The organism is Hydrogenophaga sp. (assembly GCF_030651625.1).
Classification (GTDB): domain Bacteria; phylum Pseudomonadota; class Gammaproteobacteria; order Burkholderiales; family Burkholderiaceae_C; genus Hydrogenophaga.
This window is the reverse complement of record NZ_JAUSCF010000022.1, coordinates 228,515-454,316: the sequence shown is the minus strand read 5'-3', so window position 1 is coordinate 454,316 and position 225,802 is coordinate 228,515. Positions and strand designations below refer to the sequence as shown.

The following is a 225,802-nucleotide window of genomic DNA, read 5'->3' as shown; positions in this document are numbered from 1 at the left end:
TTGCTGGTGCTCGACCGCTGCCTTGATGAAAGCATTGAAGAGCGGGTGCCCGCTCCACGGCGTGGACTTGAATTCCGGGTGGAACTGCACGCCAATGAACCAGGGATGCACCGACTGGGGCAGCTCGACGATTTCGGTGAGCTGCTCACGCTGAGTCAGGGCAGAGATCACCAGTCCGGCTTCGCGCAACTGGTCGAGGTAGTTGACATTGGCTTCGTACCGGTGTCGGTGCCTCTCGGTCACGACGTTGCCGTAGATGGTATGTGCAAGGGTGCCGGGCTGGACGTCGGAGCTTTGTGCGCCCAGGCGCATGGTGCCGCCCAGGTCGGAGCTGGCGCTGCGCTTCTGGATGCTGCCGTCGGCGTCTTTCCATTCGGTGATGAGCGCGATCACCGGGTGTGGCGTGTTCGGGTCGAATTCGGTGCTGTTGGCGTTGGTCAGACCGGCCACATGGCGGGCGTATTCGATCGTGGCCACCTGCATGCCCAGGCAGATGCCCAGGTAGGGCACTTTGCGCTCACGAGCGAAACGGGCGGTGGCGATCTTTCCCTCCACCCCGCGCAGGCCGAAGCCGCCAGGCACCAGAATGGCGTCGTAGCGGGCCAGGCGGTCCGCTGCGTCACCTTCGATGGTTTCGGAATCGACGTGGTCGATCCTCACGCGAACGTGGTTGCGCATGCCGGCATGACGCAACGCCTCATTGACCGATTTGTAGCTGTCGGACAGGTCGACGTATTTGCCCACCATGGCGATGGTGATCTCGCCCTTCGGGTGCTCGGTCTCGTACACCAGTTCGTCCCAGCGCTTGAGGCTGGTGGGCGGGGTGTTCAGGCGCAGTTTGTCGCAGATCAGGCCGTCCAAGCCCTGTTCGTGCAGCATGCGCGGTACCTTGTAAATGGTGTCCACGTCCCACATTGAGATCACACCCCATTCGGGTACGTTGGTGAACAGCGAAATCTTGGCGCGCTCTTCTTCGGGAATTCGGCGGTCGGCGCGGCAGAGCAGGGCATCGGCCTGGATCCCGATTTCGCGCAGCTTCTGCACCGTGTGCTGCGTGGGCTTGGTTTTCAGTTCGCCGGCAGCGGCAATCCATGGCAGGTACGTCAGATGCACGAAAGCCGTGTTGTTCGGCCCCATGCGCAGGCTCATCTGGCGCACGGCTTCAAGAAAGGGCAGCGACTCGATGTCGCCCACCGTGCCGCCAATTTCGACAATGGCCACGTCCACCGCATCGGGCGTGCCGATGCCGGCCCCGCGCTTGATGAACTCCTGGATCTCGTTGGTGACGTGCGGAATGACCTGCACCGTCTTGCCCAGATAGTCGCCGCGGCGTTCCTTCTCCAGCACCGACTGGTATATCTTGCCGGTGGTGAAATTGTTGGTTTTCTTCATGCGCGTTTCAATGAAACGCTCGTAGTGGCCCAGGTCGAGGTCGGTCTCAGCGCCGTCGTCGGTGACAAAGACCTCTCCGTGCTGGAAGGGCGACATGGTGCCCGGATCCACGTTGATGTACGGATCGAGCTTGATGAGGGTGACTTTGAGGCCGCGCGATTCAAGGATCGCGGCCAGAGATGCCGACGCTATGCCCTTGCCTAAAGAGGACACCACGCCGCCGGTGACGAACACAAATTTGGTCATGTCTCGGGCGAGCCTGTCGCTCGCTGGAGGTGGAAATGGTGATTATAGAGGGGTGATGCAAGTGCCCTCGGGTTGTTTACCCCTGCTTTCGCCCCTTGGGCAACGGCCAGCAGCCGACCGTTCCCTCTGCTACATTGCCGCCATGAACGACCTGGCTGGCAAACACATCGTCCTGGGGCTCTCGGGTGGCATCGCCTGCTACAAAGCGGCCGAATTGTGCCGGGCGCTGGTCAAGGAAGGTGCCACGGTGCAGGTGGTCATGACCGAGGCTGCCGAGCACTTCATCACGCCGGTGACCATGCAGGCGCTTTCCGGACGGCCCGTGTTCACCTCGCAGTGGGATGCGCGCACATCGGCCGGGGTGGACAACAACATGCCGCACATCAACCTCAGTCGTGAGGCCGATGCGATCTTTGTGGCACCGGCCAGTGCGGACTTCATGGCCAAGCTGCTGCACGGCCGAGCCGACGACCTCCTCAGCCTGATGTGCCTGGCCCGTCCCATCGACCAGGTGCCGCTGATTCTGGCGCCTGCCATGAACCGCGAAATGTGGGCCCACCCGGCTACCCAGCGCAACGTGGCCCAGCTGCGCCAGGACGGCGCCACCGTGCTTGATGTAGGGGCCGGTGACCAGGCTTGCGGCGAGACCGGCGACGGCCGCATGCTGGAGCCTGACGAATTGCTGTACGAACTGGTGCGCTTTTTCACGCCGAAGGTGCTGGCGGGCCAGCAGGTGCTGGTCAGTGCCGGGCCCACTTTTGAAGCCATCGATCCGGTGCGCGGATTGACCAACCTCTCCAGTGGGAAGATGGGCTTTGCCATCGCCCGGGCGGCGCACGAGGCGGGCGCGAATGTGACCCTGGTGGCTGGCCCCGTGAGCCTGCCCACGCCGCGCGGTGTGGGCCGCATCAATGTGAAGTCGGCACTGAACATGCAGAAGTCGCTTGACGTGCTGATCCAGAACGCGACGGTATTTATTTCTGCGGCCGCCGTGGCTGACTGGCGTCCTGCCGAGGCGACCGACCAGAAGATCAAGAAGGACGGTTCTGGCGCTGTACCCACGCTCACGTTTGTCGAAAACCCGGACATCCTGGCCGGCATTGCCAGCAGCACCCGCGCGCGCGAGCACAAGCTGTATTGCGTGGGCTTCGCCGCCGAAAGCCACGACCTGCTGGCGCATGCGCAGGCCAAGCGCGCGCGCAAAGGCGTGCCGCTGTTGGTGGGCAACATTGGCCCAGATACCTTTGGTCAGGACGACAACGCGCTGCTGCTGGTGGACGAGCAGGGTGCGACCGAGGTGGCACGTGCACCGAAGCTCGCCTTGGCCCGCCAGTTGGTGGCAGAAATCGCCCGGCGCTTGCCGGCTTGAGTTCCTGCTATCGCCACCACGGCAGCAGGCGTTTCATGGAAGCCACTTCACCGCAGTGGTCGGGTGCGTAACCTGGGAGCTGAGTCAGGCGCTGTTGCCAGGGCTGACTGCGCAGCAGGCCCAGCAGCTGTTTCACTGCCGGTTGGTCGAGTGCAGACTTGAGACACACCAGCAGGTAGCGCTCTTCGGTGAGCGGCACGAAGTCCAGCCCCGCTTCACGCGCAGCGTATTCGGTGCCCAGCCCGGCATCGGCCGTGCCGCTGGCCACCGCCTGGGCCACGGCGGCGTGTGAGGCCTCCACATGATCAAAGCCCTCGATGTCCTGGGGTAGCAACTGTGACTGCTCCAGCAGTTCACCCAGCAGCAGCCGTGTGCCCGTGCCCTTGGCACGGTTCACGAACCGGGCTTGAAGCCGGGCCACGTCCTGCATGTTTTTCAGGCGTTGTGGGTTGCCTGGTGCCACCATGAGACCCTGGGCCCGCCTGGAAAAACCGATGATCTTGTGCAGCCCGGGCTTGAGCAAGGGCCGGTAGGTGCGGGCGCTGATGCTGCGGGCGTCGGCGAAGGGCTGGGTGTGGAAGCCCGCCAGTTGGCAGCGGCCTTCATTGAGGGCGCGGATGGCGTCCACACTGCCGCAGAAGCGCAGGTCCAGGTGCAGCGCCTTGTGGGCTGGGCCAGCCTGCGTATCCCAGGCTGCGGCCATGTCCTGCAAGGCATTGAGCGCGTGGTCGTGGCTGGCGTAGAGGGTGAGCAGGTTCGGGCGCCGGCCTTCGGCGGTGTCGTCAAACGCTTGCGCAAAGGCGCGTTCGAGTTCGGCGCGCAGGTGTTCCATCTGCGGACCCAGCCGGGCTTGCGCCAGCCGCTCTGCCATGAGCAGGCGCTGGCCAAACGGGCTGAGCAAGGCGGCCTGGCCGCGCTCCCACACGATGAGGTCCTGGCCCAGTTCGGCCTCCCACTGCTTGAGCTGGCCCCACACGTGCCGGTACGACAGGCCAAGGTGCCGCGCAGCGGCTGAGATCGACCCGTGGGTGCGCACCGCATGCAGCACGTCCATCATGGGATTGCGCAACAGGGCGACCGAGTCTGCCGTGCCGGTTCGCTGGAGCTGCAACGCGTAGGAAAGCTCAACTTTTCTCATGAGCGCGAGTGTGCCTCAGGGTCTGACATATGCAATGAAATGCCTATGTCAGAACGTTCATATCGCGTCTTCACGTACGCCCAAACAGACCCTCTGGCGATATGCTCTTCGACGTCATGAACACCTTTGCCGACAGCTTCGCCACAGCTTTTCAACTGGTGCTTTCCGGCGATCCGGGTTTGTGGGTGGTGGTGTGGCGATCGCTGGCAGTGAGCGCCACCGCGTGCGTGATCGCCAGCGGAGCAGGCCTGGTGTTGGGTGCCTGGCTGGCGGTATCGCGATTTGCCGGGCGCGGCGCTCTGATGACCGTTCTCAACACCGCACTGGCCGTGCCTTCGGTGGTGGTGGGTCTGGTGGTCTACCTGTTGCTTTCACGGTCTGGGCCGCTGGGTTTCCTGGGCTGGTTGTTCAGCTTTCAGGCCATGGTGTTGGCGCAGGCCTGCCTGGTGTTGCCTCTGGTGACCGCGCTCACCCGTCAGGTGGTGGAAGACGCCGACCGCAGCCATGGCGAGCAACTGGCTTCGCTGGGTGCCGGCACCGTGATGCGCAGCCTGCTGTTGGCCTGGGACGAGCGCTACGCGCTGCTGACCGTGTTGATCACGGCATTCGGTCGCGCCATCTCAGAGGTGGGTGCCGTGATGATCGTGGGCGGCAACATCGAGGGCTTCACCCGTGTGATGACCACCGCCATCGCCCTGGAAACCAGCAAGGGGGATCTCCCATTGGCCTTGGGGCTGGGGCTGGTCTTGCTTGCCGTGGTGCTGCTACTCAATGCGCTGGTGGCATTGCTGCGCCGCTGGCGCGAGCTTGCCGACAGCGCGCAGACAACCGTGCCTGGTGCGGTGGCGGCATGAGCGGGCTGCCTGTGGTGAAGCACCCTTCGCAAGTGCCCTCGATGTGCTTTGACTTGCGCAATGTGCAGGTGCATCTGGGAAGCGCAGGACGGCTGCATGCCCTGACCGACATTTATCTTCGCATTCAGGCTGGGGAGCGAGTCGCTTTGGTGGGTGCCAATGGGAGCGGCAAGAGCACCTTGCTCAGAACATTGCACGGTCTGCAGCGATCCAGCGGTGGTGAGGTGCACCGTGCATCGACCCTGCGCATGGCCATGCTGTTTCAGCGCCCTCACATGTTGCGTCTGAGCGCGCTTCGGAACATCGTGCTGGGCTTGTGGTTGCAGGGTGTGCCATGGGGCGAAACGCGGGAGCGCGCACGGGCTGCGTTGCAGCGCGTGGGCATGGATCACCTGGCTGACCGCAATGCGCGGGCACTCTCCGGTGGGCAGCAGCAGCGCCTGGCGCTGGCGCGCGCCTGGGCATTGAAGCCCGATGTGTGGTTGCTGGACGAACCCACTGCCAGCCTGGACCCGCACGCCAAGCGCGAAGTCGAAGCCTTGATCGCCGAGTTCACGCAGGGTCCTGCCTCAGAAAGCCCGGGAGCCTCAAGCCGCCCGCCCACGCTGGTGTTCAGCAGCCACAACCTGGGCCAGGTCAAGCGCCTGGCCAGCCGGGTGATTTACCTGGAGCAGGGCCAGCTTCTGGCCGATCTGCCCGTCGCCGATTTTTTCAACCACGACCTCCTGCACGCCCTGTGCCCGCAGGCCCATTTGTTTGTTCAAGGAGAAAGCTTGTGAATGCGTTCCGCCGTCTGACCCTCACCGCCGTTTTCGGTACCGCCATGCTCGCCGGTGCCGGTGCCATGGCACAAAGCATCGTGGTGGCTTCCACCACGTCCACCGAACAGTCGGGCCTGTTTTCTTTCCTGCTGCCCGAATTCAAGAAGGCCAGCGGCATTGACGTGAAAGTGGTGGCGCTGGGCACGGGCCAGGCCATCGACATGGCGCGCCGGGGCGACGCGGATGTGCTGTTCGTGCACGACAAGGTGGCGGAAGAGAAGTTCGTAGCCGATGGTTTCGCAGCCCAACGCAAGGAGGTCATGTACAACGACTTCGTGCTGGTGGGCCCCAGGGCCGATCCGGTGGGTATCAAGGGCAGTGATGTCGTCAGTGCATTCAAAAAGATTGCCAGCGCCAATGCCGAGTTCATTTCACGCGGCGACAAGAGTGGCACACACGCGGCCGAACTGCGCTTCTGGAAGATGACCGACACAGACGCCAACAAAGGCACCGGCTACAAGGAGTGTGGCTGCGGCATGGGGCCGGCGCTGAACATCGCCTCCAGCAGTGGTGCATACGCGTTGACCGACCGCGGCACCTGGCTCAACTTCAAGAACCGGGGCGAAATGACGGTGCTGGTAGAAGGCGACAAGCGCCTGTTCAATCAGTACGGCGTGATGCTGGTCAGCGCGACCAAGCACCCACAGGTGAAGACAGCTGAAGGTCAGAAGTTTGTTGACTGGGTCACTGGTCCGATCGGTCAGGCGGCTATCGCCCGCTACGCGATCGGTGGCGAGCAGTTGTTTTTTCCGAACGCGACCCATTAGGCGCTGCTAGGGCAACCCGTTTGGCCCTGTTTGCATGGATGCATCCGGCGGAAAGCGTGTGCAAATGAATGCTGGGCTGTGCTACGGTGCTGAACCATGCAGACTTTGCGCAGATCACTGTTGTTGGCCCTGGTCGTCGTGTTGGTGGGCCTGGCGTGGTACCAGCCGCTCGACCAGCTGGCCGTGGCCCATTCCGAAGCCGGGCTGAAGCGTTCGCTGGCCGCTTTCGCTGCGGCCCGCGGACTCAATGCCGTGATCTCGGTCATCCAGGGCACTGAAGTCTCGGGCGGTGCGTTTGTCAACGTCACGTTGGCACTGGGCCAGGTTCTGGACCCGGTCAATGATCTGATCGAGCAGTTCTCCAAGCTGATGCTTGTCGTCAGTGTGGTGTTTGGCGTGCAGCTGCTGTTGATGCAGATGGGAGCCACCTGGCTGGTGTCGCTGCTGTTCACGGCGCTGCTGGTGGGCTGGGCGTGGCTGAAGCTGAGGCGGGGAAATGCGCCTCCCTGGCTGGGCCGGCTGTTGATGGCGGTCCTGATCGTGCGATTCGTGGTGCCGGTGGTCGCGATCACCAGTGAACTCAGCCATCGGGCTTTCATGGCCGACAAGTACGCTGCCAGCCAGCAGGCCATCGAATCGTCCACAGCCGCCCTGGGTGCCCTGGGCGGCGGTACGGATTCCGGCACACCCTGGTGGGACCTGCGCGAAAAACTGGGGGCGAAAATCGAGGAACTGAAGGGGGATGCCGAGCGGGTCGTGTCCCATGTGATCGACCTGATCGTGCTGTTTGTGGCACAGACCATCGTGCTGCCCTTGCTGGTGCTGCTGGGGCTGTGGTGGGGCTGGCGTGCGCTTTCCATACCAGCCCGAGCGGGTTGAAACCGCGCGCGATTGGCGCCGGCACAACGGTTGGGTCCGCGGTGGGCAACCGGGCGCCTCACAATGGTGGACAGCGGACGGGAAAACCAGCGTCCCGCGCTTGTGAGTTTCACCGTTCTGCCGCCATACTGGCCAGCCTGGACTTTCCATCTTTCATCACCAAAGGAGCACTTCATGGGACTCTTCAGCAACATTCTCGAAAAACTGGGCATTGGTAGCGCCAAAGCCGCACCGGCACCGTCACCGGCAACTGCAGCACCTGCACCCGTGGCGGCGGCACCTGCTCCGGCGACGACCGCACCGGCCGCTGCCCCTGCTGTGGCGTCCATCACCATGGTCGATGTGGTGGCGCAAATGGAAAAACGCGCAGCCGCCAACCCACAAAAGCTCAACTGGCGCACGTCCATCGTCGATCTGCTCAAGCTGCTCGACATCGATAGCAGTCTGGCCGCCCGCAAAGAGCTGGCCAAGGAGCTTTACTGCCCCGACGAGCTGATGAACGACTCGGCCAAGATGAACGTGTGGCTGCACAAGAATGTGCTGGCGCATATCGCGGCCAACGGCGGCAACATTCCGAAGGAGCTGCTGGACTGAAGCTGGCATGCACCAAGAAAGGCGGCTTCTCAGCCGCTTTTTTTTTGGCGCATGAGCTTGCGATACACGGTGGCGCGGCTGATGCCCAGGGAGCGGGCCGCTTCCATCACATTGCCGCGGGCGTCGTCCACCGCCTTGCGGATCAGGGCGGTTTCCACTTCCTTGAGCGGGACCACCGGCGTTGCATGCGTCTGGGACAGCTTTACGCCGTTCTGGCTTGCTGACGCCAGCACCTGAAGGCGAAGACCCGACCACAGCGGCAATTCGGTGGGTCGCTGCAAGCGGGCGAGATCAAAAAGGCTGGCTGCCGGCACGGCAAACACGTCGCTCACATGGGGCCAGAGTGAGCCTGGCGTGAGAGCCAGCATGTTCGCTGCGGCGCGATTCACGGCAGTGATGTCGCCTTCGGCGTTCACACAGACCAGGCCGTCGCTGTCTTCCGCAAGACCAGCCCCGGGCCAACTGAGGCGAAGCAGCAGGCGGTGTGGCTGTGACAGCGTGAGCGCGTTTTCAATACTGCGTGCCGATTGCGTGACCAGGTGTTTGAGTGCCTGGCGCTCAGGCACGTTGATGCCCGTGAGGTCCAGCATGCCCACACAGTTGCCATCCGGTCCGAAAAGCGGGGCGCCTGCACAGCTGTAGACGGTGGTGTCGTTGAAAAAATGCTCACCCCGGTGCAGCCAGACGGGCTGCAGTTCGGTCAGCGTGGCGCCAATGGCGGTGGTACCCACCGCTGCTTCCGACAGGTTCACGCCGATGCGGGCGATGGCGCTGGCCTGCGGGTTCTGGAGGTCGACCGGACCGTTGACATCGATCACCACGCCCTTTGCGTCCGTCAGCACTGCAAAGTAGCGCGTGTCGGCCATGGCCCGGGCCAGCGAGCGGATCACCGGTGCAGCCGCTTGCAACAGCGGCCGGCTGGCTTCAAGGGCACGTCGTGCCTCGGCGGCAGAGACGGCATCGAACGCCAAGCGCTGCGAAGGCTGGAAGCCCCTCGCCAGACATCGCCGCCAGGAACGGTCGATCCACGGCTCCAGCCAATCGACTGAAGCCACCGCGCCATCGTTCAGGATGTCGCGGCGGGCTCTCTCGATACGGGCAAGTCGATCCCCCTCCGTGGTCACAGCAGGCAGGGTGCGTGGGATCGTCATGGGCCTTGTCTCATCGTCATTATTGCGTTTATGTGGCTATTCTGGCCCTATCTTCGGACTCGCGCACGCGCGACTTGCAAAGCGCCAGTGTTTCATTTTGAGAATATCCGTCTGCACGCATGTCCGACTAGGGATAACCCTGAACTCAAAGCCCGGGGGCGCCTGAACAATGCGTAGGCACTTTTCCACATAGGCATGGCGCTGCATAGCTCGCGCCGCTACCCAACAGGAGACATACATGCAGAAAGTCCTGCACATCAATCCGGACAAATGCACCGGCTGCTTGCAGTGCGAAATGGCCTGTTCCTTCGAGAACTACGGCACCTACGCCACGTCCAAATCGCGCATCAAGGTGTTCGACTTCCATCACACCGGCAAAAAGGTGCCCTACACCTGCACCCAGTGTGACGAAGCCTGGTGTCTCCATGCCTGCCCGGTGGAGGCGATCACGGTGGACAAGATGACCGGCGCCAAGGTCGTCAACGAGACCACCTGCGTCGGCTGCAAGGTGTGCACCATCGCCTGCCCCTTCGGCACCATCAACTACGTGCAGGAAACCGGCAAGGTCCAGAAATGCGATCTGTGCGACGGAGAGCCGGCCTGCGTCGAAGCCTGCCCGACCGCAGCCATCACGTTCATCGATGCCAACTGGACCGGCATCGACAAGATGAAGCAGTGGGCGGACAAGCTGGGCAACCAGCCTGCCGCCGCCTGATCGCCAACCAACAAGGAGAACCCATATGTCCTGGGCTGGAAAACTGCTTCGCGTCAATCTGACTGCGGGCACCGTGAAATCCGAACCGCTGAACATGGAGTGGGCACGTGCCTACCTGGGCTCGCGCGGGCTCGGCAGCAAATACCTGATCAGCGAGATCGACCCCAAGGTCGATCCGTTGTCGACCGAGAACAAGCTGATCTGGGCCACGGGCCCACTGACCGGCACCATGGCCTCCACGGGCGGGCGTTACACCGTCATCACCAAGGGTCCACTCACCGGCGCTATCGCCTGCTCCAATTCGGGTGGCTATTTCGGTGCCGAACTCAAGATGGCTGGCTGGGACATGGTGATCGTGGAAGGCAAAGCGGCCACGCCGGTGTACCTGCACATCAGCGATGACGATGCCGAACTGCGCGATGCCTCGCATCTGTGGGGCCAGAGCGTGTGGAAAACCGAAGAGATCCTCAAGTCCAGCCTGCAGGACCCGCTGGTGCGCGTGTCCAGCATTGGCAAGGCGGGCGAAAACGGCGTGCTGTTCGCCGCCGTGGTGAACGATCTGCACCGGGCTGCTGGTCGTTCGGGCGTGGGCGCGGTCATGGGCAGCAAGAACCTCAAGGCGATCGCGGTGCGCGGTACCAAGGGCGTGGGCAACATCCGCGACCCCAAGGCCTTCATGAAGACCACTTTCGAGAAAAAGAAGATCCTGGCCGAGAATGCCGTGACCGGGCAGGGCCTGCCAGCCTATGGCACCCAGGTGCTGATGAACGTGATCAACGAGATCGGCGCGCTGCCCACCCGCAACCACCGAGACGTGCAGTTCGAAGGTGCAAAAGACATCTCCGCCGAAGCCATGGTCACGCCGCGCGAGAGCGACGGCAAGAAGCACCTGGTGACCAACCAGGCCTGCTTCGGTTGCACCATCGCCTGCGGGCGCATCAGCAAGATGGACGAAGGCCACTTCACCGTGCAGAACAAGCCGCAGTACTGGGGCGCCAACGGCGGCCTGGAATACGAAGCGGCCTGGGCGCTGGGTGCGGCCAACGGCGTGAACGACCTGGAAGCGTTGCAGTACGCCAACCTGCTGTGCAACGAAGAAGGCTTCGATCCCATCAGCTTCGGTGCCACCGTGGGCGCGGTGATGGAGCTGTATGAAATGGGTGTGCTCACCGCCGAGCAACTGGGCATCGACGCCAAGTTCGGATCGGCCCAGGCGCTGGCCCACTTCGCTGAAATCACTGCCAAGGGTGAAGGCTTCGGCAAAGAGATCGGCCAGGGGTCCAAACGGTTGACCGAAAAGTACGGCTACCCCGACCTGTCGATGAGTGTGAAAGGCCAGGAATTCCCGGCCTACGACGGTCGCGCCATCCAGGGTATTGGACTCGCCTACGCCACCAGCAACCGTGGTGCCTGCCACTTGCGTGGTTACACCATCGCGTCCGAGGTGCTGGGCATTCCGGTCAAGACCGATCCGGTCGAGAGCGAGGGCAAGCCCGAGCTGGTGAAGGCTTTCCAGGACGCCACTGCCGCGTTTGACTCGTCGGGTCTGTGCGTGTTCACCACCTTCGCCTGGGGCGTGGCCGATCTGGCACCGCAACTGCAGGCCGCGTGCAACGAAGAGTTCACCACCGAGGAACTGGAGAAGATCGGTGAGCGCATCTGGAACATGGAGCGCGAATTCAACAATGCCGCCGGGTTTACGTCGAAGGACGACAGTCTGCCCAAGCGCCTCCTCACCGAGGCCGCCAAGACCGGTGCTTCCAAAGGCATGGTCAGCAAGCTGCCCGAGATGCTTCCCAAGTACTACGCCGCACGCGGCTGGGACACGGAGGGCCGCCCCACGGCAGAAACCCGGGCGCGTCTGAGCCTTTGATGCCTGGCGCCTCCCACGCCTTGGTTCAACAGGCCGTGGCCTGAACCCAGGGGGCAGTCACCACGCTGCCCCCTTTTCTTTTTATGAGGAGACAAGACATGCACCACGTCATCCTGGGCGCCGGCCCTGCCGGTGTCATTGCCGCCGAAACCATCCGCAAGCATGCCCCCCAAGACCAGATCACCCTGGTGGGCGACGAGGGTGAGCCACCGTATTCACGCATGGCGATTCCTTATCTGCTGATTGGCAACGTGAAGGAATCCGGCACTTACTTGCGCAAGGCCCTCACGCACTACGCCGATCTGCGCATCGACCAGGTGGGTGGCCGCGCCATGGCGGTGGATGCGGCAGCCCGCACCGTGACACTGGACAACGGCACCTCGTTGTCCTTCGATCGCCTGCTGATCGCGACCGGTTCACACCCGGTGCGCCCACCCATTTCAGGCATGGACTTGGCCGGTGTGCATCCGTGCTGGACGCTTGAAGATGCGCGGGCCATCATGAAGCTGGCCAAGCCCGGTGCGCGGGTGCTGCAGATGGGCGCGGGCTTCATCGGCTGCATCATCATGGAGGCGCTGGCCGCACGTGGTGTGGAACTCAGTGTGGTGGAAATGGGCGACCGCATGGTGCCGCGCATGATGGGGCCGACGGCGGGCAACATGATTCGCGACTGGTGCGAGACGAAGGGCGTCAAGGTGTTCACCGGTACCAAGGTCGAAGGTATCGAGGCCGCCGACGGTGGCGGGGTGGTGAGCAGAATCGCCAGTGCGATCGGTCTCGGCGCGGACGAGCCGGAAGCGGGTCTGCGTGTGAAGCTTTCCAATGGAGAAACGGTGGAGGCGGATCTGGTGATCAGCGCCACGGGTGTGCGTCCGGCCATTGGCTTTCTGAAGGACTCGGGCATCACCTGTCTGCTGGGCGTGCTGACCGACGAACACTTGCAGACCAATGTGTCTGGCATCTACGCCGCAGGCGACTGCGCGGAGGCGTTCGACAAGGTCAGCGGCAAAACCATCGTCAGCGCCATCCAGCCCAACGCGGCCGAACAGGCGAGGGTGGCCGCGCTCAACATGGTGGGCCAGAAGACCGAGCTGAAAGGCGTGACGCAGATCAACGTGCTCGACACCCTGGGACTGATTTCCACCAGCTTCGGCAACTGGGAAGGCGTGCCCGGCGGCGAACACACGGAACTCACGGACAAGGCCAGCGGCCGTCACTTGAGCCTGCAGTTCAAGGACGATGTGATGGTGGGCTGCAATTCGGTTGGCTGGACGGAGCATGTGGGGGTGATGCGGGGCCTGGTCGAAGGGCAGGTGCGTCTGGGCAACTGGAAAGACCGGCTGATGCACGATCCCACCAGGCTCATGGACGCTTACCTGGCCAGTGCGCAAGGGCAGGGGCAATGGGTGGGTGCTGCGGATGAGCGCCGCCGATGAAAGGCAAAATGAACGGCATTGGCCATTTGCCCTTCACCCAGCGCCTTTCACTTCCGTTCGCCCTGATCCTGGCGAAGGGCGACGTCCATCCATGAACATCACTTTCAAGCTTTTCGCCACGCTGACCGATTACCTGCCCGCCGAAGCGCGGCGCAGCAACCAGGTGTCGCTGGACATCGATCCGGCCACTCCCATCGGCAAGATCATCGAACCGTTTGGCCTGCCACCCAAGCTGGTGCATCTGGTGCTGGTCAACGGCAAGTACATCGAACCCGATGCGCGCATGAGCACCACGCTCACGGAAGGCGATGTGCTGGCCATCTGGCCACCGATTGCTGGCGGCTGAACATGAATCACCCCCGCCGCGCTACGCGCGACCCCCTCAAGGGGGCGACACCAGCCGTCTGGCAAAGCCAGCCCGGCGGTGTCTCTGGATTGGACCCGCTCCTCCGGTTGGGGGCGTGGGTCTCTTGGCGGAGTGTCTGACTTGCAATCGAGCTACGCAGAGCGCTTCGAGCGCGAGATGGGGTGCACCGAAGCCGAGTGGCTGGGCTGGTTGCCTGCTGCCATGGGCGATGTGGTGTGGCAGCAGAAGGGCCAGGGCCTGGGCGCCGAGCTGCCGCCGGGCTCCCTCAGCATTGCCTGGCAGCCCCGACCGCCGCGCGTGATCGCGCTGATGCGCATGCCAGTGCTGCACGTTCGCTTTACCTTCAGCGGGCTGGACGAAGGGCAGCGCTACACCTTCATGCGCCGCTTTGACTTGTACATGCAGCGCGGCGGCGGCTGAGCCCGCACGCCACAAAGTGCATCAACCGATCTCGGCGATCAACTCGATCTCCACGCAGGCACCCATGGGTAACTGTGCCACACCAAAAGCGCTTCGTGCATGCGCGCCCACGGTGGATCCAAACACCTCGCCCAGCAGTTCACTGCAGCCATTGGTGACGAGGTGCTGTTCGGTGTACGTGGGCGTGGAGTTGACCAGACTGAGCACCTTGACGATGCGCTTGACGTGGTTGAGGTCCTTGTTGACGACCAGACAGGCGGCAGCCAGGGTTCCCATCAGATCGACCGCCACGGCACGTGCGGCCAGCTTGGCCTCATCGGTGGTCATGGTCAGACCTGCCTGGCCAACCCAGGGCTTGCCATCCTGACGTGCAATATGACCGCTCAGGAAGATCAGGTTTCCGGACTGCACGAAAGGCACATACGCAGCGGCGGGCACCGAGACGGGTGGCAGGGCAATGCCAAGACTGGCGAGGCGGTCGTAAACGCTCATGAAGGGCTCCTGGAAATAGACGGCTTCATTCTATCGACCCGACCGACTGGACAGACAGTCCACCTGCACTTGTGCGCCCTCCATCAGCCAGAATCATCAGGGCGCGGGCAGCGCGTTCAGGCCTTGAGCAGGGCGCCGAGTTCTTCCGGTGGCGCCACAGTGACGCCCACATCCAGTGTGTGCTGTGCGCCACCCTGTATCACCCCGCGCATGGGCGACACATCACCAAAGTCCCGCCCAGTGGCCAGTGTCACATAGTCCTCGCCAGGGCTGCCCCAGCCGCAGCGGTTGTTGGTGGGGTCGAAATCGAACCAGGTCCCTCTGGGCTCGAAGGCCGCTTCGCTATCTGCCACGGTGTCGTCAGGGGGCAGCGGCAGGTAGAGCGATACCCAGGCGTGGGATCCGTCAGCGCCAACCAGACGCGGCTTGCCTGGTGGAGGAAGGGTCAGCAGGTAGCCGCTGACGTACAACGCAGGCAGACCCAGGCTGCGCAGACAGCCCAGCATGATGTGGGCAAAATCCTGGCAAACCCCCTTGCCCTGTTCCAGCGCTTCAAGCGCTGGTGTGTTGACCTCGGTACTTTCCGATTCGTACGTCAGATCGTTGTAGATGCGTTCCATCAGCGCCCGCACGGCTTCCAGCACAGGCAGATCGGGCTTGAAGGCGGGCCGGGCGAATGCGGTGAACGCATCGTCACGAGGCACATACGGCGAAGCAAACAGAAACTCGCACGCTGGATCGTACGGGGCTTTGGCCCGGTACCTGAAGTGTTCCCTGACCTGCTCCCAGGAAAGCGCTTCCCATTCCGGGCCGTCGGGCAATGGGAGCGGTACCGACGTTTCGACCAGGCTGTCGGCTTCCACCATCAGCGTCTCGTGCGGCGACTGCAGAGAAAAGAACGTGCGCAGGTTGCCATAGGCATCCACTGTCTGGTTGCGTGCGGCGGGCTCCGGGCTGATGCGCAGCGTGTGCTCGAGCAAGGTCTGGCTGCCCGTGTTCACGGGCGTCAGGTGCACCATGTGCTGCGCCATGTTGACGGAGCCCTGGTAGTTGTAGATTGTGCGGTGAAGGATGCGCAACAGCATGTCAGCGAGCCTTTCCGGCGAGAAGTGCCTGATACCAGGAACACCGCGGAACCGGCTTTGCCGGGCCGCAGGTATTGCCCCCTTGAGGGGGTATGCGGCTACGCGCAGCGAGCAAGCAACGGGGGGGAGTCATGTCTTATACGGTTTGATTCCGTCGGTCCGCATGACTGAAATGCAGCCGGGTAATTTCATCTGAAAGATCACCCGCTGCCGCATCACATTGCTCAAGCAGGGTGGCCAGTTCACCCCAGGTGCGCAATCCCTCGGGGCTGCGTTGCCAGTTGCTGAGGTCGGCCAGCACCCATGTGTCCGGGTCGGGCAGCGCCATGGCCAGTTCGGCATCATGAGGCGCGGCACCATGCGAGAGCTTGGCCAGCCGGGAGCGCAACGTTTGTACCACCCAGGCCAGCGAACGCGGGTTGTCGCGGTCCATCACCAGCAGGTCGATGAGAGCGACCATGTCGCGCCTTTGCTGGTATTGCGCGTGAAAGGTGATGGTGCTGTCGAACAGCGCCACCACCGCCTCGAACCCGGCCGCGTCATGTACACATCCATGCTCCATGCCCAGCACCAATGCACGCGAGAGTGTGATCAGGCGCTCGATGTGGCGCCCCACAGAGAGCAGGCGCCATCCGTCGTCGCGCACCATGCGGTCCGTCTGCGAGCCGGTGATGGCGGCGAGCAGTTCGCTGGCGTTTTGCAGGGCAGTGAGGGCTTCAGCGTTGGTGTATTCGGCCTCACTGGACAGTGCCGCGCAGTCGCGGGCGAACTCGGCTTCCGTGCGCTCAATCAGGTTCCAGTGTTCTTGCGACAATCGCTCCCTTACCTGCGATGCCGCCGACTTCAGGGCGCGCAGGTTGTAGCCCACACTGAATGATGTGGCTGCCATGGGGTCGTCTCTGGCGGGCGAGAGACCGGCGATGAGGCTGCGGGCGAACACCCGCGCCGATTGACTGGCGCCTGGCGCATCGGCGAGCACCAGCGCGTTTTCGCGGGCCGTGGCCGACATCCATGCCATCAACGGGCGCGAACTGGGCTCTTCGCCACCCAGATGGTCCAGCACGATCTGCGCCAGCCGGATGCTGTTCTCTGCGCGCTCCGTGTAGCGACCCAGCCAGAACAGGTTCTCAGCGGCGCGGCTGGTAACGGGGCGCTTTTGATGCGCCAAGGCCAGGGTGCTGGGTGCGGACTGGAGCAGGCTGGTGTGGTCCACCTGACCTTCTGTGATGGCCCAGCAGTCGGCGCTGCTGCCACCTCGCTGCATGGCCGCAATGAGCTGACCCCGTGGCGCCAGCCTGACCATGCCACCTGGCAGCACACGCCACGATTGCGGGCCGTCAGCCAACGCGAACACCCTGAGCATGGCCGACCTGGGCACCAGCCGTTCGCCGCTCCAGGTGGGAGTTTGCGAAAGTGGCAGCCAGGATTGCACGGTGTAGTGGTCCGGGTGGCGTGCCATGCGCCCCGACCATTCGTCGCGCTCGCGCGGGCTCAGGCTCTGCCCCATCACGGTGTCCAGACCCGATCGCGGGTAGGTGGGGCGAATCACGCTTTGCTTGAGCAACGGCAGTACTTCGCGCAGGGCAGCGTCTTCGCCGCACCACCAGGTGGCCAATGAGGGCAACGCCAGTTCTTCCCCCAGCAAATGGCGGCTGATGGCCGGCAAAAAGCCGAGCATGGCACTCGATTCGAGTGGTGCCGAGCCTGGGGCGTTGGCCAGCAACAGATTGCCCGCGCGCAGCACCTGCAGCAGTCCCGGCACGCCCAGCGTGGAATCTGAGCGCAGTTCGAGCGGATCCAGCCATTCATCGTCCAGCCGCTTGATCAGGGCATGCACAGGCTCCAGTCCACCCAGCGTCTTGAGGTACAGACGCTGGTCGCGAACCGTGAGGTCGTTGCCTTCGACCAGGGTAAGGCCGAGGTAGCGCGCGAGGTAGGCGTGTTCAAAATAGGTTTCGTTGTATGGGCCGGGTGTGAGAATGGCGATGCGCGCGTTCTCGCCTTCGGGCGCCATGGCCTTGATACCGTCCATGAGAGCACGGTAGCTGGCCGCGAGGCGCTGCACCTTCATGCCGGCAAAGGCTTTGGGGAACTGGCGCGCGATGGCAATGCGGTTTTCCAGCAGGTAACCCAGGCCGGAAGGCGCCTGGGTGCGCTGGCCCACCACCCACCAGCGGCCATCTGGCCCATGGGCGAGATCCATCGCCACGATGTGCAGCCAGGTATCGCCAGGGGGCCGTACACCCTGCATGGCTCGAAGGTAGCCCGGGTGGCCCTGCACGAGTGCTGCGGGAAGCAGGGCGCGCTTGAGCAGCTCACGTTCGCCGTAAAGGTCCGCCATCATGGCGTTGAGCAGTCGCGCCCTCTGCTGTACACCGGTTTCGATCCGGGCCCAGTCCTTGGGGCTCACGAGCATGGGGAACAGGTCGAGTGCCCAGGGACGCTGCAGGCCGGTGGCTGCGTCAGCGTACACGTTGTAGGTGACGCCGTTGTCGCGTATCTGGCGCTGCAGGTTGTCCGAGCGCCGGTTCAGATCGGCAAAACCGTCGGCACCGATGTGTTCAAAAAAGCTGGCCCATTGCTCAGACAACTCGCCAGGCGCGTCCGTGTCTTTGGGGTTGGCCCGACGCAGTTCGTCCCGATGGCCCGGATCGGCCGGGAGAGACAAAGACAGCGCCCAGTCACCGGGTGATTCGGGACTGAGTTCGTCAAACAGGGAGTCGGAGGCGTCGTTGTTCACGGGTTCCGAGTATGCCTTCGCTTCCTTTGAAGGGCCTTTGGGCGAAACCCGAGCCCCAGGCTTTCGTGTGTCGTCCGTCACGTCGAATGCCCGCCGCAACGCAGAGAGCTCAGCCGGACCTGTCCCGGAGCATCCTCAGTCACGCTCGCGGGAGCGCCCATCCAGGGCCAGCGCGGAACCGGCTTTGCCGGGCCGCTGCTGGCGCCCCCCTTGAGGGGGGTGACGCCGAAGGCGGCGCGAGGGGTGTTCAATAGCGCAAATCCAGCGTGAAAGGAAACTCTCTGCTGTGAACGGCTGGCGTCACCGTCATGCGGCCCGAGGTGTGGCCCATCTGGAAGAACCGCGACAGACGCCGGCTCTCGGCTTCGTAGGCGTTGATCGGGAAGGTGTCGTAGTTGCGCCCACCCGGGTGGGCCACGTGGTACTGACATCCGCCCATCGAACGTTGCATCCAGTTGTCGACAATGTCGAACGTCAATGGCGCATGCGATGGAATGGAAGGGTGCAGGGCCGACGGCGGGCTCCATGCCTTGTAGCGCACGCTGGCCACGTACTCACCGACCGTACCCGTGCTCTGCAGGGGCAGGGCGCGGCCGTTGCAGGTGATGACATAGCGGTTGTCGTTGTAGCCGCTGACCCGCACCTCGATGCGTTCCAGCGACGAGTCCACATAGCGCACCGTGCCGCCTGGCGCCCCTTCTTCACCCATCACATGCCAGGGCTCCAGCGCGTTGCGCAGCGTGAGTTCGATGCCGCGTGCAGCCACTTGACCGACCAGCGGGAAGCGGAATTCAAAGTGTGGCTCGAACCAGGCCATGTCCATGGCGTAGCCGAAGTCGGACAGGTCTGCCAGCACGTCCTCGAAGTCCATGCGGATGAAAGTGGGCAGCAGGAAACGGTCGTGCAGCTCGGTACCCCAGCGGGTGAGCTTGCCTTGCCACGGCTGTTGCCAGAAGCGCGACACCAGCGCGCGCAGCAGCAACTGCTGGGCGATGCTCATGCGGGCGTGCGGTGGCATCTCGAAGGCGCGCAGCTCCAGCAGTCCCAGGCGACCGGTGGGGCCGTCGGGCGAATACAGCTTGTCGATGCAGAACTCGCTGCGGTGGGTGTTGCCGGTGGCGTCGATCAGGATGTTGCGCAGCGTGCGGTCCACCAGCCACGGTGGCATGTCCTGTCCGTAAGTCTGACGGTTTTTTTCGATTTCTTTCAGCGCGATTTCCAGCTCGTACAACTGGTCGTTGCGCGCTTCGTCCACCCTCGGCGCCTGGCTGGTGGGCCCGATGAACAAGCCGCTGAAGAGGTAGGACAGCGAAGGGTGGTTGTGCCAGTAGGCGATCAGGCTGCCCAGCAATTCGGGCCGGCGAAGGAAGGGCGAATCGGCCGGCGTGGCGCCACCCATCACGAAGTGGTTGCCGCCACCGGTCCCGGTGTGGCGGCCATCGGTCATGAATTTTTCCGCGCAAAGACGTGTTTCATGCGCCGCCTCGTAGAGGAATTCGGTGTGATCGACCAGTTCGCTCCAGTTGTGCGCCGGGTGGATGTTGACCTCGATCACGCCCGGGTCGGGGGTGATCTGCAGCACCTTCAGGCGCGGATCGCGCGGAGGCGGATAGCCTTCCAGCACGATGGCCATGCCCAGTTTTTCTGCCGTGGCTTCCACCGCAGACAGCAGATCCAGATAGTCCTCCAGGTGGGCCATGGGTGGCATGAACACATAGACGTGCTGGTACTTGCCGCCCATGTCTTTTTCCACCTTGGGCCCGTTCGAGCGGTGAGGGTCGCGCGCTTCCACCACCAGTGCGGTGCGGGTGAGCCAGGCAGCCGATTCGCTGCGCTGCGGATAGCGGGCCGACAGGGCCTGGGCAGGCGCGGAGCCAGGACCGGGCTGCCCCGGGCGCAGACCTTCGACCACAGGTCCCTGGGCGTCAAAATCCACGCCTTGCATGGACACCGTGCCGCCTTCGGCGAAGCCGCCGCCCACTTGATGCGGCGACACCTGGTGACGGGTGGTGGCACCGCGCGGCAGGGGGTCACGCGCAGTGTGCGGGTCCTGCTCGATGTGGTACGGGTAGTCGGCGGCGGACACCCAGGGCAAGGAGTCCAGCGGCAGGCGGTAACCCATGGGCGAATCACCCGGCACCAGGTACATGCGCTCATCGCGGAAGAACCAGGGACCGGTGGACCACACGGTGCCAGAGACCCGCTGGTAGGCGCTCTTGCCGTTGCTGGTCAGCGCGCCGCCGTGGACGGCCGCCTGCAAGGGCAACACGTAGCCCACGGTGGCCTCCAACCCCTGCGAGAAGACGCGGCGCAGGCGTGCCCGCTCCAGTTCGTCGTCGAGCTTGGCATCGAACGGGTCCACGTTGACCGGCAGACGACGCTCGCGCCACAAGTAGTACCAGGTATCCTCATAGCCCGGGGTGATGTACTGGGTCGACAGACCGAGTTTGCGGGCCAACGCTTGCGTGAAGCGGTGCGCATCTTCACTCGTGTGGTGGGCATCGTCGCGTTCGTCGGCCAGCAGGGCCGGGTTGTGCCAGCAAGGATCACCATCGGCACGCCAGAACACGGACAGCGCCCAGCGCGGCAATTGCTCACCGGGGTACCACTTGCCCTGGCCCATGTGCACGAAGCCGCCCTGGCCGTAGCGTTCGCGCATGCGGCTCAGCAGTTCGGTGGCGTAACCCCGTTTGGTGGGGCCCAGGGCGTCTGTGTTCCATTCGGGCGCGTCGCGGTCTGCAGTGGCCACGTAGGTGGGCTCGCCACCCATGGTCAGGCGCACGTCGTGGGCTTCCAGATCGGCGTCGACCTTCTCGCCCAGCGCCAGAACGCCCGCCCATTGTTCGTCGGTGTAGGGCATGGTCACCCGCGGCGATTCGTACACCCGCGTCACGCCCATGTGGTGGCTGAATTCCACCTCGCACTTGTCCATCGCACCTTCCACGGGAGCGGCGCTGGAAGGCTGCGGCGTGCAGGCCAGTGGCACGTGCCCTTCGCCAGCGAGCAGACCGGAGGTTGGGTCCAGACCAATCCAGCCTGCGCCAGGCAGGAAAACTTCGCACCAGGCGTGCAGATCGGTGAAATCCTTTTCCGGGCCGCTGGGCCCGTCGATCGACTTCACATCGGGTGCAAGCTGGATCAGGTAGCCCGATACAAAGCGCGCTGCCAGACCCATGTGGCGCAGGATCTGCACCATCAGCCAGCCGGTGTCCCGGCAGGAGCCACTGCCCAGCTTGAGCGTTTCTTCTGGCGTCTGCACGCCAGGCTCCATGCGGATGGTGTACGCGATGTCGCGTTGCAGCATCTGATTGACATCAACGAGGAAGTCAATGGTGCGGCGCTCGCTGCGGTCGATCTTCTTCAGGTAGGCATCCAGCAGCCCGGTGGATGGCGCGGTGACCAGATAGGGCGCGAGTTCTTGCCTCTGTGCGGCGTCGTAGTCGAAGGGGTAGTTTTCTGCGCGCGGCTCCAGGAAGAAGTCAAACGGGTTGTGCACCGCCATTTCCACCACCAGGTCGATCGTGACCTTGAATTCGGTGGTGGGCTCAGGGAACACCAGCCGCGCCTGGTAGTTGGCGAAGGGGTCTTGCTGCCAGTTGATGAAATGCCCACCCGGCTCGATCTTCTGCGAATACGAGAGCACCTTGGTGCGGCTATGCGGGGCGGGGCGCAGGCGAACCACCTGTGGGCCGAGCTTGACGAGGCGGTCGTACCGATAATGCGTGATGTGGCTCAGGGCAACATGAATGGCCATGCAGGTGCTTTCAACAGGGAGGAAAACAATGGGTCCGAAACAGGGTCCGCAGGCAACCGGTTTGCCGTGCGGCTGGCATCCATGCTAGCAAGTCTTGCGCCAAACGGCGATGACAATCGCTCTGGTTGCGCACCGGGCAGGGAATTCGGGCCTTGATCGTGGGTCGGCACGGGTTGGCCCTGATGCTGGGGACCGTGGTGGGTCTGGCGCTGCAGTTGCAGCAGCCAGGGCTGTGGTCCGCGAACCGCTACGTGGCCATGCTCGTCTTCGGTGGTCTGCTGGCGTGCGCTGGTGTGTACGGGTTGCGGCGTGCTGGTGACGCCGCGCCAACGGGCGTCCTGTTGGCCAGGCTCATGGTCGTCGCTTTTCTGCTGGCAGGAATGCTCGCGGGTGCTGGCTCCAGTGGCTGGCGCGCGGCGCATTTCGCGAGCCGGTCGCTGGCCCTCGAACTTCAAGGTGTGGACATCGAGGTGACCGGGCGCATTGCCTCGCTGCCCCAGCGGACTGCACAAGGCGAGCGCTTTCTGCTGGTCGTGGCGTCGGCCCGGTACCGAGGCCAACCGGTGGACGTACCGCAGCGGCTCCAGCTGGGCTGGTATGGCGGCGGGGATGGGGCTGCCAGCTGGGCGCGAGGGGCGGGCAGCCCGGGCCTGCGAACCGGAGAAGAGTGGCGTCTCACGGTTCGGCTGCGAAGCCCGCATGGCAATGCCAACCCCCACGGTTTTGATCTGGAACGCTGGCTCTGGACACAGCGCATCGGTGCCACCGGCTATGTGCGAAATGGTCCACGCGACCCGGTGCCAGAAAAGATCGCCACCGCCGGTGGCTACCCTTTGCAGGCCGCAAGGCAGCAGGTGCGCGACGCCATCCAGGCCCGGGTGGTTGACCCACGTGCGGCGGGCGTGCTTGCCGCCTTGCTGGTGGGCGATCAGTCTGCCGTGGAGCGCGGCGACTGGGCCCTGTTCCGCACCACCGGGGTGGCGCATCTGATGGTGATTTCTGGCCTTCATGTGACGCTCTTTGCCTGGATGGCCATGGCGCTGGTGGCAGGGATCTGGCCACGCCTGGGTGGCCGATGGCCCGTGCTGTTGCTCTCGGTTCCCACGCCAGTGGCCAGCGCCTGGGGAGGCTTGTTGCTGGCGACGGGCTATGCGCTGTTTTCTGGCTGGGGTCTGCCCGCTCAACGTGCGGTCGTCATGCTGGGTGTGGTGATGGTGCTGCGCCTGGGCGCGCGGCGCTGGCCGTGGCCGCTGGTCTGGGGATGCGCCATGGTGGCGGTGTTGCTGTTCGATCCCATGGCCTGGCTGCAGCCGGGTTTCTGGCTCAGTTTTTTTGCGGTGGGGGTGCTGTTTGCGTCTGGCCGGCGCTTGCCGGGTGTGCCAGCGCAAGGCGAGGACGAGGTGCCGTCGGTGGCGCGAGGTCGCGTGTATCGCCTTTTGCTTTCTTTCTGGGGCATGGCGCGCACCCAGGCTGTGGTGACCGTGGCGCTGGCGCCGCTCAGCCTTTTGATGTTTGGCCAGTTCTCTGTGGCCAGCCTGGCGGCCAACCTGGTGGCCATTCCCCTGGTGACGCAACTGGTCATGCCGCTGGTTTTGCTGGGGACGGTGTTCGCGCCCTTTTGGGAGGCGGCAGCATGGCTGGTGCAAGCCTTGTCAGTTTGGCTGGAATGGCTGGCGCAATGGCCCTGGGCGGCGGTGCACCGCCCGGCGGCTCCGCTGTGGCTGGCGCTGGCGGGCGTGTTCGGTGGGCTCTTGCTGGTGCTGCGCCTGCCATGGGCGGTGCGCAGTGCTGGCTTGTTGCTGTTGTGGCCGGTTCTGCTGTGGTCGCCGCCTCGCCCATCGATGGGCGCGTTCGAGTTGGTCGCCGTGGATGTGGGGCAGGGCGGTGCGGTGCTGATTCGCACCGCGAACCACAGCCTGCTATACGACACCGGCCCGCGTTATTCGCCTGACAGCAATGCCGGCGACCGCATCGTGGTTCCCCTGCTTCGCGCGCAGGGCGAACGCCTGGACAGCGTGGTGGTGAGCCATATCGACAGCGATCACTCCGGCGGAGATGGGCCTGTGAAGGCGGCCCACCCCGAGGCGCGGTGGTTGTCTTCTTACGACCCGGATCCCGATCGGCGATGCATGGCCGGTCAGCACTGGGAATGGGACGGTGTGCGTTTCGATGTGCTGCACCCGCACCCCCATCACTTCGATGAAACCGGCAAGGGGCGACTGTCGACCAATGACATGTCATGCGTGTTGCTGGTGTCTGCCGGGGGGCAGAGCGCCTGGCTGGGTGGCGACATCACTGATCGGCAGGAGGTGCGCTTGGCGCTGGATCGCCCCGATCTGCGCGCCACCGTGATGGTCGCACCGCATCACGGCAGCCGATCCTCGTCCAGCCCCGTGTTGCTGAACACCTTGCGTCCACAATGGGTGATCGTGCAGGCGGGCTATCGCAACCGATTCAACCATCCCGCGCCCGTGGTGCTGGACCGCTACCGCCAGCGCGGCATTCCCTGGGTCACGTCGGCCAGTTGTGGTGCCGCCACCTGGCGAAGCTGGCAACCCGACACCATGCAGTGTCACCGGCAAGCAGTAAAGCGCTTCTGGCATCACCCAGGAGAGACCGAGCAGGAGTCGCGGCCCGATTGATTTCGCGTCGTTTCGGTGCCATTGGCAGGTTGTAGGCCGGTAAATTGACCGCTGCTGGCCCAGTCCTTGCTATGCTGTGGGCAGGAGAAAAAACGCCCATGAGCAGACCGATGTTTGACGAAATGAATGCCTCGCCCAGCGAGGTCCGGGCCCACTACCAAAGCTACGCGCGCTGGCTGGCACAGCAGCCACCCGAGGTGATGGCGGCCCGGCGGGAAGAGGCTGAAATGATTTTCCGGCGCGTTGGCATCACCTTTGCGGTGTATGGCGCCAAGGACGAAGACGGCTCTGGCACCGAACGCCTCATCCCTTTTGATCTCATTCCCCGCGTGATTCCGGCCGACGAATGGCGGAGCATGGAAGAGGGTCTGGTGCAACGGGTCACCGCGTTGAACCGCTTCATTCACGACGTGTACCACGATCAGGCCATCATCAAGGCGGGCATCGTTCCATCAGACCAGATCTTCAAAAACGCACAATTTCGCCCGGAGATGATGGGTGTGGACGTGCCTCACAACATCTATTCGCATATTTCGGGTGTCGACATCGTGCGCGCCCCCAATGCCGACGGAGTGGGCGAGTATTACGTGCTCGAAGACAACCTGCGCGTGCCCAGCGGCGTGAGTTACATGCTGGAAGACCGCAAGATGATGATGCGGCTGTTTCCTGAATTGTTTGGCGAAAACCGCGTGGCACCGGTGGAACATTACCCCGATCTGCTGTTGGAGACGCTGCGCGCGGTGAGCCCTTCCACCACCGCCGAGCCCACGGTGGTGGTGCTCACGCCCGGCATGTACAACAGCGCCTACTTCGAGCACGCCTTCCTGGCGCAGCAGATGGGCATCGAACTGGTGGAAGGGCAAGATTTGTTCGTCAAGGACAACTTTGTCTACATGCGCACCACGCGTGGGCCCAAGCGGGTGGATGTGATTTACCGCCGGGTGGACGACGATTTCCTCGATCCGCTGGTGTTCCGGCCGACCTCCACGCTGGGCTGCGCCGGCCTGCTGGGCGTGTACCGCAGCGGCAATGTGGCCATCTGCAATGCGGTGGGCACCGGCGTGGCGGATGACAAGTCCATCTACCCCTACGTGCCCAAGATGATCGAGTTCTACCTGGGCCAGAAACCGATCCTGAGCAACGTTCCCACCTTCATGGGGCGCGACCCGGAGGACCTCAAATACATGCTGGCCAACATGAAGGACCTCGTGGTCAAGGAAGTGCACGGCGCAGGTGGTTACGGGATGCTGGTGGGACCTGCTTCCACGAAGGCCGAGATCGAGGACTTCCGAAAGGCGGTGATCGCCAAGCCCGATGGCTACATCGCCCAGCCCACACTGAGCCTCTCCACTTGCCCCACCTACGTGGAAAGCGGCGTGGCCCCGCGCCACATCGACCTGCGTCCGTTTGTGCTGTCAGGCAAGGAGGTGCAAATGGTGCCCGGCGGCCTGACGCGCGTGGCGCTCAAGGATGGTTCTCTGGTCGTCAACTCGTCGCAAGGTGGTGGCACGAAAGACACGTGGGTTCTGGAGTAGCCCCCCGCGCGCAGGATATGGAGTGCACCCCCACGCCGCTTCGCGTCACCCCCTCAAGGGGGCGGCACTGGCAGCCCGGCAAAGCCGGTTCTGCAGTGCCCCTGGAATGGATACCTTCATGCGCTGCTTTTTGTGGCGTTGTTTGCTGGAGTCAATGAGATGCTGTCACGTACCGCCGACCACCTGTTCTGGATGTCCCGCTACACCGAGCGCGCGGAAAACACCGCTCGCATGCTGGATGTGAACTACCAGACTTCCATGCTGCCGCAGTCTGCCGAAGTGGCTCAGGTGGGTTGGGAGGGCTTGCTCACCATCAGTGAACTCTTGCCGACCTACACCGCCAAATACGGCCAGGCCATCACGCCACGTAGCGTGCTTGACTTCATGGTGCGCGATGAGGGAAATCCTTCCAGTATCGTGTCCTGCCTTCGAGCCGCACGCGAGAACGCACGTGCGGTGCGCGGCGCGCTCACCACCGAGTTCTGGGAAACCCAGAACCAGACCTGGCTGGAGCTCACCCGGATGCTCAAGAGCAAGGACTTTGAGCGCGACCCGGCCCAGTTCTTCGAATGGGTCAAGTTCCGCTCGCATCTGTCACGTGGCGTGGCCATTGGCACCATGCTGCAGGACGAAGCCTTTCACTTCTACCGCATGGGGACGTTCCTGGAGCGGGCCGACAACACCGCGCGCCTGCTCGATGTGAAGTTCCACGCAGTGCACAGCGATTTTTTTGGTGCGGCGAGCGAGCTGGATCAGGAATACGACTTCTATCACTGGAGCGCCATCCTGCGCTCGGTCTCCGGCTTTGAGGTCTACCGCAAGGTCTACCGGGACGTCATCACCCCCGAGCGCGTGGCCGAACTGCTCATCCTGCGCGCCGACATGCCGCGCAGCCTGGCCGCGAGCTTGAATGAAGTGGTGAACAACCTCAGCGTGGTCGCCAACGACCACTCGGGTGAAACCCTGCGTCGTGCGGGCAAACTCAAGGCCGACCTGCAATACGCCCGCATCGATGAAATCCTGTCTACCGGCCTGCACGCGTTTCTAACCCAGTTCCTGGATCGGGTGAACGAACTCGGCGGGCGCATCAGCCAGGATTTCCTGGTTCCGACGGTGCATTGAAGCGCCCTGCTCGGATGGGCAGTGCGGTTCATCGGGGTCTTCAGGCTCAGGGCCCGATGCCGTCACGGCAGAACTTTGTCCATGGGTGAGAATCCGAAGAGGCCGTTCATTCAAACCAGGAGACAAGCACATGCCCACAGGCAAACTCACACCCGACCTGACCCGCGACGCCGAAGCGCTTCTGCCCGGCCAATCCACCGCCGAAGGCGCTACGCGGCGAACCGCATTGAAGGTGGCCTTGGGCGTCGGCTATGCCGCATCCGTGATGCCGGTGATGGCGCAGACAGCCATCAAGACACCTTCTGACGGCTTGACAGTGGGCGAGGTGATGATCGATGTGAATGGCTTTTCGATGCCGGCCTACCGCGCCGCACCTGCAGGCAGGACCGGTCTGCCTGTGGTGCTGGTGCTGTCCGAGATCTTTGGCGTGCACGAATACATCGCCGATACCGCCCGCCGTTTCGCGAGGGAGGGCTATCTGGCCATTGCGCCCGAACTGTTTGTGCGCCAGGGCGACGCGCAGAGCTACGGCGAGATGGCCAAGTTGATCGCTGAAGTGATTTCCAAGGTGCCCGATGCCCAGGTGCTGGCCGATCTGGACGCCACGGTGAAGTGGGCAGGTGCCAACGGTGGTGACGTGAGCAAGCTCGGCGTCACCGGCTTTTGCTGGGGTGGGCGGCAAACCTGGCTGTACGCCGCCCACAATCCGGCGGTGAAGGCGGGCGTGGCCTGGTATGGCCGGCTGGTTGGGGAAAGCTCCGAACTCAACCCCAAGCACCCGGTGGATGTGGCTACCGGCCTGAATGGCCCGGTGCTTGGCCTTTATGGCGCTGCCGATACGGGTATTCCGCTTGACACAGTTGATAAGATGAAAAAAGCGTTGGCTGGCGGTAACGCGGCCGCCAAGGCGTCGACATTCGTGGTCTATCCGGACGCACCACACGCCTTTCACGCCGACTACCGACCCAGTTTCCGCAAGGAGCCGGCTGAAGATGGCTGGAAGCGTGCCGTGGCATGGTTCAAACAACACGGTGTGGGATGATGCGTCCCGATCGGTGATCGGACAGATTCAACAGGGTCGCCAAAGGCGGCCCTTTTTTGTGGCTGAATAGTCGCGGTGTGCAAGTGGTGCCAGGATCCTGGACTTCGGGGGTCTGGTGGGAAGCGGATGTGTGTGAACTGAGTAGAAAAACATGACTTTGCTCGCGATCTTGATCGGAACCATTGCTGCGGGTGTTGGCAGCGTGTGGCTTGCCGCTTTGCTGGGTTTTTCCGTGCTCGCCAGGTACACCCAGCACATGCTCAGTCTGGCCGCTGGCGCGCTCATGGCCACCGCCTTCATGCACCTGTTGCCCGAAGCCTTTGAGAGCGAAGCCGGTGCTCACGAGCTTTTCGCTCTCTTGCTGGCCGGACTGGTTTTCTTTTTCCTGCTGGACAAAGCCGAACTCTGGCACCACGGGCATGAGCACCACCAGGGGCCGGAACAGGATCATGACCATGCCGAGGCAGGCTCGGATCATGGTCACCACCACAACCATCACCACCACAGCAGGGGCGAAGGTGGTTCCGGAGGGTGGGCCGTGCTCGCTGGCGACAGCGTGCACGCGTTCGGGGACGGCATCCTGATTGCTTCTGCATTCATGGCCGACATGCGCCTGGGGGTGGTTGCGGCGCTGGCTGTTCTGGCGCACGAAGTGCCTCACCACATTGGCGATCTTGTGGTACTGAGGCGGGCCACTGGCACGGCACGGGCCGCGCTGATGAAAGTATCCATGGCAGGCACGGTCACCGCCGTGGGTGGGTTGGTGGGCTATTTCCTTCTGAATCGGCTGGATGACTACTTGCCGTACTTTCTGGTCGCTGCTTCGAGCAGTTTTGTGTATGTGGCGCTGGCCGATCTGATTCCTCAACTGCAGAAGCGCCTGAGCCTGCGTGAAACGGCGGCCCAGGTGGCGTGGTTGCTTGCCGGCATCGGCATGGTCACGCTGGTCAGCGGACTGGCTCATTAGGAAGCCACCCGCGTCGCTTCGCGCCACCCCCCAGGGGGCGATACCAGTGGCCCGGCAAGCCGGTTCCACGGTGTCTCTGGAAGGGGTCCTTTCTCGCCGGAGGAGACATTGGTCCCAGGGCACGGCGGTACCGGCTTTTCCGGGCCGCCAGTGCCGCCCCCTTGAGGGGATGGCGCCTAGGAGCCTGCGCGGCAGAAGGCATTGAAGCGAAACGCGTGGGAAAAGAGCCCAGTTTGGCGTCGCTTTTGAGGACTGTGGCCGTAGCCACAGCCGGAAAGACGGGGGCGAAGTGGGACTTTTCTCCACGCGTTGCAGCCGATGTCGTTCTGCCGCGCAGGCTCCTAGCGCCGCAGGGTGGGCCATTCAGCCTGTGGTTCCGCTACCAAAACTGAACACGAAGGTGGCGCCACCGCCAGGCTCACCCCGTCCCACGATCTCGCCACCATGCCTTTCGATGATGCGACGCACAGTGGCCAGACCCACGCCCGAGCCCTCGAACTCGCTCGCGGCATGCAGCCGGTTGAAGGGCTTGAACAGGCGGTCGGATCGCGACATGTCAAAGCCGGCGCCGTTGTCGCGGATATAGAACCGGGCTGTGCCCCCGGCATCCATTCCCATTTCAATCCGTGCTGGAGCCTGATGGCGGCTGTATTTCCAGGCATTACCCAACAGGTTTTCCAGCACGATGTGCGCCATGTGCGCATCGCAGTTGGCCATGAGACCGGGTTCGATAGACACCTCCACCGGCCTTGCCGCATCGGTGTGGAACAGGTGGCGCGTCACATCCTCTGCCAGGTCCGATAGGTTCACCTCCATGCGCTGGAGCCGCCCCTGGCTCACACGGGCCAGCGCCAGCAGGTCGACGATCAGACTGTTCATGCGTGCAATGGCGCCTTGCACCCGCGCAATCAGGTTTTCGTCCTCCTGGGTGAGACGGCCTGCCATCTGTTCGCGCAGCATGTGGGTGAAGCCGTCCATGGAGCGCAGCGGCGACTTCAGATCGTGCGACACGGAGTAGGAGAAGCTCTCCAGTTCGCGGTTCAGGTATTCCAGTTGCTGGGTGCGTGCCGCCACCCGCTGTTCCAGTGTGGACTGCAGGCGGCGAATCTCCCTGTCCCTTCGCAAGCGCACCAGTTCGGCATTGCAGCGACTGGCAAAAATGGTGAGCAGGGCGCGCACGTCCGGTGTCGGGTCGCGCCGCTCGCGCCAGACGACCGCCATCAGGCCGATGGCCGTTCCGTCCGGGTCGCGCAGCGCCACACCGGCCAAGGTCTGCAGCGCATCCAGCTCGACGGCCGGCACATTCAGCACCATCTGGCTGGCCCTCGCATCGATTGTGACCAGTTCCTCTTGCGCCAGGATGCCGACCAGCGCGGTGTGGGCCAGCGCGAGGCTCCGGTTGGGCTGGAGGTCGCCGTCCTGAAGCAGGGCGAGCGTGTCCAGCGCACCATCAGGACCGAGCTCGCCGATCAGCACGCCTTCTGCACCGATGCCCTGAGCCAGGTGCTCAGCCAGCGAGAGAAAGAAGGCCTCGCCCGTCTTGGAGGAAACGCCACGCGCGACATTCATCAGCATGGCTTCCCTGCGCTGCTGTTCCGTCACATTGATGCTGTAGATCAGTTCACAGGTTTCGCCATCCAGGTCGATGCGCCGCGACCAGATCTTCACGTGGACGGGCTCCCCCCACCTGTTGTACAGCCGCGTCGCGTGGCCAAGAACCTCTCCGTGCTCGACCAGCTTTCGGGTATAGGCTTGATGCTCTTCCTCTGTGACCCAGACTTTGAGATCTCGGGAGTTCTGTCCCAGCAGTTCTTCTGCACGGTAGCCCAGTACCTGCTCATTGGCCTCATTGGCCTCCAGATAAAGACCGTCGCGCGTTCGGCGGATCAGGGTTCCCAATGGACTGAAGCTGAATGCGGTGGAAAAGCGCTCCTTGGCTGCTTCCAGCGCCGCACGGGATGCCACTTCCGCAGTGACGTCGAGCACCATCACGATGAGCAGTCGCTCAAAGCCTTCCGCCAGCAGCTCGGCAGACACCTGCACTTCAATGAAGCTGCCGTCCTTTCGCAATCCCCGTGCCCGCATGGCGCGGACCTCCCCGTGCTGTTTGAGCGCATTGCGGAACGTCCGGTGTTCACTGGCGTCTGCCCATAGCGGCGGTGGAATTTGCCCTTGCACCTCATCGCGCCGGTAGCCTGTGAGCGCCAGAAAGGCATCGTTGGCATCGATCACGACCCGCGCTTCGACCGACTGCACCATGCAGGCCGCCGGGTTGTTGCGAAACAGCGTCTTGAAGCGATTCTCACTGGCGTGCAGGCCTTCCTGGGCGACCTGAGCCTTGAGCAGACTCTGCGCCTGGCTGTGATAGGCCTCGATCAGGCGGTGTCTGCCGTAGAACATGCTGACAAGAACCGCCGCAATGACGCCGGCCTGGATGACCCAGACCACCCAGGTGACAGGCTGCAACTGGCTGCCGAGCACTCCTTGCTGCTCCATCCAGTTGAAGGCACCCAGGACCGCGATGCAATACACCCCCACGGCCGCCAGGCTTGACTTGGGCAGGAAGGTGCCTGCCATGATCACAGCAGCCATCATGGCGAGCACGGCTGCACTGCGCACGGTGCCTTCGTGGTACAGCGCCAGTGTGGAGGTGGCCAGCAGACCGCAGATCAGCCAGTGCGCCACCAGTCGTGTGCGCCCCAGCTGAAAAGGCACCCAAAGGGCCAGGACAAAGATGCATGCCGTGGCAACGACGCCCGCCAGGGGTGTGAAGCCGCTGCGGTGCACCAGAGCCAGAAGAATGACGGGCATGAAGCAGCACACGGTGAACAACAGCGAGCGCACGACCTGGCGCTGTTGCTGTTCGATGGCGTCGGGCAAGTTGCTGCTCAACGGATCGTCGTCGATGGGAGGGTGGTCCATGGAATCGTGCTGTGTCAGGGCTGCTTGGGCGCTGTGTTCTTCGTCATCTGTTCTGGCCAGACAGCTTCAAGGTGAAACGCGAAGGTGGCGCCCGCACCTGGTTCACCGTGGCCACTGATACTGCCACCGTGGCGCTCAATGATCCGGCGCACGGTGGCCAGGCCGATACCCGTACCCTCAAATTCACTGTGCATGTGCAGGCGCTGAAACGGCCTGAACAGTTGGCCGGCGAGAGCCATGTCGAAGCCGACGCCGTTGTCACGCACAAAGAAGCCGGCTGGCAAGTCTGCTGCAGTCGCCAGCTGTCCGAACTCGATCAGCGGTGAGGCTTGATCGCGGGTGTACTTCAAGGCATTTCCGAGCAAATTCTCCAGAGCTATGCGTGTGAGGCGAGCGTCACAACGGGCGCTCAGACCTGGCGCGATCCGCAACTCCACCTTGCGCATCGGATCCTTGACCGCTTCCTCTTCGAGGATGTCGCGCACCATGTGGCTGAGGTCCACGGTCTCGATTTCCAGGCGTCCCTGGCTCACCCGCGCAAGTGCCAACATGTCGGCGATCAGGTTGCTCATGCGGTGGGTCGAAGCAAGGATCCGGTCGAACAAGACCTGGTCATCCTCTTTGAGGCGCCCGGCGAGCTGTTCGCTCAGCAGTTGGGTGAAGCCATCAATCGAGCGCAACGGTGTCTTCAGATCGTGAGACACCGAATAAGCGAAGGAATCGAGTTCACTGTTGAGTCGTTGCAGGTCGGCGGTACGTTCCCGCACCCGAAGCTCCAACGTTTCATTGAGGTGGCGGATCTGCCGGTCGCGCTTCAGGCGCAGCAGTTCGGCGTTGGCCCGGCTGGAAAAGATGGACATCAGGGCCTGCATCTCAGGTGTCAGTGTGATCGGGCGTTTCCACATCGCGCTGAGCACCCCAATCGATGCGCCCTGGTCATCACGCATCGACTGGCCGACGTAGGCCTGGAATCCTGCGTCAATCAACTGTTTGTCCTTGGGGAAGCGAGCCGCCAGCTGCTCCGCATGCACACAGAGGCCCGACTCGTGCAAGGTCTGACCACATGGGAGGTCCTGAGTGGCGAAATTGAAATCTCGACTGTGCCCACCTTCCCGCCAGACCGAAAGGGTCTTGATCCTTTGCTCCGCCCGCAACTCCCCAATGACCACCATGTCAGCGTCCAGCGACAGCGCCATGTGTCGGGTGAGGGCTGGAAAAAAGTCCTCTCCGGTCTTGCCTGTGACTCCGCGTGCCACGTCGAGCAGCAAGGCTTCCCGGCGTTTTTCTGCGCTGACGTCGACGGTGCAGGTAAGAATGCACGGCTCACCGTCGATCTCGATCAATTCCGCCCAGAGGCGCGCGTCAATCAGTCGGCCATCCTTGTGGCGCATACGGGTGTCGTAGTTGTGAATGCGTCCTTCGCTTCGCAGCTTGGAGACAAAGGCCTCCCGATCGGTAGGCGTGAGCCATACGCCCATTTCCAATGTGGTTCTGCCTTTGAGCTCCTGGGGCTCCCGCCCCTGGACGCGATCGGAAGCTTCATTGACTTCCAGGAAGGAACCATCAGACAGGCGTGTGATGGTCATGTTCAGTGGGCTGAAATTGAATGCTTTGGCAAACCGTACTTCAGATCGACGTAGCTTCTCCATTGCCAGCACTTGTTCGCTGATATCGCTGACCGTGGTGATGATGAGCTTGTCTTCCCGGTCGTTACCCATCTCGCTGGAAATGTGGGCCTCGAAGGTGCTTCCGTCTGCGCGCAACGCCGTGCACTGAAACAGTTGAACCTGCCGCGCCTCGAACAAACGAGCGGTATAGGCCACACGCTGCCCGGGATCGGCCCACAGCAAGTTGTCCAGCTTGCCCAGCACCGCTTCACGCGCGTGCCCGTAGCAGCGCTCAAAGGCGGGGTTCACATCCAGAATGGCACCGGTTCGTGCCGACTGCGCAATCATTGGGCTCGGGCTGCTGCGGAAGATGCGCGCAAAGCGTTCCTGGTTGCGGTCGAGTTTTTTCTCGATGAGTTTTCGGCGCTCCAGTTCGCCAGTCAGCTCGGCCGATGTCTTTTCGTTCTGCAGGCGGCTGTGGAAGACCATGGCCGCCACCACGATCAGGGTGATGGCCTGCGTCCACCAACTCTTGAGACCCACCTGAAAGGTGACGGGGCGAAGCAGCCCATTGGCTTCTGCCGCCATCAGCCCGCCCAATGAAATCACGCTGAACGCCACCGCGGCGATGAGTGCCCTGCGGCCCATGAAGATGCCGGCGCCGGCCACCGCGGCCACAAACAGAAAACTGGAACTGGAGCGCACCGATCCAAATGCCAGTACACCCACCACCGCCACGCCGAGCACCGCGAACACCATGACGTGAGCGATGTACTGGCGGTGGCCCCGCCAGAAGAGCAAACAGCATGTCCAGCCGACCAGTGCCATCAGGAGCGTGGCCACGGTTTCCAACTGGTTGGAAGTGGTGAGGTACACCAGTGGAGCCAGCGTGGATGCGCCCACGCCGATCAGGAGCGAGATCCAGCCCACCGACTTGCTTCGCTGGCGCTCGGCTTGCGCTTCTGAGGCGGGTGGGGATTCTGTCTCGTATGGTTTCACGGGGTCGGTGTTCGTGTTGTGCTGCTTGTCCCCGCAGACGGCTGGTTACGAATGGCACTCCGGGAGTCTGCCAGCTTATCGGCAAGCTACCCGCAGACTTAACTTCGGGCCCTTGATGTGCCAGGTGTGTTGCACCATGCGCTCCAGCTCCCGGGGTACAGGGTCGTGCGTCCGAGGCCGGCCAACTCCATGGCCAGCAGGTTCGGAATCGCGCTCACGCCGCTGCCGCACTGGTGGACCACCCCTTGCGCGTCGCGCCCCGCCAGCAGGGCGTTGAACTCGGCCCGCAGTGTTTCGGCGGGTTTGAATCGGCCATCTGGCATCAGGTTGTCCGAAAAAGGGCGGTTCAACGCGCCAGGAATGTGGCCTGCCACAGGATCGAGTGGCTCCACATCGCCGCGGAATCGGGCTGCAGCCCGCGCATCGATGATCGTCAGCTTGGGGTCACCGATGCGCTGGGTGAGTGTGGCGGTGCCGATGCTGTTGACCAGCGGGTCGCGCAATGGGTAGTCGGTCTCCTTGATCGATTCGACACTGGGGCCCTTTTCGGTCGACCCGCCCTCGGCCAGCCAGGCCGGAAGCCCTCCGTCCAGCACGGCGACCGCTTCGTGGCCCACCCATTTCAGCATCCACCAGAGTCTGCCGCAGAAATGGGCACCCAGACGATCGTAGACAACCACCTGGTGCTCTGTCGTCAAGCCGGCCGCCCCGAGCCAGTCTGCGAACTGTTTGCGCGATGGAAGCGGATGCCGGCCTTCGCCTGGTTCGGCATTGTGGGCACTCAGATCGAGATTCAAGTCAGCATGCCGGGCGCCCGGCAAGTGCTTGTCTTCAAACAGCGCGCGACCTGCGGCAGGGTCGGTCAGATCAAAGCTGCAATCAAAAATCAGCGGAGGCTGGCGGCTGTTCAGCAGCACCTGTAGTGCTTCTGCCGTGATCAGGGTGGTGTGCATGCAGGGATTGTCCCGCACCAACCAGCTTGTGGCGATGCCACCAAAGGTTTACTGCGGGTGGCTTCGTGAGCAGGTTCTCACAAGTTCATGCCATCAATGCTCTTCGGCCGGTGCATTGGGAACCGCACGCGAGCGCAGCACCGTGGCTGCGATGCCGCTGATGATGATGAGACCCATGCCGGCCCAGCCCATCAGGGGCAGTACGTCGCCGAAAAAGGCCAGTCCGTAGATGCCTGCGAACACGATGCCCGAGTACTGCAGGTTGGCCACCACCATCGTGGCGCCACGGGAGTAGGCGCGCGTCATGCAGAGCTGGCCCATCACCGCGAGCAGTCCGATGGGCAGCAACCAGAGGGCGCTTGGCCAGTTCCATGAACTGGCTCCGACAAACAACATGCCCAGCCCGCCAGCCACCACGGCACCCACTGAAAAATAGAACACCGTTCGGCTTTCGGGCTCGCCAGCCCGGGAGAGTGCCGCGACCTGCAGGTAGGCAAACGCGGAAAAGATGCCCGAGAGCAAACCCACCAGCGCACCGATCACCTGGTCGTCATTGAGCGTGGGGCGCAGCATCATGGCCACACCGGCAAACCCCGCCAGTACCGTGAGAAACAGCGGACCTTGCTGCCGTATCGGTGCATTGCGACCCTGTGTCAGCAACGCCCCGCCCAGGAGAAAGGTCGCGATCCACACGCTGCTCATATAGTTGAGGGTCACGGCGGTGGCCAGCGGCAGAGCTGCAATGGCATAGAACCATGCTGTGAGTGCGATCACGCCGACCACGCTGCGCCAGAAGTGCATCATGGGCACGCTGGTGCGCAATGAAATTCCGCGCATCTGCGTAAGACCAATCAGAAAAAGCACGCCCACCAACCCACGGTAGGCGACGATCTCGAAACTGTTGAAGTGGGTCGACGCGAACTTGATGCACACACCCATGGTGGCAAAGAAAAGCGACGCCAAAAGCATCCACAGGGCTTGCACGAGTTATTCGCCCCCACGCTCCGCCGCTGCGCGGGTCGCTGCCCCCCGATGGGGCTGAGCCTGCCTTCGGGCGGCCCGGCGGTAGTCTCGATGACCCCCACGCTTCGCCGCTGCTCGGACAGCGTCGTCCAGAGTCATCGCGGAACCGGCTTTGCCGGGCCGCTGATGGCGCCCCCCCGGGGGGGTGACGCCGAAGGCGGCACAGGGGGGATTCAGCCTCATCGCGGAACCGGCTTTGCCGGGCCGCTGATGACGCCCCCCTGGGGGGGTGACGCCGAAGGCGGCTCGGGGGGGCTCATCCTCGCCCTGTACCATTCGTGGAAGTGCTGCATGCCGTCCTCCATCGGGCTCTGGTACGGTCCCACTTCGTTGTCGCCACGTGCCAGGAGCGCCTTGCGTCCGGCGTCCATGCGCTCGGCAATCTCGTCGTCTTCAATGCAGGTTTCCATGTAGGCCGCGCGCTGAGCTTCCACAAAACCCCGCTCGAAGGCTGCGATGTCTTCCGGGTAGAAAAACTCCACCCGGTTCAGCGTCTGGTCCACGCTGATGGGATGCAGGGTGGATACCGTGAGCACGTGCGGGTACCACTCCACCATGATGTGCGGGTAGTAGGTGAGCCAGATGGCGCCGTGCTCGGGCATCTTGCCCTCGCGGTACTGCATCAGCTGTTCATGCCAGCGTTGGTACACGGGGCTGCCGGCCTTCTTCTCCAGATTCTGGGCGCCCACCGTCTGCACGGAGAACTCTGGCTTGAACTCCCAGCGCAAATCCTCGCAAGTCACAAAATTGCCCAGGCCTGGATGGAAGGGCCCCACGTGGTAGTCCTCCAGGTAGACCTCGATAAAGGTCTTCCAGTTGTAGTTGCAGGTGTGCAGTTCGACATGGTCGAGCACCATGCCGTCGAAGTCCAGCGCAGCGCGCGGCCCCAGGCCCGCAAGATCGGCTTCGATGTCGCGCCCGTTGTCTTCGAACAGCAGACCGTTCCACTCGCGCAGGGGGTAGCGATTCAGGTTCAGACAGGGATCTTGCGCAAAATGGGGTGCACCCAGCAAGGAGCCGACTGGCGCGCTCTGGCCTCCGCTGTAGGTCCACCGGTGCAGGGGACAAACGATATGCCCGCCTGCGTGCCCGGGTTTCTGCTCGGCCAGGTTGCCTCGGCCCTTGAGCATCACGGCCTGACGATGGCGACAGACGTTGGAGACGAGTTCAACGCCCTTGGCCGTGCGCACCAACGCTCGGCCTTCACCTTCGTGCTGCAGAGTCTGGTAATCGCCCAGGTTGGGCACCGCGTTGGAGTGCCCCACGTAGCGGGGCCCGCGCTGAAAGATCGTTTCCAGTTCGCGCTCGAACAGCGCCTGGTCAAAATAGCTGGAAACCGGGAGTTGGCTTCTGGCCTGCTGAAATTGAAGACTTAAATCAGACATCGTGGTCGTGACCTAGAGACTCCCCCTATGAAGGGGCAGGGTAAGCGCTGGTCGAAGATCGAATTCGCGCGGGAAGGGTGAAGTGGTGCGTCCCTCCGGACAATGCTTGTCCGTCAGTAGAAGAAAAAAGGGCGGATTGTACAGGTGGGGGCGAATACTTCCAGCAAGAAGCGCGCCCGACAGGCGGGTGTCTTTGTCGTGGCAAGGTTCGATGGCGGCAGAGGGATAAAATTCCTGAGATCGCGACCAGGTGAGATCCACCCCGGTTTTACCTTGGTTGGCGCTCACGCGGCCCTTGCCCCGTTTGAAAACCCCCCGATGACCACAGCTCCTTCGACCAAAACCCCAAAAACCCCCGCCAGACCAGCGCAGGCGCCCGAACCCGCCTCGAGCTACGAGGCTGCGCTCGCAGAGCTGGAACAACTGGTGGCGCAACTGGAAGCTGGGCAGTTGCCGCTGGATCAGTTGCTTGAACGTTACCAGCGGGGAGCCGCCTTGCTGGCTTTTTGTCGCGATCGGCTGGAGGCGGTGGACAAGCAGATCAAGGTGCTTGAAGGTGGGGAACTCAAGCCCTGGGACGCTGCGTGAACACCGCGATGTCTGAACCCGCAGTTTTCGTTGCATGGCGTGCGCAATCCCAGCGCGCAGTGGAGCAGGCTTTGTCAGACTGGGTGCCGCCCGGAGCGCCGGCAGGCCTGGGCGATGCCATGCGCTATGCGGTGCTCGACGGCGGAAAACGACTCCGTCCTTTGCTGGTGCTGGCCACCAGTGAGGCCGTGGCTGGCGATGCCACCGCGGCCATGCGTGCCGCCTGCTCGGTTGAACTGATCCATGCCTACTCTCTGGTGCACGACGACATGCCCTGCATGGACAACGACGTGCTGCGACGCGGCAAGCCGACGGTGCATGTGAAGTTCGGCGAGGCCCAGGCCTTGCTGGCCGGCGACGCCTTGCAAGCGCTGGCTTTTGAGCTGCTTGTGCCTGGCGACGCCAGCGTACCGCTGGGCATGGCTGTCTCACTTTGCCGTTTGCTGGCGTTGTCGGCTGGCGCTGATGGCATGGCGGGGGGCCAGGCCGTCGACCTGGCCAGTGTGGGCAAGGCGCTTGATCTGCCAGCCTTGGAAGCCATGCACCGACGCAAGACGGGTGCATTGTTGCAAGCCAGCGTGATGATGGGGGCGGCCACCGGGCAGACCAGCGCCAACGGGGTCACACAATTGCAGCGTTTCGGTGCCTGCCTGGGCTTGGCGTTTCAGGTCGTTGACGACATACTGGATGTGACGGCAGACTCCGCCCAGCTGGGCAAGACGGCAGGCAAGGATGCTGCCAGTGACAAGCCCACCTTTGTTTCACTGATGGGGCTGGAAGCGGCCCAACAATACGCCGACCGCTCCTTGGCAGAGGCCCATGACGCCTTGAACCAGTCCGGCCTGAACCATTGCGATGTTCTTCACGCGCTCGCCGACTGGGTCGGTCGGCGCGATTGTTGATCCTCCACCCGAACAGCGACACCCATGCCGCCCATGACTTCTTTGTTGTCTTCCATTCAATCGCCTGCAGACCTGCGGCAACTCACCCGCGCCCAGTTGCACCCGCTGGCCGATGAGCTGCGCAGCTATCTGCTGGACAGTGTCGCACGCACCGGTGGCCACCTGAGCTCGAACCTGGGCACGGTGGAGCTCACGGTGGCCTTGCACTACGTGTTCAACACGCCCGACGATCGCCTGGTGTGGGACGTGGGACACCAGACCTATCCTCACAAGATCCTCACCGGCCGGCGCGACCAGATGCACACCCTGCGCCAGCTCGGCGGCATCAGCGGGTTTCCACGTCGCAGTGAGAGTGAATACGACACTTTCGGTACCGCCCATTCGTCCACCAGCATCTCCGCTGCGCTGGGCATGGCGCAGGCCGCACGGATCAAGGGCGAAGACCGCAACGCGGTGGCCATCATTGGCGATGGCGCCATGACCGCAGGCATGGCGTTCGAGGCCTTGAACAACGCTGGCGTTGCCGAGGGGCGACTGCTGGTGGTGCTCAACGACAACGACATGTCGATCTCGCCGCCCGTTGGTGCGTTGAACCGCTACCTTGCCCAACTCATGAGTGGGCAGTTTTACGCTGCAGCCAAGAACGTGGGCAAGCAGGTTCTCAAGAATGCACCGCCGCTGTTCGAACTGGCCAAGCGGCTGGAAGAGCATGCCAAGGGCATGGTGGTGCCAGCCACATTGTTCGAGAAGTTTGGCTTCAACTACATCGGACCCATTGATGGCCATGATCTCGAATCCCTGATTCCCACGCTGGAGAACATCAGGCAACTGCTTGCAGCGGGCAGTGGCCCCCAATTCCTGCACGTGGTCACCCGCAAAGGTCAAGGCTACAAGCTGGCTGAAGCCGACCCCATCGCCTACCATGGCCCAGGCAAGTTCGACCCGGCGGTGGGCTTGACGCCGCCAGCGATCGTGCCCAAGACCACGTTCACCCAGGTGTTCGGTCAATGGCTCTGCGACATGGCAGCCGCCGACCCCAAGCTGGTGGGCATCACGCCGGCCATGCGCGAAGGCTCTGGCATGGTGGAATTCGAGCGACGTTTTCCTGAGCGCTATTTCGATGTGGGCATTGCCGAACAGCACGCAGTGACCTTCGCTGCCGGATTGGCCTGCGAAGGCTTGAAGCCGGTGGTGGCCATCTATTCCACGTTCCTGCAGCGTGGCTACGATCAATTGATCCACGATGTCGCGCTGCAGAACCTCCCGATGGTGTTCGCACTGGACCGGGCTGGTCTGGTGGGCGCCGACGGTGCGACCCATGCGGGTGCCTATGACATCGCCTACCTGCGTTGCATTCCCAACATGGCGCTCGCATGCCCGGCAGACGAAGCCGAGTGTCGCCAATTGCTCTCCACCGCGCACGCACAGAACCACCCCGTGGCGGTGCGGTATCCACGGGGTGCAGGCGCTGGCGTGTCCGTTCCCTCCAGCCTTGAGGGCCTGCCCTACGGCAAAGGCGAAATTCGGCGCCAGGGCCGGGGTGTGGCCATTTTCGCGTTCGGTACCTTGCTCCATCCCGCACTCAAGGCGGCGGAGAAACTGGGGACGAGCGTGGCCAACATGCGCTGGGTCAAGCCGCTCGATCTGGATTTGCTGCGCGAAGTGGCTCGCACGCATCAGGCGATCGTCACGGTCGAAGAAGGCTGTGTGCAGGGCGGGGCCGGCAGTGCGGTGCTCGAAGCCTTGCAGAGTGAAGGGTTTTTGCTGCCGGTGCTCACGCTGGGTTTGCCAGACCAGTTCACCGAACATGGGGATCCCGCCAAGCTGTTGGCCATGGTGGGCCTGGATGCTGAAGGCATCGAGCGTTCGGTACGCGCGCGGTTTTCTGCACTTCTGGATGCATCTCCTGGGCTCAAAGTGGTGGCTTGAGGGATCAGGGCGGCTGACATTCCACGCACTGCCGCCGCGCTTGATGGGTCAGGCGGGTAGGTCGTCGACTGTTCAGTTTTTTGCCTGCACCGCAAGAGTGCAATTTCCGGACTTCTGACAGCACGTGGCCGTGAGACACGGCCTGGCTTTGCATCGAACCTTGCAAGAGGCTGAATACCCGCAGTCAAACCGCTGCTTTCGAGGGAAAACCCCCAGCGATCACGGTGACCCCGTTCCTACAATTCTGCTTGACCCATAAAGTCACCTGCCTGGATCACCGGGTCGGGTTTTCCCATACCAACCACGGAGTCAATCGATATGGATCGTCGTTCACTCATCAAGCACGCGGGCATCGCCGGTGTGCTCACGGCAGGAGTCGCACCAGCGGTTCACGCCCAGGCCGCCATCCGCTGGCGTCTTGCTTCCAGCTTTCCCAAGGCGCTGGACACCATTTACGGCGCAGCAGAGGTGTTTGCCAAGAAGGTCGGCGAAATGTCCGGCGGCAAATTCGAGATCTCTGTGCACGCTGGCGGCGAATTGATGCCGGCTTTCGGTGTGGTCGATGGTGTCCAGGAAGGCACCGTGCAAGTGGCCCACACCGCTCCCTACTACTTCTTTGGCAAGGACGACACCTTTGCCATGGGTACGGCCATTCCATTCGGTTTGAACAGCCGCCAACTCACCTCCTGGTTCTACGACGGCAACGGCTTGAAGCTGTTCCGCGAGTTCTACGACAAGTACAACATCGTGAACTTCCCAGGCGGCAACACCGGTGCCCAGATGGGTGGCTGGTATCGCAACGAGATCAAGAGCCTCGACGATATGAAGGGCTTGAAGTTCCGCGTGGGCGGGTTTGCCGGCAAGGTCATCACCCGCATGGGCGGTGTGCCGCAGAACATCCCGGGCGGCGAAATTTACCAGGCGCTGGAGCGCGGCACCATCGACGCGGTCGAGTGGGTCGGTCCTTACGACGATGAAAAGCTCGGCTTCCAGAAGGTTGCCAAGAACTATTACTACCCAGGCTGGTGGGAAGGTGGCGCACAGCTCGACTTCTACGTCAACAAGGCCGCCTACAACGGGCTGTCGGCAGAGAACAAGGCCATCGTGGAATGCGCTGCCTCGCATGCGCACACCACCATGCAGGCCATGTACGACAACCGCAACCCGGCCGCTTTGAAGCGTCTGGTGGCTGGTGGCGTCAAGGTGCTGCCATTCCCGCGTCCCGTGATGGACGAGGCCTTCAAGCAGTCCATGTCGCTCTACACGGAGCTCAGCGACACGAACCCGGCATGGAAGAAAATCTACGCTGATTACTCAAACTTCCGTAAAGACCAGAACCTTTGGTTCCGGTTCACGGAAGCTCAGTTCGACCGCTACATGCAGGCTGCCACACTGTAAGGCCCCCGGCCTTGCGGAAAAAAACCCCGCTCCGGCGGGGTTTTTCGCTACGTTCCACATGAGTTTTCATCTGATGCCCAGCACCCTCACAGTCAGCTGGCCATCAGGTGTCGGGCCAGACTCCCACTAGACTGGGTCCGTTTTCTGTCCAGCCCCTTGTTGCGGGTACATCCCATGTCTCTACTGCTCAAACTCTCTCGCTTCATAGACGGTATCAGCAGCCTGATCGGAAAAGTGGTCATGTGGCTCATTCTTGCCGCGACCCTGATCAGTGCCGGCAACGCGGTCATCAGAAAGTCGTTCAGCATCAGTTCGAACGCGTGGCTGGAAATCCAGTGGTACCTGTTCGCTGCTGTCTTCATGCTGGGTGGGGGCTACGCGTTCCTTCGCAATGCGCATGTGCGAATCGACTTCATCTCCAGCCGGCTGAGTCCCCGCACGCGCAACTGGATCGATGTGGCAGGCATCATCGTGTTCCTTTTGCCCCTGTGCTATTTCATGGTCACCCTGGGCTGGCCGTTGTTCGAGCGCGCCTGGATATCGGGCGAAATGTCCTCCAACTCGGGTGGTCTCATCCGCTGGCCTGTCTACGGGATGATCCCGCTGGGCTTCGCGCTCCTGTTCGTGCAGGGCATATCCGAACTCATCAAACGCATTGCCTTTCTCACCGGACATGGTCCAGACGTGCTCGACCACAGCGGCCCGAGTGAGACCGAGTTGCTGGCCAAGGAAATTGAAGCCCAGGAAAAGGCCCGCAAGGCCGGAGCCCAGTCATGAGCGAAATACTTTCGAACAACTTTGTGCCCCTGATGTTTGGGGGCTTGATCGTCTTTTTGCTGGCCGGGTTTCCGGTCGCGTTTTCGCTCGCAGCCACGGGCCTTTTCTTCGGCCTGATCGGCATGGAGATCGGTCTGTTTCCAGCCAACCTGTTTCAGGCGCTGCCGCTGCGCGTGTTCGGCATCATGCAGAACGACACGCTGCTCGCCATTCCCTTCTTCACGCTGATGGGCATCATCCTGGAGCGCAGCCGGATGGCTGAAGACTTACTGGAGACCGTGGGGCAGGTCTTTGGCCCCCTGCGTGGCGGGGTGGGCATTGCTGTGGTCCTCGTAGGTGCGTTGCTGGCTGCGACCACTGGCGTGGTGGCTGCCTCCGTGATCTCCATGGGCCTGATCGCCATGCCCATCATGCTGCGCTATGGCTACAACCGCGCCATCGCCACGGGCACGATCACCGCTTCCGGTACGCTGGCGCAAGCCCTGCCGCCTTCGCTGGTGCTGATTGTTCTTGCAGACCAGCTGGGCCGGTCGGTTGGCGACATGTATTCCGGCGCCCTGATCCCTGGCCTGATGCTGGTGAGCCTGTACCTGCTGTTCATTGTGGCGGTCGCGATCGTGCGCCCCAAATGGGTGCCAGCCCTTCCGCCCGAAGCGCGCATTTACAACCAGCCGAATGGAAGCAGCGGCCATCGCTCGCTGCTGATACTGATGGCGATTTCGGTGGGAGCGGCCTTGTTCTGGGCGCAGATTCACGAATCCGTCCTGAATCCGTGGATGGGGCGTTCGAGTCCGGCGCCAAGCGACGAGACGTTCATTCTCTCGTTCACCATCGGCACCTTCGTGGCGTTCGGGCTGGCTGTGGTGAACAAGGTGTTCCGGATCGGGCTGCTGTCCCGTCTGACCGAGCGCGTCACCTTTGTGCTGATTCCGCCTCTGGTGCTCATTTTCCTGGTGCTCGGCACCATCTTTCTGGGCATTGCCACGCCCACCGAGGGCGGTGCCATGGGGGCCATTGGCGCCATCGTGATGGCAGGCGTGCGCCGCACACTGAGTTTCAAGCTGCTGCAGCAGGCCCTGGAAAATTCGACCAAGCTGGCCATCTTCGTGATGTTCATCCTGATCGGATCCACCGTTTTCAGTTTCACGTTCAACGCAGCCGATGGACACATCTGGGTCGAGCATCTTTTCGACAAGTTGCCCGGTGGACAGTTGGGCTTCCTGCTGTTCGTGAACCTGCTGGTGTTCGTGCTGGGCTTCTTCATCGACTTCTTTGAAATCGCCTTCATCGTGATTCCGCTGCTGGTGCCGGTGGCACAAAAGCTCGACGTGAACCTGATCTGGTTCGGGGTGTTGATCGCCATGAACCTGCAGACTTCTTTCCTGACGCCTCCGTTCGGCTTTGCGCTGTTCTATTTGCGCAGCGTGGCCGCCCGCAACGACTACGATGATGTGGTGACCGGCAAGCGCATCAAGGCGGTGACCACGGGCCAGATCTACCAGGGCTCGATTGCATTCATTGCGCTGCAGATCATCATGGTGGCTGTCATTCTCTTCAACCCCACCCTGGTGACGGGCAGTCTCAGCAAGCCGATCGTGGTCGACGAGTCGTCGGTGCGTGACATGCTGCTCAACATGCCAGGGCTGGATGATCCGTTTGGCGACGACAACGACAAGCCTCCGAGCATGGAGGGATTTGGCCCGAGGCGGGATGCCGAGGAGGTCGATCCGGCCAAGGCGTTGGAAGACGCACTCAAGTAGGCTGAATACAGTCATCCGATCCCGCCCAACAAGCAAGTCGTTTCCAACATGCAAGTCGATGTCAAAGTGATGGATCCGCGCATGTCGGATCAACTGCCCAGCTACGCCACGCCGGGTAGCGCGGGGCTTGATCTCAGGGCTTGCCTGGATGAGCCACTGACGCTGGCCCCCAACGCCTGGCAACTCATCCCCACCGGATTGGCCATTCATCTGGCCGATCCGGGTTTCGCGGCCATGATCCTGCCGCGATCGGGGTTGGGTCACAAGCACGGTATCGTGCTGGGCAATCTGGTGGGTCTCATCGACAGCGATTACCAGGGCCAACTCATGGTCAGCGCGTGGAATCGCAGCGATGTGCCTTTCACGATCGAACCCATGGAGCGCATTGCACAAATGGTGATCGTGCCTGTGGTGCAACCGAACTTTCGTTTGGTTGAGGACTTTGCAGAAGCCAGCTTGCGCGGCTCTGGGGGCTACGGTTCAACAGGACGGGGATAGAAAGCCGACCTCGCAGGGCGATGAGCCTCGTGGCCTGCCATGGGCTTCGTCCCAGACAACTGGCTGGCGTCGTGGTCGGCGGTGCGGCAGCGTTGTGACTGGCTTCAATGAAGCGTGTGGGATCCTGGTGGAGTGTCTTCGTCTCCCACCGCCGGGTTGCTGGAATCGACCTGCATGCGGAAGAAGCCCGTGCCCAGGGTTCCGAGGCCGATTTCGTTCAAAGTGGCCTCGCGAACAGCATGCACTTTCATCTTGATACGCAAGGCAATGCCGGCCAGAGGGTGGTTGCCATCGAGCACCACGTGATCGGGGTAGATGTCGCTCACGAAGTACAGTCGATCCTTCGGCGCTGCAGGATTGCCGCCTTCCGGCAGACCTTCGAACCCCATGCCTTCTTCGATCTGTTCAGGAAACAGGTGGCGGGGCTCCAGAAACAGCAGTCGGTCGTCATAGTCGCCGAATGCGTTCTGAGGTTCCAGATGCAGATCGATCGTGTCGCCAGCGACGTGGCCTCGCAACGCGTTTTCAATCTTGTCGAGCAGGTCGGTTCCGCCCACCAGGAACTCGACCGGATCGTCGAGCGTGTCGAGTTCTTCACCCAATGTGTCCTTGAGCGTCCAGGTCAACGCGACCACGCATTGTTCAGAAATTTTCATCCGACAATTGTCCCATGACACCCGCCCGAGCCACCAGCCCATCCATCCCATTGCCTCACGAGCCAGTCGCCTTGCTGGGCGGGCTTTCTCCAGCCCGTTTCATGCAACGCCATTGGCAGAAGAAACCGCTGCTGATTCGCAACGCGCTGCCCGACTTTGTCCCCTTGCTGAGTCGCAAGGCGTTGTTTTCGATGGCTGCGGACGACGCCGTGGAGTCGCGACTGATTGAACACAAAGAGCCAGGCTGGACGCTCAGACACGGTCCCTTTTCAACACGGGCATTGCCGCCACTGAAGAGAAAGGGCTGGACGCTGCTGGTCCAGGGCGTTGACACCCACCTGGACGCAGCCCACGACCTGCTCCAGCGGTTCCGTTTTGTGCCCGACGCGCGCCTGGACGACTTGATGATCTCCTGGGCCAGTGATGGGGGAGGCGTTGGACCTCACTTTGACAGCTACGACGTGTTCCTGCTGCAGGTCAGCGGGCAGCGCCGCTGGCGCATCGGTCGACAAAAGGACCTTTCGCTGGCGCCGGGTGTGCCATTGAAAATACTGAGTCGGTTCGAGGCCGAGGAAGAACACCTGTTGAACCCGGGTGACATGCTCTACCTGCCACCTCGTTGGGCCCATGACGGTGTGGCTGAGGGCGGGGACTGCATGACCTATTCGATCGGGTTCAGGGCCCCACAACGCGGCGGTCTCGCGGGAGAGCTTCTGCAGCGCATGGCTGATGAGTTTGAAGACGCCACACTCTATGCCGATCGGAGTCAGCCTGCCACTTCCACACCTGCGGCTTTGCCGCCGGCACTGGAGGCATTTGCCGCTGATGGCCTGCAACGCTTGCTGGCGCAACGCCAGACACTCGCGTGTGCGTTGGGTGAAGTCATGACGGAGCCCAAGCCGCGCGTCTGGTTTGATCAGCCAGAAGGAGTTTGGTCAATCGGGGCCTTGCGCCTGGACCGTCGTACCCGCATGATGTACGACGATCGTCATGTGTTCATCAATGGTGAGGGGTTTCTGGCAGGAGGTGCAGATGCACGCCTCATGCGCCGTTTGGCCAATCAGCGGTGTCTGGTCGCCCGTGATGTGGGCAAGGCGAGCGGAGCTGCGCTGGCCTTGCTTCAGGACTGGTTTGAGGCAGGCTGGCTAAAGCTGAATGAACCAGGCTGATTCAGTCCCTTGCGCAGATCAGGGCTGGTGAGATCAGCTCTTATGAATATGAGGTTTGTCCATGGAAACCACTGCTGACCCGTCTCCGAACCCCATCTCCCTGCCGGAAGGGCGCTTGCTGGGGCGCAATGCATTCATCGACCTGGTGCGACAGGCCATCGCCACCGCGGCCAGTCGCGGATGGGTGAAGATGGTGTGGTGCGATCAGGATTTTTCCGATTGGCCACTTGGTGAGCGATCAGTGATTGATTCGATCCAGGCATGGTCCGCCAGCGGGCGGTCCCTGCATCTGCTCGCGCAAGACTTTGCCCCGCTTCGCCAAAAGCACCCCCGGTTCGTCCAGTGGCGCGTGGCCTGGTCGCACCTGGTGGAGGCTCGTGCCACAGGCAGAAGCTCAGGAGGCGAAGTGATGAGCGCCATCTGGACCCCGGAATGGACCATGGAGCGGCTGGACTTGAAACACAACGTGGTGGTGGCCACGTTCGAGCCGGCACGGCGCGTCGCCTTGGGAGAGCGTCTCGAAGCAGAGTGGCACAAGGCGGCACCTTCTTTTCCGGCGAGCACGCTGGGCTTGTAACTCGCTGTGCTGCGTATTGGAGCGAAGGTTCGCTGCATCCCTTTCCGTCGTTTTTCATCTTCTTCGTTGTTGCGTTAATGGGTGCGATGGCAAACCATTTCCACAAGGGAGCTTGCTTCATGAAAACCAGCAGCCGTGCACTGGTACGGTACCAACCCCATGAAAAATGCCGCCCGAGGGCGGCATTTGTCTGGACGCAGAGAGCGCTTTACTTGAGGTCGTCTGCCAGAAGCTTGAGGATGCGCTGAGCATTTTCGGAGTTGTCTGGCTGGCCCTCGGAAGACAACACCGACACAGAAGTGATGTTATTGGTGCTGACCACCGCAACGCGGTAACGCACTGGCGTCGCTTCATTTCTCGAAGCGCCAAACATGCGACCGATCAGACCTGGCTGGCCCGAGGCGGCTCTGGGTTCGACATACCGGACGAAGTAAATCCCCTGACTGCGATTGCGATCCTCGACGGTAAAACCGGTACGGTCCAGCGCCAAACCCACCCGGCGCCAGCCGCGGTCAAAGCCATCTTCAAATTGCATCACAGGCACATTGTTCACCGTGGTCAGGCGCGCAGCAGCGACTGACGGGGCTGTGGCTGCAATGGCCTGGGATTGCGCTTCGCTCACACCCAGTCGAACCATCAGGCGACGCAGGAACTCGGTTTCCAGCTCAACGTCGGCTGGTCGGGGTTGCCAGCGGGTTTCTTCCTTCTGTGTCGTGGTGTAGACCTCGATCATGCCGCGGTGGCTGATGTAGATTTCCGTACCTCCCGAAGGTGTGCGTTCCAGACGCGTGCGGAAACGGTCGCGCTCTGCAGTGGAGTAGACCGCGTCGAGTACCCGTCCCAGCGCGCGCCGGATGAAATCCTGCGGCAGCTTGGCGCGGTTTTCCGCCCAGTCGGTTTCCATGATGCCGAGCGCTTCCTGATCGAGCTCCAGCACAAAGCCGCTCTCTTGCCAGAACGACCGCACCGGCTCCCAGAGCGCATCGGCAGGGCGATCCACCACCAGCCAGCGTTGGCTGCCTGCGCGCTCGATGCGCACATCGCCGACGGTGGTCGCGGCTGTGCTGCCGCCAGGCTGAGCAGGTTGCCCCGCTTCAAAACCGCTGGCAGTCACCGTCGCGCCCGGCACAGCAAAACGGTTGTCCCGATTGAGCTGGGTCAGATCGGGGGGGATTTCCAGTGTGCTGCCGCGTTGGGCGCTCTTGTAGTCGATCTTGTCTTCCTGAAGCACGGTACACCCGCCGAGCAGGGCAGCCGCGGTGATCGCAATCATGGTGAAGCGCAGGGGAGCGGCACAGGTGACCACCTGGGCGCGAGAAAATAGCTTGGACGCGTTCAATGGGAGCATGAAAGGACTCTGGTTGTTCGGGGGGTGGCAGGTAGGAGTCTGACAGGTCGCAGAGGTTCAGGCGATCAGGCCGCTGTCCTGCAAGGCACCTTCCACGACGGATTCGTGGGCGGCGGCCATTGGGGTGAGGGGCAGTCGCATGGCCGGGCCACACAAGCCCATGCGTGCCATCGCCCACTTGAGGGGAATCGGGTTGGGTTCAATGAACAGGTGCTTGTGCACGGGCATCAGGCGAAACTGGATGTCCATGGCACGCCGGACGTCGCCGGACATGGCCGCCACGCACAGCTCGTGCATCAGGCGTGGCGCTATATTGGCCGTCACGCTGATATTGCCTTTGCCGCCGCACAACATGAGCGCCACCGCAGTTGGATCGTCGCCGGAGTAGATGGCGAACCCCTCAGGCGCTTCGCGAATGAGCCATTGCGCCCGTTCGATGTTGCCGGTGGCGTCCTTGATGCCGACGATGCCATCAATCAGAGCCAGGCGCAGGGTGGTGTCGACCGACATGTCGGCCACGCTGCGACCGGGCACGTTGTAGAGCACGATGGGCAGGTCACCCGTCGCCTCTGCGATGGCCTTGAAATGCTGATACTGACCTTCCTGGGTGGGCTTGTTGTAATAGGGCACCACCTGCAGTTGGCAGTCAGCGCCCACGCCCTGGGCAAACCGGGCCAGTTCGATGGCTTCGGCCGTGGAGTTGGCGCCGCAGCCCGCCATGATGGGCACGCGCTTGGCGGCCTGTTCGACGGAAACGCGGATGATTTCGCAATGCTCTTCCACGGTCACCGTGGGCGACTCTCCGGTGGTGCCGACCACGCCGATGCAGTCGGTGCCTTCGGCAATGTGCCAGTCGATCAGTTCGCGCAGGGTGGGGTAGTCCACACTGCCGTCTTCCAGCATGGGTGTGACCAGGGCAACGGTGCTGCCGGTGATGGTGTTCATAAGCCAGTTGCTCAAAGAATGCGTGTCCTGCGGGCCAGACCACGTTTGATCGGCGACTTGCGGGCACGAAGATGATGCATTCTACCCAGTGGCCGTCAGGGGATGGCGTGCGGGCAGGGCGGGCGGTTCGGTCGGTTTTCGTACCGCCGTGATGCGTTGAACGAAGCGCGCTGGCTGGTCGCAGAACCCGTCTTCAAATGCAACCACGTGCATGAGCTGGCAGACCTGAAGCAATTCACCAGGCTGAAGCAGGAAGTCGGGGCGAGAAGGCTTTCCCACCGTTTCATTGCCGGCCGCGAAGGTTTCGTAAATCAACACCCCCCCCGGAGCCACGCTTTCCAGCAAGGTGGACAGCAGCGGACGCCACAGGTAGTTGGTGACCACCACTGCGTCGAACCGTTCTCCCGCGAACGGCCACGCCCCATTTTCAATGTCGGCCTGCACCGCGCGGCCCAGCGGTTGGACCGCGGCAATGGCCTCAGGCGAGCGGTCCACGCCCGTGACGCGGTGGCCCGCGTCTGCCAGCCATCGCATGTGCCTGCCATGGCCACAGGCCACATCCAGCACCGACCCACCGGGTGGAATCAGATGCGTCCAGCGCTGGACCCAGTGCGAGGGCGTTTCGTTGTTATGCATGTCTGTGTTCCATGGTGCCGGGGCGCAAACCGTTGCGCATGATAGGAGTCTGTCCAGGGACACCGAGGAACCGCCCTTCGACAAGCTCAGGACGGGCCTCTGGTGTCGCCCCCCTTTCAGGGGGGAGGCGCCGAAGGCGACGCAGGGGGTGTTCCATACCTAGAAACAGCTCCAGAACTGGTCGGCCAGGTTCACCAGAAATCCTGGCTGGTTGTAGAGCATGAGCGTACCCAGAAGGGCCAGCGCAATGGTCGCCCAGATCATGAGCCGGGTGACGGTCATGCCGGCGCTCCCACACGCTGCGGGCCACGGGCAATCGGCGATTCGCGCACCGGCAGGTTGATCAATGCCGCAAACACGCCGAGCACGATGGCGATGTACCAGACCACGTCGTAGCTACCGGTGCGGTCGTAGAGCACACCGCCCAGCCACACACCCAGGAAGCTCCCAATCTGATGGCTGAAGAAGACAAAGCCGCCCAGCATCGACAGGTGCGCCACGCCGAAGATCTGCGCCACCACGGCATTGGTGGGCGGAATGGTGGAGAGCCAGAGCAGGCCCATGACACTGGCGAACACATACACGCTCATGGGCGTGAGCGGCGCGATCAGGAAGATCGTGATCACCACGGCGCGGGCGAAGTAGATGAATGCCAGGATGTGGCGCTTGGCCAGTCGCTGTCCCAGGGCGCCTGCCGCATAAGTGCCGATCACGTTGAACAGGCCGATCAGCGCCAGCGCGTAGCTCGCGACCTGGGGCGACAGGCCGTTGTCCTTGAGGTAGCTGGGCATGTGCACGCCGATGAAAACCACCTGAAAGCCGCAGACGAAGTAACCCGCCATGAGCAACTGGAAGCTGCGGTAACGAAGCGCTTCGCGCAGCGCGCTCATGATGCTCTGGTCGCGCACCGGGGCACCGCCGCCGGCAAAGCCCGGCTCGCGCAGGCCCAGGGCCAGCGGCATGATGAGCAGCACCGCCGCGCCCAGGAACAGCAGCGCTTCCTGCCAGCCGAAGCTGCTGATCAGCCAGCCTTCCACCGGCACCATCAGGAACTGGCCAAAGGAGCCGGCCGCAGCGGCCACGCCCATGGCCCACGAGCGTTTTTCGGCCGGTATCTGACGCCCGATCACGCCATAAATGACCGCATAGGTCGTGCCGGCTTGCGCAGCACCAATCAACACACCGGTGGTCATGGCAAAAGCGATCGAAGATGTGGACAACGCCATGCCCACCAGCCCAGCGGCGTACAGCACGGCGCCCACCAGCAGCACCCGGAAGGCGCCGAACCGGTCGGCGGCCATGCCGGCGAAGATGCCGAAGGCGCCCCACGAGAGGTTCTGGATGGCCATGGCGAAGGAGAACGTTTCGCGGGTCCAGCCCTGGGCCATGGTGATGGGTTGCAGCCAAAGCCCGAAGCCGTGGCGAATGCCCATGGACAGTGTCACGATGGCTGCCCCGCACGCGAGCACCTGCCACATGCTCAGGTGGGGTGCGGACTGGCTGGGGGTGGATATGGACGTCGAAGGCATCCGGCGACTTTAGCGAATTGCGGGGGCGCGCGCTTGTCGCACGGGTGGGCCTGCACTGACATTTGGCGGAGGCATTGATGCGCAAGTTGCATCAGCGAGACGCGTCAGCTTGCAGACATGTGATTTTGTACAGTATTTTGAGGGTTCGGCGCTTACAATCCGCCCCCATGGCAAGCAAACCTCTCTCAGACTATTCCGAAGGCTCCATTCGCGTTCTCAAAGGACTGGAGCCGGTCAAACAGCGCCCGGGCATGTACACCCGCACCGACAACCCGCTGCACATCATTCAGGAAGTGCTGGACAACGCGGCCGACGAGGCGTTGGCCGGGCACGGCAAAAAAATCAAGGTCACGCTGCACACCGATGGGTCGGTCAGCGTGGAAGATGATGGTCGAGGCATTCCCTTTGGCCTGCACCCGGAAGAAAACGCGCCGGTGGTCGAGCTCGTGTTCACCCGCCTGCACGCCGGTGGCAAGTTCGACAAGGGCAAGGGCGGTGCGTACAGCTTCTCCGGCGGCCTCCATGGTGTGGGTGTGAGCGTGACGAACGCCTTGTCCACCCGCCTGGAAGTCACGAGCTACCGCGAAGGGCAGGTGGCGCGCCTGGCGTTTTCTGGTGGCGACGTGGTTGAGCCACTGGTCATGACCTCCAAAGGCGAGGGTGACCGCAAGCAGGGCACGACCGTGCGCGCCTGGCCGGACGCCAAGTATTTCGAAACCGCCGCGCTGCCCATGAGTGAACTCACCCACCTGCTGCGCAGCAAGGCCGTGCTCATGCCCGGGGTTTCGGTGACGCTGGTGAACGAAAAGACCAAGGATGCACAGAGCTGGCTCTACAAGGGCGGGCTGCGCGACTACCTGCAGCAAACGCTTCATGGCGAACCCGTGATTCCGCTGTTCGAGGGCGAGGGCTTTGCCGATGCGAAGGACGACAACTTCGCCGAAGGCGAGGGCGCCACCTGGTGTGTGGCCTTCACAGAAGACGGTCAGCCGGTGCGCGAGAGCTACGTCAACCTGATTCCCACCAGTGCCGGTGGCACGCACGAAAGCGGTTTGCGCGATGGTCTGTTTCAGGCGGTGAAGAGCTTTATCGAGTTGCACGCGCTGTTGCCCAAGGGGGTGAAGCTGTTGCCGGAAGACGTGTTCGCCCGTGCCTCTTATGTCCTCTCAGCCAAGGTGCTGGACCCGCAGTTTCAGGGCCAGATCAAGGAGCGTTTGAACTCACGCGACGCGGTGCGCCTGGTGTCCAGTTTTGTGCGTCCTTCGCTGGAACTCTGGCTCAACCAGCATGTGGACTATGGAAAGAAGCTCGCGGAACTGGCCATCAAGGCCGCCCAGTTCCGCCAGAAGGCGGGGCAGAAGGTCGAGAAGCGCAAGGGCTCCGGCGTGGCCGTGTTGCCAGGCAAGCTCACCGACTGCGAAAGCCGCGACCTGGCGCACAACGAGGTGTTCCTGGTGGAGGGGGACTCCGCCGGTGGCAGCGCCAAGATGGGGCGCGACAAGGAATGCCAGGCGGTGCTGCCACTGCGTGGCAAGGTGCTCAACACCTGGGAGGTGGAACGCGACCGCCTGTTCGCAAACAACGAGATCCACGACATCGCCGTGGCCATTGGTGTGGACCCGCACGGGCCGAACGACACCACCGACCTCAGCGGCCTGCGTTACGGCAAGGTATGCATCCTGTCGGACGCCGACGTGGACGGCTCACACATCCAGGTGCTGCTGCTGACCCTGTTTTTCCGCCACTTTCCCAAGCTCATCGAGGCCGGTAATGTGTACGTGGCGCGTCCGCCGCTGTTCAGGGTGGATGTACCCGCGCGCGGCAAGAAGCCCGCGAGCAAGCAGTACGCGCTCGATGAAGGCGAACTGCACGCCATCCTGGACAAGTGCGCCAAGGACGGGGTGCCGGCTGACAAATGCCAGGTGAGCCGCTTCAAAGGGCTTGGCGAAATGAACGCCGAGCAGCTTTGGGACACCACACTCAACCCCGACACGCGCCGTCTCATGCCGGTGCAACTCGGCTCCATGGACTTCGCGAGCACCGAGGCGCTCATCACCAAGCTCATGGGCAAGGGTGAAGCCGCCTCACGACGCGAGCTGATGGAGCTGCATGGCGACTCGGTCGAGGTGGATGTCTAGAGCCACCCCCGCGCCGCTGCGCGTCACCCCCTCCAGGGGGCAACACCAGCCGTCTGGCAAAGCCAACCCGGCGGTGTTTCTGGACAATACACGTGAAGCGCGGCACCCGAACCAAAAAAATGCCTGAACACTGATGAACGACACACCTGAACTCGATCTCCGACCGGCCGACGCGCCCGGAGAAGACAACCTGGCCACCTACGCCCAGCGCGCCTATCTGGAATACGCGCTGTCGGTGGTGAAGGGCCGTGCCTTGCCCGATGTGTGCGACGGCCAGAAGCCGGTGCAGCGGCGCATCCTCTACGCCATGGACCGCATGGGTCTGGGCTTCAGCGGGAACACCGCCGCCAAGCCGGTCAAGAGCGCCCGCGTGGTGGGCGACGTGCTGGGCAAGTACCACCCGCATGGTGACAGCGCGGCCTACGACGCCCTGGTGCGCATGGCACAGGACTTTTCACAGCGTTACCCGCTGATCGATGGCCAGGGCAATTTCGGCAGCCGGGACGGTGATGGCGCCGCTGCCATGCGCTACACCGAAGCACGCCTGGCCAAGATCACAGGCCTGCTGCTGGACGAGATCGACCAGGGAACGGTCGACTTCATTCCCACCTACGACGGCTCGTTCCAGGAGCCGAGACAACTGCCTGCTCGCCTGCCGTTCAATCTGCTTAACGGCGCCAGCGGCATCGCTGTGGGGCTGGCCACCGAAATTCCCAGCCACAACCTGCGTGAGGTGGCCGACGCCTGCGTGGCGCTGATCAAGTCGCCCAAGCTCAGTGACGAAGATCTGGCTGCGATCATTCCCGGCCCGGACTACCCCGGAGGTGGCCAGATCATCAGCCCGGCCAGCGACATCGCCGACGCCTACCGCACCGGCCGCGGCAGCCTCAAGGTGCGTGCGCGCTGGAAGATCGAAGATCTGGCGCGTGGCCAGTGGCAACTGGTGGTGAACGAACTGCCACCTGGCGTGAGCACGCAGCGTGTTCTCGAAGAGATCGAAGAAATCACGAACCCCAAGGTCAAGGCTGGCAAGAAAGCGCTGAGTCAGGACCAGACCCAGCTCAAGGCCAGCATGCTCATGGTGCTGGACGTGGTGCGTGACGAGTCGAGCAAGGACGCGCCCGTGCGCCTGGTGTTCGAACCCAAGAGCAGCCGCATCGAGCAGCAGGAACTCATCACCACACTGCTGGCCCACACCAGCCTGGAAAGCTCAGCCCCCATCAACCTGACCATGATCGGTCTGGATGGCCGTCCGACTCAGAAAAGCCTGCGGCTGATGCTGAGCGAATGGATCGAGTTCCGCCAGTCCACCATCATCCGCCGCACGCAGCACCGCCTGGGCAAGGTGCTCGACCGCATCCACATCCTCGAAGGGCGGCAGCTGGTACTGCTCAACATCGACGAGGTGATACGCATCATTCGCCACAGCGACGAGCCCAAGCCCGCGCTGATCGAAGCCTTCAAGCTCAGCGAGCGACAGGCCGAAGACATTCTGGAAATCCGTTTGCGCCAACTGGCGAGGCTGGAAGCCATCAAGATCGAGCAGGAGCTCAAAGAACTGCGCGAGGAGCAGGGCAAGCTGGAAGACATTCTCGGCAACCCGGCCAGCCTGAAGCGCCTGATGGTCAAGGAGATCGAGTCCGACGCCAAGACTTTTGCGGACCCTCGCCGCACCTTGATCCAGGCTGAGAAAAAGGCCATTGCGGAGATCAAGGTGGTGGACGAGCCGGTCACGGTGGTCATCTCCAGCAAGGGCTGGGTGCGCGCGCGCACCGGCCACGGCCATGAGGCCGCCAGCTTCGCTTTCAAGGCAGGCGACGGCCTGTACGGCACATTTGAATGCCGCACGGTGGACACCCTCATCGTCTTTGGCAGCAACGGCCGTGTCTACAGCGTGCCAGTGGCCAGCCTGCCCGGCGCCCGTGGAGATGGCCAGCCCATCACCACGCTCATCGAACTCGAAAGCGGTACCCAGCCGCTGCACTACTTCGCCGGACCGGCCAACGCCACGCTGCTGCTCAGTGGCACCGGGGGCTATGGCTTTCTGGCCAATGTGGAGAGCCTGATATCGCGCCAGCGAGCCGGCAAGGCCTTCATCAGTGTGGGCGAAGGCGAAACCATCTGTGCACCCTCGCATGTGGCAAACACCAGTGGCAGCCAGACACTGCTACCCGCCACGCACGTGGCCTGCGCATCCACCGGTGGTCGCATCCTCACTTTTGAGATCGGTGAGCTCAAGTCCATGGAGAAAGGAGGTCGCGGTCTGATGCTGATCGACCTCGAAGCCAAGGACACGCTGGCCGGTGCTGCGGCCTACACCCGCAGCGTGAAGATCGAAGGCATTGGCCGGGGCGGGAAGGACCGTGACGAGACACTGGAGATCCGGAGTCTCAACAATGCTCGCGCCGCACGCGCCCGCAAAGGCAAGGCGGCTGACCTGGGCTTCAAGCCCAACCGGATCACCCGCGTGGAGTGATGGATATCAACCTCTTCGGTGTGCTGGTGGCGTTGGTCAGTGCCGCCATCGCCTTTGCTGTGGCTCGCGCGATCACGGGCGCTCGGCACAAGCGCAAGCAGGCAAGCAAGACGGCCAGTGCGCAGGTCTCGCAAAGCCGTCAGGTGCGGCGGGCGATGGCGCGCAAGGCCAGGCGCTGAACGATGGCGGGCGGGAAGGAAGTGCAGCCTCGGTGAGGCTGGTACCGGGACCGCTGAGGGTGACCCCTGCCGCTCCAGTATTCAGATGCATATCGGTGATGGCAATTCCGTGCTGCGCCTGCCCGTTGGAGTTTTTCAGACCCGGAACAGGATATGCCCTGGATTGGTGATATGTCTCTAGATTTGCTGCATCGCAGCAAAAACACTTGCTCTTGAACAAATTCTCCGTAAAATCGGCGTCATGCTGCACTGCAACATGAATCGATGATGCGATTTCTGTTCCGCTGGCGGCTCCTCAGTCACCCCACTTCAAGGAAACCGAAATGAACAACCCAACCGAACAGATCATCGCCACCAACAAAGCCAATCTGGAAGCCTTGGAAAGCGCCGCCAAGAAGGCCTACACCGGCGTCGAAAAGCTGGTCGAACTCAACATGGCTGCTTCCAAAGCTGCCATGGGTGAGTCCTTCAGCTTTGCGCAAGCCGTGATGTCGGTCAAGTCGCCACAGGAATTCATGTCTGTGCAAACAGCCTTCTTCCAGCCCATGGCTGAGAAGTCGGCTGCTTACTTCCAGCACGTGCAAAGCATCGCCACCGAAGGCGGCGCCGAATTCACCCAGCAGATCGAAGCCCAGATGGCTGATGCACAGAAGGCGATTGGTGCCTCCGTGGACCAGATGGTGAAGAACGCACCTGCGGGCTCCGAAGCCGCCATGGCCGCTTTCCAGAGCGCATTGAGCAACAGCCAGAAGGCGATCGAGTCTGCTCAGGCCACCATCAAGAAGGCCTCTGCCACCGCCCAGGCCAATTTCGAGACGGCTTCCAAGCAAGCGACCGACATTGCCAAGAAGGCTTCCAAGGCCGCTTGAGCCTGCATTGACGCGCCGCCAGCGGCGGTCGTGCTCTGTGAAATACAAAAGGCTCCTTCTGGAGCCTTTTGTTTGGGCGATGGCGATTTACGTGGTGCGTTTGCGCGGCGACAGCCAGCCCATCGCCGTGTAAGCCAGCACGACCGTTGCCACCAGGCCTGCCCCGTAGACCAGCACAATCAGGAACCAGTCGGCAGGGCCACCAGCATCGGTGAAGCCCGACGATGAGACCTTGGCCATGATAAAAAGCGCCACGCCGCCACCGAGAAGTCCAAGCAGTTCGGCGTGAATCAGGCGCCGTGGCACCAGTTGGCGTTCACGCAACAGCAAGGCAAGGAAAGCCACTGCGCACAAGGCGCCAGCAATCAGCATCAGCCACAGCCATAAGCCCAGCATTTCTTGAAACACCGACAGGAAAACCAAAGGGTCAAGTTCTTTCATGATCGTTCTCCAGAAGGGTCAGGCGCGGCCGCGCAACATGCTGAGGTAGGTGGGTTTCAGGGCCATGGTCTTCATCACCCAGCTGATCCAGAGTTCCTCCAGCGGCGCAATCACGCCGGGGAACGATGGCACAAGGTTGTCCTGATAGTCGAATTCAATCAGCATCGCCTGACCCAGTCGGGTGATCAAGGGGCAGGAGGTGTAGCCGTTGTAGGTTTCTCTGGAGGGCTGGCCGGTGATGTCACCGATCAGGTGTGCCACGGCCACCGGCACCTGCCATTTCACACTGGCGGCCGTCTTGCCTTTGGGAACACCGGCGATGTCACCCACACCGAAAACATTGGCAAAGCGCTTGTGGCGCAAAGTGTTGCGGTCCACCTCCATCCAGCCATCGGTGGCGAATGGGCCTTCGGTCCAGGGCAGGGGGCTGTTGCGCACCACGTCGGGCGCGCGCATGGGCGGTACCACATTGATGAAGTCGTAGGACTGCTCGGCGGTACCGCCCGGTGTCCTGTATGTAGCGATGCGCCGCCCCAGGTCGATGGACTGCATCACGTGCTCGTGCTGCACCTTGACCCCCCGATCCTGGAACAGCATGCGCACCTTTTCGGCCACGATCGGCACGCCGAACAAGGACTTGCTCTGCGCCATGTAGATCAGTTCCGCTTTGCTGCGCTGGTTCCGGCGGCGCAGGTGGTCGTCGGTGATAAAGGTGTATTTCAGGGGCGCGCCAGCGCATTTCATTTCGCCGGCCGGGCGGCCGAACAGGCCCACACCGCCGGTATCGGCAAAGCGCGACATCGCAGCCCAGGTCGAAGATGCTGCCTGCGGGCTGTGGTAGATGCTGCCCAGACCGTCTTCACCAATGCGTGCGGTCTCCATGCCCTCGATGGCGGCATAGTTCAGTTCCAGCCCGGTGGCGACGATCAGATAGTCGTAGGGAAGTACCTTGCCGCTGGCGGTCACGACCTTGTTGCCTTCGGGGTCGATTTCTGCCACCGTCTCGTTGATCCAATCCACACCCTTCGGAAGGTAGTCCCGGGTGTCCGACACCACATAGCTCTGCGGTTTGATGCCCGCTGCGACCAGTGTGAAGCCAGGCTGGTAGTGGTGCTGCGCTTTGGCATCCACCACGGTGATCTGCGCGCCTGTGAGGGCGGCGGCCAGGTGGGAAGCGGCGGTCAGCCCCGCAGCACCGCCGCCCGCAATCACGATGCGCGCGCTGGTTTTCACGGAGCTTCGACCAGCCGCAGCTTGAGCAGGCTGGGTCACCGCCGACAGCATGCCGGCAGCCACAGGCAGGGAGGCCATCTGTGTCAGAAACCGTCTGCGGTCTGGAGCGGTGGCCTGAAGCGTGCGAGAAAGCCTGGAATTGCTGGGCATGGGTTGTCTCCTGTTGCCGGAAGTGCCTGAAATAGGGTTCGCTCTGCATACCCGTGGGGGTTTATTAATATAGGCCGCAACACCCCGGGGCAGTCTTGACATTTGTCAATGGGTGGGGCCTGTATCTGACTGCCGACCTGCTTCTGGTTTCCATGCATCATGAGAACGCCCGCTGACAGAACCGACCCCCAAGAAGTTGCACCGTTGCAGGTGCTGGGTGAGCGCGCACCGGGACTGAAATGCAGGCGTGCTTTTCACCTCACTTTGAGGTGCTTCGGTGCGGCAAATGCTTGTCTGGCCCGCGTTCAACTTCGAAAGTCTCGGGCGCGCTTGAATGCGCCATCCGGTCATCGAGCCGGTTCAGGGACTTTGTGGCGTCAGGCTGAGGGTGTTCCGACGGTGCGCTGCGAAGCCTGGAGCTCAGCTGCCGGAGAACCATGCGCTGGCGCTGCGCATGCCGGCCCAGGTGAGCAGCAGCGAGCCGAACAGGTGCAGGCTGGCTGTGGTGCAGGCCACCAGCCAGCGGCCCTGCTGCAGCATGGTCACGATTTCCACTGAAAAGGTGGAAAACGTGGTCAGTGCCCCCAGCAAGCCGGTGACGATGGCCAGGCGCCAGACCGGGTCGATCTGGGTCTGGGTCTGAAAGAACACCACCGCAAGACCCACCCCGTAGGCACCGATCCAGTTCGCCGCCAGGGTGCCCCAAGGCAGCAGCACGGTACCTTGGCTGAGCCAGAGCCCCAGCCGCCAGCGCGCGAGGGCACCGACGCTGGCACCCAGGCAGATGGCGAGCACGCTGGGCAGGGAATTCATGGGGGTCGAGCCTCGAGTTCCGTTTGCAATGGGTTCAACGAACGATGGTTGACGTGTCGCGGAGGGGCCATGGCGGCCTCAGTACGATCGGGCGGGAGAATCAGAATGGCGGGCCTTCATCGTCGGCGGTGACTGGCTCAGGCAGGGACGTGGTGGGGGTGGCGGCGCTCGCGGTGTCGACGGCCCCTGCCGTGGCGGCGGCATCAAATGCCATTTCCCCGCCCAATGCCTCGATCAGCTCGGGAATCAGCTTCTGCAGCTCGCCCGTGGAAAGCGCCACGTCGGTGTCGAATCCGCTTTCGCCGTCGTCAGATCGGTCGTCGAACACGCCTTCGAGAAAGACCAGTTTCTTGAGCTGCAGCGACTCGGTGAGCACGAACCCAATGCGGCCTTCCCAGCTCAGTGCCAGGCGGGTGGGCAGCTTACCTTCGACGATGTGTTTGCGCACCTCGTCGGTGGCGAGGTTGTGCCGGGTGAACTTCACCACAGACTTCTCTTCATCGCCCGACTTGAGTTCGCATTCGCGCTCGATGGCGAAGCCGCCGGGCACGGCGCCTTCATCAGGGTCGGCGGAGGTGGCCGACAGCCACCGCGTCATGGCGGTTTGTGGCGTGACCTGGGTTTGCAGCAAGGTGATGGCCAGGCCGTCAAAGGCCCGCACCAGCGCCGTCACCACTTCGTCGAGCTTGCCCTGGCTGCTGGCGTCGGTGACCAGCCAGCCGTTTTGCAGGTCGATCCACACCCACACGGTCATCTGTCGTGCAAAGGCTTGTGGCAACAGGGCCAGCAAGGCGTCTTCGCGCAAAGCCTTGGTTTCTTTCTTGCCGGGCTTGCGGCCGGTGCTGGCTTCGATGTGGTCCGCCGCTTCCTGGGCCTTTTCGCGCACCACCGAACCGGGCACACCCTTGGTTTCGATCTTCAGCTTGAGGATGCGCTGGCCCGCCACCGATTCCACCAGCGGTCCGTGCGCTTCACCGCGAGGCTCGACCCAGCCCATCGCCTTGTCCTGCGTGGCGCCGCAGGGTACAAATCGACTGGCATCGAGTGCCGCTTCCATGGCGTCGAGGGTGAGAGCCCAGCCGGGCTGCATTCGGTAAATCGTGAGGTTCTTGAACATTTGATTTGTGTGTGGCGCCGTTTGATGTTGGTGTCATGGACTCGAGGTATTCAAGCATCGTGCGGCATCGCGTTCGAGGCATCAAGGTCGGGGTGGATCTTGGAATGCAATCGGACAAGTTTAGCGGCAGTCATGCTGCTTTCTTGGCTTTGACATGGGCGAGCGGATGCGCCACACGGGTGGTAACATCCCCCGCGGCGGAGGGAACTGGCCGGCCGTGCTGAGGACATGTCAACGGGGGATTCTCAATGAGGGTGTTGGATAGGCGATGGCTCGCCGCGATGCTGTTTCTCGTTGTGGTGGTGGGGGCATTTGGGCTTGGGCAGCGTTCTGTCGTCAAGCGCGACAAGGCTTACTACCTGACCCGCGATGCCCGCGCCTACCTCTCCCACGAGTGGCGAATGCTCGTGGGCGCCTTCCGTTTGCGCAAGGAATCCGACATCGAGGAGGGCAAGGAAACCATTGTCCAGAGCAATGACTTTGAGGTGCACTTGGTCATGCTGACAACACTGGGCAACACGGAGAAAACCGCCGGTTTCGTCAGAAATGGTGACGGCATGCTGCAAAAGTTCGAGCAGTTGCATGTGTTCGATCTTTGGAAGCGTTACCGCGTGTCGGAGTTTTTGCCAGACGCAGAGCCCACCACCGTACACGGAGGTGGCCTCAAGCAGGTGATGTCCTATGAAGGGAGTTTGATCGGACTGGTGTCAATGAAGGCCGATGAATGCTTCTTCGCAGCACTGATCAACTTTGATCAACGCGCCGAGCTGTTTCGATCACCCTGCATTCCCAACAACGATTTTGTCGACTTCAACAGTCTTGGTGGCGCCCATGTGGTGGAGGATGATGGCATCCTGATGTCGCTGGGCTCTCCCGCGTCCGACGAGCAGACCATTTCCAATCTGGCTCAGGACCCGAGCTCGCCTTACGGAAAAATCCTTCGTTTTGACAAGGCGCGACTGCAGGGGGTCGTCGCAGAAAAGAGTGCGTTTGAGATCCATTCCCGAGGTCACCGGAACCCTCAGGGCATGGTGCGGATGGGCGACAAGATCTATGCGGTTGACCATGGCCCCAAAGGCGGCGACAAGATCAACCGGATCCAGCCTGACAAAAACTACGGTTGGCCTCTTTACAGCCTCGGTTCCCGCTACAGCGGACAACCCTACCCCACCGCTGGGGATCCGGCGCTGTTCGAACCCGCTTTGTTTTCCTTCGTACCTTCTTTGGCGCCCAGCGACATTGCTGCGTGTCCGGAGCCCCTGGCCAGCAGATATGCGCCGTTTCAGTGTGTGTTGATCACCACGTTGCGAGGCACATCTTTGTTGATCGCGCTGATTGATGGTCAGGATCGGGTGGTTTCGATCGAACAGTTGCAGGTGGACATGCGTCTGCGTGAATTTGTACAGTTGGAGGACGGGCTGGCTGTTTCCACGGATGGCGAAGGCGTCTATCGGCTACTTTTCAAGGAAGACTTCTCGCGTTATTGAGGGTTGACATTTCGATCGTGGTTCACATGCGTCCGGGCAACCAGGTCGCAATCTGCGGGAACCACCACAGCAGCGCCAGTGCCAGCACCATCAGGAAAAAGTAGGGCATGGTCACGCGGGCGATCCAGGTGATTTCGCGCTTTGTCATGCCTTGCAGCACGAACAGGTTGAAACCGACCGGGGGCGTGATCTGCGCCATTTCCACCACGATGACCACGAAAACCCCGAACCAGATCAGGTCGATGCCGGCGGCGGTGACGGTGGGCAGGATCACACCCATGGTCAGCACGATCATGGAAATGCCATCCAGGAAACAACCCAGCAGCATGTAGAACAAGGCCAGCGCCATGATGAGCACCACGGGCGAGAGGTTCATGCCGGTGACGAATTCCGCCAAGTGTCTAGGCAGACCGATGTAGCCCATGGCCAGGGTGAGAAAGGCTGCACCGGAGAGGATGAGCGCGATCATGCAGTAAAGACGCGTGGCACCCAGCAGCGACGCGCGAAACGTGCTGGCGCTCAGCGACCCTTGAGCGGCTGAAAGAATCAGCGCACCCACCACGCCCACAGCGGCGGCTTCTGTGGCCGTGGCCACACCGCTGTAGATGGCGCCAATCACACCCCCGATCAGCAGGATCACCGGCAGGAGGTGGCGCGATTCCCGCAGCTTTTCGATGAACGAGACTTGGCCGTCGGATCGCGGCACCTGCGATGGATTGAGCAAGGCCCACACCATGAGGTAACCACTGAAGAGGGCTCCCAGCATCAGGCCAGGCAGGACACCGGCCATGAACAGCTTCGCAATCGACACCTCGGCCGCCACACCGTAGACGATCATGATGATCGAGGGAGGAATGAGCAGCCCCAGCGTGCTGGCACCACCGAGCGAGCCGACGATCTTGTCGGCCGGGTAGCCGCGCTGGCTGAGTTCCGGAATGCTCATCTTGCCGATCGTGGCGCAGGTGGCGGCCGATGATCCCGAGACGGCTGCGAAGATGGTGCAACCCAGGATGTTGGTGTGCAGCAGCCTGCCAGGCAAGGCATTGACCCAGGGTGCAAGGCCCTTGAACATGCTCTCCGACAGCTTGGTGCGAAACAGGATCTCACCCATCCACACGAACAAGGGCAGTGCGGTCAATGTCCAGCTGCTGGCAGAGCCCCAGATGGTGATGGCCATCGCATCGCCCGCCGGGCGAGACGAAAACAGCTCCATGCCGATCCATGCCACGCCCGCAAGTGTGAGTCCGATCCAGACACCGCTGCCCAGCAGAGCGAACAGCGACACGATCAGCAGCGTGGTGATGACCATGTCACTCATGACCGCGCTCCTCAGTCGCCGGGGTGCGGCGGCGTTGCAGCTCCAGCATCCACTCGTCAATGAATGCGATCAACAGTACGGTGGTGCCCACGCCCATGAGAATCTGCGGAATCCACAGCGGTGTGGCGTCGGCGGATGTGGAGATGTCGTGAAACTGGTGCGATTGCCACGCCAGCCGCCATGAATACAGCGCGAGCAGAGCGGCCAGCAATACAGCAACCGACAGCGACCACATCTCCAGTCCACGACGTGCGGCCCCTGTGAGCTTGCCGATGATGAGTGTCACGCGGATGTGCTCACCGCTTTTGAGCGTGTGTGCCAGAGCAAGAAATCCGGCACCGGCCATGGCATAGCCGGCGTATGCGTCGGTTCCCGGGACATAGAAATGCAACAGGCGACCGAAGATGGACAGCAGCACCATGACCAGCACACCGATCATGAACAGCGCAGCCAGCCAGGCCGAGCCAAGGTAGAGCGCATCGAGGAGTTTTCGCATGAGTGGGCTTCACACCGTGAGGGTGGAACGGATTGGAAGGGGAAGTGGCGCATAGCGGGTCGGCATGAGCAGAAGCGCTGCCGGCGCGAAGTGCCTTGTTCCAGAGACACCGAGGAACCGGCTCTGCCGGGCCTCTGGTGTCGCCCCCTTGAGGGGGTAGCGCGAAGCGCTGCGGGGGTGTTACTTTCTATACGCGTCGAGCATGGCCTGGCCTTCAGGCCCGGCTTTCTCCAGCCATTCCTTGAGCATGGTGTCGCCCACCTTCATCATGTCGGACTTGAGCGTGGCAGAAGGTGGCTCCACCGACATGCCGTTCGCCTTGAGCACGGCGAGTGTGTCGGTGTTGACTTTCTGGGACGCGGCCCACCCGCGCGTTTCGGCTTCTGCGGCGGCCTTGAGCAAGGCGTCCTGGGTGGGCTTGTCAAGCGCGTCAAAGGCGCGCTTGTTGACGATGACGGCGTTCTTGGGCAGCCAGGCCTGTACGTCGTAGTAGAACTTCAGGTGCTCGTAGAATTTGCTGTCCACACCGGTGGCGCCAGAGGTCATGTTGGTTTCAACGGCGCCTGTGGCCAGGGCCTGTGAGAGTTCAGCCGCCTGCACGGTGACCGGCTGCGCACCCACCAGTTCGGCAATGCGTGAAGTGGCCGGGCTGTAGGCGCGCCACTTGCTGCCCTTGAGGTCGGCGGCACTGGCCACCGGGTTCTTGCTGTAGATACCCTGCGGTGGCCATGGCACGGTGTACAGCAACTGCATGCCTTGTTCACCCAGCTTTTTTTCCAGCATGGGCTTTTGCGCCTCGTAGAGCTTCTTCGATTCGGCGTAGCTGGTGGCGAGGAAGGGCAGGCCGTCTGCGCCAAACATCTGCCATTCGTTCTGGAAGTTGGCCAGCAGGATTTCACCTGCCTGCGCCTGGCCACCTTGCACCGCGCGCTTGATTTCGGGCGCCTTGAAGAGAGAGGCCCCTGGATGCACGGTGATGGTGAGTTTTCCGTCGGTGGCCTTGGCCACGTCGCTCGCGAATGTGGCGAGGTTGACCGAATGGAAGTTGGTGGCCGGGTAGGCGGCCGGGAGGTCCCATTTTGTCTGGGCGTGGGCAGCGGTGCCAAGGGCCAATGCGGCAGCGAGCATTCCAAATTTGAACTTCATGGTTTCTCCGGGACAATGGTTGGATGATGGGAAGCAAGAGCATAAATGCAAGTAGCGGGCCAGGCATCAGGGTGTTTCCCCCTGTGCCGGAGTGCATGCACGCCATTCGATTCCAAGAAAGAATCATGTCGTGAACCTGCGTTTCGTTGAGGCTTTCTACTGGGTGGTCTCGCTCAAGAGCGTGACGCGCGCCGCGGAGAAGCTCTATCTGACGCAGTCGGCCATGTCCAGTCGCATCGCAGCGCTGGAAGATGAGCTGGGCGTGTTGCTGCTTGACCGGCGGGACAAGCAGTTCCGCCTCACCGTGGCAGGCACCCGATTCTTCACCTACGCGCAACGCCTGCTCGAACTCCAGCGGGAGGCAAAATCCGAAATGGGTTCTGGTGCGTCACTGGCAGTATCCATGCGCATCGGTGCCATCGAATCGGTGCTGCATTCATGGTTGATTCCATGGATTGAAAAGCTGCGTGGCGATCACCCTGAGCTGGCGCTGGAGCTGACTGTTGAGACCACGCCCATTTTGGTCGAGCAGGTGCAACGTGGCACGCAAGACCTTGTCTTTGCGGCATTGCCAGCGGCCGCCGACGGGGTGCGCAGCCGAAGCCTGCCGCCGATGGACATGGTCTTCATGGGCCACAAGCAGATGCATCGCAAACGCCGTTACAGCCTGGCCGAATTGGGCTCATTCGAGATACTGACGTTTCAGCGCGGTTCGCTTCCTCATGTGGCCCTGCTGGATGTGTTCCGGCAGGAAGGGGTTGAGCCCAGGCGCATACACACCATCTCGTCCATCTCGGCCATGGTGCAACTGGTGCAAGGGGGGTTTGGTGTGGCCACGCTACCGCGCAAGGCGATGGAGCGCATGCAGAACTACCCGAATTTGCGCCAGCTGAGTTGCGACGCGACATTGCAGCCCCTGCCCATTCACGCCAGCTACCGGACCGACCCCAATACGGATGCAGTCGAGACGGTCGTGAAGTCGGCGCTGGCATTCCAGACTTTGCATGCGGGTTCTGGTGGTCGGGCAAAGAATGCACCATCAACGCGCACTGTGCCCCGTTCTGAAACATCGAAAAAATCGATGAAGTGATAGAAATATTTTGAGTTTGAACTGAGGCGCCACGCACTCCACAATCCGCCCAACGTCATCACGGTGACATGTGCGGATTTCAGGAGATGCAGTGAAGAACGAAAGTGAACGGGCGATCTCGGTGTTCGGTGCCGCAGGCGTGCAGAACGCAGCGCTGGTCCGAAGCCGGATCCGGACAGGATTGTGGACCTCGCACACCAGCGGCCTTGCCGATGAGCACGTGCAGGGCAACCTGGTGGTCCTGCCCAAGGCGCAGGCCGACGATTTTCTGCTTTATTGCCAGCGCAACCCCAAGCCCTGTCCTGTTCTGGCGGTGTCCAACCCGGGGCAGCGCAGCCTGCCTACCTTGGGAGCAGACATCGACATCACCACCGATGTGCCGCGGTACCGCGTGTGGCACCACGGTGAATTGGTGGACGAACCCACCGACATCGCGTCGCTGTGGCGCGACGATCTGGTGAGCTTTGTGATCGGCTGCTCTTTTTCTTTCGAGCAGGCCTTGATGGAAGCAGGTCTTCCCTTGCGACATGTGGAGCAGGGTCGCAACGTGGCCATGTTCCGTACGAATATTCCCACCGAGGCAGCAGGTCCATTCTCCGGACCACTCGTGGTGACCATGCGTCCCATGCGCGCCAGTGCCGTGATCCGTGCTGTGCAGGTCACCTCGCGCTTTCCCAATGTTCATGGTGCACCGGTGCACATCGGTGATCCCTCCCTCATCGGCATTGCCGACCTCGCTCGCCCCGACTACGGCGATGCGGTTGACGTGATGCCCGATGAACTGCCGGTGTTCTGGGCTTGTGGCGTCACGCCACAGGCTGCGATCCAGCAGGCCCGTCCCGCGTTCTGCATCACACACGCCCCAGGCGCGATGCTGATCACCGATCTTCTCAACCACCAGCTAGCCAGTTTTTAACAAGGAGCCACCCATGAAAAAATTCCTGTTCTGCCTCTCCGCCGTCGCCTTTGCCTGTGCCGCATCAGCCCAGACGAAATGGGACTTGCCAACGGGCTATTCTGCCAACAGTTTCCAGACCCAGAACGTCCAGCAATTCGCTGACGAGGTCGACAAGCTGACGAACGGGAAGCTCAAGATCACGGTTCACGCCGGTGGCTCGCTGTACAAGGCCAATGAGATCAAGCGCGCGGTGCAAACAGGGCAAGTCCCTGCGGCCGAGTTCATCCTCTCTGGCGCAGCCAACGAGAACCCGTTGTTCGGCGTGGACTCCATTCCCTTCCTTGCCACCAGCTATGCAGGCTCCAAGCGCTTGTATGAGGCGGCCAAGCCGGCGCAGGACAAGTTGCTCGCCTCGCAAGGCATGAAGGTGTTGTTCACCGTACCGTGGCCTGGTCAGTCGCTGTACTCCATCAATCCCGTGAACAGCCCGTCCGACTTTGCCGGCACCAAGATGCGGGCATACAACCCTGCCACCACACGCATTGCACAACTGCTCAAGGCACAGCCGGTGACCATCCAGTTGGCCGAGCTGCCACAGGCCCTGGCCACTGGTGGTGTGCAGAACTTCCTTACTTCCAGCGCCAGTGGCGTGGAAAGCAAGCTGCACGAGCAGGTCAAACACTTTTACCCGGTCAGCGCATGGCTGCCGCGCAACGCCACCGTGGTGAACCAGAAGGCGTTTGATGAGCTGGACAAGACCACTCAGGACGCTGTTCTGAAGGCGGCGATGAACGCCGAACAGCGCGGCTGGGTCACCAGCGAACGGCTTGATGGCGAATACATCAAGGAGCTGGGCGCCAAAGGCATGACCATCGCCCAGCCGTCCGAAGCCATCAAGAAAGAACTGGCAGTGATTGGCGAGACCATGACCGCCGAATGGCTCAAGACCGCCGGGCCTGAGGGGCAGGCCGTGATCGACGCATACCGCGGCCGTTGAGTCCCTGCAGTGCGGCGGGCGAACCGGTGAGCCGGTCGCCTCGCTGGCTGCTCTCTTGTTGTATTGCAGACCGAACCAGGAGCGTGCGGTGTCCAGACTCGTCTATGCGTTTTATCAGGGGCTGCTGGCGCTGTCCTGCCTGTCCATGTTGGCCGCCTTCGGCTCCGTGGCGCTGGGGGTGGTGGCGAGGCAGGCCCGGTGGGACATCCCTGGCCTGGACGCCTATGCCGGCTACGCCATCGTCTGCGGCCTGTTCCTGGCGCTGCCCGCCACGCTGGCCAGCGGCGACCACATCCGCGTGACCCTGGTACTGGACCGGTTGACCCCTTCAGTTAGAGCCCCCATGGAGTGGTTCTGCCTTGTCATGGGGCTGGTGGTTGCGGGTGTCATGGCCTGGTTTTCCATTCGGCTGGCCTGGTTGTCCTGGGTCACGCACGACGTGTCGCCGGCCGCCGATGTCACACCACTGTGGATTCCCCAGATGGGCGTGGTGCTGGGCAGTATCGGCTTTGCAGTGGCATTTGCTCACGCCCTTGTTGTGCGTTGGCACGGCGGCGACCTCATGGCGAAGACCGGTGGCGAAGCCGCACGCGCCGAATGACAGCAGCCAGCAGCGCTGAAACAGAAAGAACAATATGGACGTCGTGATCGCCTTGGCACTGATGGTGCTGCTGTTTGCCATTCTCGGCTCGGGTCTTTGGATCGGCCTATCGCTCATGGCGGTGGCCTACATCGGCATGGAACTGTTCACCTCCCGTCCGGTGGGCGACAGCATGATGCTCACCATCTGGAGCCACACTTCCAGCTGGACCCTCACTGCTCTGCCGCTGTTTCTTTGGATGGGTGAAATCCTGTTTCGCAGCAAGCTGACAGACGACATGTTCAAGGGCCTGGCCCCCTGGCTCGAGAGCCTGCCGGGGCGGCTGCTGCACACCAACGTGGTGGGCTGCACCATCTTTGCTGCCATCTCCGGCTCGTCGGCCGCCACCTGTGCAACAGTGGGCAAAATCACGCTGCCCGAGCTGGAGAAGCGCGGTTACCCGGAGGAGATGTCGGTGGGCACGCTGGCCGGCTCCAGCACGCTGGGCCTGCTGATTCCGCCTTCCATCATCCTGATCGTCTATGGCGTGGCGGCCAACGTCTCGATTGCCAAGCTGTTCCTCGCGGGGGTCGTTCCCGGGCTGCTGCTGGCGGCGCTGTTCATGGGCTACATCATGGTTTGGTCTCTGCTCAATCCCACCAGGATACCGGCTGCCGGCTTTCGCATGAGCTTCCTGCAGAAGGTTCTGGCCGCGCGCCACCTGATTCCGGTGGTGGTGCTCATCGGGCTGGTGCTGGGTGGCATCTACAGTGGCGTAGCGACCGCCACCGAAGCCGCAGCGGTGGGCGTGGCAGGTGCACTGGCACTATCGGCGATCGAGGGTTCGCTGAACTGGAGCCGTTTCAAGGAAGGACTGGTGGCGGCCTGCAAGGTGTACTGCATGATCGGACTCATCCTGGCAGGCGCGGCCTTCCTCACGCTGGCCATGGGCTTCATCGGGCTGCCGCGGCACGTGGCGGAGTTCATCGGCGCGCTGAATCTCTCACCCTTTGTGCTGATGCTGATGCTGATCGTGTTCTTCATCGTGCTCGGGTGTTTCCTGGATGGCATCTCCATGGTGGTGCTCACGATTGCTGTGCTGCTGCCCACGGTGGAGGCTGCTGGGTTCGACCTCATCTGGTTCGGCATCTTCATCGTGCTGGTGGTTGAGATGGCTCAGATCACGCCGCCGGTGGGCTTCAATCTGTTCGTGCTGCAGGGACTGACGCGCCGGGAAGTGACCTGGATCGCTCGCACCGCACTGCCGTTGTTCCTGTTGATGGTGTTCGCGGTCATCACCAGCTATTTCGTGCCCGACCTGGTGCTCTGGCTGCCGAATCGGGCCTGACCCTCCGCGACTCAGGAGACACCCATGAAATGGATTGTTCTGGCTGCGCTGGCTGCAGCATCGGTGGCGCACGCCCAGACCCAGTGGAAGCTGGCCACGGGTTACCGTGCGGAGTCCTTCCATACAGAGAACGTCGCGCAGTTTGCGCGCGATGTGGACCGGACCACCGCAGGCGCACTGAAAATCACCGTGCAACCGAACAACACACTGTTCAAACTGGGCGACATTCGTCAGGCTGTGGAAGACGGCAAGTCGGAGGCTGGTGAAACCATCATGACCAGTCTGGTGGGTGAGATGCCCATCACCGGGGCCGATGCGATCCCCTTTGTCGTCAGCAGCTATGCCGATGCCCGCCGTTTGTGGAACCTGCAACGTCCATTGATCGAAAAGCACTTTGCTGCGCGCGGGCTTGTGCCGCTGTACGCCGTGCCCTGGCCGCCGCAGGGTCTGTTTGCCAGCGCGCCTGTGCAGTCGCCAGCGGACTTTCGTGGCACTCGCATGCGCACCTACAACCAGTCCACCCAGCGTATTGCGCAGATGCTGGGCGCCACACCGGTGGATGTGCCCATGGTAGAGGTGAATCAGGCACTCGCCAGTGGCAAGATGGACAGCATGATCACCTCCGCTGTCACCGGCGTGGAAAACAAGGTGTGGGGCCAGATCGGCCACTACTACACCATCAATGCCTGGTTTCCCAAAAACATCGTTTTTGCCAACCTCAAGGCGGTTCAGTCACTGTCCCCTGGGGTGCGCCAGGCCCTGCTGACGGCCGCCGTCGAGGCTGAGGAACGTGGCTGGGCACTGAGTGAGCAGGTCGCCGATGCCTCAACCCGGGAGCTGACTCAGCAGGGTATGAAGGTTGGCCGTGTATCGCCCAGCTTCGAAGCCGAGCTCAAGCGCATGGGTGAACGGTTCTCCCGTGAATGGGTGCAGTCCGTGGGCAACGAAGCGAACGTCATTTTCGTGCCCTGCCATTTTCAACGCTAAAGTCCCGTCATCATGCAAGACACACCCTCTCCCACAGACAATCGCTGGCAGTTCTGGATCGACCGGGGCGGCACATTCACCGACATCGTGGCAAAGAAGCCTTTGCCCGATGGCAGCTTCACCTTGATCACCCACAAACTGCTTTCCGAAAACCCCGAACAGTACCGCGATGCGGCCGTGGCCGGCATCCGCCACCTGCTTGGGCTGAAAGCAGGTGAGCCTGTCACACCCGACCTGGTCGAATGCGTGAAGATGGGTACCACCGTGGCCACCAATGCGCTGCTCGAGCGCAAAGGGGAACCCACCTTGCTGGTCACCACACGCGGTTTCCGCGATGCACTGCGCATCGCCTACCAGAACCGCCCACGCCTGTTTGATCGCAACATCGTGCTGCCTGAATTGCTTTACACCGAGGTGATTGAAGCCCAGGAGCGCATGGGTGCCGTGGGCGAATTGGTACAACCCCTGGATGAAGCCGCATTGCGTGACGACTTGCTCGCGGCGTATGGCCGAGGCCTGCGCAGCGTGGCCATCGTATTCATGCACGGCTACCGTTTCACCGAGCACGAAAGCATGGCCAGCCGCATTGCGCGCGAGGTGGGCTTCTCGCAGGTGAGCACCTCGCACGAAACCAGCCCGATGATGAAGTTCGTGAGCCGGGGCGACACCACAGTGGTCGACGCCTATCTCTCGCCCATCCTGCGCCGCTACGTGGACCAGGTGGCCGGTGAAATGCCGGGCGTGAAGCTGTTCTTCATGCAGTCCTCTGGGGGGTTGACGGACGCCAGGGCCTTCCAGGGCAAAGACGCCATTCTGTCCGGTCCGGCCGGTGGCATCGTGGGCATGGCACGCACAGCCGGACTGGCGGGGCACGAGAAGGTTATCGGCTTCGACATGGGCGGCACCTCCACCGACGTCTCGCATTACGCGGGTGCGTTCGAACGCGAATTCGAGACCCAGGTCGCCGGAGTGCGCATGCGCGCACCCATGATGAGCATTCACACCGTGGCTGCAGGCGGGGGCTCCGTGCTCGCGTTTGACGGTGCGCGTTTTCGCGTCGGGCCGCAAAGCGCGGGTGCCAACCCTGGACCTGCGAGCTACCGTCGTGGCGGTCCGCTTGCGGTCACCGACGCCAATGTGATGACCGGCAAGATCCAGCCGCACCACTTTCCCAAAGTGTTCGGGCCCGGTGCCAACGAGCCGCTCAGCCTCGACGCCGTGCGAGAGAAGTTCGAGGAATTGGCGACACGGACCGGGCGCAAGCCTGAAGAGGTGGCCGAAGGCTTCATCAACATCGCGGTGCAGCAGATGGCCAACGCGATCAAGAAGATTTCGGTGGCACGGGGCTACGACGTGACCCGCTACACCCTGCAGTGTTTCGGTGGAGCAGGTGGGCAGCATGCCTGCCTGGTGGCCGACGCCCTGGGCATGACGCGGGTGTTCGTCCACCCGCTGGCCGGTGTGTTGAGCGCCTATGGGATGGGCCTCGCCGACCAGAATGTGATCCGTGAGCAGGCGGTGGAACTGCCCCTGGATGCAGCTGCGCTGCCGGTGGTCGCCGATCAACTCGACAAGCTCGCCGCCACCGCCCAGCGGGAGCTGGAAAGCCAGCAAGTCAGCGCAGGGCCGGTGACCCTCCACCACCGGGTGCACGTGCGCTACGAAGGCAGCGACGCGGCTCTGGTGGTACCGTTTGGCGATCTCGCCACCATACAGGCCGGATTCGAGGCGGCCTACCGGCAGCGGTTCGCGTTTCTCATGCAAGGCAAGCGCCTGGTGATTGAGGCTGTGTCGGTTGAAGCGGTGATCGCAGGCGATGCGCCGGACGAGCCTCGCTTTGACACCTTCGAGGCACGCGAAGTCCCCCGTCGGGAGACCGTTCGCATGTATTCGGGCGCCCAATGGTTCGACGCCGCGCTGGTGGTGCGCGAAGACCTGCGGCCCGGCGACGTGATCCCCGGACCGGCCATCATTGCGGAGAAGAACGCCACCACGGTGGTGGAGCCGGGCTGGGAGGCGGTGCTCACCGCCCTCGATCACCTGGTGCTGGACCGCCGCATCCCGCGCAATGCGTCGTTTGCCGTTGGTACCACGGCCGACCCGGTGCTGCTCGAGGTGTTCAACAACCTGTTCATGAACATTGCCGAACAGATGGGGCTGCAGCTGCAGAACACCGCCTATTCCGTCAACATCAAGGAACGGCTCGACTTCAGCTGTGCGCTGTTTGACGCCGAAGGCAACCTGATCGCCAACGCACCCCACATGCCGGTGCATCTGGGCTCCATGGGCGAAAGCATCAAGACCGTGATCCGCGAGAACGCGGGCAAGATGCAGCCGGGCGATGTGTACGCCCTCAACGACCCTTACCATGGGGGCACCCACCTGCCCGATGTGACCGTCATCACACCGGTGTACCTGGGGGCAGGGGGGCAGGACAAGCCGCTGTTCTATGTGGGCAGTCGCGGACACCATGCAGATATCGGTGGCACCACGCCAGGCTCCATGCCGCCGTTTTCCACCCGTATTGAGGAAGAGGGCGTTCAGATCAACAACGTCAAGCTGGTGGACCGAGGTGCGTTGCGCGAAGCCGAAATGATCGCGCTGCTGCAAAGCGGCGAATACCCTTCACGCAATCCGCAGCAGAACATGGCCGATCTCAAGGCGCAGATCGCCGCCAACGAAAAAGGCGTGCAGGAACTGCGCAAGATGGTGGACCAGTTTGGCCTGGACGTGGTGCAGGCCTACATGGGTCATGTGCAGGACAACGCCGAGGAGTCGGTGCGCCGCGTCATCACGCGCTTGAATGACGGCGAGTTCACCCTGCCGCTGGACAACGGCGCGCAGATCCGCGTGGCCATCCGTGTGAACACCAAAGCCCGCAATGCCGAGATCGACTTCACTGGCACCTCTGCCCAGCAACTCAACAACTTCAACGCGCCCACGGCGGTCTGCATGGCCGCCGTGCTCTACGTGTTCCGCACGCTGGTGGACGACGACATCCCGCTCAACGCAGGCTGCCTCAAGCCGCTCAAGGTGATCATTCCCGCAGGCTCCATGCTCAACCCGAACCCGCCAGCCTCGGTGGTGGCCGGCAATGTCGAGACGTCGAGCTGCATCACCAATGCGCTGTATGGCGCCCTGGGTGTCATGGCGGCCAGCCAGTGCACCATGAACAACTTCACCTTCGGCAACGCCACCCACCAGTATTACGAAACCATCTCGGGTGGCAGCGGTGCTGGTGACGGTTTCGACGGCACCAGCGTGGTCCAGACCCACATGACGAACTCAAGGCTGACCGATCCGGAAGTGCTGGAATTCCGCTTCCCTGTGCGGCTGGAAAGCTACGAAATACGCGACGGATCAGGTGGGAAAGGGCGATGGCAAGGCGGGAATGGCGGCGTTCGCCGCGTCAGATTCCTCGAAGACATGACGGCCAGCATCCTCTCCAACGGCCGGGTGCACGGTGCCTTCGGAATGGCGGGCGGGCAGCCCGGCCAGGTAGGGATCAACCGCGTGGTGCGCAGCGACGGTCGCATGGAAGAACTCGCCCATATCGGTCAAGCCGAAATGAAACCCGGTGACATCTTCGAAATTCACACGCCAGGCGGCGGCGGGTATGGCACACCATAGCTGGGCTATCTCTTCCGGGGCGGAATGACCCATCCCAGAGATACCGTCGGGCCGGCTTTGCCGGACGACTGGTATCGCCCTTTTGAGGGGGTGACGCGCTGACAGCGCGGCGCAGGGGTGGGCCAATCCTTCCGGAGCGAAGTGCCACATTCCAGAGATACCGTCGGGCCGGCTTTGCCGGACGACTGGTATCGCCCCCTCGAGGGGGTGACGCGCGAAGCGCGGCGCGGGGGTGGGCCAATCCTTCTGGGGTGGACCAATCCTCTACAGCTCTTCGACCCGACGGGCCGGGTAGCTGTCCCAGGTCTGGCATCCGGGGCAGTGCCAGAAATGTTGCTGTGCTTCAAATCCGCAAGCTGCGCACCGGTAGCGTTTGAGCGGCATGCTGGCTTGGGCTAGTGCTGCCTGCACAGGTGCCTGGGCGGCAGGGTTGGAGAGTTGTTCACCGGCCAGCCACTGGGCCGCCAAAACGAGGGAAGACTCCCGAGCCAGATGGGTCAGGTACTGTGTCCTCGCGCGTTCCGAGTCTTCGCAGAGGCTGGCCAGAGCTTCGGTCACGTCAATCGATGGCGCGCGCTGGTCGCTCGCCATGAGCAACTGCCTCGCCTCATCCTGTCGCCCGGTCTGTCGGGCCAGATCGGCCAGTGCGTGGGCGGCGAGGGGTGTGGCAGCGGGTGCCCGTTTCTGCATCTCGCGCAAGGCATTGAATGCAGCATCCAATTGGCCGGATTGTGATTTCAAGGAAGAAAGCGCAAGCCATCCACGCGCCAGTTGCGGTGCCCGGGCCACGGCATCGTTCAACATGTTCAGCGCCGCCTCTGTGTCGCCGGCGCGCAGCGCCTGTTCGGCTTCTTCACACAGGTAGTGCGCCAGGCGGTTGGCGAAACTGCCCTGTTCAGCGGTTTCGAGCTTTTCGGCAATCAACTTGGCTTGCGGCCAGTCTCGCGAGCGTTCGTAGATGGATAACAGCGCGAGCAAGGCTTCGGCTTCAAAGGCAGAGCCTGCCAGGCGATGCAAGGCAGACTCTGCGCGGTCCAGCAGACCGGCTTTCAAGAAATCCAGTGCAAGGGCGTGTTGTGCCCTGTCGCGCTCTTTGCGACCGATATCAGCCCTCGAAAGCAGGTGCTCGTGAACGCGTACTGCCCTGTCGTAATCGCCCCGGCGGCGAAAAAGATTACCCAGTGCGAAGTGCAGTTCGGCGGTGTCCGGATCGCCTTGAACCGCTTCAATGAACGCGTCGATGGCTTGATCCTGCTGCTCGTTGAGCAGGTGGTTCAGGCCTCGAAAGTAGGCCTTGGGTGCCTGTCGGCCCTCTATGCGCCATTGACGCAAATCCAGCCGGGATGCGATCCAGCCCAGGGCGAAGGCAAGGGGCAGGCCCCACAACAACCATGTGAAATCAAAGTCCATGCCGCGGATCGTGGGGCTCTGGGAACTGGCTCAACTGGCTTGCGTCCATGTCGGTTGGCAGTGCGGCAGGTGGCAGCGCCTGTCTGGCTTTGCGTGCGCGCAGCCAGAGGGGCAGCATCACGGCAACGCCGAGGAACACGCCAGCGATCAATGCCAAAAGCAAGATGAGCACCAGCGGTGCCTGCCAGCTGGCGCCAAAGAAGAGTCGCAGTGTGACATCGTCCTGGTTGTTCAGGGCGAAGGCGAAAAGTGCAAAAAAAATGGCTGCGTTGAGCAGCCACATCAGGTATCTCAAATCGTCCCCTTTGTGGTGAGACGATTGTAGCGATCCGGGCACAAGGCCGGATCGGCTATCAGCGCACTACGCGGCCTTCTGTGGCTCACGCCCCAGAATTTCCGCCGTTCTGGCATCCACATGTTCGCGCAGAGCTTTGCCTGGCTTGAAATGCGGCACCCGCTTCTCCGGGATCATGACGCTTTCGCCCGAACGCGGATTGCGTCCGATACGGGGAGATCGCCGGTTGACGGAGAAGCTGCCAAAACCACGGATCTCGATTCGGTGCCCTTTGACCAAAGCATCACCCATGGCGTCCAGGATCGCCTTCACGGCAAACTCGGCATCGCGATGGGTCAATTGGCCAAAGCGGTTGGCCAAAGCTTCAACAAGGTCTGATCGGGTCATTGTGTGGTGATTGAGCGCTGGACTTGAGGCGTTCGGCATGCATGCATCGGGCGGGGAAAACCCACCCGATGCATCAAGTCGAACGCCGAGCCTCGGCTATCAGTTGTTGTTGTCCAGCTTGGCGCGCAGCAAGGCGCCAAGGCTCGTGGTGCCGGCGTTTTCGCGGGACGACTGCTGGCTCAGGCTGCTCATGGCTTCCTGCTGGTCAGCGGCGTCCTTGGCCTTGATGGACAACTGGATGTTGCGGGTCTTGCGATCCACATTCGTCACCACAGCGCTCACTTCGTCACCTTCCTTGAGCACGTTGCGTGCATCTTCCACGCGGTCGCGGCTGATCTCGCTGGCGCGCAGGTAACCCAGCACGTCTTCGCCCAGGTCGATCTCGGCGCCCTTGGCGTCCACGGTCTTGACCTTGCCGGTCACGATGGAGCCCTTGTCATTCACCGACACGAAGGTGGTGAACGGGTCGCCGTCGAGTTGCTTGATGCCCAGGGAAATGCGCTCGCGCTCCACGTCGATGGCCAGCACGATGGCTTCCACTTCCTGGCCCTTCTTGAAGTTGCGCACGGCGGCTTCGCCGGTTTCGTTCCAGGACAGGTCGGACAGATGCACCAGACCGTCGATGCCGGCAGCCAGACCGACGAACACGCCGAAGTCGGTGATCGACTTGATCGGGCCCTTGACACGGTCGCCACGCTTGGTGGCTTCGGCAAACTCGTGCCACGGGTTGGCGCGGCACTGCTTCATGCCCAGGGAGATGCGGCGCTTGTCTTCGTCGATGTCGAGCACCATGACTTCGACCTCGTCGCCCAGCGACACCAGCTTGTTCGGTGCCACGTTCTTGTTGGTCCAGTCCATTTCGGAGACATGCACCAGGCCTTCGATGCCGGGTTCGAGTTCCACGAACGCGCCGTAGTCGGCGATGTTGGTGATTTTGCCGAACATGCGGGTACTCTGTGGATAGCGGCGCGAAACGCCCATCCACGGGTCATCACCCATCTGCTTGAGACCCAGCGAAACGCGCTGCTTCTCGGTGTCGAACTTGAGGATTTTCGCGGTGATCTCCTGGCCGGCCTGAACGACTTCGCTCGGGTGGCGCACACGGCGCCAAGCCATGTCGGTGATGTGCAGCAGGCCGTCGATACCGCCCAGGTCAACGAACGCACCGTATTCGGTGATGTTCTTGACCACGCCGTTGACGATGGCGCCTTCCTTGAGGGTGTCCATCAGTTTGGCGCGCTCTTCGCCCATGGAGGCTTCCACCACGGCGCGGCGGCTCAGCACCACGTTGTTGCGCTTGCGGTCGAGCTTGATGACCTTGAATTCCAGGGTCTTGTTTTCGTAAGGAGTCAGATCCTTGGTCGGACGGCTGTCGACCAGCGAGCCCGGCAGGAAGGCGCTGATGCCGTTGACCATGACCTTCAGGCCGCCCTTGACCTTGTTGCTGGTGGTGCCGGTCACGAAGTCGCCGGATTCCAGCGCTTTTTCCAGAGACATCCACGAAGCGAGGCGCTTGGCCTTGTCGCGAGAAAGCAGGGTGTCGCCGAAGCCGTTTTCGACCGAGTCGATGGCCACGGAAACAAAATCGCCCACCTGCACTTCGAGTTCACCCAGATCGTTCTTGAATTCAGCCAGTGGCACATAGGCTTCCGACTTCAGACCAGCGTTGACCACCACATGACTGTGTTCGATACGAACAACCTCAGCGGTGATGACTTCGCCCGAGCGCATTTCTGCGCGTTTGAGGGACTCTTCGAACAGGGCGGCAAAAGATTCAGACATTGAATTTCCTAAAACCGCTCAAAGCCGGGCACAGCAACGCGCAGGACGTGCGAAATGCGGATCGGCGAATGGGCGGTGTTGACGTTGCGGGCCGAAGCGCCGCGGGGTTAAGGGTCAAGAACCATCGGGCCTGCGGGCTGTGAATACCCGGCGGGGCCGTCTGGGCCAAGTGCACCGGCAAGCTCAAACCTTTGAGAATGCCGATCTGTCTTGCCACCAGATCAACATCTGATCGATCGATTGCTCGATGCTCAGACCGGAGTTGTCCAAGTGCAAGGCGTCTTCGGCGGGCTTGAGCGGCGCGTGACTGCGGGATGAATCCCGCTCATCGCGTCGGAGCAAGTCCGCCAGAAGGTCGTTGATATTAGCAGCAAATCCTTTTGAAATCAACTGCTTATGTCGCCGTTGCGCGCGCTGGCTGGCGCTGGCGGTCAGAAACACCTTCAGGGAAGCATCGGGAAAAACAACCGTGCCCATGTCACGCCCGTCGGCCACCAGGCCCGGGAGCTGGCGAAAGTCATGCTGGAGTTTCAGAAGTGAAGACCTCACCTGTGGCACTGTGGACACCCGCGAGGCGGCCATACCTGCAGATTCGCTGCGCAGGTCCTCGGTCACATCGTCGCCGTCGAGCAGGATCTGATCCCCCAAGAAACGCACCTGCATGCTTGAAGCCAGTTCGCCCAGCAGATCGGCGTGGGAAGGCTGCATCAGCACTGCTTCGTCTGTTGAAATGCCAGATCTTTCCGCTGCCAGACCCACGAGCCGATACAAGGCTCCGGAGTCCAGCAGATGGTAGCCCAGCCGCTGTGCCAGAGCGGCTGCCAGTGTGCCTTTGCCAGACGCGGTGGGACCATCAATGCAGATCACAGGGATGTTGGCTGGCGGAGCCTGGCACACCTGGAACAAGGTCTCGAAGTAGTCGGGAAAGGTCTTGCCCACGCACTTGGGGTCTTCAATGCGCACCGGCAGTCCGGCCGGGTTGAACGCCGCCAGCGAGAAACACATGGCAACCCGGTGGTCGTCGTAGGTGTGAATGCTGGCGGGGAGCCAGGCATCGGTGGTCGCTGGGGGCGTGATTCGAATGAAATCCGGACCTTCCTCCATCGATGCACCCAACTTGCGACATTCATTGGCCATGGCAGCGATGCGGTCGGTCTCCTTGACACGCCAGCTGGCAATGTTGCGCAGCGTGGACGGACCATCCGCATACAGCGCCATCACTGCCAGTGTCATGGCCGCATCGGGGATGTGGTTGCAGTCAAGATCGATGGCCTTCAACGGCCAGGTGCCTCTTTTGATGTGCAGTGCGCTGTCGTCACCGCTGATGTCGGCGCCCATGAGCCTCGCTGCTTCAATGAACCGGATGTCACCCTGAATCGATGCCAGCCCCACGCCTTTGATCGTGATGCCGTCGTTACCTGGCGAGCAGGGCGCGATGGCGCCCAGCGCAATGAAATAGCTGGCCGACGAAGCATCACCCTCCACAGGGATGCGCCCGGGAGACTGGTATTGGCTACCGGCTGCAATGGTGAATCGTTTCCAGTCATTGCGCTTCACTTCCACACCGAAGCGCTGCATCAGATTCAGCGTGATTTCGATGTAGGGACGGGAAATCAGCTCACCCACGACATCGATTTGAATATCGTGGGAACGGGCGGCCAGTGGAAGTGCCAGCAGCATCGCCGTGAGGAACTGGCTGGAGACATCGCCCCGGATCTGAATGGGCGCGTGAATCGACAGTTCGGTGGGCTTTCCGGTGCCCAGGCGCAAAGGCGGATAGCCTTCATTGAGCGTGTAAGCCACTGGGCAGCCCAACTGGCGCAAGGCATCCACCAGGTCCCCGATGGGACGCTCGTGCATGCGCGCGACGCCGCTGAGCTCGAAGCGACCGCCATGTTGGCAGGCCAGCACGGCCAATGCTGCTGCGAGAGGACGCATTGCTGTGCCGGCGTTGCCCAGAAACAGCGCTGCCTTCTTGACTGGCAATGCGCCGCCCAGGCCATGTACCCGCACCACACCGTCTGCAAGCCGATCAACACGGCATCCCAGGGCCACAAGCGCCTGAAGCATGACCTGCGTGTCGTCTGAGTCCAGCAGGTCGATGATGTCGGTTGGGCCGGTACTCAGCGCAGCCAGCAGCAGCACGCGATTTGAAATGCTCTTGGAGCCTGGCAGTTGCACCCTCCCGCCAGCGCTCACCAGGGGTGGAATGTCGAGGTGGTCAATTGAGTACATTCGCGCAATGGAGCCGTGCGTGGCTCGTTGGGTCAATCAAGTGGGTGGGGCAGACCCTGTATTTCAGGCTTGGGACTTGATTGCAGTCATGCGCCAATGCGATCGGGCAGAACTGGCACCGTCAATCAGGGCCTCCAGCGCATCAGGGTTGCCCGCTGCGATGGCGGTTTCCAGCGCGTGCAGGGCGCGTTGAAAGTGCCTGGATTGCGCGATCAGCTCTTCCCGGTTGGAGATGAGGATGTCGCGCCAGATGCTGGGGTCGCTGGCCGCAATGCGGGTGAAGTCCCTGAAACCGGGCCCGGCCAGAGAGAGGAAAGTGTCGCCATCGGCCTGCCCCTTGATGGAGTTCATGAGCGCAAACGCGATCAGGTGGGGCAGATGGCTCACGGCTGCGTAGGCGGCATCGTGCGCTTCGGGCGACATCTGCCGCACGTGGCAACCCAGTGCCGTCCACACCTGATTGGCCTTTTCCAGCTGGGCCGTGAGGGTGCGCTCAATCGGCGTCAGAATGACCTGGCGTCCGCGATACAACTCGGCGTCGGCATGCTCCACACCTGCCAGCTCCTTGCCGGTGATTGGGTGAGCGGGAACAAACACCCCCACCTGATCGCGCAGCACCCGGCGCGCGGAGTCGATCACTTCGCGCTTGGTCGATCCGACGTCCATGACGAGGGTGTTCGGTGTCACCAGATGGCGAATGGCCTTGAAGGTGGCCTCCGTGGCAGCCACGGGCACGGCCAGAAGCACCAGATCTGCGCCTGATACCGCCAGCAGGGCCGATGGCGCCTCCACATCGATCACGCCCATCTGTCGGGCGCGCTCAGTGGTGGAGGGCGATTTGCTGTAGCCCACGACGCGCTTCACCAAGCCGGCCTTCTTCAGAGCCAAGGCAAATGAGCCACCCATCAGGCCGCAGCCAATCAGGCCAAGTTGTTCAAACATACAGATTCTTCAAATGAGGGCGGTTGGGTGTCATTCTGTGACCGGGTAGGCGCCCAGAACCTTGTAGAAGGCGCAAAGACTCTGGAGTTCCGCCAACGCAGCTGCGACGTGAGGCTGGGAAGGATGTCCTGCGATGTCGATATAGAAGTAGTACTCCCACTGCCCGGATTTGGCAGGGCGGGACTCGAACCGGGTCATGGACACGCCGTTGTTCTTCAGCGGAACGAGCAGATCGTGTACGGCGCCCGGCCGGTTGGGCACCGACACCACGAGGCTGGTGCAGTCCTTGCCGGACGCTGGCGGCATGGCAAGCGTCTGCGGAAGGCAGATCACCGCAAACCGGGTCCGGTTGTAGGCTTCATCCTGAATGGCATGGGCCACGATGTGCAGACCAAACTGAGCAGCCGCTCGTTCACTGGCCAGGCCGGCCCAGTTTGGTTGGGTGGCGGCCAGTCTGGCGCCCTCTGCGTTGCTCGAAACTGCACGCCGCTCGGCATTCGGCAGGTGTTGCGACAGCCAGTTCTGGCACTGCGCCAAAGCCTGTGGGTGGGCCATGACCACTTCGATGCCGTCCAGGTTGTTGATTTGCCGGAGCAGGTTGTGGCGGACCAACAGGCTGACTTCGCCCACCACGTGCACGGGTGAGCGCAAGAATAGGTCCAGCGACCTGGCCACCACACCCTCGGTTGAGTTTTCCATGCCCACCACGCCATACTGTGCAGTGCCCGCCGCAGTGGCGTGAAACACCTCATCAAAGTTGGCGCAGTAGATCAGATTGGCGGCACTGCCAAAAAACTCGATCGCCGCCTGCTCGCAAAATGTGCCCTGCGGGCCGAGCACTGCCACGCGCTGCGGCGCTTCGAGCGCCAGGCAGGCCGACATGATCTCTCTCCAGATTGAGGCCACGTGCTGGTTCAGCAGAGGGCCCTGATTGGCCGCCTGGATCTTCTCGATCACCTGTGCAACCCGGTCAGGTCTGAAAAAGGGTGAGCCTTCCTGGCGCTTGATCTCGCCGACCTGTTCCGCCACATGGGCGCGCTGGTTCAGCAGCGAGAGCAGTTGCTGGTCCAGGGCGTCGATCTGGACGCGCAACGCGCCGAGCGAGTCCGATTGTTTGGGTTGCGTCATGCTTGTCAAGCCTGGGTTCGTTCGAAGTCGCGCATGTGGTCGACCAGCGCCTGCACGCCTTCCATCGGCATTGCGTTGTAGATGCTGGCCCGCATGCCCCCCACAGACTTATGTCCCTTGAGCTGCAGCAAGCCGCGGGCCTTTGCTCCCGCCAGAAAGGCGTCGTTGCGTGTTTCGTCGCGCAAAAAGAACGGCACGTTCATGCGCGAGCGGCAATCCCTGCGCACCCTGTTTACATAAAAATCGGATCCATCAATGAACCCGTACAGCAACTCGGCTTTGGCCACATTGCGCCGTTCCATCTCAGCCACGCCACCCTGCCTTTTTATCCACTGGAAGGTGAGGCCTGCCATGTAAATGGCATAGGTTGGCGGGGTGTTGTACATCGACTGGTGTTTGGCCACCGTGGCGTAGTCGAACGCGCTTGGGCAGGTGCTCATCGATCTGCCCAGCAAGTCCTCTCGCACGACCACCAGGGTCAATCCTGCGGGGCCCAGGTTTTTCTGGGCGCCACCGAAGGCCAGGCCGACCCGGGTCCAATCGACCGGACGAGATGCCACGTGCGAGGAGAAGTCGACTACCAGGGGTGCGTCGCTGCCCAGTGCTTTCAGATCCGGGAGTTCATGGAACTCGATGCCGTTGATGGTTTCATTGCTGCAGATGTGCAGGTATTGCGCGTCAGCGCTCAATTGCCATTGGCCAGGAGCAGGAAGGGCGGTGTGCTTGTCCCGAACATTGCTGGCGGCCTCATGGACCCGGCAGTACCGCTGTGCTTCGATTGCCGACTTCTGGCTCCAGCTACCCGTGACAACGAAGTCGACGGTGGAGCCTTGCGACAGGTTCAGGGGCACGATGGCGTTTTCGGCCAGGCCTCCGCCCTGCATGAACAGTACCTTGAAGTGGTCGGGAATTGCCAGCAGCTCGCGCAGATCGGCCTCTGCAAGATCCCGGATCGACATGAACTCTTTGCCGCGATGGCTCATTTCCATCACGCTCATGCCGCTGCCATGCCAGTCCAGCATCTCTCCAGCAGCCTCTTGCAGGACTTCGGCAGGCATCGCGGCTGGACCCGCCGAAAAATTGTACGGGCGCATCATGGGGCGTCGCTGTCCGCCTCTTGCGCACCGTCCGCCTCCGGCGTGTCGGTCACGTTGGCATCGTTTTCCACGATGCGCTGCAATCCGGAAAGCTCGGACCCTTCGTCCAGTGCAATCAGCGTGACGCCCTGGGTTGCCCGCCCCATTTCCCGGATTTCGGAAACACGGGTTCGCACCAAGACGCCCATGTCGGTGATCAGCATGATTTCGTCATCGTTGTGCACCAGCGTGGCGGCAACAACCTTGCCGTTGCGCTCACTTTGCTGGATGGCGATCATGCCCTTGGTGCCGCGCCCATGCCGCGTGTACTCGGAAATGGACGTGCGTTTGCCATAGCCATTGACGGTGGCGGTCAGCACGCTTTGTTCTTCATCTTCGGCCACCAGCATGGCGATCACGCTTTGCCCATCTTCGATCATCATGCCGCGCACGCCGCGTGCGTTGCGTCCCATTGGACGCACGTCGTTTTCGTCGAAACGAACCGCTTTTCCTCCATCGCTGAACAGCATGACATCGTGCGCTCCGTCGGTCAGTGCGGCGCCCACGAGGAAGTCGCCCTGATCGAGGTCCACCGCAATGATGCCGGCTTTGCGCGGGTTGGAGAACTCGTCCAGCGCGGTCTTCTTGACCGTGCCCATGCTGGTCGCCATGAAAACATAACGGTCAGACGGGAAGGTGCGCATTTCTCCCGTGAGAGGGAGCACCACATTGATCTTTTCACCCTCTTGCAGCGGGAACATGTTCACGATGGGCCGGCCACGTGAGCCGCGTGAACCGGCGGGCACTTCCCATACCTTCAACCAGTACAGACGGCCCCTGTTTGAGAAGCACAGAATGTAGTCGTGTGTGTTGGCGATGAAGAGCTGGTCGATCCAGTCGTCTTCCTTGGTGGAAGTGGCCTGCTTGCCTCTGCCGCCGCGCTTTTGTGCACGGTATTCGGCCAGTGGCTGGCTTTTTATGTAGCCACTGTGGCTCAGTGTGACCACCATGTCGGTGGGTGTGATCAGATCCTCCGTGCTCAGGTCCTGTGCACTGTGCTCGATTTCACTGCGGCGCGCGCCCAGTTTGGTTTGACCGAATTCCAGCTTCACCTCGGTGAGTTCTTCACCGATGATGGTAGACACCCGCTCAGGCTTGGACAGGATGTCCAGCAAGTCGTCGATTTCACTCATGACCTGCTTGTATTCGGCAACGATCTTGTCCTGTTCCAGACCGGTCAGGCGCTGAAGGCGCATTTGCAGGATTTCCTGCGCCTGGGTCTCGGAGAGCCGGTACAGCCCGTCTGAACCCATGCCGAATTCGCGCTCGAGCGACTCCGGACGGTAGTCATCTGCATTGACCACACCGCCATCCTCCCTGGCGCGGGTAAGCATCTCTCGAACCAGCTGGCTGTCCCATGGCCGGGCCATGAGCTCGGTCTTGGCCACAGGTGGCGTCGGAGCGCCCCGGATGATGGCGATGAACTCATCGATGTTGGCCAGTGCCACAGCAAGACCTTCGAGCACATGCCCTCGCTCCCGCGCCTTGCGAAGATTGAACACTGTGCGGCGGGTGACCACCTCGCGCCGGTGTTCGAGGAAGACCTGGACAAGTTCCCGCAGGTTGCAAAGCCGGGGTTGCCCGTCGACCAACGCCACCATGTTGATGCCGAAGGTGTCCTGCAACTGGGTCTGTTTGTAAAGGTTGTTGAGCACCACCTCGGGTACTTCACCGCGCTTGAGCTCAATCACCAGCCGCATGCCGGACTTGTCCGACTCGTCTTGAATGTGGCTGATGCCCTCGATCTTTTTTTCGTGAACCAATTCGGCGATGCGTTCCTGCAGCGTCTTTTTGTTGACCTGATAGGGCAGTTCGTCAACGATGATGGACTGACGCTGTCCCTTGTCGATATCTTCGAAATGGCATTTGGCACGCATCACCACCCGGCCACGGCCGGTGCGATAGCCGTCCTTGACGCCATTGACGCCGTAAATGATCCCGCCTGTCGGGAAATCAGGTGCGGGAATGATTTCCATCAATTCGTCAATGGATGCCTCGGGGTTCCGGAGCAAGTGCAGACAAGCGTCCACGACTTCATTGAGGTTGTGGGGCGGAATGTTGGTGGCCATGCCCACGGCAATTCCGCCGGATCCATTCACCAGCAGATTGGGAAGCCGCGCGGGCAGGACCAGCGGTTCCTTTTCAGAGCCGTCGTAGTTGGGTCCGAAGTTGACCGTTTCCTTGTCGATGTCTGCCAGCATTTCGTGGGCAATCTTCGACATGCGAATTTCTGTGTAACGCATCGCAGCCGCGTTGTCGCCGTCGACAGAGCCGAAGTTGCCCTGCCCATCCACGAGCATGTGACGCAGCGAAAAATCCTGTGCCATTCGGACGATGGTGTCGTACACCGCGCTGTCGCCGTGAGGGTGGTACTTACCGATGACGTCACCCACAATTCGGGCCGATTTTTTGTACGGACGGTTCCAGTCGTTGTTGAGCTCATGCATGGCAAACAAAACGCGTCGATGCACAGGCTTGAGACCGTCGCGTGCATCGGGGAGTGCACGCCCCACGATGACGCTCATGGCGTAATCCAGATAGCTTCTCCTCATCTCCTCTTCCAGGCTGATGGGCAGGGTCTCTTTGGCAAACTGTGTCATGGGTGGCGTCGGGTGTACGAGATCAAGCCAAAAGGCAACCTGACATTTTAGGGTGCTCAGCCGACCTGCCGCGATCGACGAGTGTGTTGCGGTTCAACAACGAATCGGTCTGCGAAGCCAAAAGTGGTTACAACAGGTGCTTCATGCGTCGCATTGGCCCCCATAGGCTTGTGGCACAATGAATTCAACGCTTTGGGTGGTGGTCACTTCAAGCGTCAATTTCTGTAACGCAGCAAGTCTGCGGCTCACTAAGAGGAATACCATGAAAAAACTGAATAAAGTGGCAATGCTGATTGCAACCGCCGCCATGGCAACTGCTGCGGGTGCCCAAACCGTGGACAACTGGCGCGCGGCCGATGGCACCGTCTGGAAAAACGGCACCAATGAACTTTGCTGGCGCAATGCCGGCTGGACGCCAGCCACCGCCGCCGTTGGTTGCGATGGCGCGATCGTGCCTGTTGCCGCACCCGCACCCGCACCTGCAGCTGCACCAGCACCTGCACCAGCGCCTGCACCAGCACCTGCACCAGCGCCTGCACCAGCCCCCGCTGCTGCCAAGGTGACGTACGCAGCCGATGCCTTCTTTGACTTTGACAAGGCCGTGCTCAAGCCTGAAGGCCGGGCCAAGTTGGATGATCTCGCCAGCAAGGTTGGCGGTATCAACCTGGAAGTCGTCATTGCCGTGGGACACACCGATTCCACCGGCCCTGCTGGCTACAACCAGGCGCTGTCTGTTCGCCGCGCTGAAGCTGTCAAGGCTTACCTGGTGAGCAAGGGTATCGAAAGCAATCGCATTTACACCGAAGGCAAGGGTCTGACCCAGCCCGTGGCTGACAACAGCACCCGTGAAGGTCGTGCCAAGAACCGTCGCGTTGAAGTGGAAGTTGTGGGCACCCGCGCCAACTGATCACCGGGCAACCGATAAAAAAACCGCGCTTCGGCGCGGTTTTTTTGTGTCCTGACGATAATCGTGCCATGAATCCAAACATCAATGCCGACCCTGCCGAACTGGCCAAGTTTTCTGATCTGGCACATCGCTGGTGGGATACCGAAAGCGAGTTCCGACCATTGCATCAGATCAACCCGTTGCGTCTGGCCTGGATTGATGGACTTGCAGACATTGCAGGAAAACAAATACTTGACGTCGGTTGCGGCGGCGGCATTCTCGCGGATTCCATGGCTCGCAAAGGAGCCAAAGTCACCGGGATTGATTTGTCTTCCAAGGCCTTGGGCGTCGCACAATTGCACGCTCTGGAGGCTGCAACGCCCAATGTGAGTTATGAAGAAATCAGTGCAGAGGAGCTTGCCAAGGCGCGACCGGGCGCCTTCGACGTGGTGACTTGCATGGAAATGCTGGAGCATGTACCCAACCCCTCTTCGGTGGTCAGGGCATGTCGTGCACTGGTCAAGCCGGGCGGGTGGGTCTTTTTCTCAACCATCAATCGAAGCCCCAAGTCGTTTCTTTTTGCGATCGTGGGCGCTGAGTACATTCTGAGCATGCTGCCCAGGGGAACGCACGAATACGCCAAATTGATTCGGCCGACCGAACTCGCGAGCTATTGCCGGGAAGCAGGCCTTGAGCTTGAGCACACTCGGGGCATGGAGTACAACCCCCTGACAAACCGCTACTGGCTCAGTGGAGACACCAGTGTCAACTACATGTTCGCCACCCGAAGGCCATGAAGTTTCAACCCATCGCCGGCATCAAGGCGGTTTTGTTTGATCTGGATGGAACGCTCATAGACAGTGCGCCTGATCTCGGATCGGCGGCGGATCTGATGCGAACCCGCAGAGGGCTTCCACCGCTTCCGCTGGAGCACTACCGACCGTTCGCGGGGTCTGGAGCGCGCGGGATGCTGCGAGTGGCGCTGGAGAGGGTGCCTGCGGATCCGGACTATGAGGCACTCAAGGTGGAATTTCTGGGGTTGTATGAGTCATGCATGTTTGAGCGCACGAAGCCTTTTTCCCAAGCCGCCGAATTGTTGCAAGCCTTGGCGGAGAGGGGGGTGCGCTGGGGCGTGGTGACCAACAAGGCAGAGCGATTCGCGAAACCTCTGACGGCCTCCATGAGCATGTTTGCGGATGCAGGTACCCTCGTTGGAGGAGACACCACACCATTTGCCAAGCCGCACCCCGAACCTTTGTTTGAGGCGGCTCGGCGGCTTGCCTTGTTGCCCAGTCAATGCATGTATGTGGGAGATGACGAGCGCGATATCGTGGCCGGCAAGGCTGCAGGCATGCACACGGTGGCTGCAAGGTACGGCTATTTGGGCCATGGAGCGACGGTTTCCGGGTGGGGCGCGCATGCGGAAGTGAACAATCCGCTGGAGGTCTTGAAATTGATCGCTTTGCCTTAAACTAGAGGCTTCAGGGGCTGCACTGGTTTCGACGTGGGTTCGGACACGCAGCAGGGCATGTCGAGGTTCTGTCACCTCGTAAATCCGCAGAAAAAAACTAACTGCAAACGACGAACGTTTCGCACTCGCTGCTTAATTGCCAGTGAGCTTTGCAACAGCAGGCCTATGTGCTGGGCAAGGGTCCCTCGGGTGCAAGCCCAAGGGGTCCAGGCTGCAAAGATAATTCAATAGGCTGGTTGTGCGTCGGGTAACTTGGCGTGCAATGAGATCCAAGGTTGCTGGCGTCCTGCATAGCGTGCCACTGCGCGATGCGGGAAGTGAGACTCAAACCAGATGGCTACACATGTAGAACTGCTCGGATAAGGCTTGCGGACGGGGGTTCAAATCCCCCCAGCTCCACCAATACTGAAGCCCCAACTGTTATCAGTTGGGGCTTTTTCCTGTCTGTTTGCGCCAGTTCCCGCGTGTTGTTGGGGGTTCCTGCGGAAGCCTGCGGACTTCGCCAGCCGACCGAACTGGACGTTCCTGGCCACATTCCACTCTCTCCTGGCCATTCCTCGCTCCGACCTCGCTCCGTTGAACTGGCCCGAAGTCCGCAAAGGCCGCAACGCAGTTCTATACAGATCAAAGCGTTACGTGCGGAAGTTCAACCGCAGTGTGCGAATGACAGTTGAGTAGCGTATCGCGGACTCTCAGGTCGCCAAAGGTTCTGGATTTTGGGTGGCCGTAGATCTTGATCTTCAATTTCAATTTTCGCGCTGAGTATGTCCCTGTTCTTCTCACGGAAGGCAGAAGGTGTGAAGCATCCCTGCCTCAAGTAAATTGCGCTTTGGCGCCCTTTCCACAACGTCCGACGCGTGTGTTCCGGTGGTCGAAGGCACGGAGTGACGGTAATCGGTCGGTCAGCATCGGCGTTGGTGCTATGGGCTCGATGCCGCCTCTGAGACGAAGCGGTTCTCGATATGGCCCAGTTGATCGATCTCTGCGCGAACGACGTCACCGTGCTTGAGAAAAAACCCCGATGCGATGCCGACCCCAGCGCAGGTGCCGGTAGCGATCAGATCGCCGGGCTCGAGCGTCATCACCTGCGAAAGGTGATGAATCTGCTGCCAGATGTTGTAGATCATGTTCCCCGTGTTTTGCCGCTGCCGAATCTGGCCGTTCACAAACAGTCGCATCTCAAGTTCGTGAGGGTCGGCGATTTCATCCGGTGTCACGATCCAGGGACCGATGGGTCCGTGCGTGTCGAAAGACTTGCCCAGAGTGAAAGTCGGACTCGCTTGCTGCCAGTCTCGTGCGGTCACATCGTTGACCACGAAGTAACCGCCCACCACCGAGCGTGCATCATTTTCAGCGACGTACCTGCAACGCTTGCCGATCACGACGCCCAACTCGATTTCATAGTCCACCTTGTCGGACACGCGCGCAATCAAGACCGCATCGAACGGGCCATTGATACAACTGACCTGCTTGTTGAACCACAGCTGCGTCTTGGGGATGGGTACCCCGGCTCGGCGTGCCTCCTCCGCATGGTCCTGATAGTTCATGCCGATGGCGAGGTACTTCGAAGCATCGTGAATCGGTGCCTCCAGTCGCACAGCCACCAGAGCGTGACCGAACGGTGCCAGGTGCAGCGCTCCCTCGATCCGGCGCAGCAGTGCCGGACCAGCCTTCAGCACTTCGCGAATGGTCGAAGGGGCTTCGGGCAGGACCGATGCAAGCTCCACCACCCGATCACCACGCACGACGCCGATTGCCGTGCTTCCATCCACCGTGAAACGCGCAAGCTTCATATGAGGCTCCTCAAGCCGCTTCGCTCATCACCGGCTGCGCATGGATGCGATCGTGCTCCTGCGTCTTTAGCAGGTCCAGCGCGACGTCAACGATCATGTCTTCCTGTCCGCCGACCATGCGGCGCTTGCCTAGCTCGACGAGGATGTCCACCGCCTTCAGGCCGTACTTTTTCGCGGCCACTTCGGAGTGGCGAAGAAAGCTGGAGTACACGCCGGCGTAGCCGAGCGCCAGCGTCTCGCGGTCTACCCGCACCGGTCTGTCTTGCAGCGGACGCACAATGTCGTCGGCCGCATCCATCAGCTGGTAGAGGTCGCAGCCGTGGTTCCAGCCCAGGCGGGCCGCGGAGGCGATGAACACTTCCAGCGGCGCGTTGCCCGCGCCCGCACCCATGCCAGCCAGGCTGGCGTCCACGCGGTCGCAGCCTTCTTCCACCGCCACGATGCTGTTGGCCACGCCCAGGCTCAGGTTGTGGTGGGCGTGCATGCCAGTCTGGGTCTCGGGCTTCAGCACATCCTTGAAGGCGCGGAAGCGGTCGCGCACGTCGTTCATGCTGAGTGCACCGCCCGAGTCCACCACGTAGCAGCAGGTCGCGCCGTAGCTCTCCATCAGCTTGGCCTGCTCGGCCAGACCCTGCGGCGTCTGCATGTGGCTCATCATCAGGAAGCCCACAGCCTCCATGCCGAGGTGGCGCGCGTACTCGATGTGCTGGCGCGCGATGTCGGCCTCGGTGCAGTGGGTGGCCACGCGCACGATGCGGGCACCGGCGTTGTAGGCCGCCTTCAGGTCGTGCACGGTGCCGATGCCGGGCAGCAGCAGCGTGGCGATCTTCGCGTGTTTGACCACGCTGGCCACCGCTTCGATCCACTCCACATCGGTGTGGGCGCCGAAGCCGTAGTTGAAGCTGCCGCCCTGCAGACCGTCGCCGTGCGCGACTTCGATGGAATCGACCTTGGCTTCGTCCAGCGCCTGTGCAATCTGCCTGGCCTGCGCCACGCTGTACTGATGCCGGATGGCGTGGCTGCCGTCGCGCAGCGTGACGTCGGAGATGTAGATCTTCTTGGTCGTCATGTGGTTCTCCTTCAGGCGGCTACGGCAGCCAGCATGCGGGCGGCCATGTGTTCGGCGGTGCGCAGCGCGGCGCTGGTCATGATGTCGAGGTTGCCGGCGTAGGCGGGCAGGTAGTGGGCAGCGCCTTCGACTTCCAGGAACACCGAGGTCTTGAGGCCATTCAGTTGCTTGCCGACGCCCGGAATGTTCAGGCCCTCGATGCGGTCGAACTGCACGGTCTGCTTCAGGCGATAGCCAGGCACGTAGGCCTGTACGTCGGCGGCCATGCGGGCCACCGAGTCGGCAATGGCCGCTTCATCGGCGAAGTCGCTCAGCGTGTAGACCGTATCGCGCATGATCAGCGGCGGCTCGGCCGGGTTGAGCACGATGATGGCCTTGCCCTTGGTGGCACCGCCCACCACCTCGATGGCCTTGGACGTGGTCTCGGTGAACTCGTCGATGTTGGCGCGCGTGCCGGGGCCGGCGCTCTTGCTGGAGATGCTGGCGACGATCTCGCCGTAGTGCACCCTTGCCACGCGCGAGACCGCTGCGACCATGGGGATGGTGGCCTGGCCACCGCAGGTGACCATGTTGACGTTGGGCGCGTCGAGGTGGTCTTCACCGTTGACCACCGGGATGCAATACGGGCCGATGGCTGCGGGCGTCAGGTCGATCAGGCGGATGCCGGGCTTCAGGCTGCGCAGGAAGGCATCGTTCTGGACATGGGCGCTGGCGCTGGTGGCGTCGAAGACGATGTCGATGTCGGCGAATTCGGGCATGCGGGTGAGGCCGGCCACGCCTTCGTGCGTGGAGGCCACGCCCATGCGAGCGGCGCGCGCCAGGCCGTCGGAGGCGGCGTCGATGCCGACCATGGCGCCCATTTCGATGTGTTGGCCGTGGCGCAGGATCTTGATCATCAAGTCCGTGCCGATATTGCCGCTGCCAACGATGGCCACTTTGAGTTTGCAGGTCATGAGAATTCCGGGTAAAGAGTGTCAGGCCATGCGGCAGCTCACGCAGCCCAATGCGCCCATGGAAGCGTGGACCGCATCTCCAGCCTGAAGAGGGACCATTGGGCCGAGCGCTCCGGACAGAATGACTTGACCGGCCTTGAGCGACTGGCCACGTTCGGCCATGGTGCGCGCCAGCCAGTACGCAGCCCGCAGCGGATGCCCCAGGCAGGCTGCGCCCGCACCCACCGACACCGTCTGGCCGTTGATGCCCATCTGCATGCCCAGGGCACCGAGGTCCAGCCGACCCACGTCCACCGGCTGGTTGCCCAGCACGTACAGCGCTGAAGACGCATTGTCGGCCACGGTATCGACCAGCGTGATCTTCCAGTCCTGGATCACGCTGTCGACGATCTCCAGCGCGGGCAGGGCGTAGGCGAGTCCGCGAAGAAACTCCGACCAGCTAAGCGTCTCACCTGCCAGATCGGTGCCGACGATCAGAGCCACCTCGGCTTCGACTCTGGGCTGGATCAGCCGCGCCATCGGGACGGTGTCGTTGTCCATGTGTTCCATGTCATCGAACAGCACCCCGAAATCTGGCTGGTCCACGCCCAGCTGCTGTTGCACGGATTTGGAAGTCAGGCCGACTTTCAGGCCAACGATGCGGCGCCCTGGCTCTGCAAGACGCGCCAACGTGTTGATCTCGGCCACCTTGTAGGCTTGGGCCAACCCGGTGATGCCGTGGGTTTCCGAGATCCGGGCGATGGTGCGCCGCTGCGCGCGAGCTTCGCGGATGGCCTGTGCGGCCTCGTGCTTGGTGTTCATGCCGAGGGAACCTCCAGACCGGAACCCTGGGCTGCTGCAACAAAGCGGTCGGGGCGCACCGCCAGCACCTTGGTGCCGTAACGGCGCATCCATGCCAGTAGGGACCCGTCGAGGTCGATCACGTCGTCGCTGCCATGGCCCTGCTGCTCGGGCGACAACACACAGAGATAGCGCGCGCCGAGGGCATCCCACGCCGCCTGTTCTTCGGCCGTCAGCTCGGTGCGCGGGTTCATCCCGTCGCCCAGCAACACAAAGCCGTCGCCCAGCAGCTCGTCGAGCCAGCACAGCCTGCCGCGCGCGTCGGCCACGCGGGGCTGCGGGATCATCTTGCCGACCGCGCTGTCTGGTGCCGTGGCGCCGCGGAACCAGCCCGCGTCGTACCAGGGATTCCACAGCAAGGGCGGCTCCGGTGGCGGCTCGCCTGGCTTGGGCGCCATGGCCGCCATTTCTTCGTCGCTGAGTTGCTGCTGGATGATGCAGCCCAGTTGAATCGCCACGCCGGTGTAGAAGGCCACATTCGGCTCGCGCTCTGCCTGATAGGTGTCGAGCAGCGTCTCGGGCAGCCGGTCGCGCAGCACCTCGCGCAGTTTCCAGGCGATGTTGAATGCGTCGCGGATGCCGGACTGCATGCCCGACCCGGCCCACGGCGGCATCAGGTGGCCAGCGTCCCCCACCAGAAACACCCGCCCTTCGCGCCAGCGCTCGGCGTGGCGGATGTGGTGGCGGTAGAACGCGTGCTGGTGGATCTCTACGTCGTCCTGCGTCACGCCCAGTGAGTTCAGCAGTTTCCACAACTGCTCGTGCGTCTTGAAGTCGTCTTCCGACTCGTGCGGCTCCAGCGGGAACTCCCAGCGGTGATTGCCCTGTGCCAGCGCAATGTCCACCACAGGCCGTTGCTTGTCAGACCAGAAGGTCAGGATGTGCCGCTCGGGCCACCAGCGTTTCACCCGCGCATCGATCACCACCCACTTCACCTCCCGCGTCTCGCCGATGAGCCGGATGCCCATCCGCTCGCGCGTGGTGCTGCCACCACCGTCGCAGGCGAGCACGTAGCGCGCACGCACTGTCTTGGTATCCCCGGTGCCAAGGTCGCACGAGGTCACCGTCACGCCGTCGCTGTCCTGCACCACGTCGGTCACTTCCACGCCGAAGCGCACGTCAACGTGCTCGGCATGGCGTTCGTTCGCGCGGCGCAACACCTCTTCCATCGCGGGCTGGTAGATGGCGTAGGACGTGGGGTGCCGCCCCAGACGCGAAGGGGGGAAGTCCATGCGCGTGATCTGGTGCCCCTCGTGGGTGATCCAGCGCAGCGCTACGGTCGGGTCCATGGTGCGCGCCAGTTCTTCATCCAGTCCCAGCGACTGGAAACAGCGCATCGTCCAGTCGTTCACCGTGACCGCGCGGGCTCGGGGATAGATCGCCTGGTCGCGCTCGAGCGCGATGGTGCGGATGCCGTAGTGGCCCAGGCACAGGGCGGCGGCCAGACCGCTGGGGCCATAGCCGATGATGGCCACGTCGGCGTCAAAGTGGGCTGTGGTGTTCATGTCAGGCCACCTCCACCGCAGCGGCCGGCATGGCCGGGCCTTCACCGGGCATGGCGCCATACGGGCGGTGCCCCCAGTTGCTCACGCGGTCGTAGGCCTCGGCCTTCCACGTCGCATCGTCCACCTTCACGCCGCCCCAGCCAAACTCGAACAGGAAGCCCGATGGCGTGTGGGCGTAGAACGAGATCATATGGTCGTTCGGGTGCTGGCCGATGTCCATCACCACCGGCAGGCCGAAGGTCAGGCAGCGGTCGCGTGCACGTCCCACGTCGGCCACCTGTCCCGCCTCGACCATGAAGTGGTGGATGCGCTTCTTCGGTCCGGGAATCGGTGCGCGCGGGGCGACGGCCACCGAGTGATGCCGCTCGTTGGCGTGGAAGAACGACACCTCGATCTTCACGCCCGGCGCCGGTTCCAGGTAGATATGGTCGCTGAGCCTGACTCCCAGCACATTGCGAGCAAACGCAATGGTGTCCGGGTAGTGATCGGCTTCGAATACCACGTGCCCCACACCGCCGGCGCCCGTGACGAAGCCGGAAGCCACCACTTCCGACCGGAACACCACCTCCTTCGATGGCGCTGCGGCATAAACCTCGTGGCGGTTGCCCTCGGGGTCGATGAAGTACAGCATGCGATCGGCATGGCGGACGTCCAGCTCGTCATCGGATCCAAAGGTGCCTCGAAGGCCCTTGCTCACCAGATGGCGCGCAAATGCATCCACCTCGGCGGCGGATCCCACTTTCCAGCCAGCAAACGCCAGGTCATCAGCGGGGCCCTCGCTCAGGATGAAGCGCGCGGGTGCGGCGTCCATGCGCAGACGCCGGGTGTTCTGGGGACCGCTGCTCACGCCCAGGCCCATGACCTCGGTGGCGAAGCGCTCCCAGCGCGGCATGTTGGACACCTCGAGTCCGAGGTAGCCCAGTTCTTGGATGGTGGGGGTCATGTCTGTCTCCTGTTGGGGTAAAGGAAGCCCCACACCGGGTCCGCGAAGACCCGATGCAAGGCGGGGAAAAATGGGTTGGGCGGCGGCAGGGAGGTCGCCGGGTCAGGCGGTCAGCCGTCGTGCAGCAAGAAGCTGGTCACCACGTCGTTGAAGCGCTGCGGGTGTTCCCACTGCGCCCAGTGGCCGCAGCGAGAAAGCAGCAGGTAGTCGGCGTTGGGCATCACCTTGAACGGCGCCAGTCCGGCCACCAGATTCACCCGGTCCTGCAGGCCCCAGATGAACAGCGTGCGGTTCGATACCGAGGCCAGGCGCGGGTCCAGGCTGATGAAGGTTTCTTTGCCCGGGCCGCCGGGTGGCGGCACCAGCGGCGGGTTGGCACGAATTTCGGGGTCGTTGCTGGCCTCGAAGCGCAGGCGGATCAGTTCGGGGGTCAGCAGGCTCTGGTCGTGCACCAGGTTGCCGATGAAGCTCTCCAGCTTTTCTAGCGATGGTCCATCTCCCAGGTAGTAGGTCAGCAGCTGCTTGATGCCCTCAGTCGGGCCCGTGGCGCCTGCCACCACGCCACCGCCCGGCCCCATCAGCACCAGCTTGCCCACCCGTTCGGGCGCATCCATGGCCAGGCACAGCGCCGCTGAGCCGCCAAACGAGTTGCCAATCAGGTGCGCCCGCTGGATCCCCATCGCGTCCATGAAGGCCAGCACCGCACGGCCGCCGTTGTGGAACGGGCCGAGCCCGCCGAAGGCATTCAGGTTCTTGGAGCTGCTGCCCCAGCCCGGGAAGTCGATCACCCAGCAGCGGAAATGCCGCGACAGGGCTTCGATGTTCTTGCTGTAGTTGCTCGCGCCGGTGGCACCCGGTCCGCCGCCGTGCAGCAGCACCACGTCTTCACCCGCGCCGGACACCTGATACCCGATGCGCCACGCCGCGCCGGTGCTGGTTGTCCCTTCAACAAACTGGGCTTGCGCCATCTCGACTTCCTGGTTGCCTCGTCGCGCCTGTGGGCCGTACCCGGTGTACATGGAGCGGTGCCCCACTCGGGCACTGCTTCAGAGACGATGGCGGAAGTCTATCTATATTGACATTAACGTCAATGACATAAACGTCAATATTAGTGTAAACACCTGCTAGGGATTACCCGGAGGTGCCGGGGGAGGCAAGGGAACCTGCATGGCCTGATCAATCAGCCTGGGGTCTGCCCCCAGGGCGTTGAGAATGGCGCGAACCACCTCGCGGGCCCGCTCCGGACCGCCGGCCTCGACGTTGGAGGAGCGCAGCGCAAACACCATCAACCCGAAAGAGATTGCCTCCGCCAACTCAATGTCCTTCACCTTGATCAGGTCCTTCGCAATCGCTTCCTCCAAGTCGGCATGCGCGCGCGTGACGGCCAGATTGCCCACCCCGGAAACCGAGCCAAGAAACGCGCGGAACACAGGGTCGAGCCGTGCCTTCCTGTAGAACAGCCGTGCCGCTGTCGCCAGCCGGATCACCGGATTGTTTTCGTGGGCCACCGCCGGGATGATGGTCTCGATCAGGTCGTTCGAAATCTGCTCCATCGTCGCGTCCAGCAGGTCCCGCGTGGTCTGGAAGTAGTTGTAGAAGGTGCCGCGCGACACCCCGGCGGCCTTCACGAAATCGTCGATCACCGGAATGTCCGGCCCATGATGGGCAAACACCGGAATAGCCGCCCGAACAATCGCGGCGCGCGTCCGGGTCTTCTGGGCTTGCCCGCTGGCTGTCCTCGGGTGAACCTCCCTGGGGGACTTGGGCTTGGGCTGGTAGGGCATGTATGAATGGGGGCTGCGGGGCAAGAAAGTGTTGTTTTTGTCAGCTTAGCGCATTCAATGCACTACCGGACAACACGCGTGACGCGCTGCCTGGCGTTTGCGCAGCCTTCGCCAAACCCCATTGCATGCATCGGCGACGACTGGCGTTCGGCTTGGGCACCGCAGCTCCGCACAGTCTGTGCAACTCATCCTGAATGATCGCCTCATACTTCGAGCGGATACACGCTGGACTGGCTTGTAAGTCTGAAGATGGCCGAATTCTGCCAATGGCCCAGCTGATTGGGCCGCAGCATCGTGCCCATAGGTGAAGTTAACCTGCAGCCAACAGAACCGTCGAAGGCTGGTGGAGCCCTTCACAATCAAGACCTCCCTCGCTTGTTCGAGATGCCTACCTTTCATCATGGATAAATTCTTGCTGCAGCAGCAGGTGCTGGAACGGCTCGCCGAAGACCTGCTGCAAGCCGAGCAGGCAGTGCGGGCGGCCCATGAAACGGCGACGCACAAAGAAAACATCGCCGAAAACAAATACGACACATTGGGACTCGAAGCCGCCTACCTGGCCACCGGCCAGGCTCGGCGCGCCGAAGCTATCCGCCAGGCGATGGCCAGTTGGCGCCAATTCCGCCCGCGCCCCTACGACGCCAGCAAAGGTATACAGATCGGCGCGCTGGTCTGCCTGGTCGATTCCGACGAAAAGCAGCAACTGCTCTTTCTCGGCCCGGATGGGGGCAACATGAAGTTGATCAGCGGCGCTCAGCTTGTTCAGGTCATCAGCAGCAAAGCCCCTTTGGGCAGGGCGATGCTGGGTAAATGCGAGGGTGATGAGGTGTCGATACAGATCGCTCCAATCCGACAGCAGTTTGAGGTGCTGCGGGTTCAATAAGCCGCATGCAAGTTCACGCCGAATTGGTCGAGATCAGCGGACGTTCAGGCGTCATGCACGTACCGGCTGGCTTGCAAGATCAACAGTACTTTGAAACCGGCCACTGGGTCCGGGATGTCACTGGCGCATGAAGGAGCGCTGTGTGGTCCAGACCGTGAACTCAGAGGGCCGGCATCACCGGCATCACCGGCATCAATCGCTGCCTATCGGTCCTTGGGTTCGGATGGCAATGGACAGCCCACAATTCGCTTTCAATACAGGCCATCTCCGCACTGCGTTGTCAAGCGGCTTGACAGATTGGGGCTTGGTTACCGGGCATTCCCTGCGTCGTCTTTTCTTGATTGGACCTGCCGGTTGGCCACGCGTCTTCAGCCTTGGCATCGAGACCTTGCGCCGCTTCTGGCACTTCCGGTTTGAAGTCCCGTTTGATGCCGAGCAGCGTCATCAAATGCTGCGCGCTGCTGTGCTCGAACTCGAGGACGTCGGCCTCGTGGTAACGGACGTGGCGGTACAACTTGTGCCAGACCGGCCCTTCGCTATCGAGCCGCCAGCGCCGCAGCGTCTTGAGACTGACCTGCCAGCGGTCGGTCACATGCTTTTCGGTCATCACGGGGTAGCGCATCTTTTTCTCCTGAACAGATGACCCCATGACAACGCTGTTCACCGTAGAAGCCAAGCTCAGTGTTCGCTGATCACCTTGCAGCCGTCTCCGCAATCAGCACATCGGCCGGGATGCCCAGGCTCTTGTGCAGTCTGCGGATCATGGCCAGCGTCAGCGGGCGTTTGCGGCTCAGGACTTCGTAGACGCGGTTGCTTTTGCCAATGATCGGCTCAAGATCTTTGACGGACAGACCACTCTGATCCATCCGGAATTTGATGGCTTCCACTGGATCTGGCGCGGTGATGGGCACGTGCTTGGCCTCGTAGGCTTGCACCAGCGTGGCCAGGATGTCCAGGCGATCCCCCTCTGGCGTGCCCAGATCAGGGTCGGACTCCATCAAGGCCGAAATCTCTTTGAGAGTGGCCTTGTAGTCTGCTTCGGTGTGGATAGGGCGGATGTCCATGTTTTCCTCCGTGGCCGGTCAGGCCGACTCGATGGTTTCTGCGTCCACTGCGTCGTACTCCTTGTGGGTGCCGACAAACTTCACGTAGACGATCTGTAACTTGTACGCAATGGCCGCGATCAGCTGGTGGTCATTGCCTTTGATGTTGAAAACCACGCGACGGTTCTTCAGTACGCTGGCGCTGCGGTATTGCGCCTTGATGTCAGAGGGCTGGGTCCAGCTCGCACTGGTGGCTTCCTCGTACCAAGCCTTCAGCGGCTGCTCGGCGTCGGGGTAGCGCTCCCAGAAGGCCCGAAGGCTAGACACGGCAATCACTCGCATAGGTCGAAGTGTAGTCCCAAAATGGGACTTGAGCAGGTGGCATCCAGGCCGGGCGGGTGATCAGCGCGTCCAAGAATGGGTGTGTGTATGGTTGTCAGGCTTGGCGCAGGGTGCGTCAGCCGGATTTCCGAAAAGCTCGTTTCGTACAGGTGGGCACCTGCAATAGGCTGCTTTCGTATCTGGTTCAGATGACGGACGCGGATTCGGTTCCGTGTTCCACCACCATACCCTGTGACAAAGGCCGCTAGGAACATACACCTAGCGGCCTTTTTCTTTGGAAAATCAAGGGTTTGTTTATTGGTGGACGCTCACGCCGAGCGCGGTTGCGGCGCAAGTGATGCTGCAATGGCGCCGATCTCGGCGACTTTGCGCAAGTGTGGTTGGCCGCCGGGCTACAGGGTCAGCCCGACCCGACACGAGTGAGCACGGTCACGGCCAGCATCACGAACAGCAGCACTACGCCAGCGACCGACCAGCGCGACAACGCCCGCTCAAACGCCTGCCAGTTTGTCGCCTGTTCGAGCCAACGGCGCATTCGGCGCGCGTGCTGTGGTCGTTCGGCCATGGCGCGCACCGTGACCGCGCGCACCACAACCAGCACGGCGCGTTCCAGCGGATGCGCCAGATCGCCTTCGGGCAGGGTTGGTGGTTTCATGCGCCGTCGCAGTGCCACCGCTGCGAGCGCGCCGGCCAGCAGCAGGGGCCACACGCCGCTCCAGAGCGTGCCCGGGGCAAGCGCGTACCCCGACGGCATGCCGGTGTAGTAGGGCACCAGTACCCAGGGCAGCAGCAGCGCGCTGCCCAGCAGCGTGATCCATGGCAGCAGCAGGCCCCAGGGCACACCGGACTGATTGCCGGTGTGCTCGGCCTTCTTTGCGCGCAGCAACAGCCAGAAGCGCAGCAGCAGCAGCGCGGTGCCGGTGGCCGACAAGGCCAGCAGCCACTCCACCACCTCGATGTCAACCGGCGCCTTGAGCGCCGCCTTGGCCCAGGCCCCTCCCGTCAGTGGCAGGCCAGCCACCGACAGCGCAGCCAGCGCGGTCAGTGCCAGCACCCAGTGCCGTGGCCGTCCTGTGGTCGCGAGAGCCACACCGACCGCGAGGAACAGCGCGCCCTTGGCCAGGCCATGGTGCACGCTGGCCAGTGCGGCTGCCGTCAGCGCTGGCGCGGTGTGCGCTTGCGTCATGGACAGGCCGATCAGTGCAATGACCAGCCCCATCTGGCTGATCGTCGAGTAGGCCAGTACGGCCTTCACGTCGGATTGCGTCAGGCCCAGGAGCACGCCGCCGTACGCGCTGAGCAGGCCGGCGACCAGCAGCAGCCAGCCCCAGTCCATGGCCTGCGCGCCGCCGGGCAGGAAGGCCATCAGGCCGAAGATGCCGGCCTTGACGATGGCGCCGCTGAGCACGGCCGAGGCCGGTGTCGGCGCGGCCGGGTGGGCCAGCGGCAGCCAGATGTGCAGCGGCATCAACCCTGCCTTGAGGCCGAAGCCCAGCACCAGCAGCGCGATGATCACGTGGCGAGACGGCGCCTCGCCAAGCGCCGCGCGCACGTCGATGATGCGCGGGCTGTCGGCGGCGTGCGCACCCATCAGCAGGCCACCCAGCAGTGCTGCCTCGCCCAGAAGGGCAAGGATCAGGTAGATGCGTCCGGCGTGCAACGCGCGCTCGGTGCCGTCGTGAACCACCAGGACATAAGCAGCCAGCGACACCGTGGCGAAAGCCAGGTAGAAGGTGGCCACGTCCTGCGCCATGAACACGCCAAGGTTGCCCGCCAGCGTCATGCACCAGAAGCTGGTGAACACCGCGGGTTTGCGGGTGTTGCGCAGGTAGGTGGCAGCGTAAAGGCCGGCCATCAACCACAGCCAGGCGGTCAGCAACAGGAACGGGCGGGCGCTGTCGTCCAGGCCCAGGTGGACGCCCAGCAGCAGGTCCGGAACCGTGGTGGCGTCGGCGAAGGTGCCGACCACCGCCAGCGGCAGCGCTGGCAGCGGGGCCAGCGGCAGCAGCAGCAAGGCATGCTGGCGCACCCTCGGCAGCCCTGCCAACGCCGCTAATGCCAGCGGCGTGGCCAGTGCCAGCAATGGCCACCATGGTCCCGCGATGAGTGTGGTCGACGTCATGCTCGGGTCATGGGTAGTAGCCCTCGACGATGCGCGTGGCCCAGCCCAACGGGCTCAGCGCCGAGGCCGCCAGCAGCCCGGCGGCCAGACAGGCCAGCGCCGTGATCACCGGTGGTGCGATGAGGCCGAGCGGACGCTCCAGCGGGCCGTCCGCCGTCAGGGCGGGCGCATCCTCTCTGGGCTTGCCGTACCAGATGCGGTAGAGCAGCGGCAGGAAGTAGGCGGCGTTGAGCAGCGCTGAGCAGATCAGCACCGCGACCACCCACGGCGCGCCGACCTGCAGGCCGCCCAGCCCCAGGTACCACTTGCTGACAAAGCCGGCCAACGGCGGCATGCCGATCATGCCCAGGGCAGCCAAGGAGAACGCCGTGGCGGTCCAGGGCATACGTTGGCCGATGCCGTCCAGGTGCCGGATCTCGACGATACCTGCGCGCTCGGTGAAGATGCCAGCACAGAAGAAGAGGGTGATCTTCATCAGGCCCTGGTGAACCAGGTGCGCCAGGCCGCCAATGGCCGCGATAGGCCCGCCCAGCGCGATTCCCAGGATGACGTAGGACACCTGGCTGACGGTGGAAAAGGCGAGCCGGCGCTTGATGTCGGTCTGCGCCAGCGCGCGCGCGGAGCCATAGATGATGGTGGCCGATGCGAGCATGGCCAGCAGCAGGCCCATGCCCAACTCCTGCACGAGCGAGATGCCGAACACATCGTGGACCACCCGCACGATGCCGAAGGCCCCCGCCTTGACGACGGCCACCGCGTGCAGCAGCGCGCTCACCGGCGCGGGTGCGGCCATGGCGCTGGGGAGCCACCCGTGTAGCGGGAGCAGCGCAGACTTCGCGCCCAGGCCGACGATGAACAGCACGAAGATCATGCGCAGGCTGTGGTCACTCAGCGCGCCCAGGTCCGCCGGTTCGGCGAACGCCACCGGGCCGGTGCTGCCCTCCAGCCAGACGATGGCCACCAGCAGCGCGGCACTGGCCGGCAGGCTGTAGGCCAGGTAGCTGGTGCCGGCCTTCAGCGACTTGTCGTCGCCTTTGTGCACCACCAGCGGCCAGGTCGACAGCGTCAGCAACTCGAAGAAGATGAAGAAGGTGATCAGCGTACCGGACAGCGCGATGCCGGTGGTCGCGAACACGCACAGGCTGAAGAAGCCGAAGAACCTCGACAGGTCCGGCTTTCGGCCGAAATAGGCAATCGCGTAGATGGTGGTGAGCAGCCACAGAAAGGCCGACAGGGTAAGGAACAGCAGCGACAGCGCGTCCACGCGAAGCAGCAGGTACAGTCCCGGCGCCAGATCCAGGCGCACCTCGTGCAGGGTGCCTTGCGCCACCTCGCTCAGCATGAAGGCGATCAGCCCAAGCTTCAACACCGCGCCGCTCAGGTTCAGCGTGTTGCGCAAGCGGTGCTGATCCTGACGCAGGAAGAAGGTGAACAGCGCCGGCACCAGCGAAGTGAGCAGGATCAGTACGGGCAGCGCGGCGGTCATGTCAGTGGCGCCCAGCCGCCCGAAGACGCTGACGTACCCTCTCGGGGGGCAGTGAACGAAGTGAACGTGGGGGCTGTTTCATCCCAGTCCCTCATCGGCGGCGACGGGGCGGCCGATCTGCAAGAAGTCGTAGGGCAAGGCGGAGGCAATACCCAGCAGGATGGCAGTGGCCGCCAGCAGCACCGGCACCACTTGACGCCCACGTTTCACGACTTGCAGGTCGCTCGATTCGATGCCGCCCTTCGCGAACGCCAGCGTCAGCGGGCGAAACAGGTACATCGCAGCCAGCAGGCCGCCGAGCAGCATGAAGACCGCCCACACGATCTGTCCACCGGCAAAGGCGGCGGTCAGCATCAGGTACTTGCTTATGAAGCCGCCACTGGGGGGCAGGCCCATCAGCGACACGGCGGCCAGTGCAAACGCGAAGGTGGTCATCGGCATGGTGCGCGCGATGCCCTGCAGACCGCTGATCCTGTCGTGCCCGATGGCCTGCACGAACAGGCCGGCACACAGGAACATCGCGGCCTTCGCGCTGGCGTGCGACAACGCGTGGAACACGCCACCGGTCCATGCGCCGGCGTACCAGGGCTGCGCTGGGCCGCCCCCACCCGCCAGCGGAAACAGCAGGAACAGGTAGCCGATTTGTGCGACGGTCGAGTAGGCGATGAGCAGCTTGAGCCTGTCCTGGCGGACCGCCAGCACCGAGCCATAGACGATGGCCATCGCACCCATGGCGCCCAGCAATTGCGGCATCCAGGCACCAGCCGCTTGCGGCATCACGTCGAACCACAGCCGCAGCACGATGTAGAACGAAGCCTTGGGCACCAGTGCCGACAGCATCGCACTGGCCGGTGCCGGTGCCCCGGCGTGCGCCGGCGGCAGCCAGGCGTGGAACGGGAACAGCGCCGTCTTGGCGGCCAGGCCAGCGGTCATCAGCGCGCCTGCGGCCAGCGTGGCCGCGTCGGGTTCGCCGATGCGCTCTCCCAGCAGTGCGATGTCGAGCGTGCCGTGCGCCGCATACAGCAGCGCGGTTCCAAGCAGATAGAGCAGCGACCCCGGCAGCGCGAACAGTGCATAGCGGATCGCAGCGGCGACCGTCGGGGGCTTGCCGTCGATTGCCACCAGCGCGATGGCGCCCAGGGTCAGCAGTTCGAGCCCGACGTACAGGTTGAACAGGTCACCGGAGAGGAACACCGCGGTCAGCGCCGCCCATAGAAACCACGTCAGAGGCCAGAACGCAAAAGCCGCGCGCGTCTCCTTGCCGCGCTGCACAGGAAAGTCCGAGCGCGCCTGCCACATCACTGCCGCCATCACGATCGCGGCGGTCAGCACGAAGGCGCCGGACAGGCCTTCGACCACCAGGGCGATGCCCAGGGGCGCGTCCCAGCCGCCGATCTGGACGCGCATCGGCCCACCCCGCCACACGTGCACAGCCATGCCGGCGGCCAGCACCAACATGCCCAACATCGCGGGCACAAGCAGCAGGCGCGCGGCGCGTGGCAGGCACACCGCCAGCAGCGCAAGCCCCAGCGGCAGTGCGATGCTCAGCACCGGCCAGACCTGCGCAGTCAACAGTGTGTCCGTCACGGCTCAGTCCCTGCCATCGTCTTGCGCTGCTGGCTCCTCGTCCGCTTCTTCGGGCAAGGTGGTTTGCCCGGACAATTCCGCGTGCCGGGTGATCAGCGTGACGACCAGCGCCGTCGCGGCCAGCGCCACCACGATGCCCGTGATGATGAGCGCCTGCGGTACGGGGTCGGATCCCAGGTCCGGCCGGCGCCAGGCCGTGGCGCCGAACAGCAGAAAGATGCCCGAGCCGGTCACGTTGAACGCGATCACGCGGCGCAGCAGGTGGCGCCGCGCGACAAAGCCGTAAAGCCCGATGCCGATCAGCGCCGCGCCACACAGCGCATAGAGGTTGGCCGCGCTGATCATGGCTCTTCTCGTTGCGGTGGACCCATCAACAGCAGTGCCAGCGTCACGGCGATCGACAGCGTCAGCCCCACCTCGATCCCGACGATGATGGTCTTGGCGTGGGCTGCGGGCCAGCCGAGAAAACTGCCTGCCGCCGCACCGGCCACGCCCGCGAGCAGGAACAGCGCCGGTCCGGCCACCAACGCGCTGCGCAAGGGCACGCTGGACACGCCAGGCGCCCGCACCAGTGCGGCCATCGCCAGCAGCAACCATACAGCGGCCAGCACCGTTCCGCCCTGGAAGGCACCACCGGGTTGGTCGGCACCAGCCCAGACGAGGTAGACACCCACCACCAGGCCCAGTGGCGGCAGGAAGCGCCCGAAGGTGGCCAGCACGCCATCGGCGCGCACGCGTTGCGGCAGGCCCGGTACGCCACCCCAGTGGTCGTCCTGCGCCAGCGACCAGACGCCGATCAGTGCAACCAGCAGCACGATGCTTTCGAGCAGGGTGTCGTAGGCACGGAAACCCAGCAGCACGGCGGTCACCGGGTTGCCGACGCCGGTCTCCTGCAGGCGGCTTTCGGCGAGTTCCGTCAGTCCCGCACCCGCTGGATCCATTGCCAGCACGGCGTGACCGATGACACCGGCGAGTGCCGCGCAGGCGGCGGCTGCGAGCATGCGGGCCAGCCGGCTGGCATCGGGCACGTCGTGTTCGGCCAGCCGGGCGACGCGTGCGGTGGCCCCCATCACCAGCACGCCGGTGAGTCCGGCGCCGATGGCCGCCTCGGCCAGTGCGACATCCACAGCACCCAGCCGGACCCAGGCCATCGCGGCCAGCAGCCCGTAGACGATGTAGAACACCACCGAGCCGAACAGCTCGCGACCGGCCACCGCTGCGATCGCGGTGCCGAGGATCAGCACGCACAGCAACAGGTCGAAGGCCAGCCCTGTCAAGCTCGACCGCCTTGCGTGTCGTGCGGACCGGACTCGGGCGCGTCGCGCAACTCGCGCGGCAGTGCGGCACGCGCGATCAGCTGCGAGGTGGTGCCCGCAGCCAGGATGGCCAGCGCCCATACCAGCAACAGCTTGACCGCAGTCCAGACGCTGTCGGTCTGGGGCAGCAGTCCGAGCACCATCAGGCCCAGGCCGAGGTTGTCCGCCTTGGTCAGCGCATGCAGCCGGCTGTGGACGTCGGGGAAGCGCAGCAGGCCCACGGTGCCGGCGATGAAGAAGGCAAGCCCGAAGGTGGTGAAGGCGATGGTGAAGACGTTGGCGAAGGAGAATGTCATGGCCCGTCGTCCGCCTCCGGTTCCCCGCGCCCCTCGCGGCTGATCGCCTTGACGAAGGCCACCGCCGCGAACGCCGCGAGCAATGCCAGCACCAGCGCGACATCGACGATGGCCCAGCGGCTCTCGGCGGCTGCCAACAGCAGCAGCACCGCCACCCCACCGGTGCCGATCAGTTGAGCGCCCATCATGCGGTCGGCGGCGTGTGGTCCTTGGGCGACGCGCCACAGTGCACCGGCCAGGGTCAGGAGCAGCACCGCCGCGCAGGCCAGGTACCAGTCCGTCATGACGGCTCCGTACCTGGTTGCACGATGGTCTTCATGCCGTGTCCTTGCGCTGTGGGTTGGTGGGCGTCGTCGAACCGGTGCAGGCGGCTATTTCGCGCTCTGCCCGATGGATGTCGGCTTCGAGGACTTGATCGGTGTCCAGGCAATGCACCAGGAACCGTCCATCTCGGGTGCCGGCCACCAGCGTGCCGGGCAGCAGGCTGAACTCGCCACCGAGCAGCACGCGTCCGCCGCCGGCCGGCAGTGTGCTGGGGCACGTTTGCCAGCCCGGGCGCATGGGCAGCCGGGGATGCAGCGCGCGCCAAGCCACATCGGTCCCTCCCACCACGGAGCGCCACAAGAAGCCCGGCGCCATGCGCAACAGCGGCCAGAGCCGTATGGACCGACGATCAGGGGGCAGCAGGTGCAAGCTCAGCCAGGTGCCAGCCAGCACCGCCAGGGCCCCCGGCAGCAGGCCGCCGGGATCGGCACGCGTCAGGGCGAGCCAGACGACAGTGAGGATGAGAAAACGTTTGATCGCGATAGGAGCCATGCGTGTGTGCAGCGTGTTCCTGTGGATACCAGCGACGGGGCTTGACCGGGGCGTCGCCGTGTGTCCGTGTGCGGGCGGGTAGGACATTCAACCGTATGAGCCAAAGTATGGCACGGCATGGGGCATGCAGGACCTGTTGACCCGTCCGCTTGTGACCTGCCAGCCCGCCTCATGGTGAAGTCGCGGGCCTTGGGTGGTCAAGTAACAGTTCGTCAGGGGAGCAGCTTGGTCATGGCCATGGCCATGGCCTTCGCCAGCTGGAGGGCAGCCCACGCGCCAGACCCAACCTCAGGGTTTGCGTTCTGCCGGCTGTGGCTGAGGCGGTAGCCGGGCTGCGCGGTCTCGAAGTCGCTTGTTTCTGCTCCACCGTGTCCTCAGCACCCAAATCCCACTGGTCAGGAAATACACGGCAATTCCGCTCGCGCTTGCAACGATGGCCAAGCCCACGACCAGAGGCTTTCCAACCGTACCGAGGTGCGTGGCCCAATAGGTCACGCGGTCGGTCAGGCCCTCGATCTCTGGTGGTTCAACCTGTGCGTCTTCCAGCGCCTTGATCGCTTCTTCCTCAGAGATGGGTCGCTCGCCCAGCACCACTTTGCCGAGTCGATAGGCCCCGTAGTAGACCGGGCCAAAGGTCACCGGATTGGTCACCAGCGTGCTGGCAACTGCCATCGGAAGATTCGCGCGGAGCAGAACAGCCAAGGTCGCCGAGAAAGGTATCTGGGCGAACGGGATGAGAAGACCGAAAAAGATCCCCAAGGCCAGGCCAAGGGAAATACCCTTGCGGCTGAAGTGCCATAACCTTGGATGCCGCAGCGCAGGGCCCAACCACTTCAGCCAGCGGTTCTGAAGCAGCGTCTCCGGCTTGGGTAGCCATGACTTGATTCTTTTTTTCATTCGTTCTCAGATGCGGATGTCTCGGCGTCAATCAACTCCTTATTTTCGCCGAAGCAGATGACAGCAACCTCCGAGAAGCGACAATTCCATCACGATGATGCAGTTGCAAGATATTCTGTTTTCACAAGGCTTCGGCACGAGACGCATATGTTGCGGGCTGGTTCAGCAGGGCCTTGTTGCATTGGGAGAGTCACGGGAGTCGTGTAGCGATCCCCTGACTCTCGTTTCGACCGAAGACCTGGTTTTCTGGGTTCAAGGTGTCCGTTGGCACTACCAGGAGCGGGCTTATCTGATGCTTCACAAACCCGCAGGCTTCGAATGTTCGCAAAAGCCGGGTACCTACCCCAGCGTTTACACCCTTTTACCTGGCCCACTGCGTCAGCGTGGGGGTGGTGCCGCTGCAGGTGTGCAGGCCGTAGGTCGACTGGACCAGGACACCACCGGACTGCTGCTGTTGTCTGATGACGGCAAGTTCATTCATCGAATGACGTCTCCCCGCCATCATGTGCCGAAGGTCTACGAGGCTGAGGTCAAGCACCCGCTCGACGATGGCATGATCTCCCGCCTCATGGAGGGGGTGGTTCTCGATGACGATCCCAAGCCTGTGCGGGCCCAGGCTTGCAAAGCTGTCAATGATCACTGCCTTCAAATGACATTGACCGAGGGGAAATACCATCAGGTCAAGCGAATGATCGCGGCGGTGGGCAATCGGGTGGAAGCGCTGCACCGGTCAGCCATCGGTCCGCTGGTGCTTTCCGATGAATTGCCAGAGGGCCAGTGGCGCTGGCTGACACCGGCTGAGATCGAGATTCTGACCCAGAAGGTCAAGTGAGGTGCGCGCTGATGACACTTGGGCGGAGGGAGCCTCGGAAGTCAGAGCAGGTCGCCCTTGCGGCTGTCCAGTGGCATGAGAAATGAGTTCTCGTCTTGCCACTGGGAGTGGAAGTCGCTGCGGATTCCTCCGGTCGTGCTGTTCGACCAGTTCGATATCGGACTGAAGTCGCTGTTTCGGGTACTTCTCTGGCGGTTCAGCGCGGTGCGCAGATTCGCCTGGGCTGCAATGATGGCCCGCTCTTCCTGCTCGCGTTCACGCATCGCCTGACTGGTGGGTGATTCACCCAGGAATTCAGCGCGGATTTCGACCACCGAGGGCAGGTTGTTGGACCTGACCACCCAGTAGGGCAGACCACATTGCGTCAGGAGTGAGTGTTTGAGCATCCGGGTGCTTCGGGGCAGACCTGCGGACCCGGGCACATCCAGGCAACCCACAACCCGGCCGTCTGGTTGGCATATGGTGAAGGTGCAATAGACACTGCCCAGCAGCCTGTACCAGTGCATGCCTTGTTCCCGGTCCCTTGGCAGCGTGAATCTCGTCACCGGCAGCTTGACCATGACATGGTGGTCATAGAAGGTGCGAGAGAGCCAATGCCAGACCCTGGCTTCCTCGCTGTTGGTCAGCGCACGTGTGCTGAGCGGCCAATGCTTTGGGATGCGGCGCTGATTGCGGGCGACCCTTGCCACCCATGCGCGGTTCAGCCACGCCCCCAGCGCCATCAGGAGCGGTGCGAGGGCTGCCAGCAGCCAGGGGTTGTGCCAATCGGTCATCGGTATGCGTTGAGGACGAGTTGTATCAAAGTGTAGACAGTCAGGTCGTGCGTCGGCAGAGTTTGGGTTTTATTGCCACACCAAAGTGTGCATTCTTTGGGGAAATCAGCCAAAACGCATTCACCGGAGCACCCATAAGTAGGAGGCAGGGGCGGGTTTCAAGGCTCATGTCGTTGACTGTGGTCGGTCTCAGGGGCGCATCGGTCGGTCCTGTTCGGTGTCATTTCAAGGCAGTCCAGCGAGAAACGGCACCACGGAACCGGTGAGGATGTCTGGCTGGTCCCTGTGAGGGGAGTGGCCGCATCCTTTGACCACCACCTGCAGTGCCTGCGGTGCGGCATCCTGCACCCACTGCAACTGCATCAGGCTGCCGTATTCGTCTCCGTCCCCCTGAACAAGGAGCAGGGGGGCCTTGATTTGCTGACAGTTGCCCCTGATGTCGAAATGCCTGAACGCCTCACTGAGCCAGACATCGTTCCATTGCCAGAATGCGTTGTCGACATCGCCATGGTGTCTGGCCAATCGCTGGCGGAACCCCTGACTGGATGAAGGCTTTTCAAACATTTCTTTGGCCTGGGCAATGGCTTTGATGGCCATTTCTTCCACTGCGACATGCGGTGCCATGGCGATACACGCTGTCACCGGATGGCGGCTCGCGTGGAGCAGCGCGATGGTGGCACCATCGGAGTGCCCGACCAGAATCGGGCTTTGCAACCCTGCCTTCTGGAGCAGAACGGGAAGCACCTGCCAGGCCTCCAGATGCATGTAGTCCGGTTCGTGGCGTCCGGTGTGCCAGAAGCCGTCCCATCCAGGCGCACCTCGCACATGGGGCACCGGATCGGACTGGCCGTAGCCGCGTCTTGAATACACCATGCCCGGACGGCCTGCGGCTGCGCACAGTTCGGTGGGCCAATCCCGGCCGCGCTGGGTCCACATGGACACACTGCCAAGGCCTTCGTGCAAAAACACAAGTGGTGCGCGATCCTGCGGACCAGCGATCTCTCGCACCTCCAGGCAGACGCCTTCAATCTCAAGTCGGTTCATTCAACCATCCTAGCGCGCGGCGCAAGCTCACTGCAAACCATCAGTGATCGCAGCCCCACTCGTGATATGGCGCGTCCGATTCGCTTGGGTTTGGTTGTATTCTTCGCCGCATGGGCCTGCTTTTTGATTCGTTCTGGCGTGCTGTCGCCTACTGCGTGCACCCCCGTGTCATCGCACTGTCTGTGCTTCCCCTGTTGTTGATGGTGTTGTTTTCGTTTGCCCTGGGTTACTTTTTCTGGGCCAATGCAGTCGCCACAGTTGCAGCCTGGTTGGACGGGTTGGCGTGGGTACAGACGTTCCTGGGATGGCTCGACAGCGTTGGCATGGGGCCGCTTCGAGCGGTTTTTGCTCCTTTGCTGGTGCTGATCCTGGCGACACCGGTTGTCGTGCTCATGTGCCTTTTGCTGGTGGCAATGTTCATGACGCCTGCCATGGTCGATCTGGTGGGGCAGCGCAGGTTCGGTCGGCTGGAGCGCAAGCATGGCGGCTCCTTGCTGGTGAGTGTCTTGTGGTCACTCGGATCGACTCTGCTGGCCTTGGTGGCGTTGATCGTGTCCATGCCACTCTGGCTCATTCCTCCCCTGGTGTTGATACTGCCGCCCCTGATCTGGGGCTGGTTGACCTACCGGGTGTTTGCGTTCGACGCGCTCGCCACCCATGCCAGTCGCGAGGAAAGAAGGTCCATCCTGAAAGAGCATCGCACAAACCTTTTCCTGATGGGCGTGCTCACCGGCTATCTGGGTGCTGCCCCAAGCTTGTTGTGGGCTTCGGGGGCGATGTTCATTGCGATGGCACCGCTGCTTGTGCCGATGGCGATCTGGATCTATACGTTGGTGTTCGCGTTTGCTTCCCTCTGGTTTGCCCATTACCTGCTCTCCATCCTGGAGCGCTTGCGTGCCACGCCCTCGGTGGAAGTGCTTGACGCAGACCCCGAATACGTTCCTGGAGGGCAGCCGGCGCTGCGAGAGAATGCTGTTGCCGAACCCGATCCGTATGCCTTGCCGCCACCTGGTCACCAGGGGAACCCTTCATGAGTGAATCCACCTCATCACCTCCCACCTTTGGTCTGATCATCATCGGAGATGAAATCCTCTCAGGTAAACGCAGCGACAAACACCTGCCAAAAGTGATTGAGTTGCTTGGGACCAGAGGGCATTCACTGGCCTGGTCGCGCTGCGTGGGCGACGACCCGCGGCGGATCACGGCGGTGCTGCGCGATGCGCTGGACGGCGGCGACGCCGTGTTCTGCTGCGGCGGCATTGGCGCCACACCGGACGATCACACCCGGCAGTGCGCCGCCGCAGCGTTGGGCACGCCGCTGGCGCTGCACCCGGTGGCCAGAGACCTGATTTTTGAGCGCATGCAGGAAGTGGCCGCAGAGCAGGGCACAGCCTTCGACGCGGAGCGTCCTGACAATGTTCACCGTCTGAACATGGGGGTGTTTCCCGTGGGCTGCGACATCATCCCCAACCCCTACAACCGCATTCCTGGGTTCAGTTGCACGGGTGTGGCGGGTGGTCGGGTCCATTTTTTCCCCGGATTTCCCGTGATGGCCTGGCCCATGATCGAATGGGTGCTGGACAACGAATACCAACATCTGCATCGTCCAGGCGAAAGACTGGAACGTTCGGTCATCGTCTTCGGCGCCATGGAGGCGGCATTGACACCGCTCATGGAGCAGATCGAACGACAGCATGCGGTCAAGGTGTTCAGCCTGCCCAGCGTGGATCACCCTGTTTATGGAAGGCACATTGAACTGGGTGTGAAAGGCGAAACCGCCGCTGTGGGGGCTGCCTATGCTGACCTGCTGGCGGGGCTTCATGTGCATCGCGCCCAACTGGGCCCCGAAATGGTGCGATCTTGAACGCACTCTAATGGTGCTTTTCTGGGTAATTCCCGCAGAATGTGTTAATTTGGTGCACCAAAGATGGCTGGCAGTGCACTTGTACGAGCAAGATGGTGCGGAAATAGGGTTTGAACCGTTTTGATGCAGGGCTGCGCCATAATTCCGGCGGAGCTTGCCGATGCCTGTCAAGGGTGTGTCAGGCCGTCAATTGGCACAGATACTGCTTGTAGGCATCGACTTTTCTTATTCACTCACCCACCCAGCTACAGGAGTATTTGATGGCCAAGACCGTCGCAGACGTGATGCAAATGGTGAAAGACAACGAAGTCAAGTTCGTTGACTTGCGTTTCACCGACACCCGGGGCAAGGAACAGCACGTCACCGTGCCTGTGTCCCACTTCGACGAAGACAAGTTCACCTCGGGCCACGCCTTCGACGGCTCTTCAGTGGCCGGCTGGAAGGGCATCGAAGCATCGGACATGCAACTCATGCCCGACCCGAACACCGCCAACATCGATCCCTTCTTTGAAGAAACCACACTGTTCATTCAGTGTGACGTGATCGAGCCGGGCGATGGCAAGGCTTACGACCGCGATCCACGTTCCATCGCCAAGCGCGCCGAGGCATACCTCAAGGCCTCCGGCCTGGGCGACACCGCCTACTTCGGACCAGAGCCAGAATTTTTCATCTTCGACGGCGTTCGCTGGAGCAACGAGCCCGGTCGTGTCATGTACGAAATTGAAGAATACGAAGCCCCATGGAACAGCGGTGCCAAGCTCGAAGGCGGCAATCGCGGCCACCGTCCAACGGTCAAGGGTGGCTATTTCCCCGTGCCACCGGTCGACAGCATGCAGGACATGCGGGCTGAAATGTCCCTGATTCTGGAATCGCTGGGTATTCCGGTCGAGGTGTTCCACCACGAGGTGGCGGGGGCAGGTCAGAACGAAATCGGCACCCGGTTCAGCACGCTCGTCGAGCGCGCCGACTGGACCCAGGTGCTCAAGTACGTGGTGTGGAACGTGGCCAATGCCTATGGCAAGACCGCCACCTTCATGCCCAAGCCCTACGCGGGCGACAACGGTTCCGGCATGCACGTCCACCAGTCGATCTGGAAAGACGGCAAAAACCTGTTTGCTGGCGACGGCTACGCTGGTCTGAGCGACTTCGCGCTGTATTACATTGGCGGCATCATCAAACACGCCCGTGCCTTGAACGCCATCACCAACCCAGGCACGAACTCGTACAAGCGCCTGGTGCCCGGCTTCGAAGCACCGGTGAAGCTGGCCTACTCGGCCCGCAACCGTTCGGCCTCCATCCGTATCCCGTATGTGGCCAATCCCAAGGGTCGCCGCATCGAGGCACGATTCCCTGATCCTTCAGCCAACCCTTATCTGGCATTCTCGGCCTTGATGATGGCCGGCCTGGACGGCGTGGAAAACAAGATCCATCCGGGCGAAGCCGCCTCGAAAGATCTCTACCACCTGCCGCCGGAAGAGGACAAGCTGGTGCCGACCGTGTGCCACAGTCTGGATCAGGCGCTGGAGTACCTGGACAAGGACCGCGAGTTCCTGACCAAGGGTGGCGTGTTTACCGACACCATGCTCGATGCCTACATCGAACTGAAGTCGGCCGAGGTGACGCGTTTCCGCATGGCACCGCACCCGGTGGAGTTCGACATGTACTACAGCCTGTGATGCCTGTGCCTGGCAAAAGCCAGGCCCAGACGCGGGAGAGGCTCACACCAGACTGTGGGCCAAAGGAAGAAGGGATACCAAGAGGGTGTCCCTTTTTTTCGTTCACGCCAGCGATTTCGTCGCGCCACGGCTGCGATCCGTCGCGCAACCGTGGCGATCCGGGCACTTTTGGGGTGCTTTTGGTTCATACTGCCCAATGGTTTGACAGGCGAGCAGGTGCCGCCGCGCAACCCGTGTCCACGGAGTAAACAGTGCTTTTGAACTCGACACCCATTTCAACGATTCGCTGGATGGCCATTTTCATGGCGGGTCTAGGCCTGACCCAGGTTCAAGCTCAGGAGCGCATCTACCGTTGCCCCGGGACGCCTGTCGAATACATCAACAACGCAGAGCAGGCGCGCAGCAGGGGCTGCACGCTCATGCAAGGTGGCAATATCACTGTCATTGAAGGAACCAGGCCGCAGACGGCGAGCCCGTCGACACCACGCCGATCTCCCGCGGCCTCCCCTGCACGCGATGGTGCCGAACGAGTGGATTCGGCTGCACAGCGCGCACGAGACAGCGATGCGCGAGCGATTCTGGAGACCGAACTTCGGCGCGCCCAAGACAGGCTGGCCGAAGCCCAAAAGGCCTATGCCGGTGGTGAGCCCGAGAAGCAGGGCATTGAAGGGCGCAACCACCAGCGCTACCTTGACCGGGTGGCTGAACTCAAGGAGGCTGTGGGGCGTGCCGAAAGCGATGTGGCGGGCATTCGTCGGGAACTGGGGAGGTTGCCCCCTGCGCCCGGCTCGACACCTGCTTCGAACCAATGAGTGGACGGAAGACGCCCTCGAAGTTCTCCCCCGACCTGTTGGCACGGCCTGGTACCGTTGCCAAACGCAAGCTCACCGAACTGCTGATTCCGGCAGCGCAGCGCTTTCAGTCACTGGACATGCTGGCCACGCTGGTGGCGGTGGTGTCTTCCAATGGTGGGGTGTTGTACGCCAATGCGGCGCTGGAGGATGCACTGGGCATGTCGCGGCGCAGCATCTCTGGGACCCCGCTTCAGGAATGCTTCACAGATCCGGTGCTGCTTGAGAACGCGCTGTCCGGCGCGCGAAGCAATGAATTCGCCGCGCTTCGGTACGATGCCTTTCTCAAGCGCTCCAACCATGAGCCTTTGCCTGTGCATGTGGTGGTCGCGCAGACCGAAACCACGGGCGAAGTGATCGTCGAGCTGCTGCCTCTGGAACAGCAGACCCGCCAGGAGCGCGAAGAGCGCCTGCTCGACCAGGCGCAGGCCAACAAGGAGCTGATCCGCAACCTCGCGCACGAAATCAAGAATCCGCTCGGCGGCATTCGCGGCGCTGCGCAGCTGCTTCAGATGGACCTCGAATCCAAAGAGCTGATCGAATACACGCAGGTCATCATCCATGAGGCCGATCGCCTGCAATCGCTGGTCGACCGCCTGCTCGCTCCGCACCGGCGGCCCCATGTGGTGGGCGATGTGAACATTCACGAGGTGTGCGAACGGGTTCGCTCGCTGATACTGGCGGAGTTTCCAAAGGGCCTGCGCGTGCTGCGCGATTACGACGCATCGATCCCCGAGTTTCGCGGCGACCGCGAGCAACTCATCCAGGCGGTGCTGAACATCGCTCACAACGCGGCGCATGCCTTGTCTGCGGGCATTGCGTCAGGCGAAGGTGAGATCACCTTCAGGACACGTGTGGGTCGGCAGGTGACCTTTGGCAAGCAGCGCTACAAGCTGGCACTGGAATTGCATGTGATCGACAACGGGCCCGGCGTACCGGACTCGATCAAGGACCGCATATTTTTCCCATTGGTATCTGGGCGCGATGGCGGATCTGGACTCGGACTCACGCTGGCACAGACCTTTGTCCAGCAGCACCATGGCCTGATCGAGTGTGAAAGTGTGCCGGGGAACACGGACTTCAAGATCTCGATTCCGTTGCCTTGATTTTCGAATTCACACTGCCTCGCTGCACGAAGGGATGACTTACCAATGAAGCCGATCTGGATAGTGGACGACGACCAATCGATCCGATTCGTGCTCGAAAAAGCGCTGCTGCGTGAGAACCTGCCCACCCGCAGTTTCACCAATCCCCAAGAAGTGCTCAGCGCCCTGGCAGACACGCCCGAAAGCGAAGGCCCTCAGATTCTGGTGAGCGACATTCGCATGCCCGGGGGATCGGGTCTGGAACTGCTGGAGAAGGTCAAGGAGATGCTCCCCGGCTTGCCAGTGATCATCATGACGGCGTTCTCTGATCTGGACAGTGCGGTCTCTGCCTTTCAGGGGGGTGCCTTCGAGTACCTGCCCAAACCTTTTGATCTCCCCAAAGCCGTGGAGCTCATCCACCGCGCAGTGGAAGAAAGCCAGCGCGAAGAGGTTGCCGAGGAGCGCATGGCGGCTGCCCCGGAAATGCTGGGCCAGGCGCCGGCGATGCAGGATGTGTTTCGGGCCATCGGTCGCCTGAGCCAGAGCCAGGTGACCGTATTGATCACGGGCGAATCGGGATCGGGCAAGGAACTGGTGGCGCGCGCGCTTCACAAGCATTCACCCCGTGCGGGAGGTCCTTTCGTTGCCATCAACACTGCTGCGATACCGAAGGACTTGCTGGAGTCCGAATTGTTCGGACATGAGCGCGGCGCGTTCACTGGCGCGCAGACCATGCGCCGTGGCCGCTTCGAACAGGCAGATGGCGGCACGCTGTTCCTTGATGAGATCGGCGACATGCCGTTCGACTTGCAGACGCGCCTCTTGCGCGTCTTGTCCGATGGACACTTCTACCGCGTGGGTGGGCACAGTGCGGTGCGCGCCAACGTGCGCGTGATCGCTGCCACCCATCAGAACCTGGAACAGCGTGTCAAGGAAGGCGTGTTCCGTGAAGATCTTTTTCACCGGCTCAACGTGATCCGGCTGCGTTTGCCGGCCCTGCGCGAGCGCCGTGAAGATGTGCCCATGCTGACGCGCTTCTTCCTGCAGCAAAGCGCCAAGCAACTGGGCGTCGAACCCAAGCGCATTTCGGAGTCGGCGCTCAAGCTGCTGGGCACTTTCGACTTTCCGGGCAACGTGCGACAGTTGGAAAACGTCTGCCACTGGCTGACCGTGATGGCGCCTGCGCAGATGATCGAACTCAAGGACCTGCCACCAGAGGTGTTGCTGGCTGCAGGGGCTGAGGGTGTGACCGCTGTGAAGGCGGCTGTGGATGGCGTGTCGCACACAATTGAAGCCCCTGATGTGAGCAATGGGGCGGCTTCCGAGAAGTTGCTGCGTGAGGCCTCTGAAGACGATGTACCTGTCGGAAGATCGGCTCTTTCCGCCGCATCCGTGGTCGATCAGCCCAATTCCTGGGAAGCCGGGTTGCAGGCGGAGGCCATGACCTTGCTGGAAGGGGGACGAACCGATGTGTGGGACGTGCTCACGCGGCGTTTTGAAACGAGGTTGATCCAGACCGCATTGGTCAACACGCGCGGGCGCCGCATAGAGGCTGCTCAGAAGCTGGGTATCGGGCGCAACACCATCACGCGCAAGATCCAGGAACTTCATTTGGAATAGTGGAGCCCCCACGCTCCGCCGCTGCGCGGGTCGCTGCCCCCCAAGGGGGCTGACCTTGCTTGGGGCGGCCCTGCGCCGGATCTGGAGTCCCCCACGCTCCGCCGCTGCGCGGGTCGCTGCCCCCCAAGGGGGCTGACCTTGCTTGGGGCGGCCCTGCGCTGCGGTCCTGGAGCCCCCCGCGCGCCGCTGCGTGTCGCCCCCTGGGAGGAGGGGCAACATCTGCGGCCTGGCAAAGCCGGTTCCGCGATGTTTCTGGGTGAAGACCTTTCAGGCCAGCGTCACCACCACGGGCGCATGATCGCTGGGTTGGGGGTTCTTGCGGGGCGCGCGGTCGATGGTGCAGGCTGTCACTTGATCTCGCAACGCATCGCTCACGAGGATGTGGTCGATGCGCAGTCCGCGATTTTTCTGGAAACCCAGCATGCGGTAGTCCCACCAGGAGTAGCTTTTTTCGGGCTGCTCGAACATTCGGTAGGCGTCGGTGAGGCCCAACTTGAGCAAGGCCTGGAAATGGGCACGCTCTTCCACCGTGTGGTGGATGGTGTCTTTGAGGCCCACCGGGTCGAATGAGTCGCGGTCTTCAGGTGCCACGTTGAAGTCGCCCATCATCACCAGCCTGGGATGGGCCTGCAGCTCTTTGCTTATCCATTTGTGAAGTGTTGCCAGCCAGCTCAACTTGTAGGCGAATTTTTCGCTACCCGGCTCCTGTCCATTGACGAAGTAGCAGTTCACGAGCCGCAGTGGTCCCTGTGGTGTGTCCACAGTGGCGGCGATCACCCGTGACTGTTCGTCGCCGTGACCCGGGATGTTGCGCACCACATCGCCAATGGGGTTGCGGCTCAGGATGGCCACACCGTTGTAAGTTTTTTGACCAAAAGAGGCCGCGTGGTAGCCCACCTCCTTGAACGCAGCGTGGGGAAACTTCTCGTCCACCAGTTTGAGCTCCTGCAGGCCAAGGACATCGACAGGGTTGGTTGCGAGCCAGTCCAGCACCTGTGGCAGGCGCACGGTGAGGGAGTTGATGTTCCATGTGGCGAGTTGCATGGCTTCAGTGCTCCTGGGTGTAGGTGACGAAGGCAAACGGCAGGCCGCTGGAACTGGTGTGGCTCTCGCGTGCGGTTTCGCGCCATGCGGGGCCGAACGGCGGCGCGAAAGCATCGCCTTCGAAGTCCTGGGCGATCTCGGTGACCACGGCCGAGTGTGCCAGTGGCAGGGCGGCGGCGTAGATCTGGGCGCCGCCAATCACCCAGGCATCGGAGCCTGGTGGACACAGCGCCAGGGCGTCCGCGAGTGAGGCCGCGCGTGATGCACCATCGGGCTGCCAGCCTGTGTTGCGCGTGACGACAATGTTGAGCCGGCCAGGCAGGGGCCGGAACCTCGGCGGCAGAGAATCCCAGGTCTTGCGGCCCATGATCACCGGGCAGCCCAGGGTGGTACGCCTGAAGTGAGCCAGGTCTTCAGGCAGGTGCCAGGGCAGGGCGTTGTCCTTGCCGATCACACCATTGGCGGCGCGCGCGTAGATCAGGTGAAGCCGGGTGTGTTCCTTGGGCATGGCTCTATTGTGCAGTCAGGGGTGGAGCTGCCCTTCGGGCTGGCCACAGCACGCTGGCGATGGCCATCATCACGAATCCCATGGCGATCCAGTCTTGCCAATGCGGCACCTCTCCCACCAGGGCGGTGGCGCTGAGAGTGCCGACCAGTGGAATGGCCATGACACTCATGGCACTGGTGGCTGGCGGCAGGTCGCGCGCCATGCCGAACCAGATCAGCTGTGCAGCTCCGTAGTTGATCAGCACACCATAGGCCAGACTGACCCACATGGCTGGTGTGAACGATACCGGCGCCGGCACGGGTTCCAGTGCAATGGCCAATACCCCAACCGTGAGGCTGCCCAGAAGCAGCATCCAGACCGTGACCACCAGGGCGGAAAGGGTCAGGTGCGCGCGGCGGAACATCAGGGTGCCGATGGCCCAGGAGATCGCAGCCGCGATCATCCACGCCACGCCGACCGGCCGCCCGGTCATGCTCTGCAGCTCGTGCCAGAGCAGCAGTCCCACGGCGATCGCAGCAGATACCACCGCCACGCGTACACGCGGCGTGATGCGCTCGCCAAAGAAAGCGGCGCCAATCAGCACGGTGAAGATGGGCATGGTGAAGCCGAGGATGGCCGCCCTGCCCGAGGCCAGCTCCTGCACACCGAAGATCGAGAGCGTGTGCCAGCCCAGGATGTTCGGCACGCCCAGAGCGGCGATGGTCATCAGCTCCTTGCCTGTGGGCCACATGCGCTCTTTGCGGGTGGCCATGTAGGCAAACAGGCACAGGGCGCCCAGAAACATGGTGCTGGCGCGGAAGTACAGCGGCGTGAGCTGTTGTAAAGACAGCTTCATCATCGGCCAGTTGACGCCCCACATGAGGGTGAGGGCCAGTAGCCCCCAGAGTTGGCGGCGCGAAATCACGCGTGGCGACCCGAGGCGACGAACGCCTGTTGGCAGGGCTCCAGCTTCACGAAGAACGAAGGCACGCAGTTCATGCCCTCAAACCGCGACGGGTGCTTTGATGGCCGGATGACATTCGTAGCCCTGCACCTCGAAATCTTCGTACTGGTAGTCGAAAATGGAATCGGGTCGGCGCTTGATGTGCAGCGTCGGGTACGCAAACGGTTGGCGACTCAATTGCTGTTCGACCTGCTCGTGGTGGTTGCTGTAGATATGGCAGTCGCCACCGGTCCAGATGAAGTCACCGACGTCCAGATCGCACTGCTGCGCCACCATGTGCGTGAGCAAGGCATAGCTGGCGATGTTGAATGGCACGCCCAGGAAGATGTCGGCGCTGCGCTGGTAGAGCTGGCAGCTGAGTTTGCCGCGCCCCCCGGGTTCGGTGGCGGGTGCCACATAGAACTGGAAAAACGCGTGACAGGGCATCAGCGCCATCTTTGTGAGATCGGCCACGTTCCAGGCGCTCACGATGATGCGGCGCGAATCCGGATTGGACTTGAGCGTCTGCATCACCTCGGCGATCTGGTCGATGTGACCGCCATCGGGCGTGGGCCAACTGCGCCACTGTACGCCGTACACCGGCCCCAGGTCACCATCTTCACGGGCCCATTCGTCCCAGATGGTGCAGCCGCGTTCCTGCAACCATTTCACATTGCTGTCGCCGCGCAGGAACCACAGCAGCTCGACAATGATGGCTTTCAGGAAGACCTTCTTGCTGGTCACCAGTGGGAAGCCTTCGTTGAGATCAAAACGCATCTGATGACCGAACACGCTGGTGGTGCCGGTGCCTGTCCGGTCGGTCTTTTGCACGCCGGTGGTGAAGACATGGCGCATGAAGTCTTCGTACTGGGATCGGATGGGGCGGGTGTCGGGCGGATTCATTCGCAAGGTGGAGTTCTTGAAGGCGCAGGGCCCTTGGCAGAGACGTCGTGGCACTGCAGAGAATGCGACGTATCTTAAGTTGTTCTGGTGTTTTGCAGCCGAAGGAGTATCCCGCGCTCATGGGCCGTTTGGCGTCCAGTTGGGGCGTACTGTGTTGCCGAGGTGATCGCATTGTCGGCGTTCTTCTTGAGCGCCTTACAATTAAGTTTCCATTCGTCTATGAAACAAAGGATCCACTGATGGCTTACAACCGGGCTCAAGCGCAAAAGTTGTGCAATGCGACCGAACTCGATCTCTTCATCGCCTCGCTCGCCGATGAGGTCACAAGATTCACCGCCGCCCAGCTTCGCAGCAAGATTGCCCGGGCCCGGACCCTGCGCGACAAGAACGCCGATCTGTTTCGGCGCCAGACGGTGACGACCCGTACTTCGACTGCCGCCAAGCGCGGCAACACCGGTGTGGCCAATGTGCGCACCGAACAAAAGGCCGCCCTGTTTGGCCAGGTGCTCAACCGTTTTGAGCAGCGCCTCACCAAAGTTGAGAACCAGATAAACAAGGCCGCAGTCAAACCGGTTGTCGCCACCAAATCGCCCACCCAAGCGGCGGTGGTCCGAGCACCTGCGACGCCAGCCCCGCCAAAAAAATCCGCTGCGAGGCGGGCTGCCCTCGTCGAGACCAAGACAGCCAGGTCCGCACCCACCAAGACCACCGCGCTGAAGAAAGTTTCGGTGCAAAGCGCAGTGGCCAAAGCCCTGGTATCCAAGTCCCCCGGCAAGCCCGAACTGCCGAAGCGTTCTGCCAAGGACACTTCCGCTGTTCCCGCCGGCAGGGGTCCGGCGGTCAAGCGTGCGACCGAGGTGTCCAAGGCTGTTCAGGTGCGGGGCAAATCCATTGGTGCCCACGCACGCTCTGCCAACGCCCGTGGCGAGGCCAAGCGCGGCAGCCGCTGACCTGACGCTGCCCCGCGCGGGCACTCAAACGGCAACCCGCCTCGGCTCACTGGCCCTGGCGGGTTTTCTGTTGGTAACGCGCTCACTGCGCCCAGGGGGCGGGAATCCCTGACAATCGCCCGATTGGATCACCATCGCCGAGACAACCATGCCACCGAATCCGACAGATGCCTTGTTGCTTCACGAGCGCGATGATCGCGGCGTGCATCGCATTTCGCTGAATGCCCCGCAACGTTTCAACTTGCTGAGCGAGGCCATGTTGGCGGCGCTCCAAAAAGCGCTCGATGACGTGGAAGCCGACAAACAGGCCCGGGTGGTGGTGGTGGGTGCGGTGGGCAAGGCTTTTTGTGCGGGTCACGACCTCAAGGAGATGCGTGCGCAACCCGATCCTGCCTATTACCAGGCGTTGTTTGCCCGGTGTACACAGGTGATGCTGTCGATTCGCCGACTGGAGGTGCCCGTGGTGGCACGCGTGCAGGGACTGGCAACCGCTGCAGGTTGCCAACTGGTGGCCCAGTGCGATCTGGCAGTGGCGGCGAGAGAAGCCACTTTTGGCGTCAATGGCATCGATGTGGGCCTTTTCTGCGCCACGCCCAGTGTTGCGCTTTCTCGCAATGTGCTGCCCAAGCAGGCGATGGAAATGCTGCTCACCGGTGACTTCATCTCCGCACAGGAAGCGGTGGCACGTGGGCTGGTCAACCGGGTGGTACAGGCCGAGCAACTGGACGCCGAAGTCGAGCGTCTGGTGGAGCGGCTGCTCTCCAAACCCCGCGAAGCCCTGGCCATGGGCAAAGCCTTGTTCTATCGGCAACTGGAGACGGGCATCGAATCGGCCTACCAGCTCGCAGGGCAGAGCATGGCTTGCAACATGGTTCATGCCGTTGCACAGGAAGGCGTGCAGGCCTTCATTGAAAAGCGCGAGCCTGCCTGGCGCAACTGATTTTTTTCCGCTATTGCAAATGACGACTCACAGCACCGGCAGTGCCAAACCTATCGATGACCTGGATCTGTGGTTGAGTGGCTTCACGCAGCCTACCGTGTTGCTGGAGTTGGGTGCGTTGGGCGCGTGCGTGTTGCTCGCCTGGGGTCTGACCTGGCTCTTGCGCCGGGCCGTTGGAGCCAATGACGACAAGGCTTCGATCACTTTCGGCAGACGCATTGTGGACGGGGTGATGTTCCCGCTCCTGTTGCTGGTGCTGGGTTATGTCGTGCGCACCCTGCTGCTCATGGTGATGCCGCTGGCGGCCTTCAAGCTGGTGATCCCGGTGCTGGTGTCGCTGGTGGTGATCCGGGTGGGAGTGAAGGTCTTGCAGGTGGCGTTCGCCACCGCACCATGGGTGCGTGTGCTGGAGCGCACCATTTCCTGGGTGGTGTGGCTGGCAATGGTGCTGTGGGTGAGCGGTCTGCTGCCCGTGGTGCTGGCCGAGATGGATCAGATCACCTGGAAGGTTGGCTCTGCCTCGCTGAGTCTTCGCACCATGATCGAGGGCGTGCTGACCGCTGCTGCGGTGCTTATTTTCGCTTTGTGGGTGTCATCTGCCATCGAATCCAGGCTGCTTCGCAAGGCCGTGGGCAGCGAACTCTCGCTTCGCAAGGCCGTGAGCAACGCCACGCGCGCGCTGCTGATGTTTGTGGGCCTGATCGTGGCGTTGTCCGCGGTGGGTATCGATCTCACCGCCCTGTCCGTCCTGGGTGGCGCCATCGGTGTGGGCATCGGTTTCGGCCTGCAGAAGCTGGCGTCCAACTACGTCAGCGGCTTTGTGATTCTGGCCGAACGCAGCATGCGCATTGGCGACAACGTCCGTGTGGACAACTTCGAAGGACGCATCACCAACATCAATGCCCGGTACACCGTGATTCGTGCCTTGAATGGCCGCGAGTCCATTGTGCCCAACGAGGTGCTCATTACCAATCGTGTGGAAAACATGTCGCTGGCAGACAACCGGATCTGGCAGTCGACCATTGTTTCGGTGGCTTACGACAGCGACGTCGAGCAGGTGATCGCGTTGTTGCTGGATGCGGCGCTCTCGCAGGAGCGCGTGCTGCGCGACCCGGGGCCATCTGTGGCCCTGTCGGCATTTGGTGCCGACGGCCTGGAGTTCACACTGGGCTACTGGATCGGCGACCCTGAAAACGGTCAGCTCAATTTGCGATCCCTGATCAACCGCAGCATTCTGAGGGCGCTGCGTGAGAACCAGATCGAGATCCCTTACCCGCAGCGGGTGCTGCATCTTTCGGCGACCGACCGCGCGGAGCTGGGCGCGCGGCTCAATTCGAGCGAATCCCCAGGGAAATCAGCGTCCCATCAGGCCGGGTAGCCAGAGCGCAATGGCCGGCACCGCGATCAGGATGCCCAGGCGCACAATGTCGGCCATCACGAAAGGCAGTACGCCCCTGTAGATGGCATTGAGCTTCACATCGGGCAGCAGGGAGTTGAGCACGAAGAGGTTCAGGCCCACCGGCGGCGAGATCATGCCGATTTCCACAATCGTCACGATGAGGATGCCGAACCAGACCGGGTCGAAGCCCAGGCCCGTGATGATCGGGAAGAACACCGGAATGGTCAACAGCACGATGGCGAGTTCTTCCATCACCATCCCCAATGCCAGGTAGATGCCCATCATCATGACGACCACCATGATGGGGTTGGGGCTGAACTGCAGAATGAAGTCGCGCAGATCGCCAGGCATGCTGGTGAAGTTGATGAAGTTGGTGAACACCATGGCCGCGATCAGAATGGCGAACAGCATGGCCGTGGTGCGCGTGCTTTCCACCAGCACGTTCATCAGCACTCGAGGTGTGAGCGCGCCCCTGAACAGGGCAAACAGGAATGCGCCCGCTGCGCCCACGCCAGCGCCTTCGGTGGCGGTGAACACGCCGCCGTAGATGCCGCCGATCACCAGAGCGAACAAGACCGCCACACCCCAGATGCCACGAATGGCTTTCAGGCGCTCGGTCCAGCTGAAGCGCTCGGCGGGCGGACCGGCCTGCGGGTCGCGCCAGGTCACGAACACCACAGCCATGCACAGGCAGATGATGGCCACCACGCCGGGCAGGATGCCAGCGACGAACAGCTTGCCGATGTCGGTCTCGGTGATGATGCCGTACACCACCAGAATGGTCGACGGCGGGATCAGGATACCCAGGGTGCCGCCCGATGCGATGGCGCCGGTGGCCAGCGTGTCCTTGTAGCCGTGTGCCTTCATCTGGGGATAGGCCACGCGTGACATGGTGGCGGCGGTGGCAATCGAAGAGCCGCAGATGGAGCCAAAGCCGCCAGAGGCAATGATGCTGGCCATGGCCAGGCCTCCGCGCTTGTGCCCCACGAAGGCGTTGGCGGCGGTGAAGAGTTCCCGGGCCAGTCCGGCCTTGGCCACGAAGTTACCCATCAGCACGAACAAGGGAATCACCGACAGCACGTAGTGAAAACCGGTTTCGAAAATCACCTGGCTGGTACTGGCCATTGCGGGCACCCAGCCCCGCATCAGGAGCAGGCCACCAAAGCCCGCAATGATCATGGCCACCGCCAGCGGTATGCGCATGAAGGCCATGACGAATACGGCCAGAAAGCCCAGAAACGCTTCCGTCATGATGCGCTCCCGTCGATGTGAGCGGCACCATGGCCTGGTGGGTGTTTCACGATGGCCCGTACAAAGTGGGTCGCGGCGGTCAGGAAAAGCAGTGCTGCCATCAGGTAAGCCACCGGTGCGACCGGCAGCAGGAGGTGGGCGGTGGTGTCTCCGTACTCTCTGAAGCGCTCACCGCGCAGCACCATCAGGTACCCGAGGAAGGCAAACACCGCACCGCACAGCAGGTCTATCAGGCGGGCCTGCAGATGTCTGAGCCAGTTGGGAATGAATGCGTCAAACGAATCGAAGGTGACGTGCTCGTTGTGCCAGGAGACCAGGGGCAGAGCGCCGAAAATCACGATCACCATCAGGATCTCGGTGATCTCCAGTGCGCCGGGCACCGAGTTGCTCAGAAATTTTCGACCGCTCACGTCAATGAGGGTGAGCCACATGATGGCGAACAGTGCCATGGCGGCCATCAGGCCGGTCGACCAGTACAGCAGGCGGTCCAGGATCTTGTGCATGTCGGTGCGGAATAATCTGGCAAAAAAAGGGCTGGCGGGGCAGCGTCGACTCGGGCTGCCCCGCCAGCCGGTGCCAGCAGGGTTGGGGAATGCCTTGGTTTACTTCAGCTTGGCGATTTCAGCACGAAACTCAGCCAGCACACCCTTGGCGTTCTTCAGACCCTTGGCCTCTGCCGCAACGACCCAACGGTCTTCGAGTGCGGCTTGCTTGGCCCGAACTTCGTTGATGAAGCTCTCACTGGCCTGCACGCGCTCCACGCCCTGCGCTTTTTGCACGGTATCACGGGAAGCGGCGTCAACCTTGTCCCAGCCTTCACCGAAGACCCGCGCTGCGGTCTCGCCCGAAAGCTTGTCGACCACGGCCTTGTCTTCAGCTGACAACGCGTTGTACTTGCCGGGGTTCATCATGAAGACGAAACTGGTGTTGTACAGACCGCCAGGGAAGGTGGTCGCGTGCTTGATCATTGAGAGCCGGAACGAGGCAATCGATTCGTCCGGGAAAAAAGTGCCGTCCATCACGCCCGTGGACAGCAGTTCAAACGATTCTGGCGCTGGCTTGAGTGTGGTGTTCCAGCCCATCGCCCGGGAGAGTTCATTGATGTTGCCACCGCCAATACGGAACTTCAGCGAGGCCGCGTCGGCCGCAGAGGTGACGGGCTTCTTGGTATTGAAAATGATGCCAGGTCCGTGGGTGAAAACCCCCAGGACCTTCACGCCACGGTGCTCACCCAGGGGCGCGAAATACTTGCTGTAAATGCGCTGGTATGCCACTGATGTAGGCACTGCACTGTCGCCCAGGAAGGGGAACTCGGCCACCTGGGTGTTGATGAAGCGCCCTGGTGTGTAGCCGTCCACGGTGAAGGAAATGTCGGCCAGCCCGTCGCGCACGGCGTCAAAGGTGCCTGGAGCGGCTGATACGGCTTTGGGCAGGGCATTGCATTTCATGCGGCCGCTGCTTTCTTTTTCCAGCATGTCGCACCAGGTGGCCTGGGCCACGCTAAGGGTGTGCGTGGGGGGTACCCAGCTGGAAGTGTTGAACACCGTCTGTGCCGAAGCCAGTCCGCTGACCATGACCGAGCCGGAAAAGACCGCGCGAAGCGCAAAACGTAGGTTCATCAACTGTCTCCTTCAAGAACACAAATAAGGTTATTCAACATAAATAAAAGCCGCAAAAGTGACTATAGGCGAATACGGTTGGGTACCGTCTCCATACTTACCCGAATTAGCCGACCGACGGGTTGGTTAATTTGGGGCTGGTGGGTGCGTCGCGCACGTTTCTCCGCTTGTGGATGATTGCACGTATAATTCAAAAAAAGCACGGTCGTTCTATTTTCTTGCTCGCAGCACGACCTGAGGTCTATCAGTGTTTTGGGGGCCCCGGCTCTACAATCTTGCAGTTGACGTGAACGTCAACAAGAATCTTTTCACTACGTATCAGGAGCAACCCAGCATGAAGGTCATCGTCCCCGTCAAACGAGTGGTGGATTACAACGTCAAGGTGCGCGTCAAGAGCGACGGTACGGGCGTGGACATCGCCAACGTCAAGATGAGCATGAACCCGTTTGACGAGATCGCGGTGGAAGAAGCGGTTCGTCTGAAGGAGAAGGGCGTGGTCACCGAGGTGATCGCGGTTTCTTGCGGCGTGGCCCAGTGCTCCGAGACCCTTCGCACCGCCATGGCCATTGGCGCAGACCGCGCCATCCTGGTGGAAACGGCGGAAGAGCTGCAGCCCCTGGCCGTGGCCAAGCTGCTCAAGGCGCTGTTCGACAAGGAACAGCCGGGCCTGGTGATCCTGGGCAAGCAGGCAATTGACGACGACTGCAACCAGACCGGCCAGATGCTGGCTGCGCTGGCCGACCTGCCCCAGGGCACGTTTGCGAGCAAGGTGGAAGTGGAGGGATCGATGCCGGGGGGCAAGGTCAAGGTCACCCGCGAGGTCGATGGCGGCCTGGAAACACTGAGCCTGAGCCTGCCGGCCATCATCACCACCGATCTGCGCCTGAACGAGCCGCGCTACGTGACACTGCCCAACATCATGAAGGCGAAGAAGAAGCAGCTCGACGTGCTCAAGCCCGAAGACCTGGGTGTTGACGTGAGCCCGCGCATCAAGACGCTCAAGGTCAGCGAACCGCCCAAGCGCGGTGCGGGCATCAAGGTGCCGGATGTGGCCACGCTGGTCGACAAGCTCAAGAACGAAGCCAAGGTGATCTGACCCCCCGCGCAGGAAACACGCTCCCCCCGCGCCGCCTGCGTCGTCACCCCCCAGGGGGCGAACCCTGAGACCTGGCAAAGCCAGTTCCACGGGTTCCTCGACCAAGACACTTCAAACGATCCGAATCTGGTTTCTTAAGGAATTCAAGTCATGACCGCACTCGTCATTGCCGAACACGACAACGCCACCGTCAAGGGGGCCACGCTCAATACCGTGGCCGCTGCCTCGCAAATGGGGGGTGATGTGCACGTGCTCATCGCCGGCCACAACGCAAGTGGCGCCGCCGCCGCTGCCGCCCAGATCGCCGGCGTGAGCAAGGTGATCCATGCCGACGCCGAGTACCTGGCACATGGCCTGGCCGAGAACATGGCGGCCGAGGTGCTGAACATCGCGTCCGGCTATTCGCACCTGGTGTTCCCCGCCACCGCCAGCGGCAAGAACATCGCGCCTCGCGTGGCCGCCAAGCTCGATGTGGGCCAGATCAGCGACATCACCAAGGTGGAAAGCCCCGACACCTTCGAGCGCCCCATCTACGCCGGCAACGCGGTGGCCCTGGTGCAGAGCACCGACGCCACCAAGGTGATCACGGTTCGCACCACGGGCTTTGATCCGGCGGCTGCCACTGGCGGAAGTGCAGCGGTCGAAACCGCAGCCGCACAGCCTGACAGTGGCAAGAGCACGTTCGTGGGCAGCGAGATTGCCACCAGCGACCGGCCCGAGCTCACCGCAGCCAAAGTCATTGTCTCCGGTGGTCGTGCACTGGGCAGCGCCGAGAAGTTCAACGACGTGATGACGCCGCTGGCCGACAAGCTCGGTGCCGCCCTGGGCGCCAGCCGCGCTGCGGTGGACGCGGGCTACGCGCCCAACGACTGGCAGGTGGGCCAGACCGGCAAGATCGTGGCACCACAGCTGTACATCGCTGCCGGCATCTCGGGCGCCATCCAGCACCTGGCCGGCATGAAGGACAGCAAGGTCATCGTGGCGATCAACAAAGACCCCGAGGCCCCGATCTTCTCGGTGGCCGATTACGGTCTTGAGGCCGACCTGTTCGAGGCTGTGCCTGAATTGATCAAGGCGCTCTGAGCCCATTGACACACCCAAGGGCATCGTTCGCGATGCCCTTGTCGTATCTGAATCGCTGAATCCCGTGGAGAGAAGAGAATGAGTTACACCGCCCCCCTCAAAGACATGCTGTTCGACATCGAGCACCTTGCACGCATCGACCAGGTTTCACAGATGCCGGGCTTTGAAGACGCCGGACTTGAAACCGCACAGGCGGTACTCGAAGAGTGCGCCAAACTCAACGAAGGCGTGATCGCCCCGTTGAACTGGGAGGGCGACAAGAACCCCTCGTTCTTCAAGGACGGCAAGGTCACGACCACGCCCGGCTTCAAAGAAGCCTTCAAGCAGTACGCCGAAGGCGGCTGGCAAGGCCTGCAGCACCCGGTGGATTTCGGTGGCCAGGGCCTGCCCAAGACCATTGGCGCGGCCTGCGGTGAAATCCTCAACAGCGCCAACATGAGCTTTGCGCTCTGCCCATTGCTGACCGACGGCGCCATCGAGGCACTGATCACGGCGGGCAGCGACGAACTCAAGGCCACGTACCTGGAGAAACTGGTGAGCGGCCAATGGACCGGTACCATGAACCTGACCGAGCCGCAGGCCGGCAGTGACCTGGCCGCTGTGCGAAGCCGCGCCGAGCCGCAGCCCGACGGCAGCTACAAGGTGTTTGGCACCAAGATTTACATCACCTACGGTGAGCACGACATGGCCGAGAACATCGTGCATCTCGTCCTGGCCCGTGTCACCGGCGCCCCCGAAGGCGTGAAGGGCATCAGCCTGTTCGTTGTACCCAAATTCATGGTCGGCAAAGATGGTTCACTGGGTGCGCGCAACGACGTGCACTGCGTGAGCATCGAGCACAAAATGGGCATCAAGGCCAGCCCGACCGCCGTGTTGCAGTACGGCGACCACGGCGGTGCCGTGGGTTACCTCGTGGGACAGGAAAACCGCGGCCTCGAGTACATGTTCATCATGATGAACGCCGCGCGTTACGCCGTGGGTGTTCAGGGCATTGCGATCGCAGAGCGTGCTTACCAGAAGGCTGTGGGCTATGCGAAAGATCGCGTGCAGAGCCGCCCTGTGGACGGTACGCTGTCGGCCGCCGCTCCCATCATTCACCACCCCGACGTGAAGCGCATGTTGATGACGATGCGCGCTTTCACCGAAGGTTGCCGCGCCATGGCGAGCGTGGCCGCCGCCGCCTACGACGCCGCGCACCACCACCCCGATGCAGACACGCGCAAGCAGAACGCGGCCTTCTACGAATTCCTGGTGCCGCTGGTCAAGGGCTACAGCACCGAGATGAGCCTGGAAGTCACGAGCCTCGGCGTGCAGGTGCACGGCGGCATGGGCTTCATTGAAGAAACGGGCGCGGCGCAGTACTACCGCGACGCCAAGATCCTCACCATCTACGAAGGCACCACCGCCATCCAGGCCAACGACCTCGTGGGCCGCAAGACCGCGCGCGACGGTGGCACGGGCGCAAAGGCGATCGCCGCGCAGATCGAGAACACCGAAACCGAACTGGCCCAGCGCGACAGCGCCGACGCCAAAGCTGTGCTCAAGCGCCTGAAGGCCGCGCGCGAAGCGTTTGTGGACGTGGTCGAGTTCATCGCCGCCAACACACGCAGCAACCCGAATGCGGCATTTGCCGGCAGCGTGCCTTACCTCATGCTCGCCGGCAACCTCATGGCCGGCTGGCAACTTGCTCGTTCGCTGATGGTGGCCGAGGATCTGTCGGCCAAGGGACAGGACACGGCCTTCATGCAGGCCAAGATCACCACCGCGCGTTTCTACGCCGACCACATCCTCAGCCGCGCCCCGGGCACGCGCGATGCGATCGTCGAAGGCGCCGAGGCCGTGACCGCGCTGGCCATCGAATCGTTTTGACCGTTCGCAACACAAATCAGCCGTTCGGGCTGAGCCTGTCGAAGCCCTCGCCAACACCTGGGCAGGCCCTTCGACAAGCTCAGGGCGAACGGGGGCTTCCTTTATTCCCACAGGAGACAAAATGACCGCACCCGCCCGCAGCCTGCCCCCGGTTCTCAAGAACATCAAGTTCCCGGTGATCGGCTCGCCGCTGTTCATCATCAGCAACCCCAAACTCGTCATTGCACAGTGCAAGGCCGGCGTGGTGGGCGCCATGCCCGCGCTCAACGCGCGCCCGGCCTCGCAGCTCGACGAGTGGCTGGCCGAGATCACCGAGGCCCTGGCCGCGCACGACGCCGCGAACCCGGACAACAAGGCCGCACCGTTCGCCATCAACCAGATCGTGCACAAGAGCAACGACCGGCTCGAGCAGGACATGGCACTGTGCGCCAAGTACAAGGTGCCAATCATCATCACCAGCCTGGGGGCGCGCGAAGACGTGAACCAGGGCGTGCACAGTTGGGGCGGCGTGGTGTTGCACGACGTGATCAACAACGTGTTTGCCCACAAGGCGATCGAGAAGGGGGCCGACGGCCTGATTCCGGTGGCGGCTGGCGCTGGCGGCCACGCCAGCGTGAAGAGCCCGTTTGCGATGATCCAGGAGATTCGCGAGTGGTTTGGTGGCCCGGTGGCACTCTCGGGTTCGATCTCGTCGGGCGGCGCCATTCTGGCCGCGCAGGCCATGGGCGCCGACTTTGCCTACATCGGCTCTGCCTTCATCGCCACCGACGAGGCACGCGCTGTGGATGGATACAAGGAGATGATCACGAAGTCCAATTCAGACGACATCGTGTACAGCAACTTCTACACCGGCATTCACGGCAACTACCTCAAAGGCAGCATCCAGAACGCTGGCATGGACCCCGACAATCTGCCGCAGAGCGACCCGAGCAAGATGAACTTCGGCACCAGCGAAGGCGCAGTGGCGGCCAAGGCCTGGAAGGATATCTGGGGCTGCGGTCAGGGTATCGGCGCCATTCGCGAGGTGGTGCCGGCGGCCGACCTGGTGGCCCGATTCAAAAGGGAATACGCAGAAGCCAAGGCGCTCATCTGCGCACAGTGAAGCAGCCTGAGGCGTCAAGCAAAACACCGGTTCAAATGCCGGTGTTTCTTTGTCCGGGTTGTTCTTCGGGTGATGATGCCGCTCAGGGTCTCGAATCGCTGGGGAACATGCTCTGCGGTTCGCTGGGCAGGCTGCGAAGGTTCCAGAAGAAGCCCGGTGGAGGCGCGTACTGAACGTTGGCCGGGTCTGAAATGTGTGACACCCAGCCGCCCTCCCGCCACTCGCTGTAAAGCCAGTCGTCGCCCTCCCTGACAAGGCCGGGTGGTGGAGAACCCTGCGGCTTGTTCGGCACGCCCTTGAGCGCAGCGGCCATGTAGTCAATCCAGATGGGCAGCGCCGCCCTCCCGCCGGATTCGCTGTTGCCCAGGCTGCGCGGTTGACTGTGGCCCATCCAGACCACGGCGGCCAATGAGGGGTGATGCCCGGCAAACCAGGCGTCGTGCACGTCGTTGGTGGTGCCGGTCTTCCCGTAGATGTCGCTGCGGTTGAGCAGGGCCTGCGCACGGGCGGCAGTGCCGGAACGGACCACGTCATTGAGCAGGCTGTTGGTCACAAAGGCATTGCGCGCCGGGATGACCCTGTTGTCTTCCGTGTGCGCTGCCGGCGCCGGAGCCTCGAACAGCACCTTGCCCTGGGCATCGGTGATTCTTTCAACCACCACCGGTTCCACATGCCAGCCGCCATTGGCCAGCGTGGCGTAGGCCTCGACCATCTGAAGCGGTGTGGTGCTGCCGGTACCCAGGGCCAGCGTGAGGTCGGTGGGGTGGCGCGCGGCGTCCATGCCGAAGCGGGTGGTCCAGTCGCGGGCGCGCTGGCTGCCCACATGCTGCAGCACTCGCACGCTGGCCAGGTTGCTCGACTTTGCCAGTGCCGTGCGCAGCGTGATGGGACCGGCGAACTCCCCGTTGCTGTTGGACGGACTCCAGCCGTTCTGGGTAGTGAGAGGAAGGTCGTCAATCATCGTGGCGGGCATCACGCGTGCTTCCAGCGCTGCGGAGTAGAGCAGGGGTTTGAAAGCGGATCCGGGTTGGCGCCAGCTCTGGGTCACATGGTTGAACGGCTGGCGAGAAAAGTCGAAGCCACCCACCAAGGCGCGGACCCGGCCAGTCCTGGCGTCCATCGCGACCAGGGCCGCCTCGACTTCTGGCCATTGCGAAATGGACCAGTTCTTACCACTGCTCACCAGGCGGATCACCGATCCGCGCGCCAGTTTCATGGGAGGCTTGGCACCCGCAGCCAGCCCGCGCTGCACCCAGCGCAGTCCGTCGCCCTGGACGCGTACCTGTTCCCCGCTGGCCAACTGGACCAGCACTTCCTTCGCGGATGCGGTGAGCACAATCCCCACCCGCAGTGTTTCGTCATCGCGGTGGTCTCTCAGCGCCTCTGCCGCCGCCCGTTCGAGCTCGGCGCCGCTGCCTGAGAGCGCTTCAAAAGCCTCGGGGCCACGCCACGCACCCCGGCGATCGTGCGCGATCACACCGCGTTGCAGCGCCTCGTGTGCAGCCTTCTGATCGGCAGACTGCAGCGACGTGGTCACCTTGAGGCCGGCCGAGTACGCTTCTGTGCCGAATCGGTCCACCACGACCCGCCGGGCCATTTCAGCCACGTGGGCGGCGTTCACGCCGCGTGGTCCCCGAGCACGCAACTGCAGCTTTTCGGCCTTGGCGGCGGCCAGTTGCCGTTCGTCAATGGCACCCACCGATCGCATACGGTCCAGCACCACGCGCTGGCGCTGTACGGCGCGATCGAGGTTGGCGACCGGATTGGCGTAGTAGGGGTTCTGAGGCAGCCCGGCCAGCATCGCCGTTTCCGCGAGCGTGAGCTTGTCCAGCGGCTTGCCGAAATAGGTCTGCGCGGCCGCAGCAAACCCGTAGGCGCGTTGACCCAGGAAAATTTCGTTGAGGTAGATCTCCAGGATGCGGTCCTTGGAAATCGCCTGCTCCAGCCGCAGTGCCAGAAGGATCTCCTTGGCCTTGCGCTCGGCTGACAGTTCGCGCGTGAGCAGCATGGTGCGAACCAACTGCTGCGTGAGGGTGGAGGCGCCCTGTTTTCTGCCCCCGGTGATCATGGCCACAGCCGCGCGGGCCATGCCTCTGGGGTCAACGCCCGAGTGCTCATAGAAGCGCGCATCTTCCACGGCGAGCACGGCATCTTTCAGCTGTTGTGGCGTTTGCGCCAGGGGCACGTAAACGCGCCGCTCGGTGCCGAACTGTGCAATTTCCACACCGTCGGAGGTGAACACCTGCAATGGCAACTTCGGCTGGTAATTGACAATCCGGTCGAGGGGAGGGAGTTCGAACGTGGAAGAGTGAACCGCTGAAGGGGTCAACAGCAGCGAAGCAGGGATGACGAGCGCCAGGCCGAGGGCCAGATGGCGTGATGGAAGCAGTAGCATGAACCGGATTATCGGGCGCTCAGCCATACCACCATTGGCGGTTCGTAACTGAGTGTGCCGTCGTGTTTTTCGACACACTGGGTGCTGGATCTGCGCTTCACAATGGGTGCGATACGGCAGACTAAGCTTCCATGACAGAAACGGCTTTCAGGGACGGCGGGCACGAGGCGCCGAGCGAACTACCGGCCAAACCTCGTCGGCCCGGGCGTTTTCGGCTGCGCTGGCTGGCATGGGGCTTGCTGATCGTGCTGGGCAGCTTGGCGGCGGTGCTGTTGTCTTACGAGGCGCGCACCTCCCGTCTGCAGGCCTGGGCACTGGAACGCTACGCTGCGCCGCTGGGTTTTGAGGTGGCGCCGGGTCCCAGCGAGCAGATCCGGTTCCCCCAGCATGGCCCGTTCGACGAGCGCCTGGGTTACACCCGCATTCCTTCTTATGTCGCCAGCCTCCAGCCACGCGGTTTCGAGGTCACGCGGCAAGCCCGGCAAAACGAAGCCCTGCTCGTGTATCTGGATCGCGGTTTTCACGCGCCCTACACCGAAAAGACCCAGGCCGGCCTGACCGTGCTGGACTGCCACCGAATCCCGATTCACCGTTTCGTCTATCCCTACCGGCAGTTCGATCAGTTGGAGAGCGTGCCTCCAGTCGTCGCGCAGGCGTTGCTGTTCATCGAGAATCGCGATCTGCTCGATCCTGATCGACCGAAACTGAACCCGGCGGTCGACTGGGTGCGGTTCACGCGCGCCGTGCTGGGGCAACTGGGCCGCCGGATCGACGCCGATGTCGACACGCCAGGGGGCAGCACCCTGGCCACGCAGATCGAAAAATACCGGCATTCGCCCGCAGGCATCACCCACAACGAGCGCGAAAAGTTGCGCCAGATGGTGTCGGCATCGGTGCGCGCCTACCAGCAGGGCCAGGACACGCTGCCGGTGCGGCGCCAGATCTTGCTCGATTACCTCAACTCCGTGCCGCTGTCGGCCGCGCCGCGGCATGGTGAAGTGCACGGCCTCGCCGATGGCTTGTGGGTCTGGTTCGGGACGGAGCTCGACCGGGCGCGCTTTTTACTGACGTCCGGAGACGGGCTTGGCGAGAACGGAAACGGCACCGACCACAGCATCGAGCGTGGCCAGGTCCTGCGCCAGGTCGTGGCCCTGATGGTGGCGCACCGCCGGCCTTCGTGGTTTCTTTCGCAGGGGCGGCAGAACCTCGACGAGCTGACTGACGCCTACCTGCGTTTGCTGGGTACCGAGGGCATCATCGACGCCGGCTGGCGCGATGCCGCTCTGCAGCAGCGGCTCGGCTTTCGTGACATGGTCAGCGATCCGCCTTTGCTGCCCGCCGCACATGGCAAAGGGAGTACAGCCGCGCGAAGCCGCCTGGCCGGTTGGCTCGGCACTTCGCTGTATGGGCTCGACCGGCTCGATGCCAGCGTCGACACCACGCTGCATGGTGAGCTTCAGGATACCGTCAGCGACTACCTGGGCCGCCTCACCGATCCGGCCTTTGCGCGCTCTCAGGGTCTGATCGGGGAGCGCCTGCTGCAACCCGCCACGCTGGGCAATGTGCGCTACAGCTTCACCCTGCTGGAGCGCACTTCCCAGGGCAACATGGTGCGCGTGCAGACCGACACCACCACCCAGCCGCTTGACATCAACGAAGGCAGCAAGCTCGAACTCGGCTCCACCGCCAAGTTGCGCGTGCTGGCGAGCTACCTGGAGCTGGTCGCCGAGCTGCATGCGCGCCTTGCCCTGCTGGATCCGGCCAGCCTGCGCGGTATCGCATTCGACCGGCAGGACACGCTCACGCGCTGGGCCGTGCAGCACCTCACTGGCGCGCAGGACAGAAGCCTCGATGCCATGCTCCATGCCGCGCTGGAGCGCCGGTTTTCGGCCGATCCCGGTGAGCAGTTCTTCACCGGTGGCGGCATCCACACCTTCAACAACTTCAGTGCCGACGACAACGCCCGCTCGCCCACCGTGCGAGAGGCGATGCAGGCTTCCATCAACCTGCCGTTCGTGCGCGTGATGCGCGAAGTCGTTCGCCACACCATGTACCAGGTGCCTGGCAGCACCGCCCGGGTGCTCGAAGACGACAGCGACCCTCGCCGGGAGGTGTACCTCGCCCGCTTTGCCGACCGCGAGGGGCAAACGTTCCTGCGCCGCTTCTGGCGCAAGCTCGCACCGCGCAACCCAGCCGAACTGCGCTCCATGCTTCTCGAAGGCCTGCGCCCCACACCGGAACGCCTGACCGCTGTCTTTCGCTACCTTGAACCGGACGCATCCTCCGAGGCCCTGAGCCTTTTTCTGCGCGAACGGCTCGGCGAAAGAGCGCCTGACGGCACCCGCCTGGAGCGTCTGTACCTGCGTTTCGCACCGGACGCCCTCGACCTGCCCGACCGCGGTTACCTGGCCGGTGTACACCCGCTGGAACTCTGGCTGGTGGCCTACCGCCTGCAGCACCCCTCCGCCACCCTGACCGAGGCGCTGGAAGCAAGCAAGAGCGAGCGGCAGGCCGTATACGGCTGGTTGTTCCGCACCCGTGTCAAGAGTGCACAGGACACCCGCATCTACACACTGCTCGAAGTGGAGGCCTTTCTGGACATTCACCAGCGTTGGGCCCGTCTCGGCTATCCGTTCGGTCATCTGGTGCCCTCCCTGGCCACGGCACTGGGCAGCTCCGGAGACCGCCCGGCGGCGCTGGCCGAACTGATGGGCATCATCATCAACGATGGCGTGCGGTTGCCGATCCGCCACCTGACGGGCGTGCAGTTGGCTTCCGACACTCCCTGGGCCACCTCACTCGCCATTGGCCCCGTGGCGGGTGAACGCGTCATGGCGCCAGAGGTGGCGCACGCGCTGCGACAGGCCTTGTCTGAAGTGGTTGAGCGCGGCACAGCCCGCCGCCTGGCAGGCAGCTTCCGCAGCGACAGTGGCGAAGACCTGTCGCCGGGGGGAAAGACCGGTACCGGCGACAATCGCGTGGTCGTGCGCGGGCGCGCCGCGTTTTCGCTCAACCGAACCGCCACTTTTGTGTTTCACCTTGGTCCGCGTTATTTCGGCAGCCTGACCGCCTATGTGGTCGGCTCCGATGCCGCACGTTACCGTTTCACCTCTGGTCTGCCGGTACAGATCCTGGGTTCGATGGGGCCTGCCTTGATGCCGTTCCTTGACATCTCGAAGGCGCAAACCTGTGCTCCTGCGCCATCCTGAAGCGCGGGCGCGCATGGCCCCGGTTACCGCAAGTACCGGTCGACGCCAGCTGGCGGCTCCTGGTGTGTCTGGTCTGGCCCCTTCAGGTGCTGGCGCGCACCATCAGTTCGAAGCCGAGATCCGTTGAGTTGTGGGCCGGTGTTTCACCCCGCATCAGGCTGAGCAGCATCAGCGCGCTGGCCACTCCGATGGCACTGCGCGGTGTGCGCACAGTGGTCAGCGGCGGCAGCATCTGGTCGCTGCCAGATAGATCGTTGAAGCCGGCGATGGCCATCTGACCGGGCACGTCGATGCGAAGCCGCAGGGCTGTGAGCAGTCCGCCCTGGGCAAGATCGTCGTTGCAAAAGAACACGGCGTCCACATCCGGGCGCGTGCGCAACAGGTCTTCGAACAGTTCGCCGCCCAGACGCATCGAAGAAGGCTGGGGGCTGAGCAGTTCGAGCCGAGGGTCGTAAAGCCCATGTTCGCGCAGACAGGTGCGGTAGCCTTCGGCACGCTGCATGGTGCGCGGGTCGAGCTGGGCAGCCACAAAGGCGATGCGTTTGCGCCCGCGTTGCACCAGGTGTTCAGTCAAGTCGTGTCCGGCATCGTGCTGTGAAAATCCCACGCAATAGATGCCGCGGGCCTGGGTCAGCTCCATCAGGTGCACACAGGGCACACCGCTCTGCGTGACGAGTTGCCTGGCGGCCTCGGTGCGATCGAAGCCGGTGAGCAGCAGGCCGGCGGGGCGATGCGCCAGATAGGACCTGAGCAATTGCTCCTCCTGATCGGGGTCGTAATGGGTGACGCCGATCATGGTCTGGTATCCGTGCGGCTGAAGGGTGCTGTGCACCGCCTCCAGAACGTCCACAAAAAGCGCGTTGGACAGCAGCGGCACCAGCACCGGTACCTGAGCGCTGCGTTGCGATGCCAGCGCGCGCGCTGCTGGGTCGGGTACGTAGCCAAGATTCTCGGCTGCCTGCTTGACGCGCTCCACCAGTGCGGCGGCCACGCCGCGTTCGCCCCGCAAAGCGCGCGAAGCCGTGATCGGACTGACATCGGCCGCTTTGGCCACTTCGGCAAGGGTGATGCGGCCACTGGGGCGGCGACGGCGTTCGGTCGATGTCAAGGGTATTCCCTGATGAGGTGGCGAGAGGTTTTGCTTAGGATAGCGCTATCCAGACAGTCTCACAAGTTTTCTGATTCTCCACAGGATCCACTGACCCTGGCACAAGTTGCCCGATCAGGATCCTGATTTTTTTCCCTCTCTTGGGATAGCGCTACCAAAATGACAATGTCATCCGGAAATGCCTTTGTGGTGATCATGGGCGTCGCTGGCTGCGGCAAGTCCAGCCTCGGGTCGCGGTGCGCCCAGGCACTGGGTGTGCCCTTGCTCGAAGGCGACGATTTTCATTCTGTCCAGAGCATCGGGAAAATGCGCAGCGGCGTGGCGCTGACCGATGCCGACCGCCATTTCTGGCTCGATGTGTTGGCCAACGAATTGCGGACGCGAAAGTCGGTTGGCTGCGTGCTGACCTGCTCAGCGCTCAGACAGCGCTACCGGGACCACCTGCGCCAAGCGGTACCCGGTCTGCGCTTCGTGTTTCTGGCATTGACGCCAGCCCAGGCCCGGGAGCGTGTGGCGGCGCGCCCCGCACATCTGTTTCCCGTGAGCCTGGTGGCCAGCCAGTTCGAAGCGCTTGAGGACCCCAGCCATGAGCCCGGTGTGCTCAGGCTGGACGCCACCGCCCCACTTGAAGCGCTGGAGGCCGACGTGGTGCGCTGGGTCCGGGCGGGCGAGCCGGTCGGGCCGGTCAAGGCAGCGCCATGAGTGCTTCGCCGGGCCGTTCCCAAGCAAGCTCGCACCGCAGCCCGAAGGGTGGAGGTACTCCAATGAATCTCGCGAAGGCACTGCGTCATACGGTGGAAGCGCTCATGGCGTTGTGCATGTCCGGCATGGTGCTGGCCGTATTCGGCAACGTGTTGTTGCGCTATTTCTGGGGCACGGGCTGGGTGGTGTCGGAAGAGCTTTCGCGTCTGCTCTTTGTCTGGCTGGTGTGCCTGTCGGCAACCCTGGCCTTCGGCGAGGGCAAACACCTGGGCTTTGATCTGCTCACGGCACGCATGAGCGGTACCAAGGCGGCATTGCTGCGCTGGTTGTCACGCGGGCTCATCGCGCTGGCGCTTTGGTACCTCGTCCGCGGATCCTGGGAACAGGTGCTGGTGGGCATGGACAGTCGAAGCCCCGTCATGAACTACCCGCTGGCACTCGGCGCCGCAGGTACCCTGGTCATGGGCTTCTGCATGGCCGTGCTGCTGCTTTTGCAGAGCTGGCAGGACCTTCGAGGCGACGGCCCGGGCGCCAACGCGGCCGAGCCGGGGAGGGTGCGGACATGACCATCGCCATCTTCCTGCTGGTGCTGTTCGCCACCATGACGGTGGGCGTACCCATCGCCTTCGCACTCATGCTGACTGCGCTGGCGCTCATGGTGCACCTGGACTTCTTCGACGCACAACTGCTGGCGCAGAACGTGCAGGCGGGGTTTGACAGCTTCCCGCTGCTGGCGGTGCCGTTCTTTATCCTTGCGGGTGAACTCATGAATGCGGGCGGGCTGAGCCGCCGCATCATTGACCTGGCGCGCTCACTGGTGGGACACATTCCCGGCGGCCTGGGCTACGTGGCCATCGGCGCATCGCTGATGCTGGCGTCGATGAGCGGCTCGGCGATTGCCGACACCGCCGCATTGGCCACGCTGTTGCTGCCGATGATGCGCAAGCAGAACTACCCGGCTGGTCCCAGCGCAGGCCTCATCGCATCGGGCGGCATCATCGCGCCCATCGTGCCGCCGTCGATGCCCATGGTGATCTATGGCGTGACCACCAACACATCCATCAGCAAACTGTTTCTGGCCGGCATCGTGCCCGGCATCATCATGGCCATCGGCCTGGTGCTGGTCTGGCGCGGCATTGCGCGCGGCAAAGACCTGCCAGTGGCGGAGAAGACCACCTGGGTCGAGCGCCGCAAGGTGCTCAGCGGCAGTGCGTGGGCGCTGATGATGCCGGTGATCATCATCGGGGGCTTGCGTTTCGGCTTCTTCACACCCACCGAGGCGGCAGTGGTGGCGGCCATGTACGCGCTGCTGGTGGCCACGCTGATTTACCGTGAGTTGAATCTGCAGCGGCTCTACCGCGTGCTGGTGGATGCCTCCCGCACCACCGGCATCGTCATGTTCCTCTGCGGGGCAGCAACAGCCGCCAGCTACATGATCACGCTGGCAGACCTGCCGAACCAGCTGGCGCAGAGCATGGGCCCGCTGTTGCAGAGCCCCATGCTGTTCATGGCCGTGGTCTGCCTGTTCCTTCTGGCGGTGGGCATGGTCATGGACCTCACGCCCACCATCCTGATTCTGGCCCCGGTGCTGGCTCCGCTGGCCGCCAAGGCCGGCATCGACCCGGTGTACTTCGGCTTCGTCTTCATCTTCGTCGGCTGCCTGGGCTTGCTCACACCGCCTGTGGGCACGGTGCTCAACGTGGTGGCCGGCGTGGGCGGCTTGCGCATGGAGCCGGTGATCAAAGGCGTGACCCCTTTCCTGCTTGTGTATTTCGCCATGCTGGTTCTGCTGATTCTTTTCCCGGCCATCGTGTTGTGGCCTCTCAAGCTGATGTTCTGACGAACAGCATTTCCCGTTTCCCCGCGGCGCAAGCCGATTCCACCCCCTAGGAGATAAACCATGAAGATCCGACAACTCACCATCGCCGCCGCCGTGGCGCTGGCCACGCTGGGCACCGGCCTGGCCCAGGCGCAGGACATCAAGAACCGCATCATCCGCTTTGGCTACGGCCTGAACGAAATCAGCAACCAGGGACGCGCCACCAAGGTGTTTGCCGAGGAAGTGGAAAAGGCCTCTGGGGGCAAGATGAAGATCCGCGCCATCGGCGCCGCTGCGCTGGGCTCCGACGTGCAGATGCAGCAAGCTCTCATCGGTGGCGCACAGGAAATGATGGTGGGCTCAACCGCCACGCTGGTGGGAATCACCAAGGAAATGGCCATCTGGGACACGCCTTTCCTGTTCAACAACGGCAAGGAAGCTGACGCCGTGCTGGACGGCCCGGTGGGCCAGAAGGTGATGGACAAGCTCCAGGAAAAAGGTTTGGTGGGCCTGGTCTACTGGGAGAACGGTTTCCGCAACCTCACCAACAACAAGCGCGCGGTCACCAAACTCGAAGACATGGACGGCATCAAGCTGCGAGTGATGCAGAACAACGTCTTCATCGACAGCTTCAAGACCCTGGGCGCCAACGCCGTGCCACTGCCATTCTCCGAGCTGTTCACCGCTCTGGAGACCAAGACGGTGGATGGACAGGAGAATCCCTTCAACACCATCCTGTCCAGCAAGTTCTATGAGGTGCAGAAATACCTCACCGTCACCAACCACGTCTACAGCCCCTGGATCGTGCTGGTCAGCAAGAAGTACTGGGACGGTCTGAGCAAAGACGAACAGAAAGTGCTGCTGGATGCCGCGAAAAAAAGCCGTGACTTCGAGCGTCAGGATACGCGGGCTGAAGCCGACAAAGCACTGGCCGATCTGCGTGCAAAGGGCATGCAGGTCAATGAACTTTCGTCTGTCGAGGCGGGCCGCATGCGCGACAAGCTGAGCGCGATCAACACCTCGATTGCGGTCAATGTGGGCGAGTCGCTGTGGAAAGAGGTGCAGGACGCGGTGGCACAGGCGCGCACGGCCAAGTGAACTCGCAGCGCTGACGATGAGCGCCCGACAAAACAAAGCCGGCCCTTGGGCCGGCTTTGTTTATGGGGCCGTAGGTATCAGCACACGTGTTCACGAGGGATTCAGCGCGGCGCCAGGCGGATGGCCCCATCCAGCCGGATCACCTCGCCATTGAGCATGTCGTTTTCGATGATGTGCTGGGCCAGCTTGGCGTAGTCGGCCGGTGTGCCCAGGCGGCTGGGAAAAGGCACGCTGGCCGCCAGCGCGTCCTGTACTTCCTGGGGCATACCGAACAGCATGGGTGTGCCGAAAATGCCGGGCGCGATCGTCATGTTGCGGATGCCATTGCGTGCCAGATCGCGAGCGATCGGTAACGTCATGCCCACCACGCCGCCCTTGGAGGCCGCGTAGGCCGCCTGGCCAATCTGACCATCGTAGGCCGCCACGCTTGCGGTGCTGATCATCACGCCGCGCTCACCAGTGGCCTCGGGTTCATTCTTGCACATGGCATCTGCCGCCAGGCGGATCATGTTGAAGCTGCCAACCAGGTTGACCATGATGGTCTTGGAATAGACGGCCAGGCTGTGCGGTCCGCTTTTGCCCACGGTTTTTTCAGCGGGCGCAATGCCTGCGCAGTTGATCAGGCCCATGAGTTTGCCCATCGAAGTCGCCTGTGCCACCACCGCCTGCCCATCCGCCTCGTTGCTGACATCGCACTTGACGAAAACGCCGCCGATGTCTTTCGCAACGGCCTGGCCTTTTTCTTCCTGCATGTCGGCAATCACCACCTTGCCGCCGTTGGCAGCCAGCATGCGGGCCGTGCCTTCGCCCAGACCAGACGCGCCGCCGGTGACGATGAATACCTTGCCTTGAATTTCCATGATTTGCTCCTCGGGTGGGGATGAGTTGACGTTGACGTAAACGTCAATTATGAACCAGGGTCGTAGAGGCCCGCTCTGTCACCGTCATGGCATGTGATTTTCATGAATTTGTCACGTATGGCGCGTAGCCTGAGGCGATTTTCCGCTTCCGGAATGGAGTGCATTCATGATCGACAACCAGGACGAGCTGCTGCGCCGTATCCACAACGATTTGATGGATGGCTATGACGAAGAAATCGAGATGGAAATCGAGGACCGGCACATTGACGAGTTGTCCAGTGGCCTGGATCCTGCGGATCTCGCCAGTCAGAAAGAGAGTCGCCGCGTCTATTTTCGTGAGTTGTTTCGCCTGCAGGCCGAGCTGGTGAAACTGCAGGACTGGGTGGTGGCCACGGGGCACAAGGTGGTGATCGTGTTCGAGGGGCGCGATGCGGCCGGCAAAGGCGGCGTGATCAAGCGCATCACCCAGCGCCTGAACCCCCGGGTGTGCCGTGTAGTGGCGCTGCCCGCGCCCAATGATCGCGAACGCACGCAGTGGTACTTCCAGCGCTACGTGCCACACCTGCCAGCGGGCGGCGAAATCGTGTTGTTCGACCGCAGCTGGTACAACCGCGCCGGTGTGGAAAAGGTGATGGGCTTCTGTACCGACGAGCAGTACGAAGCGTTCTTCCGCGACGTGCCCGAGTTTGAAAAAATGCTCACGCGGTCTGGCATCCAGCTGATCAAGTACTGGTTCTCCATTTCGGACGAAGAGCAGGAACTGCGCTTCCTGGGCCGCATTCATGACCCGCTGAAGCAATGGAAGCTCAGCCCGATGGACCTGGAGTCACGCCGCCGCTGGGAGCTCTACACCAAGGCCAAGGAAGTGATGATCGCCCGCACCCACATTCCAGAGTCACCCTGGTGGGTGATCCCGGCGGATGACAAGAAGAAGGCACGCCTCAACTGCATCTCACACCTGCTGTCACAGATGAATTACAGCGAAATCGAGCGCCCGCCGATCACGTTGCCAGAACGCGTGCGCCACGAAGGCTACCGCCGCCACCAGGTGCCGGGCGAGATCTACGTACCCGAGCTTTACTAACCACCCCCGCGCCGCCTTCGGCGTCACCCCCTCCAGGGGGCGATGCGAGTGGCCCGGCAAAGCCGGTTCCACCGCATCTCTGGACAAAGACACTTTGCTCCGACTGGGCGATGGGAACAGACAGCTTGCAGAGGGAACGTGCTGAGTCTTTCCGAAGCGAAGTGCCTCGATCCAGGGGCAGCAAGGGACGGCTCTGCCGGCCCAAGATGCCGTCCCCCCCTCCAAGCGCCCGAAGGGCGCGCCAGAGAGGGGGGAAGCCGCGTCAGCGGCGCAGGGGGGAGATCATTTGTACCCGACGCGATCCAGCATCTGCTGCACCTTGGTCAGGTTCTTGGCGACCACCCCGAGGGGAATGGTTTCGGCCTTGAAGCTGTCGCCCCCCATGGCCTTCAAGGCAGGGTTTTCGACCTTCACGCCCTTGGCCGCCGGGAACTCGTTGTTGCCGTTCGCAAAGTAGTCTTGCGCGAAGGGGCTGGCCAGGAACTCCATGAAGACAATTGCGTTTTCACGGTTCTTGGCGTGCCTGGCGACACCCGCACCCGCGATGTTCACGTGCGTACCGCTGGTGGACTGGTTGGGGAAGACGACCCGCACCTTTTCCATCACGGCTCGGTCTTCGGGCTTGGTGGATTTGAGCAGACGGGCGGCGTAGTAGCTGTTGGTCACGGCCACACCGCACTCACCGGAAGCGACCGCCTTGATCTGGTCGGTATCGCCACCTTTGGGTGTGCGTGCCATGTTGCCCACCACACCCTTGAGCCAGGCCTCACCTCTTTCGTCACCCATGCGCTCTATCACGGTGGCGAACAGCGAAAGGTTGTAGGGGTGCGAGCCGCTGCGAGTGCAAACCATGCCCTTGAGGGCAGGATCGGCGAGCTGTTCGTAGGTTGCCACGGCCTCGCGCTTGACGCGCAGTGGGTCATAAACAATGACACGTGCGCGCGTGGAGAAACCGGTCCAGGTCACACCCCCTTCGCCATTGTCTGCACGCAGATGGGCGGGAATCGCTGCATCGAGCTTGGCAGACCTGATCGGTTGAAAGAGACCTTGGCTTTCAGCAGAGGCCAGGCGGGCCGCATCCACCAGCAGGATCACGTCTGCAGGAGAGGCTGCGCCTTCGGCGCGAAGTCGGGCAAGAATGCCGGCATCGTCCGCATCGACCCGATTGATCTTGATGCCCGTTGTCTTGGTGAAGGTGTCGTACATGACCTCGTCGGTCTGGTAGTGACGGGCAGAGTAGAGATTGAGTACCTTGTCCTGTGCATGCACTGGCAGGCAGAGGGCGCTGGCCATCGCGGCGATGGCCAGAGGGAGCTTGGTAAACGAAGTCAATTGGGGCCTTTCGATGCGTCGGTGAAATCAGATGCCAACGTGTTGCCCACGACGCAGTCAAGTGGGACGGTGAGTGGAGTGGTTGAATGTGAATGCTACCAGAAATGCGAATGGTTCGTAATAAGAATATTGGATTCTTGCGTACGTCTGTCGGATGCTGAACGGGGATGCAAGGCGCATCAACGTCCTGTTCCTGAAGTGAGCCTGAGCCCAGACTGTTGCCCTGAGGGCTCGTGTGCCAAAACCCAAAGCGCGAACGCAACCAAAGCGGTGGGCAGTGCCGAGAGTCACCAGGCGAGGCACATAAAAAAAGCCCCCGCTTTGCAGCGAGGGCTTAAGGGGTCCGATGAAATCGAATTTCGAAAAGGACCCGAGGAGACAACCAGAAAAAACGGGCAATTGCGATAAGTGCCGCCTTTGCAAGGCTGGGCGGATCGCGCAGTGTTTCAATTGTGGGTGACCTGATCAAAATCAAGTCATCCGATCAACCATGCAATCCAGGTTCAGTTCAACGCTTTTTGGTGGCAGCCTTGGTGGCGCTCACAGCTTGCGAGGTCACGGTGTTGAAGTTGGCTTCGGCCATTTCGGTGGCTTGCTTGACAGCCTTCTGTACCGATTCCAGAGCATTGTTGCTGGCAGAAATGGCGCTTTTCATCACGGCCACGGCGGTTTCTGAGCCGGCGGGGGCGTTCTTGGCGGCATTGTCAACCAAGGCATTGAACTTCTTCTGCGCGTCGGCAGCCTGGGCTTCAGCGGCCTTGCCGAGTTCGGTGCCTGTGCCCGAAGCGATGTCGTACAGGTGGCGGCTGTAGGCCACGGTCTTTTCAGCCAGTGGTTGGAAAAGGCTGGCCTGCAGGGTCAGCAGTTCCTGGGCGTCTTTGGCGCTCAGCAGCGCTTGCGTGCTGTTGGCGGACTCGGACAGGGCGGCCTTGGTGGCTTGCACGTTGAGTTCAACCAGCTTTTCCACGCCTTCGAAGGCTTTGGTGGTCAGGCCGAAAAGGGTTTCAATGTTGGCTTTGTGGGCGGCGACGATTTGTTCAGCGGTCAGCATGTTCATACTCCTGATGTGGATGACGAGGTCGGAATGACGGGTCAGTTGAGGGCTGCTATGGAACACCGCGCTGTCTGGACGCTGTTGTTATCGTTCGATTTGCTGCACTGCAACATGGTTTGAATTATAGGCACTTCGCGGCAGCTTGCAAGCCCTGTTTGCTGCGGCGCACCATTTTAGATGGTCGGTTCTAAATCCCGTCCGATGAACACCGGTTGGCAGCAATGTGAAAATCAACGCTGCTCTTGTCCGGGTCTATCAGTGCACGCCTATTACGCCGACCAGTTTGTTCTGCCATTGCCCAGCGGACACCGCTTTCCCATGGCGAAATACCGCCGGTTGCGTGAGCGGCTCGCCACTGAGTTGCCTCAAGTGCGCATGCTGGAAGCGTTGCCGGCCAGCGCAGGCGAGTTGGCTCTGGTGCACACGCCCGATTACATCGCAGCGGTGGGAGACGGTACGTTGTCGCCAGCGGCCCAACGCGAAATTGGTTTTCCCTGGAGCCCTGCCATGGCCGAGCGCGCGCGTCGCTCGGTGGGTGCCACGCTGCAGGCTTGCCGCGAGGCCATGACTGGCGGGGGCGTATCGGCCAATCTGGCCGGAGGCACGCACCATGCCTATGCCGACAGGGGCGGTGGCTTCTGCGTCTTCAATGATGCCGCCGTGGCCGCCAGACTCATGCAGGCGGAACATTCGCGCAGGGATCGCACCAGCGGACCCTTGCAGGTGGCCATCATCGATCTTGATGTGCACCAGGGAAATGGTACCGCACGGATCTTTGCACGGGATGCTTCGGTTTTCACATTGTCCATGCATGGTGCCAAGAATTTTCCTTTTCGCAAGGAGCCCAGCGACCTGGATGTCGACTTGCCCGATGCATGTGGAGATTCGGCCTACCTGGAGGCACTGGACCATGCGCTCGATGAGCTGGAACGGCGCTTTACGCCCGGGCTGGTGATTTACCTTGCAGGTGCAGACCCGCACGAAGGAGATCGACTGGGGCGACTGAAGCTCAGCTTCGACGGACTGGAAGCGCGCGACCGTCGTGTGATGGACTGGGCATGGCAGCGCCGCATGCCGCTGGCGTTTGCCATGGCAGGCGGCTACGGCGTTGACATGGAAACCACCTTGCAGGTGCAGATGCACACCTACCGCACGGCAGTCGAATACCAGCAGCGATGGCAGGCCATGGCATCGCGCCCACCAACGGCCACCGCTGTGACAGCGACTGGCGCCCCTCACTGGCAAAATGCCGGCGCATGAGTTCAGACAACCGACCCACTCGCGCCCAGCCCCGGCAGCGCAGCGCCTACCGCGTGTTCCGCCCGATCGGCACACGATGGGCCGACAACGATGTCTACGGCCACGTCAACAACGTGGTGTACTACAGCTGGTTCGACACGGCGGTCAACGCCTACCTGATCGAACAGGGCGCGCTGGATATTCATGCTGGCGCGGTCATTGGCCTGGTGATCGAGACCCAGTGCAATTACTTTGCACCGCTGGCTTTCCCGGAAACGGTAGAGGCGGGCCTTCGGGTGGCGCACCTGGGTCGTTCCAGTGTTCGTTACGAAGTGGGCCTGTTCGCACAAGGCCAGGAAACGGCGGCGGCATGCGGCCATTTCGTTCATGTGTATGTTGACCGTGAAACCCGCCGGCCTGTGCCTTTGCCTGCAGCACTGAAAACCACCCTGGAGACCCTTCTATGAGCCACAACCCTGCACCGCATGCATCCGTGATCGACGGGCATTCGGTGGATGCCGCCATCACCAGCCGGATGTCTGCGCGAGCATTTCTCCCGCAAGCGGTGGAGCGTGAGGTGATCGAGCACATCCTGGGGGTCGCGAGTCGCGCGCCTTCCGGCACCAATACGCAGCCCTGGAAGGTGTATGTGCTGCAGGGTGAAAGCCGCGATGCGCTGGTTCAGAAGGTGTGTGCTGCACACGATGCCTTGCGCGCCGATCCGTCGCTGGCGAGTGAATATCGCGAGGCCTACGACTACTACCCGGAAAAATGGGTCAGTCCCTACATCGATCGCCGACGCGAAAACGGTTGGAGCCTGTACGGCCTGCTCGGCATCACCAAGGGTGACAAGGACAAGATGCACGCGCAGCACCAGCGCAATTTCCGGTTTTTCGACGCACCGGTGGGGCTGATGTTCACGATTGATCAGGTCATGGGCCGGGGATCGCTGGTGGACTACGGCATGTTTCTCCAGACCATCATGATCGCCGCCCGTGGCCAGGGCCTGCACACCTGCCCCCAGGCGGCCTGGAACGGTTTCGCCAGGATCATCCTGCCCCACATCGGTGCCGGCGATCAGGAGATGCTGGTTTGCGGCATGGCCCTGGGCCATGCCGACCCTGGCGACAAGGTCAACAGCTTTCACACCCCACGGGAGCCCGTCGCGTCTTTCACACATTGGGTGAGATGAAACACCCCCCGCGCCGCTTCGCGTCACCCCCCTCAAGGGGGACGGCACTGGCCGTCTGGCAAAGCCAGCCCGGCGGTGCCCCTGGGGTGGCGTTTTTTCACTCGTCGCGGGTGGCGCTCCGGCGCCATGAATCACTGAAATGAAACAACTTCGCGCCGGTTCGCATCACCCCCAAGGGAGTGGCGCAGGCCGTCCGACCGATCCGGCCCGTTGGTTTCCGGGACTGGACCGTTTCATGCCTCGTGGATCGCGCGCTTCGCGGTGGAGCAGCAGGCTGGGAGCTGTGAGGCCAATCCGGAGCCCGCCTGAGCCCCTTCAGTACGGATCTGGCGCAAAGCCTGATCGACCGCCCGGGAACGGGTTGGGATGGTGGTCAAACCGGGGCCGCCTGCGGGGCGGTGGGGCAATGCCCCTGGCCACCAGGTTGGCGTGGCTGTCGTATCGGATCAAGATGGTCTCATCGGGGCTTTGACTGCGCCGAACGAATTCGGTGGAGCCCACAAAGTCCCGCTCCCGTTCCCCATGGCCGGTACCGAGTTGCGGGCCGGCTCCCCAGGGGGCAGATTTGCCCTGGGCTTCTGGTACCGATCGTCCCTGAGCCGGAGGCACATCGCCATAGGGACGCCAGGGTGGGCGTGGCGCTGGCCGGGCGGGTTGTTCCCGGAACACCGCCACGCCGATCACACCCACGTCGTCTGGGCGCCCGGTGCGGGCGGCGTACGACCGCGGCAGATCGGTGAACCGGAAGACCGCCACTTCGCGGTGGCTCTTGCGCCACCCATTGACTTCGTAACGTTGCCCCGGCGCCAGTGCGTAACCCGACTGATGGAAGGCTGCGGTCTCTCCGGTGATCACGTTGATACCGTCAACCGACACCACGGTCAGCAAGCGTTCGCCACTCTGATTGAACAACTCCACGGCATAGCGAGCACCAGGCTCCCCTGGGAGCCAAAGCTCACCCCGGTGCGGGTACAGGGGAAGCACCCGATTGCGGTCCCGGTCAACGACGCGCACGTGCGCCAGGCTGCCCAGCGCCTGGGCGGGCAGGGCGCTCAGCAACGCGGCGCCGGTGAGCGCTCCGAGTGCCATGCGGCGGGTCAGCTGCAAGTCGGATGTTTCCATGAAGAATCTCCTGAAGAGAGGGTCGATGTGGAAACCACAGTAAATCTTGCTCACATCAACGCCACGTGGCGCCATTGCAAAGCACTGGTAAACGGTGCTGCCGGCTGTATCAGACGCAGCGTTGGCGGTCGATTTTTGAGGCGGAGATAATCGGGTTTGCCCATTTCATTTCAAACCCGAGGAAACACCATGATCACCACCCCCAGCGGCCTGCAGTACGAAGATTCTGTGGTCGGCAATGGCGAAGTCGCGCAGGCCGGTCGTCCGGTGCAGGTGCACTACACAGGCTGGCTCTACAACGACGGCGTGCAAGGTGCCAAGTTCGATTCGAGCAAGGACCGAGGCCAGCCCTTTGAATTTCCCCTGGGCGCCGGTCATGTCATCAAAGGCTGGGACGAAGGCGTGCAGGGTATGGCTGTGGGCGGCACCCGCCGGCTGGTGATTCCGGCTGAGCTGGGCTACGGCGCCAGGGGTGCTGGCGGCGTGATCCCGCCCAACGCCACGCTGTTGTTCGAAGTCGACCTTCTGGCGGTCTGAGCCCATGGCCAGCACCACGGGCCGCCCGGCCATTCTCGTCGCGCGCAAGGTCTTCCCCGAGGTGGTTGACCATTTGCGGGCGCATTTCGACGTCGACCTGAACGACACCGACGACGTGCTCTCGCCCCAGCAACTGGCTCAGCGGCTACAGGGCAAGGTGGGTGTGCTCACCACCGGCAGCGAGCGCGTGGATGCCGCCTTGCTGACCGCGAACCCGCAGCTGAAGATCGTTGCCAACATCGCGGTCGGCTACAACAACTTCGACATGGCAGCGATCAACGCTGCCGGCGTGCTGGCCACCAACACCCCGGACGTGCTGACCGAAACCACGGCCGATTTCGGCTTTGCACTGCTGATGGCCACCGCCAGGCGTTTGACCGAGAGCGAGCACTTCTTGCGGGCGGGCCTTTGGAACCGGTGGAGTCTGGACATGTTTGCGGGCGCCGAGGTGCACGGCAGCACGCTGGGCATTCTGGGCATGGGGCGAATCGGGCAGGCCATTGCACGACGCGGCGCCCATGGCTTCGGCATGAAGGTGATCTACCACAACCGCTCCCGGCTGGATGCCGCGCTGGAAGCCGATTGCAAGGCGTGCTATGTGGACAAGGCCGAGCTGCTCAGGGAGGCCGACCACCTGATGCTGGTGCTGCCCTACAGCCCCGAAGTCCATCACACAGTGGGTGCGGCCGAGATCGCGCAGATGAAGCGCACCGCCACGCTGATCAACATCGCGCGCGGCGGGATCGTGGACGATGCGGCCCTGGCCGTGGCCCTGCGAGAAAAGCGCATCGCAGCGGCCGGACTGGATGTGTTCGAGGGTGAGCCCAAGGTGCATCCCGACCTGCTCACCGTCCCCAACGTGGTTCTGTCTCCCCACATCGCCAGCGCCACCATGGGCACGCGCATGGCCATGGCCATGCTCGCAGCCGACAACGTCATCGCCTATCTGACCCAGGGCAAGGCACTCACCCCGTTGAACCCTGACGTGACGAGTGCATGAGTGTGGAAGCGCTGAACTGGGTGTTGCTGGCGCTGCTGATCTGCAATCTCCTGATCGGGATTTGGCTGGTGATACGACGGCGCCCGATTGACGCCGACGAGCAGGCGCATCGCCAGCAGCAGCTGGCACAGGGTCAGGCCATCAGCCAGCGCGTGGAGCGTGTGGAGAGTGAACTGCGCAGGGAGATGGCGGACAACGCGCGCAGCGCGCGCCAGGAAATCCAGCAGACATTGACCACGTTCCAGGAAACGCTGTCCCGACAGGAGGCCGAGGCCACGCGCACCCAGAACGCCCAACTCGACGCCTTCGCACAACAGTTGATGCAGCTTCGCGGCACGCTGGGCGACACCTTGACGGCGCAACTGCAGGCCCTGGGTCTGAATCTGAACGCCCAGGCGGCCGAAGCCACCCGCACCCAGAACGCCCAGATCGACGCTTTCGCTCAGCAACTGGTGCAGCTGCGGGGCACGTTGGGCGACACACTCACCCGGCAACTGCAGGACATGAGCGAAGGCAACGCGCGGCGGCTGACCGAGATCCGCACCACGCTGGATGGCCAACTCACACAGCTGCAACAAAGCAACGCCGCCAAGCTCGACGAAATGCGTGCAACGGTGGATGAGAAGCTGCAGAGCACGCTTCAGGCGCGCCTGGGCGAGAGTTTCAAGCAGGTGGCCGATCGCCTGGAGGCGGTGCACAAGGGCTTGGGCGAGATGCAGACGCTGGCGCAGGGGGTGGGCGATCTCAAGCACCTGCTGACCAACGTGAAGACTCGCGGCATGTTTGGCGAGGCGCAACTCGCCGCCTTGCTGGAGCAGGTGTTTGCACCCGATCAGTACGCCACGCAGGTCATGACCAAACCGGGCAGCCGGTTCACGGTGGATTTCGCCATCAAGTTGCCGGGCCGGGGCGACGACGGCGCGCCGTGCTGGCTGCCGATCGATGCGAAGTTTCCCAATGAAGATTACGAACGCCTGCTCGACGCACAGCAGCGGGCCGACGCCGAGGGCGCCGAGGCGGCAGGACGGGGTCTGGAGCAGCGTATCAAGCTGGAAGCCCGGTCCATGGCCGACAAGTACCTCGAGCCGCCGCACACCACCGACTTCGCGATCCTGTTCCTGCCCACGGAAGGGCTGTATGCGGAAGTGCTGCGCCGCCCGGGATTGATGGAAGTTCTGCAGCGCGAACACCGCGTCACACTGGCCGGGCCGACCACGCTCATGGCCATGCTCAATTCCTTGCAGATGGGCTTTCGCACGCTGGCGCTGGAAAAGCGCTCCAGCGAGGTCTGGCAGGTGCTGGGTGCGGTCAAGACCGAGTTCGGCAAATTTGGTGATGTGCTCGCCAGGGTCAAGAGCCAGACCCAGACCGTGCTCAATACACTCGACAACGCCGAAACGCGCAGCCGGGCGATGGGCCGCGCACTCAAGGCGGTGGAGGCGCTGCCTCAGGATCAGGCCAGCGCGCTGCTGCCCCTGGATACCAACGACACCTGAATCCCTTGAACCCCGGTTTGCGTACACAGCTTGCGCGGTTCATCGCAGCGCAAATCTGCCTTCACGCTTGCATGACGGGTTTCCGCATGGCCGCACCGCTCATGGCGTTGCGCGAGGGCTACAGCCCTGCGGCCGTGGGCGTTCTGCTCGCGCTGTTTGCGCTGGCCACCGTGTTCATCGCCTTGCCGGCGGGGCGCTACGCCGACCGTCGCGGTCTGCGTAAACCGGTGGCGATCGCGGTCGGGGTTGCCTCGGTGGGCGCGGCGCTGGCGGTGACCTTTCCCGTCTTTGGCGTGTTGTGCGTGACCGCATTCACCTGTGGAGCGGCCACGGGCCTGGCGATGATCGCGCTGCAGCGTCATGTGGGTCGGTTGGCACACGGGCCCACCGAGCTCAAGCAGGTGTTCAGCTGGATGGCCATTGGCCCGTCCATCTCCAACTTTCTGGGTCCCTTCGCCGCTGGCGTGATGATCGACAGCTTTGGCTTTCGCGCCGCCTTTCTGTTGCTTGCCCTGTTGCCCTCGTTGGCCTGGTTCTGTGTGCGCCACACGGTGGAGCACGAGCCTGTGGCCCCCGAGCTTCGGCAGTCCAGCGGCTCGTCCTGGAATCTGCTGCGCGACAAGGGATTTCGGCGTTTGATGGTCATCAACTGGCTGCTTTCCTCGTGCTGGGATGTGCACACTTTCCTTGTGCCGGTGCTGGGTCATGAAAGGGGTCTGAGTGCCACGGTGATTGGTTCCATCCTGGGTGGTTTTGCCCTGGCCGCCACTGCCATCCGGCTGGTCATGCCTTGGCTGGCCGCTCATCTGCGCGAATCGGTGGTGATTGGTTCGGCCATGCTGACGACTGCCGTGCTGTTCGGTCTCTACCCCTTTGCGCAGGCGGCCTGGGCCATGGCCTCGCTTTCTGTTCTGTTGGGTGTGGCGTTGGGTTCGGTGCAGCCAATGATCATGAGCACTTTGCATCAGATGACGCCTCATCACCGTCACGGCGAAGCGCTTGGACTGCGTGCCATGGCCATCAATGGGTCAAGTGTGGTCATGCCCCTGCTGTTTGGGTCAGCGGGTACCCTGATTGGCGTCGGCGCGGTGTTCTGGCTGGTAGGCGCAGTGGTGGGCTCGGCTTCTCCACTGGCCTGGACTTTGCAGCAGCCGCCTCAGAAGCCGGAGCGCGATTAGGCCAGGCCTCGCTGCTGAGCAGGCGTGCCTTTCACACCAGAAGGGCTGTCAGCCCGCTGGAGCCAAACCAGGGGCGACATAGAGACTGGCTCAGTCAACGAAGCAGGTAAACCAGTCCGTAGAGCGACGCAATGCCGACGGTCCACAGGGTGGTTGATCCGATGCCCCAGGGGCGCCCCAGCAAGCCATCGGTACCAGCGAGACCTTTAAGCCCGTTCCAGATGCTGCTCAGCAGGCCTTGCAGGGCAGCCATGAAGCCGCGCCAGGTCGATCGAACGGCCGCCGCTGTGGCCTTGATCAGCAACGGACCGGCCTTTCGGTAGACCCAGTCGGTGTCCACACTCAGTTTGGCCTCGCCACCCAGGTGCTTGAGCATCAGGAAGAAGCCCAGGCCCGTGAACAGCAGCAACTGCAGTTCCCAGAACAGGTGCCCGGCGGAGTAGGCGTTGTACTCGACCGGGTTTGGCATGAACTGGTACAACCACGCCGGGTTGACCCCGATGAACACACAGAAGAACGCGGAGATGCCCATGGCCAGCAACATGTTCCAGGGGGCTTCCTTGGGCCTGAGTCCGGCATCTTTACCCAGGAAGGTGAAGTAGGGCAGTTTCAGGCCGGTGTGCAGGAAGGTGCCTGCCGAGGCCATGGACAGCAACAACCAGATCCAGGCGCGGTGGTCGACCGCAGCGGCCTCGACCACCATGGTCTTGCTGACAAAGCCGCTGAACAGCGGGAAGGCCGAGATCGAAAAGGCCCCGATCATGTACAGCAGGAAGGTGATGGGCATGTACTTGTAGATGCCGCCGAGTTCGGTGAGCTTGCTCTTGCCGGTCATGGCGATCACCGCGCCCGCACCCATGAACAGCACCGACTTGTAGAGGATGTGGGTGAAGGCATGTGCTGTGGCGCCATTGAGCGCGATGGCCGTGCCCATGCCCACCCCGGCCACCATGTAGCCGACCTGACTGATGATGTGGTACGCCAGCAGCCGGCGGATGTCGTTGGCCAGCACCGCGTACACCACCCCCCAAAGCGCCATGGCGGTGCCCAGGTAGACCAGGAACTCGGTGCCCGGGTAGCCGCGGATCAGGGTGTAGACGGCGGTCTTGGTGGTCAGCGCACTCAGAAAAATGGCGCCGGTGATGGTGGCTTCCGGGTAGGCGTCGGTCAGCCAGGCGTGCAGGGGGGGCACCGCCGCGTTGATCAGGAAGCCGATCAGGATCAGGTAGCTGGCCCAGCTGTCTGCCTGCATCTGATCGAACGTCAGGCTGCCGGTCTGACCGTAATACATGACGATGCCACCGAGCAGCATGACGCCGCTGACGGCATGCACCATCAGATAGCGGTAGCCAGCGGCATAGGCCTGGGCTGTGGCCCTGCGCCAGATCAACCAGACCGACGCCAGCATCATCAGTTCCCAGAATACATAAAGGGTGATGAGGTCGCCGGCCAACACCACGCCAACGGCCGCAGCCGCGTAGAAAAGCCCTGCCACGTGCTGGATGTTGTCGCGCACGTGGAGCGAGTAGATCGTTGCGATCAGCGTGATGAGGGCAAACACGTAGGCAAAGGCGAGGGCAAGTTTGTCTGCCCGGCCGGCCACGAGTTCAAGGCCTCCAAAAGCGATCTGGGCGTGGGTGCCCTGTTCGATCTGGAAGACCACATACAGAAACAGGACCGCCAGCACCACGCGGTACACCTGTTGCGCCACACCCTTGAACAAGGGCAGCAGCACGGCACCGGCAATCAGTAGCACCGAAGGGTGGAGCCAGAAACCGCCGGTGATCATTGAGAGATCAATCATGCCCAGCCTCCCGGGCTTTCGGATCACCGATCAGGTCGTTGCCCTCTTGCTCGTTGTCGAAATAGTCCTCAGGACGGTAGAGCAGCTGGTAGCCGAGGAATTTGGAGACCACCACGATGACAACGCAGGCAAACAGCCCGTAGACCGCACCCGCGCCCCCCAGTCGTTCCCAGAAAAAGCGGTCGTATCCGGTGGGGATGGCAATGTCGGCGATCACGAGCGCAGCCATGATGCCCAGCATGATGCGGCTCAGCAGGCGCGAGCGATTTACCAATGCTTCCAGAAACCGACCCAGTCGTGTCACTTCCATTTCGGGCTCCATCTTCGCAGCGGGGGCGGCGTCGGGGGTTTCGGTCGTGTTCATCGGCGGCCTCATGACCCCACTCCCACAAATACAGACCACATCAGATTTCTGACGGGATCGGCCATGAAGAACAGCAGCAGTGCGCCAAGCGCGGTCAGAGACAACGGGATCAGGCACATCAGGGGAGCTTCTTCAATGCCCGGGGATGTGCCCTTTGGCGGCGGAAGAAGGAAGGCGCGCACCACCGGAGGCAGCAGGTAGGCGATATTGAGCAGCGTGCTGATCAGCAGCACACCAATCATGATGGCATGGCCGGCATCCACCGAGCCCAGCAGGATGTGCCACTTGCTCCACAGCCCGCCCAGCGGGGGCGCACCGATGACCGACAGGGCGCCGAGCAGGAAGGCAAACATGGTGATGGGCATCTTGCGACCCAGTCCGTCCATTTCGTGGATCTCGGTCTTGTGCGCGGCCACGTAGATGGCGCCTGCACAGAAGAAGAGCGTGATCTTGCCAAAAGCGTGCATGACGATGTGCATGCCGCCACCCACCACGGCGAGCTGGTTGGCCAGCATGGCCGCCAGCACGATGTAGGACAGCTGACTGACCGTGGAGTAGGCCAGTCGCGCCTTGAGGTTGCCTTTCTGCATGGCCACGATCGAGGCCGACAGCAGCGTGAAAGCCGCGACCCACATGACCAGGTCGCTGGCCCAGAGGCTCTCCAGGTAGTCCAGACCAAACAGGTAGGTGCTGACCTTGAGCACCGAGAACACACCGGCCTTGACCACCGCCACCGCATGCAGCAGCGCGCTGACAGGTGTTGGAGCCACCATGGCGGAAGGCAGCCATCGGTGAAACGGCATGAGTGCGGCCTTGCCGATACCGAACATGTACAGCAACAGCAGCAGCGACCCCACGATCTGGCCGACCTTGCCCTGCATGATGCCGCCCGGCTGGAATTCCAGGGTGCCAGTCAGCCACCAGGTGGCGATCATGGCTGGCAGCAGCAAACCGATCGATGTGCCGAGCAAGATGCCCAGGTAGATCCGGGCACCTCTCTTGGCTTCCTCGGTGCCCTTGTGGGCGACCAGCGGATAGGTCGAAAGCGACAGCACCTCGTACAGGATGAACAGCGTGAACATGTTCTGTGCGAAGGCAATGCCGATGGCAGCGAAGATGGCGATGGAGAAGCAGGCGTAAAAGCGCGTCTGATTCTTCTCGCCGGCACCGCGCATGTAGCCGATGGCGTAGATCGATGTCAGGATCCAGAGCCCGGAAGCCACCAGGGCGAAGATCATGCCCAGTGGCTCCACCTGGAAGGCCAGGTCCAGTCCTGGCATGACCGTCAGCAGGTGAGCTTCGGGTCGGCCACCGGCCTGCACCGCCGGCAGCAGGCTGAGCACACAGCCAAAGACGACCACCGCCGACGCGATCATGAAGCCATCGCGCAGCAGGGGCGAGCGGCCTGTGAGTGCAATGCCCAGGGATCCCAGCAAGGGAACCAGCAGACTCACCAGAATCATGGTGGCGTCGCTCATCGCTGGCCCCCCAGAAGCTGCGTGGCCTCCATACTGGCCAGCCCCAGCGGAAGACGGGTGTCCAGGCCGAACCAGAAGTTGGCTGCCACGACCAGCCAGAGCACGATCAGCATGCCCAGGGGTGCTTCGCTGCGTTGGCCTGCCTTGCCGTCAGCTGTTTCAGCGGGAGCATTTCGGAAGTAGGCCACTTCCACCACCTTCCAAACGTACACGACCGCCATCAGGGAACTGACCAGTATGGCGACCAGCAGCATCCAGCCCAGCACACCGTGTTCGAGCACGGCGGTGATCAGGTACCACTTGCTGATGAAGCCAGCGGTGAGGGGGACGCCGATCAGCGACACCCCTGCGAGACAGAAAGCCAGGGTGGTCAGCGGCATGGTCTTGCCAATACCCGCCAGATCGTCCAGCCGCGAGCTTCCCGTGCGCAGCACCAGGGTACCGACCGCCATGAACAGCGCGCCTTTGATCAGGCCGTGGTTGAACAGGTGCACGATGGCGGCGGTCAGTCCCGCAGGGCTGAGCAGGCTGAACGCCAGCACGATGTACCCGATCTGGGCCACCGACGAGTAGCCCAGCATGCGCTTGAGGTCGCGTTCGAAGATGGCCACGGCCGACCCGACCAGCATGGCCGCCACGCTCAAGGGCATCAGCACCGAAACGAGCATGTCGGCATGACCGGGCAGGTTGGGCATGAGCACCAGGAAGTCGAAGCGGATCAGCACATACAGCGCGACCTTGGTCGAGCAGGCTGCAAAAAACACGGCGACCGGTGTCGGCGCGAAGCGGTACGCATTGGGCATCCAGGCGTGCATCGGGAACAGGGCAGCTTTCAGCGCCAGGCCCATCAGGATGAATCCGCTGGCGATCAGCACGGGCGCGGTGGACGAAACGTCGGCCAGACGTGTGGCCATGTCGGCGAGATTCAAGGTGCCGGTCATCATGTACAGGTAGCCAACACCGATCAGGTAGAAGGTCGCCCCCACGGTGCCGGTGATCAGGTACTTGAATGTGGCTGTGAGTGCCTGCCGGTTGGGGCCGGCAGAAACCATCACGTAAGAGGCCAGCGACGAGATCTCCATGAAAACGAAGATGTTGAAAGCGTCGCCCGAGACCGCAATGCCGACCAGGCCGCACAGCGCAAGAAGCCAGCTGGCATAGAGCAGCGACTGGTGCTCTTGGCCAACCTCACTGTTCATGCTCAGCGGACCCCAGAGCAGCGCCATGAACGAAGCGCCGGTGATGACCAGCACCATCAGGGCCGACATCGGGCTGACGGCCAGCCCGATGCCAAAGGGCACCGGCCAACCGCCCAGCTCGTAGGTGAGCGTGCCGTTTGCAAACACCTGGGCGACCATGGCCATGGCCACCACGAAGATCAACAGGCTGGTGATCGTGGCGATCAGCCAGGGCAGTTGCCCGCGGCTAGGGATCGCTGCCAGCAGTGGTGCGACGAGCATCGGCACCAGCACCACAAGGATGGGAAAGTGTTCGGTGAAGCTCATGCCTTGAGATCCATCTCTCGGGTTTCAGCTTCCTCGATGGTTCCGTATTCTTCCTTGATGCGGATGGTGATGGCCAGCCCCAGTGCCGTCACGGCGATGCCAACCACGATGGCTGTCAGTATCAGCACCTGGGGCAGAGGGTTGGCAAACAGGTCGCCTGGCTGCGGCGGTTTCACGAAGATAGGGCCAGTGCCTCCTTCGATCTTGTCCATCGTGACGTACAGCAGGAACACCGCTCCCTGAAAAATGCCCAGGCCGATCATGCGCTTGACGTAGTTGCCCTTGACGAGCACCGCATACAGCCCGACCACCAGCACAAAGATATAGACCCAGTAGTTGTATAGCCCAAGAAAGCTCATTGGCGTGTCAGTACGTGCTGCGGTTGGCGATGGCGTTGAATATCATGATGAGCACGGTGGTAACGGTGAGCCCCACCCCGAACTCGACCAGCAGGATGCCCAGTTGTTGTCCGGCAACCGGGTTGGCAGACAGCACGCTGTAGTCGAGAAAACTGCCCCCCAGGAACATGCACACGATACCCACGCCGGTGTACAGGGTGGCGCCGAGTGCAGCCAGGCGCAACATCCAGTCCTGTGGCATCGCTTTGGCCGACCGATCGGCACCTTCGAGAATGCCATACAGCATCACGGCAGCGGCAAACAAGGCTCCTGCGGAAAACCCGCCGCCTGGCGAGTATTCACCGTGGAACTGCACCAGCAGGCCAAACAGCATGAGCACCGGGATGATGAGCTTGCCAACCACACGCAGAACAGCGTGATGCTGCACACCCCGGATCTTCTCTGCCATGACTTCGCCTGATAGACGTTGCCGCTTCTTGGGTCGGAAGCTCAAAACCGAAAGCACGCCAATGCCTGCGGTGAAGACCACCAGCACTTCACCCAGCGTGTCATAGCCTCTGAATGAAGCCAGCACGGCGGTCACCACGTTGGGTATGTCAATCAGCCTGGGTGTTTCGCTCAGGTAGTAGGGAGCCACGTGCTGGTGCACAGGTGCCATGGGATCGCCGAGCAGGGGCTGGTCAAAACTCGCGGCAAACAGCACGGCAAACAGCACAGTCAGCACGGCCAGGGGTGCCCAGCCGAATTTCTCGTGCACGTGCTCGTGGCCTGCGGTGAGCGACAGCGCGCCCATGAAAAGCACGGTTGACACGCCCGCGCCCACAGCCGCTTCGGTCAGTGCCACATCGGCCGCGTCGAGAATAAAAAAGTTCGACGCCATCATCAGGCTGAAGATGCCGAACCACATGCTGGCCACGAACAGATTGCGGGTATGCACCGTAGCGACAGCTGCCACGGCCAGAAAAGTCAGCGTGAAGAATCCGAGAATGGTGATCATGGGCGTGGGACCTCGGGCTCGTCTGCAGCGGAGCTCTTGGCATCCAGGCGCGGTTTGACGCCAGCGATCAGGGCCGTGTTGGCCACGGCGTAGGCGGCCACGGGCCCGGTGAAGAGAAGGAACATCAGGATGGCGAACAGCTTGAAGCTCGCCAGGGTCCAGCCGGTCAGGACCATGAGACCGACCATGATGAGCAGTGTGCCCATGGTCTCCGCGACGCTGGCGGCGTGCATCCGGGTGTAGAGGTCGGGCATGCGCACCACGCCCACGCCGCCAACCAGCACGAAGAAACCCCCCAATGCCAGAAACAGGCCTGCAACCAGTTCGATCGGGCTCATGCCTTGCCTTTCTCTTCGGCGCGCTCGCTCTGGCGGCGTGCTTCCCGGTTCTGGACAAACTGGAGAATGGCCAGAATGCCGATGAAGTTGATCAGCGCGTAGGCCAGCGCAAGGTCCAGGAAGTCGGGTCGGCCATACAACAGTGCCACAACCGCCAGCAGCAGCACCGTCTTCGTGCCAATGATGTTGGCGGCAAGCACGCGGTCGTAGATTTCCGGACCTTTGATGCCGCGAATGATGGCCAGGGCCATGGTGATCAGAACAGCCAGGCCGGCACCCATCAGCACGTTGTTCATGGCTTCCCTTCCAGTCGGCCGACACGCCGGTTCATCTCCCCCGAGAGCACATCCTCGGCACTTTCGTTCGTCAGCGCATGCACTGTGATGATGCCGTTGTCATCAATGTCTGTTGTGAGTGTGCCTGGCGTGAGGGTGATGGAGTTGCCGAGCACGACACGAGCCACCTCGCCGCGGGGAATGGCCACCACAGTGATCAAACGGGGGCTGATTTGCAACCGGGGCGACAGAATGATGCGAGTCACCTGCAAGCTGGAAAACACAATCTCCTTGATCAGCCAGAACCAATAGGTCACGATGCCCTTGCCGGGATGCATTGGCACAGACGAATGGCCGAATCTATCGAAGCGCCGAACCAGAAGCACCACCAGCACACAAGAAGCCAGGCCCAAACCCAAGAGCAGGGGCAGATACAGGCCCGACCACAGTACCCAGAGCACGGCCATTACAAAAAACAGGACCAACGATTTCAATGTTTGATCTCTCTTGATAAAGAAGGGGTTCTGAAGCAAGGAGCTGCCGTGGGCAGGAGCGAAACAGGTACGCGGCACAGTGAGGAGTTCAGCGCGCAGGCAGAATTGTAGGGCAGCCCTGTTTCGGCTCGTGACATGCTGCAGAGATGTCCCAGCGCGGCATCCGTTTGTTTCTGCGTTCTGCCGCACCCACCATAGAAGTCACGCAAAGCGAAACGTGCAAAAAAACCGCAGATGCCGCGGCGGGATCGATCAGCCCAATGTGGGGCCCCGGACGCGAGAGATCAGCCCAGCGTCAATGGGTTTGACGTGCGTTGCGCCCGATGCCCCTTGCTGCGCTGGCAGTCACTCTTTCAGATCAAAGCCCAGACCGGCAAAGTAGACATCCACCGTACCGCGACCACATGTTTCCAGATCGAAGGCCTCTGGCGCCAGCAGCCAGTTCTGGATCAGGCCGTCAATGATCACGTGCAAACCCAGTGCCGCAATGGGCAGCGGTATGGGGAGCTGTATGCCTTCACGGATGACTGCCTCACGCAAGGCTTTTTCGGTCATTGCCACGCACTCGTTTCGCACTTGCAGGTGACGGTCCCGCACCGCCTGCATCTCCGTCACGTATTCCACTTTGTGCGTGGCCACTTCGAAGACCCGACGGGTCTGATCGTCGTTGGCGGTCTGCTTCAGCGCCCCCATCATCGAGTCGCGGAGCAAAAGCAATGGGTTGACGTTTGAACTGGCGTCGCGCGCTGTGCTCTCCAGTGTGGACTCCAGAGGCATGGTCACCCGCTCCATCATGGCGTTGAACAAGTCGGCCTTGTCTTTGAAATGCCAGTAGATGGCGCCGCGCGTCGTGCCTGCCGTTGTCGCGATCTCATTGAGCGAAGTGCGCGAAACGCCATTCGCCTGAAACAGATGTTCTGCAGCATCCAGCAGGCTGTTGCGAGTGGCCAGTGCGTCGGCTTTGGTTCGTCGAACCATGGTCTTTGTCTCCAGAATCATTGCCCTTGGGGGTATGGGGGACTATACATACATTCCTGTATGTATATATACTTCGCCGCTTTGCGACGGCACAGTCTGTCAGGGTATTCCCTGAACAAGTGCCACTTTCACCTGCTATCCCAAGGACTCCCATGCCTGCCCTGAGCTCCATCAAGACGGTGCCTTCCCTGCGCACCTGGTCTGCTCCTCTGTCTCTGCCCAGCATGGCACGGGGCTTGTCTGTATTGGCCCTGGCGGCCGTGCTTGCGGCTTGTGGCCAGAGTGATGCACCAGCAGGCGCTGCGCCAGCGGGTGGCGGCATGCCGGCGCCCGAGGTGGGCGTTGTCACGGTCACACCCGGTGACGTGGGGCTGGTGACCGAACTTCCTGGTCGGCTTGAAGCCTCTCGAGTGGCGCAAGTGCGGGCCCGGGCCGCTGGCATTCTGCAGCAGCGCCTTTTTCGCGAGGGCAGCGACGTGAAAGCGGGCCAGGCCTTGTTCCGAATCGATGCGGCGCCCTATGCTGCAGCCCTGCAAAGTGCGCAGGCATCCTTGGCCCGTGCAGAGGCCAACAGGGCGCAAGCCACGGCGCTGGCCGAACGCTACAAGCCCCTGGTGGCCGAAAACGCCATCAGCCAGCAAGAGTTTGCCAACGCCGAGGCAGCGCAAAAGTCGGCACAGGCCGATGTGGCGGTGGCCCAGGCCGCCGTGCAGACCGCCCGGATCAACCTCGGTTATGCGAATGTCACCGCGCCCATCTCAGGGCGCATTGGTCGCGCGCTGGTGACCGAAGGCGCGCTGGTGGGGCAGGGTGAGGCCACACCACTGGCGGTCATTCAGCAGGTGGACCCGATGTTCGTCAACTTCACGCAATCGGCGGCCGAGGTGATGGCTTTGCAGTCGGCCATGCGCGCAGGGCAGATCAAGGCCGCTGGCGCCGACGCAGCCAGCGTGCGAGTGATGCTGGAAGACGGAAGCGAGTACGAACAAGAAGGTCGCCTGCTCTTCTCGGACTTGACGGTGGATGCCGCCACGGGGCAAATCACCTTGCGCGCCGAAGTGCCGAATCCCGGTGGCACCCTGTTGCCGGGTCTGTATGTGCGCGTGCGCCTGGAACAAGCCACGGCCGGCAATGCAGTGACCCTGCCCCAGCAGGCGGTGACACGAACGGCTCAGGGCGACTCGGTCAGCGTGGTGGATGCAGAAGGCAAGATTTCCCGCCGCTCCGTCAAGGTGAGCGGACAGCAGAACGGCCAGTGGGTGATCCGGGAGGGCCTTGAGGCTGGTGAACAGGTCATGGTCGACGGTTTCCAGAAGCTGCAGATGATGCCGCCCGGCACGCCCGTGAAGGCGGTGCCATGGAAGCCGCAAGGTGGCGCGACCTCCGCACCAGCCCCGGCTGGTGCGACCAGCTAAGGAGCGCCCCACATGGCGAAGTTTTTTATTGACAGGCCCATCTTTGCGTGGGTGATTGCACTGTTCGTCATGGTGCTGGGTGGTGTGTCCATTACCCAGTTGCCGATCGCGCAGTATCCGCCGGTGGCACCACCCGCGATCGTGATCAACGCGACCTACCCGGGTGCAGCGGCTTCCACGCTGGAAGACAGCGTGCTGTCGGTCATCGAGCAGGAGATGAACGGCTCCCCCGGGCTGATCTACATGGAGTCGGTGGCGCAGGCCAACGGCACTGGCAGCATCACGCTGAGTTTCGAAACCGGCACCAACGCCGATCTCGCCCAGGTGGATGTGCAAAACCGCCTCGCACGCGCCACGCCGCGGCTGCCGGCTGCGGTGACGCAGCAGGGCGTGCGGGTGGACAAGTCGCGCAGCAACTTCCTGCTGTTCGCCATTCTGTCCAGCGACGATCCGGCCTGGGATCCGGTTGCGCTGGGCGATTACGCCTCTCGAAGTGTCGTGCCCGAACTTCAGCGCCTGCCCGGTGTGGGCCAGGCCCAGCTGTTTGGCACCGAGCGCGCCATGCGGGTCTGGATCGACCCGACCAAGCTGCTCGGCTTCAACCTGAGTGCCGCCGACGTGACAGCAGCGATCCGGGCACAGAACGCCCAGGTGTCTGCTGGCGAAATCGGAGCATTGCCCAACGTGGCAGGCCAGAGCATCGCCGCCACCGTGGTGGTCAATGGACAGCTTGGCAGCGTTGAACAGTTCGGCAACATCGTGCTGCGGGCCAGCCCTGACGGTTCCACCGTGCGTCTCAAGGATGTGGCACGCATCGAGCTCGGGGCTCAGGCCTATGCCACGTCAGCAAGGCTCAACGGCAAGCCCTCCACCGGTATCGGTGTGCAGCTCTCGCCCAGCGGCAATGCGCTGGCCACCGCCGACGCCGTACGCGCCAAGATGACCGAGCTGGAGCGCTTCTTCCCCGAAGGCATGACCTGGCAAATTCCTTACGACAGCTCGCGCTTCGTGAAGATCTCCATCCAGCAGGTTGCCATCACCCTGGCCGAAGCCGTGCTGTTGGTGTTCCTGGTGATGTTCCTGTTCCTGCAGAACTTCCGCTACACAATCATTCCCACCATCGTGGTGCCAGTGGCGCTGCTGGGCACCTTCTCCGTGCTGCTGGCGATGGGCTTTTCCATCAACGTGCTGACCATGTTCGGGATGGTGCTGGTGATCGGCATTGTGGTCGACGACGCCATTGTGGTGGTCGAGAACGTTGAGCGCATCATGAGTGAGGAAGGCTTGCCACCGCTGGAAGCGACGCGCAAGGCCATGGGCCAGATCTCGGGCGCCATCATCGGCATCACCGTGGTGCTGATTTCGGTGTTCGTGCCGCTGGCTTTCTTCGCTGGTTCGGTGGGCAACATCTACCGTCAGTTTGCCGCCGTCATGGGCGTGTCGATCGCATTTTCGGCATTCATGGCTCTCTCACTCACGCCGGCCCTGTGCGCCACCTTGCTCAAACCGGTCAAAGCGGGCCACAACCACGAAAAGAAAGGCTTCTTCGGCTGGTTCAACCGCGGCTTCACACGCACGGCCAAGGGTTACGAGCGTAGCGTGGCGGCATTGCTGCCACGCGCCGGGCGCACTCTGATCGTCTACGCCGCGATCATTGGCGCTGCGGTGGTGGTCTACAACCGCCTGCCCACGTCGTTCCTGCCTGGTGAAGATCAGGGCACCATGCTGGTCAACGTGCAGTTGCCGCCTGGCGCAACCCAGGAACGCACCCTGGAGGTGATGAAGCAGGTCGAAGGCTTCATGCTGCAACAGCCCGAAGTGCAGAGCATGGTCGGCGTGCTGGGCTTCAGCTTTTCCGGACAGGGTCAGAACGCGGCACTGGCCTTCGTCACACTCAAGGACTGGTCCGAGCGCACCGGACCCGGCAGTTCCGCCTCTGCTTTGGCTGGTCGCGCCTTCGGCGCTTTGTCGGGCGTTCGCGATGCGTTCATCTTTCCGCTGAGTCCGCCGCCGATCCCGGAGCTGGGCGCCTCGTCGGGCTTCAACTTCCGCTTGCAGGACCGCGCCGGTCTGGGTCGCGAGGCACTGCTGGGCGCACGAAACCAGTTGCTGGGCCTGGCCTCGCAAAGCAAGGTGCTGACCCAGGTGCGTCCCGACGGGCTGGAGGATGCACCCCAACTGCAAATTGACATCGACCGCGACAAGGCCAATGCCCTGGGCGTTGGGTTCGACGCCATCGGCAGCGCCATCGGCACCTCGCTGGGTTCCAGCTATGTGAACGATTTTCCGAATGCCGGGCGTTTGCAGCGCGTGGTGGTGCAGGCCGATGCGCCAGCGCGCATGCAGCCCGAAGACCTGTTGCGCATCAACGTGCTCAACAACCGGGGTCAGGCGGTGCCGTTGTCGGCGTTCGCCACCACCCACTGGGTCACCGGACCGATGCAGACCGTGCGCTACAACGGCTATCCCTCGATGCGCATCAGCGGCAGCGCGGCGCCAGGCGCCAGCACCGGTGACGCACTGGCCGAGATGGAAAGGCTTGCCAGCCAGTTGCCTCAGGGCATCGGCTTCGAATGGACCGGTCAGTCGCGAGAGGAAAAACTCGCTGGCTCCCAGGCCATGGTGCTGTACGCCTTCGCCATTCTGGCGGTGTTCCTCTGCCTGGCTGCCTTGTACGAGAGCTGGACCATTCCTCTCTCGGTGATCCTGGTGGTGCCACTGGGTGTGCTGGGTGTGCTGCTGGCGACGTTGCTCAGAGGCTATTCCAACGACGTGTACTTCCAGGTGGGACTGATCACCATCATTGGTCTGTCGGCGAAGAATGCGATTCTGATCATCGAATTCGCCAAAGACCTGCAGGCCCAGGGAAAGAGCGTGATCGAGGCTGCGCTTGAAGCGGCCCACCTGCGGTTCCGTCCCATCATCATGACCTCGATGGCGTTCACGCTGGGCGTGCTGCCGCTGGCCCTGTCTTCCGGCGCTGGCTCGGCGAGCCAGCGAGCCATCGGCACCGGCGTGATCGGTGGCATGGTCACCGGCACCATCCTGGCGGTGGTGTTTGTACCGATCTTTTTCGTGGTGGTGCGCACGCTGTTCAAGGGCAGCGACCGCCAGCGCCGCCTGCACGCGGCCGATGCCGAACACATGGGAGTGCACAGCGATGCATGAATCCACCCGTCCTCTGCTGCGATCCGCGCTCACCTTGCTGGCAACAGCCGTGGTGACCGGTTGCTCCTTCATCCCGACTTATGAGCGCCCTGTCGCGCCTGTGGCCACCGGTTTCCCCACCATGGGCTCGACCACCAGCCCGCAGGCTGCGGCCGCCGACATGAGTTGGCGCGCGTTCGTGGGCGATGCCCACCTGCGCGAGCTGATCACGCTGGCACTGGCCAACAACCGCGACCTGCGTGTGGCCACGCTCAATATCGAGCAGGTGCGTGCCCAGTACCAGATCCGCAGGGCCGACCTTTTCCCCACCCTGGGAGTGGCCACCACCGGCAATCGCCAGCCCGACGGCAGCGGCGGCACCAGCAGCGTCTACAGCGTGGGGCTGGCGATGAGCAGCTGGGAGATCGATTTTTTTGGTCGCATAGCCAGTCTGAAAGAAGCAGCACTGGCGCAATACCTCGCCAGTGAAGAGGCTCGTCGCGCCACGCAGACCAGCCTGGTGGCAGCAGTGGCCAGCACGTGGCTCAGCCTGCAGAGCAACGACCAGTTGCTGTCGCTGACACAGCGCACGCTGGCCACACGCGAAGACTCTCTGCGTCTGACCCAACTGCGTTTTGACAATGGCGCCACCTCCGCGCTTGATTTGCGGCAGTCCGAATCGTTGACAGCGGCGGCCCGCGTCGCTTTCGCCCAGCAGCAACGTCAGCGCGCGCTCGATGTGAATGCGCTCACCTTGCTGGTCGGGCAGGCGGTGCCGACCAGCCTGCTAACGCCTGGTACGCCGGCTGTCGGCAGCGAGCCCCTGTTGCGCGATGTCCCAGCCGGTTTGCCTTCCGATCTGCTGGAGCGCCGGGCCGACATCCGTCAGGCCGAGCAGCAACTGATTGCCGCCAACGCCAACATCGGTGCGGCGCGCGCCGCGTTCTTCCCGCGCATTTCCCTCACCGCCAGCGCCGGTACGGCCAGCAGCTCGCTGTCGGGGTTGTTCAAGGACGGATCATGGGGCTTCACGCTGGCGCCGCAGGCCCTGCTGCCGATCTTTGATGCCGGACGCAACCAGGCTTCGCTGGACTCGGCCAACGTCGGTCGCGAACTGGCCGTGGCCCAGTATGAAAAGGCGATCCAGACCGCCTTCCGTGAGGTGGCAGACGCTTTGGCGGGACAGGCAACGCTGGTCGAGCAACTGCGTGCACAGGAAATGCAGACCGCCGCCGAGGCCGACCGTTTTCGGCTGGCCGAACTGCGCTACCGCAATGGCGTGGCCAGTTTCCTCGACGTGCTGGATGCGCAACGCTCATTGTTTGGTACCGAGCAGGCGCTGCTACAGACCCGCCTGGCGCAACAGCAGAACCAGGTGGCGCTCTACCGCGCATTGGGCGGCGGCTGGTCTGAATAATCGCGGATCACGTTGCCCCGACACTGTGTCCACAATGGCCACTGCCTGATGTTTAAGGTCAGCGGCCATCGGGATGGAAGCAGATCCACCGCGAGTGACGCCAGCCTGCCTTCAAACCTTGGGCAGATCGTAGAACTGCTGGATGATCGCCCAGGCGGTCTGCGGATCGTCCACATAGTGGAACAGCTGCAGGTCTTCCGGAGAAATGGTGCCTTCTTCCACCAGCACATCGAGGTTGATCAGGCGCTTCCAGTAGTCGCTGCCGAACAGCACGATCGGTACCGGTTTGGCCTTCTTGCACTGCACCAGGGTGATGACCTCGAACAGTTCGTCCAGCGTGCCGAATCCGCCCGGGAATGCGAGCAACGCCTTGGCGCGCATCATGAAGTGCATCTTGCGCAGCGCAAAGTAATGGAACTTGAAACTCAGTTCGGGTGACACGTAGGGATTGGCCGCCTGCTCGTGTGGCAAGGCGATGTTCAGCCCGACGTTGAGTGCGCCTTCGTCGTGCGCGCCGCGGTTGGCGGCTTCCATGATGCCGGGGCCGCCACCGGTGCAGATGAAGAGCTTGTCCTCGGGCGGGCAGGCCTTGCTGTAGCGCGCCACGTGGCGTGCAAATTCGCGCGCCTGGTCGTAGTAGTGGGCGTTGCGCACCAGGGCTCTGGCGCGCGCGATGTCTCTGGGTTCGCCGCTGCGCTCTGCCCGCACCAGTTGCTCGGCCGATTCTGCGGCGTCGCGAAAGCGGGCGCTACCAAAAACAACCACAGTGTTTTCAATGCCGTGATCTTGCTGGGCGAGGTCGGGCTTGAGCATTTCCAGCTGAAAGCGGATGCCGCGCGTTTCGCGGCGCAGCATGAATTCCGGATCGGCGAAAGCGAGGCGGTAGGCGTCGGCCTGCAGAGGGTGGCCATCGTTGGCGTGGGCCTGCAGCTCGGCCCAGGCGTCTGCCAGGCGGCGTTCGGTGATGTCCTGTGTGGCTTCCATGAATTGACTCCTGATGTTGTGTTGGGTGTGAGGGAGCGCAACTCAAAGACTGAGTGCGAGCGCCAGCGGCACAAAGACGATCGCCAGCGCGTTGCCCAGCATGATCATCGCACCGACTTTGTCGGGCTCCTGGTGGTAGCGCTCGGCCAGCATGAACTGAACCACCGCGGGTGGCAGGGCCGCGAAGAGCAGAAGCTGGCCTCGGGCAGCGCCTTCCAGCCCCAGCGCCCAGGCCAGCGGGATGCCGATCGCCAGTCCGATCAGGGGACGTGCCAGCGCGCCGAGCAAGCCCAATGCCAGTCCGGACCGTGTCAGCGCGGTCAATCGCACGCCCAGCGCAAACAGCATCATGGGAAGCAGGGCATCACCGAGCAGTTTCAGCCCCGCCAGAGCCACATCAGGTGGCCTGACATCGGTCATTGCGCTGAGGAAGCCGAGCGCCGTGCCGATCATGAGCGGGCTCAGCAGCAGGTCGCGCGTTCGGGCGTGGCTGCTCGTGATGCGCGCGCCAAGGGAAAAGTGCAGCAGGTTGCTGATGGAAAACAGCGCCACCGCAGCCCCGAAATTCGAGGTGCCAAACGCCAGCAGCGCCAGTGGAAGCCCCATGTTGCCGCAGTTGTTGAACATCACCACCGGCACCAGCGTGCGTGGCTGTGCGCCAAAGGCACGCGCAAGCGGCCAGGCGATCAGGCCGCTGCCCAGAATCAGGATGGCGCCACCGATCAGCAGTGTGATGTGCTCGCCGATCTGAAAGTCCCTGTCTGCCAGCGCCGAATACACCAGCACGGGCGCGAGCACATCGAGCGCCACCCGGTTGAAGGTGGTCATGTCAGGAACACTGCGGCGGGCATAGCCGTAGCCGATCGCCACGATCAGAAACACCGGGATGATGACGTCGGTGATGCGGGCGATCAGGTCCATGTGGTCAAGCTGTTGAGGGAAAAAATCAAAAGGCTCCCACAGGAGCCTTTTGAGTGTTGATTGCGAAGAACGCGAAGTTTGCGATCAGACGCGGCGGCGGTATTCACCTGTGCGCGTGTCGATTTCGATCTTGTCGTCCTGCGCCACAAACAGGGGCACTGCCACTTCGAAGCCGGTGGCGATCTTCGCTGGCTTGAGCACTTTGCCAGACGTGTCGCCCTTGACGGCGGGTTCGGTCCAGGTGACCACACGCTCCACGCTGGTGGGCAGTTCCACAGAGATTGCCTTGCCGTCGTAGAACACCACTTCCACGGTCATGCCGTCTTCGAGGTAGTTCAGGGCGTCACCCATGTTCTCGGCTTCCACCTCGTACTGGTTGTAGTCGGCGTCCATGCACACGTACATGGGGTCGGCAAAGTAGGAGTAGGTGCATTCCTTCTTGTCCAGAATGATCTGGTCCATCTTGTCGTCGGCCTTGCACACGACTTCCGTGGCCATGTTGTTGAGCAGGGCCTTGAGCTTGAGGCGCACGGTGGCAGCACCACGGCCGCCCCGGCTGTATTCGGTTTTCAGCACGATCATCGGGTCCTTGCCGTGCATGATGACGTTGCCGGCGCGGAGTTCTTGAGCGATTTTCATAAGGGGTTCCAACGTTGGGGCCGCCAGTTCCGTGCAGGGATTGTGCGTACCGGGACTGTGCTGATGATGGCAATCTGTGCGGCAAAGCAGATGGCTGGCAGGAAGCGCCCATGCCGTTCGGGATGGGCGAATTTCCGCAAAGCCTTGAATTTTATCGGTTTTTGAAAGCGAACTCGATAAGCTGGGTGCCCAGGTCGCGCTGGCTCCACAGACGACTCCGGGCGGCCTGGACACAGCCCTGCCATTCGTTCACCACGTCCCAGCCAGGCCAGTGGGAAGCGGATGCGTTCATGCCATTCCACACGTGGTGAAACCGCCGCAACGACAGGGGTGCCTCCAGCCAGTCCAGAAAGGCGTCAAGCTTGGCATGGTGTGCGTTGTCGTGCTGGGGGTAGATGTGCCACACAAAAGGCTTCCCTGCCCAGATGGCGCGCACCAGCGAATCTTCGCCTCGCACGAGGTTCAGGTCGCAGGCCCACAGCAAATGGTCGAAGGCCTGCTGCGGCAGTGGCGGCAAATAATGCAGGCAACCCGCTGTCTGGAGCCCTTCGGTTGCCGGTGACTGGTGTACGGCCAGTGCAGACCTGCCGGGCGCCACCAGCCATTGCACGGGCCTGTTCGTTTCGGAGGCCTGACACAGCAGATCGTCCAGCGCCGCTGGCTCGTAGCAAAACACGCTGACCCGTTTCGCCGGGCTGGCTGGCAGTTTCATCTGCCGCAACCAGACGGTCGCGTCGAACCCGGCTTGACGCGAACCCAGATCGGCTTCACGCAGCAGGCCGCCTGTGGCAGAGGTGAACCCAGGATAAAAAAACCACTTGCCGATCCCCTTCAGTGGGCCGCTCATCACAGGTGAGGGCAGGCCATGCGAGCGTTCCACATACGATTCGGCACTGAGGTACTCGAGATTGATCCACACCGGCGACACCGCGCCACTCGCAAGCTGCTGCTTCAGCGCGTGCTGAGCCTCATCAGGCGGGTGGCAGCCGAAGGCCTCCACCCAGACATGAGCCGGCGCCAGCGAATCACACAAGCCCGCAGGCAACGGCGTCTTCCACGGGATCACCTCAATCCACGGGATCGTGCCGTCCAGCGCGCCAGGCGCCATCCAGCGCAGCGGTTCGGGCTGGTCGATCCAGAGGCGCACCTGCTGCCCCCGGTCCGCCAGGTTGGCGGCGAGGCGCCAGCACACACCGATGTCGCCCAGGTTGTCCACCACGCGGCAGAACACATCCCACAAAGGGCGATCGCGGTTGGCTTGAGGGGCAACGGTGGGTTGGTGCATGGCCGTGATCTTGCCGCATTCTTGCAGCGATCCCTTTCAGGGGCAGGCCTTGGCGGGTCGGTACAAAATGGAGCCCATGTCCGAGTCCCATTCCGAACAACTGCTCAGCGAAGTCGCTGCACTGCCAGGCCTGCCCGGCGTTTACCGCTATTTCGATGTCCAGGGCCAATTGCTCTACGTGGGAAAGGCGCGCAACCTGAAAAAGCGCGTGGCCAGCTACTTCCAGAAGAACCACGACGGCACCCGCATCGGTCACATGGTGAGCCGGATCGTTCGCATGGAGACCACGGTGGTGCGCTCCGAAGCCGAGGCGTTGCTGCTTGAAAACAACCTCATCAAGACGCTGAACCCGCGCTTCAACATCTTGTTCAGGGACGACAAGAGCTACCCCTACCTCAAGATCACGGGCACGCGCGAGACCTTTCGCACCGCTGCGCGGATACCCGTGCCGTCGATTGCCTTTCCCCGCATGGCCTACTACCGTGGCGCGGTGGACCGGCGCCACAGCTACTACGGCCCTTATCCCAGCGCCTGGGCGGTCAAGGAGTCGATCACCTTGCTGCAGAAGGTGTTTCGCCTGCGCACCTGCGAAGACACCGTGTTCGCCAACCGCACGCGGCCCTGCCTTCTGTATCAGATCAAGCGCTGCAGCGGCCCCTGCGTGGACCTGGTGGACAGCGAAGCCTATGCCCGTGACGTGGCAGATGCCGAAAGGTTCCTGCGGGGCGAAACCCAGGCTGTGCTGGACGCCCTGGAGCAGCGCATGATGGGTCACGCTGAAAAGCTGGAGTTCGAGCAGGCGGCAGAGATACGCAACCAGATGTCGGCGCTGTCCCGTGTGCTGCACCAGCAGGCCATGGACACCGTTTCCGACAGGGACGTGGATGTGCTGGCCGTGAAAGTGCAGGGTGGTCGCGCCTGTGTGAATCTGGCCATGATCCGGGGTGGGCGCCACCTGGGCGACCGGCCGTACTTTCCAGCTCATGTGGAAGATGCGTCGGCCATCGAAGGTGCACTTGCTGACGAGGAAGCACCGCAGCAAGGGGAGCCCGGCGAGCGCGTGGCGAAGCAGGTGCTGGCGGCGTTCATTGCTCAGCACTACCTGGGCATTGCCATGCCACACACGCTGGTGACCAGCCACCCTGTGGGCAGGCCGCTGCTGGATGCACTCTCCGAGCAGACGGGCGCCAAGGTCAACGCCGTGCACCAGCCGCGCGAACACCGCCGCATCTGGCTGGAGATGGCCCAGAAGAACGCCGAGATCGCGCTGGCGCGCCTGTTGGCGGAAGAGGGTTCCCAGCAAGCCCGTACCCGCGCGCTGGCCGATGCGCTGCAACTGCCCGACGACCAGCTCGACGTGCTGCGTATTGAATGCTTCGACATCTCCCACACGGCGGGGGAGTCCACGCAGGCTTCGTGCGTGGTGTTTGAAGGGCACAAGATGCAGAACAGCCAGTACCGGCGCTACAAGATCGAAGGCATCACGCCGGGCGACGATTACGCCGCCATGCGCCAGGTGCTGTTGCGCCGCTACGGCAAGATTGCGGAGGCGATGAAGGATGACGGTGTTGAGGAGCCGGAGGCAATCGATCCAGAAGTCCCGCTTCAGAACCCACCCGCCACAGTCGTTTCGGAGCCGGATTCCGCCGACGTCGCGTTACCCGAACCCACTGTCGAAGCCACCTCAGGCCCGCGCATGCCCGATCTGGTGCTCATCGATGGCGGCAAAGGCCAGGTGAGCATGGCGCGGGAAGTGTTTGAACAACTGGGGCTGGACCTGTCACTCATCGTGGGTGTGGAAAAGGGGGAAGGCCGCAAGGTCGGTCTGGAGGAGCTGGTGTTCGCCGACGGGCGCGAAAAGGTCTATCTGGGGCACGATTCCGCCGCACTGATGCTGGTGGCGCAGATCCGTGACGAAGCCCATCGCTTTGCCATCACTGGCATGCGCGCCCAGCGGGCGAGGGTGCGCACCGGGGGCAGCCGATTGGAAGACATCGCTGGCGTCGGCCCCAAGAAGCGCGCCCGTCTGTTGCAGCGCTTTGGCGGTGTTCGTGGTGTGGCGTCGGCCAGCGTGGAGGACCTTTGCACCGTGGATGGCATCTCGGCCGACTTGGCCGACGCCATCTACCGGGCGCTTCACTGACAGGTTTCGAATGGCAGGGTCCGGACCATCAGTCTGTGTCCTGTCGCGATTCTTCGCGCGCCTGGATTGGCGCTGTCTTCAACACACTCGCACTTGGAGAAACAGTGTGAGCGGGTCCTGATTCGTGGGATGAAGGTGCCGGCGCGGCATCAACGCATAATCGCGTCATGTTTTTCAACCTTCCTACCTTACTGACCTGGGCTCGCATCGTTGCGATTCCCTTGATCATCGGGGTGTACTACCTGGAAGGCATGAGCATTGCCCAGAAGAACCTGATCGCCACCGTCATGTTCGTGGTGTTCGCAGCCACCGACTGGGCCGACGGCTATCTGGCCCGCAAACTGAACCAGACTTCGGCCTTCGGCGCCTTTCTGGATCCGGTGGCCGACAAGTTTCTGGTCTGTGCCAGCCTGCTGGTGCTGGTCCATCTGGACCGGGCCGACGTGTTTGTGGCACTGATCATCATTGGTCGGGAAATTGCCATCTCTTCTCTGCGGGAATGGATGGCGATCATCGGAGCCACCAAGAGCGTGGCGGTGCACATGCTGGGCAAAGTCAAGACCACGGTTCAGATGGTGGCGATTCCATTTCTTCTGTTTGACGGCATGGTTCTTGGAGTCATCGATACCCATCTATGGGGCACCTGGCTGATCTGGGCTTCGGCGGTGCTCACCGTCTGGTCCATGGTTTATTACCTGCAAAAAGCCTTGCCGGAAATCCGGGCCCGCGCGCGTTGATTCATTGTCCGACGCGAACATGGTGAGCACACCCAAGGACAACGCGTGGCTGCGAGCCATGCCCTGGGTGTTCGTGCTGATCTGGAGCACGGGCTTCATCGTGGCGCGCTATGGCATGCCGCACGCGCCGCCCATGAAATTCCTGGCCGTGCGGTATGCGCTTTCCATCCTGTGTTTTCTGCCCTGGATCTGGTTCTCCGGTGTCAAATGGCCTTCCAACCGAAAGCAGTGGCTGCACCTCTCGGTGACCGGTGTGCTCATGCATGCGGGCTATCTCGGTGGGGTCTGGGCCGCGGTCAAGGCCGGCATGGGATCTGGTCTTTCTGCGCTGATCGTGGGTATCCAGCCGGTGCTCACGGCCATCTGGCTCTCAGGCACTGGATCCAAGGTGTCAAGGCGGCAATGGCTGGGTTTGCTGCTGGGGTTTGCGGGCCTGGTGCTGGTGGTCTCGCGCAAGTTTGGTGCAGGCGGTCCTGGCGATCAGGCCAACTGGCTCAATCTGTCGTTCGCCGTGATGGCCCTGTTTGCCATCACGATCGGCACCCTGTACCAGAAGCGCTATGTGGCCGCGTGTGACGTGCGCACCGCCAATGCTGTGCAGTTGCTCGCGGCCCTTCTGGTGACGCTTTCACTGGCGCTGCTGGAGTTCGAGGCCATGCGCTGGACGCACGGCGACGCTGGCGTGAACTGGGAACTGACGGGTGCCATGGCCTGGTCGGTGCTGGGCCTCACTCTAGGCGGCAGTTCGCTGCTCTACATGCTGATTCAACGCGGGGCAGCGGCTTCGGTCACCAGCCTGATGTACCTGGTGCCTCCCTGCACGGCGCTGATTGCCTGGGTGCTGTTCGACGAACCCATCACCCTGGTCACCGTTGCCGGTATCGCGCTCACCGCTTTCGGCGTGAGCCTGGTGGTGCGGCCCGCGAAGCGGGCCTGACCTTCCAGGGTTCCTCACGAAAGCGATCCGCCAGAAAATCCACCAGCAGGCGCATGCGTTTGGGGTTCTGCGGCCGGTAGGGCGCCAGCCAGTGGATGTCGGCATCCGGCATCGCGTAGTCGGGCAGGACGCGCACCAGCTCTCCGCTGGCCAGCTGGGGTCCGATGTCCCACAGGCTTCGCAGCATGATTCCCTGGCCTGACAGGCACCAGTCGCGCACCATCTCGCCCGAATTGCACGACATGCTGCCGCGCGCCGGCAGGTGCCGCACCTGGGGTTCGTCACCTCGCTGGAGGCGCCAATGGTCAAAATGCCGATCGACCGCGCCGATGTTCTCGCGCACGACCAGGCAGTTGTGGGTGGCGAGGTCTTGTGGTGTCCTGGGCGTGCCATGGGCCTGGAGGTAGCGGGGTGCGGCCACCAGCACGCGCTGGTTGGGGGCCAGTCGTTTCGACACCCACTCGGCTGCGCGCTCGCCAGGCGCGTTCCAAAGCCAGATGGCACCATCGTATCCCTCTACCGCCAGATCCGGCAGACGCTCGGTGAGCTGCAGGTCTACGGACACGCGAGGGTACCGATGTTGAAAGTCGGCCAGGGCTGGGCCCACCCAGAGTCGGCCAAAACCAAAGGTTGCCGCGAGGCGGACCGGACCGGCGGGCTCGGCCTGGCGCTCCCGCAGTTCGGACTCCAGTTCATCAAAGGCACTCAGGATGCGGCTGGCGCGCTCGCAGAGCACATCGCCCTCGGCGGTCGGGCTCACGCGCCGGGTCGTGCGCTGAAATAGGCGAAGACCGAGTTCGGCTTCCAGGGCTGCCAGGCGCTTGGTGATGGCAGAAGGCGCGACGTGAAGGGCTTGGGCCACCCTCACCAGACTGCCGTGTTGTCGCACGGCCGTGACGAGTTCCAGATCGGAGCGTTCCAATTGTTTCCTTTATGGAAATAGTTGATTATTCGATTGTTGCCTATATGAGGGCTATGCTGCGATCCATGTTCGATCACCTTCCATCCCGCCGCGTTGAACGTGAGGGTGTGTCGTTGCACACGCGGTGCCTGGGCAATGGCCCTCCGCTGCTGTTGCTGCACGGCCATCCCCAGTCCATGGCCATGTGGCATCGCATCCTTCCCGCACTGGCCGGGCGCTTCACGGTGGTGCTGATGGACCTCCGGGGGTATGGCGATTCGACCCGTCCGGCGCCCGGTCCGCAGCACACCGCACACAGCAAGCGTGAGATGGCCCGGGACGCCATCGCCGTCATGGCGCACCACGGTTTTGACCGGTTCGATGTGCTGGCGCACGACCGTGGGGCCCGTGTGGCGCACCGGCTGGCAGCCGATCACCCAAAAGCCGTACGACGCCTGATGCTGCTGGACATTGCGCCCACCCTGTCGATGTATGAACAGACCACCGAAGCCTTTGCGCGGGCCTACTGGCATTGGTTCTTTCTGATTCAGACCGGCCCCCTGCCGGAAGCCCTGATTGCTTCCGACCCGGTGCGTTATGTGCGATCGGTGATGGGCAACCGGCACGCCGGTCTGGCCGCCTTCGACGCCGACGCGCTGGCCGAGTACGAGCGCTGTGTGGCCCTGCCGGGCACTGCGGTTTCCATTTGCGAGGACTACCGGGCCAGCGCAGGGATCGATCTCGAACACGACCGTGCAGACGTCAATGACAAGGTACTGCTGGCGCAACCCCTGCATGTGTTGTGGGGCGAGCATGGCGCTGTGGGGCGTTGTTTTGACGTACTTGCGCATTGGCGCGCGCGGGCCGGTCAGGTATCAGGCCGCTCGCTGCCCTGCGGCCACTACATCGCCGAAGAACTACCCGACGCCGTTGTCGAAGAAGCCTTCAGATTTTTTACCTGATTTCAAACCAAGGAGACCACCATGAGCAAACACCGTATCGCTGTCATCGCTGGAGACGGCATTGGACAGGAAGTCATGCCCGAAGGGCTGCGTGTGCTGGAGGCTGCGGCCTCGCGTTTCAACATCGATCTGCAGTTTGACCACTTCGATTTCTCAAGCTGTGATTACTTCGAGCGGCACGGCAAGATGCTGCCCGACAACTGGAAGGACCAGATCGGCGGTCACGAGGCCCTCTACTTCGGCGCGGTGGGATGGCCCGACAAGGTGCCTGACCACATCTCGCTGTGGGGTTCGTTGCTGCTGTTCCGACGCGAGTTCGACCAGTACGTGAACATCCGTCCGGCCAAACTCATGCCAGGTGTGACCGCACCGGTGGTGCGTCGCGACGGCAGCCCCCGTGCGCCAGGCGAGATCGACATGGTCATCGTGCGCGAAAACACCGAAGGCGAATACTCCAGCATCGGTGGGCGCATGTATCCCGGCACCGAGCGCGAGATCGTGGTGCAGGAGACCGTGATGTCGCGCATCGGCGTGGACCGGGTGCTGCGCTACGCGTTCGAAGTGGCACGCTCGCGCCCCAAGAAACACCTGACCAGCGCCACCAAGTCCAACGGCATCGCCATCACCATGCCTTACTGGGACGAGCGCGTGGCCGAGATGGCCAAGCAATATCCGGATGTCAGGGTCGACAAGTTCCACATCGACATCCTGACCGCCCACTTCGTCCAGCGCCCTGACTTCTTTGACGTGGTGGTTGGCAGCAACCTGTTTGGCGACATCCTGTCGGATCTGGGCCCTGCCTGCACCGGCACCATCGGCATCGCGCCCAGCGCCAACCTCAATCCGGATCGCACGCACCCCTCATTGTTCGAGCCTGTTCACGGTTCTGCGCCCGACATTGCCGGGAGGCAGATTGCCAATCCGATCGGACAGATCTGGTGCGGCGCCATGATGCTGGATTTCCTTGGATACCGTGCCGCGCACGACGCCGTGATGCAGGCCATCGAGGCCGTCCTGGCGCCCGGTAGCGGAGCGCCGAGAACGCCCGATCTCGGAGGCTCCGCTCAGACCAGTGATATCGGAAAGGCCATCCAGCAAGCACTGTTGGGTACTTGACGGCGCAGCCCATGCAGTGCCTCCCAAGAGGTCCACGGCGCATTTGCCGGATGAGGGCTTCTATCTGTGCAGTCTGTGAGCCGGACGGCCTGCGCGGACACGTTGCGAAAGCGACTAGAATCTCGCGTTTTGTGATGTCAGGTGGCCCGGGACGTTGCGCGCGTATTGACAGCGGCGGTGGCCCGTGGGTCTAATCACCCGGCGCTCCGGCGCGGCCAATTGGGTTGCGCAAGTGCCGAACGGAGCTCACAGGGTTTGCCTTCGGTGTGAACAGCACTGGCGGCCTGCACCATTCCACACGGATTCATTCAATCAATTCAAGAGGGGCTATTTGTGAACAAAACCGAACTCGTCGAACACATCGCCAAGCACGCCGACATTTCCAAGGCGGCCGCTGCGCGGGCGCTGGATTCCACTATCACCGCCATTCGTACCACGCTCAAGAAAGGCGGTACCGTTTCGCTGGTGGGTTTTGGCTCGTTTGCCGTCACGAAACGTCCCGCTCGCAAGGGCCGCAACCCACGCACTGGCGCTGAGATTAAAATCAAGGCCGCCAAGGTCCCGAAGTTCCGCCCGGGCAAGGCCCTTAAAGATGCGCTGAACTGATCTGATGCGATCTGCAGGTTTTCGGTGGGGTGCTTAGCTCAGTCGGTAGAGCGGCGCCCTTACAAGGCGTAGGTCGGCGGTTCGACCCCGTCAGCACCCACCACCACTGAAAAGGCGAACCAGGGTTCGCCTTTTTTTTATGTTGCCGCAGCAGCCAGACTGGCGACTCCGGCGTTTTTGATTCAGGGTATTCAGGCATGTTCGATTCCATCCGCAATCACAAGAAGTACCTCATGGGCTTCTTGATGATCCTGATCATTCCGGCGTTTGTGTTGTTCGGTGTGGAAGGTTACAGCCGATTCAATGAAGGCGGTGAGGTCGTGGCCACGGTCGACGGGCAAGAAATCACCAAGCTGGAATGGGATCGGGCGCACCAGAACGAGTCGCAGCGCCTGCGCGAAGCCATGCCTGCGCTGGACGCTCGCCTCCTGGACAGCGAAGCCGCGCGCTATGCCACCCTGGAGCGCCTGGTGCGCCAGCGGGTTCTGGCTACCGCAGCGCAGAAGCTCAACCTCTACACCAGCGATCGGCGGCTTGCACAGGACCTGCAGGCCAATGAAACCATCGCTTCCTTGCGTCGACCAGACGGCACGCTTGATGTGGACGCCTACCGCACGCTGTTGGGACGACAGGGTCTGACGCCAGAGATGTACGAGGCGCAGGTCAGGGCCGATCTGTCGCAGCGGCAAGTTGTCCAGGCCATTCAGGGAACCAGTTTCGCCACCACTGCCCTGGCAAATGTGTCGCTGAATGCCTTTTTTGAACGCCGCGAAGTGCGGGTGGCCCAGTTTCTTGCGCAGGATTTCGCTGCCCGGGTGACGCCAACCGAAGCCGAGATCGAGGCGTTTTACAACAGCAACGCCCCGCTGTTCCAGGCGCCTGAACAAGTCGATGTGGAGTATCTGGTGCTTGACGCTGCCGCACTGGAACAGTCTGTCGTGTTGGCTGAGGCCGATGTGCGGGCCTACTACGACCAGAATGCATCCCGTTTGTCCGGGTCCGAAGAGCGTCGCGCCAGCCACATTCTGCTCACCGTGCCCCAGGGGGCTTCTGATGCCGACAAGGCAGCCGTCCGTGAGCGAGCGGCTGCGCTGCTTGAACAAGTCAAGGGCGCTCCAAAGACCTTCGCTGACGTGGCCAGGGCAGAGTCCCAAGATCCGGGCTCGGCGCCTGGAGGCGGCGACCTTGATTTCTTTGCCCGTGGCGCCATGGTCAAGTCCTTTGAAGATGCGGCGTATGCACTGCAAAAGGGCGACATTTCTGATCTGGTGGAAACGGAGTTTGGGTTTCACATCATTCAGCTCACCGACATCAAGGCACCGCCCCTGAAGAGCTTTGAAGAGATGCGCGTCGAGATCGAAAAGGACCTGAAGCGTCAGCAGGCACAACGTCTGTTTGCGGAATCCGCCGAGGCCTTCAGCAACCTGGTGTATGAGCAGCCTGATTCACTGCAGCCGGCGGTGGCGCGTTTCAAACTGAACCTTCAGGAGGCCAAAGGGTTGACCCGTCAGCCTGCTCAAGAGGCTGGCGTGCTCGCCAATCCATCATTGCTCGAAGCGATTTTTTCCCCAGAGTCCATTGAGCGAAAGCGCAACACCGAGGCCATTGAAACCGGCTCTGGTCAATTGACTTCGGCTCGCGTGGTTTTGCACTCACCGGCACGCACCCTGCCACTGGCCGAAGTCCGCGGCAGCGTACAGGGACGGCTGGTGGCACAGCGCTCCGCTGAAATGGCGCGGGAAGAGGGGGAAAGGAAGCTGGAAGCCTGGAAGGCAGGAGGCGACACTGCAGGCCTTGCTGCGGCCGTCACGATTTCTCGTGATAACCCTCAGGGTGTCTTGCCCCAGGTGCTCGCCGCTGCCCTCAGTGCCGATCCCAAGGCCCTTCCGGCCTGGGTTGGCGTGAGCCTGGGCGGGCAGGGTCATGCGGTGGTCAGGGTAGACAAAGTTCTGCCTCGCGAAGCAGGCGATGAACAGCGCCTTGCGCAGGAGGTGCAGCAGTACACCCAGTGGTGGTCTGCTGCTGAAGGGCAGGCGTACTACGACATGCTCAAAGAGCGGTTCAAGGTCCGCATCCTGGTCCCTGAGCCTGCTGATGCACCTGTCTTGACTCGCTGATTGGCATCGCCCTGCATGACGGCAAAACGTCGCGGGTTCTTCGAGCTATAATTCGATACTTGCGGTGGCTGTAGCTCAGTTGGTAGAGTCCAGGATTGTGATTCCTGTTGTCGTGGGTTCGAGCCCCATCAGCCACCCCATATGAACACTGAGAAGCCCGCTATCGAAAAGGTAGCGGGCTTTTTTCTTGGGTGGGGTCTGTAGGCAATCTGTAGGCAATCTGTAGGCAACTCGCACGATTCAACAGCCTGTAGGCCGCCCATTTCATCACTGCTGGGCACCTGGCGGCGAGGACTCCAAACGTCTGAAGACCTTAGCATTTCTCAACATCTCAAGGGCTTGGGTTTTGCTTTGGTCTACCTCCCAGCTTGCCGTTCTCTCGTGAGACCGCTTTGCCTGCTTTACTGGTCGGCCCAGTGGAGAGACCACCATGCAGCTTGCAGCGGCCATTGATGAAAATGGCTGTCAGCTTGCAGGGTGTGCCGGCGCGAGTCTTGGCACCACAGCAAAGGCCGCGCAAACTTTCCGGCAGGACCGGAAACCCGGGCGGCGGATAGGCATAGCCACGCAAGGCCCACTCGTTGGCAATGCGCTCGTGTGCTTCGATGTACCGTCGCCATCGAGTGCGCTTTTCTTTGTCGGTCATGCCTTTTCCTTCATCGCTCTGCTTGCAGAACTGCACCAACAGATGGCATCTCTAGATGGTGTCCGTGTGGCGGTACAGAGAGAGGCTCGGAAAGAGCCCTGATAGGACCGTGGGACGGTACAGGCGGCGCGCTCCCTGTACCGTGGGGCGGTCCAATGGGCAGCCCCTCTGTTCCGCGTGGCGGGCTAAGGCTCGCGTTTTTCAGCGGCATGTCTTGCTGGTAGGCACCTCGACGGAATGTCTCCACCGCGCCAGCGTCATAACCCGGATGGCGGTCCAAGGTCTGCCAGGTGATGGCGTACCAGCTCGCTTTGTTGGGCCGATGGCCTTTCACCGTTTCGTGAATGAAGCCCCCTTCCAAAAGCTCGCGCTTGGCCTTGCTGAGCATGTCCGACGACTTCCAGCCCCGGCCTTCCATGTAGGCGCGCGACAGCAGCAAGCGCCCGTTGTTGTCGCGCACAAACTGCCGCGCCACTTCCAGCAGCAAGGCACGCGCGTGCATGGACAAACGACGATAGGCAGGGCAATCCAGCACGGACCAAGGCAGTGCGGTGAATCCGCCGGGGTCGCGCCCTGAATTGCCCTTAAGCCCCTTATTGCGCCCGTTCGCCATCGAACAACCCCCATTGCTCAGGATGTGGGCGGCGCTTTCGTGTGGCGTTCTGTCGCGCGGCTTGTCGGCGGGCCTCTACGGCCTTGGCGCGCAGCGCGCGCCGGGCAGCACGAACCTTGGCGCACCAGTTGGCGGCACCAGCGGCCATTGCGCGGGCCACTGTGTCGGAGGGCAAGCTGTATTCCGCCACCCATGCCACGCGGCCTTCACGGCAGCCTGCCGCCTTGTCGGCGGCTTCGATGTTCCATCCGTAGTTTTGGGCCAGGTAATGCACCACGGCAGACAGGCGGGTCGTGCTGGCCTCTTGTACCGCGTCCAGGCTGGTCAGGCGCTCGCGGTTCAACAGACGGGCCAGCACTTCGGCGCTCACGCTGGCGTGCCTGGGCGGAAAGCCACCAGGGGCGATAATCTGCGCACCTTGGCGGGGGGCGCTCGATTCGGCATTGCTGGGTCGGGCGTTTTTCATTTGGTGGCCCTCCACCAGCGCTGTCGCGCCAGGATGTAGAAGTTGGAGCCCCACATCACTGCACGCCCAGAACGCGTCGAAGTTCAGCCACAGGCCATGCAAGTCTGCCGTTGATGCGAATAGGGCGAAGCGGGCCGTTCTCAAGGCAAGCCCAGCCGCGCAGTGTTTGCGGTCGGCGACTTAGGTAGTGAGCTGCGGCGGCTGTGTCAACAACAGGGCGTGTTTCATGCGCCAGCGGGGGAAATTTCGAGACGGGCGCGAGTTCGCGGTCGTCCATAGCGTGAAGGGCTTGCATCGTAGTGTGCTTTCAACCTAGCAGCACAGGCCAGGTGTGGGCGTACTGTGAAAACCCCGTATCTCCACGAATAACCCCGGGGTTTTGGAATCAAGCCTCCATGCGGGTCAGCGGTCTACAGCCGCTATCTTTCGAGGTTCACCCTCGTGGTTCTGGAGGCGTCCTATGACGCATCGAAGTGATTGGCCTCGTAGGTTTTCCATGCCTCAAGCCATGGGGCCAATTCCGGCCTAGTTTGAAACTTGGCGCGTACGCTGTTCACTGCTGCGTGGCCTTTGTACACCAGAGCTGCTCCAATTTTGACGGGGTTCCAACAGTGCTCACGAACACCTCGCTGCCCAGGCGCCACGATGCAGTCCCGAAGCCACTTTGGCGGACTTCCAAGCTTCTTTTTCCACATCCCAGCATTCCACCCTCGAAGACCAGCAAGTGCGTGCGCAACAGCACCCGTTGTGACCGGCTCCGGCAGGTTACAGCCGTCCGCAGCCACCACGGGCGCGACTGGCTGATTTTGGTGAGCTTCATCCCTTGTCGACTCTGTGCTCAGACTAAGAACCGACATGAGAGGGATAGGAATCCCCTGTTCTTTTTTTGCAGCCCAAGAACACACTTCAAATGGCGATGCCGGAAAACTCAGCACGCCCATCTCAGATGCCCGCAATAGACGGTCATTGATTCCAACATAGCCGCATGACTGGAGGTCTGGCTTGGCTACATGCGGGTCCGCACCCAACACTTCGATGCGCTTCGGATTCGCTCCGCTCAACAAGAGCGCAGACTCTTCCAAAGTCCATCCATCCATCGCAATCCAGTGGGCGGCGCCCATCTCCGTCAACTCGAAGAGCGGGCAGTTCAGGGGCATAACATAGGAATCTGGAGCGGGCGTCGTCCTCTCCTCGTCCCCTGCGATGTAAGAGTCCTCACCTTCTTGTGCAGGTGTAGACGCCCTTCCCACTGGAACTCTGATGGCCATATTTCGCACTCCTTCACGGTGCCCTTCAGTGGATGCCCCAGCAGGCGGGTGAAGGTGTCCCGCTCTTCGGTTCGCGGGCCTAGCTGGGGCGAACTTACGTCAGCCAGACCTTGACTTCATCTCAGCCAGGGGCTGCCGCTTTTCCGGCATGGACAGGGCTGCATCGTTCTCAAACCAATTTCCTGGGCGCATACATCACGCCAACAAGGTCCCGCTCTTCGTCCCAAAGCCAGACCTCACAGCCAAGGTCGCCAGGTTTGAATCGGGGGGGCTCTCCCCACATGCCCACAAGCAACCCGGCTGGCGAACCATCGGCATGCTCACAGTACGCCGAGACACGGCCATCCCAGCCAATGAGCAACCCTGTAGAGGGGTCCAACTGGCACCCGTCGGGGCAGCCAGGAAACGGTATTTCCTCATTGACTCGAAACTCTGCCAACCATGGCGCTACTCGCCAGTTGAGGGCAGCCGCCCGGGTCAGCACTTTTGACAGCAGCCGTGCGACGCGGAATGCCTGAATGCGGAAAGGTTGAGCCGGGTTTTTGTAGAAGCACCGTTCTATTTTTCTTCCACAGTCAGTATTGCCATGCGTCCTTCACGAGGGTGCAGTTCAATCTTTACAGTTGCTTTAAAGGAGGTTGTAGACCAAATCGCCGGAGCTGATAATAAATCTGAGTTGTCTGGCAAGCCCCACCTTTCTGTCAAGTGAGCAAGAAGCATTCTGGTAAATTTCTCGGAGGCGTTTGGCTGGAAAGCAAATGCATAGGAAACATATTTAGTCCTCGAACGACTGTCCATTACAGTGACGCTAGGACTTGAGTCGGTCGCCTTTTTCACGAGTGAAAGAGCGTCTGGCTCGAACCTTTCTTCTGACATCAACTCTTCGAACGTTTTGCCAATATATTGGGCCACATTCGACCATCTAGAAAAATTATGATTATCTGTGTCGCTGGGTGCGTTGCCAAAAAATTTTTCAAAAGCTTCAAATCGACTGCTTTCCTCCAGCTTGGCCTTGCATCGTATTTCTTCGCTCTGCTTTTCTAGTTGTGCATAAACATGCAACCTCAAAGAAGGGGGAAGTGTTCGATTAACAAGCTGAGGGCTTAATCTCTCCAGTTCAGCAACTTCAACGGCACTTAATTTCGCACATTTCGCATTTCTCCACTCTTGCCGATATGGCGATGGACCCCAAAAGTGCGCCCTTACAATCGAATCGTCCAAGACAAAAACTTTTTCTGATGGAGTGCTTAAAACCACTTCGACGACTGACTCAGGTACTTTCATTTCCCGCATGTACTCCTTGGCCAAATTCTGCAACTTGTCGAACTCCGCGCTTGCACGCCTTTCATCAAGTTGACCGAAAATCTTCGGTTCTATGACAGGTCTATGGACCGCCAAATAGGTGCCCCCTCTGTGTGCAGCACCGATGTGAATAAAGAAGCCCGCACTAGCTGCATTGCAATTATTGCGGTCGCGCGGAAATGGCTCTTTGTCACACACTGGAGTCCCGCGCACAGACTGCATTGGTACTTGCGAGGACAGTTCTAAATCGCGCAATGCTCGACCTATCTTCATTGCTTCCACGAAGTCACCACCAAGCGTATAAATATATACTCCGCCAACGAGTCCGTTGTTGTCTTTCACCATTTTAATAAAACGCTCGTAATCACCTTTCTCTATAGGCCCCTCAATTGTGATTGTTCGATACGTCGAATTGTTGGCGTTCAGGCTTAGCTCAGCTCCTTGTGCGATGCCAAAAAAGAGAATACCGAGAAATGCGCTTAAAAGAGACTTACAGCAAAAATATTTCATGCCGAATCCCTGATCATCGTTGACTCACTCATGGAATGATTGGCTATCAGATAAAGCTTGTATTTGCCGGTCTTTACGGATATCTTTTTAGGCATATATATCCACAGATGGAGTCAATACGAAGGGCCTTGAATTTGAATCACTGCACTTGGCCCCTTCTGCATGTGAGGCTCCTTGTATCTTGGGTCATTTTTGTCCAAACATGAATAGACAATCTGCGCTTCCGCGCATCCACCTCGAAGCATGCATTCACTGCTCCTTAGGTCACCGAGAAGCATCGCCTTACCCTTCGATTCGCAGTCAGCACTGGCCGTTGCAAGCGCTTCAGTTTTTGCGCCCGTGATACCGCTCCACGCCACTCGCACTGTTGTCATGTAGGTATCCTTTCCGATTGAGAGCGCCCCACTGTTGGCACACCCCGTCAGCGACAGAACAAGAAACAAGGTCAGCAGTTTCATTTGATTTCACTCCTTCGAGCGCCGCAAGTTAACACGTGCTTCTGACCCGCTGCTAGGGCTACCACCACGCGTGCGCAAAATGGTGCCGAGGTCGTGAGAAACGACACGACGATATGCGCCAACCCTTGCGGATCCAGGCATCAAAAAAAATCACTCTCGCGCGAAATGCCTGCACGTTCGGCCAACGAGGCCATATCAAGCAACATGCTGAGCGAGAACAGATTGACCGCGCCCCGTCTCAGGTCCGATATGCGCGGCTGAGTCACACCGAACACTGCTGCAGCCTGGGCCTGCGTCATGCCTTGCTTACGGATGACTTCGGCCAGATTCATCATCAGGTCCGAGCGGGCGCGCATGCTGGCCGCTTCCTGCGGTGTGTCTTCGATGGCAGACCACACGCTGGCGAATCGTTTTTGCTCAGTCATGGCGCAAGCTCCTTCATCACTGCCTTGCCATCGTCAGGTATGGGCGCTGTCGTGTCGTGCCACGGCTAGGTGCAAGCCAGCAGCACCCAGCACAGCGAGCAGGGTTTTGATGGTGGGATTCCCCTTGGGACTCAGGGCACGGTAAAGGCTTTCACGCGGAATGCCCGCGCGCTCTGCCACTGCGGCCATGCCTTGCGCTTCGGCAACGTGGCGCAGGGCCGCCAACAGTGCAGCCTGCCCACCGGGTTCGTCGGCCTCCTCAAGGGCGGCGGCCAGATACTCATTGGCAAAGTCGGGATCTGCTCGCAGCATCTCCACCACGGCGGCATCATGCGGGCGGCTTGTGGGTAGCTTGTTTGCGGTCATGTCGGTCTCCTTCGCTGTTTCCAGTCGTTCCAATTCGCAAGGGCTGCGGCGACATCGGCTTGCTGGGTGCGCTTATCGCCACCGGCCAGCAGCAACACAAGCCGCTTTCCCGCCTGGGCGTAATACACACGGTAGCCCGGCCCCCAATCAATGCGCAGTTCCCAAACGCCTTCGCCAATGGGTTTGCAGTCCCCGAAGTTTCCAGCGGCCATCCGGTTGACGCGAACCAGCACACGGGCTCTGGCTTGCCTGTCCGCCAGCGCAGCAAGCCACCGCGCATAGGGGTCTTGCCCATTGGGGCTCAGGTAGGTCTGAACTTCAAACATTGGCTTTGTGAATTATAAGTTACATCACAGCTCGCAGCTTGCCCGGCTCTGCCTTCGGGTCGAACTGCACGCCAGCCTGTTGCAGAACCCACGCCTCTATGCGCTCATGATGTAGGCGCAACAGGTCAAGCGGGCGGACGGTGTAATGTTTTTCAGCGGTCGCGCTGGGCTTGTGGCCTTGGATCTGCGCCACCACCCCCACGGGCACTTCCAGCCACTCAGTCAGGCTCTTGAATGAACGGCGCAGGCCATGCAAGGTAAGCCCCTCCAGCCCGGCGGCCATGCATGCTCGTGTGTGCGGTGTGTTGGGCTCGGTGAGCCTGCCTTCCGCGCTGCGGTTCTTTACGTCGCCCTCTGGTGCGTCTGTGCCCTTGTTGGCTGCCTTCACGGCGCGGCGCTTAATGTTGTGGGCGCTCATGTCCAGGGCGTAAGCGCTTGAGAACACCCATTCATTGCGGCGGGGCAGGGCGGCCAGCAGGGATGCGACATAGGGAGTCAGCGGAATCTCACGGGTGCCTTCCACCTTGTCGCGGAAGGAGATTCCCTTCCATTGCGTGTTCAGGTCTTCCCAGCGAAGGCCCATGACTTCACCGGGCCGCGCGCCTGTCAGCAGCATCACCTGCAGGGCAGCGGCAATGCAGGGGTTCTGAATCTGGCGTACCTGGGCAAACCATGCGGGCAGTTGTTCGCGGGTCAGTACGTCAGACTTCACGCCGGGCCTTCCCAGCGCCTCACGTGCTTTCTTCGTCTTCGCCGGGTTCTTCGCAGGCAGGATTCGGGCGTACTGGGGCTGTTCACCGCACCACGTCAGAAACACCGTCAACAGTCGCCATGCCAGCCGGGCAGATGATGGTCGGGTTTTGCCCTCGGTGGCTGCCCAGCGCTCTATCGTGGCTTGGTCAAGGTCTTTCAGCGGCAACGGCATTAAAGCGGCCAGCGGGCCAGGCTGGGTTTTGGCGTCCTTGTCTGCCCCTCGGCGCTTTGAAGGTTCGCCACCGGCTTTGGCTTTGTCCAGATGGTCGCGGTAGTGCAGCTCACCCCAGAAAGGGCGGCGCTCGGTCAGGTAAGCGGCCCACACTTCGCCCACGGTCACGGCCTCTTGTTGAGCGGCAAGGGCGCGCGCATCGGCGGCAACGGCTTGGGCGGCTTTGTCTGCCTGTTGTTGGCGCTCCACTTCGCGCGGGTCGATGCCTGAATCCACCATGACGGCCAGCGCTGTGGCTTTGGTGCGAGCTTGCTCCAGGGTAGCGGCCAGCGTGCCGATGTTGATGCGCAGCGAAGCCCCGTTAAGGCGCGACTCGAAAACGTAGGTTTTGCGTCCGGTGGGTGTGGCTCGCAGGGCCAGGGTCGGGGCTTCTGTGTCCCACAGAAACGCCTGTGATTTGCCGGGCGGACAGGTGAACGACTCGACACGGCCAGCGGTCAAACGAACCCGGTTCTTTGTTGCTGCCACGGTGGCCTTTTTGAATCTGTAGGCAATCTGTAGGCAAATTCATCGAATATTGCCGAATATCCATCAACGCGGTAACTGTTCACGCATCCAGCGAAATAACCGTAAGTCGTTGATTTGTATTGATTGTATCTACTAGATTCAACGCAGGCGAATGCTTATTTTTTAGGATTGTGATTCCTGTTGTCGTGGGTTCGAGCCCCATCAGCCACCCCATATGATTCAAGCACTTAGCCCGGTTTCGACCGGGCTTTGTCGTTTCTGAATGTTGCGTGCAGCCACTGCTCCAGAACCAGATTGACTCGCTGATGGCATTCCAGAAAGAGGCATCAGTCCATACGCCAGAGTGCGTTGTTTTCGGGGCCTCGCCTTCCCAGGGAGACCATCTGCTGTCGACAGACCATTGTTTCCGCCGTACCGCATCTACCTGCATTCGTCTCCAAGGCTCATGGACAGGTACCGAGCCGAAGCGACTGTCATTGCCCAAACAGTCTAACAAACGCTAGAATGTTCGCATGAGAGAACTCAAGAACCAACTTTATGAGCAGGTCGCCCGCATTGGCAAAGCGGTCGCCAGCCCGAAGCGTCTGGAGCTGATCGAGCTGCTGTGCCAAGGCGAGAAGACCGTAGAGATGCTGGCAGCGCAGGCAGAGATCAGCGTCAAGCTCACCAGCGCTCACTTGAAGGAGTTGCGCCTCGCGCGCTTGGTCGATACGCGCAAGGATGGCAAATATGTTCTGTACCGGCTGGCCAGCACCAGCGTGGCCGACCTTTGGGTCAACCTGCGTTCAGAGGCCGAGGAACGCCTGGTCGAGTTGCAAATGGCACTCACTTCCATCGTCGAGCACGGCGATGAACTGCAAGGCGTGAGTCGAGCCGACATCCTGCGTCGGGCGGCAGCCGGAGAGGTTCTGGTTCTGGACGTGCGACCTGAGGATGAATACGCGGCGGCACACCTTCCTCATGCCCGCTCGCTGCCCGTTGATGAACTGAAGAAGCGCATCGCCGAGTTGCCCAAGAACATTCCGGTCGTTGCGTATTGCCGGGGTCCCTTCTGCCTCATGGCCAAGGACGCGGTCGAGTTGCTTCGAAAGAAGGGGTATCAGGCCTTCCACCTGACGGACGGTGTGGCCGAGTGGCGCGCCCGCGGACTGCCCGTTGCAGATTGAACCGAGGTCAACATGAAAACGCTTCTGATCTTGAACGATGCACCCTACGGGAGTGAGCGCACCTACAACGGCGCCCGCCTCGCCGGCGCCCTGTCGTCACAGGAGGAGCACGAGGTCAGGGTTTTCCTCATCGGCGATGCTGCCGCAGCAGCGCACAACAAGCAGAGGGTGCCCACCGGTTTCTACAACCTTGAGGTGATGCTGGGCTCCCTGGTCCGCCACGGAGGTGGCATCGGCGTCTGTGGCACCTGCATGGACGCCCGAGGCATGGCGGCCGAGGACCTCATCCCCGGTGCGCACCGCAGCACGCTCGATGAACTCACCCAGTGGACCGCCTGGGCCGACAAGGCGCTGGTGTTCTGACTCAGGAGACAACCATGTTCTTTCGCCAACATCCAGCGGCCAACGCCACGCTTTCCTATTTCTTTGGTTGCGCTGGCCTGCAAAAGGCCGTTGCAGTCGATGTCGTCGCAGGCGATGAAGACTGGTTCATCGAGGAGGCCGAGAAGGCGGGTGTGCAGATCGCCCATGTGATCGACACGCATGTGCATGCGGACCACTATTCAGGCGGCCCCGAGCTGGCACGTCGAACAGGTTCTGCCTACTGCCTGCATGAAAGCAACCAGGGGCGCGTGGATTTTGAGTTCCTGCCGCTTCGTGATGGCCAGCGGCTGGAGGCGGGCAATGTGGTCGTGGATGTCGTGCACACGCCAGGGCACACGCCCGACAGCATTTGCCTGGTTGTGCGCGACCTGCGCCGCGGCGATGAACCCTGGTTTGTCATCACCGGCGACACGCTTTTCGTTGGTGCCGTCGGCAGGCCCGACCTCGCCGGACGCGAGCACGAGATGGCGGCCCAGCTGTACGATACGTTGCAGTCCAAACTGCTCACGCTGCCGGCGGAACTGGAGATCTATCCGGGCCACCAGGCCGGCAGCGCCTGTGGGGCGGGGTTGTCTGGCAAGCCTGCGTCGACCATCGGCTTCGAGAAGCGGTTCAACCCCATGCTGTCGATGAGTCGCTCAGACTTCGTAGCGGCGCTGACAGCAGACATACCTCCCCAGCCCGCCGACATGGCTCTGATCGTCGCCGCCAACCTGCGGGGCACGGTGTCGGCAGCGACCGCTGCCTGAAACCCCGATGCACTTCGGCATCCGCGCCAACCTGGGTCAGTTCCTGCAGCAGCTGCTGCAGGTGCTGCTCGTGGGGATGACCATCGGGATGATGCGCAACGTGGTACCGGCGCTCGCTGAGACCGAGTTCGGCGTGCCACGCGGCTCGTTCATGCTGCTGGTGGCCTTCGTCGTCGCGTTCGGGTTCGTCAAAGGGGCGATGAATTTCGTCGCAGGGCGCATGGCAGAACAGTGGGGACGCAAGCGTGTTCTGCTGCTCGGTTGGCTGGTCGCGTTGCCCATTCCGGGACTCATCTACTTCGCTCCGAGCTGGTCGTGGGTCGTGTTTGCCACGGTGCTACTGGGCATCAATCAAGGGCTGACATGGTCCATGACGCAGACGGCCAAGCTGGACTTCACCCGGGCCGACCAGCGCGGCCTCGTCATTGGTCTGAACGAGTTTTCTGGCTATGTCGGCGTCGCCATCGCGGGCGTGGTCACGGGCTACCTGGCCTCGATGCTCGGCGCGCGAGAAGGACTGCTCTGGTTCGGCATGGTCGTCATCGGGCTGGCCGCTGTGCTGGCCTGGCTCTCGGTTGAAGAAACCCTGCCGTGGGCACACGACGAGGTGAAGCGCCACGCCGTCCAGGGTGCGTTGGCTTTCCGACCGCGCTATCCCCAGTCGGTCAGCGAACGCCCTTCAACGTCCGAAATATTCGCCCTCATGAGTTGGCGAGACCGACGCATGGCAGCCATTTGCCAGGCGGGCCTGGTCGAGAAGTTCGTCGATGCGTTGGTGTGGGCGTTCTGGCCGGTCTACCTGCACCAACAGGGCGTGAGTCTGCCGGGCATCGGCTGGATCGTCGGCGTTTACGGCTTCACCTGGGGTGCGGCGCAGTTCTTCACCGGTCGGCTATCCGACCGCGTCGGGAGGCACCTTCTCAACGCGTGGGGCATGTGGATATGTGGTGCAGGCGTGGCATTGATGCCACTGGGCACCGGCTCGCTGTGGTGGAGCACATCGGCCGCCATCGCCGGCCTTGGCATGGCCATGCTGTATCCGAACCTGAGTGCCGCAGTCGCCGACATCGCTCACCCCAACTGGCGCGCCTCGGCCATCGGGATCTACCGCTTCTGGCGCGACCTGGGCTACGGTATTGGCGCGCTCGGCCTGGGTGCAGCCGCCGCCTGGGGCGGCCGGATCGAGAGCGCATTCTGGTTTGTCGCGGTCGCCATGCTGGTGTCTGGCGCCGTGCTGTTTCGCTGGGGTGAGGAAACCCACCCCAGGCTCAATCCCGCCACCTGAGTTTTATTAATCCATGGAGACAACCGTGTACCCACGTAGAACAACCATCATCCTCGCCTTCACCGCGGCTGCCTGCCTGCCCTTCGCGGCACAGGCCCAAGCCGACAAAGCCACTGTCAGTGCCCTTGAGGGCTACTTCGACTTCGCCGATGCCAACGGAGGCACCATCATGGCCGAGCAACTGGCGCCCGAGGACTATAAAAAACTGTACGTGCTCGACGTACGCGACGCCGCTCAGTTCTCCAAGGAACACATCCTGGGTGCGGTCAACATCGAGTGGCGCCAGGTCTTCGCGCAACGTGCCAAGTTGCCCAAGGACAAGACCATCCTCGTCTACTGCAACACCAGCTCCTTCGCGGGGATGGTTGCCGTGGCGCTGCGCCTGGACGGGTTCGAGAACGTGCGCTTGCTGCACGGTGGCTACAACGAATGGAAAGCCACTGGCGGAATGGCCGCCAGTTCACGCGCCGGGAAGAAGAGTTGAGATTTCACGGTACAAATATCCGTACATTCGCATGGTTGGTTTTGTTGTTCAACGCTCCAACCTTCTCTTGGGCTCCGGCGGCCCCCCACTGAATGAAATCTACTGGACGCAGGTACCTGTTCGCCGCATCTCTATCGGTCACTCTGCATGTCCTGGCGTTGTTGGTTGCCGGTCTCTATCCGTTTCAGACCAATACAGAATTCAAGGCCCAGGCACCCAGAGAAAGGGTCTTGTTTCTGGAGGTCATGCCAACGACTCAAGAGAAGGCCGGTCCTGTACAGCGTCCCCCTGCCACCAAGCCGACGCTTGATCCGGCACCAACGTCCGCACCCGTTGCAAAGTCGCCGCCAGCAACAACAGACCTGGCTTTGCCGAGTGAGCGTGCACCGGCATTCATGGAAGCTCCGCCCGCTCCCTCGGCCGAGGAATGGGGGCTCGCGGCCGGCTACTCACTGAAAAACAGCAAACGCTACAGGTACACCTGGGGGCAGCAAGTGCGAAGCATGATGGGCACAGCGATCGAAGGACCGGACCAGGGCGTCGTCCGTTTCAGAATTGAAATTGCGCCCAATGGCGCGCTGGTGCAACTGGAGACGCTCTGGACCACCTCGGCCAAGGCGGAAGCGCTGGCGCGCAAGGCTGTGGAGAGCATGCCGCCGTTGCCACCGACACCCAACGGCAAGCCCCTGATTTTCGAGAAGACGATCTCGTTTCAACCGTTCGCCCAAGATGACGCCCCGATCTACAAATACGACTGCGAGCCTGATCGCCCCGGGTTCAGCAACCCGTTCGTGTTTGACGGCAGATTGCCTGCGGTACCGAAAGTGCAAGCACCCACCGAAGAGTTGGATTCTCTGGCCTTGGAAGAATGCCTCAAGCAACTTCCGGAGGACTCATTCGAAGGGGAGCGCGCGCACGACCAACGGCAACTCAAACAATGGGGGTCCAGCAAACTGGTTCGCTGACGGATGGATGGACGGGCGCCGCCGCCGCTCCGTCCATATTGACTTTGCACGTCCTGTCTGCGGCCCAATGGGAATACCTGAGGTAGTCCCCAGACACATCTCTTTGTCCTGCTGCCACCGTCGCGAGGGGAGCCAATGCGCCACGCCCGCCGATGCCCAAGTAGAGCGTCGGCACCACCTTCGTCACCAGACGTTCGAGCCTGAAGCGGATGGTAGGCGGGATGACTGCAGAGGGATCAGCACGCCAGTTCGAGACATCGCCCGTCATCGGCAGCAATCGCTGCAAAACGGCTGGCCAGCGGGCGCCAGGCTGCTCATGCTCGGTGCTCCAATTCCCGGCGGTCATGACCGCCGTGCAGGTAGATGATCACTACGACCAACTCTGTGAGCGCAGCCATTTTCGGCTGGCAGACGCAATCCAATGGCTGGAGTCCAGGCGCCCGACTTGGACTGCGAGTGCTGCTGTAGATTTTGTGTAGTTGGGGGAGGGCGGTTTGTTTGTCCAGTAAAGTCCGGTGAATTGTGTCGACGACTACGGTGTCACGAGCAAGTGTCACGAACTTGTAGGCACAATTTTTCGCTTGTTCAAATTAGTCTCGTTAAATCAACAGCTTACGTGGACTGGGTTCGAGCCCCATCAGCCACCCCATCGATCAAGAAATAGCCTGGCGGGATCGCCAGGCTTTTTTGCCTGAGCAATCGATCAAAGGTTCGATTGAGCCAAGAACATGAAATTCACGTACGCCGCGAAAGGCGTGGCACCAGGGGCGGCCTTGAACAGTGACCGGTTTTCTGGAAGCGCGGACCTTTTGTCTGGCCGAGCGTTAGATAGCGCACAGACAGATTGCAGAACCGGTTCAGAATGCACTTCTTTCGCTTGGTGCCGGAACACCGGCAGCACTCGCTACAGCCCCTTTGACGGAGAACCCATGAACCTGAATTTGAGCATTGGCCCCCTGATTTCTTTGATCGCCGGCATCCTGATCCTGATCATGCCGCGCATGCTGAATTACATCGTCGCCATTTACCTCATCGTCATCGGTTTGGTCGGGCTGCTGGGTGGCAGCTTCAACTTGCGATAGCGCCGCGCATCGCGTTTCTTCTGCAGGATTGAATCGCGGCAGAAACGGAAGCGCAACCAACGGGATGCGGGCCATCGAACCATCATGGTTCGATGACTGCTCAGTTCACGAGCACCAGCTTGCCCTTCACCGATCGCGAGCCCATGATCTCGTAGGCTTTGTGCAACTCGCTCATGGGAAGGGTCTGGTCGATCACAGGCTTGATCTGGCCATTGGCGTACATGCCGGCCAATCTTTGCATCATCTCGGCATTGGCCTTGGGTTCGCGGCGGGCAAAGTCACCCCAGAACACACCCACAATGCTCGCGCCCTTGAGCAGGGTCAGGTTCAATGGCAATGAAGGAATCGGGCCACTGGCAAAGCCAACCACCAGGTAGCGGCCTCTCCAGGCGATGGACCGGAAGGCCGGCTCGGCGAATTCCCCGCCCACAGGGTCGTAGATCACGTCCGGACCCTTGCCATCCGTCAGTTGCTTGATCGCCTCGCGCAGGCCCTTGGCAGGCGTGTGTTCGCTGTAGTTGATGGTTGCGTCGGCACCCAGTTGCTTGCACAGTTCGCATTTTTCTTCAGTGGATGCAGCGGCAATCACGCGCGCGCCGGCGGCTTTGGCGATCTGGATCGCTGCGGTACCAACACCTCCGGCCGCTCCCAGAATGAGCACGGTTTCGCCGGCCTTCAGAGCAGCTCTGTCCATCAGCGCATGCCACGACGTGGCGTAGATCATGATGAATGCCGCAGCGTCCACAGGAGGGAAGCCAGGGGGCAGTGGGATACAAAGCGCGGCAGCTGCCAGCGTGTGGGTGCCGAAGCCGCCCGTGCCGCTCAGGCATGCCACGGCCTGGCCCACTTGGAGATGGGTGACGCCTTCACCCAGTGCCTGTACCACCCCGGCGTACTCAGACCCCGGCACGAAGGGCAGGGCCGGCTTCATCTGGTATTTGTTCTGCACGATCAGGAGATCGGGAAAATTCAGGCTCGCTGCCTGGATCTCGATCAACACTTCGCCTTTTTGTGGCACCGGGGTCGGCAATTCTTTCCAGACCAGGGCGTCGACGCCCACCGGGTTCTCGCAAAGCCAGGCTTGCATGGGGATTCCTATGTTGGGGGGCACTGCATGTGGGCGCGCAACTCGATGTCATGACAAGCTGCAAGGGTGTGAGCGCCTCCATGGGGGGCGAGCTCGCACGCTCAAGCTTTGATGCACCCATTCTTCAGGACCAGGATCAAAGCCGATCATGATAGGGACAGAGTGCCACCGAAAACAACAGGGTAGGCCCACCGTTTGTCCCCCGCGCGACCCTTTTGCCGCCAAGAGCCGAAGCCGAACAGGGCGGCCATTCACCTAGAATCTGGTCAATGAAAATCCTCATCTCCAACGACGATGGTTACCAGGCGCCGGGCATCGTGTCCCTGTACGAAGCGCTCAAAGGACTGGCCGAGGTCGAGGTCGAGGTAGTGGCGCCGGAGCACAACAACAGTGCCAAATCCAATGCTTTGACCCTGCATTCGCCGCTATATGTGCACACGGCTCCCAATGGCTTCCGCTACGTCAATGGCACGCCGGCCGACTGTGTGCACATCGCCCTGACCGGCTTGCTGGGCTACCGCCCGGATCTGGTGGTATCCGGCATCAACAACGGGGCCAACATGGGCGACGACACAATTTATTCGGGCACCGTTGGTGCTGCCATGGAGGGGTACCTTTTTGGCATTCCCGCCATCGCGTTTTCACAGACCGAAAAGGGGTGGACCCACCTGGATGCGGCGGCCAGCAAGGCCAGCCAGCTGGTGGCTCAGTTGCTGCCTTCGTTGGTCGAAGCGGCACAGCGGGCAGCCCCGTGGTTGCTCAATGTCAACATCCCCAACCGGCCGTTGTCGGAAATCAGGGGATTCAAGGTGGCGCGCCTTGGAAGGCGCCACGCGGCTGAGCAGGTGATTTCCCAGACCAATCCAAGAGGAGACACCATGTACTGGATTGGCAATGCGGGGCCAGCAAAAGACGATGCCGAAGGAACCGACTTCCATGCCACGGCGCAAGGTTACGCCACGATCACACCCTTGCAGGTGGACTTGACCGATCACGACAGACTGCCGTATTGGGCACCAGCGGCAGCCCAGCTTTCCCAGGTGTCGCCATTGGCAAGGTCACAGGCCTCAGAAGCGCATGCGGCGACAGATCAGGGGGACTCGTTTTGAAGCGGGAAGCTGCCGGGAAGTTGGCGAAGCCCTCCATTCCCGGCGCAGAAGCGAGGCCACGACCTTCGTTCCCGGTCAAGCTGACGAGCGCATCGCCGGCACCTCAAGGCCGCAGTGTCATCAGAGCGGCCAGTCAGAGCCTTCGCATTCCAGCGACGGGCAAACCCAATGCGATGGCTGCAGTCCAGCTGGGGGGGGTACTGACTCGTCCAGACCGAAGCGCCACTGGATCAGAGTGGCAGGCGGCTCGTTTTGCCATGGTCCGCAAGCTGGAGGCGCAGGGCCTTCGGCACGAGGCGGTGCTTGCTGCCATGCGTTCGGTGGAACGACACCGGTTTGTGGATTCGGCACTGGCCAATCAAGCATACGAAGACACCAGCTTGCCCATTGGCCTGGGCCAGACCATCTCCAAACCCAGTGTGGTGGCGCGCATGATCGAACTGCTGTGCCATGACCGGAGTGAAAAACTGGGGCGTGTCCTTGAGATCGGCACCGGATGCGGTTACCAGGCTGCTGTCCTGAGCTCGGTGTCGATCGAGGTCTACAGCATGGAGCGATTGCGCGGATTGCATGAGCGAGCCCGCGCGAACCTTCGCGCGTTTCGCCTGTCCAATCTTCATCTTTTGATGGGGGATGGCATGTTAGGGTATGCCAAGGGCGCGCCCTATGCAGCCATCATCGCTGCGGCGGGGGGAAACGACATTCCCCAGGCCTGGATTGAGCAACTGGCCGTGGGTGGGCGGCTCGTGGCGCCGACGGTAACGTCTGCGGGGAAGCAGAATCTGGTGGTGATTGACAAGACCGCCAGAGGTGTGGTCAGGACCGAGTTGGAAGCGGTGCACTTCGTGCCACTAAAATCCGGTATCGGGTGAAACCCTGGGCTTCATCGGTGATCGAACATTTATTTGAGCATCGCCTCGTCAGGCCGTGCTCGCGCATAAAGGTGCAATTGGTGGGAGCTTTCATGATCAATCGCGATTTCCTTGTGTCGGACCCAGCGGTCCATCCCGGGCGGTCCTCATGGCAGGGTGCTGCGGTGGTGGGCCTCATGGCTGTGATGCTGCTGACTGCGGGTTGTGCCACCCGCCGTGCAGCAGCACCTGCACCGGTAGAAGATCGCACCACGGGTGTTGTGACAGACGCCAAGCCACTGCCGGGTGCTGAGAATGCTGGCAAAGCCGGCTTCTATACCGTCAAACCGGGTGACACCTTGTTTCGCATCGCCCTGGACAGCGGTCAAAGCTGGCGCGACGTGCAGGCCTGGAACAACCTGACCAATCCGAATATTCTGGAAGTGGGACAGGTCTTGCGCGTGCAGCCACCTGGCGCTGCGCCAGCTGCGGTGGCCGCTGTGAGCCCTCCGGCAGGTGCACCCGGCACGGCGTCGGCCACCCCCGTGGCCCCTTCAGGTGTGATGTCGCGTCCGCTTTCTTCGACCGAACCGGTGCCTCTGGCCCCAGCCGCACCAGCCACCACCTCGCCAGCCCCGTCATCCATGGCGGCCAGTCCAGAATCTGTTGGTGCCGACGAGCTGAATTTTGTATGGCCCGCCCAAGGTTCGGTGATCGCCGGCTTTGATGAAGCCAAGAACAAGGGCGTTTCCATCGCCGGACGCGTCGGCGACCCCGTTGTGGCAGCGGCAGATGGTCGCGTGGTCTACGCAGGGGCAGGCTTGCGCGGCTACGGCAATCTGGTCATCCTGAAACACAACAACACCTACCTCACCGCATACGCGCACAACCAAGCCTTGATGGTGCGCGAGGACCAGGCTGTTCGTCAGGGGCAGAAGATCGCCGAGATGGGGAGCAGCGACACCGATCGCGTGAAGCTTCACTTTGAGGTCCGCCGGCAGGGCAAACCGGTGGATCCGCTCAACCACCTGCCGCGGCGCTGAGCCTGGCGCTTTCTTGTCGAAGGCACAGAAAACCATGACCTGGCCCGTCATGGTTTTCGACATCGAGACCATTCCCGATGTCGATGGACTTCGCGCCTTGCATGCCGCACCGCCCGAAGTACCCGATGCCGAGGTGTATGCCGCTTGGCAGGCCGGGCGAAAGGAAAAAGGGCAGAGCGATTTCATGCCCTTGCATTTGCAGCGGATACTGGTCATCAGCGTGGTGTTTCGCAACTCCGAGGGGTTGCGCATCCACTCGTTTGTGGACCGCGACGGCCAGAGTGAAGGCAAGGTGGTTCAGACCTTCTTCAATGCCATCGAGAAGCACACACCCCAACTCGTGAGCTGGAATGGCAGTGGCTTTGATCTGCCGGTGCTGCACTATCGGGGTCTGCGTCATGGCGTGGAGGCCGGCAAGTACTGGGACCTGGGCGAAGACGACCGCGAGTTCAAGTGGAACAACTACATCAGTCGCTATCACATGCGCCACCTCGATCTGATGGATCTGCTGGCCATGTATTCGCCCAAGAACAATGCGCCGCTGGACGCATTGGCCAAACTCTGTGGCTTTCCGGGCAAGCTGGGCATGGACGGCTCGCAGGTCTATGCACAGTACCTTGGTGGCCAGTTGGAGGACATCAGGCGCTACTGTGAAACCGACGTGATGAACACCTATCTGGTGTATTGCCGCTTCCAGAAGATGCGCGGTGGCTTCACCGAAGCCGAGTATGAAAAGGAGATGACCTACGTCAAGGAGACCCTTGGCCATCTCACACCAACCGAGAGCCATTGGGACGAATACCTCAGGGCCTGGGGCTGAGACACCACCCCGGGTCGACTTCGGCATGTCTTGCAGGCCGCAGCCGGACGGAGACGATGCTTCCGGGCTGTCCAGGGACAGTCCCTGGCTACGTAATGGTTGCCTGCGTCCACTCAGGGCAGTGTTGCTGTCCGGACCGCCTTTCGCGTCCTGAGACAATCGCGGGATGACTGCACCCCTCGCTCACGAAAACAGCCTGCTCACCACCGCGCGCGACGACGCGCCCTCCGCTTCTGAAGCCTCCTTGCCTGACGGCTGGCTGGCGGTGGAATCCCTTGACATCGATGCCCAAGGCATTGCCCGTCGACCGGATGGCAAGGTCGTCTTCATTGAAGGAGCGTTGCCCTTTGAAGTGGTCAGCACCAGCGTGCACCGCAAGAAGAACAACTGGGAGGCGGGCGTCGTCACCGCCATTCACCGTGAGTCTTCTCAGCGGGTTCGGCCGGGCTGTCCCCACTTCGGCCTGCATGCGGGCGCCTGCGGGGGCTGCAAGATGCAGCACCTGCACCCATCTGCCCAGGTGGCGATCAAGCAGCGCGTGCTGGAAGACAACCTCTGGCATCTTGGAAAAGTGAAGGCCGAAACCCTGTTGCGCCCGATCGAGGGACCTTCCTGGGGCTACCGCTACCGCGCCCGGCTTTCAGTGCGCCACGTGCACAAGAAAGGCGTGGTGCTGATCGGATTCCACGAGCGCAAGAGCCGCTATGTGGCCGACATGGCCATCTGTCCCGTCTTGCCTCCCCACGTCAGTGCGATGTTGCTGCCGTTGCGGGAGTTGATTTTCGGCATGGACGCACGCGAAACCTGCCCCCAGATCGAACTCGCCAGCGGAGACGACGTGACGGCGCTGGTCCTTCGGCATCTGGAGCCTCTCTCGGTGGATGACGTAGCTCGCTTGCGGGCGTTCGGCGTTCAGCATGGCGTGCAGTGGTGGCTGCAGTCCAAGGGACCTGATACCGTGAAGCGGCTGGAGGAGGGTGGGCCAACGCTCTCCTACTGCCTGCCGGAATTTGGCATCACCATGCCATTCAAACCGACCGACTTCACACAGGTGAATCCGTACGTGAACCGTGTGCTGGTTTCGCGGGCGATCAGACTGCTGGATCCCCAGAAGAACGAGCGGGTGATCGACTGGTTCTGTGGCCTGGGTAATTTCACTTTGCCGATCGCCACGCTGGCGGGCGAGGTGCTGGGCATCGAGGGCAGCGAAACGCTGGTTGCCCGGTCACGTGAGAACTTACAGCTCAATCAGAACGACCGCACAGCACCACTGAGCCAGACGGCCTTTGTGGCGCGAAACTTGTTCGAGATGACGACCGATATGCTGGTGAATGATGGCGTGGCAGACAAGTGGTTGGTTGACCCACCGCGCGAGGGTGCATTTGCTTTGGCGAAGGCGCTGGCAGACCTGCATCAGCAACCAGGCTTGCGCGGCAAGTGGACAGCGCCCCGGCGTATTGTTTACGTGAGCTGCAACCCGGCCACCCTGGCACGCGATGCCGGCCTGCTTGTTCACCAGGCAGGTTATCGGTGCACGTTTGCGGGGGTTGTCAACATGTTCTCGCACACGGCTCACGTGGAGAGCATGGCCGTTTTCGAAAGGGACGCTTGAGTTCCCGTCCGGCCTTGCTGCGTCGATTGCATCAATGACGCAAGAAGCTCATGAGCTTTGCGAACTGCTCTTGGCTGGACCGGATGCCCCGGACTCACGGGTGTCTGCCGAGTCTGAGCGACCTGTCGAGCCTTCTGCAGGCATACCAACAATGGCGTTCTCGCGCATGTATTCGTCCATTTCGCGCCAACCTGCAAACACGGCCGCCTTGCCGGCCCGGGGGTAGCTGCCAAAGCAGTCCTCGATGCTGCGAACAGCATGGCGACAGGCACTGCCAATGGCCTTGGCCTCGGCCTCTTTCTTGGCTGCAATCTGGGTGGCGGTTTCGATCCCCAAGGCCTCGCAGCCAGCGAGCAGGCTCGCTGCGCTGACCAGACAGATGGTGAAGACGGTGTGTCGCATGGTGTGGGTTGGCTTGTTGGTAGTTCTTTCGGCATTCCACGCCGCAACTTGAAGGTCTATTGCATCGGTGATGAACCAGAAGGCACAAAAAAAGAAAAGGACCCGAAGGTCCTTTTCTGAAGTGCCTGGAAGATCAGGCTGAGCGAGCGGGTCAGTCCCGATCACCGCCAAAAATGCCCAGCAGCGCCAGCAGGCTCTGGAAGATGTTGAAGACGCTCAGGTACAGGCCCAGCGTGGCCGTGATGTAGTTGGTTTCCCCACCGTCCACGATGCGCTTGAGGTCATACAGCAGATACATGCTGAACACCAGGATCGCCAGGGTTGCAATAGCGGCCATGCCGGCTGTGCTGCCAACGAACACGTTGATGATGGCGCCGGCCATGATGGCCAGTGCGCCTGCGAAAAGCCACTTGCCCATGCCGGAGAGGTCGCGCTTGATGATGGTGGACAGATTGGCCATCACGAAGAAGACGGCAGCGGTACCGCCAAAAGCGGTCATGATCAGGCTGGAACCATTGCTGAAGCCCAGCACCGCCCCCAGCAGACGCGACAGCATGAGGCCCATGAAGAAGGTGAATGCCAGCAAAACCGGCACGCCCGCTGCAGAGTTTTTTGTCTTCTCGATGGCGAACATGAAACCAAAGGCGCCGCCAAGGAACACAATCAGACCCAGGCCGCCCGTGAGACCCGCCGTGATGCCGGTCTGAACGCCGATCCAGGCGCCCAGCACGGTGGGCACCATGGACAAGGCAAGCAGCCAGTAGGTGTTGCGCATGACCTTGTTGCGCTCGACAGAGGACGAGACGGCGGTGCCGAAACGACCGCTGGTTTGGATGTGGTCGGACATGGTGGTGGACTCCTTCAATATCTGACTCGGATGGGCAAGACCGCGTACGGGACGCGACATTGTCGAAACTTCATTGTAGACGGCTGTGAATCAACCCGTGACTTCTGGCATCAAGACCCCATTGGGTATGCTTCGCCTATGCCGTCGGGCGCCTGATGGTCGGGTCAACTGACTGCCCCATCCATTTTTGCCGCCCGTTCTCAGACAGCCTCACAAAGGAAAAGTTCATGAAAACCAAAGCCGTGCTCGAACTCGTCGATGTCAAAGCGATTGCTGCTGCAGCCGAAGCGGAGGCCTTGCACAACAACTGGGCGGTGACGATCGCGATTGTTGACGATGGCGGGCACATGCTGTGGTTGCAGCGTCTCGATGGCGCTCCGGCCATTTCTGCCCACATTGCCCCTGCAAAGGCCCACACTGCGGCACTGGGTCGTCGCGAGAGCAAGGTTTATGAGGACGTGATCAACCAGGGTCGCGTGTCGTTTCTCAGCGCCCCGGCGGTGTCGGGCATGCTGGAAGGCGGGGTGCCGATCACAAAAGACGGGCAGACCATCGGAGCGGTCGGGGTAAGCGGTGTGAAATCGACCGAAGATGCGCAGATTGCGCGCGCTGGGATCGCTGCGATTGGTCTGTGAATCCAGGGGGGCCAAAAAATGCCTGGCTAACGGATGCCTTTGAAGGCTTCCCTGGCTGGCGAAAAACGACGTCGGGGTGGTTGAGTTCCCCGAGTCGCCCCACGATGAACAGGATGAGGTTTCCAGCAGATGACCAATTACTTGGTCAAGATAAGCTTGCCCGCCCGTGTGCTTTGCAGGCGGTACAGCGCACCGTTGTGTTCAATGGCAACCGCCTTCTGCCCACGCAGCAGCGTTGCGCTGGGCAACGGCTGGGCAATCTCCGATGGCGCTCTGGCCGACAAGTCGCGCGCCCAAGTGGGGATTTTCAGGCCGTCGTCATCGGCTGGGTGTGCTGTTTTCATGGCAATGTCCCTTTAGGCTGAGGTGCAATCACTGCGCTGCTGGCTCGGTGATGAATCCAATCTTGCGAACACCGGCCCGCTGCGCGGCGGCCATCACCTGCGCTACGCGTTCGTAGCGGACCGCCTTGTCGCCGCGGATGTGCAGCTCCGGCTGCGGTTCCTGACTGGCAGCGACCACCAGTCGCGCCTCGAATTCCGCGTCGTCGATGCGTGAGTCGTTCCAGAAGTAGATCCCGTCTGCATTCACGGCGAGGCGAATGTTCTCTGTCTTGTCGACTACCTTTTCGTTGCTGGCGCGTGGCAGCTCGATGTTGACCGCGTGTTTGATCACCGGGACGGTGATGATGAAGATGATCAAAAGCACCAGCATCACGTCAATGAACGGGATCATGTTGATCTCGCCCATCATGGTGTCGCTGTCTTCCTGGGTTCCTATGGCCATGATCTGCTTTCCTTGATGGGTCTCAGGCTTTCTTCATGGGAAGCACTTTTCCGTCGCCACCCGCCGTGACGCGCGCGCCCGTCACAAAGTAGGCGTGCAAATCGTGTGCGAATCGGTTGAGCTGGTGAATCACGCCCTTGTTGCCGCGCAGCAGGGCGTTGTACCCCAGCACGGCAGGTATGGCCACCACCAGACCCAGTGCCGTCATGATCAGTGCCTCACCAATGGGGCCAGCGACCTGATCGATGCTCACCTGGCCGGCAGCACCGATACCGATCAAGGCGTGGTAGATGCCCCAGACCGTGCCGAAGAGTCCCACAAAAGGCGCTGTGGAAGCCACCGAGGCGAGCACCGATAATCCCCCTTGTGCGCGGGCCTGAAAGTCGTCAACGCTCTTGCGCAGTGAGCGTTCGACCCAGTCGCTCACGTCCAGCGTGTCATGCAACTGGGTTCCGCTGCGCCCATCCTTGTGAAGAATGTGGCGGGTGGCTTCCCGACCCTCCAATGCCACCGCCCGGAACGGGTTGCCTTCCGTCGGGCCCAGCTTGTCAAGGCCCTCGGCAAAATCCGCGCTGTGCCAGAAGCCTTCAATGCCTTTGGCCTGGGCCCGTTGAGCGCGCTGGTCCAATGCTTTCCAGAAGATGATGATCCAGGTGGCGAGTGACATGACCAGCAGCACGAGGGCAACCGATCGGGTGACCCAATCGCCTTGCTGCCAGACGTGTACCAGTCCGGTGGACGCGAAGTGTGAATCCATTGCGCAAAACTCCTCAAAGACGGTTATTCAAGAACAAAAGTGATGGGCACGTTGAACCACATGGCCTCGGGTACGCCATTGCGTTTGCCTGGAACATAACGCCACCTCTGCACCGTCTGAAGGGCGGTCTGATCGAGGCGTTCGTAGCCACTGGAACTGCCGATTTCGGCCCGCGTGGCAGAGCCACTGGCCTCGATGAATACCCGTACGACCACCTTACCTTGTTCACCGAGGCGCCTTGAAAGGGCGGGGTATGCCGGCGCTGGATTGCTCAGGTAGTCGGCATCACTTGAAGGAAGCTCAATGCGTGCAGCCGCGGGCTCGGCTTTGACCACGGCTTGGGCAGGCGACGACTCAGAGGCGGGTGCCTGCGAGATTTCAGGCATGAGCACAGGCGCAGTGATCGCAGCCGCCGCATCGGTTCGCGGCAGGGGCTCGACCATGGGCTGGGGCACACGCGGCGGAGGGGGCCTGACCACCGGACGAGGCTTGTTGATCACAGGTTGCGGCGTGGGCACGGGCGAAGGAGGCGCTGGTGTGATCTCGGGCTGTGGGGCCTCGATGATGTCTGCGATGACTTGCACAGGTATCACCAATTCCACGGCCCGGGAAAGCAATCCACTTTGCATGGCCCAAAGACCCAGCACATGCAGTCCGACCACTGTGCCGACGATGCTCATGCGTTTGGTGATGTGGGAGGCGAAGGGCATGGAAGGAAGTGGCAGTACGGATGCCGAGCGGGCGGCGTTCATGTATGGGCGGCTCGGGCAGGTGGCACTCTGGCGAAGCGTTCTTTCAGCAACGAAACACCCACCAGATGGCGGCAAGCACGGCGACCAGGCAGAGGCCCAACATTGTGACTCCCGTGATCATGGTGGTTCCTTTCAGGTGCAATGTTCGAAGATATTTCAGAAAAAACTATAAACGATAATGAGTCGCATTAACATTAGATTTATAGACCCGCAAAATTCGAGACTTCTGCTTTCAGGTTTGCCCAATGTGCACAGATGGGACGACGAGAGATTCGTGCGCTGACGACAACGAGGTGCAGCCGGTGAGTGCCATTGTCATTTCCAGCTCGTCGCGCAGAAGTCGCAACACATGAGCAACACCCACGGCCCCGGCATTGGCCAGCCCGTGCAGAACCGGGCGTCCCACCATTACCGCGCAGGCGCCCAGTCCCAAGGCCTTCAGAATATCGGTGCCTCGGCGGATGCCGCCGTCGACCAGAACGGGCAAGTCGCCTTGAAGGGCCTGGGCCACAGCGGGCAACAAGGCTGCCGAAGGTGGTGTGGTGTCGAGTACGCGGCCGCCATGATTGGAAACGATCACCCCCGCAGCGCCGGACCTGTGCGCCTGGAGTGCATCGTCCGGATGGCCGATGCCTTTGAGCACAATGGGCAAGCGCGTGACGCAGCGCAGCCATTCGATGTCGTTCCAGGTCGGCGTGTGTTTCAGGTGGGCGTCAAACAGGGCGCTCTGGCCGGGCAGGAGAGCTGCTGGGGAAGGTGGTTCATGGCCATCGAGATGCACAGCTCTCACATGGCTGGGTAGTTGAAAGCCTGCTCGGCGCTCACGGTTTCTGGCGCCCTGCACGGGTGCATCCACCGTGACCACAAGCGCTTCGTAGCCTGCATCCTCGGCCCGGCGCACCAGTTCGCAAGTGAGTGCCCGATCGCCTTGCAGATAGAGTTGAAACCACAAGGGCCCCCGGCCATTGTCGGCCAGGGTCAGCCGGGCAACGTCTTCCATTGAGGTGCTTGACTGCGTGCTGAGCACCATGCCTGCTCCCATCGCGGCCGCAGCCAGTGCCGTGGCCTGCTCGCCGTGGGGATGCGCCAGACATTGGTATGCCATCGGTGCGACAAGAACGGGGTGGGACCATGTCCGTCCCAACAGGGTGACCCGCGTGTGTGCTTCATGCATGGGTCGCAACACGCGTGGGTAAAGGGGGATTTGCTGCCAGGCAGCGACGTTGGCGCGGAGTGTGATCTCGTCAGCGGCACCGCCGTTGAAGTAAGCCCAGGTGGCCGCATCCATCAGGCCCTGGGCGTGCTTCTCGTGATCTGCGAGACTGCAAACGCCCTCTGGTAGCTGGAAGCGGTCCGGGACGGTGGAGGAGGGTGCGGATACAGCGGTCAAGTGTCTGCCCACATTCGCAAGAGGTTGTGGTAGCAGCCGGTCAGCGCAGTGGTTTCGGCCGTTTCGCCTTGGCGCTCTCGCAGCTTCAACAGATTCATGTCAAGGTCAAACAGCAGTCGACGCTGCTCGTCGCTGCGCACCATGCTTTCGATCCAGAAAAAGCTGGCAATTCGCTGGCCTTTTGTGACGGCATCCACCTGGTGAACGCTGGTGCCCGGGTAGACGATCAGGTCGCCGGCTGCGAGCTTCACGCGTTGCTGACCGAACGTGTCATGAACGACCAGTTCGCCGCCTTCGTATTCATCCGGTTCAGAGAGGAAGAGGGTGCAGGAAATATCGCTGCGCACCCATTGCTGTGTGGCGTTCGAACGAAGTACTGCGCCGTCCACATGAGCACCGTAGTGGTTGGCGTGGCCACCGTAGCGGTTGAACAGCGGATTGAAAATCTTCTTGGGGAGCGTGGCAGAAAAAAAGAGCGGGTCGCGCTGCACGGCGGACAGCACCATGGTCTGGAGTTGCCTGGCGTGATCGCTGTCCTGCGACAGCTGGTGATTCTGCTTCTGGATCACTGCCTGCCCGCCTGCGCTGCTGCGTCCGTCCAGCCACGGCGCGTCGTCGTTCAGCAGCGCACGTGCGATGCCGATTTCCTTGGAGGAGAAGATGTGTTTGAGGTGCAGCAGCATGGCAGGCGGGCTGTTTTTCTTCAGAACAAGGTCTTGAGCGTCAGTTGAACCGTGCGAGGCGCGCCTGGCGCGTAAAAGCCGCGGTACAGAGAGTCCGCATAGAGCTTGTCGGTCAGATTGCTGACATTGAGCTTGAGCGAGGAGGCTTCGGTGAGGCTGTACTCCACCATGGCGTCCACGGTGGTGAAGCTCTTTGCCACCAGATCGCGACGCCCTTCGGGGTGTTGCTTGCCTCGGTGGTTCAGTCCGCCACCCACGCGCAGATTCGGCAGCACCTGATAAGTGGTCCAGAGACTGGCACTGTGCTTGGGCGTGAGCCCTGGGCGATCGCCTTTTCGCTGAGTCGTGTTGGCATTCACCTGGCCTTGTTGGTTGACCGTGAACGCAGGCACATTGCTTGCGTCGATACGGGCATCCGGGATCCAGGTGTGGTTGTAGAAGATTTCCCATTTGGGCGTGATGCGCCCTGCGAGGTTGAACTCCATGCCACTGGCGTGGCGCTTGCCGGACAGCAGGTTCTGCTCCGCCGCCGTGTCGGGATCTGTATTGCGTTCGTTGTACTTTTCAGAGCGGAACAGGGCCACACCCAGTGATGCGCGCTTGTCGAACAGTTCGAACTTGCCGCCCACTTCCAGGTTGCGGCTTTTTTCCGCTGGCGTGTTGGCGTCGCGACCATTGGGGTTCCCGGGCGTGAACTGGTAAGTGTCGCCCGACGTGTTGTACGAAGTGCCCAGCGAGACGTAGTAGGACTGGGTGTCGGTTGGCTGGTAGATCGCGCCCACGCGAGGGCTCCAGAGCGAATCCGAACGCTCGAAGCTGGTGCCGGGTGTGACCGCACCGTTTTGGCCGGAGGTGGGCAGGGTGTCGTACGAAGCTTCGAATCGGTCGTGGCGCAAGCCTGCGATCAGTTTCCAGACGCTGTTGAGCTCGATGGTGTCCTGAACATAGATGCCCATGTTGCGGGTTTCGAAGGTGTTGAACGGCGCGGGACCGCGTGTGTCAGGCCGAGCGTCGCCGTTGTTCGGTGTGCCCACCGTGCTTTCCAGCCCGCTGGGCGTCCCTGCGAAGTTGTTTGCACGGCGGGCATCTTCCACTGACACGTCCACACCCGCGATCAGGTTGTGTTTCTTGCCCAGCCAGTCAACGCGGTTGGTGTAGTCGCTCTGGATCTGTGTGGCCTCGCTGATGCCGATGCGGCCTTTGGGGGTGCGCGTGATGGGCGTGTTCGGATTCAGGGTGGCGGCCGTGGTGGCGCTGCCGTTGGTCTGGCCGAAGCGGATCACGCTGGCCCAGAGATCACGCTCAAAACGACCGTGACGCACGCGCGTGGAGAGCTCGCTTTCGTGGCTGAAGCGGTGCTTGTGCGTGAAGGTGGCGTAGGTGGCCGAGGTGTCCTGGTGGTCGCTGGCCAGGCCGTGGTAGGCGCTGGCAGGCAGTGTGGGCTGGATGACACCGTTTTCCAGGAACCAGGGGTGGTTGAAGTTGGGGCGGCCTTCCACCTCCAGGTGGTAGAGGCCGACGGAGAATTCGTTGCGCGTGCCGATGCCCCAGCGGTAGGTGTGTGCCACGCCACGTTTCTTGACTTCGGCGCCGTCGTTTTCGGCGTCGTGCACCATGGCATTGAGCCGGAATGCGGAGTCTTCGGAAAGGCGGAAGTTGAAGTCGCCGGTCAGGCGGTGTTCGTTGCCGGTGCCGATGGTGTAGTTGGCTTCGTGCTGGTCCAGCAGGAACGGAAACTTGCTGACCTGGTTCACCACGCCGCCGGTGGAGCCCTTGCCGAAGAGCATGGAGGCCGATCCCTTGAGCACTTCGATGCGGTCCTTGTTGAAGGTGTCACGCTCGTAGAGTGCGCCGTCCCGAATGCCGTCGGTGTAGATGTCGCCGGCCTGGCCGAGCGAGAAACCACGCAGTCGAACGTCTTCTTCGCCGGTTTCACCGGCCTGGAACGTCACGCCGGCGGTGGTGCGCAGCACTTCGCGGAAATCGTCGAGGTTGCGGTCGTCGATCAGGCGCTCCGTCATCACCGTGACAGATTGCGGAATATCTCGCAGCGCCTGCGTGCCTTTGCCGATCTGTGTGTCGGTGGCTTGCACGCTGTTCTTTGCTGCGGGGGATTCGGCCTTTTCTCGCACGACCACGGTTGAAAGGGTTTTCGCTTCTGGGGCGGGGGCGTTCTGGGCCATCGCCCCCATGGTTGTGGCGAGCAGCATGGCGCCCAGGGGCAGCAGGGCCGCTGAGGATGCGAATGGCTGCATGCCACCTGTTGCTTTGTTGTGGAGGACAAAGTGGGGGCGGGTGACAGCAATGGTGGGGTTTGAAGGCATGGATGCGCGGTTCACAGTCGATGGGTTTTCGGCTGGCTGCGGCGCAACATCTGGCACCTCTTGGCTGGCTGGAAAATGAATTGTATTGCAAATGAGAATGACTCGCATACAGTAGAAGAAATATTTTGTAGCGCACTACCCAGCAGCACACGGGTCTGACGGCTCACCCGCATGCATGACTTGCCACGCATGGGGGTTAACCACTACGATGCAAAAACCATGTTGCATGGCAACAAAATCTATGTCTGTCATAGCATCTATCAATAGTTAAAAGCAATAGTTATCGACTATTATTCAATGGTCGCATTCGGCGAAGCATCCTGTTTTTTCAAACCCCCACCAAGGAAATCCCATGTCTCTGATCAACACCAAGGTTCAGCCATTCAAGGCCCAGGCTTTCAAGCAAGGCAAATTCATCGAAGTGACCGAAAAGGACCTGCAGGGCAAATGGTCTGTCCTGATCTTCATGCCAGCCGCCTTCACCTTCAACTGCCCGACCGAGGTGGAAGATGCAGCTGACAACTATGCTGAATTCCAGAAAGTGGGCGCCGAGGTCTACATCGTGACCACCGACACCCATTTCTCGCACAAGGTCTGGCACGAGACTTCTCCCGCCGTTGGCAAGGCCAACTTCCCTCTGATCGGTGACCCCACCCACCAGCTGACCCGTGGTTTTGGCGTGCACATCGAAGAAGAAGGTCTCGCCCTGCGCGGTACCTTCATCATCAATCCGGACGGCGAAATCAAGACGATGGAAGTTCACGACAACGCCATCGCCCGCGATGTCAAGGAAACCCTGCGCAAGCTCAAGGCTGCCCAGTACGTGGCCAAGAACCCAGGTCAGGTCTGTCCTGCCAAGTGGAACGAGGGCGAGAAGACCCTGACCCCTTCGCTGGATCTGGTCGGGAAGATCTGAGCCCACTCCCGCGCCGCGCCAGCGGCGCGTCATCCCCTCAAGGGGGCAACGCGAGCGCCCCGGCAAAGCCGGTTTCGCCGTGTTTCTGGACGAATGCCATTCGCTCCGGAGCCGCTCCCTTGATTTGCAGTCCCGCTGCCCGATGGGCTTGTTCGCAGGCCCATCCAACAGCGGCACTGATCCCTTCAGTGCCCACCCCGTTTCACCATTCAGGAGTCCGCCATGCTTGACGCCACCCTCAAATCGCAGCTTCAGACTTACCTTGGCATGCTTCGCCAGCCGATTCACCTCATCGCCTCATTGGATGAGAGCGCTACTGGAGTGGAAATGCGCGGGCTGCTGGAGGACATCGTCAGCCTGTCCGACAAAGTGACCCTGGACACGACGGGAAACGACAGACGCAAGCCGTCTTTTGTGGTCGCCCGCTCAGGTGAAAGCACCGGTGTGCGCTTCGCCGGGTTGCCGCTGGGGCATGAATTCACTTCGTTGGTGCTCGCGTTGCTCTGGACCGGAGGTCATCCGCCCAAAGTGGAGCAGGATGTGATCGATGCGATCAAGTCGTTGGACGGGGAGTTCAGTTTTGATGTCTACATGTCCCTGACCTGCCACAACTGCCCGGACGTGGTACAGGCGCTGTCACTCATGGCGATCGTCAACCCGAAGGTGAAAACCGTGGTGATCGAAGGCGGCGCTTTCCAGCAGGAAGTGACCGAACGCGAGATCATGGCCGTACCAATGGTGTTTCTGAACGGCCAGGTGTTCGGTTCCGGTCGCATGACAGTCGAAGAAATCGTGGCAAAACTCGACACCAAAGCCGGTGAGCGTGATGCCGCGAAGCTCAACGCCAAGGATCCGTTTGACGTGCTGATCGTGGGCGGTGGTCCCGCTGGCGCAGCTGCTGCCGTGTATGCGGCTCGCAAGGGCATTCGTGTGGGCGTGGCGGCCGAGCGCTTTGGTGGGCAGGTGAACGACACGATGGCGATTGAAAACTACATATCGGTGCTGGAAACCGATGGTCCTAAGTTCGCGACCGCCCTCGAAGCGCAGGTGCGCCACTACGAGGTGGACATCATGAATCTGCAGCGGGCGGAAAAGCTGATTCCAGCCGAGGAACCGGGTGGTCTGGTCCAGGTGCAGATGGCCAATGGCGGCGTGCTGCAGTCGCGCAGCGTGATCCTGTCCACCGGCGCGCGCTGGCGCAACGTGAACGTGCCTGGCGAAGAGGAATACAAGAACAAGGGTGTGGCGTACTGTCCACATTGCGACGGCCCGTTGTTCAAGGGCAAGCGCGTATCGGTCATTGGTGGGGGCAACTCGGGTGTTGAGGCAGCGATCGACCTGGCCGGCATCGTGCAGCATGTCACCCTGATCGAATTTGCCGACGAGCTCAAGGCCGATGCGGTGCTGGTCAGCAAGCTCAAGAGTCTGCCGAACGTGACGGTGCATGTGAATGCCCAGACCACCGAAATCACCGGTGCCAACGGCAAGGTCACTGGTCTGTCTTACAAAGACCGCGTCAGCGCGGAGGCGCGTCACATCGAACTCGAAGGCGTCTTCGTCCAGATCGGCCTGGTGCCCAACACAGAATTTCTCAAAGGAACGGTCGAGCTCAGCCGTTTCGGCGAAATCGTGGTGGACGCGAAGGGGCACACCAATGTGCCAGGGGTGTTCGCAGCGGGCGATTGCACGACGGTACCGTACAAACAGATCGTGATCGCGGCCGGTGAAGGGTCGAAGGCCGCTTTGAGCGCCTTTGATTTTCTGATTCGCCAACCGGTGCTGGAACCATTGGAGGTTGCAGCCTAAAGCGCACACTATGCGCATTCCTGCTGTTCGCAGGCGTTCATGAAGGCGATCCTCAAGGGTCGCTTTTTTTTTGCCTTACTCGAATCTTGCTATCACTTTGAAAGCTTGGCGTCAGATGATCTGATGGAGCTTAGGGGAATACCCTCGATGTCGCCTGAATTGGGCTGTTGCGCAATTTTCGCGTAAGCGAGTCTCACGACATTGGCCCCGTAGTGGCAGGAACCGTGTGTTTCAGCCGTGCAAGTCGAACCGGTCTGAGCGCTGGTTCGTGGAACAACCTTCCTTCGAGGAGACAACTTTCATGAGTAGCGATAGCAACGCAAAGGCCTATTGGTCTGCAACGCTGGGGCTGTTGACCAAGGTACTGGTCATCTGGGCCCTGGTCTCTTATGGAGCCGGCATTCTGTTCGCGCCCCTGCTCAACAACATCAGTCTCGGCGGCTATCCGCTGGGTTTCTGGTTTGCACAGCAGGGCTCCATCTATGTGTTCATCGCGCTGATCTTCTGGTACGCGCACAAGATGGGCCAGATCGACCGCAAGTTCGGCATGCAAGAAGACTGATCAAGAGGACACATTCATGGAACTTCAAACCCTGACCTACCTGGTGGTGGGCTTCACCTTCGCGATCTACATCGGCATCGCCGTGTGGGCCCGCGCTGGCAGCACCTCCGAGTTTTACGTGGCTGGTGGAGGTGTGCACCCCATCACCAACGGCATGGCCACCGCAGCTGACTGGATGTCTGCTGCATCTTTCATCTCGATGGCCGGCCTGATCTCCAACATGGGCTACGGCGGCGCCGTGTTCCTCATGGGCTGGACCGGCGGCTACGTGCTGCTGGCGATGTTGCTGGCGCCGTACCTGCGCAAGTTCGGCAAGTTCACCGTGCCAGAATTCATCGGCGACCGCTTCTACTCGAAGTCGGCTCGCAACGTGGCCGTGCTGTGTCTGCTGGTGGCCTCGCTCACGTACATCATTGGTCAGATGACCGGTGTGGGTGTTACCTTTGCGCGCTTCCTGGGCGTGACCAGTGCACAGGGCATTTACATCGGCATGGCGATCGTGTTTGCCTACGCCGTGTTCGGTGGCATGAAGGGCATCACCTATACGCAGGTGGCACAGTACATCGTGCTGATCCTGGCGTACCTGGTGCCTGCCTTCTTCATCTCGCTGAACCTGACGGGCAACTTCCTGCCGCAACTGGGTCTGGGCTCTTCCATTGCCGGAACCGATGTGTCCCTCCTGACCAAGCTGGACCAGGTGGTGACCGACCTCGGCTTTGGCCAATACACCACCACGGCTGCAGGTTCCACGCTGAACATGCTCTTCTACACGATCTCCCTGATGATCGGTACAGCCGGTCTGCCGCACGTGATCGTGCGCTTCTTCACCGTGCCCAAGGTGGCAGATGCCCGTGCCTCGGCTGGCTGGGCGCTGGTGTTCATCGCATTGCTCTACACCACCGCACCTGCCGTGGGCGCCATGGCCAAGTTGAACCTGCACGCCACGGTCAACAGCGCCGTGGGTCTGACGCAGGACGCTGAAGGCCGCCTGGTGGTCGACTCCGATGCGGTGAAAGCCAACCTTGACATGTACGCGCCTGAAGCCAGCCTGGTCTACGAGAACAGGCCTGACTGGATGAAGCGCTGGGAGCGCACCGGCCTGTTGAAGTGGGAAGACAAGAACGGCGATGGCCGCATCCAGTACTACAACGAGAGAACCGCCAATGAAGTCGCCAAAGGCAAGGCCGAAGCGGCCGGCTGGAAGGGCAACGAGCTGACCGTGAACGCCGACATCATCGTGCTGGCAAACCCGGAAATCGCACTGCTGCCCAACTGGGTGATCGCCCTCGTGGCAGCCGGTGGCCTGGCCGCTGCGCTGTCGACCGCTGCTGGTCTGCTGCTGGCCATCTCCTCTGCCATTTCGCACGACCTGATCAAGGGCGCCATCAAGCCTGACATCAGCGAGAAGGGCGAACTCATGGCCGGTAAGATCGCCATGGCGGTCGCCATCTTCGTGGCTGGCTGGCTGGGCTTGAACCCGCCCGGGTTTGCGGCAGGCACGGTGGCCCTGGCCTTCGGTATTGCGGCTTCCACCATCTTCCCGGCTCTGATGATGGGTATTTTCAGCCGCACCATGAGCGACAAGGGCGCCATCGCGGGTATGTTGGCAGGTCTGGCTGTGACGCTGTTCTATGTGTTTGCGCACAAGGGCATCTTCTTCATCCCGGGCACTTCGTTCGTGGACATGGTGGGTGGCGTCAACGGCTTCTTCACCATCACGCCGGAAGCCTTCGGTACCGTGGGTGCGATCGTCAACTTCACCGTGGCCTTCCTCGTGAACAAGATGACAGCGCCTGCGCCTCAGCACATCCAGGAACTGGTGGAGTCGGTGCGCATACCCAAGGGTGCGGGTGTGATCTCCGGCGCTCACTGAGGTCGGATACCGCTGAAGTCGGTGGAAACTCCGACTTCAGGTTGAACACGGCCCCGTCGGTTCGCCGGCGGGGCCTTTTCGTTCCGGGCGCACAATCAGACGCTTGGAGCCCATTCATCGCCGCCCACGTGGGTTGCGCACAGACTTTCCTGCAGGAAGACTGTGCAGAGCCCAAGCCGCTCATGTTCATGCCCCGTTCCAGTTTCAGGGACCGGGTCTCTCAAGGATCGACGGTATGCCATTGCCCAGTGTTTTCATCCTGAACTGGATCTTTCTGATCGCCCTTTTTCCGGTGGCCTTCTTCTGGTTGCGCCGTGCCTACCGCATCCTTGTCAAGCGCGACTTTTCCGAGGTGGCGCTCAAGAAAGGCGTGCCACCTCCCAATGTTGAAAAATACGCGCCCTACGAAATGGTGATCAACCTGGTGGGTGGCGTGGTGATGGTGGGCGTGCTGGTGGCAGTGCTGGGTTTTCAGGCCATGACGTCAGAAGACTGGATTGCCACCGCCGGCGTGACCCTGTGGTGCAAACTGCTGGCCTCGTTCGCACTGAGCCGCCAGGCACATGGCCTGGGGCCCAAGAAGAAACAAGGCAGCTGAGCACCTCTGTGTGAGCGCGCGGCAGGAGCGTCCGCTCCCCGCGAGGAAAGAAGTGCCTCCGACCAAGGCACCCGAGGAACCGGCTTTGCCGGGCCTCTGGGTGCGTCCCCCCTCTGGGGGGAAGCCGCGTGAGCGGCGCAGGGGGAGTCCATTGCCAACGAGGAGAGAAGTGCCTCCAACCAGGGCACCCGAGGAACCGGCTTTGCTGGGCCTCTGGGTGCGTCCCCCCTCTGGGGGGAAGCCGCGTGAGCGGCGCAGGGGGGAGTCAATACTCCAGCCGTTCCGGGCGAATTTCCTGAAGGATGGTGGTCGCGATTTCTTCGATCGACTTGGTGGTGGTCGAGAGCCACCGTATGCCCTCGCGGCGCATCATGCTTTCTGCCTCGCTGACCTCCATGCGGCAGTTGTCCAGATTCGCGTAGCGGGAATTGGGGCGGCGCTCATTCCGGATTTCGCTCAGCCGCTCGGGCGCAATGGTGAGGCCAAAGATTTTCTTCTTGTGTGGCGACAGTGCAGGCGGCAACTTGCGCCGATCGAAGTCTTCCGGAATGAGGGGGTAATTGGACGCCTTGAGTCCGTACTGCATGGCCAGATACAGCGAGGTGGGTGTCTTTCCGCTGCGGCTCACGCCCACCAGAATCACGTCGGAGCCTTCCAGGTCCCGGTGGCTCTGACCGTCGTCGTGCGCCAGCGAAAAGTTGATCGCCTCGATGCGATCGTTGTAGGACTTGCTCTTGGAGGCATCCGAGAACCGGCCGACCCGGTGGTTGGATTTGATGCCCAATTCTTGCTCCATGGGTGCCACGAAGGTGCCGAACATGTCAAGCACCATGCCGTGGCAGTGGGGGCTCGTGAACACGGCCAGCACGTCCATGTTTACCACCGTGGTGAAGACGAGGGGGCGCTTGTTTTCCACCGCTGCGGTGTGGTTGATCTGCCGCACCGCCTGGTGTGCCTTGTCCACACTGTCCAGGAAGGGCAGACGCACCCGGCGTACCGTGGTCTCGAACTGGGCCAGAAGCGCGTTGCCGAAGGTCTCCGCCGTGATGCCTGTGCCATCGGAAATGAAAAAAACCGTTCTGTTGGGCATGGTGGGTACTGACCAGGGTTGGGGCAGGAGATGCATGAACACGCTGTGCTTTTTCACAGTCGAAATATGCGTCGGACTTGGCCGGTCTTGGAAAATGCGTCAGCGACCTACAATCACAGACCAAGGAGGACCCCATTATCCCGGTTCTGCCTGCACCCGATTTCCGCCCCGATGCCCGACGCTCGACCCACAACACAACCACAGGTCACGAGCCTCGCGCATGGAGCTCCCGGTTTTTTAACTTGAGCGGAGTCTTTCCATGTCCAACCTGTTTTCCCCGACCGATCTGGTCGTGCCTTTCGAACATCTACGGATGAGCGATGTCGAGTCTGTCGGGGGCAAGAACGCCAGCCTGGGCGAGATGATCTCGCAACTGCCCAGCGGAGTGAAAGTACCCACGGGCTTTGCCACCACAGCGCATGCCTTTCGGGAGTTTCTCCAATACGACGGCCTGACCGAGCGAATCAATGCGCGGCTTGACGCACTCGACACAGAAGATGTGCGCGCCTTGGCCGAGGCCGGCGCAGAGATTCGCGCCATGGTGGAAAACCAGCCATTTCCCGCCGATCTTGAAAAGGCCATTCGCGATGCGTTCACCACCCTGGTGGGTGACAACGATCAGGCTACTTTCGCCGTGCGATCGTCTGCCACCGCCGAAGATCTGCCAGACGCGTCTTTTGCTGGTCAGCAGGAAACCTTTCTCAACGTGCACGGTATTGACGAGGTGCTGCACAGGATGAAAGAGGTGTTCGCCTCCCTGTACAACGACCGCGCCATCAGCTACCGCGTACACAAGGGCTTTGCACATGCCGACGTTGCGCTTTCTGCTGGCGTGCAGCGCATGGTGCGTTCCGATACTGGCGCCGCCGGTGTGATGTTCACCATCGATACCGAGTCCGGCTTCGAGGATGTGGTCTTCATCACCTCCAGCTACGGACTGGGCGAAACGGTGGTGCAGGGCGCCGTGAATCCTGACGAGTTCTACGTGCACAAGCCCATGCTCAAGGCTGGCAAGCGTGCGCTGATCCGACGCAACCTGGGCTCCAAGCTGATCCAGATGGTGTTCAGTACGGCTGAAGAAAAGGCCGCAGAGGGTCCGTTGAAAGGCAAGCTGGTGAAGACGGTGGACGTACCGGTTGAGCAGCGCAACCGTTACAGCCTGACCGATGCCGATGTGGAGCAACTGGCCAAATACGCCCTGGTGATCGAGCAGCACTATGGCCGCCCAATGGACATTGAATGGGGTAAGGACGGTACCGACGGTCAGATCTACATCCTGCAGGCACGCCCGGAAACCGTGAAGAGCCAAAGCGCTGGCAAGACCGAAGTGCGCTACAAGCTCAAGGGCAAGGGTCCTGTTCTGGCCACAGGGCGTGCCATTGGCCAGAAGGTGGGAACCGGGCCCGTGCGTCTGGTACACAACATCAGCGAAATGGACAAGGTTCAGCCCGGCGACGTGCTGGTGACCGACATGACCGACCCGAACTGGGAACCGGTGATGAAGCGCGCCAGCGCCATCGTGACCAACCGGGGTGGTCGCACCTGCCATGCGGCCATCATCGCACGGGAGTTGGGTATTCCGGCCGTGGTGGGGTGTGGCGATGCCACCGACAAGCTCAAGGACGGCACCCTGGTCACGGTGAGCTGCTCCGAGGGTGACACAGGCCACATCTACGACGGCTTGCTGGAAACCGAGATCACCGAAGTGCAGCGTGGCGAAATGCCTCCGCTGGATGTGAAGATCATGATGAATGTGGGCAACCCCCAGCTTGCTTTCGACTTTGCGCAGATGCCCAATGGCGGTGTGGGTCTGGCGCGTCTGGAGTTCATCATCAACAACAACATTGGCGTTCACCCGAAGGCGATCCTGGACTATCCGAACATCGACGCCGACCTGAAGAAGGCGGTGGAATCCGTGGCGCGCGGTCACGCATCGCCTCGCGCGTTCTACGTCGATAAAGTGGCGGAAGGCGTGGCCACCATTGCCGCCGCGTTCTGGCCCAAACCCGTGGTCGTTCGCCTGTCGGACTTCAAGAGCAATGAGTACCGCAAGCTGGTCGGTGGCTCGCGCTACGAGCCCGATGAAGAAAACCCGATGCTGGGTTTCCGTGGCGCGGCGCGCTACATCAGCGAGGACTTCCGCGAAGCCTTTGCCATGGAGTGTGAGGCGCTCAAGAGGGTGCGTGAAGACATGGGCCTGAACAACGTGCAGGTGATGGTACCTTTCGTGCGCACCCTGGCTCAAGCCGAGCGTGTGACCGGGCTGTTGGCCGAAAAGGGACTCAAGCGGGGTGTGAACGATCTCAAGGTCATCATGATGTGCGAGATCCCCAGCAACGCGGTGCTGGCCAAAGACTTTCTCCAGTTCTTCGATGGCTTCTCGATCGGATCGAATGACCTTACGCAGCTCACGCTGGGTCTGGACCGCGATTCAGGGCTGGAACTGCTGGCGCACGATTTTGATGAGCGTGACCCTGCTGTAAAGGCCTTGTTGACCATGGCCATCAGCGCGTGCAAGGCAGAAGGGAAATACGTGGGCATCTGCGGCCAGGGGCCCAGTGATCACCCGGACTTTGCCCAGTGGTTGAGAGATGAAGGTATCAGCTCGATTTCGCTCAATCCGGACTCGGTGGTGGACACCTGGCAACTGCTGGCGGCATCTGCCAAAAAGGCAGGTTGATTTCAGGGTGGGATTGTCAGAATCCCCATTGGAAGGCGAGGCGATGACCTCGCCTTTTTTGTGCCCGCTTGCGTAAGCGCTGGGTCAGTGCCTGGGGCACAATGAACGGAATGGGCCACGGCAATGTACCGGGCCCCGTTGAACGAGGAGACGCACATGTTTCAAGGCCTGGACGCACAACGGCTGGTGGCCCTGTTCCTGGCAGGCTGGGCCCTGTTCAATTTTCCGTTGCTGGCCCTTTGGGAGCACGACGCATACGTGTTCGGCTTGCCGCTCTTTCCCCTGGCACTGTTTGGGATCTGGGCGATGCTGATTGCAGCGCTGGCCTGGGTGATGGAGCGCAGTGCATGGCGCGAAAAGCGGGCCACCGCTGCACACCCGGACAGGTGAGCATGCTGGAGGCCACTCTGATGCCTGTTCACCGCTTCGTGCCAATGCCAATGCACATGCAGGTGTTCTCTCGTGCCGTGGCTGTGCGCTGCGCGAACGGCTGGATCGAAGTGGTGTGGTTTCAGAACGCTACTGACCAGCACGCGCTCGATGAAGGTGGCTAGGCATGCTATCCGGGTCGTTGGTCATCGGAGTTTCTTTCGCCTACCTCTTGGTGCTGTTCGCGGTGGCCTACTGGGGCGACTGGCGTGCGGCTCAAGGGCGATCCATCATCGCCAGCCCCTGGGTGTACGCATTGTCCATGGCGGTCTATTGCACCGCCTGGACCTATTTCGGCAGCGTCGGGCGGGCGGCCAACTCCGGGGTGTGGTTTCTGCCGATTTATCTGGGTCCCATGCTCGCGATGATCCTGGCCTGGATGGTGGTGCGAAAGATGATCCGCATCGCCAAGACCTACCGCATCACTTCGATCGCTGATTTCATTGCGAGCCGATACGGCAAGAGTCCGACGCTGGCCGGGCTGGTCACACTCATCACTGTGGTGGGTATCGTGCCCTACATAGCCCTGCAGCTGAAGGCCATTTCAAGTGGTTACGCGGTGCTCACGTCGCCTTTGGGCCAGCCTGCGGTACAGAGCGCTCAGTGGTGGAGCGACAGCACCCTGTATGTGGCGCTGGCGCTGGCTGGCTTCACGATCGTGTTCGGGGCGCGCCATCTTGACAGCACCGAACGCCATGAGGGCATGGTGGCAGCCATCGCTTTTGAATCTGTTGTCAAGCTGGTGGCTTTCATGGCGGTGGGCCTGTTTGTGAGCTTCTGGTTGTTCTCAAGCCCTGCGGCGTTGTTCGATCAGGCTCGCGCCGTGCCCGAGTTGCGTGCGCTCCTGCAATTCGGGCAAGGCCAGCCGTTTGCATACGCCCAGTGGCTGGGACTGACCTTGCTGGCCATGTTGTCAGTGATCTTTTTGCCACGCCAGTTCCAGGTGATGGTGGTGGAGAACGTGGACGAGCAGCACCTGCGTCGGGCGGCTTGGGCCTTTCCGCTCTATCTGTTTCTGATCAATCTGTTCGTGCTGCCGATCGCAATTGGCGGCTTGCTGCATTTTGGTCCTGGCGTCATGGACCCGGAGGCTTTCGTGTTGTCGCTGCCCTTGTCACAGGGTTACGCCTGGCTGGCGCTGTTCGTCTTCGTGGGGGGGCTCTCTGCCGCCACCGGCATGGTGATCGTGGAGGCGATCGCTGTATCCACCATGGTCTGCAATGATCTGGTCATGCCGATCCTGCTGCGCATGCGGCGATTTGGTGCCCGTGCCAGCGGCGATCTCACCGGTCTGCTGCTGGGCATCCGGCGCCTGGCCATCCTGGGCATTCTGCTGCTTGGCTATCTGTACTTCCACCTGGCTGGCGAGGCCTATGCCCTGGTCAGCATTGGCCTGATCAGCTTCGCAGCGGTGGCCCAGTTTGCTCCGGCGATGCTGGGAGGCATGTACTGGAAGGGGGGCACACGGCGCGGGGCACTGGCTGGCCTGTTGCTGGGATTTTTGCTCTGGGCCTACACGCTGATGCTGCCCTCGTTGGCCAAGTCGGGCTGGTTGCCTTCTGCCTTTCTGGATCAAGGTCTGTGGGGTATCGAGTTGCTCAAGCCAGAGGCTTTTCTGGGCTTGACCGGATTGGACAACCTCACGCATTCGCTGTTCTGGAGCCTGCTGGCCAACATCGCAGCGT

At 62.1% G+C, this 225,802-nt stretch carries 207 protein-coding genes, 2 tRNA genes and 1 other RNA gene (2 of these 210 cut by a window edge); 104 read left to right on the top strand and 106 right to left on the bottom strand.

All coding sequences use genetic code 11. From position 1 onward, the window contains the following. On the bottom strand, positions 1-1,638 hold the 5' portion of the coding sequence (locus tag Q7V46_RS09995) for a CTP synthase (protein WP_304913371.1). It extends 24 nt beyond the left edge of the window; the window shows 1,638 of its 1,662 coding nt (coding positions 1-1,638); it begins with the start codon at positions 1,636-1,638; its stop codon lies beyond the left edge, outside the window. A gap of 142 nt (positions 1,639-1,780) precedes the next feature. On the opposite strand from Q7V46_RS09995, the gene coaBC reads away from it, so the two are divergent. After that, positions 1,781-3,007: a bifunctional phosphopantothenoylcysteine decarboxylase/phosphopantothenate--cysteine ligase CoaBC gene (gene coaBC / locus Q7V46_RS09990; protein ID WP_304913370.1), complete on the top strand. Its 1,227-nt coding sequence runs from the start codon at positions 1,781-1,783 to the stop codon at positions 3,005-3,007. Positions 3,008-3,014: 7 nt separating this feature from the next. Here coaBC and Q7V46_RS09985 read toward each other — a convergent pair whose 3' ends face one another. Further along, complete coding sequence (locus Q7V46_RS09985; RefSeq protein ID WP_304913369.1) at positions 3,015-4,145, bottom strand: substrate-binding domain-containing protein; 1,131 nt, start codon at positions 4,143-4,145, stop codon at positions 3,015-3,017. A 116-nt stretch (positions 4,146-4,261) separates the two neighbouring features. On the opposite strand from Q7V46_RS09985, the gene Q7V46_RS09980 reads away from it, so the two are divergent. From Q7V46_RS09980 to Q7V46_RS09960, 5 genes are all read left to right on the top strand, one after another. Beyond that, a complete protein-coding gene (locus tag Q7V46_RS09980; protein ID WP_304913368.1) occupies positions 4,262-4,999 on the top strand; it encodes an ABC transporter permease in 738 nt (245 codons plus the stop codon). Next, complete coding sequence (locus Q7V46_RS09975) at positions 4,996-5,778, top strand: phosphate ABC transporter ATP-binding protein (protein ID WP_370690315.1); 783 nt, start codon at positions 4,996-4,998, stop codon at positions 5,776-5,778. Before Q7V46_RS09980 ends, Q7V46_RS09975 begins: the two co-directional genes overlap by 4 nt. A 44-nt stretch (positions 5,779-5,822) precedes the next feature. Further along, positions 5,823-6,587: a substrate-binding domain-containing protein gene (locus tag Q7V46_RS09970; protein WP_304913411.1), complete on the top strand. Its 765-nt coding sequence runs from the start codon at positions 5,823-5,825 to the stop codon at positions 6,585-6,587. A gap of 96 nt (positions 6,588-6,683) precedes the next feature. Then, the gene (locus Q7V46_RS09965; RefSeq protein WP_304913367.1) at positions 6,684-7,466 is read left to right on the top strand and encodes a hypothetical protein; all 783 of its coding nucleotides are present in this window, start codon (positions 6,684-6,686) and stop codon (positions 7,464-7,466) included. Between the two features lie 174 nt (positions 7,467-7,640). Then, positions 7,641-8,060, top strand: coding sequence for a DUF3597 domain-containing protein (locus Q7V46_RS09960; protein WP_304913366.1), 420 nt, complete (start codon positions 7,641-7,643; stop codon positions 8,058-8,060). A gap of 29 nt (positions 8,061-8,089) precedes the next feature. Here the strand turns inward: Q7V46_RS09960 and Q7V46_RS09955 are convergent, their stop codons facing one another. Further along, positions 8,090-9,211, bottom strand: coding sequence for a helix-turn-helix domain-containing protein (locus Q7V46_RS09955; RefSeq protein ID WP_304913365.1), 1,122 nt, complete (start codon positions 9,209-9,211; stop codon positions 8,090-8,092). A gap of 238 nt (positions 9,212-9,449) precedes the next feature. On the opposite strand from Q7V46_RS09955, the gene Q7V46_RS09950 reads away from it, so the two are divergent. The 5 genes from Q7V46_RS09950 (at position 9,450) to Q7V46_RS09930 (ending at position 14,022) form a co-directional block, all read left to right on the top strand. After that, entirely contained in the window at positions 9,450-9,926 is a 477-nt protein-coding gene (locus Q7V46_RS09950) for a 4Fe-4S dicluster domain-containing protein (protein ID WP_304913364.1), read from the top strand. A 25-nt stretch (positions 9,927-9,951) separates the two neighbouring features. Then, entirely contained in the window at positions 9,952-11,799 is a 1,848-nt protein-coding gene (locus Q7V46_RS09945) for an aldehyde ferredoxin oxidoreductase family protein (protein ID WP_304913363.1), read from the top strand. 98 nt (positions 11,800-11,897) lie between these two features. Then, positions 11,898-13,235: an NAD(P)/FAD-dependent oxidoreductase gene (locus Q7V46_RS09940; RefSeq protein ID WP_304913362.1), complete on the top strand. Its 1,338-nt coding sequence runs from the start codon at positions 11,898-11,900 to the stop codon at positions 13,233-13,235. A gap of 91 nt (positions 13,236-13,326) precedes the next feature. Further along, a complete protein-coding gene (locus Q7V46_RS09935; RefSeq protein WP_304913361.1) occupies positions 13,327-13,581 on the top strand; it encodes a MoaD/ThiS family protein in 255 nt (84 codons plus the stop codon). A 141-nt stretch (positions 13,582-13,722) separates the two neighbouring features. Next, positions 13,723-14,022: a hypothetical protein gene (locus tag Q7V46_RS09930; RefSeq protein ID WP_304913360.1), complete on the top strand. Its 300-nt coding sequence runs from the start codon at positions 13,723-13,725 to the stop codon at positions 14,020-14,022. A 21-nt stretch (positions 14,023-14,043) separates the two neighbouring features. Here the strand turns inward: Q7V46_RS09930 and Q7V46_RS09925 are convergent, their stop codons facing one another. The 4 genes from Q7V46_RS09925 to Q7V46_RS09910 all read right to left on the bottom strand — a co-directional run bounded on the left by Q7V46_RS09925 (position 14,044) and on the right by Q7V46_RS09910 (position 22,093). Further along, positions 14,044-14,514 (bottom strand): RidA family protein, encoded by a 471-nt coding sequence (locus tag Q7V46_RS09925; protein ID WP_304913359.1) that lies wholly within the window; start codon positions 14,512-14,514, stop codon positions 14,044-14,046. Between the two features lie 116 nt (positions 14,515-14,630). Beyond that, positions 14,631-15,599, bottom strand: a complete 969-nt coding sequence (locus tag Q7V46_RS09920) for a transglutaminase family protein (protein ID WP_304913358.1) — start codon at positions 15,597-15,599, stop codon at positions 14,631-14,633. Positions 15,600-15,735: 136 nt separating this feature from the next. After that, positions 15,736-18,339, bottom strand: a complete 2,604-nt coding sequence (locus Q7V46_RS09915) for a circularly permuted type 2 ATP-grasp protein (RefSeq protein ID WP_304913357.1) — start codon at positions 18,337-18,339, stop codon at positions 15,736-15,738. Between the two features lie 247 nt (positions 18,340-18,586). After that, the gene (locus Q7V46_RS09910) at positions 18,587-22,093 is read right to left on the bottom strand and encodes a DUF2126 domain-containing protein (protein WP_304913356.1); all 3,507 of its coding nucleotides are present in this window, start codon (positions 22,091-22,093) and stop codon (positions 18,587-18,589) included. A 158-nt stretch (positions 22,094-22,251) separates the two neighbouring features. On the opposite strand from Q7V46_RS09910, the gene Q7V46_RS09905 reads away from it, so the two are divergent. From Q7V46_RS09905 to Q7V46_RS09885, 5 genes are all read left to right on the top strand, one after another. Then, positions 22,252-24,735, top strand: coding sequence for a DNA internalization-related competence protein ComEC/Rec2 (locus Q7V46_RS09905; protein ID WP_370690320.1), 2,484 nt, complete (start codon positions 22,252-22,254; stop codon positions 24,733-24,735). Positions 24,736-24,833: 98 nt separating this feature from the next. After that, entirely contained in the window at positions 24,834-26,270 is a 1,437-nt protein-coding gene (locus tag Q7V46_RS09900; RefSeq protein WP_304913355.1) for a circularly permuted type 2 ATP-grasp protein, read from the top strand. 159 nt (positions 26,271-26,429) lie between these two features. Beyond that, entirely contained in the window at positions 26,430-27,392 is a 963-nt protein-coding gene (locus Q7V46_RS09895; RefSeq protein WP_304913354.1) for an alpha-E domain-containing protein, read from the top strand. 130 nt (positions 27,393-27,522) lie between these two features. Further along, positions 27,523-28,434, top strand: coding sequence for a dienelactone hydrolase family protein (locus tag Q7V46_RS09890; RefSeq protein WP_304913353.1), 912 nt, complete (start codon positions 27,523-27,525; stop codon positions 28,432-28,434). A gap of 151 nt (positions 28,435-28,585) precedes the next feature. Next, on the top strand, positions 28,586-29,401 hold the full coding sequence (locus Q7V46_RS09885; RefSeq protein ID WP_304913352.1) for a ZIP family metal transporter: 816 nt from the start codon (positions 28,586-28,588) through the stop codon (positions 29,399-29,401). Positions 29,402-29,764: 363 nt separating this feature from the next. On the opposite strand, the gene Q7V46_RS09880 is transcribed toward Q7V46_RS09885, so the two are convergent. The 5 genes from Q7V46_RS09880 to Q7V46_RS09860 form a co-directional block, all read right to left on the bottom strand. After that, positions 29,765-32,323, bottom strand: coding sequence for a PAS domain-containing sensor histidine kinase (locus Q7V46_RS09880; RefSeq protein WP_304913351.1), 2,559 nt, complete (start codon positions 32,321-32,323; stop codon positions 29,765-29,767). 14 nt (positions 32,324-32,337) lie between these two features. Then, positions 32,338-34,929, bottom strand: coding sequence for a PAS domain S-box protein (locus Q7V46_RS09875; protein ID WP_304913350.1), 2,592 nt, complete (start codon positions 34,927-34,929; stop codon positions 32,338-32,340). Between the two features lie 98 nt (positions 34,930-35,027). Further along, positions 35,028-35,882, bottom strand: coding sequence for a sulfurtransferase (locus Q7V46_RS09870; RefSeq protein ID WP_304913349.1), 855 nt, complete (start codon positions 35,880-35,882; stop codon positions 35,028-35,030). A 93-nt stretch (positions 35,883-35,975) separates the two neighbouring features. After that, entirely contained in the window at positions 35,976-36,866 is an 891-nt protein-coding gene (locus tag Q7V46_RS09865) for a DMT family transporter (protein WP_304913348.1), read from the bottom strand. Between the two features lie 218 nt (positions 36,867-37,084). Next, complete coding sequence (locus tag Q7V46_RS09860) at positions 37,085-38,290, bottom strand: aromatic ring-hydroxylating dioxygenase subunit alpha (RefSeq protein ID WP_304913347.1); 1,206 nt, start codon at positions 38,288-38,290, stop codon at positions 37,085-37,087. A 318-nt stretch (positions 38,291-38,608) separates the two neighbouring features. Here Q7V46_RS09860 and xseB point away from each other — a divergent pair, with 318 nt between their 5' ends. The 7 genes from xseB (at position 38,609) to dut (ending at position 46,142) form a co-directional block, all read left to right on the top strand. Then, on the top strand, positions 38,609-38,878 hold the full coding sequence (xseB, locus tag Q7V46_RS09855; protein WP_304913346.1) for an exodeoxyribonuclease VII small subunit: 270 nt from the start codon (positions 38,609-38,611) through the stop codon (positions 38,876-38,878). An 8-nt stretch (positions 38,879-38,886) separates the two neighbouring features. Further along, positions 38,887-39,780 (top strand): polyprenyl synthetase family protein, encoded by an 894-nt coding sequence (locus Q7V46_RS09850; RefSeq protein WP_304913345.1) that lies wholly within the window; start codon positions 38,887-38,889, stop codon positions 39,778-39,780. Positions 39,781-39,813: 33 nt separating this feature from the next. Beyond that, entirely contained in the window at positions 39,814-41,709 is a 1,896-nt protein-coding gene (gene dxs, locus Q7V46_RS09845; RefSeq protein ID WP_304913344.1) for a 1-deoxy-D-xylulose-5-phosphate synthase, read from the top strand. Positions 41,710-42,027: 318 nt separating this feature from the next. Then, complete coding sequence (locus Q7V46_RS09840) at positions 42,028-43,107, top strand: TRAP transporter substrate-binding protein (RefSeq protein WP_304913343.1); 1,080 nt, start codon at positions 42,028-42,030, stop codon at positions 43,105-43,107. Between the two features lie 174 nt (positions 43,108-43,281). Beyond that, positions 43,282-43,884 carry a TRAP transporter small permease subunit gene (locus Q7V46_RS09835; protein WP_304913342.1) on the top strand — a complete coding sequence of 201 codons (603 nt, stop codon included), beginning with the start codon at positions 43,282-43,284 and terminating at the stop codon, positions 43,882-43,884. After that, complete coding sequence (locus tag Q7V46_RS09830; protein ID WP_304913341.1) at positions 43,881-45,644, top strand: TRAP transporter large permease subunit; 1,764 nt, start codon at positions 43,881-43,883, stop codon at positions 45,642-45,644. The genes Q7V46_RS09835 and Q7V46_RS09830 overlap by 4 nt, the downstream gene beginning before the upstream one ends. 48 nt (positions 45,645-45,692) lie before the next feature. After that, complete coding sequence (gene dut / locus Q7V46_RS09825) at positions 45,693-46,142, top strand: dUTP diphosphatase (RefSeq protein WP_304913340.1); 450 nt, start codon at positions 45,693-45,695, stop codon at positions 46,140-46,142. Between the two features lie 104 nt (positions 46,143-46,246). Here dut and Q7V46_RS09820 read toward each other — a convergent pair whose 3' ends face one another. Continuing rightward, complete coding sequence (locus Q7V46_RS09820) at positions 46,247-46,798, bottom strand: peptidylprolyl isomerase (RefSeq protein ID WP_304913339.1); 552 nt, start codon at positions 46,796-46,798, stop codon at positions 46,247-46,249. A gap of 14 nt (positions 46,799-46,812) precedes the next feature. Here Q7V46_RS09820 and Q7V46_RS09815 point away from each other — a divergent pair, with 14 nt between their 5' ends. Continuing rightward, positions 46,813-47,967, top strand: a complete 1,155-nt coding sequence (locus tag Q7V46_RS09815; RefSeq protein WP_304913338.1) for a JmjC domain-containing protein — start codon at positions 46,813-46,815, stop codon at positions 47,965-47,967. Between the two features lie 61 nt (positions 47,968-48,028). Next, the gene (locus Q7V46_RS09810; RefSeq protein ID WP_304913337.1) at positions 48,029-48,544 is read left to right on the top strand and encodes a hypothetical protein; all 516 of its coding nucleotides are present in this window, start codon (positions 48,029-48,031) and stop codon (positions 48,542-48,544) included. A 208-nt stretch (positions 48,545-48,752) separates the two neighbouring features. Here Q7V46_RS09810 and bamC read toward each other — a convergent pair whose 3' ends face one another. The 5 genes from bamC to Q7V46_RS09785 form a co-directional block, all read right to left on the bottom strand. Next, positions 48,753-49,817, bottom strand: a complete 1,065-nt coding sequence (bamC, locus tag Q7V46_RS09805) for an outer membrane protein assembly factor BamC (protein ID WP_304913409.1) — start codon at positions 49,815-49,817, stop codon at positions 48,753-48,755. Between the two features lie 132 nt (positions 49,818-49,949). Continuing rightward, positions 49,950-50,837 (bottom strand): 4-hydroxy-tetrahydrodipicolinate synthase, encoded by an 888-nt coding sequence (gene dapA, locus Q7V46_RS09800; RefSeq protein ID WP_304913336.1) that lies wholly within the window; start codon positions 50,835-50,837, stop codon positions 49,950-49,952. 81 nt (positions 50,838-50,918) lie between these two features. Beyond that, on the bottom strand, positions 50,919-51,473 hold the full coding sequence (locus tag Q7V46_RS09795; protein ID WP_304913335.1) for a bifunctional 2-polyprenyl-6-hydroxyphenol methylase/3-demethylubiquinol 3-O-methyltransferase UbiG: 555 nt from the start codon (positions 51,471-51,473) through the stop codon (positions 50,919-50,921). A gap of 159 nt (positions 51,474-51,632) precedes the next feature. Then, positions 51,633-51,755: a hypothetical protein gene (locus tag Q7V46_RS09790; RefSeq protein ID WP_304913334.1), complete on the bottom strand. Its 123-nt coding sequence runs from the start codon at positions 51,753-51,755 to the stop codon at positions 51,633-51,635. Further along, complete coding sequence (locus tag Q7V46_RS09785) at positions 51,752-53,002, bottom strand: MFS transporter (RefSeq protein ID WP_304913333.1); 1,251 nt, start codon at positions 53,000-53,002, stop codon at positions 51,752-51,754. The genes Q7V46_RS09790 and Q7V46_RS09785 overlap by 4 nt, the downstream gene beginning before the upstream one ends. A gap of 167 nt (positions 53,003-53,169) precedes the next feature. On the opposite strand from Q7V46_RS09785, the gene Q7V46_RS09780 reads away from it, so the two are divergent. From Q7V46_RS09780 to Q7V46_RS09765, 4 genes are all read left to right on the top strand, one after another. After that, positions 53,170-55,140 carry a DNA topoisomerase IV subunit B gene (locus tag Q7V46_RS09780; RefSeq protein ID WP_304913332.1) on the top strand — a complete coding sequence of 657 codons (1,971 nt, stop codon included), beginning with the start codon at positions 53,170-53,172 and terminating at the stop codon, positions 55,138-55,140. A gap of 133 nt (positions 55,141-55,273) precedes the next feature. Next, entirely contained in the window at positions 55,274-57,616 is a 2,343-nt protein-coding gene (gene parC, locus Q7V46_RS09775; protein ID WP_304913331.1) for a DNA topoisomerase IV subunit A, read from the top strand. Then, the gene (locus tag Q7V46_RS09770; protein ID WP_304913330.1) at positions 57,616-57,795 is read left to right on the top strand and encodes a hypothetical protein; all 180 of its coding nucleotides are present in this window, start codon (positions 57,616-57,618) and stop codon (positions 57,793-57,795) included. Before parC ends, Q7V46_RS09770 begins: the two co-directional genes overlap by 1 nt. Before the next feature lie 323 nt (positions 57,796-58,118). Further along, positions 58,119-58,664 (top strand): phasin family protein, encoded by a 546-nt coding sequence (locus Q7V46_RS09765; RefSeq protein WP_304913329.1) that lies wholly within the window; start codon positions 58,119-58,121, stop codon positions 58,662-58,664. A gap of 87 nt (positions 58,665-58,751) precedes the next feature. On the opposite strand, the gene Q7V46_RS09760 is transcribed toward Q7V46_RS09765, so the two are convergent. The 4 genes from Q7V46_RS09760 to Q7V46_RS09745 all read right to left on the bottom strand — a co-directional run bounded on the left by Q7V46_RS09760 (position 58,752) and on the right by Q7V46_RS09745 (position 62,418). Beyond that, on the bottom strand, positions 58,752-59,105 hold the full coding sequence (locus Q7V46_RS09760; RefSeq protein ID WP_304913328.1) for a DUF5368 domain-containing protein: 354 nt from the start codon (positions 59,103-59,105) through the stop codon (positions 58,752-58,754). A gap of 18 nt (positions 59,106-59,123) precedes the next feature. Then, positions 59,124-60,488: an NAD(P)/FAD-dependent oxidoreductase gene (locus Q7V46_RS09755; RefSeq protein ID WP_304913327.1), complete on the bottom strand. Its 1,365-nt coding sequence runs from the start codon at positions 60,486-60,488 to the stop codon at positions 59,124-59,126. 420 nt (positions 60,489-60,908) lie between these two features. Further along, positions 60,909-61,301, bottom strand: coding sequence for a fluoride efflux transporter CrcB (crcB, locus tag Q7V46_RS09750; RefSeq protein WP_370690314.1), 393 nt, complete (start codon positions 61,299-61,301; stop codon positions 60,909-60,911). Positions 61,302-61,401: 100 nt separating this feature from the next. Further along, entirely contained in the window at positions 61,402-62,418 is a 1,017-nt protein-coding gene (locus Q7V46_RS09745) for a recombination-associated protein RdgC (protein ID WP_304913326.1), read from the bottom strand. A gap of 281 nt (positions 62,419-62,699) precedes the next feature. On the opposite strand from Q7V46_RS09745, the gene Q7V46_RS09740 reads away from it, so the two are divergent. Further along, a complete protein-coding gene (locus Q7V46_RS09740) occupies positions 62,700-63,905 on the top strand; it encodes a PQQ-dependent sugar dehydrogenase (RefSeq protein ID WP_304913325.1) in 1,206 nt (401 codons plus the stop codon). Positions 63,906-63,927: 22 nt separating this feature from the next. Here the strand turns inward: Q7V46_RS09740 and Q7V46_RS09735 are convergent, their stop codons facing one another. The 3 genes from Q7V46_RS09735 to Q7V46_RS09725 form a co-directional block, all read right to left on the bottom strand. Further along, positions 63,928-65,223 carry a TRAP transporter large permease gene (locus Q7V46_RS09735; RefSeq protein WP_304913324.1) on the bottom strand — a complete coding sequence of 432 codons (1,296 nt, stop codon included), beginning with the start codon at positions 65,221-65,223 and terminating at the stop codon, positions 63,928-63,930. Then, entirely contained in the window at positions 65,216-65,719 is a 504-nt protein-coding gene (locus Q7V46_RS09730) for a TRAP transporter small permease (protein WP_304913323.1), read from the bottom strand. Before Q7V46_RS09730 ends, Q7V46_RS09735 begins: the two co-directional genes overlap by 8 nt. Positions 65,720-65,899: 180 nt before the next feature. After that, positions 65,900-66,865 carry a TRAP transporter substrate-binding protein gene (locus Q7V46_RS09725; protein WP_304913322.1) on the bottom strand — a complete coding sequence of 322 codons (966 nt, stop codon included), beginning with the start codon at positions 66,863-66,865 and terminating at the stop codon, positions 65,900-65,902. Between the two features lie 130 nt (positions 66,866-66,995). Here Q7V46_RS09725 and Q7V46_RS09720 point away from each other — a divergent pair, with 130 nt between their 5' ends. From Q7V46_RS09720 to Q7V46_RS09690, 7 genes are all read left to right on the top strand, one after another. After that, positions 66,996-67,955, top strand: coding sequence for a LysR family transcriptional regulator (locus Q7V46_RS09720; protein ID WP_304913321.1), 960 nt, complete (start codon positions 66,996-66,998; stop codon positions 67,953-67,955). A gap of 139 nt (positions 67,956-68,094) precedes the next feature. Then, positions 68,095-68,871, top strand: a complete 777-nt coding sequence (locus Q7V46_RS09715; RefSeq protein WP_370690319.1) for a putative hydro-lyase — start codon at positions 68,095-68,097, stop codon at positions 68,869-68,871. Positions 68,872-68,884: 13 nt separating this feature from the next. Further along, positions 68,885-69,850: a TRAP transporter substrate-binding protein gene (locus Q7V46_RS09710; RefSeq protein WP_304913320.1), complete on the top strand. Its 966-nt coding sequence runs from the start codon at positions 68,885-68,887 to the stop codon at positions 69,848-69,850. An 88-nt stretch (positions 69,851-69,938) separates the two neighbouring features. Further along, a complete protein-coding gene (locus tag Q7V46_RS09705; RefSeq protein WP_304913319.1) occupies positions 69,939-70,451 on the top strand; it encodes a TRAP transporter small permease in 513 nt (170 codons plus the stop codon). A 34-nt stretch (positions 70,452-70,485) separates the two neighbouring features. Then, positions 70,486-71,778, top strand: coding sequence for a TRAP transporter large permease (locus Q7V46_RS09700; protein ID WP_304913318.1), 1,293 nt, complete (start codon positions 70,486-70,488; stop codon positions 71,776-71,778). A gap of 24 nt (positions 71,779-71,802) precedes the next feature. Next, positions 71,803-72,765: a TRAP transporter substrate-binding protein gene (locus tag Q7V46_RS09695; RefSeq protein WP_304913317.1), complete on the top strand. Its 963-nt coding sequence runs from the start codon at positions 71,803-71,805 to the stop codon at positions 72,763-72,765. A gap of 12 nt (positions 72,766-72,777) precedes the next feature. Continuing rightward, positions 72,778-76,395 carry a hydantoinase B/oxoprolinase family protein gene (locus Q7V46_RS09690; protein ID WP_304913316.1) on the top strand — a complete coding sequence of 1,206 codons (3,618 nt, stop codon included), beginning with the start codon at positions 72,778-72,780 and terminating at the stop codon, positions 76,393-76,395. 264 nt (positions 76,396-76,659) lie between these two features. Here the strand turns inward: Q7V46_RS09690 and lapB are convergent, their stop codons facing one another. From lapB to gyrA, 9 genes are all read right to left on the bottom strand, one after another. Then, entirely contained in the window at positions 76,660-77,805 is a 1,146-nt protein-coding gene (lapB, locus tag Q7V46_RS09685; protein ID WP_304913315.1) for a lipopolysaccharide assembly protein LapB, read from the bottom strand. Continuing rightward, complete coding sequence (locus Q7V46_RS09680; protein ID WP_370690313.1) at positions 77,795-78,088, bottom strand: lipopolysaccharide assembly protein LapA domain-containing protein; 294 nt, start codon at positions 78,086-78,088, stop codon at positions 77,795-77,797. The genes lapB and Q7V46_RS09680 overlap by 11 nt, the downstream gene beginning before the upstream one ends. Positions 78,089-78,166: 78 nt before the next feature. Continuing rightward, positions 78,167-78,487: an integration host factor subunit beta gene (locus Q7V46_RS09675; RefSeq protein ID WP_370690312.1), complete on the bottom strand. Its 321-nt coding sequence runs from the start codon at positions 78,485-78,487 to the stop codon at positions 78,167-78,169. Positions 78,488-78,586: 99 nt separating this feature from the next. Beyond that, a complete protein-coding gene (rpsA, locus tag Q7V46_RS09670; RefSeq protein WP_304913312.1) occupies positions 78,587-80,269 on the bottom strand; it encodes a 30S ribosomal protein S1 in 1,683 nt (560 codons plus the stop codon). 183 nt (positions 80,270-80,452) lie between these two features. Continuing rightward, positions 80,453-82,504, bottom strand: a complete 2,052-nt coding sequence (locus tag Q7V46_RS09665; protein ID WP_304913311.1) for a bifunctional 3-phosphoshikimate 1-carboxyvinyltransferase/cytidylate kinase — start codon at positions 82,502-82,504, stop codon at positions 80,453-80,455. Between the two features lie 63 nt (positions 82,505-82,567). Further along, positions 82,568-83,446, bottom strand: coding sequence for a prephenate dehydrogenase/arogenate dehydrogenase family protein (locus tag Q7V46_RS09660; RefSeq protein ID WP_304913310.1), 879 nt, complete (start codon positions 83,444-83,446; stop codon positions 82,568-82,570). A 30-nt stretch (positions 83,447-83,476) separates the two neighbouring features. Then, positions 83,477-84,574 (bottom strand): prephenate dehydratase, encoded by a 1,098-nt coding sequence (gene pheA, locus Q7V46_RS09655; RefSeq protein ID WP_304913309.1) that lies wholly within the window; start codon positions 84,572-84,574, stop codon positions 83,477-83,479. 5 nt (positions 84,575-84,579) lie between these two features. Then, positions 84,580-85,671: a 3-phosphoserine/phosphohydroxythreonine transaminase gene (gene serC, locus Q7V46_RS09650; protein WP_304913308.1), complete on the bottom strand. Its 1,092-nt coding sequence runs from the start codon at positions 85,669-85,671 to the stop codon at positions 84,580-84,582. Then, positions 85,668-88,310 (bottom strand): DNA gyrase subunit A, encoded by a 2,643-nt coding sequence (gene gyrA, locus Q7V46_RS09645; RefSeq protein WP_304913307.1) that lies wholly within the window; start codon positions 88,308-88,310, stop codon positions 85,668-85,670. The genes serC and gyrA overlap by 4 nt, the downstream gene beginning before the upstream one ends. A 262-nt stretch (positions 88,311-88,572) precedes the next feature. Here gyrA and ompA point away from each other — a divergent pair, with 262 nt between their 5' ends. The 4 genes from ompA (at position 88,573) to ssrA (ending at position 91,069) form a co-directional block, all read left to right on the top strand. After that, positions 88,573-89,217, top strand: coding sequence for an outer membrane protein OmpA (ompA, locus tag Q7V46_RS09640; RefSeq protein WP_304913306.1), 645 nt, complete (start codon positions 88,573-88,575; stop codon positions 89,215-89,217). Between the two features lie 68 nt (positions 89,218-89,285). Beyond that, positions 89,286-89,993: a bifunctional 2-polyprenyl-6-hydroxyphenol methylase/3-demethylubiquinol 3-O-methyltransferase UbiG gene (ubiG, locus tag Q7V46_RS09635; RefSeq protein ID WP_304913305.1), complete on the top strand. Its 708-nt coding sequence runs from the start codon at positions 89,286-89,288 to the stop codon at positions 89,991-89,993. Further along, complete coding sequence (locus Q7V46_RS09630; RefSeq protein WP_304913304.1) at positions 89,990-90,667, top strand: HAD-IA family hydrolase; 678 nt, start codon at positions 89,990-89,992, stop codon at positions 90,665-90,667. The genes ubiG and Q7V46_RS09630 overlap by 4 nt, the downstream gene beginning before the upstream one ends. Positions 90,668-90,680: 13 nt before the next feature. Next, positions 90,681-91,069: a transfer-messenger RNA gene (ssrA, locus tag Q7V46_RS09625) on the top strand. A gap of 518 nt (positions 91,070-91,587) precedes the next feature. Here the strand turns inward: ssrA and Q7V46_RS09620 are convergent. The 8 genes from Q7V46_RS09620 to Q7V46_RS09585 form a co-directional block, all read right to left on the bottom strand. Continuing rightward, positions 91,588-92,460 carry a fumarylacetoacetate hydrolase family protein gene (locus tag Q7V46_RS09620; protein ID WP_304913303.1) on the bottom strand — a complete coding sequence of 291 codons (873 nt, stop codon included), beginning with the start codon at positions 92,458-92,460 and terminating at the stop codon, positions 91,588-91,590. 10 nt (positions 92,461-92,470) lie between these two features. After that, positions 92,471-93,529, bottom strand: coding sequence for a 4-hydroxy-2-oxovalerate aldolase (dmpG, locus tag Q7V46_RS09615; protein WP_304913302.1), 1,059 nt, complete (start codon positions 93,527-93,529; stop codon positions 92,471-92,473). An 11-nt stretch (positions 93,530-93,540) separates the two neighbouring features. Then, positions 93,541-94,482, bottom strand: a complete 942-nt coding sequence (locus Q7V46_RS09610) for an acetaldehyde dehydrogenase (acetylating) (protein WP_304913301.1) — start codon at positions 94,480-94,482, stop codon at positions 93,541-93,543. 21 nt (positions 94,483-94,503) lie between these two features. Further along, complete coding sequence (locus tag Q7V46_RS09605; protein ID WP_304913300.1) at positions 94,504-95,283, bottom strand: 2-keto-4-pentenoate hydratase; 780 nt, start codon at positions 95,281-95,283, stop codon at positions 94,504-94,506. Further along, positions 95,280-96,827, bottom strand: coding sequence for a bifunctional 3-(3-hydroxy-phenyl)propionate/3-hydroxycinnamic acid hydroxylase (locus Q7V46_RS09600; protein ID WP_304913299.1), 1,548 nt, complete (start codon positions 96,825-96,827; stop codon positions 95,280-95,282). The genes Q7V46_RS09605 and Q7V46_RS09600 overlap by 4 nt, the downstream gene beginning before the upstream one ends. Before the next feature lies 1 nt (position 96,828). Further along, positions 96,829-97,770: a VOC family protein gene (locus tag Q7V46_RS09595; protein WP_304913298.1), complete on the bottom strand. Its 942-nt coding sequence runs from the start codon at positions 97,768-97,770 to the stop codon at positions 96,829-96,831. Between the two features lie 110 nt (positions 97,771-97,880). After that, a complete protein-coding gene (locus Q7V46_RS09590; RefSeq protein WP_304913297.1) occupies positions 97,881-98,789 on the bottom strand; it encodes an alpha/beta fold hydrolase in 909 nt (302 codons plus the stop codon). Between the two features lie 105 nt (positions 98,790-98,894). Beyond that, positions 98,895-99,554: a TetR/AcrR family transcriptional regulator gene (locus tag Q7V46_RS09585; RefSeq protein WP_304913296.1), complete on the bottom strand. Its 660-nt coding sequence runs from the start codon at positions 99,552-99,554 to the stop codon at positions 98,895-98,897. 400 nt (positions 99,555-99,954) lie between these two features. Between Q7V46_RS09585 and Q7V46_RS09580 the strand changes: the two genes are divergently transcribed. Next, a complete protein-coding gene (locus Q7V46_RS09580; RefSeq protein ID WP_304913406.1) occupies positions 99,955-100,437 on the top strand; it encodes a GreA/GreB family elongation factor in 483 nt (160 codons plus the stop codon). A gap of 5 nt (positions 100,438-100,442) precedes the next feature. Beyond that, complete coding sequence (locus Q7V46_RS09575; RefSeq protein ID WP_304913295.1) at positions 100,443-100,568, top strand: hypothetical protein; 126 nt, start codon at positions 100,443-100,445, stop codon at positions 100,566-100,568. 149 nt (positions 100,569-100,717) lie between these two features. Here Q7V46_RS09575 and Q7V46_RS09570 read toward each other — a convergent pair whose 3' ends face one another. The 12 genes from Q7V46_RS09570 to Q7V46_RS09515 form a co-directional block, all read right to left on the bottom strand. Continuing rightward, the gene (locus tag Q7V46_RS09570) at positions 100,718-101,059 is read right to left on the bottom strand and encodes a hypothetical protein (protein WP_304913294.1); all 342 of its coding nucleotides are present in this window, start codon (positions 101,057-101,059) and stop codon (positions 100,718-100,720) included. A gap of 70 nt (positions 101,060-101,129) precedes the next feature. Continuing rightward, complete coding sequence (locus Q7V46_RS09565) at positions 101,130-101,501, bottom strand: type II toxin-antitoxin system HigA family antitoxin (RefSeq protein ID WP_151044850.1); 372 nt, start codon at positions 101,499-101,501, stop codon at positions 101,130-101,132. 18 nt (positions 101,502-101,519) lie between these two features. Continuing rightward, complete coding sequence (locus Q7V46_RS09560) at positions 101,520-101,822, bottom strand: type II toxin-antitoxin system HigB family toxin (protein ID WP_304913293.1); 303 nt, start codon at positions 101,820-101,822, stop codon at positions 101,520-101,522. Positions 101,823-102,222: 400 nt separating this feature from the next. Further along, entirely contained in the window at positions 102,223-103,944 is a 1,722-nt protein-coding gene (locus Q7V46_RS09555) for a complex I subunit 5 family protein (protein WP_304913292.1), read from the bottom strand. Positions 103,945-103,951: 7 nt separating this feature from the next. Continuing rightward, positions 103,952-105,430 (bottom strand): complex I subunit 5 family protein, encoded by a 1,479-nt coding sequence (locus Q7V46_RS09550; protein ID WP_304913291.1) that lies wholly within the window; start codon positions 105,428-105,430, stop codon positions 103,952-103,954. Positions 105,431-105,508: 78 nt separating this feature from the next. Then, entirely contained in the window at positions 105,509-107,017 is a 1,509-nt protein-coding gene (locus Q7V46_RS09545) for a complex I subunit 5 family protein (RefSeq protein ID WP_304913290.1), read from the bottom strand. A gap of 3 nt (positions 107,018-107,020) precedes the next feature. After that, positions 107,021-107,362: a cation:proton antiporter subunit C gene (locus tag Q7V46_RS09540; RefSeq protein ID WP_304913289.1), complete on the bottom strand. Its 342-nt coding sequence runs from the start codon at positions 107,360-107,362 to the stop codon at positions 107,021-107,023. After that, complete coding sequence (locus Q7V46_RS09535) at positions 107,359-108,294, bottom strand: hydrogenase subunit MbhD domain-containing protein (RefSeq protein ID WP_304913288.1); 936 nt, start codon at positions 108,292-108,294, stop codon at positions 107,359-107,361. Before Q7V46_RS09535 ends, Q7V46_RS09540 begins: the two co-directional genes overlap by 4 nt. Further along, the gene (locus Q7V46_RS09530) at positions 108,291-108,629 is read right to left on the bottom strand and encodes a monovalent cation/H(+) antiporter subunit G (RefSeq protein WP_304913287.1); all 339 of its coding nucleotides are present in this window, start codon (positions 108,627-108,629) and stop codon (positions 108,291-108,293) included. The genes Q7V46_RS09535 and Q7V46_RS09530 overlap by 4 nt, the downstream gene beginning before the upstream one ends. Continuing rightward, positions 108,626-108,913: a monovalent cation/H+ antiporter complex subunit F gene (locus tag Q7V46_RS09525; RefSeq protein WP_304913286.1), complete on the bottom strand. Its 288-nt coding sequence runs from the start codon at positions 108,911-108,913 to the stop codon at positions 108,626-108,628. Before Q7V46_RS09525 ends, Q7V46_RS09530 begins: the two co-directional genes overlap by 4 nt. 31 nt (positions 108,914-108,944) lie before the next feature. Then, positions 108,945-109,445, bottom strand: a complete 501-nt coding sequence (locus Q7V46_RS09520; RefSeq protein WP_304913285.1) for a Na+/H+ antiporter subunit E — start codon at positions 109,443-109,445, stop codon at positions 108,945-108,947. A 288-nt stretch (positions 109,446-109,733) separates the two neighbouring features. Further along, a complete protein-coding gene (locus Q7V46_RS09515) occupies positions 109,734-110,342 on the bottom strand; it encodes a DUF2062 domain-containing protein (RefSeq protein ID WP_304913284.1) in 609 nt (202 codons plus the stop codon). 97 nt (positions 110,343-110,439) lie between these two features. On the opposite strand from Q7V46_RS09515, the gene Q7V46_RS09510 reads away from it, so the two are divergent. Next, positions 110,440-111,174 (top strand): 16S rRNA pseudouridine(516) synthase, encoded by a 735-nt coding sequence (locus Q7V46_RS09510; RefSeq protein ID WP_304913405.1) that lies wholly within the window; start codon positions 110,440-110,442, stop codon positions 111,172-111,174. Between the two features lie 41 nt (positions 111,175-111,215). Here Q7V46_RS09510 and Q7V46_RS09505 read toward each other — a convergent pair whose 3' ends face one another. Both Q7V46_RS09505 and Q7V46_RS09500 read right to left on the bottom strand, forming a co-directional pair. Then, positions 111,216-111,947 (bottom strand): hypothetical protein, encoded by a 732-nt coding sequence (locus Q7V46_RS09505; protein ID WP_304913283.1) that lies wholly within the window; start codon positions 111,945-111,947, stop codon positions 111,216-111,218. Positions 111,948-112,172: 225 nt separating this feature from the next. Beyond that, positions 112,173-112,991, bottom strand: a complete 819-nt coding sequence (locus Q7V46_RS09500) for an alpha/beta fold hydrolase (protein WP_304913282.1) — start codon at positions 112,989-112,991, stop codon at positions 112,173-112,175. 110 nt (positions 112,992-113,101) lie between these two features. On the opposite strand from Q7V46_RS09500, the gene Q7V46_RS09495 reads away from it, so the two are divergent. From Q7V46_RS09495 to ntrC, 6 genes are all read left to right on the top strand, one after another. Next, the gene (locus Q7V46_RS09495; RefSeq protein ID WP_304913281.1) at positions 113,102-114,025 is read left to right on the top strand and encodes an EI24 domain-containing protein; all 924 of its coding nucleotides are present in this window, start codon (positions 113,102-113,104) and stop codon (positions 114,023-114,025) included. Beyond that, positions 114,022-114,855, top strand: a complete 834-nt coding sequence (locus Q7V46_RS09490) for a molybdopterin-binding protein (protein ID WP_304913280.1) — start codon at positions 114,022-114,024, stop codon at positions 114,853-114,855. The genes Q7V46_RS09495 and Q7V46_RS09490 overlap by 4 nt, the downstream gene beginning before the upstream one ends. Before the next feature lie 260 nt (positions 114,856-115,115). Beyond that, positions 115,116-116,531 carry a type I glutamate--ammonia ligase gene (gene glnA / locus Q7V46_RS09485; RefSeq protein ID WP_304913279.1) on the top strand — a complete coding sequence of 472 codons (1,416 nt, stop codon included), beginning with the start codon at positions 115,116-115,118 and terminating at the stop codon, positions 116,529-116,531. A gap of 290 nt (positions 116,532-116,821) precedes the next feature. Then, positions 116,822-117,343, top strand: coding sequence for a hypothetical protein (locus tag Q7V46_RS09480; RefSeq protein WP_304913278.1), 522 nt, complete (start codon positions 116,822-116,824; stop codon positions 117,341-117,343). Between the two features lie 119 nt (positions 117,344-117,462). Next, positions 117,463-118,488: a nitrogen regulation protein NR(II) gene (gene glnL, locus Q7V46_RS09475; RefSeq protein WP_304913404.1), complete on the top strand. Its 1,026-nt coding sequence runs from the start codon at positions 117,463-117,465 to the stop codon at positions 118,486-118,488. Between the two features lie 45 nt (positions 118,489-118,533). After that, positions 118,534-120,087, top strand: coding sequence for a nitrogen regulation protein NR(I) (gene ntrC / locus Q7V46_RS09470; RefSeq protein WP_304913277.1), 1,554 nt, complete (start codon positions 118,534-118,536; stop codon positions 120,085-120,087). Positions 120,088-120,354: 267 nt separating this feature from the next. Here the strand turns inward: ntrC and xth are convergent, their stop codons facing one another. From xth to Q7V46_RS09450, 4 genes are all read right to left on the bottom strand, one after another. Then, positions 120,355-121,131: an exodeoxyribonuclease III gene (gene xth, locus Q7V46_RS09465; protein ID WP_304913276.1), complete on the bottom strand. Its 777-nt coding sequence runs from the start codon at positions 121,129-121,131 to the stop codon at positions 120,355-120,357. 4 nt (positions 121,132-121,135) lie between these two features. Then, positions 121,136-121,639 (bottom strand): dihydrofolate reductase, encoded by a 504-nt coding sequence (locus Q7V46_RS09460; RefSeq protein ID WP_304913275.1) that lies wholly within the window; start codon positions 121,637-121,639, stop codon positions 121,136-121,138. Between the two features lie 4 nt (positions 121,640-121,643). Beyond that, the gene (locus Q7V46_RS09455) at positions 121,644-122,543 is read right to left on the bottom strand and encodes a DMT family transporter (RefSeq protein ID WP_304913274.1); all 900 of its coding nucleotides are present in this window, start codon (positions 122,541-122,543) and stop codon (positions 121,644-121,646) included. Positions 122,544-122,621: 78 nt separating this feature from the next. Further along, entirely contained in the window at positions 122,622-123,464 is an 843-nt protein-coding gene (locus Q7V46_RS09450) for a thymidylate synthase (protein WP_304913273.1), read from the bottom strand. 47 nt (positions 123,465-123,511) lie between these two features. On the opposite strand from Q7V46_RS09450, the gene Q7V46_RS09445 reads away from it, so the two are divergent. The 3 genes from Q7V46_RS09445 to Q7V46_RS09435 all read left to right on the top strand — a co-directional run bounded on the left by Q7V46_RS09445 (position 123,512) and on the right by Q7V46_RS09435 (position 126,732). Continuing rightward, the gene (locus Q7V46_RS09445; RefSeq protein WP_304913272.1) at positions 123,512-124,414 is read left to right on the top strand and encodes a hypothetical protein; all 903 of its coding nucleotides are present in this window, start codon (positions 123,512-123,514) and stop codon (positions 124,412-124,414) included. A 148-nt stretch (positions 124,415-124,562) separates the two neighbouring features. After that, a complete protein-coding gene (locus tag Q7V46_RS09440; RefSeq protein WP_304913271.1) occupies positions 124,563-125,354 on the top strand; it encodes an enoyl-CoA hydratase in 792 nt (263 codons plus the stop codon). 19 nt (positions 125,355-125,373) lie between these two features. After that, a complete protein-coding gene (locus Q7V46_RS09435; protein WP_304913270.1) occupies positions 125,374-126,732 on the top strand; it encodes a mechanosensitive ion channel family protein in 1,359 nt (452 codons plus the stop codon). Here Q7V46_RS09435 and Q7V46_RS09430 read toward each other — a convergent pair. The 3 genes from Q7V46_RS09430 to Q7V46_RS09420 all read right to left on the bottom strand — a co-directional run bounded on the left by Q7V46_RS09430 (position 126,709) and on the right by Q7V46_RS09420 (position 129,623). Beyond that, positions 126,709-128,004: a TRAP transporter large permease gene (locus Q7V46_RS09430; protein ID WP_304913269.1), complete on the bottom strand. Its 1,296-nt coding sequence runs from the start codon at positions 128,002-128,004 to the stop codon at positions 126,709-126,711. The two genes, Q7V46_RS09435 and Q7V46_RS09430, sit on opposite strands and share 24 nt — an antisense overlap. Further along, positions 128,001-128,507 (bottom strand): TRAP transporter small permease, encoded by a 507-nt coding sequence (locus Q7V46_RS09425; protein ID WP_304913268.1) that lies wholly within the window; start codon positions 128,505-128,507, stop codon positions 128,001-128,003. Before Q7V46_RS09425 ends, Q7V46_RS09430 begins: the two co-directional genes overlap by 4 nt. A 99-nt stretch (positions 128,508-128,606) precedes the next feature. After that, a complete protein-coding gene (locus Q7V46_RS09420; RefSeq protein ID WP_304913267.1) occupies positions 128,607-129,623 on the bottom strand; it encodes a TRAP transporter substrate-binding protein in 1,017 nt (338 codons plus the stop codon). A 334-nt stretch (positions 129,624-129,957) separates the two neighbouring features. On the opposite strand from Q7V46_RS09420, the gene Q7V46_RS09415 reads away from it, so the two are divergent. The 4 genes from Q7V46_RS09415 to Q7V46_RS09400 all read left to right on the top strand — a co-directional run bounded on the left by Q7V46_RS09415 (position 129,958) and on the right by Q7V46_RS09400 (position 134,773). Further along, positions 129,958-130,719, top strand: coding sequence for an electron transfer flavoprotein subunit beta/FixA family protein (locus Q7V46_RS09415; protein ID WP_304913266.1), 762 nt, complete (start codon positions 129,958-129,960; stop codon positions 130,717-130,719). A gap of 150 nt (positions 130,720-130,869) precedes the next feature. Beyond that, the gene (locus Q7V46_RS09410; RefSeq protein WP_304913265.1) at positions 130,870-131,802 is read left to right on the top strand and encodes an electron transfer flavoprotein subunit alpha/FixB family protein; all 933 of its coding nucleotides are present in this window, start codon (positions 130,870-130,872) and stop codon (positions 131,800-131,802) included. A 78-nt stretch (positions 131,803-131,880) separates the two neighbouring features. Beyond that, complete coding sequence (locus tag Q7V46_RS09405) at positions 131,881-133,671, top strand: acyl-CoA dehydrogenase (RefSeq protein WP_304913264.1); 1,791 nt, start codon at positions 131,881-131,883, stop codon at positions 133,669-133,671. A gap of 121 nt (positions 133,672-133,792) precedes the next feature. Further along, positions 133,793-134,773: a nitronate monooxygenase family protein gene (locus Q7V46_RS09400; protein WP_304913263.1), complete on the top strand. Its 981-nt coding sequence runs from the start codon at positions 133,793-133,795 to the stop codon at positions 134,771-134,773. Positions 134,774-134,855: 82 nt separating this feature from the next. Here the strand turns inward: Q7V46_RS09400 and Q7V46_RS09395 are convergent, their stop codons facing one another. Beyond that, entirely contained in the window at positions 134,856-137,168 is a 2,313-nt protein-coding gene (locus tag Q7V46_RS09395; RefSeq protein ID WP_304913262.1) for a penicillin-binding protein 1A, read from the bottom strand. Between the two features lie 131 nt (positions 137,169-137,299). On the opposite strand from Q7V46_RS09395, the gene Q7V46_RS09390 reads away from it, so the two are divergent. Then, positions 137,300-140,377: a transglycosylase domain-containing protein gene (locus tag Q7V46_RS09390; protein WP_304913261.1), complete on the top strand. Its 3,078-nt coding sequence runs from the start codon at positions 137,300-137,302 to the stop codon at positions 140,375-140,377. 82 nt (positions 140,378-140,459) lie between these two features. Here Q7V46_RS09390 and Q7V46_RS09385 read toward each other — a convergent pair whose 3' ends face one another. Then, a complete protein-coding gene (locus tag Q7V46_RS09385) occupies positions 140,460-141,485 on the bottom strand; it encodes a LacI family DNA-binding transcriptional regulator (protein ID WP_304913260.1) in 1,026 nt (341 codons plus the stop codon). 165 nt (positions 141,486-141,650) lie between these two features. On the opposite strand from Q7V46_RS09385, the gene Q7V46_RS09380 reads away from it, so the two are divergent. The 4 genes from Q7V46_RS09380 to Q7V46_RS09365 all read left to right on the top strand — a co-directional run bounded on the left by Q7V46_RS09380 (position 141,651) and on the right by Q7V46_RS09365 (position 145,104). Then, positions 141,651-142,187 carry a gluconokinase gene (locus Q7V46_RS09380; protein ID WP_370690311.1) on the top strand — a complete coding sequence of 179 codons (537 nt, stop codon included), beginning with the start codon at positions 141,651-141,653 and terminating at the stop codon, positions 142,185-142,187. 62 nt (positions 142,188-142,249) lie between these two features. Continuing rightward, complete coding sequence (locus tag Q7V46_RS09375; protein ID WP_304913258.1) at positions 142,250-142,753, top strand: TRAP transporter small permease; 504 nt, start codon at positions 142,250-142,252, stop codon at positions 142,751-142,753. Next, positions 142,750-144,027, top strand: coding sequence for a TRAP transporter large permease (locus Q7V46_RS09370; RefSeq protein WP_304913257.1), 1,278 nt, complete (start codon positions 142,750-142,752; stop codon positions 144,025-144,027). The genes Q7V46_RS09375 and Q7V46_RS09370 overlap by 4 nt, the downstream gene beginning before the upstream one ends. Positions 144,028-144,087: 60 nt before the next feature. Beyond that, complete coding sequence (locus Q7V46_RS09365) at positions 144,088-145,104, top strand: TRAP transporter substrate-binding protein (protein ID WP_304913256.1); 1,017 nt, start codon at positions 144,088-144,090, stop codon at positions 145,102-145,104. Positions 145,105-145,205: 101 nt separating this feature from the next. Here Q7V46_RS09365 and Q7V46_RS09360 read toward each other — a convergent pair whose 3' ends face one another. Beyond that, a complete protein-coding gene (locus Q7V46_RS09360; protein ID WP_304913255.1) occupies positions 145,206-145,964 on the bottom strand; it encodes a 3-hydroxyacyl-CoA dehydrogenase in 759 nt (252 codons plus the stop codon). A gap of 166 nt (positions 145,965-146,130) precedes the next feature. Here Q7V46_RS09360 and ppk2 point away from each other — a divergent pair, with 166 nt between their 5' ends. After that, complete coding sequence (gene ppk2, locus Q7V46_RS09355; RefSeq protein ID WP_304913254.1) at positions 146,131-147,048, top strand: polyphosphate kinase 2; 918 nt, start codon at positions 146,131-146,133, stop codon at positions 147,046-147,048. Positions 147,049-147,330: 282 nt separating this feature from the next. Here ppk2 and Q7V46_RS09350 read toward each other — a convergent pair whose 3' ends face one another. Next, the gene (locus tag Q7V46_RS09350) at positions 147,331-148,341 is read right to left on the bottom strand and encodes an extracellular solute-binding protein (RefSeq protein ID WP_304913403.1); all 1,011 of its coding nucleotides are present in this window, start codon (positions 148,339-148,341) and stop codon (positions 147,331-147,333) included. A gap of 547 nt (positions 148,342-148,888) precedes the next feature. Continuing rightward, on the bottom strand, positions 148,889-149,431 hold the full coding sequence (locus Q7V46_RS09345) for a phasin family protein (protein ID WP_304913253.1): 543 nt from the start codon (positions 149,429-149,431) through the stop codon (positions 148,889-148,891). Between the two features lie 261 nt (positions 149,432-149,692). On the opposite strand from Q7V46_RS09345, the gene Q7V46_RS09340 reads away from it, so the two are divergent. The 3 genes from Q7V46_RS09340 to Q7V46_RS09330 are packed head-to-tail and all read left to right on the top strand — an operon-like array spanning position 149,693 to position 151,865. Then, on the top strand, positions 149,693-150,694 hold the full coding sequence (locus Q7V46_RS09340) for a histone deacetylase (protein ID WP_304913252.1): 1,002 nt from the start codon (positions 149,693-149,695) through the stop codon (positions 150,692-150,694). Next, positions 150,691-151,140 (top strand): thioesterase family protein, encoded by a 450-nt coding sequence (locus tag Q7V46_RS09335; RefSeq protein WP_304913251.1) that lies wholly within the window; start codon positions 150,691-150,693, stop codon positions 151,138-151,140. Before Q7V46_RS09340 ends, Q7V46_RS09335 begins: the two co-directional genes overlap by 4 nt. Beyond that, positions 151,137-151,865: a nitroreductase gene (locus Q7V46_RS09330; RefSeq protein ID WP_304913250.1), complete on the top strand. Its 729-nt coding sequence runs from the start codon at positions 151,137-151,139 to the stop codon at positions 151,863-151,865. The genes Q7V46_RS09335 and Q7V46_RS09330 overlap by 4 nt, the downstream gene beginning before the upstream one ends. A 315-nt stretch (positions 151,866-152,180) precedes the next feature. Here the strand turns inward: Q7V46_RS09330 and Q7V46_RS09325 are convergent, their stop codons facing one another. Next, the gene (locus Q7V46_RS09325; RefSeq protein WP_304913249.1) at positions 152,181-152,987 is read right to left on the bottom strand and encodes a hypothetical protein; all 807 of its coding nucleotides are present in this window, start codon (positions 152,985-152,987) and stop codon (positions 152,181-152,183) included. Between the two features lie 189 nt (positions 152,988-153,176). On the opposite strand from Q7V46_RS09325, the gene Q7V46_RS09320 reads away from it, so the two are divergent. The 4 genes from Q7V46_RS09320 to Q7V46_RS09305 are packed head-to-tail and all read left to right on the top strand — an operon-like array spanning position 153,177 to position 157,198. Then, a complete protein-coding gene (locus Q7V46_RS09320) occupies positions 153,177-153,524 on the top strand; it encodes an FKBP-type peptidyl-prolyl cis-trans isomerase (RefSeq protein WP_304913248.1) in 348 nt (115 codons plus the stop codon). A 4-nt stretch (positions 153,525-153,528) separates the two neighbouring features. Continuing rightward, positions 153,529-154,524: a D-glycerate dehydrogenase gene (locus Q7V46_RS09315; RefSeq protein WP_304913247.1), complete on the top strand. Its 996-nt coding sequence runs from the start codon at positions 153,529-153,531 to the stop codon at positions 154,522-154,524. Further along, entirely contained in the window at positions 154,521-156,020 is a 1,500-nt protein-coding gene (gene rmuC, locus Q7V46_RS09310; RefSeq protein WP_304913246.1) for a DNA recombination protein RmuC, read from the top strand. The genes Q7V46_RS09315 and rmuC overlap by 4 nt, the downstream gene beginning before the upstream one ends. Before the next feature lie 17 nt (positions 156,021-156,037). After that, positions 156,038-157,198, top strand: a complete 1,161-nt coding sequence (locus tag Q7V46_RS09305) for an MFS transporter (protein ID WP_304913402.1) — start codon at positions 156,038-156,040, stop codon at positions 157,196-157,198. Between the two features lie 94 nt (positions 157,199-157,292). Here the strand turns inward: Q7V46_RS09305 and Q7V46_RS09300 are convergent, their stop codons facing one another. The 10 genes from Q7V46_RS09300 to Q7V46_RS09255 all read right to left on the bottom strand — a co-directional run bounded on the left by Q7V46_RS09300 (position 157,293) and on the right by Q7V46_RS09255 (position 165,790). Further along, positions 157,293-159,002 (bottom strand): Na(+)/H(+) antiporter subunit D, encoded by a 1,710-nt coding sequence (locus tag Q7V46_RS09300; RefSeq protein ID WP_304913245.1) that lies wholly within the window; start codon positions 159,000-159,002, stop codon positions 157,293-157,295. Then, positions 158,995-159,366: a hypothetical protein gene (locus Q7V46_RS09295; RefSeq protein ID WP_304913244.1), complete on the bottom strand. Its 372-nt coding sequence runs from the start codon at positions 159,364-159,366 to the stop codon at positions 158,995-158,997. The genes Q7V46_RS09300 and Q7V46_RS09295 overlap by 8 nt, the downstream gene beginning before the upstream one ends. A gap of 8 nt (positions 159,367-159,374) precedes the next feature. Beyond that, positions 159,375-160,844 (bottom strand): proton-conducting transporter membrane subunit, encoded by a 1,470-nt coding sequence (locus tag Q7V46_RS09290; RefSeq protein ID WP_304913243.1) that lies wholly within the window; start codon positions 160,842-160,844, stop codon positions 159,375-159,377. Beyond that, positions 160,841-162,349 carry a monovalent cation/H+ antiporter subunit D family protein gene (locus Q7V46_RS09285; protein WP_304913242.1) on the bottom strand — a complete coding sequence of 503 codons (1,509 nt, stop codon included), beginning with the start codon at positions 162,347-162,349 and terminating at the stop codon, positions 160,841-160,843. Before Q7V46_RS09285 ends, Q7V46_RS09290 begins: the two co-directional genes overlap by 4 nt. Then, positions 162,346-162,708, bottom strand: coding sequence for a cation:proton antiporter subunit C (locus tag Q7V46_RS09280; RefSeq protein WP_304913241.1), 363 nt, complete (start codon positions 162,706-162,708; stop codon positions 162,346-162,348). Before Q7V46_RS09280 ends, Q7V46_RS09285 begins: the two co-directional genes overlap by 4 nt. A gap of 7 nt (positions 162,709-162,715) precedes the next feature. Then, positions 162,716-163,705 (bottom strand): DUF4040 domain-containing protein, encoded by a 990-nt coding sequence (locus Q7V46_RS09275; RefSeq protein WP_304913240.1) that lies wholly within the window; start codon positions 163,703-163,705, stop codon positions 162,716-162,718. Then, positions 163,702-164,043: a monovalent cation/H(+) antiporter subunit G gene (gene mnhG, locus Q7V46_RS09270; RefSeq protein ID WP_304913239.1), complete on the bottom strand. Its 342-nt coding sequence runs from the start codon at positions 164,041-164,043 to the stop codon at positions 163,702-163,704. The genes Q7V46_RS09275 and mnhG overlap by 4 nt, the downstream gene beginning before the upstream one ends. Then, the gene (locus Q7V46_RS09265) at positions 164,040-164,339 is read right to left on the bottom strand and encodes a monovalent cation/H+ antiporter complex subunit F (RefSeq protein ID WP_304913238.1); all 300 of its coding nucleotides are present in this window, start codon (positions 164,337-164,339) and stop codon (positions 164,040-164,042) included. The genes mnhG and Q7V46_RS09265 overlap by 4 nt, the downstream gene beginning before the upstream one ends. After that, the gene (locus Q7V46_RS09260; protein WP_304913237.1) at positions 164,336-164,851 is read right to left on the bottom strand and encodes a Na+/H+ antiporter subunit E; all 516 of its coding nucleotides are present in this window, start codon (positions 164,849-164,851) and stop codon (positions 164,336-164,338) included. The genes Q7V46_RS09265 and Q7V46_RS09260 overlap by 4 nt, the downstream gene beginning before the upstream one ends. A gap of 306 nt (positions 164,852-165,157) precedes the next feature. Next, a complete protein-coding gene (locus Q7V46_RS09255; protein ID WP_304913236.1) occupies positions 165,158-165,790 on the bottom strand; it encodes a TetR family transcriptional regulator in 633 nt (210 codons plus the stop codon). A 152-nt stretch (positions 165,791-165,942) separates the two neighbouring features. Here Q7V46_RS09255 and Q7V46_RS09250 point away from each other — a divergent pair, with 152 nt between their 5' ends. The 3 genes from Q7V46_RS09250 to Q7V46_RS09240 are packed head-to-tail and all read left to right on the top strand — an operon-like array spanning position 165,943 to position 171,769. Then, positions 165,943-167,205, top strand: coding sequence for an efflux RND transporter periplasmic adaptor subunit (locus tag Q7V46_RS09250; protein ID WP_370690310.1), 1,263 nt, complete (start codon positions 165,943-165,945; stop codon positions 167,203-167,205). A 12-nt stretch (positions 167,206-167,217) separates the two neighbouring features. After that, entirely contained in the window at positions 167,218-170,373 is a 3,156-nt protein-coding gene (locus tag Q7V46_RS09245) for an efflux RND transporter permease subunit (RefSeq protein ID WP_304913235.1), read from the top strand. Next, positions 170,366-171,769 carry an efflux transporter outer membrane subunit gene (locus tag Q7V46_RS09240; protein WP_304913234.1) on the top strand — a complete coding sequence of 468 codons (1,404 nt, stop codon included), beginning with the start codon at positions 170,366-170,368 and terminating at the stop codon, positions 171,767-171,769. The genes Q7V46_RS09245 and Q7V46_RS09240 overlap by 8 nt, the downstream gene beginning before the upstream one ends. A 111-nt stretch (positions 171,770-171,880) precedes the next feature. Here Q7V46_RS09240 and Q7V46_RS09235 read toward each other — a convergent pair whose 3' ends face one another. From Q7V46_RS09235 to earP, 4 genes are all read right to left on the bottom strand, one after another. Next, positions 171,881-172,753 (bottom strand): TIGR00730 family Rossman fold protein, encoded by an 873-nt coding sequence (locus tag Q7V46_RS09235; protein ID WP_304913233.1) that lies wholly within the window; start codon positions 172,751-172,753, stop codon positions 171,881-171,883. A gap of 42 nt (positions 172,754-172,795) precedes the next feature. Beyond that, on the bottom strand, positions 172,796-173,674 hold the full coding sequence (locus Q7V46_RS09230; protein ID WP_304913232.1) for an AEC family transporter: 879 nt from the start codon (positions 173,672-173,674) through the stop codon (positions 172,796-172,798). Positions 173,675-173,758: 84 nt separating this feature from the next. Beyond that, the gene (gene efp / locus Q7V46_RS09225) at positions 173,759-174,313 is read right to left on the bottom strand and encodes an elongation factor P (protein ID WP_304913231.1); all 555 of its coding nucleotides are present in this window, start codon (positions 174,311-174,313) and stop codon (positions 173,759-173,761) included. Between the two features lie 151 nt (positions 174,314-174,464). Further along, the gene (gene earP, locus Q7V46_RS09220; RefSeq protein WP_304913230.1) at positions 174,465-175,598 is read right to left on the bottom strand and encodes an elongation factor P maturation arginine rhamnosyltransferase EarP; all 1,134 of its coding nucleotides are present in this window, start codon (positions 175,596-175,598) and stop codon (positions 174,465-174,467) included. A 76-nt stretch (positions 175,599-175,674) separates the two neighbouring features. Here earP and uvrC point away from each other — a divergent pair, with 76 nt between their 5' ends. The 3 genes from uvrC (at position 175,675) to Q7V46_RS09205 (ending at position 179,415) form a co-directional block, all read left to right on the top strand. Then, positions 175,675-177,741, top strand: a complete 2,067-nt coding sequence (gene uvrC / locus Q7V46_RS09215; protein ID WP_304913229.1) for an excinuclease ABC subunit UvrC — start codon at positions 175,675-175,677, stop codon at positions 177,739-177,741. A 167-nt stretch (positions 177,742-177,908) separates the two neighbouring features. Next, positions 177,909-178,478, top strand: a complete 570-nt coding sequence (gene pgsA / locus Q7V46_RS09210; protein WP_304913228.1) for a CDP-diacylglycerol--glycerol-3-phosphate 3-phosphatidyltransferase — start codon at positions 177,909-177,911, stop codon at positions 178,476-178,478. Between the two features lie 19 nt (positions 178,479-178,497). Next, positions 178,498-179,415, top strand: a complete 918-nt coding sequence (locus tag Q7V46_RS09205; protein WP_304913400.1) for a DMT family transporter — start codon at positions 178,498-178,500, stop codon at positions 179,413-179,415. On the opposite strand, the gene Q7V46_RS09200 is transcribed toward Q7V46_RS09205, so the two are convergent. Further along, positions 179,366-180,337, bottom strand: coding sequence for a LysR family transcriptional regulator (locus Q7V46_RS09200; protein WP_304913227.1), 972 nt, complete (start codon positions 180,335-180,337; stop codon positions 179,366-179,368). The two genes, Q7V46_RS09205 and Q7V46_RS09200, sit on opposite strands and share 50 nt — an antisense overlap. A gap of 65 nt (positions 180,338-180,402) precedes the next feature. Here Q7V46_RS09200 and Q7V46_RS09195 point away from each other — a divergent pair, with 65 nt between their 5' ends. The 6 genes from Q7V46_RS09195 (at position 180,403) to Q7V46_RS09170 (ending at position 185,257) form a co-directional block, all read left to right on the top strand. Beyond that, positions 180,403-181,278 (top strand): alpha/beta fold hydrolase, encoded by an 876-nt coding sequence (locus Q7V46_RS09195; protein WP_304913226.1) that lies wholly within the window; start codon positions 180,403-180,405, stop codon positions 181,276-181,278. A gap of 21 nt (positions 181,279-181,299) precedes the next feature. Next, the gene (locus tag Q7V46_RS09190; RefSeq protein ID WP_304913225.1) at positions 181,300-182,394 is read left to right on the top strand and encodes a tartrate dehydrogenase; all 1,095 of its coding nucleotides are present in this window, start codon (positions 181,300-181,302) and stop codon (positions 182,392-182,394) included. A 333-nt stretch (positions 182,395-182,727) separates the two neighbouring features. Further along, the gene (locus Q7V46_RS09185) at positions 182,728-183,000 is read left to right on the top strand and encodes an HU family DNA-binding protein (RefSeq protein ID WP_304913224.1); all 273 of its coding nucleotides are present in this window, start codon (positions 182,728-182,730) and stop codon (positions 182,998-183,000) included. Between the two features lie 27 nt (positions 183,001-183,027). Continuing rightward, positions 183,028-183,103 (top strand) — tRNA-Val (locus Q7V46_RS09180). A gap of 94 nt (positions 183,104-183,197) precedes the next feature. Further along, complete coding sequence (locus Q7V46_RS09175; RefSeq protein ID WP_304913223.1) at positions 183,198-185,117, top strand: SurA N-terminal domain-containing protein; 1,920 nt, start codon at positions 183,198-183,200, stop codon at positions 185,115-185,117. A gap of 64 nt (positions 185,118-185,181) precedes the next feature. Further along, a tRNA-His gene (locus tag Q7V46_RS09170) sits at positions 185,182-185,257 on the top strand. Between the two features lie 191 nt (positions 185,258-185,448). On the opposite strand, the gene Q7V46_RS09165 is transcribed toward Q7V46_RS09170, so the two are convergent. From Q7V46_RS09165 to Q7V46_RS09115, 11 genes are all read right to left on the bottom strand, one after another. Continuing rightward, the gene (locus Q7V46_RS09165) at positions 185,449-185,763 is read right to left on the bottom strand and encodes an HGGxSTG domain-containing protein (protein WP_304913222.1); all 315 of its coding nucleotides are present in this window, start codon (positions 185,761-185,763) and stop codon (positions 185,449-185,451) included. 10 nt (positions 185,764-185,773) lie between these two features. After that, positions 185,774-186,376 (bottom strand): hypothetical protein, encoded by a 603-nt coding sequence (locus Q7V46_RS09160; RefSeq protein ID WP_304913221.1) that lies wholly within the window; start codon positions 186,374-186,376, stop codon positions 185,774-185,776. Further along, positions 186,357-186,842 carry a helix-turn-helix domain-containing protein gene (locus Q7V46_RS09155; RefSeq protein ID WP_304913220.1) on the bottom strand — a complete coding sequence of 162 codons (486 nt, stop codon included), beginning with the start codon at positions 186,840-186,842 and terminating at the stop codon, positions 186,357-186,359. Before Q7V46_RS09155 ends, Q7V46_RS09160 begins: the two co-directional genes overlap by 20 nt. Before the next feature lie 55 nt (positions 186,843-186,897). Beyond that, positions 186,898-187,137 (bottom strand): DNA-binding protein, encoded by a 240-nt coding sequence (locus tag Q7V46_RS09150; RefSeq protein WP_304913219.1) that lies wholly within the window; start codon positions 187,135-187,137, stop codon positions 186,898-186,900. Between the two features lie 163 nt (positions 187,138-187,300). Next, positions 187,301-187,963 carry a hypothetical protein gene (locus Q7V46_RS09145; protein WP_304913218.1) on the bottom strand — a complete coding sequence of 221 codons (663 nt, stop codon included), beginning with the start codon at positions 187,961-187,963 and terminating at the stop codon, positions 187,301-187,303. A 705-nt stretch (positions 187,964-188,668) separates the two neighbouring features. Then, the gene (locus tag Q7V46_RS09140; protein WP_304913217.1) at positions 188,669-189,922 is read right to left on the bottom strand and encodes a hypothetical protein; all 1,254 of its coding nucleotides are present in this window, start codon (positions 189,920-189,922) and stop codon (positions 188,669-188,671) included. A 113-nt stretch (positions 189,923-190,035) separates the two neighbouring features. Then, on the bottom strand, positions 190,036-190,380 hold the full coding sequence (locus tag Q7V46_RS09135; RefSeq protein WP_304913216.1) for a hypothetical protein: 345 nt from the start codon (positions 190,378-190,380) through the stop codon (positions 190,036-190,038). A gap of 140 nt (positions 190,381-190,520) precedes the next feature. Next, the gene (locus tag Q7V46_RS09130; RefSeq protein ID WP_304913215.1) at positions 190,521-190,805 is read right to left on the bottom strand and encodes a helix-turn-helix domain-containing protein; all 285 of its coding nucleotides are present in this window, start codon (positions 190,803-190,805) and stop codon (positions 190,521-190,523) included. 33 nt (positions 190,806-190,838) lie between these two features. Next, positions 190,839-191,171: an addiction module antidote protein gene (locus Q7V46_RS09125; protein ID WP_304913214.1), complete on the bottom strand. Its 333-nt coding sequence runs from the start codon at positions 191,169-191,171 to the stop codon at positions 190,839-190,841. Continuing rightward, positions 191,168-191,497, bottom strand: a complete 330-nt coding sequence (locus Q7V46_RS09120) for a type II toxin-antitoxin system RelE/ParE family toxin (RefSeq protein ID WP_304913213.1) — start codon at positions 191,495-191,497, stop codon at positions 191,168-191,170. The genes Q7V46_RS09125 and Q7V46_RS09120 overlap by 4 nt, the downstream gene beginning before the upstream one ends. Before the next feature lie 19 nt (positions 191,498-191,516). After that, positions 191,517-192,950: an integrase family protein gene (locus Q7V46_RS09115; RefSeq protein ID WP_304913212.1), complete on the bottom strand. Its 1,434-nt coding sequence runs from the start codon at positions 192,948-192,950 to the stop codon at positions 191,517-191,519. A gap of 512 nt (positions 192,951-193,462) precedes the next feature. Here Q7V46_RS09115 and Q7V46_RS09110 point away from each other — a divergent pair. The 7 genes from Q7V46_RS09110 (at position 193,463) to Q7V46_RS09080 (ending at position 199,065) form a co-directional block, all read left to right on the top strand. Next, positions 193,463-194,116, top strand: coding sequence for a metalloregulator ArsR/SmtB family transcription factor (locus tag Q7V46_RS09110; RefSeq protein ID WP_304913211.1), 654 nt, complete (start codon positions 193,463-193,465; stop codon positions 194,114-194,116). A 12-nt stretch (positions 194,117-194,128) separates the two neighbouring features. Next, complete coding sequence (locus tag Q7V46_RS09105) at positions 194,129-194,479, top strand: DsrE/DsrF/TusD sulfur relay family protein (RefSeq protein ID WP_304913210.1); 351 nt, start codon at positions 194,129-194,131, stop codon at positions 194,477-194,479. 14 nt (positions 194,480-194,493) lie between these two features. Further along, entirely contained in the window at positions 194,494-195,249 is a 756-nt protein-coding gene (locus tag Q7V46_RS09100; RefSeq protein WP_304913209.1) for an MBL fold metallo-hydrolase, read from the top strand. Between the two features lie 7 nt (positions 195,250-195,256). Continuing rightward, positions 195,257-196,534 (top strand): MFS transporter, encoded by a 1,278-nt coding sequence (locus Q7V46_RS09095; protein WP_304913208.1) that lies wholly within the window; start codon positions 195,257-195,259, stop codon positions 196,532-196,534. Positions 196,535-196,559: 25 nt separating this feature from the next. Then, positions 196,560-197,018, top strand: coding sequence for a rhodanese-like domain-containing protein (locus Q7V46_RS09090; RefSeq protein WP_304913207.1), 459 nt, complete (start codon positions 196,560-196,562; stop codon positions 197,016-197,018). A 230-nt stretch (positions 197,019-197,248) separates the two neighbouring features. After that, a complete protein-coding gene (locus Q7V46_RS09085) occupies positions 197,249-197,983 on the top strand; it encodes an energy transducer TonB (protein WP_304913206.1) in 735 nt (244 codons plus the stop codon). A gap of 929 nt (positions 197,984-198,912) precedes the next feature. After that, positions 198,913-199,065, top strand: a complete 153-nt coding sequence (locus Q7V46_RS09080; protein ID WP_304913205.1) for a DUF3096 domain-containing protein — start codon at positions 198,913-198,915, stop codon at positions 199,063-199,065. A 100-nt stretch (positions 199,066-199,165) separates the two neighbouring features. On the opposite strand, the gene Q7V46_RS09075 is transcribed toward Q7V46_RS09080, so the two are convergent. Then, positions 199,166-200,152, bottom strand: coding sequence for an NADPH:quinone oxidoreductase family protein (locus Q7V46_RS09075; protein ID WP_304913204.1), 987 nt, complete (start codon positions 200,150-200,152; stop codon positions 199,166-199,168). 269 nt (positions 200,153-200,421) lie between these two features. Between Q7V46_RS09075 and surE the strand changes: the two genes are divergently transcribed. The 5 genes from surE to rlmD all read left to right on the top strand — a co-directional run bounded on the left by surE (position 200,422) and on the right by rlmD (position 205,587). Next, positions 200,422-201,261, top strand: a complete 840-nt coding sequence (gene surE / locus Q7V46_RS09070; protein WP_304913203.1) for a 5'/3'-nucleotidase SurE — start codon at positions 200,422-200,424, stop codon at positions 201,259-201,261. A gap of 173 nt (positions 201,262-201,434) precedes the next feature. Further along, positions 201,435-202,133, top strand: a complete 699-nt coding sequence (locus Q7V46_RS09065; RefSeq protein ID WP_304913202.1) for a protein-L-isoaspartate(D-aspartate) O-methyltransferase — start codon at positions 201,435-201,437, stop codon at positions 202,131-202,133. A 92-nt stretch (positions 202,134-202,225) separates the two neighbouring features. Then, on the top strand, positions 202,226-203,155 hold the full coding sequence (locus Q7V46_RS09060) for a peptidoglycan DD-metalloendopeptidase family protein (RefSeq protein WP_370690309.1): 930 nt from the start codon (positions 202,226-202,228) through the stop codon (positions 203,153-203,155). 34 nt (positions 203,156-203,189) lie between these two features. Further along, positions 203,190-203,975, top strand: coding sequence for a 3'-5' exonuclease (locus tag Q7V46_RS09055; protein WP_304913201.1), 786 nt, complete (start codon positions 203,190-203,192; stop codon positions 203,973-203,975). Positions 203,976-204,141: 166 nt separating this feature from the next. After that, a complete protein-coding gene (rlmD, locus tag Q7V46_RS09050; RefSeq protein ID WP_304913200.1) occupies positions 204,142-205,587 on the top strand; it encodes a 23S rRNA (uracil(1939)-C(5))-methyltransferase RlmD in 1,446 nt (481 codons plus the stop codon). A gap of 48 nt (positions 205,588-205,635) precedes the next feature. Here rlmD and Q7V46_RS09045 read toward each other — a convergent pair whose 3' ends face one another. Together Q7V46_RS09045 and Q7V46_RS09040 are read right to left on the bottom strand one after the other, a co-directional pair. Next, entirely contained in the window at positions 205,636-205,989 is a 354-nt protein-coding gene (locus Q7V46_RS09045) for a hypothetical protein (RefSeq protein ID WP_304913199.1), read from the bottom strand. Between the two features lie 151 nt (positions 205,990-206,140). Beyond that, positions 206,141-206,836, bottom strand: a complete 696-nt coding sequence (locus Q7V46_RS09040; protein ID WP_304913198.1) for a Bax inhibitor-1/YccA family protein — start codon at positions 206,834-206,836, stop codon at positions 206,141-206,143. A 227-nt stretch (positions 206,837-207,063) separates the two neighbouring features. On the opposite strand from Q7V46_RS09040, the gene Q7V46_RS09035 reads away from it, so the two are divergent. Next, complete coding sequence (locus Q7V46_RS09035) at positions 207,064-207,471, top strand: heme-binding protein (protein ID WP_304913197.1); 408 nt, start codon at positions 207,064-207,066, stop codon at positions 207,469-207,471. Between the two features lie 137 nt (positions 207,472-207,608). Here Q7V46_RS09035 and hemP read toward each other — a convergent pair whose 3' ends face one another. From hemP to Q7V46_RS09000, 7 genes are all read right to left on the bottom strand, one after another. Continuing rightward, the gene (hemP, locus tag Q7V46_RS09030) at positions 207,609-207,815 is read right to left on the bottom strand and encodes a hemin uptake protein HemP (RefSeq protein ID WP_304913196.1); all 207 of its coding nucleotides are present in this window, start codon (positions 207,813-207,815) and stop codon (positions 207,609-207,611) included. Between the two features lie 28 nt (positions 207,816-207,843). After that, positions 207,844-208,257 carry a biopolymer transporter ExbD gene (locus Q7V46_RS09025; protein ID WP_304913195.1) on the bottom strand — a complete coding sequence of 138 codons (414 nt, stop codon included), beginning with the start codon at positions 208,255-208,257 and terminating at the stop codon, positions 207,844-207,846. A 22-nt stretch (positions 208,258-208,279) separates the two neighbouring features. Further along, positions 208,280-209,014 (bottom strand): MotA/TolQ/ExbB proton channel family protein, encoded by a 735-nt coding sequence (locus Q7V46_RS09020; protein WP_304913194.1) that lies wholly within the window; start codon positions 209,012-209,014, stop codon positions 208,280-208,282. Positions 209,015-209,037: 23 nt separating this feature from the next. Further along, positions 209,038-209,766: an energy transducer TonB gene (locus Q7V46_RS09015; protein ID WP_304913193.1), complete on the bottom strand. Its 729-nt coding sequence runs from the start codon at positions 209,764-209,766 to the stop codon at positions 209,038-209,040. A gap of 232 nt (positions 209,767-209,998) precedes the next feature. Then, a complete protein-coding gene (locus tag Q7V46_RS09010) occupies positions 209,999-211,156 on the bottom strand; it encodes an alpha-hydroxy acid oxidase (RefSeq protein ID WP_304913192.1) in 1,158 nt (385 codons plus the stop codon). Further along, positions 211,153-211,839 carry a Fe2+-dependent dioxygenase gene (locus tag Q7V46_RS09005; protein ID WP_304913191.1) on the bottom strand — a complete coding sequence of 229 codons (687 nt, stop codon included), beginning with the start codon at positions 211,837-211,839 and terminating at the stop codon, positions 211,153-211,155. The genes Q7V46_RS09010 and Q7V46_RS09005 overlap by 4 nt, the downstream gene beginning before the upstream one ends. Positions 211,840-211,859: 20 nt before the next feature. After that, on the bottom strand, positions 211,860-214,094 hold the full coding sequence (locus tag Q7V46_RS09000; protein WP_304913190.1) for a TonB-dependent siderophore receptor: 2,235 nt from the start codon (positions 214,092-214,094) through the stop codon (positions 211,860-211,862). Between the two features lie 421 nt (positions 214,095-214,515). On the opposite strand from Q7V46_RS09000, the gene ahpC reads away from it, so the two are divergent. From ahpC to Q7V46_RS08975, 5 genes are all read left to right on the top strand, one after another. Then, positions 214,516-215,079 carry an alkyl hydroperoxide reductase subunit C gene (ahpC, locus tag Q7V46_RS08995; RefSeq protein ID WP_304913189.1) on the top strand — a complete coding sequence of 188 codons (564 nt, stop codon included), beginning with the start codon at positions 214,516-214,518 and terminating at the stop codon, positions 215,077-215,079. A 222-nt stretch (positions 215,080-215,301) separates the two neighbouring features. Next, positions 215,302-216,885, top strand: coding sequence for an alkyl hydroperoxide reductase subunit F (ahpF, locus tag Q7V46_RS08990; RefSeq protein ID WP_304913188.1), 1,584 nt, complete (start codon positions 215,302-215,304; stop codon positions 216,883-216,885). A 301-nt stretch (positions 216,886-217,186) separates the two neighbouring features. Beyond that, positions 217,187-217,447, top strand: coding sequence for a DUF4212 domain-containing protein (locus Q7V46_RS08985; protein WP_304913187.1), 261 nt, complete (start codon positions 217,187-217,189; stop codon positions 217,445-217,447). Positions 217,448-217,463: 16 nt separating this feature from the next. Then, entirely contained in the window at positions 217,464-219,320 is a 1,857-nt protein-coding gene (locus Q7V46_RS08980) for a sodium:solute symporter family protein (RefSeq protein ID WP_304913186.1), read from the top strand. 235 nt (positions 219,321-219,555) lie between these two features. Further along, positions 219,556-219,918 carry a hypothetical protein gene (locus Q7V46_RS08975; RefSeq protein ID WP_304913185.1) on the top strand — a complete coding sequence of 121 codons (363 nt, stop codon included), beginning with the start codon at positions 219,556-219,558 and terminating at the stop codon, positions 219,916-219,918. Between the two features lie 265 nt (positions 219,919-220,183). Here Q7V46_RS08975 and Q7V46_RS08970 read toward each other — a convergent pair whose 3' ends face one another. Continuing rightward, positions 220,184-221,008, bottom strand: coding sequence for a pyruvate, water dikinase regulatory protein (locus Q7V46_RS08970; RefSeq protein WP_304913184.1), 825 nt, complete (start codon positions 221,006-221,008; stop codon positions 220,184-220,186). A 259-nt stretch (positions 221,009-221,267) separates the two neighbouring features. On the opposite strand from Q7V46_RS08970, the gene ppsA reads away from it, so the two are divergent. The 4 genes from ppsA to Q7V46_RS08950 all read left to right on the top strand — a co-directional run. Then, a complete protein-coding gene (gene ppsA, locus Q7V46_RS08965) occupies positions 221,268-223,688 on the top strand; it encodes a phosphoenolpyruvate synthase (RefSeq protein WP_304913183.1) in 2,421 nt (806 codons plus the stop codon). 156 nt (positions 223,689-223,844) lie between these two features. Beyond that, complete coding sequence (locus Q7V46_RS08960; RefSeq protein ID WP_304913182.1) at positions 223,845-224,078, top strand: hypothetical protein; 234 nt, start codon at positions 223,845-223,847, stop codon at positions 224,076-224,078. 20 nt (positions 224,079-224,098) lie between these two features. After that, positions 224,099-224,242, top strand: coding sequence for a hypothetical protein (locus Q7V46_RS08955; RefSeq protein WP_304913181.1), 144 nt, complete (start codon positions 224,099-224,101; stop codon positions 224,240-224,242). A gap of 2 nt (positions 224,243-224,244) precedes the next feature. After that, a protein-coding gene (locus Q7V46_RS08950) for a sensor histidine kinase (protein ID WP_304913180.1) crosses the window boundary here: on the top strand, positions 224,245-225,802 show its 5' portion. 1,214 nt of this gene lie beyond the right edge of the window; 1,558 of the gene's 2,772 nt are visible here — the first part of the coding sequence; the start codon lies at positions 224,245-224,247; its stop codon lies off the right edge, out of view.

What these genes read in the sequence shown, in the direction of transcription:
- coaBC (WP_304913370.1), top strand. Translation starts at nt 1,781, where the DNA reads ATGAACGACCTGGCTGGCAAACACATCGTCCTGGGGCTCTCGGGTGGC.
- Q7V46_RS09985 (WP_304913369.1), bottom strand. Translation starts at nt 4,145, where the DNA reads ATGAGAAAAGTTGAGCTTTCCTACGCGTTGCAGCTCCAGCGAACCGGC.
- Q7V46_RS09980 (WP_304913368.1), top strand. Translation starts at nt 4,262, where the DNA reads ATGAACACCTTTGCCGACAGCTTCGCCACAGCTTTTCAACTGGTGCTT.
- Q7V46_RS09975 (WP_370690315.1), top strand. Translation starts at nt 4,996, where the DNA reads ATGAGCGGGCTGCCTGTGGTGAAGCACCCTTCGCAAGTGCCCTCGATG.
- Q7V46_RS09970 (WP_304913411.1), top strand. Translation starts at nt 5,823, where the DNA reads ATGCTCGCCGGTGCCGGTGCCATGGCACAAAGCATCGTGGTGGCTTCC.
- Q7V46_RS09965 (WP_304913367.1), top strand. Translation starts at nt 6,684, where the DNA reads ATGCAGACTTTGCGCAGATCACTGTTGTTGGCCCTGGTCGTCGTGTTG.
- Q7V46_RS09960 (WP_304913366.1), top strand. Translation starts at nt 7,641, where the DNA reads ATGGGACTCTTCAGCAACATTCTCGAAAAACTGGGCATTGGTAGCGCC.
- Q7V46_RS09955 (WP_304913365.1), bottom strand. Translation starts at nt 9,211, where the DNA reads ATGACGATCCCACGCACCCTGCCTGCTGTGACCACGGAGGGGGATCGA.
- Q7V46_RS09950 (WP_304913364.1), top strand. Translation starts at nt 9,450, where the DNA reads ATGCAGAAAGTCCTGCACATCAATCCGGACAAATGCACCGGCTGCTTG.
- Q7V46_RS09945 (WP_304913363.1), top strand. Translation starts at nt 9,952, where the DNA reads ATGTCCTGGGCTGGAAAACTGCTTCGCGTCAATCTGACTGCGGGCACC.
- Q7V46_RS09940 (WP_304913362.1), top strand. Translation starts at nt 11,898, where the DNA reads ATGCACCACGTCATCCTGGGCGCCGGCCCTGCCGGTGTCATTGCCGCC.
- Q7V46_RS09935 (WP_304913361.1), top strand. Translation starts at nt 13,327, where the DNA reads ATGAACATCACTTTCAAGCTTTTCGCCACGCTGACCGATTACCTGCCC.
- Q7V46_RS09925 (WP_304913359.1), bottom strand. Translation starts at nt 14,514, where the DNA reads ATGAGCGTTTACGACCGCCTCGCCAGTCTTGGCATTGCCCTGCCACCC.
- Q7V46_RS09920 (WP_304913358.1), bottom strand. Translation starts at nt 15,599, where the DNA reads ATGCTGTTGCGCATCCTTCACCGCACAATCTACAACTACCAGGGCTCC.
- Q7V46_RS09910 (WP_304913356.1), bottom strand. Translation starts at nt 22,093, where the DNA reads ATGGCCATTCATGTTGCCCTGAGCCACATCACGCATTATCGGTACGAC.
- Q7V46_RS09900 (WP_304913355.1), top strand. Translation starts at nt 24,834, where the DNA reads ATGAGCAGACCGATGTTTGACGAAATGAATGCCTCGCCCAGCGAGGTC.
- Q7V46_RS09895 (WP_304913354.1), top strand. Translation starts at nt 26,430, where the DNA reads ATGCTGTCACGTACCGCCGACCACCTGTTCTGGATGTCCCGCTACACC.
- Q7V46_RS09890 (WP_304913353.1), top strand. Translation starts at nt 27,523, where the DNA reads ATGCCCACAGGCAAACTCACACCCGACCTGACCCGCGACGCCGAAGCG.
- Q7V46_RS09885 (WP_304913352.1), top strand. Translation starts at nt 28,586, where the DNA reads ATGACTTTGCTCGCGATCTTGATCGGAACCATTGCTGCGGGTGTTGGC.
- Q7V46_RS09880 (WP_304913351.1), bottom strand. Translation starts at nt 32,323, where the DNA reads ATGGACCACCCTCCCATCGACGACGATCCGTTGAGCAGCAACTTGCCC.
- Q7V46_RS09870 (WP_304913349.1), bottom strand. Translation starts at nt 35,882, where the DNA reads ATGCACACCACCCTGATCACGGCAGAAGCACTACAGGTGCTGCTGAAC.
- Q7V46_RS09860 (WP_304913347.1), bottom strand. Translation starts at nt 38,290, where the DNA reads ATGTCTGATTTAAGTCTTCAATTTCAGCAGGCCAGAAGCCAACTCCCG.
- xseB (WP_304913346.1), top strand. Translation starts at nt 38,609, where the DNA reads ATGACCACAGCTCCTTCGACCAAAACCCCAAAAACCCCCGCCAGACCA.
- Q7V46_RS09850 (WP_304913345.1), top strand. Translation starts at nt 38,887, where the DNA reads ATGTCTGAACCCGCAGTTTTCGTTGCATGGCGTGCGCAATCCCAGCGC.
- dxs (WP_304913344.1), top strand. Translation starts at nt 39,814, where the DNA reads ATGACTTCTTTGTTGTCTTCCATTCAATCGCCTGCAGACCTGCGGCAA.
- Q7V46_RS09840 (WP_304913343.1), top strand. Translation starts at nt 42,028, where the DNA reads ATGGATCGTCGTTCACTCATCAAGCACGCGGGCATCGCCGGTGTGCTC.
- Q7V46_RS09835 (WP_304913342.1), top strand. Translation starts at nt 43,282, where the DNA reads ATGTCTCTACTGCTCAAACTCTCTCGCTTCATAGACGGTATCAGCAGC.
- Q7V46_RS09830 (WP_304913341.1), top strand. Translation starts at nt 43,881, where the DNA reads ATGAGCGAAATACTTTCGAACAACTTTGTGCCCCTGATGTTTGGGGGC.
- dut (WP_304913340.1), top strand. Translation starts at nt 45,693, where the DNA reads ATGCAAGTCGATGTCAAAGTGATGGATCCGCGCATGTCGGATCAACTG.
- Q7V46_RS09820 (WP_304913339.1), bottom strand. Translation starts at nt 46,798, where the DNA reads ATGAAAATTTCTGAACAATGCGTGGTCGCGTTGACCTGGACGCTCAAG.
- Q7V46_RS09815 (WP_304913338.1), top strand. Translation starts at nt 46,813, where the DNA reads ATGACACCCGCCCGAGCCACCAGCCCATCCATCCCATTGCCTCACGAG.
- Q7V46_RS09810 (WP_304913337.1), top strand. Translation starts at nt 48,029, where the DNA reads ATGGAAACCACTGCTGACCCGTCTCCGAACCCCATCTCCCTGCCGGAA.
- bamC (WP_304913409.1), bottom strand. Translation starts at nt 49,817, where the DNA reads ATGATTGCGATCACCGCGGCTGCCCTGCTCGGCGGGTGTACCGTGCTT.
- dapA (WP_304913336.1), bottom strand. Translation starts at nt 50,837, where the DNA reads ATGAACACCATCACCGGCAGCACCGTTGCCCTGGTCACACCCATGCTG.
- Q7V46_RS09795 (WP_304913335.1), bottom strand. Translation starts at nt 51,473, where the DNA reads ATGCATAACAACGAAACGCCCTCGCACTGGGTCCAGCGCTGGACGCAT.
- Q7V46_RS09790 (WP_304913334.1), bottom strand. Translation starts at nt 51,755, where the DNA reads ATGACCGTCACCCGGCTCATGATCTGGGCGACCATTGCGCTGGCCCTT.
- Q7V46_RS09785 (WP_304913333.1), bottom strand. Translation starts at nt 53,002, where the DNA reads ATGCCTTCGACGTCCATATCCACCCCCAGCCAGTCCGCACCCCACCTG.
- Q7V46_RS09780 (WP_304913332.1), top strand. Translation starts at nt 53,170, where the DNA reads ATGGCAAGCAAACCTCTCTCAGACTATTCCGAAGGCTCCATTCGCGTT.
- parC (WP_304913331.1), top strand. Translation starts at nt 55,274, where the DNA reads ATGAACGACACACCTGAACTCGATCTCCGACCGGCCGACGCGCCCGGA.
- Q7V46_RS09770 (WP_304913330.1), top strand. Translation starts at nt 57,616, where the DNA reads ATGGATATCAACCTCTTCGGTGTGCTGGTGGCGTTGGTCAGTGCCGCC.
- Q7V46_RS09765 (WP_304913329.1), top strand. Translation starts at nt 58,119, where the DNA reads ATGAACAACCCAACCGAACAGATCATCGCCACCAACAAAGCCAATCTG.
- Q7V46_RS09760 (WP_304913328.1), bottom strand. Translation starts at nt 59,105, where the DNA reads ATGAAAGAACTTGACCCTTTGGTTTTCCTGTCGGTGTTTCAAGAAATG.
- Q7V46_RS09755 (WP_304913327.1), bottom strand. Translation starts at nt 60,488, where the DNA reads ATGCCCAGCAATTCCAGGCTTTCTCGCACGCTTCAGGCCACCGCTCCA.
- crcB (WP_370690314.1), bottom strand. Translation starts at nt 61,301, where the DNA reads ATGAATTCCCTGCCCAGCGTGCTCGCCATCTGCCTGGGTGCCAGCGTC.
- Q7V46_RS09745 (WP_304913326.1), bottom strand. Translation starts at nt 62,418, where the DNA reads ATGTTCAAGAACCTCACGATTTACCGAATGCAGCCCGGCTGGGCTCTC.
- Q7V46_RS09740 (WP_304913325.1), top strand. Translation starts at nt 62,700, where the DNA reads ATGCTGTTTCTCGTTGTGGTGGTGGGGGCATTTGGGCTTGGGCAGCGT.
- Q7V46_RS09735 (WP_304913324.1), bottom strand. Translation starts at nt 65,223, where the DNA reads ATGAGTGACATGGTCATCACCACGCTGCTGATCGTGTCGCTGTTCGCT.
- Q7V46_RS09730 (WP_304913323.1), bottom strand. Translation starts at nt 65,719, where the DNA reads ATGCGAAAACTCCTCGATGCGCTCTACCTTGGCTCGGCCTGGCTGGCT.
- Q7V46_RS09725 (WP_304913322.1), bottom strand. Translation starts at nt 66,865, where the DNA reads ATGAAGTTCAAATTTGGAATGCTCGCTGCCGCATTGGCCCTTGGCACC.
- Q7V46_RS09710 (WP_304913320.1), top strand. Translation starts at nt 68,885, where the DNA reads ATGAAAAAATTCCTGTTCTGCCTCTCCGCCGTCGCCTTTGCCTGTGCC.
- Q7V46_RS09700 (WP_304913318.1), top strand. Translation starts at nt 70,486, where the DNA reads ATGGACGTCGTGATCGCCTTGGCACTGATGGTGCTGCTGTTTGCCATT.
- Q7V46_RS09695 (WP_304913317.1), top strand. Translation starts at nt 71,803, where the DNA reads ATGAAATGGATTGTTCTGGCTGCGCTGGCTGCAGCATCGGTGGCGCAC.
- Q7V46_RS09690 (WP_304913316.1), top strand. Translation starts at nt 72,778, where the DNA reads ATGCAAGACACACCCTCTCCCACAGACAATCGCTGGCAGTTCTGGATC.
- lapB (WP_304913315.1), bottom strand. Translation starts at nt 77,805, where the DNA reads ATGGACTTTGATTTCACATGGTTGTTGTGGGGCCTGCCCCTTGCCTTC.
- Q7V46_RS09680 (WP_370690313.1), bottom strand. Translation starts at nt 78,088, where the DNA reads ATGTGGCTGCTCAACGCAGCCATTTTTTTTGCACTTTTCGCCTTCGCC.
- Q7V46_RS09675 (WP_370690312.1), bottom strand. Translation starts at nt 78,487, where the DNA reads ATGACCCGATCAGACCTTGTTGAAGCTTTGGCCAACCGCTTTGGCCAA.
- rpsA (WP_304913312.1), bottom strand. Translation starts at nt 80,269, where the DNA reads ATGTCTGAATCTTTTGCCGCCCTGTTCGAAGAGTCCCTCAAACGCGCA.
- Q7V46_RS09665 (WP_304913311.1), bottom strand. Translation starts at nt 82,504, where the DNA reads ATGTACTCAATTGACCACCTCGACATTCCACCCCTGGTGAGCGCTGGC.
- Q7V46_RS09660 (WP_304913310.1), bottom strand. Translation starts at nt 83,446, where the DNA reads ATGTTTGAACAACTTGGCCTGATTGGCTGCGGCCTGATGGGTGGCTCA.
- pheA (WP_304913309.1), bottom strand. Translation starts at nt 84,574, where the DNA reads ATGACGCAACCCAAACAATCGGACTCGCTCGGCGCGTTGCGCGTCCAG.
- serC (WP_304913308.1), bottom strand. Translation starts at nt 85,671, where the DNA reads ATGATGCGCCCGTACAATTTTTCGGCGGGTCCAGCCGCGATGCCTGCC.
- gyrA (WP_304913307.1), bottom strand. Translation starts at nt 88,310, where the DNA reads ATGACACAGTTTGCCAAAGAGACCCTGCCCATCAGCCTGGAAGAGGAG.
- ompA (WP_304913306.1), top strand. Translation starts at nt 88,573, where the DNA reads ATGAAAAAACTGAATAAAGTGGCAATGCTGATTGCAACCGCCGCCATG.
- ubiG (WP_304913305.1), top strand. Translation starts at nt 89,286, where the DNA reads ATGAATCCAAACATCAATGCCGACCCTGCCGAACTGGCCAAGTTTTCT.
- Q7V46_RS09630 (WP_304913304.1), top strand. Translation starts at nt 89,990, where the DNA reads ATGAAGTTTCAACCCATCGCCGGCATCAAGGCGGTTTTGTTTGATCTG.
- Q7V46_RS09620 (WP_304913303.1), bottom strand. Translation starts at nt 92,460, where the DNA reads ATGAAGCTTGCGCGTTTCACGGTGGATGGAAGCACGGCAATCGGCGTC.
- dmpG (WP_304913302.1), bottom strand. Translation starts at nt 93,529, where the DNA reads ATGACGACCAAGAAGATCTACATCTCCGACGTCACGCTGCGCGACGGC.
- Q7V46_RS09610 (WP_304913301.1), bottom strand. Translation starts at nt 94,482, where the DNA reads ATGACCTGCAAACTCAAAGTGGCCATCGTTGGCAGCGGCAATATCGGC.
- Q7V46_RS09605 (WP_304913300.1), bottom strand. Translation starts at nt 95,283, where the DNA reads ATGAACACCAAGCACGAGGCCGCACAGGCCATCCGCGAAGCTCGCGCG.
- Q7V46_RS09600 (WP_304913299.1), bottom strand. Translation starts at nt 96,827, where the DNA reads ATGAACACCACAGCCCACTTTGACGCCGACGTGGCCATCATCGGCTAT.
- Q7V46_RS09595 (WP_304913298.1), bottom strand. Translation starts at nt 97,770, where the DNA reads ATGACCCCCACCATCCAAGAACTGGGCTACCTCGGACTCGAGGTGTCC.
- Q7V46_RS09590 (WP_304913297.1), bottom strand. Translation starts at nt 98,789, where the DNA reads ATGTACACCGGGTACGGCCCACAGGCGCGACGAGGCAACCAGGAAGTC.
- Q7V46_RS09585 (WP_304913296.1), bottom strand. Translation starts at nt 99,554, where the DNA reads ATGCCCTACCAGCCCAAGCCCAAGTCCCCCAGGGAGGTTCACCCGAGG.
- Q7V46_RS09580 (WP_304913406.1), top strand. Translation starts at nt 99,955, where the DNA reads ATGGATAAATTCTTGCTGCAGCAGCAGGTGCTGGAACGGCTCGCCGAA.
- Q7V46_RS09575 (WP_304913295.1), top strand. Translation starts at nt 100,443, where the DNA reads ATGCAAGTTCACGCCGAATTGGTCGAGATCAGCGGACGTTCAGGCGTC.
- Q7V46_RS09570 (WP_304913294.1), bottom strand. Translation starts at nt 101,059, where the DNA reads ATGCGCTACCCCGTGATGACCGAAAAGCATGTGACCGACCGCTGGCAG.
- Q7V46_RS09565 (WP_151044850.1), bottom strand. Translation starts at nt 101,501, where the DNA reads ATGGACATCCGCCCTATCCACACCGAAGCAGACTACAAGGCCACTCTC.
- Q7V46_RS09560 (WP_304913293.1), bottom strand. Translation starts at nt 101,822, where the DNA reads ATGCGAGTGATTGCCGTGTCTAGCCTTCGGGCCTTCTGGGAGCGCTAC.
- Q7V46_RS09555 (WP_304913292.1), bottom strand. Translation starts at nt 103,944, where the DNA reads ATGACGTCGACCACACTCATCGCGGGACCATGGTGGCCATTGCTGGCA.
- Q7V46_RS09550 (WP_304913291.1), bottom strand. Translation starts at nt 105,430, where the DNA reads ATGACCGCCGCGCTGCCCGTACTGATCCTGCTCACTTCGCTGGTGCCG.
- Q7V46_RS09540 (WP_304913289.1), bottom strand. Translation starts at nt 107,362, where the DNA reads ATGATCAGCGCGGCCAACCTCTATGCGCTGTGTGGCGCGGCGCTGATC.
- Q7V46_RS09530 (WP_304913287.1), bottom strand. Translation starts at nt 108,629, where the DNA reads ATGACATTCTCCTTCGCCAACGTCTTCACCATCGCCTTCACCACCTTC.
- Q7V46_RS09525 (WP_304913286.1), bottom strand. Translation starts at nt 108,913, where the DNA reads ATGACGGACTGGTACCTGGCCTGCGCGGCGGTGCTGCTCCTGACCCTG.
- Q7V46_RS09520 (WP_304913285.1), bottom strand. Translation starts at nt 109,445, where the DNA reads ATGGCTCCTATCGCGATCAAACGTTTTCTCATCCTCACTGTCGTCTGG.
- Q7V46_RS09515 (WP_304913284.1), bottom strand. Translation starts at nt 110,342, where the DNA reads ATGAAAAAAAGAATCAAGTCATGGCTACCCAAGCCGGAGACGCTGCTT.
- Q7V46_RS09510 (WP_304913405.1), top strand. Translation starts at nt 110,440, where the DNA reads ATGCAGTTGCAAGATATTCTGTTTTCACAAGGCTTCGGCACGAGACGC.
- Q7V46_RS09505 (WP_304913283.1), bottom strand. Translation starts at nt 111,947, where the DNA reads ATGACCGATTGGCACAACCCCTGGCTGCTGGCAGCCCTCGCACCGCTC.
- Q7V46_RS09500 (WP_304913282.1), bottom strand. Translation starts at nt 112,991, where the DNA reads ATGAACCGACTTGAGATTGAAGGCGTCTGCCTGGAGGTGCGAGAGATC.
- Q7V46_RS09495 (WP_304913281.1), top strand. Translation starts at nt 113,102, where the DNA reads ATGGGCCTGCTTTTTGATTCGTTCTGGCGTGCTGTCGCCTACTGCGTG.
- Q7V46_RS09490 (WP_304913280.1), top strand. Translation starts at nt 114,022, where the DNA reads ATGAGTGAATCCACCTCATCACCTCCCACCTTTGGTCTGATCATCATC.
- glnA (WP_304913279.1), top strand. Translation starts at nt 115,116, where the DNA reads ATGGCCAAGACCGTCGCAGACGTGATGCAAATGGTGAAAGACAACGAA.
- Q7V46_RS09480 (WP_304913278.1), top strand. Translation starts at nt 116,822, where the DNA reads ATGGCCATTTTCATGGCGGGTCTAGGCCTGACCCAGGTTCAAGCTCAG.
- glnL (WP_304913404.1), top strand. Translation starts at nt 117,463, where the DNA reads ATGCTGGCCACGCTGGTGGCGGTGGTGTCTTCCAATGGTGGGGTGTTG.
- ntrC (WP_304913277.1), top strand. Translation starts at nt 118,534, where the DNA reads ATGAAGCCGATCTGGATAGTGGACGACGACCAATCGATCCGATTCGTG.
- xth (WP_304913276.1), bottom strand. Translation starts at nt 121,131, where the DNA reads ATGCAACTCGCCACATGGAACATCAACTCCCTCACCGTGCGCCTGCCA.
- Q7V46_RS09460 (WP_304913275.1), bottom strand. Translation starts at nt 121,639, where the DNA reads ATGCCCAAGGAACACACCCGGCTTCACCTGATCTACGCGCGCGCCGCC.
- Q7V46_RS09450 (WP_304913273.1), bottom strand. Translation starts at nt 123,464, where the DNA reads ATGAATCCGCCCGACACCCGCCCCATCCGATCCCAGTACGAAGACTTC.
- Q7V46_RS09440 (WP_304913271.1), top strand. Translation starts at nt 124,563, where the DNA reads ATGCCACCGAATCCGACAGATGCCTTGTTGCTTCACGAGCGCGATGAT.
- Q7V46_RS09435 (WP_304913270.1), top strand. Translation starts at nt 125,374, where the DNA reads ATGACGACTCACAGCACCGGCAGTGCCAAACCTATCGATGACCTGGAT.
- Q7V46_RS09430 (WP_304913269.1), bottom strand. Translation starts at nt 128,004, where the DNA reads ATGACGGAAGCGTTTCTGGGCTTTCTGGCCGTATTCGTCATGGCCTTC.
- Q7V46_RS09425 (WP_304913268.1), bottom strand. Translation starts at nt 128,507, where the DNA reads ATGCACAAGATCCTGGACCGCCTGCTGTACTGGTCGACCGGCCTGATG.
- Q7V46_RS09420 (WP_304913267.1), bottom strand. Translation starts at nt 129,623, where the DNA reads ATGAACCTACGTTTTGCGCTTCGCGCGGTCTTTTCCGGCTCGGTCATG.
- Q7V46_RS09415 (WP_304913266.1), top strand. Translation starts at nt 129,958, where the DNA reads ATGAAGGTCATCGTCCCCGTCAAACGAGTGGTGGATTACAACGTCAAG.
- Q7V46_RS09410 (WP_304913265.1), top strand. Translation starts at nt 130,870, where the DNA reads ATGACCGCACTCGTCATTGCCGAACACGACAACGCCACCGTCAAGGGG.
- Q7V46_RS09405 (WP_304913264.1), top strand. Translation starts at nt 131,881, where the DNA reads ATGAGTTACACCGCCCCCCTCAAAGACATGCTGTTCGACATCGAGCAC.
- Q7V46_RS09400 (WP_304913263.1), top strand. Translation starts at nt 133,793, where the DNA reads ATGACCGCACCCGCCCGCAGCCTGCCCCCGGTTCTCAAGAACATCAAG.
- Q7V46_RS09395 (WP_304913262.1), bottom strand. Translation starts at nt 137,168, where the DNA reads ATGCTACTGCTTCCATCACGCCATCTGGCCCTCGGCCTGGCGCTCGTC.
- Q7V46_RS09390 (WP_304913261.1), top strand. Translation starts at nt 137,300, where the DNA reads ATGACAGAAACGGCTTTCAGGGACGGCGGGCACGAGGCGCCGAGCGAA.
- Q7V46_RS09380 (WP_370690311.1), top strand. Translation starts at nt 141,651, where the DNA reads ATGTCATCCGGAAATGCCTTTGTGGTGATCATGGGCGTCGCTGGCTGC.
- Q7V46_RS09375 (WP_304913258.1), top strand. Translation starts at nt 142,250, where the DNA reads ATGAATCTCGCGAAGGCACTGCGTCATACGGTGGAAGCGCTCATGGCG.
- Q7V46_RS09370 (WP_304913257.1), top strand. Translation starts at nt 142,750, where the DNA reads ATGACCATCGCCATCTTCCTGCTGGTGCTGTTCGCCACCATGACGGTG.
- Q7V46_RS09365 (WP_304913256.1), top strand. Translation starts at nt 144,088, where the DNA reads ATGAAGATCCGACAACTCACCATCGCCGCCGCCGTGGCGCTGGCCACG.
- Q7V46_RS09360 (WP_304913255.1), bottom strand. Translation starts at nt 145,964, where the DNA reads ATGGAAATTCAAGGCAAGGTATTCATCGTCACCGGCGGCGCGTCTGGT.
- ppk2 (WP_304913254.1), top strand. Translation starts at nt 146,131, where the DNA reads ATGATCGACAACCAGGACGAGCTGCTGCGCCGTATCCACAACGATTTG.
- Q7V46_RS09350 (WP_304913403.1), bottom strand. Translation starts at nt 148,341, where the DNA reads ATGGCCAGCGCCCTCTGCCTGCCAGTGCATGCACAGGACAAGGTACTC.
- Q7V46_RS09345 (WP_304913253.1), bottom strand. Translation starts at nt 149,431, where the DNA reads ATGCTGACCGCTGAACAAATCGTCGCCGCCCACAAAGCCAACATTGAA.
- Q7V46_RS09335 (WP_304913251.1), top strand. Translation starts at nt 150,691, where the DNA reads ATGAGTTCAGACAACCGACCCACTCGCGCCCAGCCCCGGCAGCGCAGC.
- Q7V46_RS09330 (WP_304913250.1), top strand. Translation starts at nt 151,137, where the DNA reads ATGAGCCACAACCCTGCACCGCATGCATCCGTGATCGACGGGCATTCG.
- Q7V46_RS09325 (WP_304913249.1), bottom strand. Translation starts at nt 152,987, where the DNA reads ATGGAAACATCCGACTTGCAGCTGACCCGCCGCATGGCACTCGGAGCG.
- Q7V46_RS09320 (WP_304913248.1), top strand. Translation starts at nt 153,177, where the DNA reads ATGATCACCACCCCCAGCGGCCTGCAGTACGAAGATTCTGTGGTCGGC.
- Q7V46_RS09315 (WP_304913247.1), top strand. Translation starts at nt 153,529, where the DNA reads ATGGCCAGCACCACGGGCCGCCCGGCCATTCTCGTCGCGCGCAAGGTC.
- rmuC (WP_304913246.1), top strand. Translation starts at nt 154,521, where the DNA reads ATGAGTGTGGAAGCGCTGAACTGGGTGTTGCTGGCGCTGCTGATCTGC.
- Q7V46_RS09300 (WP_304913245.1), bottom strand. Translation starts at nt 159,002, where the DNA reads ATGATTGATCTCTCAATGATCACCGGCGGTTTCTGGCTCCACCCTTCG.
- Q7V46_RS09295 (WP_304913244.1), bottom strand. Translation starts at nt 159,366, where the DNA reads ATGAACACGACCGAAACCCCCGACGCCGCCCCCGCTGCGAAGATGGAG.
- Q7V46_RS09290 (WP_304913243.1), bottom strand. Translation starts at nt 160,844, where the DNA reads ATGAGCGACGCCACCATGATTCTGGTGAGTCTGCTGGTTCCCTTGCTG.
- Q7V46_RS09285 (WP_304913242.1), bottom strand. Translation starts at nt 162,349, where the DNA reads ATGAGCTTCACCGAACACTTTCCCATCCTTGTGGTGCTGGTGCCGATG.
- Q7V46_RS09280 (WP_304913241.1), bottom strand. Translation starts at nt 162,708, where the DNA reads ATGAGCTTTCTTGGGCTATACAACTACTGGGTCTATATCTTTGTGCTG.
- Q7V46_RS09275 (WP_304913240.1), bottom strand. Translation starts at nt 163,705, where the DNA reads ATGATCACCATTCTCGGATTCTTCACGCTGACTTTTCTGGCCGTGGCA.
- mnhG (WP_304913239.1), bottom strand. Translation starts at nt 164,043, where the DNA reads ATGAGCCCGATCGAACTGGTTGCAGGCCTGTTTCTGGCATTGGGGGGT.
- Q7V46_RS09265 (WP_304913238.1), bottom strand. Translation starts at nt 164,339, where the DNA reads ATGAACAACGTGCTGATGGGTGCCGGCCTGGCTGTTCTGATCACCATG.
- Q7V46_RS09255 (WP_304913236.1), bottom strand. Translation starts at nt 165,790, where the DNA reads ATGGTTCGACGAACCAAAGCCGACGCACTGGCCACTCGCAACAGCCTG.
- Q7V46_RS09250 (WP_370690310.1), top strand. Translation starts at nt 165,943, where the DNA reads ATGCCTGCCCTGAGCTCCATCAAGACGGTGCCTTCCCTGCGCACCTGG.
- Q7V46_RS09245 (WP_304913235.1), top strand. Translation starts at nt 167,218, where the DNA reads ATGGCGAAGTTTTTTATTGACAGGCCCATCTTTGCGTGGGTGATTGCA.
- Q7V46_RS09240 (WP_304913234.1), top strand. Translation starts at nt 170,366, where the DNA reads ATGCATGAATCCACCCGTCCTCTGCTGCGATCCGCGCTCACCTTGCTG.
- Q7V46_RS09235 (WP_304913233.1), bottom strand. Translation starts at nt 172,753, where the DNA reads ATGGAAGCCACACAGGACATCACCGAACGCCGCCTGGCAGACGCCTGG.
- Q7V46_RS09230 (WP_304913232.1), bottom strand. Translation starts at nt 173,674, where the DNA reads ATGGACCTGATCGCCCGCATCACCGACGTCATCATCCCGGTGTTTCTG.
- efp (WP_304913231.1), bottom strand. Translation starts at nt 174,313, where the DNA reads ATGAAAATCGCTCAAGAACTCCGCGCCGGCAACGTCATCATGCACGGC.
- earP (WP_304913230.1), bottom strand. Translation starts at nt 175,598, where the DNA reads ATGCACCAACCCACCGTTGCCCCTCAAGCCAACCGCGATCGCCCTTTG.
- uvrC (WP_304913229.1), top strand. Translation starts at nt 175,675, where the DNA reads ATGTCCGAGTCCCATTCCGAACAACTGCTCAGCGAAGTCGCTGCACTG.
- pgsA (WP_304913228.1), top strand. Translation starts at nt 177,909, where the DNA reads ATGTTTTTCAACCTTCCTACCTTACTGACCTGGGCTCGCATCGTTGCG.
- Q7V46_RS09205 (WP_304913400.1), top strand. Translation starts at nt 178,498, where the DNA reads ATGGTGAGCACACCCAAGGACAACGCGTGGCTGCGAGCCATGCCCTGG.
- Q7V46_RS09195 (WP_304913226.1), top strand. Translation starts at nt 180,403, where the DNA reads ATGTTCGATCACCTTCCATCCCGCCGCGTTGAACGTGAGGGTGTGTCG.
- Q7V46_RS09190 (WP_304913225.1), top strand. Translation starts at nt 181,300, where the DNA reads ATGAGCAAACACCGTATCGCTGTCATCGCTGGAGACGGCATTGGACAG.
- Q7V46_RS09175 (WP_304913223.1), top strand. Translation starts at nt 183,198, where the DNA reads ATGTTCGATTCCATCCGCAATCACAAGAAGTACCTCATGGGCTTCTTG.
- Q7V46_RS09165 (WP_304913222.1), bottom strand. Translation starts at nt 185,763, where the DNA reads ATGACCGACAAAGAAAAGCGCACTCGATGGCGACGGTACATCGAAGCA.
- Q7V46_RS09160 (WP_304913221.1), bottom strand. Translation starts at nt 186,376, where the DNA reads ATGGCGAACGGGCGCAATAAGGGGCTTAAGGGCAATTCAGGGCGCGAC.
- Q7V46_RS09155 (WP_304913220.1), bottom strand. Translation starts at nt 186,842, where the DNA reads ATGAAAAACGCCCGACCCAGCAATGCCGAATCGAGCGCCCCCCGCCAA.
- Q7V46_RS09150 (WP_304913219.1), bottom strand. Translation starts at nt 187,137, where the DNA reads ATGCAAGCCCTTCACGCTATGGACGACCGCGAACTCGCGCCCGTCTCG.
- Q7V46_RS09145 (WP_304913218.1), bottom strand. Translation starts at nt 187,963, where the DNA reads ATGGGCGCCGCCCACTGGATTGCGATGGATGGATGGACTTTGGAAGAG.
- Q7V46_RS09140 (WP_304913217.1), bottom strand. Translation starts at nt 189,922, where the DNA reads ATGAAATATTTTTGCTGTAAGTCTCTTTTAAGCGCATTTCTCGGTATT.
- Q7V46_RS09135 (WP_304913216.1), bottom strand. Translation starts at nt 190,380, where the DNA reads ATGAAACTGCTGACCTTGTTTCTTGTTCTGTCGCTGACGGGGTGTGCC.
- Q7V46_RS09130 (WP_304913215.1), bottom strand. Translation starts at nt 190,805, where the DNA reads ATGACTGAGCAAAAACGATTCGCCAGCGTGTGGTCTGCCATCGAAGAC.
- Q7V46_RS09125 (WP_304913214.1), bottom strand. Translation starts at nt 191,171, where the DNA reads ATGACCGCAAACAAGCTACCCACAAGCCGCCCGCATGATGCCGCCGTG.
- Q7V46_RS09120 (WP_304913213.1), bottom strand. Translation starts at nt 191,497, where the DNA reads ATGTTTGAAGTTCAGACCTACCTGAGCCCCAATGGGCAAGACCCCTAT.
- Q7V46_RS09110 (WP_304913211.1), top strand. Translation starts at nt 193,463, where the DNA reads ATGAGAGAACTCAAGAACCAACTTTATGAGCAGGTCGCCCGCATTGGC.
- Q7V46_RS09105 (WP_304913210.1), top strand. Translation starts at nt 194,129, where the DNA reads ATGAAAACGCTTCTGATCTTGAACGATGCACCCTACGGGAGTGAGCGC.
- Q7V46_RS09100 (WP_304913209.1), top strand. Translation starts at nt 194,494, where the DNA reads ATGTTCTTTCGCCAACATCCAGCGGCCAACGCCACGCTTTCCTATTTC.
- Q7V46_RS09095 (WP_304913208.1), top strand. Translation starts at nt 195,257, where the DNA reads ATGCACTTCGGCATCCGCGCCAACCTGGGTCAGTTCCTGCAGCAGCTG.
- Q7V46_RS09080 (WP_304913205.1), top strand. Translation starts at nt 198,913, where the DNA reads ATGAACCTGAATTTGAGCATTGGCCCCCTGATTTCTTTGATCGCCGGC.
- Q7V46_RS09075 (WP_304913204.1), bottom strand. Translation starts at nt 200,152, where the DNA reads ATGCAAGCCTGGCTTTGCGAGAACCCGGTGGGCGTCGACGCCCTGGTC.
- surE (WP_304913203.1), top strand. Translation starts at nt 200,422, where the DNA reads ATGAAAATCCTCATCTCCAACGACGATGGTTACCAGGCGCCGGGCATC.
- Q7V46_RS09065 (WP_304913202.1), top strand. Translation starts at nt 201,435, where the DNA reads ATGGCTGCAGTCCAGCTGGGGGGGGTACTGACTCGTCCAGACCGAAGC.
- Q7V46_RS09060 (WP_370690309.1), top strand. Translation starts at nt 202,226, where the DNA reads ATGATCAATCGCGATTTCCTTGTGTCGGACCCAGCGGTCCATCCCGGG.
- Q7V46_RS09055 (WP_304913201.1), top strand. Translation starts at nt 203,190, where the DNA reads ATGACCTGGCCCGTCATGGTTTTCGACATCGAGACCATTCCCGATGTC.
- rlmD (WP_304913200.1), top strand. Translation starts at nt 204,142, where the DNA reads ATGACTGCACCCCTCGCTCACGAAAACAGCCTGCTCACCACCGCGCGC.
- Q7V46_RS09045 (WP_304913199.1), bottom strand. Translation starts at nt 205,989, where the DNA reads ATGCGACACACCGTCTTCACCATCTGTCTGGTCAGCGCAGCGAGCCTG.
- Q7V46_RS09040 (WP_304913198.1), bottom strand. Translation starts at nt 206,836, where the DNA reads ATGTCCGACCACATCCAAACCAGCGGTCGTTTCGGCACCGCCGTCTCG.
- Q7V46_RS09035 (WP_304913197.1), top strand. Translation starts at nt 207,064, where the DNA reads ATGAAAACCAAAGCCGTGCTCGAACTCGTCGATGTCAAAGCGATTGCT.
- hemP (WP_304913196.1), bottom strand. Translation starts at nt 207,815, where the DNA reads ATGAAAACAGCACACCCAGCCGATGACGACGGCCTGAAAATCCCCACT.
- Q7V46_RS09025 (WP_304913195.1), bottom strand. Translation starts at nt 208,257, where the DNA reads ATGGCCATAGGAACCCAGGAAGACAGCGACACCATGATGGGCGAGATC.
- Q7V46_RS09020 (WP_304913194.1), bottom strand. Translation starts at nt 209,014, where the DNA reads ATGGATTCACACTTCGCGTCCACCGGACTGGTACACGTCTGGCAGCAA.
- Q7V46_RS09015 (WP_304913193.1), bottom strand. Translation starts at nt 209,766, where the DNA reads ATGAACGCCGCCCGCTCGGCATCCGTACTGCCACTTCCTTCCATGCCC.
- Q7V46_RS09005 (WP_304913191.1), bottom strand. Translation starts at nt 211,839, where the DNA reads ATGCTGCTGCACCTCAAACACATCTTCTCCTCCAAGGAAATCGGCATC.
- Q7V46_RS09000 (WP_304913190.1), bottom strand. Translation starts at nt 214,094, where the DNA reads ATGCAGCCATTCGCATCCTCAGCGGCCCTGCTGCCCCTGGGCGCCATG.
- ahpC (WP_304913189.1), top strand. Translation starts at nt 214,516, where the DNA reads ATGTCTCTGATCAACACCAAGGTTCAGCCATTCAAGGCCCAGGCTTTC.
- ahpF (WP_304913188.1), top strand. Translation starts at nt 215,302, where the DNA reads ATGCTTGACGCCACCCTCAAATCGCAGCTTCAGACTTACCTTGGCATG.
- Q7V46_RS08985 (WP_304913187.1), top strand. Translation starts at nt 217,187, where the DNA reads ATGAGTAGCGATAGCAACGCAAAGGCCTATTGGTCTGCAACGCTGGGG.
- Q7V46_RS08980 (WP_304913186.1), top strand. Translation starts at nt 217,464, where the DNA reads ATGGAACTTCAAACCCTGACCTACCTGGTGGTGGGCTTCACCTTCGCG.
- Q7V46_RS08975 (WP_304913185.1), top strand. Translation starts at nt 219,556, where the DNA reads ATGCCATTGCCCAGTGTTTTCATCCTGAACTGGATCTTTCTGATCGCC.
- Q7V46_RS08970 (WP_304913184.1), bottom strand. Translation starts at nt 221,008, where the DNA reads ATGCCCAACAGAACGGTTTTTTTCATTTCCGATGGCACAGGCATCACG.
- ppsA (WP_304913183.1), top strand. Translation starts at nt 221,268, where the DNA reads ATGTCCAACCTGTTTTCCCCGACCGATCTGGTCGTGCCTTTCGAACAT.
- Q7V46_RS08960 (WP_304913182.1), top strand. Translation starts at nt 223,845, where the DNA reads ATGTTTCAAGGCCTGGACGCACAACGGCTGGTGGCCCTGTTCCTGGCA.
- Q7V46_RS08955 (WP_304913181.1), top strand. Translation starts at nt 224,099, where the DNA reads ATGCCTGTTCACCGCTTCGTGCCAATGCCAATGCACATGCAGGTGTTC.